The organism is Methylobacterium sp. XJLW (genome assembly GCF_003254375.1).
Lineage (GTDB): Bacteria > Pseudomonadota > Alphaproteobacteria > Rhizobiales > Beijerinckiaceae > Methylobacterium > Methylobacterium fujisawaense.
Genome location: NZ_CP016429.1, coordinates 1,467,848 through 1,694,632, shown reverse-complemented (window position 1 = coordinate 1,694,632; position 226,785 = coordinate 1,467,848). Strand labels below are relative to the sequence as shown.

General features: G+C 70.5%; 201 protein-coding genes and 9 pseudogenes (2 of these 210 only partly in view). 102 read left to right on the top strand and 108 right to left on the bottom strand.

Going from position 1 to position 226,785, the window contains the following annotated elements:
- The 4 genes from A3862_RS07865 to A3862_RS07850 form a co-directional block, all read left to right on the top strand.
- On the top strand, window positions 1-2,072 hold the 3' portion of the coding sequence (locus tag A3862_RS07865; protein ID WP_111473478.1) for a HAMP domain-containing methyl-accepting chemotaxis protein. The gene continues 124 nt to the left of window position 1, outside the view; the window shows 2,072 of its 2,196 coding nt (coding positions 125-2,196); its start codon lies beyond the left edge, outside the window; the stop codon is at window positions 2,070-2,072.
- Window positions 2,073-2,185: 113 nt separating this feature from the next.
- Window positions 2,186-2,659: a chemotaxis protein CheW gene (locus A3862_RS07860; RefSeq protein ID WP_043354099.1), complete on the top strand. Its 474-nt coding sequence runs from the start codon at window positions 2,186-2,188 to the stop codon at window positions 2,657-2,659.
- 14 nt (window positions 2,660-2,673) lie between these two features.
- Window positions 2,674-3,522 carry a CheR family methyltransferase gene (locus A3862_RS07855; protein WP_043354100.1) on the top strand — a complete coding sequence of 283 codons (849 nt, stop codon included), beginning with the start codon at window positions 2,674-2,676 and terminating at the stop codon, window positions 3,520-3,522.
- A complete protein-coding gene (locus tag A3862_RS07850) occupies window positions 3,519-4,610 on the top strand; it encodes a protein-glutamate methylesterase/protein-glutamine glutaminase (RefSeq protein ID WP_043389114.1) in 1,092 nt (363 codons plus the stop codon). The genes A3862_RS07855 and A3862_RS07850 overlap by 4 nt, the downstream gene beginning before the upstream one ends.
- A 26-nt stretch (window positions 4,611-4,636) precedes the next feature.
- Here A3862_RS07850 and A3862_RS07845 read toward each other — a convergent pair whose 3' ends face one another.
- The 3 genes from A3862_RS07845 to alr form a co-directional block, all read right to left on the bottom strand.
- Window positions 4,637-5,002: a hypothetical protein gene (locus A3862_RS07845; RefSeq protein ID WP_083936110.1), complete on the bottom strand. Its 366-nt coding sequence runs from the start codon at window positions 5,000-5,002 to the stop codon at window positions 4,637-4,639.
- Window positions 5,003-5,340: 338 nt separating this feature from the next.
- Window positions 5,341-6,600: a D-amino acid dehydrogenase gene (locus tag A3862_RS07840; RefSeq protein ID WP_043760009.1), complete on the bottom strand. Its 1,260-nt coding sequence runs from the start codon at window positions 6,598-6,600 to the stop codon at window positions 5,341-5,343.
- Window positions 6,601-6,608: 8 nt separating this feature from the next.
- Window positions 6,609-7,742: an alanine racemase gene (gene alr / locus A3862_RS07835; RefSeq protein ID WP_043760010.1), complete on the bottom strand. Its 1,134-nt coding sequence runs from the start codon at window positions 7,740-7,742 to the stop codon at window positions 6,609-6,611.
- A gap of 148 nt (window positions 7,743-7,890) precedes the next feature.
- Between alr and A3862_RS07830 the strand changes: the two genes are divergently transcribed.
- The 7 genes from A3862_RS07830 (at window position 7,891) to A3862_RS07800 (ending at window position 15,753) form a co-directional block, all read left to right on the top strand.
- Entirely contained in the window at window positions 7,891-8,340 is a 450-nt protein-coding gene (locus A3862_RS07830) for an Lrp/AsnC family transcriptional regulator (RefSeq protein ID WP_043354111.1), read from the top strand.
- A 37-nt stretch (window positions 8,341-8,377) separates the two neighbouring features.
- On the top strand, window positions 8,378-9,619 hold the full coding sequence (locus A3862_RS07825) for an amidohydrolase (protein ID WP_043760011.1): 1,242 nt from the start codon (window positions 8,378-8,380) through the stop codon (window positions 9,617-9,619).
- On the top strand, window positions 9,616-10,527 hold the full coding sequence (locus A3862_RS07820) for a LysR family transcriptional regulator (RefSeq protein WP_043354113.1): 912 nt from the start codon (window positions 9,616-9,618) through the stop codon (window positions 10,525-10,527). Before A3862_RS07825 ends, A3862_RS07820 begins: the two co-directional genes overlap by 4 nt.
- A gap of 102 nt (window positions 10,528-10,629) precedes the next feature.
- Window positions 10,630-11,514: an NAD(P)-dependent oxidoreductase gene (locus A3862_RS07815; RefSeq protein WP_043760013.1), complete on the top strand. Its 885-nt coding sequence runs from the start codon at window positions 10,630-10,632 to the stop codon at window positions 11,512-11,514.
- The gene (locus tag A3862_RS07810) at window positions 11,514-13,052 is read left to right on the top strand and encodes an aldehyde dehydrogenase family protein (protein ID WP_043389098.1); all 1,539 of its coding nucleotides are present in this window, start codon (window positions 11,514-11,516) and stop codon (window positions 13,050-13,052) included. Before A3862_RS07815 ends, A3862_RS07810 begins: the two co-directional genes overlap by 1 nt.
- 103 nt (window positions 13,053-13,155) lie before the next feature.
- Entirely contained in the window at window positions 13,156-14,520 is a 1,365-nt protein-coding gene (locus tag A3862_RS07805) for a DUF3100 domain-containing protein (protein ID WP_236961843.1), read from the top strand.
- Between the two features lie 78 nt (window positions 14,521-14,598).
- The gene (locus A3862_RS07800) at window positions 14,599-15,753 is read left to right on the top strand and encodes a M20 aminoacylase family protein (protein WP_043760015.1); all 1,155 of its coding nucleotides are present in this window, start codon (window positions 14,599-14,601) and stop codon (window positions 15,751-15,753) included.
- A 106-nt stretch (window positions 15,754-15,859) separates the two neighbouring features.
- Here the strand turns inward: A3862_RS07800 and katG are convergent, their stop codons facing one another.
- Window positions 15,860-18,178 (bottom strand): catalase/peroxidase HPI, encoded by a 2,319-nt coding sequence (katG, locus tag A3862_RS07795; RefSeq protein ID WP_043760017.1) that lies wholly within the window; start codon window positions 18,176-18,178, stop codon window positions 15,860-15,862.
- Between the two features lie 364 nt (window positions 18,179-18,542).
- A complete protein-coding gene (locus A3862_RS07790; protein ID WP_043389089.1) occupies window positions 18,543-18,788 on the bottom strand; it encodes a hypothetical protein in 246 nt (81 codons plus the stop codon).
- Between the two features lie 140 nt (window positions 18,789-18,928).
- On the opposite strand from A3862_RS07790, the gene A3862_RS07785 reads away from it, so the two are divergent.
- From A3862_RS07785 to A3862_RS07765, 5 genes are all read left to right on the top strand, one after another.
- Entirely contained in the window at window positions 18,929-19,669 is a 741-nt protein-coding gene (locus A3862_RS07785; RefSeq protein ID WP_043357911.1) for a GntR family transcriptional regulator, read from the top strand.
- Between the two features lie 86 nt (window positions 19,670-19,755).
- The gene (locus tag A3862_RS07780) at window positions 19,756-20,979 is read left to right on the top strand and encodes an MFS transporter (protein WP_043760019.1); all 1,224 of its coding nucleotides are present in this window, start codon (window positions 19,756-19,758) and stop codon (window positions 20,977-20,979) included.
- Window positions 20,980-20,995: 16 nt separating this feature from the next.
- Window positions 20,996-21,910 carry an amidohydrolase family protein gene (locus tag A3862_RS07775; protein ID WP_043389084.1) on the top strand — a complete coding sequence of 305 codons (915 nt, stop codon included), beginning with the start codon at window positions 20,996-20,998 and terminating at the stop codon, window positions 21,908-21,910.
- 44 nt (window positions 21,911-21,954) lie between these two features.
- Entirely contained in the window at window positions 21,955-23,313 is a 1,359-nt protein-coding gene (locus A3862_RS07770) for an MFS transporter (protein ID WP_100794051.1), read from the top strand.
- Between the two features lie 95 nt (window positions 23,314-23,408).
- A complete protein-coding gene (locus A3862_RS07765) occupies window positions 23,409-23,933 on the top strand; it encodes a cupin domain-containing protein (RefSeq protein WP_043389080.1) in 525 nt (174 codons plus the stop codon).
- Between the two features lie 115 nt (window positions 23,934-24,048).
- On the opposite strand, the gene A3862_RS07760 is transcribed toward A3862_RS07765, so the two are convergent.
- Together A3862_RS07760 and A3862_RS07755 are read right to left on the bottom strand one after the other, a co-directional pair.
- Entirely contained in the window at window positions 24,049-24,909 is an 861-nt protein-coding gene (locus tag A3862_RS07760; protein WP_043357896.1) for a hypothetical protein, read from the bottom strand.
- Window positions 24,910-24,968: 59 nt separating this feature from the next.
- Window positions 24,969-25,244, bottom strand: a complete 276-nt coding sequence (locus A3862_RS07755) for a hypothetical protein (protein ID WP_043357894.1) — start codon at window positions 25,242-25,244, stop codon at window positions 24,969-24,971.
- A 154-nt stretch (window positions 25,245-25,398) separates the two neighbouring features.
- On the opposite strand from A3862_RS07755, the gene ppk2 reads away from it, so the two are divergent.
- The 3 genes from ppk2 to A3862_RS07740 all read left to right on the top strand — a co-directional run bounded on the left by ppk2 (window position 25,399) and on the right by A3862_RS07740 (window position 27,396).
- Window positions 25,399-26,316 (top strand): polyphosphate kinase 2, encoded by a 918-nt coding sequence (gene ppk2, locus A3862_RS07750; RefSeq protein ID WP_043357892.1) that lies wholly within the window; start codon window positions 25,399-25,401, stop codon window positions 26,314-26,316.
- 80 nt (window positions 26,317-26,396) lie between these two features.
- Window positions 26,397-26,645: a hypothetical protein gene (locus A3862_RS07745; protein ID WP_124262955.1), complete on the top strand. Its 249-nt coding sequence runs from the start codon at window positions 26,397-26,399 to the stop codon at window positions 26,643-26,645.
- A gap of 523 nt (window positions 26,646-27,168) precedes the next feature.
- Window positions 27,169-27,396: a hypothetical protein gene (locus A3862_RS07740; RefSeq protein ID WP_111473477.1), complete on the top strand. Its 228-nt coding sequence runs from the start codon at window positions 27,169-27,171 to the stop codon at window positions 27,394-27,396.
- Between the two features lie 7 nt (window positions 27,397-27,403).
- Here A3862_RS07740 and A3862_RS07735 read toward each other — a convergent pair whose 3' ends face one another.
- Window positions 27,404-28,360 carry a helix-turn-helix domain-containing protein gene (locus tag A3862_RS07735; RefSeq protein WP_111473476.1) on the bottom strand — a complete coding sequence of 319 codons (957 nt, stop codon included), beginning with the start codon at window positions 28,358-28,360 and terminating at the stop codon, window positions 27,404-27,406.
- A 139-nt stretch (window positions 28,361-28,499) separates the two neighbouring features.
- On the opposite strand from A3862_RS07735, the gene A3862_RS07730 reads away from it, so the two are divergent.
- Window positions 28,500-28,925 (top strand): MucR family transcriptional regulator, encoded by a 426-nt coding sequence (locus tag A3862_RS07730; RefSeq protein ID WP_111473475.1) that lies wholly within the window; start codon window positions 28,500-28,502, stop codon window positions 28,923-28,925.
- Between the two features lie 141 nt (window positions 28,926-29,066).
- Here the strand turns inward: A3862_RS07730 and A3862_RS07725 are convergent, their stop codons facing one another.
- From A3862_RS07725 to A3862_RS07650, 16 genes are all read right to left on the bottom strand, one after another.
- Window positions 29,067-29,582, bottom strand: coding sequence for a hypothetical protein (locus A3862_RS07725; protein WP_075381206.1), 516 nt, complete (start codon window positions 29,580-29,582; stop codon window positions 29,067-29,069).
- 31 nt (window positions 29,583-29,613) lie between these two features.
- Window positions 29,614-30,138: a hypothetical protein gene (locus tag A3862_RS07720; RefSeq protein WP_051045126.1), complete on the bottom strand. Its 525-nt coding sequence runs from the start codon at window positions 30,136-30,138 to the stop codon at window positions 29,614-29,616.
- 168 nt (window positions 30,139-30,306) lie between these two features.
- Window positions 30,307-31,245: a pirin family protein gene (locus A3862_RS07715; protein WP_043389064.1), complete on the bottom strand. Its 939-nt coding sequence runs from the start codon at window positions 31,243-31,245 to the stop codon at window positions 30,307-30,309.
- Between the two features lie 198 nt (window positions 31,246-31,443).
- Window positions 31,444-32,475: an aldo/keto reductase gene (locus A3862_RS07710; protein WP_043357881.1), complete on the bottom strand. Its 1,032-nt coding sequence runs from the start codon at window positions 32,473-32,475 to the stop codon at window positions 31,444-31,446.
- Between the two features lie 111 nt (window positions 32,476-32,586).
- Window positions 32,587-33,582, bottom strand: a complete 996-nt coding sequence (locus tag A3862_RS07705) for an HlyD family secretion protein (RefSeq protein ID WP_052083752.1) — start codon at window positions 33,580-33,582, stop codon at window positions 32,587-32,589.
- Window position 33,583: 1 nt separating this feature from the next.
- Window positions 33,584-33,799, bottom strand: a complete 216-nt coding sequence (locus tag A3862_RS07700) for a DUF1656 domain-containing protein (RefSeq protein ID WP_236952766.1) — start codon at window positions 33,797-33,799, stop codon at window positions 33,584-33,586.
- Complete coding sequence (locus A3862_RS07695; RefSeq protein WP_043760025.1) at window positions 33,796-35,652, bottom strand: FUSC family protein; 1,857 nt, start codon at window positions 35,650-35,652, stop codon at window positions 33,796-33,798. The genes A3862_RS07700 and A3862_RS07695 overlap by 4 nt, the downstream gene beginning before the upstream one ends.
- Window positions 35,653-35,699: 47 nt before the next feature.
- The gene (cydB, locus tag A3862_RS07690; protein WP_043389059.1) at window positions 35,700-36,686 is read right to left on the bottom strand and encodes a cytochrome d ubiquinol oxidase subunit II; all 987 of its coding nucleotides are present in this window, start codon (window positions 36,684-36,686) and stop codon (window positions 35,700-35,702) included.
- A gap of 6 nt (window positions 36,687-36,692) precedes the next feature.
- A complete protein-coding gene (locus tag A3862_RS07685; RefSeq protein ID WP_053609659.1) occupies window positions 36,693-38,117 on the bottom strand; it encodes a cytochrome ubiquinol oxidase subunit I in 1,425 nt (474 codons plus the stop codon).
- 107 nt (window positions 38,118-38,224) lie between these two features.
- Window positions 38,225-39,736 (bottom strand): malate dehydrogenase (quinone), encoded by a 1,512-nt coding sequence (mqo, locus tag A3862_RS07680; protein WP_043760033.1) that lies wholly within the window; start codon window positions 39,734-39,736, stop codon window positions 38,225-38,227.
- A 31-nt stretch (window positions 39,737-39,767) separates the two neighbouring features.
- The gene (locus A3862_RS07675) at window positions 39,768-40,163 is read right to left on the bottom strand and encodes a hypothetical protein (protein WP_043760035.1); all 396 of its coding nucleotides are present in this window, start codon (window positions 40,161-40,163) and stop codon (window positions 39,768-39,770) included.
- Window positions 40,164-40,193: 30 nt separating this feature from the next.
- Complete coding sequence (gene poxB / locus A3862_RS07670) at window positions 40,194-41,921, bottom strand: ubiquinone-dependent pyruvate dehydrogenase (protein WP_111473474.1); 1,728 nt, start codon at window positions 41,919-41,921, stop codon at window positions 40,194-40,196.
- Window positions 41,922-41,967: 46 nt separating this feature from the next.
- On the bottom strand, window positions 41,968-43,425 hold the full coding sequence (gene fumC / locus A3862_RS07665) for a class II fumarate hydratase (protein ID WP_164706352.1): 1,458 nt from the start codon (window positions 43,423-43,425) through the stop codon (window positions 41,968-41,970).
- 270 nt (window positions 43,426-43,695) lie between these two features.
- The gene (locus A3862_RS07660; RefSeq protein ID WP_111473472.1) at window positions 43,696-45,138 is read right to left on the bottom strand and encodes a CoA transferase; all 1,443 of its coding nucleotides are present in this window, start codon (window positions 45,136-45,138) and stop codon (window positions 43,696-43,698) included.
- A gap of 227 nt (window positions 45,139-45,365) precedes the next feature.
- Entirely contained in the window at window positions 45,366-46,229 is an 864-nt protein-coding gene (locus A3862_RS07655; RefSeq protein WP_111473471.1) for a class II aldolase/adducin family protein, read from the bottom strand.
- Window positions 46,230-46,261: 32 nt separating this feature from the next.
- On the bottom strand, window positions 46,262-47,566 hold the full coding sequence (locus A3862_RS07650) for an MFS transporter (RefSeq protein ID WP_043389044.1): 1,305 nt from the start codon (window positions 47,564-47,566) through the stop codon (window positions 46,262-46,264).
- Between the two features lie 131 nt (window positions 47,567-47,697).
- Here A3862_RS07650 and A3862_RS07645 point away from each other — a divergent pair, with 131 nt between their 5' ends.
- The gene (locus A3862_RS07645; protein WP_111473470.1) at window positions 47,698-48,591 is read left to right on the top strand and encodes a LysR substrate-binding domain-containing protein; all 894 of its coding nucleotides are present in this window, start codon (window positions 47,698-47,700) and stop codon (window positions 48,589-48,591) included.
- Window positions 48,592-48,887: 296 nt separating this feature from the next.
- Window positions 48,888-50,249 carry an NAD(P)H-dependent oxidoreductase gene (locus A3862_RS07640; RefSeq protein WP_111473469.1) on the top strand — a complete coding sequence of 454 codons (1,362 nt, stop codon included), beginning with the start codon at window positions 48,888-48,890 and terminating at the stop codon, window positions 50,247-50,249.
- 4 nt (window positions 50,250-50,253) lie between these two features.
- On the opposite strand, the gene A3862_RS07635 is transcribed toward A3862_RS07640, so the two are convergent.
- Together A3862_RS07635 and A3862_RS07630 are read right to left on the bottom strand one after the other, a co-directional pair.
- The gene (locus tag A3862_RS07635; RefSeq protein ID WP_111473468.1) at window positions 50,254-51,144 is read right to left on the bottom strand and encodes an AraC family transcriptional regulator; all 891 of its coding nucleotides are present in this window, start codon (window positions 51,142-51,144) and stop codon (window positions 50,254-50,256) included.
- An 81-nt stretch (window positions 51,145-51,225) separates the two neighbouring features.
- Window positions 51,226-51,456, bottom strand: coding sequence for a hypothetical protein (locus A3862_RS07630; RefSeq protein ID WP_043357549.1), 231 nt, complete (start codon window positions 51,454-51,456; stop codon window positions 51,226-51,228).
- A 552-nt stretch (window positions 51,457-52,008) separates the two neighbouring features.
- Here A3862_RS07630 and A3862_RS07625 point away from each other — a divergent pair.
- Both A3862_RS07625 and A3862_RS07620 read left to right on the top strand, forming a co-directional pair.
- The gene (locus tag A3862_RS07625) at window positions 52,009-53,325 is read left to right on the top strand and encodes an HlyD family secretion protein (protein ID WP_043357543.1); all 1,317 of its coding nucleotides are present in this window, start codon (window positions 52,009-52,011) and stop codon (window positions 53,323-53,325) included.
- Window positions 53,322-55,463, top strand: coding sequence for a peptidase domain-containing ABC transporter (locus A3862_RS07620; RefSeq protein WP_053609667.1), 2,142 nt, complete (start codon window positions 53,322-53,324; stop codon window positions 55,461-55,463). The genes A3862_RS07625 and A3862_RS07620 overlap by 4 nt, the downstream gene beginning before the upstream one ends.
- Here A3862_RS07620 and A3862_RS07615 read toward each other — a convergent pair.
- The 4 genes from A3862_RS07615 to A3862_RS07600 all read right to left on the bottom strand — a co-directional run bounded on the left by A3862_RS07615 (window position 55,429) and on the right by A3862_RS07600 (window position 59,107).
- Window positions 55,429-56,433, bottom strand: coding sequence for a helix-turn-helix domain-containing protein (locus tag A3862_RS07615; RefSeq protein WP_111473467.1), 1,005 nt, complete (start codon window positions 56,431-56,433; stop codon window positions 55,429-55,431). The two genes, A3862_RS07620 and A3862_RS07615, sit on opposite strands and share 35 nt — an antisense overlap.
- Window positions 56,434-56,557: 124 nt before the next feature.
- Window positions 56,558-57,967, bottom strand: coding sequence for an MFS transporter (locus tag A3862_RS07610; protein ID WP_210274656.1), 1,410 nt, complete (start codon window positions 57,965-57,967; stop codon window positions 56,558-56,560).
- A 250-nt stretch (window positions 57,968-58,217) separates the two neighbouring features.
- Window positions 58,218-58,463 (bottom strand): hypothetical protein, encoded by a 246-nt coding sequence (locus A3862_RS07605; protein ID WP_111473465.1) that lies wholly within the window; start codon window positions 58,461-58,463, stop codon window positions 58,218-58,220.
- 230 nt (window positions 58,464-58,693) lie between these two features.
- Window positions 58,694-59,107, bottom strand: coding sequence for a MucR family transcriptional regulator (locus A3862_RS07600; RefSeq protein WP_111474315.1), 414 nt, complete (start codon window positions 59,105-59,107; stop codon window positions 58,694-58,696).
- A gap of 529 nt (window positions 59,108-59,636) precedes the next feature.
- On the opposite strand from A3862_RS07600, the gene A3862_RS07595 reads away from it, so the two are divergent.
- From A3862_RS07595 to A3862_RS07585, 3 genes are all read left to right on the top strand, one after another.
- Window positions 59,637-59,897, top strand: coding sequence for a hypothetical protein (locus tag A3862_RS07595; RefSeq protein ID WP_043357527.1), 261 nt, complete (start codon window positions 59,637-59,639; stop codon window positions 59,895-59,897).
- A complete protein-coding gene (locus A3862_RS07590; RefSeq protein ID WP_043389025.1) occupies window positions 59,897-60,304 on the top strand; it encodes a hypothetical protein in 408 nt (135 codons plus the stop codon). The genes A3862_RS07595 and A3862_RS07590 overlap by 1 nt, the downstream gene beginning before the upstream one ends.
- Before the next feature lie 85 nt (window positions 60,305-60,389).
- Complete coding sequence (locus tag A3862_RS07585) at window positions 60,390-60,701, top strand: hypothetical protein (protein WP_164706350.1); 312 nt, start codon at window positions 60,390-60,392, stop codon at window positions 60,699-60,701.
- Between the two features lie 27 nt (window positions 60,702-60,728).
- On the opposite strand, the gene A3862_RS07580 is transcribed toward A3862_RS07585, so the two are convergent.
- From A3862_RS07580 to osmF, 7 genes are all read right to left on the bottom strand, one after another.
- Window positions 60,729-61,181, bottom strand: coding sequence for a hypothetical protein (locus A3862_RS07580; protein WP_043389021.1), 453 nt, complete (start codon window positions 61,179-61,181; stop codon window positions 60,729-60,731).
- A gap of 52 nt (window positions 61,182-61,233) precedes the next feature.
- A complete protein-coding gene (locus A3862_RS07575; protein WP_236952768.1) occupies window positions 61,234-61,599 on the bottom strand; it encodes a hypothetical protein in 366 nt (121 codons plus the stop codon).
- A gap of 464 nt (window positions 61,600-62,063) precedes the next feature.
- Window positions 62,064-62,276 (bottom strand): hypothetical protein, encoded by a 213-nt coding sequence (locus A3862_RS07570; RefSeq protein WP_111473464.1) that lies wholly within the window; start codon window positions 62,274-62,276, stop codon window positions 62,064-62,066.
- A 257-nt stretch (window positions 62,277-62,533) separates the two neighbouring features.
- Window positions 62,534-63,277, bottom strand: a complete 744-nt coding sequence (locus tag A3862_RS07565; RefSeq protein WP_053609670.1) for an ABC transporter permease — start codon at window positions 63,275-63,277, stop codon at window positions 62,534-62,536.
- Window positions 63,274-64,206 (bottom strand): ABC transporter ATP-binding protein, encoded by a 933-nt coding sequence (locus tag A3862_RS07560; RefSeq protein ID WP_111473463.1) that lies wholly within the window; start codon window positions 64,204-64,206, stop codon window positions 63,274-63,276. Before A3862_RS07560 ends, A3862_RS07565 begins: the two co-directional genes overlap by 4 nt.
- Window positions 64,203-65,393, bottom strand: a complete 1,191-nt coding sequence (locus A3862_RS07555; RefSeq protein WP_111473462.1) for an ABC transporter permease — start codon at window positions 65,391-65,393, stop codon at window positions 64,203-64,205. Before A3862_RS07555 ends, A3862_RS07560 begins: the two co-directional genes overlap by 4 nt.
- A gap of 118 nt (window positions 65,394-65,511) precedes the next feature.
- Window positions 65,512-66,588 (bottom strand): glycine betaine ABC transporter substrate-binding protein OsmF, encoded by a 1,077-nt coding sequence (gene osmF, locus A3862_RS07550; RefSeq protein WP_236961842.1) that lies wholly within the window; start codon window positions 66,586-66,588, stop codon window positions 65,512-65,514.
- 259 nt (window positions 66,589-66,847) lie between these two features.
- Between osmF and A3862_RS07545 the strand changes: the two genes are divergently transcribed.
- Window positions 66,848-67,063, top strand: a complete 216-nt coding sequence (locus A3862_RS07545; RefSeq protein WP_043357502.1) for a hypothetical protein — start codon at window positions 66,848-66,850, stop codon at window positions 67,061-67,063.
- Between the two features lie 16 nt (window positions 67,064-67,079).
- Here A3862_RS07545 and A3862_RS07540 read toward each other — a convergent pair whose 3' ends face one another.
- The 5 genes from A3862_RS07540 to A3862_RS07520 all read right to left on the bottom strand — a co-directional run bounded on the left by A3862_RS07540 (window position 67,080) and on the right by A3862_RS07520 (window position 71,070).
- Window positions 67,080-68,555, bottom strand: a complete 1,476-nt coding sequence (locus tag A3862_RS07540) for a protein adenylyltransferase SelO (RefSeq protein WP_043760064.1) — start codon at window positions 68,553-68,555, stop codon at window positions 67,080-67,082.
- Between the two features lie 329 nt (window positions 68,556-68,884).
- Window positions 68,885-69,145, bottom strand: a complete 261-nt coding sequence (locus A3862_RS07535; RefSeq protein WP_043357512.1) for a hypothetical protein — start codon at window positions 69,143-69,145, stop codon at window positions 68,885-68,887.
- A 178-nt stretch (window positions 69,146-69,323) separates the two neighbouring features.
- Window positions 69,324-69,854: a MucR family transcriptional regulator gene (locus A3862_RS07530; protein ID WP_043357498.1), complete on the bottom strand. Its 531-nt coding sequence runs from the start codon at window positions 69,852-69,854 to the stop codon at window positions 69,324-69,326.
- Between the two features lie 352 nt (window positions 69,855-70,206).
- The gene (locus A3862_RS07525) at window positions 70,207-70,509 is read right to left on the bottom strand and encodes a hypothetical protein (RefSeq protein WP_043357496.1); all 303 of its coding nucleotides are present in this window, start codon (window positions 70,507-70,509) and stop codon (window positions 70,207-70,209) included.
- 180 nt (window positions 70,510-70,689) lie between these two features.
- On the bottom strand, window positions 70,690-71,070 hold the full coding sequence (locus tag A3862_RS07520) for a hypothetical protein (RefSeq protein WP_043357494.1): 381 nt from the start codon (window positions 71,068-71,070) through the stop codon (window positions 70,690-70,692).
- A 96-nt stretch (window positions 71,071-71,166) separates the two neighbouring features.
- Here A3862_RS07520 and A3862_RS07515 point away from each other — a divergent pair, with 96 nt between their 5' ends.
- The 3 genes from A3862_RS07515 to A3862_RS07505 all read left to right on the top strand — a co-directional run bounded on the left by A3862_RS07515 (window position 71,167) and on the right by A3862_RS07505 (window position 72,782).
- The gene (locus tag A3862_RS07515) at window positions 71,167-71,925 is read left to right on the top strand and encodes a CDP-diacylglycerol diphosphatase (protein WP_043760066.1); all 759 of its coding nucleotides are present in this window, start codon (window positions 71,167-71,169) and stop codon (window positions 71,923-71,925) included.
- A gap of 85 nt (window positions 71,926-72,010) precedes the next feature.
- On the top strand, window positions 72,011-72,340 hold the full coding sequence (locus A3862_RS07510; protein ID WP_236952769.1) for a hypothetical protein: 330 nt from the start codon (window positions 72,011-72,013) through the stop codon (window positions 72,338-72,340).
- A 196-nt stretch (window positions 72,341-72,536) separates the two neighbouring features.
- Window positions 72,537-72,782: a hypothetical protein gene (locus tag A3862_RS07505; RefSeq protein WP_236961841.1), complete on the top strand. Its 246-nt coding sequence runs from the start codon at window positions 72,537-72,539 to the stop codon at window positions 72,780-72,782.
- Between the two features lie 16 nt (window positions 72,783-72,798).
- Here the strand turns inward: A3862_RS07505 and A3862_RS07500 are convergent, their stop codons facing one another.
- Together A3862_RS07500 and A3862_RS07495 are read right to left on the bottom strand one after the other, a co-directional pair.
- Window positions 72,799-72,987 carry a hypothetical protein gene (locus tag A3862_RS07500; protein ID WP_043760068.1) on the bottom strand — a complete coding sequence of 63 codons (189 nt, stop codon included), beginning with the start codon at window positions 72,985-72,987 and terminating at the stop codon, window positions 72,799-72,801.
- A 172-nt stretch (window positions 72,988-73,159) separates the two neighbouring features.
- On the bottom strand, window positions 73,160-73,423 hold the full coding sequence (locus A3862_RS07495) for a hypothetical protein (protein WP_043389003.1): 264 nt from the start codon (window positions 73,421-73,423) through the stop codon (window positions 73,160-73,162).
- Window positions 73,424-73,661: 238 nt separating this feature from the next.
- Here A3862_RS07495 and A3862_RS07490 point away from each other — a divergent pair, with 238 nt between their 5' ends.
- The 4 genes from A3862_RS07490 (at window position 73,662) to A3862_RS07475 (ending at window position 75,123) form a co-directional block, all read left to right on the top strand.
- Window positions 73,662-74,048, top strand: a complete 387-nt coding sequence (locus A3862_RS07490; protein ID WP_043760070.1) for a hypothetical protein — start codon at window positions 73,662-73,664, stop codon at window positions 74,046-74,048.
- Between the two features lie 20 nt (window positions 74,049-74,068).
- The gene (locus A3862_RS07485) at window positions 74,069-74,254 is read left to right on the top strand and encodes a hypothetical protein (RefSeq protein ID WP_043357482.1); all 186 of its coding nucleotides are present in this window, start codon (window positions 74,069-74,071) and stop codon (window positions 74,252-74,254) included.
- Between the two features lie 64 nt (window positions 74,255-74,318).
- Complete coding sequence (locus A3862_RS07480; protein ID WP_043357480.1) at window positions 74,319-74,582, top strand: hypothetical protein; 264 nt, start codon at window positions 74,319-74,321, stop codon at window positions 74,580-74,582.
- A gap of 295 nt (window positions 74,583-74,877) precedes the next feature.
- Window positions 74,878-75,123, top strand: a complete 246-nt coding sequence (locus tag A3862_RS07475; protein ID WP_043357477.1) for a hypothetical protein — start codon at window positions 74,878-74,880, stop codon at window positions 75,121-75,123.
- A gap of 18 nt (window positions 75,124-75,141) precedes the next feature.
- On the opposite strand, the gene A3862_RS07470 is transcribed toward A3862_RS07475, so the two are convergent.
- Both A3862_RS07470 and A3862_RS07465 read right to left on the bottom strand, forming a co-directional pair.
- Entirely contained in the window at window positions 75,142-75,882 is a 741-nt protein-coding gene (locus A3862_RS07470) for a DUF4336 domain-containing protein (RefSeq protein WP_043760072.1), read from the bottom strand.
- A gap of 383 nt (window positions 75,883-76,265) precedes the next feature.
- Complete coding sequence (locus A3862_RS07465; RefSeq protein ID WP_236961840.1) at window positions 76,266-76,565, bottom strand: hypothetical protein; 300 nt, start codon at window positions 76,563-76,565, stop codon at window positions 76,266-76,268.
- Between the two features lie 191 nt (window positions 76,566-76,756).
- Here A3862_RS07465 and A3862_RS07460 point away from each other — a divergent pair, with 191 nt between their 5' ends.
- Window positions 76,757-77,485 carry an SDR family oxidoreductase gene (locus A3862_RS07460; protein ID WP_043760074.1) on the top strand — a complete coding sequence of 243 codons (729 nt, stop codon included), beginning with the start codon at window positions 76,757-76,759 and terminating at the stop codon, window positions 77,483-77,485.
- An 18-nt stretch (window positions 77,486-77,503) separates the two neighbouring features.
- Here the strand turns inward: A3862_RS07460 and A3862_RS07455 are convergent, their stop codons facing one another.
- The 3 genes from A3862_RS07455 to A3862_RS07445 form a co-directional block, all read right to left on the bottom strand.
- Window positions 77,504-78,265 (bottom strand): amino acid ABC transporter ATP-binding protein, encoded by a 762-nt coding sequence (locus A3862_RS07455; RefSeq protein WP_043760076.1) that lies wholly within the window; start codon window positions 78,263-78,265, stop codon window positions 77,504-77,506.
- Window positions 78,262-78,942, bottom strand: a complete 681-nt coding sequence (locus tag A3862_RS07450) for an amino acid ABC transporter permease (RefSeq protein WP_043760078.1) — start codon at window positions 78,940-78,942, stop codon at window positions 78,262-78,264. Before A3862_RS07450 ends, A3862_RS07455 begins: the two co-directional genes overlap by 4 nt.
- A 217-nt stretch (window positions 78,943-79,159) precedes the next feature.
- The gene (locus tag A3862_RS07445; protein WP_374701391.1) at window positions 79,160-79,876 is read right to left on the bottom strand and encodes an amino acid ABC transporter substrate-binding protein; all 717 of its coding nucleotides are present in this window, start codon (window positions 79,874-79,876) and stop codon (window positions 79,160-79,162) included.
- Between the two features lie 388 nt (window positions 79,877-80,264).
- Here A3862_RS07445 and A3862_RS07440 point away from each other — a divergent pair, with 388 nt between their 5' ends.
- The gene (locus A3862_RS07440) at window positions 80,265-81,191 is read left to right on the top strand and encodes a dihydrodipicolinate synthase family protein (protein ID WP_043357464.1); all 927 of its coding nucleotides are present in this window, start codon (window positions 80,265-80,267) and stop codon (window positions 81,189-81,191) included.
- A 130-nt stretch (window positions 81,192-81,321) separates the two neighbouring features.
- On the opposite strand, the gene A3862_RS07435 is transcribed toward A3862_RS07440, so the two are convergent.
- Window positions 81,322-82,542: a pyridoxal phosphate-dependent aminotransferase gene (locus A3862_RS07435; protein ID WP_043760080.1), complete on the bottom strand. Its 1,221-nt coding sequence runs from the start codon at window positions 82,540-82,542 to the stop codon at window positions 81,322-81,324.
- 261 nt (window positions 82,543-82,803) lie between these two features.
- Between A3862_RS07435 and A3862_RS07430 the strand changes: the two genes are divergently transcribed.
- The 4 genes from A3862_RS07430 to A3862_RS07415 are packed head-to-tail and all read left to right on the top strand — an operon-like array spanning window position 82,804 to window position 85,983.
- Window positions 82,804-84,222 carry a cytochrome ubiquinol oxidase subunit I gene (locus A3862_RS07430; protein ID WP_043760082.1) on the top strand — a complete coding sequence of 473 codons (1,419 nt, stop codon included), beginning with the start codon at window positions 82,804-82,806 and terminating at the stop codon, window positions 84,220-84,222.
- Window positions 84,223-84,229: 7 nt separating this feature from the next.
- A complete protein-coding gene (gene cydB, locus A3862_RS07425) occupies window positions 84,230-85,237 on the top strand; it encodes a cytochrome d ubiquinol oxidase subunit II (RefSeq protein ID WP_043388977.1) in 1,008 nt (335 codons plus the stop codon).
- Entirely contained in the window at window positions 85,237-85,359 is a 123-nt protein-coding gene (locus tag A3862_RS07420; protein WP_043346965.1) for a DUF2474 family protein, read from the top strand. The genes cydB (A3862_RS07425) and A3862_RS07420 overlap by 1 nt, the downstream gene beginning before the upstream one ends.
- Window positions 85,360-85,404: 45 nt before the next feature.
- Window positions 85,405-85,983, top strand: a complete 579-nt coding sequence (locus A3862_RS07415) for a GbsR/MarR family transcriptional regulator (protein WP_043346968.1) — start codon at window positions 85,405-85,407, stop codon at window positions 85,981-85,983.
- Between the two features lie 42 nt (window positions 85,984-86,025).
- Here A3862_RS07415 and A3862_RS07410 read toward each other — a convergent pair whose 3' ends face one another.
- Complete coding sequence (locus A3862_RS07410; protein ID WP_053609680.1) at window positions 86,026-86,721, bottom strand: GntR family transcriptional regulator; 696 nt, start codon at window positions 86,719-86,721, stop codon at window positions 86,026-86,028.
- Window positions 86,722-87,005: 284 nt separating this feature from the next.
- Complete coding sequence (locus A3862_RS07405) at window positions 87,006-87,944, bottom strand: LysR family transcriptional regulator (RefSeq protein ID WP_043346969.1); 939 nt, start codon at window positions 87,942-87,944, stop codon at window positions 87,006-87,008.
- A gap of 119 nt (window positions 87,945-88,063) precedes the next feature.
- Between A3862_RS07405 and A3862_RS07400 the strand changes: the two genes are divergently transcribed.
- From A3862_RS07400 to A3862_RS07380, 5 genes are all read left to right on the top strand, one after another.
- The gene (locus A3862_RS07400; protein WP_043760085.1) at window positions 88,064-88,987 is read left to right on the top strand and encodes a ring-cleaving dioxygenase; all 924 of its coding nucleotides are present in this window, start codon (window positions 88,064-88,066) and stop codon (window positions 88,985-88,987) included.
- Between the two features lie 71 nt (window positions 88,988-89,058).
- Window positions 89,059-89,691 (top strand): alpha/beta hydrolase, encoded by a 633-nt coding sequence (locus tag A3862_RS07395; RefSeq protein ID WP_043760087.1) that lies wholly within the window; start codon window positions 89,059-89,061, stop codon window positions 89,689-89,691.
- A 34-nt stretch (window positions 89,692-89,725) separates the two neighbouring features.
- Window positions 89,726-90,136, top strand: coding sequence for a DoxX family protein (locus A3862_RS07390; RefSeq protein WP_043388964.1), 411 nt, complete (start codon window positions 89,726-89,728; stop codon window positions 90,134-90,136).
- A gap of 37 nt (window positions 90,137-90,173) precedes the next feature.
- Window positions 90,174-90,995, top strand: coding sequence for an alpha/beta fold hydrolase (locus A3862_RS07385; protein ID WP_043346975.1), 822 nt, complete (start codon window positions 90,174-90,176; stop codon window positions 90,993-90,995).
- 100 nt (window positions 90,996-91,095) lie between these two features.
- A complete protein-coding gene (locus A3862_RS07380) occupies window positions 91,096-92,073 on the top strand; it encodes a Gfo/Idh/MocA family protein (protein ID WP_043760089.1) in 978 nt (325 codons plus the stop codon).
- Window positions 92,074-92,244: 171 nt separating this feature from the next.
- On the opposite strand, the gene A3862_RS07375 is transcribed toward A3862_RS07380, so the two are convergent.
- From A3862_RS07375 to argJ, 3 genes are read right to left on the bottom strand one after another with little or no spacing between them, the layout of a single operon-like run.
- Window positions 92,245-92,673: a (deoxy)nucleoside triphosphate pyrophosphohydrolase gene (locus A3862_RS07375; protein WP_043760090.1), complete on the bottom strand. Its 429-nt coding sequence runs from the start codon at window positions 92,671-92,673 to the stop codon at window positions 92,245-92,247.
- Window positions 92,670-93,386, bottom strand: a complete 717-nt coding sequence (locus A3862_RS07370; RefSeq protein ID WP_043346980.1) for an SIMPL domain-containing protein — start codon at window positions 93,384-93,386, stop codon at window positions 92,670-92,672. Before A3862_RS07370 ends, A3862_RS07375 begins: the two co-directional genes overlap by 4 nt.
- Complete coding sequence (gene argJ, locus A3862_RS07365; protein ID WP_043346982.1) at window positions 93,383-94,633, bottom strand: bifunctional glutamate N-acetyltransferase/amino-acid acetyltransferase ArgJ; 1,251 nt, start codon at window positions 94,631-94,633, stop codon at window positions 93,383-93,385. Before argJ ends, A3862_RS07370 begins: the two co-directional genes overlap by 4 nt.
- A 228-nt stretch (window positions 94,634-94,861) precedes the next feature.
- On the opposite strand from argJ, the gene A3862_RS07360 reads away from it, so the two are divergent.
- Both A3862_RS07360 and A3862_RS07355 read left to right on the top strand, forming a co-directional pair.
- Window positions 94,862-95,296 (top strand): histidine kinase, encoded by a 435-nt coding sequence (locus A3862_RS07360; protein WP_043346983.1) that lies wholly within the window; start codon window positions 94,862-94,864, stop codon window positions 95,294-95,296.
- A 540-nt stretch (window positions 95,297-95,836) separates the two neighbouring features.
- Window positions 95,837-97,783 (top strand): methyl-accepting chemotaxis protein, encoded by a 1,947-nt coding sequence (locus tag A3862_RS07355; protein ID WP_100794125.1) that lies wholly within the window; start codon window positions 95,837-95,839, stop codon window positions 97,781-97,783.
- Between the two features lie 13 nt (window positions 97,784-97,796).
- Here A3862_RS07355 and A3862_RS07350 read toward each other — a convergent pair whose 3' ends face one another.
- From A3862_RS07350 to A3862_RS07320, 7 genes are all read right to left on the bottom strand, one after another.
- Window positions 97,797-98,618, bottom strand: a complete 822-nt coding sequence (locus tag A3862_RS07350; RefSeq protein ID WP_043388951.1) for a hypothetical protein — start codon at window positions 98,616-98,618, stop codon at window positions 97,797-97,799.
- A gap of 102 nt (window positions 98,619-98,720) precedes the next feature.
- Window positions 98,721-99,530, bottom strand: a complete 810-nt coding sequence (gene proC / locus A3862_RS07345; protein WP_043761656.1) for a pyrroline-5-carboxylate reductase — start codon at window positions 99,528-99,530, stop codon at window positions 98,721-98,723.
- Between the two features lie 8 nt (window positions 99,531-99,538).
- Window positions 99,539-100,048 carry a YbjN domain-containing protein gene (locus tag A3862_RS07340; protein WP_043346992.1) on the bottom strand — a complete coding sequence of 170 codons (510 nt, stop codon included), beginning with the start codon at window positions 100,046-100,048 and terminating at the stop codon, window positions 99,539-99,541.
- Between the two features lie 290 nt (window positions 100,049-100,338).
- On the bottom strand, window positions 100,339-100,623 hold the full coding sequence (locus tag A3862_RS07335; protein WP_043346993.1) for an accessory factor UbiK family protein: 285 nt from the start codon (window positions 100,621-100,623) through the stop codon (window positions 100,339-100,341).
- A gap of 148 nt (window positions 100,624-100,771) precedes the next feature.
- Window positions 100,772-101,020 carry a hypothetical protein gene (locus tag A3862_RS07330; protein ID WP_043760094.1) on the bottom strand — a complete coding sequence of 83 codons (249 nt, stop codon included), beginning with the start codon at window positions 101,018-101,020 and terminating at the stop codon, window positions 100,772-100,774.
- 133 nt (window positions 101,021-101,153) lie between these two features.
- Window positions 101,154-101,870: a PhoH family protein gene (locus tag A3862_RS07325; RefSeq protein ID WP_012321860.1), complete on the bottom strand. Its 717-nt coding sequence runs from the start codon at window positions 101,868-101,870 to the stop codon at window positions 101,154-101,156.
- A gap of 419 nt (window positions 101,871-102,289) precedes the next feature.
- Window positions 102,290-104,671 carry an ATP-dependent helicase gene (locus A3862_RS07320; protein WP_043389230.1) on the bottom strand — a complete coding sequence of 794 codons (2,382 nt, stop codon included), beginning with the start codon at window positions 104,669-104,671 and terminating at the stop codon, window positions 102,290-102,292.
- 467 nt (window positions 104,672-105,138) lie between these two features.
- On the opposite strand from A3862_RS07320, the gene A3862_RS07315 reads away from it, so the two are divergent.
- Entirely contained in the window at window positions 105,139-108,594 is a 3,456-nt protein-coding gene (locus A3862_RS07315; protein WP_111473461.1) for an AsmA-like C-terminal region-containing protein, read from the top strand.
- A 138-nt stretch (window positions 108,595-108,732) separates the two neighbouring features.
- Here A3862_RS07315 and A3862_RS07310 read toward each other — a convergent pair whose 3' ends face one another.
- The 3 genes from A3862_RS07310 to A3862_RS07300 form a co-directional block, all read right to left on the bottom strand.
- Entirely contained in the window at window positions 108,733-110,868 is a 2,136-nt protein-coding gene (locus tag A3862_RS07310; protein ID WP_043388945.1) for a S9 family peptidase, read from the bottom strand.
- A gap of 309 nt (window positions 110,869-111,177) precedes the next feature.
- On the bottom strand, window positions 111,178-112,092 hold the full coding sequence (locus A3862_RS07305; protein ID WP_043355261.1) for a manganese catalase family protein: 915 nt from the start codon (window positions 112,090-112,092) through the stop codon (window positions 111,178-111,180).
- A 573-nt stretch (window positions 112,093-112,665) separates the two neighbouring features.
- Window positions 112,666-113,364, bottom strand: a complete 699-nt coding sequence (locus tag A3862_RS07300) for a glutathione S-transferase family protein (protein WP_043388943.1) — start codon at window positions 113,362-113,364, stop codon at window positions 112,666-112,668.
- Between the two features lie 110 nt (window positions 113,365-113,474).
- Here A3862_RS07300 and A3862_RS07295 point away from each other — a divergent pair, with 110 nt between their 5' ends.
- Entirely contained in the window at window positions 113,475-114,038 is a 564-nt protein-coding gene (locus tag A3862_RS07295) for a TetR/AcrR family transcriptional regulator (protein ID WP_043388941.1), read from the top strand.
- 496 nt (window positions 114,039-114,534) lie between these two features.
- A pseudogene (locus A3862_RS07290) lies at window positions 114,535-115,802 on the top strand (IS256-like element ISMex3 family transposase).
- A gap of 13 nt (window positions 115,803-115,815) precedes the next feature.
- On the opposite strand, the gene A3862_RS07285 reads toward A3862_RS07290, so the two are convergent.
- From A3862_RS07285 to A3862_RS07275, 3 genes are all read right to left on the bottom strand, one after another.
- Complete coding sequence (locus tag A3862_RS07285) at window positions 115,816-116,652, bottom strand: hypothetical protein (RefSeq protein ID WP_236961839.1); 837 nt, start codon at window positions 116,650-116,652, stop codon at window positions 115,816-115,818.
- 251 nt (window positions 116,653-116,903) lie between these two features.
- Window positions 116,904-118,655 (bottom strand): LLM class flavin-dependent oxidoreductase, encoded by a 1,752-nt coding sequence (locus A3862_RS07280; RefSeq protein ID WP_043388937.1) that lies wholly within the window; start codon window positions 118,653-118,655, stop codon window positions 116,904-116,906.
- A 77-nt stretch (window positions 118,656-118,732) separates the two neighbouring features.
- Window positions 118,733-119,086 carry a putative quinol monooxygenase gene (locus tag A3862_RS07275; RefSeq protein ID WP_051976024.1) on the bottom strand — a complete coding sequence of 118 codons (354 nt, stop codon included), beginning with the start codon at window positions 119,084-119,086 and terminating at the stop codon, window positions 118,733-118,735.
- Between the two features lie 767 nt (window positions 119,087-119,853).
- On the opposite strand from A3862_RS07275, the gene A3862_RS07270 reads away from it, so the two are divergent.
- The 3 genes from A3862_RS07270 to A3862_RS07265 all read left to right on the top strand — a co-directional run bounded on the left by A3862_RS07270 (window position 119,854) and on the right by A3862_RS07265 (window position 122,602).
- Window positions 119,854-121,545: a methyl-accepting chemotaxis protein gene (locus A3862_RS07270; protein ID WP_043760102.1), complete on the top strand. Its 1,692-nt coding sequence runs from the start codon at window positions 119,854-119,856 to the stop codon at window positions 121,543-121,545.
- Between the two features lie 186 nt (window positions 121,546-121,731).
- The gene (locus A3862_RS31455) at window positions 121,732-121,890 is read left to right on the top strand and encodes a hypothetical protein (protein ID WP_158498480.1); all 159 of its coding nucleotides are present in this window, start codon (window positions 121,732-121,734) and stop codon (window positions 121,888-121,890) included.
- A gap of 328 nt (window positions 121,891-122,218) precedes the next feature.
- Window positions 122,219-122,602: a nuclear transport factor 2 family protein gene (locus A3862_RS07265; RefSeq protein WP_043760103.1), complete on the top strand. Its 384-nt coding sequence runs from the start codon at window positions 122,219-122,221 to the stop codon at window positions 122,600-122,602.
- A 286-nt stretch (window positions 122,603-122,888) separates the two neighbouring features.
- Here the strand turns inward: A3862_RS07265 and A3862_RS31450 are convergent, their stop codons facing one another.
- Window positions 122,889-123,059 carry a hypothetical protein gene (locus A3862_RS31450; RefSeq protein WP_164706349.1) on the bottom strand — a complete coding sequence of 57 codons (171 nt, stop codon included), beginning with the start codon at window positions 123,057-123,059 and terminating at the stop codon, window positions 122,889-122,891.
- A gap of 524 nt (window positions 123,060-123,583) precedes the next feature.
- On the opposite strand from A3862_RS31450, the gene A3862_RS07260 reads away from it, so the two are divergent.
- The 3 genes and pseudogenes from A3862_RS07260 (at window position 123,584) to A3862_RS07250 (ending at window position 126,414) form a co-directional block, all read left to right on the top strand.
- Entirely contained in the window at window positions 123,584-125,071 is a 1,488-nt protein-coding gene (locus A3862_RS07260; RefSeq protein WP_052083755.1) for a PAS domain-containing protein, read from the top strand.
- 162 nt (window positions 125,072-125,233) lie between these two features.
- On the top strand, window positions 125,234-125,470 hold the full coding sequence (locus A3862_RS07255; protein ID WP_052083757.1) for a hypothetical protein: 237 nt from the start codon (window positions 125,234-125,236) through the stop codon (window positions 125,468-125,470).
- Window positions 125,471-125,563: 93 nt separating this feature from the next.
- Window positions 125,564-126,414, top strand: a pseudogene (locus A3862_RS07250) (DUF6456 domain-containing protein).
- Window positions 126,415-126,420: 6 nt separating this feature from the next.
- Here A3862_RS07250 and A3862_RS07245 read toward each other — a convergent pair.
- On the bottom strand, window positions 126,421-126,849 hold the full coding sequence (locus A3862_RS07245) for a SufE family protein (RefSeq protein ID WP_043355266.1): 429 nt from the start codon (window positions 126,847-126,849) through the stop codon (window positions 126,421-126,423).
- Between the two features lie 80 nt (window positions 126,850-126,929).
- Window positions 126,930-128,021, bottom strand: a complete 1,092-nt coding sequence (locus A3862_RS07240; RefSeq protein ID WP_170861828.1) for a sensor histidine kinase — start codon at window positions 128,019-128,021, stop codon at window positions 126,930-126,932.
- Between the two features lie 345 nt (window positions 128,022-128,366).
- Between A3862_RS07240 and A3862_RS31995 the strand changes: the two genes are divergently transcribed.
- The 3 genes and pseudogenes from A3862_RS31995 to A3862_RS07225 form a co-directional block, all read left to right on the top strand.
- Complete coding sequence (locus tag A3862_RS31995) at window positions 128,367-128,750, top strand: DUF3761 domain-containing protein (protein WP_236961838.1); 384 nt, start codon at window positions 128,367-128,369, stop codon at window positions 128,748-128,750.
- Between the two features lie 121 nt (window positions 128,751-128,871).
- A complete protein-coding gene (locus tag A3862_RS07230; RefSeq protein ID WP_043760106.1) occupies window positions 128,872-129,510 on the top strand; it encodes a helix-turn-helix domain-containing protein in 639 nt (212 codons plus the stop codon).
- Window positions 129,476-130,009, top strand: a pseudogene (locus tag A3862_RS07225) (terminase large subunit domain-containing protein); the annotation flags it as partial. The gene A3862_RS07230 and the pseudogene A3862_RS07225, both read left to right, overlap by 35 nt.
- 412 nt (window positions 130,010-130,421) lie before the next feature.
- Here A3862_RS07225 and A3862_RS31445 read toward each other — a convergent pair.
- From A3862_RS31445 to A3862_RS07210, 4 genes are all read right to left on the bottom strand, one after another.
- Window positions 130,422-130,598, bottom strand: coding sequence for a hypothetical protein (locus A3862_RS31445; RefSeq protein ID WP_164706348.1), 177 nt, complete (start codon window positions 130,596-130,598; stop codon window positions 130,422-130,424).
- A gap of 175 nt (window positions 130,599-130,773) precedes the next feature.
- Window positions 130,774-131,502: a phosphatase PAP2 family protein gene (locus tag A3862_RS07220; protein WP_043074849.1), complete on the bottom strand. Its 729-nt coding sequence runs from the start codon at window positions 131,500-131,502 to the stop codon at window positions 130,774-130,776.
- A 19-nt stretch (window positions 131,503-131,521) separates the two neighbouring features.
- Window positions 131,522-132,802 carry an MFS transporter gene (locus tag A3862_RS07215; protein WP_052516962.1) on the bottom strand — a complete coding sequence of 427 codons (1,281 nt, stop codon included), beginning with the start codon at window positions 132,800-132,802 and terminating at the stop codon, window positions 131,522-131,524.
- 271 nt (window positions 132,803-133,073) lie between these two features.
- A protein-coding gene (locus A3862_RS07210) for an IS3-like element ISMex11 family transposase (RefSeq protein WP_085985478.1) occupies window positions 133,074-134,173 on the bottom strand; the annotation gives its coding sequence in 2 pieces (ribosomal slippage) (window positions 133,074-133,921 and window positions 133,921-134,173; 1,101 coding nt in all).
- A 201-nt stretch (window positions 134,174-134,374) separates the two neighbouring features.
- On the opposite strand from A3862_RS07210, the gene A3862_RS07205 reads away from it, so the two are divergent.
- The 7 genes from A3862_RS07205 (at window position 134,375) to A3862_RS07175 (ending at window position 141,576) form a co-directional block, all read left to right on the top strand.
- Window positions 134,375-134,989: a 2,3-bisphosphoglycerate-dependent phosphoglycerate mutase gene (locus A3862_RS07205; RefSeq protein ID WP_193375331.1), complete on the top strand. Its 615-nt coding sequence runs from the start codon at window positions 134,375-134,377 to the stop codon at window positions 134,987-134,989.
- Window positions 134,990-135,172: 183 nt separating this feature from the next.
- Window positions 135,173-136,234, top strand: a complete 1,062-nt coding sequence (locus A3862_RS07200; protein ID WP_047170696.1) for a YeiH family protein — start codon at window positions 135,173-135,175, stop codon at window positions 136,232-136,234.
- A 101-nt stretch (window positions 136,235-136,335) separates the two neighbouring features.
- Window positions 136,336-137,475 (top strand): adenylate/guanylate cyclase domain-containing protein, encoded by a 1,140-nt coding sequence (locus tag A3862_RS07195; protein ID WP_007557758.1) that lies wholly within the window; start codon window positions 136,336-136,338, stop codon window positions 137,473-137,475.
- Between the two features lie 196 nt (window positions 137,476-137,671).
- Window positions 137,672-138,895, top strand: coding sequence for a molybdopterin-dependent oxidoreductase (locus A3862_RS07190; protein ID WP_043074850.1), 1,224 nt, complete (start codon window positions 137,672-137,674; stop codon window positions 138,893-138,895).
- Between the two features lie 11 nt (window positions 138,896-138,906).
- Window positions 138,907-139,245: a c-type cytochrome gene (locus tag A3862_RS07185; protein WP_007557755.1), complete on the top strand. Its 339-nt coding sequence runs from the start codon at window positions 138,907-138,909 to the stop codon at window positions 139,243-139,245.
- A 183-nt stretch (window positions 139,246-139,428) separates the two neighbouring features.
- Entirely contained in the window at window positions 139,429-140,412 is a 984-nt protein-coding gene (locus tag A3862_RS07180; RefSeq protein ID WP_007557753.1) for a beta-propeller fold lactonase family protein, read from the top strand.
- 78 nt (window positions 140,413-140,490) lie between these two features.
- On the top strand, window positions 140,491-141,576 hold the full coding sequence (locus A3862_RS07175) for a sulfite oxidase (protein WP_111473459.1): 1,086 nt from the start codon (window positions 140,491-140,493) through the stop codon (window positions 141,574-141,576).
- A 3-nt stretch (window positions 141,577-141,579) separates the two neighbouring features.
- Here A3862_RS07175 and A3862_RS07170 read toward each other — a convergent pair whose 3' ends face one another.
- From A3862_RS07170 to A3862_RS07150, 5 genes are read right to left on the bottom strand one after another with little or no spacing between them, the layout of a single operon-like run.
- Window positions 141,580-141,951: a YidH family protein gene (locus A3862_RS07170; protein ID WP_007557749.1), complete on the bottom strand. Its 372-nt coding sequence runs from the start codon at window positions 141,949-141,951 to the stop codon at window positions 141,580-141,582.
- Window positions 141,948-142,838 (bottom strand): LysR family transcriptional regulator, encoded by an 891-nt coding sequence (locus tag A3862_RS07165; protein WP_007557747.1) that lies wholly within the window; start codon window positions 142,836-142,838, stop codon window positions 141,948-141,950. Before A3862_RS07165 ends, A3862_RS07170 begins: the two co-directional genes overlap by 4 nt.
- Window positions 142,835-143,644 carry an anti-sigma factor family protein gene (locus A3862_RS07160; RefSeq protein WP_043074852.1) on the bottom strand — a complete coding sequence of 270 codons (810 nt, stop codon included), beginning with the start codon at window positions 143,642-143,644 and terminating at the stop codon, window positions 142,835-142,837. The genes A3862_RS07165 and A3862_RS07160 overlap by 4 nt, the downstream gene beginning before the upstream one ends.
- Window positions 143,641-144,150 carry an RNA polymerase sigma factor gene (locus tag A3862_RS07155; RefSeq protein WP_043074853.1) on the bottom strand — a complete coding sequence of 170 codons (510 nt, stop codon included), beginning with the start codon at window positions 144,148-144,150 and terminating at the stop codon, window positions 143,641-143,643. The genes A3862_RS07160 and A3862_RS07155 overlap by 4 nt, the downstream gene beginning before the upstream one ends.
- A 43-nt stretch (window positions 144,151-144,193) precedes the next feature.
- Window positions 144,194-144,577 (bottom strand): COG4315 family predicted lipoprotein, encoded by a 384-nt coding sequence (locus A3862_RS07150; RefSeq protein ID WP_007557741.1) that lies wholly within the window; start codon window positions 144,575-144,577, stop codon window positions 144,194-144,196.
- A gap of 181 nt (window positions 144,578-144,758) precedes the next feature.
- On the opposite strand from A3862_RS07150, the gene copM reads away from it, so the two are divergent.
- The 8 genes from copM (at window position 144,759) to A3862_RS07110 (ending at window position 154,731) form a co-directional block, all read left to right on the top strand.
- A complete protein-coding gene (gene copM / locus A3862_RS07145) occupies window positions 144,759-145,211 on the top strand; it encodes a CopM family metallochaperone (RefSeq protein ID WP_007557739.1) in 453 nt (150 codons plus the stop codon).
- Window positions 145,208-146,644, top strand: a complete 1,437-nt coding sequence (locus A3862_RS07140) for a YncE family protein (RefSeq protein ID WP_007557737.1) — start codon at window positions 145,208-145,210, stop codon at window positions 146,642-146,644. The genes copM and A3862_RS07140 overlap by 4 nt, the downstream gene beginning before the upstream one ends.
- Window positions 146,645-147,295: 651 nt before the next feature.
- On the top strand, window positions 147,296-148,240 hold the full coding sequence (locus A3862_RS07135; protein ID WP_043074855.1) for an SMP-30/gluconolactonase/LRE family protein: 945 nt from the start codon (window positions 147,296-147,298) through the stop codon (window positions 148,238-148,240).
- Window positions 148,241-148,420: 180 nt separating this feature from the next.
- Window positions 148,421-150,208, top strand: coding sequence for a thiamine pyrophosphate-requiring protein (locus A3862_RS07130; protein WP_043074856.1), 1,788 nt, complete (start codon window positions 148,421-148,423; stop codon window positions 150,206-150,208).
- A gap of 15 nt (window positions 150,209-150,223) precedes the next feature.
- Window positions 150,224-151,318, top strand: a complete 1,095-nt coding sequence (locus tag A3862_RS07125) for an enolase C-terminal domain-like protein (protein WP_071000262.1) — start codon at window positions 150,224-150,226, stop codon at window positions 151,316-151,318.
- Window positions 151,319-151,358: 40 nt separating this feature from the next.
- Window positions 151,359-152,345, top strand: coding sequence for a hypothetical protein (locus A3862_RS07120; protein WP_236961837.1), 987 nt, complete (start codon window positions 151,359-151,361; stop codon window positions 152,343-152,345).
- Between the two features lie 14 nt (window positions 152,346-152,359).
- Complete coding sequence (locus A3862_RS07115; RefSeq protein WP_043074858.1) at window positions 152,360-153,019, top strand: gluconate 2-dehydrogenase subunit 3 family protein; 660 nt, start codon at window positions 152,360-152,362, stop codon at window positions 153,017-153,019.
- A 14-nt stretch (window positions 153,020-153,033) separates the two neighbouring features.
- Window positions 153,034-154,731: a GMC family oxidoreductase gene (locus A3862_RS07110; protein WP_071000263.1), complete on the top strand. Its 1,698-nt coding sequence runs from the start codon at window positions 153,034-153,036 to the stop codon at window positions 154,729-154,731.
- 289 nt (window positions 154,732-155,020) lie between these two features.
- On the opposite strand, the gene A3862_RS07105 is transcribed toward A3862_RS07110, so the two are convergent.
- Entirely contained in the window at window positions 155,021-157,576 is a 2,556-nt protein-coding gene (locus tag A3862_RS07105) for an ATP-binding protein (protein ID WP_071000264.1), read from the bottom strand.
- Window positions 157,577-158,136: 560 nt separating this feature from the next.
- On the opposite strand from A3862_RS07105, the gene A3862_RS07100 reads away from it, so the two are divergent.
- From A3862_RS07100 to A3862_RS07090, 3 genes are all read left to right on the top strand, one after another.
- Complete coding sequence (locus tag A3862_RS07100; RefSeq protein ID WP_043074859.1) at window positions 158,137-158,370, top strand: hypothetical protein; 234 nt, start codon at window positions 158,137-158,139, stop codon at window positions 158,368-158,370.
- A gap of 76 nt (window positions 158,371-158,446) precedes the next feature.
- Window positions 158,447-159,331 carry a cytochrome b/b6 domain-containing protein gene (locus A3862_RS07095; RefSeq protein WP_236961835.1) on the top strand — a complete coding sequence of 295 codons (885 nt, stop codon included), beginning with the start codon at window positions 158,447-158,449 and terminating at the stop codon, window positions 159,329-159,331.
- A complete protein-coding gene (locus A3862_RS07090) occupies window positions 159,328-160,248 on the top strand; it encodes a molybdopterin-binding protein (protein WP_043074860.1) in 921 nt (306 codons plus the stop codon). Before A3862_RS07095 ends, A3862_RS07090 begins: the two co-directional genes overlap by 4 nt.
- Before the next feature lie 39 nt (window positions 160,249-160,287).
- Here the strand turns inward: A3862_RS07090 and A3862_RS07085 are convergent.
- The 6 genes and pseudogenes from A3862_RS07085 to dps form a co-directional block, all read right to left on the bottom strand.
- Window positions 160,288-161,011 (bottom strand): annotated as a pseudogene (locus A3862_RS07085) (response regulator); the annotation flags it as partial.
- Window positions 161,012-161,100: 89 nt separating this feature from the next.
- Window positions 161,101-161,664 carry a Crp/Fnr family transcriptional regulator gene (locus A3862_RS31440; protein WP_071000265.1) on the bottom strand — a complete coding sequence of 188 codons (564 nt, stop codon included), beginning with the start codon at window positions 161,662-161,664 and terminating at the stop codon, window positions 161,101-161,103.
- Window positions 161,665-161,861: 197 nt separating this feature from the next.
- Window positions 161,862-163,034: a hybrid sensor histidine kinase/response regulator gene (locus A3862_RS07080; RefSeq protein ID WP_071000266.1), complete on the bottom strand. Its 1,173-nt coding sequence runs from the start codon at window positions 163,032-163,034 to the stop codon at window positions 161,862-161,864.
- Between the two features lie 7 nt (window positions 163,035-163,041).
- Window positions 163,042-163,467, bottom strand: a complete 426-nt coding sequence (locus tag A3862_RS07075; protein WP_043074862.1) for a response regulator — start codon at window positions 163,465-163,467, stop codon at window positions 163,042-163,044.
- Window positions 163,451-164,575 carry a sensor histidine kinase gene (locus A3862_RS07070; RefSeq protein WP_043074863.1) on the bottom strand — a complete coding sequence of 375 codons (1,125 nt, stop codon included), beginning with the start codon at window positions 164,573-164,575 and terminating at the stop codon, window positions 163,451-163,453. The genes A3862_RS07075 and A3862_RS07070 overlap by 17 nt, the downstream gene beginning before the upstream one ends.
- 594 nt (window positions 164,576-165,169) lie before the next feature.
- Window positions 165,170-165,706 (bottom strand): DNA starvation/stationary phase protection protein Dps, encoded by a 537-nt coding sequence (dps, locus tag A3862_RS07060; protein ID WP_043074865.1) that lies wholly within the window; start codon window positions 165,704-165,706, stop codon window positions 165,170-165,172.
- Between the two features lie 291 nt (window positions 165,707-165,997).
- On the opposite strand from dps, the gene A3862_RS07055 reads away from it, so the two are divergent.
- Both A3862_RS07055 and A3862_RS07050 read left to right on the top strand, forming a co-directional pair.
- Window positions 165,998-166,804, top strand: a complete 807-nt coding sequence (locus A3862_RS07055; RefSeq protein WP_071000267.1) for an SDR family NAD(P)-dependent oxidoreductase — start codon at window positions 165,998-166,000, stop codon at window positions 166,802-166,804.
- 720 nt (window positions 166,805-167,524) lie between these two features.
- Window positions 167,525-169,975: a PAS domain-containing protein gene (locus A3862_RS07050; protein WP_043074866.1), complete on the top strand. Its 2,451-nt coding sequence runs from the start codon at window positions 167,525-167,527 to the stop codon at window positions 169,973-169,975.
- A gap of 42 nt (window positions 169,976-170,017) precedes the next feature.
- Here A3862_RS07050 and A3862_RS07045 read toward each other — a convergent pair whose 3' ends face one another.
- Both A3862_RS07045 and A3862_RS07040 read right to left on the bottom strand, forming a co-directional pair.
- Window positions 170,018-170,401, bottom strand: a complete 384-nt coding sequence (locus tag A3862_RS07045; protein WP_043074867.1) for a response regulator — start codon at window positions 170,399-170,401, stop codon at window positions 170,018-170,020.
- Window positions 170,398-172,980 carry a PAS domain S-box protein gene (locus tag A3862_RS07040; RefSeq protein ID WP_052516963.1) on the bottom strand — a complete coding sequence of 861 codons (2,583 nt, stop codon included), beginning with the start codon at window positions 172,978-172,980 and terminating at the stop codon, window positions 170,398-170,400. The genes A3862_RS07045 and A3862_RS07040 overlap by 4 nt, the downstream gene beginning before the upstream one ends.
- Window positions 172,981-173,573: 593 nt before the next feature.
- Here A3862_RS07040 and A3862_RS32470 point away from each other — a divergent pair.
- Window positions 173,574-174,008, top strand: a complete 435-nt coding sequence (locus A3862_RS32470) for an HAD-IC family P-type ATPase (protein ID WP_043074868.1) — start codon at window positions 173,574-173,576, stop codon at window positions 174,006-174,008.
- Window positions 174,009-174,268: 260 nt separating this feature from the next.
- Here A3862_RS32470 and A3862_RS07030 read toward each other — a convergent pair whose 3' ends face one another.
- Together A3862_RS07030 and A3862_RS07025 are read right to left on the bottom strand one after the other, a co-directional pair.
- On the bottom strand, window positions 174,269-174,502 hold the full coding sequence (locus A3862_RS07030) for a hypothetical protein (RefSeq protein ID WP_052516965.1): 234 nt from the start codon (window positions 174,500-174,502) through the stop codon (window positions 174,269-174,271).
- A 197-nt stretch (window positions 174,503-174,699) separates the two neighbouring features.
- A complete protein-coding gene (locus tag A3862_RS07025) occupies window positions 174,700-175,647 on the bottom strand; it encodes a transcriptional regulator (protein ID WP_071000268.1) in 948 nt (315 codons plus the stop codon).
- Window positions 175,648-175,811: 164 nt separating this feature from the next.
- Here A3862_RS07025 and A3862_RS07020 point away from each other — a divergent pair, with 164 nt between their 5' ends.
- From A3862_RS07020 to A3862_RS31435, 3 genes are read left to right on the top strand one after another with little or no spacing between them, the layout of a single operon-like run.
- The gene (locus A3862_RS07020) at window positions 175,812-176,174 is read left to right on the top strand and encodes a hypothetical protein (protein WP_071000269.1); all 363 of its coding nucleotides are present in this window, start codon (window positions 175,812-175,814) and stop codon (window positions 176,172-176,174) included.
- 2 nt (window positions 176,175-176,176) lie between these two features.
- A complete protein-coding gene (locus A3862_RS07015; RefSeq protein WP_159392778.1) occupies window positions 176,177-177,895 on the top strand; it encodes a ThiF family adenylyltransferase in 1,719 nt (572 codons plus the stop codon).
- Window positions 177,892-178,377 (top strand): Mov34/MPN/PAD-1 family protein, encoded by a 486-nt coding sequence (locus tag A3862_RS31435; protein WP_071000270.1) that lies wholly within the window; start codon window positions 177,892-177,894, stop codon window positions 178,375-178,377. The genes A3862_RS07015 and A3862_RS31435 overlap by 4 nt, the downstream gene beginning before the upstream one ends.
- 144 nt (window positions 178,378-178,521) lie before the next feature.
- Here A3862_RS31435 and A3862_RS07005 read toward each other — a convergent pair whose 3' ends face one another.
- The 7 genes and pseudogenes from A3862_RS07005 to A3862_RS06980 all read right to left on the bottom strand — a co-directional run bounded on the left by A3862_RS07005 (window position 178,522) and on the right by A3862_RS06980 (window position 193,165).
- Window positions 178,522-181,935 carry a UvrD-helicase domain-containing protein gene (locus A3862_RS07005; protein WP_071000271.1) on the bottom strand — a complete coding sequence of 1,138 codons (3,414 nt, stop codon included), beginning with the start codon at window positions 181,933-181,935 and terminating at the stop codon, window positions 178,522-178,524.
- The gene (locus A3862_RS07000; protein ID WP_199825813.1) at window positions 181,935-184,583 is read right to left on the bottom strand and encodes a PD-(D/E)XK nuclease family protein; all 2,649 of its coding nucleotides are present in this window, start codon (window positions 184,581-184,583) and stop codon (window positions 181,935-181,937) included. Before A3862_RS07000 ends, A3862_RS07005 begins: the two co-directional genes overlap by 1 nt.
- Window positions 184,584-184,713: 130 nt before the next feature.
- Complete coding sequence (locus A3862_RS06995) at window positions 184,714-187,032, bottom strand: DEAD/DEAH box helicase (RefSeq protein ID WP_071000273.1); 2,319 nt, start codon at window positions 187,030-187,032, stop codon at window positions 184,714-184,716.
- Window positions 187,029-188,369 (bottom strand): ATP-binding protein, encoded by a 1,341-nt coding sequence (locus A3862_RS06990; RefSeq protein WP_071000274.1) that lies wholly within the window; start codon window positions 188,367-188,369, stop codon window positions 187,029-187,031. Before A3862_RS06990 ends, A3862_RS06995 begins: the two co-directional genes overlap by 4 nt.
- Window positions 188,366-190,507, bottom strand: coding sequence for a tellurite resistance TerB family protein (locus A3862_RS06985; protein WP_071000759.1), 2,142 nt, complete (start codon window positions 190,505-190,507; stop codon window positions 188,366-188,368). The genes A3862_RS06990 and A3862_RS06985 overlap by 4 nt, the downstream gene beginning before the upstream one ends.
- 978 nt (window positions 190,508-191,485) lie before the next feature.
- Window positions 191,486-191,647, bottom strand: a pseudogene (locus tag A3862_RS31815) (peptidoglycan-binding domain-containing protein); the annotation flags it as partial.
- A 432-nt stretch (window positions 191,648-192,079) separates the two neighbouring features.
- A complete protein-coding gene (locus tag A3862_RS06980; protein WP_043074874.1) occupies window positions 192,080-193,165 on the bottom strand; it encodes an isocitrate/isopropylmalate dehydrogenase family protein in 1,086 nt (361 codons plus the stop codon).
- A 517-nt stretch (window positions 193,166-193,682) separates the two neighbouring features.
- Here A3862_RS06980 and A3862_RS06975 point away from each other — a divergent pair.
- Complete coding sequence (locus A3862_RS06975) at window positions 193,683-194,765, top strand: catalase family protein (protein ID WP_043074875.1); 1,083 nt, start codon at window positions 193,683-193,685, stop codon at window positions 194,763-194,765.
- A gap of 319 nt (window positions 194,766-195,084) precedes the next feature.
- On the opposite strand, the gene A3862_RS06970 is transcribed toward A3862_RS06975, so the two are convergent.
- Window positions 195,085-197,457 (bottom strand): bifunctional diguanylate cyclase/phosphodiesterase, encoded by a 2,373-nt coding sequence (locus A3862_RS06970; protein ID WP_071000275.1) that lies wholly within the window; start codon window positions 197,455-197,457, stop codon window positions 195,085-195,087.
- 1,041 nt (window positions 197,458-198,498) lie between these two features.
- Here A3862_RS06970 and A3862_RS06965 point away from each other — a divergent pair.
- The gene (locus tag A3862_RS06965; RefSeq protein WP_124262953.1) at window positions 198,499-199,782 is read left to right on the top strand and encodes a hypothetical protein; all 1,284 of its coding nucleotides are present in this window, start codon (window positions 198,499-198,501) and stop codon (window positions 199,780-199,782) included.
- Window positions 199,783-199,964: 182 nt separating this feature from the next.
- Here the strand turns inward: A3862_RS06965 and A3862_RS06960 are convergent.
- Window positions 199,965-200,327 (bottom strand): annotated as a pseudogene (locus A3862_RS06960) (integrase core domain-containing protein); the annotation flags it as partial.
- Window positions 200,328-200,473: 146 nt separating this feature from the next.
- On the opposite strand from A3862_RS06960, the gene A3862_RS06955 reads away from it, so the two are divergent.
- Complete coding sequence (locus A3862_RS06955; RefSeq protein ID WP_071000277.1) at window positions 200,474-201,751, top strand: IS110 family transposase; 1,278 nt, start codon at window positions 200,474-200,476, stop codon at window positions 201,749-201,751.
- A gap of 238 nt (window positions 201,752-201,989) precedes the next feature.
- Here A3862_RS06955 and A3862_RS06950 read toward each other — a convergent pair.
- Window positions 201,990-202,825, bottom strand: a pseudogene (locus A3862_RS06950) (IS3 family transposase); the annotation flags it as partial.
- A gap of 67 nt (window positions 202,826-202,892) precedes the next feature.
- Here A3862_RS06950 and A3862_RS31985 point away from each other — a divergent pair.
- A pseudogene (locus A3862_RS31985) lies at window positions 202,893-203,342 on the top strand (transposase); the annotation flags it as partial.
- Between the two features lie 640 nt (window positions 203,343-203,982).
- Here A3862_RS31985 and A3862_RS06940 read toward each other — a convergent pair.
- Window positions 203,983-204,663, bottom strand: a complete 681-nt coding sequence (locus A3862_RS06940) for a hypothetical protein (RefSeq protein ID WP_124262952.1) — start codon at window positions 204,661-204,663, stop codon at window positions 203,983-203,985.
- Window positions 204,664-204,843: 180 nt separating this feature from the next.
- Here A3862_RS06940 and A3862_RS06935 point away from each other — a divergent pair, with 180 nt between their 5' ends.
- On the top strand, window positions 204,844-205,143 hold the full coding sequence (locus A3862_RS06935) for a hypothetical protein (protein ID WP_043075192.1): 300 nt from the start codon (window positions 204,844-204,846) through the stop codon (window positions 205,141-205,143).
- A gap of 99 nt (window positions 205,144-205,242) precedes the next feature.
- Here A3862_RS06935 and A3862_RS06930 read toward each other — a convergent pair whose 3' ends face one another.
- Window positions 205,243-207,354 carry a carbohydrate porin gene (locus A3862_RS06930; RefSeq protein ID WP_071000279.1) on the bottom strand — a complete coding sequence of 704 codons (2,112 nt, stop codon included), beginning with the start codon at window positions 207,352-207,354 and terminating at the stop codon, window positions 205,243-205,245.
- Between the two features lie 1,726 nt (window positions 207,355-209,080).
- Here A3862_RS06930 and A3862_RS06920 point away from each other — a divergent pair.
- Together A3862_RS06920 and A3862_RS06915 are read left to right on the top strand one after the other, a co-directional pair.
- Window positions 209,081-209,374, top strand: a complete 294-nt coding sequence (locus tag A3862_RS06920; RefSeq protein ID WP_043075190.1) for a hypothetical protein — start codon at window positions 209,081-209,083, stop codon at window positions 209,372-209,374.
- 7 nt (window positions 209,375-209,381) lie between these two features.
- Window positions 209,382-210,068 (top strand): transporter, encoded by a 687-nt coding sequence (locus A3862_RS06915; RefSeq protein ID WP_071000280.1) that lies wholly within the window; start codon window positions 209,382-209,384, stop codon window positions 210,066-210,068.
- Window positions 210,069-211,024: 956 nt separating this feature from the next.
- Here the strand turns inward: A3862_RS06915 and A3862_RS06910 are convergent.
- On the bottom strand, window positions 211,025-211,900 hold the full coding sequence (locus A3862_RS06910; RefSeq protein WP_024828459.1) for a LysR substrate-binding domain-containing protein: 876 nt from the start codon (window positions 211,898-211,900) through the stop codon (window positions 211,025-211,027).
- Between the two features lie 220 nt (window positions 211,901-212,120).
- Here A3862_RS06910 and A3862_RS06905 point away from each other — a divergent pair, with 220 nt between their 5' ends.
- Genes A3862_RS06905 through A3862_RS06890 form a run of 5 tightly spaced genes read left to right on the top strand, consistent with a single transcriptional unit; the run spans window position 212,121 to window position 214,521 of the window.
- Complete coding sequence (locus A3862_RS06905; RefSeq protein WP_124262951.1) at window positions 212,121-212,498, top strand: hypothetical protein; 378 nt, start codon at window positions 212,121-212,123, stop codon at window positions 212,496-212,498.
- On the top strand, window positions 212,486-213,481 hold the full coding sequence (locus A3862_RS06900; RefSeq protein WP_052516998.1) for a thioredoxin family protein: 996 nt from the start codon (window positions 212,486-212,488) through the stop codon (window positions 213,479-213,481). The genes A3862_RS06905 and A3862_RS06900 overlap by 13 nt, the downstream gene beginning before the upstream one ends.
- A complete protein-coding gene (locus A3862_RS06895; protein WP_024828456.1) occupies window positions 213,478-213,861 on the top strand; it encodes a DF family (seleno)protein in 384 nt (127 codons plus the stop codon). Before A3862_RS06900 ends, A3862_RS06895 begins: the two co-directional genes overlap by 4 nt.
- 48 nt (window positions 213,862-213,909) lie before the next feature.
- Window positions 213,910-214,065 (top strand): hypothetical protein, encoded by a 156-nt coding sequence (locus A3862_RS31430; protein ID WP_159392780.1) that lies wholly within the window; start codon window positions 213,910-213,912, stop codon window positions 214,063-214,065.
- Window positions 214,066-214,095: 30 nt separating this feature from the next.
- A complete protein-coding gene (locus A3862_RS06890; protein ID WP_043075188.1) occupies window positions 214,096-214,521 on the top strand; it encodes an MgtC/SapB family protein in 426 nt (141 codons plus the stop codon).
- Window positions 214,522-215,506: 985 nt separating this feature from the next.
- On the opposite strand, the gene A3862_RS06885 is transcribed toward A3862_RS06890, so the two are convergent.
- Window positions 215,507-216,445: an NAD(P)/FAD-dependent oxidoreductase gene (locus A3862_RS06885; protein WP_043075186.1), complete on the bottom strand. Its 939-nt coding sequence runs from the start codon at window positions 216,443-216,445 to the stop codon at window positions 215,507-215,509.
- A gap of 558 nt (window positions 216,446-217,003) precedes the next feature.
- On the opposite strand from A3862_RS06885, the gene A3862_RS06880 reads away from it, so the two are divergent.
- Complete coding sequence (locus A3862_RS06880; protein WP_024828449.1) at window positions 217,004-217,615, top strand: SCO family protein; 612 nt, start codon at window positions 217,004-217,006, stop codon at window positions 217,613-217,615.
- 127 nt (window positions 217,616-217,742) lie between these two features.
- On the opposite strand, the gene A3862_RS06875 is transcribed toward A3862_RS06880, so the two are convergent.
- Window positions 217,743-219,938 (bottom strand): heavy metal translocating P-type ATPase, encoded by a 2,196-nt coding sequence (locus tag A3862_RS06875; RefSeq protein ID WP_071000281.1) that lies wholly within the window; start codon window positions 219,936-219,938, stop codon window positions 217,743-217,745.
- Between the two features lie 337 nt (window positions 219,939-220,275).
- On the opposite strand from A3862_RS06875, the pseudogene A3862_RS06870 reads away from it, so the two are divergent.
- A pseudogene (locus tag A3862_RS06870) lies at window positions 220,276-220,590 on the top strand (IS256 family transposase); the annotation flags it as partial.
- Between the two features lie 63 nt (window positions 220,591-220,653).
- Here A3862_RS06870 and A3862_RS06865 read toward each other — a convergent pair.
- Complete coding sequence (locus A3862_RS06865; protein ID WP_236962061.1) at window positions 220,654-220,926, bottom strand: MgtC/SapB family protein; 273 nt, start codon at window positions 220,924-220,926, stop codon at window positions 220,654-220,656.
- Between the two features lie 591 nt (window positions 220,927-221,517).
- On the opposite strand from A3862_RS06865, the gene A3862_RS06860 reads away from it, so the two are divergent.
- Window positions 221,518-222,264 (top strand): response regulator transcription factor, encoded by a 747-nt coding sequence (locus A3862_RS06860; protein WP_024828438.1) that lies wholly within the window; start codon window positions 221,518-221,520, stop codon window positions 222,262-222,264.
- Complete coding sequence (locus A3862_RS06855; RefSeq protein ID WP_083374422.1) at window positions 222,261-223,682, top strand: ATP-binding protein; 1,422 nt, start codon at window positions 222,261-222,263, stop codon at window positions 223,680-223,682. The genes A3862_RS06860 and A3862_RS06855 overlap by 4 nt, the downstream gene beginning before the upstream one ends.
- Here the strand turns inward: A3862_RS06855 and A3862_RS06850 are convergent.
- Window positions 223,616-224,347 carry a YoaK family protein gene (locus tag A3862_RS06850; RefSeq protein ID WP_043075184.1) on the bottom strand — a complete coding sequence of 244 codons (732 nt, stop codon included), beginning with the start codon at window positions 224,345-224,347 and terminating at the stop codon, window positions 223,616-223,618. The two genes, A3862_RS06855 and A3862_RS06850, sit on opposite strands and share 67 nt — an antisense overlap.
- 266 nt (window positions 224,348-224,613) lie before the next feature.
- Between A3862_RS06850 and A3862_RS06845 the strand changes: the two genes are divergently transcribed.
- Together A3862_RS06845 and A3862_RS06835 are read left to right on the top strand one after the other, a co-directional pair.
- Window positions 224,614-224,877 (top strand): hypothetical protein, encoded by a 264-nt coding sequence (locus tag A3862_RS06845; protein WP_024828435.1) that lies wholly within the window; start codon window positions 224,614-224,616, stop codon window positions 224,875-224,877.
- Between the two features lie 793 nt (window positions 224,878-225,670).
- Window positions 225,671-226,785, top strand: partial view of an efflux RND transporter periplasmic adaptor subunit gene (locus A3862_RS06835; RefSeq protein ID WP_071000282.1) — the 5' portion only. It continues 253 nt past the right edge of the window; only the first 1,115 of its 1,368 coding nucleotides appear in the window; the start codon lies at window positions 225,671-225,673; its stop codon lies off the right edge, out of view.

Sequence of the window (226,785 nt, the reverse complement as noted above, 5' to 3'; positions counted from 1 at the left end):
TCAGCCGCGCCGAGCTGCAGGCCCTCGTGCTGGACGCGAAGGGCCACGCGATCAATGGCGTCAGCAACGTGCGGGCGGCGGTGATCAGCACCGATGACGCCCAGATGACGGAGTTCAGCAAGCGCGCTGCGGACAACCGCAACGACGCCGTGGCGGGCTTGGCCAAGGCGAAGGGCTACATCGTCGCGGATGAGGGCAAGCGGCTGCTGGATGACCTGTCCGACAAGTACGAGAAGCAGCGCGCCCTGGCCGGGAAGATCATCGATCTGACGAAGCAGAATTCCGGCATCAGGACCTGGGCCGAGATCAACACGACGGGTCGGCCGGCGACGGCGGCGCTCCGTTCGGAACTCGACACCTTGGCCAAGGGCCGCTCGGGCGAGACATCGGGTGACGACTTGGCCAAGTCTGCGGCCGCCTTCCAGATCCGCATGGAGCGGGCCTGGGGACAGCTTCAATCGGCGACCGGTGCGACGACCCTCGAGGTGCTGGAGCAGCGGGTGAACGCGGCCAAGCAGGTGCGGGATGAGGTCGCGCACGCCATGGACGACCTCCTGCGCGCGAGCGCCGCCCAGGGCATCTCGACCGAGGGGGTGCGCCAGAAATACGCCGCCTGGTCGGCCTCGTTCCAGAAGGCGCTGGCGACCATCGAGACGGGGGCCGCCGTCAAGGCCGCCGACCTCGCCTCCGGCGAATACGCGACGCTGAGCCTCGCGGCGAACCGGGCCTTCGACACGCTGGCCGAATTCCAGAACCGCCGCATGATCGACGCCGTCGGCAGGGCCAAGGCCGATGCGAGCGAGGGCCAGACGATCCTGCTCGCCACCGTTGCGGCGGCGCTCCTCCTCGGCCTCGGCATCGCCACCTGGCTCGCCTTCTCGATCTCCCGTGGCCTCGGCCGCGCCGTGACCCTCGCCGACGCGGTGGCGATGGGCGACCTGAGCCAGACCGCGAAGGTCACCTCCAACGACGAGCTCGGCGACCTCGTGGGGGCCATGGGCCGCATGACCGAGAACCTGAACGCGACGGCCGCGCTCGCCAACGCCATCGCCCAGGGCGACCTCAGGGTCGAGGCCCGGCCGCTCTCCGACAAGGACACGATGGGCATCGCCCTGCAGACCATGCTGACGAAGCTGCGCGCCGTCGTGGCCGAGGCGAGCGCGGCGGCGAGCAACGTGTCGGCGGGGTCCCAGGAGCTGTCGGCCTCGGCCGAGCAGCTGTCGCAGGGCTCGACCGAGCAGGCGGCCTCGACCGAGGAGGCCTCGGCCTCGATGGAGGAGATGGCCGCCAACGTGAAGCAGAACGCCGAGAACGCCAGCCAGACCGAGACGATCGCCCGGCAATCGGCCCAGGACGCGGAGGCCAGCGGGGTCGCCGTCGGCCGCGCCGTCGAGGCCATGCAGACCATCGCGCAGAAGATCACCATCGTGCAGGAGATCGCCCGCCAGACCGACCTGCTGGCCCTCAACGCCGCCGTCGAGGCGGCCCGGGCCGGCGAGCATGGCCGCGGCTTCGCGGTGGTGGCCAGCGAGGTGCGCAAGCTCGCCGAGCGCAGCCAGGCGGCCGCGGCCGAGATCGGCACGCTGTCGTCCGACACCGTCAAGGCCGCCCAGCAGGCCGGCGACATGCTCGGCAAGCTCGTGCCCGACATCAAGAAGACCGCCAGCCTGGTGGAGGAGATCACCGCCGCCTGCCGCGAGCAGGATGTCGGCTCGGGCCAGATCAATCAGGCGATCCAGCAGCTCGACAAGGTGACCCAGCAGAACGCCAGCGCCTCCGAGCAGGTCTCGGCCACCTCCGAGGAACTGGCCACCCAGGCCGAGAAGCTGCAGGCGACGATCGCCTACTTCCGCATCACCGAGGCGGCCGCACCGGCCGGGCCTCTGGCCGGTGTCGATCAGGCGGTGACGCGGCTGCGCGCGACCGCGACGCGGATGGGCGCGCCCTCGGCGGCGATCCGCTCGCCGAGCCCGAAGCGGGCGGTGGGGCGCAACCCGGCCGCGGCCGGGGGCTTCGCCCTCGACATGGGCGAGGGCGACGCGCAGGACGCCGCCTTCACCCGCGTCGCCTGACATCTCGCCCGACAGGTCGCCCGACCTGTCGGGCGAGGCCCGGATCCGCGCGGCGCTCGTCCCCGCGCGGATCCTGCCGTCGGCGCGCGTCGCAGTCCATCCGGAGACTCTGCATGTCCAGTGTGTGGCAGTACCTGACCCTCGGTCTCGGCGCCGAGACCTTCGGGATCGACGTCGAGCACGTCCACGAGATCCTGGACTACCGGGTCCCGGCGGCCCTGCCGCAGGCGCCGGCCTTCCTGCTCGGCATGATCGACGTGCGCGGGCAGAGCTACCCGGTGGTGGACCTGCGCACCAAGCTCGGACTGCCGCCCGTGGCGCGCACGCCGGCGACGCGGATCATCCTGCTCAACGTGCCGATGCCGGGCCGGGCGCTCCGGGTCGGGTTCGTGGCCGACCGGGTGATCGAGGTGACGGAACTCGACGGGACCGAGATGGAGGCGGCCCCCGAGGTCGGCGGCCGCTGGAACGCGCGCTACATCGCCGGGATCGGCCGCCGGGGCGAGGCGTTCGTGGTGGTGTTCGACCTCGTCGCGCTCATGGACGGCGACGGGCCCGCGCTCGCCGCGTCGCCCCAGGCCGCCTGAGCGGACCCGGGACCATGGAGACCGATCCGGGTCACCTGAGCGACCGGCATTTCCGCTCGGTCGCCGACCTCGTCCAGCACCATGCCGGCATCCAGCTGCCGCCGGCCAAGCGCACCATGGTCGAGGGCCGGCTGCGCAAGCGCATGCGCGCCCTCGATCTTCCGACCCTCGAGGCCTATGGCCACCACCTGTTCGAGGCGGGCCATCTCGCGGACGAGTTCCCGCACCTCGTCGACTGCGTGACGACGAACAAGACCGACTTCTTCCGCGAGCCGGCGCATTTCGATCTGCTGCGCACGACGATCGTCCCGCGGCTGGCGGCGCGGGGCGACCGGCCGCTGCTCAAGGTCTGGAGCGCGGCGGCTTCGACCGGGGCGGAGGCCTATACGCTGGCGATGGTCCTGCAGGACATGGCCGCCGACCGGTTCCGCTACGCCATCCTCGGGACCGACATCTCCTCGGAGGTGCTCGACCGCGCCCGGACGGCGATCTACCCGGAGGAGATGCTGGAGGCGGTGCCGCCGGACCTGCGGCGGCGCTACGTGATGGTCGCGCGCGATCCGGCCCGCCGCGAGGGGCGGATCGTGCCCGAGCTGCGCGCCCGGGTGCGGTTCCAGCGGCTCAACCTGATGGACGAAAGCTACCCGATCGACCGGGACGTCGACCTCGTCTTCTGCCGCAACGTGCTGATCTACTTCGACAAGCCGACCCAGAAGGCCGTGGTCGCACGCCTGGCCGGGCACCTGCGCCCCGGCGGATACCTGATCGTCGGCCATTCCGAATCGATGGCGGGCGTCGGCGTGGCGGGCCTCGACCAGATGTCCTCGACCGTCTTCAGCAAGCTGAGGGATTCCGGCCGGTGAATGCGTCGAGACCGATCCGCGTCCTCATCGTCGACGACTCGGCCTCCGTCCGCCAGACCCTGTGCGGCATCCTGGAGACGGCGCCCGACATCGCGGTCCTGGGTACCGCGGCCGATCCGTTCATCGCCGCCCGCCGGATCCAGGAGGAGATCCCGGACGTCATCATCCTCGATCTCGAGATGCCGCGCATGGACGGCCTGACCTTCCTGCGCAAGATCATGGCGCAGAAGCCGCTCCCGGTGATCGTCTGCTCGACCCTGACCGAGGCGGGTTCCCGGATCCTGTTCGAGGTGCTGGAGGCGGGCGCCGTCGACGTACTGCCGAAGCCGCGGGTCGACACCCGCCAGTTCCTGCTCGAATCCACGGTGCGGGTCTGCGACGCGGTGCGCGCGGCCGCCCGGGCCAAGCTGCGCGGCAGCCGGCCGCCGCGACAGCTCGTCGAAGCGAAGCTCTCGGCCGATGTCGTCCTGCCGCCGCCCGTGCCCGGACGCGTCGTGGTCGAGACCGACCGGATCGTCTGCATCGGCGCGTCGACGGGCGGGACGGAAGCCCTGCGCGACGTGCTCGAGGTGCTGCCCGCCGAGTCCCCCGGCCTCGTCATCGTGCAGCACATGCCGGAGCACTTCACGGCGGCCTTCGCCAAGCGCCTGAACGGGCTCTGCGCGATCACCGTCAAGGAGGCGGAGGACGGCGATCCGGTGCTGCGGGGCCGGGCCCTGATCGCCCCGGGCGGGCGGCACCTCATGGTCGAGCGCCGAGGCGGCAGCTACGCGGTGTCGGTGAAGGACGGTCCGCTCGTCGCGCGCCATCGCCCGTCCGTCGATGTGCTGTTCCGGTCGGCCGCCCGGGCGGCGGCCGCGAACGCGCTGGGCATCCTGATGACCGGCATGGGCGACGACGGCGCCAACGGCCTGCTGGAGATGCGCCGGGCCGGGGCGCAGACCGTGGCGCAGGACGAGGCGAGTTGCGTGGTGTTCGGGATGCCCAAGGAGGCGATCGACCGCGGCGCGGCCGCCAAGGTCCTGCCGCTCGAGCAGATGCCCGGGGAGATCCGGCGGTTCGGCCTGACCGTGGCGGGGCCGCGCTGAGGCCGGTGTGACCGCCGGCCTCGGGCTCAGGACTGGTCGCGACGCTCGGACTTCGCCTCGGATCTCGCCCGGCGCGCCCGCGTGCGGCTGTATTGCGGAGGCGATCCGCGCAGCGCCCCGGCGGGAGCCGTCTTCACGGCGCGGGCCGGAGGCGGCCCCATATCCCCGCCGCGGCGCGCACCCGCTTTCGCGCGCTTCGTACTCCGCCCGCTCGACGTTGCGATGCTGCCTGCGCGGATGCCGGCCTCCTGTGTCCGGGCATCCAGCAGGTCCTGAACACCGGGCGGATGATCGGGCACGGGAAACAGGCTGGCCAGCCCGTCGGCGACGCCTCTGAGCACGGCATCCGCCTGCTCTTGATCTTCCCTGCCCTGTACGACGATGAAACTCATCTGCGCACCCGGATCGTTGGTTCAGATCCTAAACTCGACGGGATGCGAAGGGTTGCTCAGGCCGTTGTGAAGTCGTCCGGTGATGTCGGACATCGGCGCTTCATGAACGCGATGTAATCAACTTGCAGTCGTGTCGCGAAGAGTGCCGAATCATTGGGCAGGCCCGGGGCAGGGCTTCGCGACCACTCGCGGCGACCGCTCGCGGCGGCCGCTTCAGCGCCGGCAGGGTCGGGGCCGGCCCCGCGCAGGACGAGGCGAGGCTGTGCCCGTGCGCCACGTCCCCAGGGCGCCGCGTGCCGGCACCGCCGTCACCACGCGGCGCGGAAAGCCCGGCCGGCTCACGCGGCGTAGCGGTCGAGCGCCAGATCGTCGCTCGCGATCTCCGGGGCCCGGCCGGACACGAGGTCGGCGAGCAGGCGGCCCGAGCCGCAGGCCATCGTCCAGCCGAGGGTGCCGTGGCCGGTGTTGGTGAACAGGTTCGCGACCCGCGTCCCCCCGACGATCGGCGTGCCGTCCGGCGTCATCGGCCGCAGGCCGGTCCAGAACGCGGCCCGGGAGAGGTCGCCGCCCGCGGGGAACAGGTCCTGCACCGAGCGCGCGAGGGTCTCGCGGCGCGGCAGGCGCAGGGCGCTGCTGAAACCGGCGAGTTCGGCGGTGCCGCCGACGCGGATGCGGTCGCCGAGCCGGGTGATCGCCACCTTGTAGGTCTCGTCCATCACCGTCGAGACCGGGGCGGCGGCCGCATCGGTGATGGGCAGGGTCAGGGAATAGCCCTTCACCGGGTAGACCGGCAGGGCGATCCCGAGGGGGCGCAGCAGGGCCGGCGTGTAGCTGCCCAGCGCCGCCACGTAGGCCTCCGCCCGCAGGAGCTCACCGCCAGCGGTCTCCACCGCCGTCACCCGGTCGCCGGCATGGTGCAGGCGCGCGATCGCCGTCCCGTAGCGGAAGGTGACGCCGAGGCCCTCGCAGATCGCGGCGAGGCGCTGCGTGAACAGGTGCGCGTCGCCGGTCTCGTCGCCCGGCAGCCGCAGGCCGCCGACGAACACGTCCGGCACCGCCGCGAGCGCGGGCTCCGCGGCGATGCAGCCCGCCGGATCCAGCACCGTGTAGGGCACGCCGTAGGCGTCGAGGACGCGGGTGTCGTCGCCGACATGGTCGAGCTGCTTCTGCGTCCGGAAGAGCTGCAGCGTGCCCTTCTCCCGGTGGTCGTAGGCGATGCCCGTCTCGGTGCGCAGGTCGCGCAGCACGTCGCGGCTGTACTCGGCGAGCCGGACCATGCGGCCCTTGTTCCGCCGGTAGGCCTCCTCGGTGCAGTTGGCGAGCATCCGCGTGAGCCAGCCGTAGAGGCGGGGCTCCAGGCGCGGCCAGAGCACCAGGGGGCGGTGCCGCATCATCAGCCACTTGAGCGCCTTCACGGGGATCCCGGGGGCCGCCCAGGGCGCCGCGTAGCCCGGCGAGACCTGGCCGGCATTGGCGAAGCTGGTCTCCAGGCCGGCGCCGGGTTGGCGCTCCAGCACGGTCACCTGATGGCCGGCCCGGGCGAGGTAATAGGCCGAGGTGACGCCGACGACGCCGCCGCCGAGGATGAGGACGTTCATGGCGGGCCTCAGGCTCCGAGATAGACGCGGTGGAAGCGGTGGCCGAGGTTGGTCAGGACCTCGTAGCCGATCGTGCCGGCCGCCGCGGCGACGGCGTCGACGTCGCGCTCCGGCCCGATGATGTCGACGAGCGCCCCCGGCCCGATCGTGCCGGGGGCCAGGTCGGTGACGTCCAGGACGAGGCTGTCCATCGAGACCCGCCCGACCACGGGCAGGCGCGTGCCGCCGAACCAGGCCGCCCCACCGGCGGTGCTGCGGAAGAACCCGTCCGCGTAGCCGATCGCCACGGTGGCGAGGCGGCTGTCCCGGCCGACGGTCGCCGCGTGCCCGTAGCCGACGGGGGTTCCGGCCGGGACGCTGCGCGTCTGCATCACCCGCGCCCGCAGACCGATCACCGGCCGCATCGGATTCGGGGCGTCCGCCTGCGGGGCGATCCCGTAGAGGGCGGCGCCGGGGCGCACCAGGTCGAACCGGAAGTCCGGCCCGAGGAAGATCCCGGAGGAGGCCGCGAGGCTCGCGGGCACGGCCGGCAGGCGCCGCCGGACGACCTCGAAGACGGCGCGCTGCGCCGCGTTGACGGGGCTGTCCGGCTCGCCCGCACAGGCGAGGTGGCTCATCACCAGCTGCAGGTCGAGGCCCGCGAGCGCGTCCGGCGCGTCGAGGAGCGCGCAGGCTTCGTCCGGCGCGAAGCCGAACCGGGCCATGCCGGAATCGATCTGGAGGATCGCGGGCAGGCGCCGGTCCAGGCGCCGGGCGAGACCCTGCCAGCCGTCGCGCTGCGACCGGTCGTTGAGGACGGGGACGAGGTCGTGGGCCGCGCAGGCCGCCTCGCTGCCCGGGGAGGCGCCGTTGAGCACGGCGATCACGGGGCCGGGGCCGAGGATCGCCCGGAGGGCGACGCCCTCGCCGACCTGCGCCACGAAGAAGTGCCGACAGCCGGCGGCGGCCAGGACCGGCGCCACCCGGTCGGCGCCGAGCCCGTAGGCGTCCGCCTTGACCACCGCCGCGCAGACGGCCGGCCCGGCCTGCAACGCGAGGGCGCGGTAATTGTCGGCGATGGCCCCGAGGTCGATCGTCAGGAGCGCGGCTGCCGTGCCTGCGGGACCGGCATCGGGCCGGTGATCGCGATCGATCCTGCTCATGGCGACCCCCGGGGCGGCTCCCTGATGCGCTGCCGCCAAGCTATACGGAGGATCGTCGAACAGGCGTGCGATGTGTCGAAGCGTCTTGCGACGATGGGCTGCCCGTGCAAGTTTCTACGACGATTTCGAAGATCCTTCGTGACCCGCTGTGGACGAGATCGACCGCCGCATCATCCAGGCCCTGCGCGTCGACGGCCGGATCAGCAATGCCGACCTCGCCGCCGCAATCGGCCTGTCCGCCTCCGCCTGCCACCGCCGCGTGCGCCTGCTGGAGGAATCCGGGATCATCCGGGGCTACACGGCGCTGATCGGCGGCGGCGCCGACGCGCCGGGCCTCGTGGTGCTCACGCAGTTCACCCTGGACCGCCAGACCGAGGATTACCTCAACCGCTTCGAGGCGGCCGTCCGGCGCTGTCCCGAGGTGCAGGATTGCTATTTGATGACCGGGACGGCCGATTACCTGGTCAAGCTCAAGGTGGTCGACGCGGCCGATTACGAGCGGCTGCACAAGGATGTCCTGTCGCGTCTCCCCGGCGTGGCCCGGCTGCAATCGAGCTTCGCCATCCGGACCGTCGTGGCGGCGGGCCGGCCCCTCTGATGGCCGCCGCGGATCAGGATGCGAGAGGAGCCCCGGCATGACGTCGAGTCCCGGTTCTGACACGGTAGCCCCCTGCGACCTGCGCCTGCGCGATGTCACGCTCGCCGAAGGCCGCCGGGCGACCATCGACATCCGGGACGGCCGCGTGGCCGTCCTGCACGATCCCGGCGCGCCGCTGCCCCCTGCCGCTCGCACGATCGACCTCGGCGGCGCCCTGGTGCTGCCGGGCTTGGCGGACGGGCACGTCCATCTCGACAAGTGCCTGCTCGGCCTCGCTTGGCGCCCCCACCGGGCGCAGGGATCCGTCCGCGCGATCATCGCGGACGAGAAGGCCTTCCGCCGGACCACGCGGGTGCCGCTCGCCGCGCAGGGCGCGGAGGCCCTCCTCGAACGCATGCTCCGCGGCGGCACGACGAGCCTGCGGACCCATGTCGACATCGACGACGTCACGCGGCTCGACCACCTCGCCCAGATCCTCGACCTGCGGGCGCGCTGGTCCGACCGGATGCAGATCCAGATCGTCGCCTTCCCGCAGAGCGGGATCCTGGGATGCCCGCCGGTCGCGGGCGACCTGGACGAGGCCCTGCGGATGGGCGCCGATCTCGTCGGCGGCCTCGATCCCGTCGGCATCGACGGCGATCGCGACGGTCACCTGGACATCGTCTTCGCCCTGGCCGAGCGTCACGGAAGGGGTATCGACATCCACCTTCACGACGGCGGCGAAGCCGGCCTCGACACGATCGCGGCGATCGCGGCCCGCACGGCGGCGGCCGGCCTCGGCGGGCGGGTCACGATCAGCCACGCCTTCGCCCTCGCGGAAGCCGACGATCTCCAACTCGGCCGGATCGCGGAAGGCCTGAACCGGGCCGGCGTCGCGATCCTCAGCAGCGTGCCGGGCGGGCGCCGATGCCCGCCGATCCCGCGGCTGCGGGACCGCGGCGTCCCGGTCTGCTTCGGCACCGACAATGTCCGCGACTGCTGGAATCCAGCCACGGTCACCGGCATGGTCGACCGTGCCCAGCTCGCCGCCTATCGGTTCGATCTCCGCACCGACGGAGAGCTCGCCGCGCTGCTCGACCCCGTCACAACCGTCCCGGCGCGGGTTCTGGAACTGGGCCCGGGCGTGGTGGCGCCGGGGGCCCGGGCCGACCTGATCGCCTTCCGCGCCGGCGGCGTGCCCCAGGTGATCGTCGAGCGCCAGGCGCCCGTGCTCGTCGTGGCGCGGGGGACCGTCGCGATCGACCGGCACGGTGCGGCCGCCGGAGGCCCGCCGCCGTGAACGACCGCGCCCTGCGCTACCTCCTCGCCGTCGTGCGCGCGGGCTCGGTCCGGGCCGCCGCCGAGGGCCTGAACGTCGCCGCCTCGGCCGTCAGTCGGCAGATCATCGAGCTGGAGGCGCAGGTCGGCGAGACGCTGCTCGAACGCCTGCCCCGGGGCGTGGTCCCCACCGAGGCCGGCCGTCTGGTCGCCGAGCACGCGCAGCGGCAGGCCGACGAGGCGGCGCTCCTCGAGGACCAGCTCAAGCGCCTGCGCGGGGTGCAGCGGGGGACGATCAGCCTGCGCTGCGGCGCCGGCTTCCTGATCGACCTCCTCGACAACGCCCTCGCGGGCTTCGCGCAGGACCATCCGGGCATCGCCTATCAGGTCGAGATCGGCACCACCGACGGCATCCTCGCGGCGATCGCGCGGGGTGAGGCGGATATCGGCCTCGTCTACAATCCGCCCGCGCATCCGGATGTCCGCGGCGTCGTCTCCGCCCGGCAGCCCCTGCTCGCCGTCCTGCCGAAGGGTCACCCCCTCGCCAATGGGTCGGCGCCGGTTCCCCTGCGCAGCTTCGCCACCGAGCCGGCCGCCCTGCTGCCGCCCGACCACGGGGTGCGCCAGCTCCTCGGCCGCGTCGAGGCGGATGGCGGGTTCCGGCTGGTGCCGCGGCTGGAGACGGCGTCCTTCGAGCTGCACCGCCGCTTCGTCATGGCGGCCATGGGGGTGGCCTTCCTGCCCCGCTTCGTGGTCGCGGCCGAATTGCGCGCCGACCTCCTGGACGCGGTGCCGTTGCGCGACGCCATCCTGTCCGAGGCGAGCGCCCACTTGGTCATCCGGGCCGGGCGACGGCTGCCCGAGGGGGCGGCCCGGCTGCTGGGCTGGCTGGCCGACCACATGGTGGCGTTCCGGCCGCCGCCGGCCTGACCGGGACCGTGCTGAATTTCCGCACGCATCGTGCAGAAATCGGTTGTTGTCGCAACGCTCTATTACCGGAACGATAGTGCCGCATCGTGAGGACGGATCGGCATGACCATCGCAACGGTAGGGGTCGTCGGGCTCGGCAATATGGGTTTGGGCATGGCCGCGACCCTGGCCCGCAAGGGCTTCACGGTCCTGGGCTACGACCTCAGCCCGGCCCGGCGCCCGGCCGCGGAGGCCGCCGGCGTGACGACACTCAACACCCTCAACGAGGTCCTGCAAGCGGCCGACGCCCTGGTCTTCTCGCTGCCGCTGGCGCGGGACGTGGAGGCGGTGGTCACCGCGGAGGGCGGCCTCCTGTCCCGGACCGACCGCAAGGTGGTCGTGGTCGACACCTCGACCTCGGATCCCGGCACCACTCGGCGCCTGGCCGAGCGCCTCGCCGCGGCCGGCCACGCGCTCCTCGACGCGCCGGTGAGCGGCGGCCCGTCCGGCGCCGCCGAGGGGACCCTGACCATGATGGTCGGCGGGGCGGAGGCGGATTACGCCCTGGCCCGGCCGGTCCTGGAGGCCATGTCGGCCCGCGCCCCCCATGTCGGGCCGTCGGGCGCCGGCAACATCGTCAAGCTCGTCAACAACCTGCTGGTGGCGGCCCATCTCGTGACCACCGGCGAGGCCCTGCGCCTCTCGGAGGCCGCGGGCCTCTCGGCCGACGAGGCGGTCAAGGTCGTCAACACCGCCACCGGCCGCAGCGCGATCAGCGAGGTCATGGTCCCGCGCTGGGTCCAGTCCGGCACCTTCGACAGCGGCTTCTCGGCCGGCCTGATGCGCAAGGACGTGCGCCTCGCCCTGGAGCTCGCCGCCGAATGCGGGATCGACCTGCCGCTCTCCGCCGAGGTGAAGCGGATCTGGCAGGCCACGCAGGCCGCGATCCCCGACACGGCCGACTTCACCCGCATGGCCGATTACCGCGATCCCAAGGGAGCCCACTGATGTCCGGCACGTCGCACTCGCCCGCCGCCGACCGGGTCGCCGCCCTCCTGACCGACTTCCTGCCGGGCGGCCGCATCGGCAGCGTCGTGGCCGGCGAGGTCCTCGCCGGGACCGGCGCCGCCCTCGACCTCGTCAACCCCGCGGACGGCGGCGTGCTCGCGACCTTCGCCGATGCCGGGCCGTCGGTGGTCGAGGCCGCGATGGCGGCGGCCCGCGACGCCCAGCGCGCGTGGTGGGGGATGAGCGCCGCCGCCCGGGGCCGGGCCCTGTGGGCGGTCGCCGCCCTGGTCCGGCAGCACGCCGGGGCGCTCGCTGAGCTGGAGACCCTCTCGGCCGGCAAGCCGATCCGCGACACGCGCGGCGAGGTCGCCAAGGTCGCCGAGATGTTCGAGTATTATGCCGGCTGGTGCGACAAGCTTCACGGCGACGTCATCCCGGTGCCGAGTTCGCACCTGAACTACACCCGCCACGAGCCCTTCGGCACCGTGGTGCAGATCACCCCCTGGAACGCGCCGATCTTCACCGCCGGCTGGCAGATCGCCCCGGCCCTCTGCGCCGGCAACGCCGTGGTGCTGAAGCCCTCCGAGCTGACACCGCTGACCTCGCTGGCGCTGGGCCTGCTCTGCGACCGCGCCGAGGGGATGCCCCGCGGCCTCGTCTCGGTGCTGGCCGGCGCCGGTCCGACCACGGGGGCCGCCGCGGTGGCCCATCCCGACACCCGCCTCGTCGTGTTCGTCGGCTCGGCCGAGGCCGGCGCGCAGATCGCCGCCGCGGCGGCCCGCGCCATCGTGCCGAGCGTGCTGGAGCTCGGCGGCAAGTCGGCCAACATCGTGTTCGCCGACGCCGACCTCGACCGGGCGCTGATCGGCGCGCAGGCCGCGATCTTCGGCGGCGCCGGCCAGAGCTGCGTGGCGGGCTCCCGCCTCCTCGTGCACCGTTCGATCCACGCGTCCTTCGTGGAGCGCCTGTCCCACGCCGCCGCGCGCATCCCGGTGGGGGCGCCGACCGACCCGGCGACGCAGATCGGGCCGATCAACAACCGGCGCCAGCGCGACAAGATCGCCGGCATGGTCGAGGCCGCGGCGAGCGCCGGCGCCACCATCGCGGCCGGCGGGGCCTGCCCCGCGTCCCTGCGGGACACGGGCGGCTTCTATTTCGGCCCGACCATCGTGGACGGCGTCGCGCCGGACGCGGCGATCGCCCGGGAGGAGGTGTTCGGCCCGGTCCTCACGGTCCTGCCGTTCGACGGCGAGGACGAGGCGGTGGCGCTGGCCAACGGCACGCCCTACGGCCTCGCGGGCGCGGTCTGGACCGGCGACGGCGGTCGCGGCCACCGGGTCGCGGCGGCTTTGCGGGCCGGAACGGTGTGGGTCAACGGCTACAAGACCATCAACGTGGCCTCGCCGTTCGGCGGCTTCGGCCGCTCGGGCTTCGGCCGCTCCTCGGGCCGCGAGGCGCTGATGGCCTACACGCAGACCAAGAGCGTCTGGGTCGAGACCGCGGCCCAGCCGGCGGTGACCTTCGGCTACGTGGGCTAGGCGCCGGGCGCGGGGGGCGACGGACGGGATCAACCGACACGACCGGCGGCCAAGTCCGGCAGGCAGGGCGATGGGCAGCCCCGGAGGGGCGGGGAGGATGACGATGGCGGGCGAACTGTTTGCGACGAACACGCGGCCGGACGCGCCGCCCGTTTCCGGCGGCGGGAAGCTGACGCTGTTCCTGCTCGCCCTGGTCATCGTCATCATCGCCGAGGCGATCGGCAACGTCAGCATCCCGGTGGGGGCCGGCAAGATCGTCCTGCTGCCGCTGCTCTGGGCCCTGCTCCTCGGCGGGGCCCTGGGGCTGATGAGCCCGCGCTTCCCGGCGCCCCTGCGGCTGACGGGCGCCCTGCAGAACGCGGCCGGGGCCTATCTCCAGCCGGCGCTGCTGATCTTCATCGCCAAGCTCGGCCTGCTGGTCGGGGGCTCGCTGCCGAAGATCCTGGCCTCGGGCTGGGCGCTCGCCTTCCAGGAATTCGGCCATTTCTTCGGGACGATGGTGTTCGGCCTGCCGGTGGCGCTCCTCCTCGGCATCAAGCGCGAGGCGATCGGCGCGACCTTCTCGGTCGGCCGCGAGCCGAGCCTCGCCATCATCGGCGAGCGCTACGGCATGGATTCTCCGGAGGGCCGCGGCGTGCTGGCGGAGTACCTGACCGGCACGGTGTTCGGCGCGGTGTTCATCGCCCTGCTGGCCGGGCTGATCGCCAGCCTGGGCGTCTTCAACCCGCTGGCCCTGGCGATGGGCGCCGGCGTCGGCTCCGGCAGCATGATGGCCGCCGCCTCGGGGGCGATCGCCGCTCAGCAGACCCCCGAGGTCGCCAAGGATGTCGCGACCTTCGCGGCGGCCAGCAACCTCGTCACCACGACGATCGGCACGTACTTCACCCTGTTCCTGTCGTTGCCCTTCACGATCTGGGCCTACGGCAAGCTGGAGCCGATCCTCGGCCGCAACCGGCCGGATGCCGCCCGCCCGGCGGCGGTCGACCCGCAGGCGGAGGCACCGGTCCATCAGGAGGTGCGGATCGGCCTCGCCGAGACCGTCCTGGCCTGGATCCTGATCGGTGCCTACGGGCTCATCGGCAACTGGCTGACCTACGGCGTCGTCCCGGACGCGAAGGTCGTCGGCGGGATGGCGATCATCATCGGCACCGTGCTGGCCGGCTGGATCGTCTACCTGCTCCTCGGCCGGCGCCTGCCGGCGGTCCTGTGGGTCTCGATCATCGGCATGGCCCTGACCTATCCCGGCACGCCCTACGCCGCCGAGATCGCCGCCCTGACCGGCAAGATCAACTTCCTGGCCCTGGCCACGCCGATCCTGACCTTCGCGGGCCTCTCCGTCGCCAAGGACGTGCCCGCCTTCCGCCGCCTCGGCTGGCGGATCGTGGTGGTCTCGTTCATGGCCAATGCCGGGACGTTCCTCGGTGCGGCCCTGATCGCGCAGTTCTTCATGCATCCGCCGCTGGGGTGAACCGCCGCGCCGTCCGGCGTAGGGTGAGGCAGGGGGAACGAGGCGCTCCGGCGGCCTCTGGCATGGGTGAGAGACCACATGGGGATCGAGGCAGAGACCGTGGAGCGGATGGTCGCGTGGCGGCGCGACCTGCACACCTATCCCGAACTGGCCTACCAGGAGGTCCGCACGGCGGATCTCGTCGCGCGGGAACTGGCCGCCTGCGGCCTGTCCGTGAAGACCGGGCTCGGGCGCACGGGCGTGGTCGGGACCCTGAGCCGGGGCGACGGCCCGACCATCGGCCTGCGGGCCGACATGGACGCCCTGCCGATCCAGGAGGCGACAGGCGTCGCCTACGCCTCCCGGACGCCCGGCGTGATGCATGCCTGCGGCCATGACGGCCACGTGGCGATGCTGCTCGGCGCGGCGCGGCATCTCGCGGCCCGCACCGACCTGACCGGGACGGTCCACTTCATCTTCCAGCCTGCGGAGGAGTGCGAGGGCGGCGGGCGCGCGATGGTCGAGGACGGCCTGTTCCGGCTGTTCCCCTGCGACTCCGTCTACGGGCTGCACAATTGGCCGGGCCTGCCCCTCGGGACCTTCGCGACCCGGGTCGGCGCCATCATGGCCTCCCTCGACACGTTCGAGATCGCGGTCACCGGATTCGGCACCCATGCGGCCATGCCGGAGCGCGGCACCGACACGCTCGTGGTCGTCTCCGAGATCGTCCTCGCCCTGCAGACCATCGTCAGCCGCCGCATCGCCCCCACGGAGCCGGTCGTGCTCAGCGTCACGCAGATCCACGGCGGCGACGCATACAACGTCATTCCCGACCACGCCGTCATCCGCGGCACGGTCCGCTGCCTGGACGAGGCGGTGCGCAAGCGCGTCGCGGAGCTCATCGAGGCCATCGCCGGCGGGACCGCCGGCACGCACGGCGCCCGCGCGGAGGTGGCGTACCGGTTCGGATACCCGGCCACGGTCAACACCGCCGATGCCGTCGGCACCGCCCTCGCGGCCGCCGGGACCGTCCCGGACATCACCGCGCGCCGTGGCGATGTCGGCCCCTCCATGGCGTCGGAGGATTTCGCCTACATGCTCGAAGCCTGCCCGGGCGCCTATGCCTGGATCGGCACCGACGGGACGCGGCCGAGCCTGCCGCTCCACAATCCGGGCTACGATTTCAACGACGAGGCCCTGCCGGTCGGCGCGGCCTACTGGGCTGCACTGGCCACACACAGCCTCGGGACCTGAGGCTGCGGGACGGAAGGCGCGGCCGCGGACATCGTCGGTCCGTCCGCGGCGCATGCTCCGGAATAACGCCCGCGCAGGCCGCGCGGGCGTATCTTGAGGGCGGGTGTCAGGCCGCCATCGGCGCGTAGCGCCGGTGACCCTTCACGTCGAAGCGGTCGAGCATCATGACCTTGTCCCAGGCCTTGACGAAGTCCGCCACGAAGCGCCGCTGGCCGTCGCTGCCCGCGTAGGCGTCGGCGATCGACCGGAGCTGTGCGTTCGACCCGAAGACGAGGTCGCTGCGGGTCGCCTCGAACTTCGTCTGGCCGCTCGCACGGTCCTTGAGCGCGAAGGTCATCCCGTCCGCATCCGCCTTCTCCCAGACCAGATCGACGTCGGTCAGGTTGCGGAAGAAGTCGGTCGTCAGCACCCCGATCCGATCGGTCAGGACGCCCCGGTTCGACCCGTCGTGGTTGGCGTTGAGCGCCCGCAGGCCGCCGGTCAGGACGGTCCATTCCGGGGCCGTCAACGTCAGCAGGTTGGCCTTGTCGAGGAACATCTCCTCCGGCGAGACGCTGCGGGTCATCTGCCCGAAGCCGTCATCGACGTAGTTGCGGAACCCGTCCACCACCGGCTTCAGCCACTCGAACATCTCGAGGTCCGTGAGCGCCTGGGTCGTGTCCACCCGGCCCGGCGTGAACGGCACCGGCGTGTCGACTCCGGCATCGCGGGCCGCCTTCTCCACGGCGACGCAGCCGCCGAGCACGATCAGGTCCGCGAGGGAGATCTTCTTCCCGTCGCTGCGCCCGCCGTTGAAGGTCGACATCACGTTGCGCAGGGCCTCGATCACCGGCGCGGCCCGGCGGTTGACGGCCCAATCCTTCTGCGGGGCGAGGGCGAGTCGGCCGCCATTGGCACCGCCGCGCTTGTCGCTGTCCCGATAGGTCGAGGCCGCCGAGAAGGCCGTGAAGGCCAGATCGGACACCGACAGGCCGGTCCCGGCGATCGCCTGCTTCAGCACGGCGATCTCGGCCTCGCCGACGAGGTCGTAGTCGCGCTCCGGCAGCGGATCCTGCCACAGGAGCCCGTCCTCGATCACCACCTCCGGGCCGAGATAGCGGTGCTTCGGACCCATGTCGCGGTGCGTGAGCTTGTACCACGCCTTGGAGAAGGCCTGGGTGAAGGCGTCGAAGTCGTTGAGGAACTTCTCGCAGACCTTGCGGTACTCGGGATCGACCTTGAGGGCGATGTCCGAGGTCATCATCATCAGCGGGTGCATCTGACCCGCGACATGGGCGTCCGGCGTCTTCGGCGCGTTGGGGTCCTTCGGCGTCCACTGGAGCGCCCCGGCCGGGCTCTTGGTCTGTTCCCACTCGAACTTGAAGAGGTTCTCCAGATAGGCGTTGTCCCACTTGGTCGGATCGGGCGTCCAGCTGCCCTCGATGCCGTTGGTCATCGTGTCCTTGCCGGAGCCGGACCCCTTCGGATTGTGCCAGCCGAGGCCCATCGCCTCCATCGGCGCCATCTCGGGGGGCGGACCGATCTCCTTGGCGGGGGTCATGCCGTGGCTCTTGCCGAAGGCGTGGCCGCCCGCGATCAGCGCCACGGTCTCCTCGTCGTTCATCGCCATGCGGGTGAAGGTCACCCGGATGTCGTTGGCCGACCCCTGCGGATCGCCGTTGGCGTAGGGTCCCTCGGGGTTCACGTAGATGAGCGCCTGGTGGGAGGCGGCGAGCGGGTTCTCCAGGTCGTAGTCGGCGTCGCCGTTCTTGCCGCGCCAGCGCTTGTCGCGGTTCACCATGTCGTCGAAGCTCGAGACCGAGCCCATCTCGACCACCTCGGGGCCCCAGTAGGTGGCGTTGTCCGCCTCCCAGGCGTCGAGCCGCCCGCCGCCGAACCCGTAGGTCGGCAGACCCATGATCTCCAGGGCGCAATTGCCTGTCAGGACCATCAGGTCGGCCCAGGACAGGGCGTTGCCGTACTTGTGCTTGATCGGCTGCAGGAGGCGGCGCGACTTGTCGGTGTTGCCGTTGTCCCACCAGCTGGAGATCGGCGCGAAGCGCTGCATCCCGGTGCCGGCGCCGCCGCGCCCGTCGGCGATCCGGTAGGTGCCGGCCGAGTGCCAGGCCATGCGGATCATCTGCGGGCCGTAATTGCCGTAGTCGGAGGGCCACCAGTCCACCGACGAGGTCAGGAACTGCTTGATGTCGCGCTTGAGCGCCTCGAAGTCGATCTTGGCGAACTCAGCCGCGTAGTCGAAATCCGGCCCGAGGGGATCGGCCGCCAGCCCGTTCTGGTGGAGCACTTCCACCCGCAGGCGATGGGGATACCAGTTCTCCAGCGTCGGACGGTTGCCGTGGGCGCCGCCGATCCGGTCGCCGCCGAACGGACACTTGCCCGCCATCGGGAACGTCGTGGTGTCCGTCTTGTCGATCGTCTCGCTCATCAGTGGTCCCCTAGGCATTGAGCCGCCGGCCGCCCGAGGCTCGGGCATCGAAGGCGGCGGGGCGGTGCAGGCAGTTCGAACCTCCGGGGAATCCCCGTCGCGCTCGAGGCTGGTGACGAAATGAGGCAGTCGCTCCCGGGATCAAGTTCGGAGCAGCGAAGTCCTTCCAAGGACCGGGGCAGGCGGCCTCGCAATAGTGCCGATGACATTGCCGTGATCCGACCCGCCGCCGCAGGCACCGACGGCGCGCGGGGATTCCACGTCGACACGGATACCCGCCCGGGGGTCGCTGATCCTCGCGAATCTGTGTCTCGGCGTCTCAGCGCACCACTTGGCGCACCCTCTGGCGTGAATCCGCTCCTCGTCAGGGCGCCGGACGCGCGCTGGCTGCCGGGGCGGCTCCGGCGGAGCCCGTCTCGGAACCGGTCACGACCTTTCGGGCCGCGGCCTGGCTCTGGCTGGCGTAATCGGGGGGCGATGCCGCGCCCTGCCAGATCAGCAGACCGGCCCATGCGGCGATCATCAGCGCCACACTCACGGCGAGCACGACGAGAACCGGCCTGCCCCGCCGGCCCTGGCGGCTCTCCTGAGCCGTGCGACGTTCGATCATCCGCTCCTCGCTGAGCCCGTCTTCAGACATCCGGGCTCAAACCCGCGACCCTGCGCCTGGGTCCCGCCCTGCGACGCTGTGCACCGCCGCCTCCCTCGGCCCCATTGGCGGCGATGCGCGAGGATCATACAGTCATACACATGACCTTCACGCCTGCGCCGCAGCCCGATCTCCGTCTGCCGCTCTATCAGCGACTGCGCGACGCGATCGCCTTCCAGATCGCGCGCAACGTCTGGCGGTCGGGCGAACCGATTCCCACGGAGGCGGAACTCGCGGCGACCCATCGTGTCGCCATCGGCACCGTGCGCAAGGCGATCGATGTCCTGGTCGCCGACGGCTTGGTGGAGCGCCAGCAGGGCCGCGGCACCTTCGTCCGCCGGCCGCGCTTCGACCGATCCTTGTTCCGGTTCTTCCGGCATCTGGGGCCGGATGGGAGCCAGGCCGTGCCGGAAGGGCGGATCCTGCTGCGCGAGGCCCGGCCGGCGCCCGCGGCCGTGCGCGAAGCCCTCGGCCCCGACGCAGGCGGCGAGGCGATCCGCCTGATCCGGACGCGGCTTCTGCAGGGCCGACCGATCCTGTCCGAGGAGATCTGGCTGCCGGCCGCACGCTTCGCACCGCTCCTCGAGGCGCCGCTGACGGAGATCGGCGATCTGCTCTACCCCGCCTACGAGCGCCTGTGCGGCGAGATCGTCGCCCGGGCGGAGGAGACCCTGACGGTCGGCATCGCCGATGCGACCGACGCCGAGCGCCTCGGGATCGCGGAGGGCGAGCCCGTCGTCGTGATCGCGCGCCTCGCCTTCGGCTTCGATGCCCGCCCGATCGAGTGGCGCGTGACGCGCGGCGCCGCCAAGGACTTCCGGTACCACATCGACATCCGGTGAAAGGCCGCCGGCTTGACGGGCCATCGGGCCCATGCTCATTAAGTCATATAAATGACTAGTCCTCTTTAGAGGGCGGAGGAAAGCCCGTGTTCCGCTGGTACCGTGAGGTCGGTCCGGCCGAGCGTCGCACCTTCTGGGCCTGTCTGGGCGGGTGGTCGCTCGACGCCCTGGACGTGCAGATGTTCAGCCTCGCCATCCCCGCCCTGGTCGCGAGCTTCGGGCTCAGCCGCCCGGAGGCCGGCCTGATCGGCGCGGTCACGCTGGTCGCGGCGGCGATCGGCGGCTGGCTCGGCGGCCTCATGGCGGATCGGATCGGCCGCGTCCGGGCCCTCCAGATCACGGTGCTGTGGTTCGCGGTCGCGACCTTCCTGGCGGCCTTCGCGCAGAGCTTCGGCCAGCTCTTGATCGTGAAGGCGCTGCAGGGGATCGGCTTCGGCGCCGAATGGGCGGCCGGCGCGGTCCTGATGGCGGATGCCATTCGGCCCGAGCATCGCGGCAAGGCGCTGGGCGCCGTCCAGGGCGGCTGGGCGCTCGGCTGGGGCGCGGCCGTGCTCCTCTCTACCGCGGCCTTCTCCGTATTGGATCAGGAGACCGCCTGGCGGGCTCTGTTCGCCTGCGGCCTCGCGCCCGCGCTCCTCGTCCTCTACCTCCGCCGCTCGGTCCCGGAGCCGGTCCGACCGGCCGCCGGACCGACCCGGCCGGCCATCGGGCCGCTCCTGATCTTCTCGCCCGGCCTGCGCCGGATCACGGTGATCGGGACGCTGCTCGGGCTGGGGGCGCACGGGGGCTTCCACGCCCTGTTCACGTGGCTGCCCACGTATCTGAGCGTCGAGCGCGGCGCCTCCGTGGCGGGCACCGGGCTCTACCTCGCGATCATCATCGCGGCCTTCGGCCTGGGCTGCCTCGTGGCGGGCGGCCTCGTGGACCGGCTCGGCCGCCGGCGGACGGTGGCGTTGTTCGCCGCCGGCTGCATGGCCCTGGTCGTCCTCTACCTGCTGGTGCCGGTCGGCGGCACGGGGCTGCTCCTTCTCGGCGCCCCGCTCGGTTTCTGCACGGCCGGGATCCCCGCGAGTCTCGCCGCTCTGTTCAGCGAGCTCTTCCCGGACGGCCTGCGCGGGACCGGGATGGGCTTCTGCTACAATGCCGGCCGTCTCGCCTCCGGGGTGCTGCCCCTCGGCGTCGGCCTGCTCAGCGAGATCTGCGGCCTTGGGACGGCGATCGGCCTGTCGGCCATCGGCGCCTACGGGCTCGTCCTCCTCGCCGTCGCGCTCCTGCCGGATCGGCAGTCCGGCGGCGCGCTGCTCCCCTAGACCGTGAGATGATCCGATGAACCGGCGCCTGTTCTGCCGTACCCTGTTCGCGGGCGGCGTCGCGCTCGCATTCCCCGTCCGCGGCCGGGCGGCCGAGACGGGCCTCGACGCGCGCGACGGCGTGGCGGCGGTGGATACCCACGCCCACGTCTTCACCCGGACCCTCACCCTGGTCGGGGACCGGCGCTACGCCCCGGCCTACGACGCGAGCGTCGCCGATTATCGCGCCATGCTGGACCGGAACGGCATGGCGCGCGGCGTGCTGATCCAGCCGAGCTTCCTCGGCACCGACAACAGCTACATGGTCTCGGCCCTGCGATCCGCCCCGGAGCGGCTGCGCGGCATCGCGGTGCTGGACCCCGCGGCGGAGACGGTCACCCTGCGCGATCTCGCCGACCAAGGCGTCGTCGGTCTGCGCCTCAACCTGATCGGCCGGCCGGACCCGGAGTTCGGCAGTCCGGTCTGGCGGGCCCACCTCGCCCGCGTGGCGGATCTCGGCTGGCAGATCGAGGTCCAGGCCGAGGCGCGGCGCCTCGCGCATCTGCTGCCGCCGCTGATCGAAGCGGGCGTCCCGGTGGTGGTCGATCATTTCGGCCGGATCGACCCCGCCCTCGGCATCGCCGATCCGGGCTTCGCCGACCTCCTCGGCTTCGGCCGCGGCGGCCGCGTCTGGGTCAAGCTCTCGGGCGCCTACCGCATCGGCAGCGGCGCGGCCGGCCGGCAGACGGCGCTGCAGGCGGCCGAGCGCCTGCGTGGTGCCTTCGGTGCGCGGCGCCTGCTCTGGGGCAGCGACTGGCCGCACACGCAGTTCGAGACCCAGGCCAGCCCCGCCGAGGCGCGGCGCGACCTCGACGCCTGGGTACCCGACCCGGCCGAGCGCCGGATCATCCTGGGCGAGACGCCCGCCGCCCTTTTCCGCTTCGACCACTGAGCCGCCCGGCGCGCGCCAGCCCGGATTTCAACGAGGACAGGACCATGGCAACACCGACCATGCCTCACGGGGCGGACGCGGCCGCCTTCGAGAGCCGAACGATGCGGAAGGTCGGCCTGCGCCTGATCCCCTTCCTCGTGCTCTGCTACTTCATCGCCTACGTCGACCGGGTGAATGTCGGATTCGCGGCGCTGACCATGAACCGCGACCTCGGCCTTTCCGCCGCGGCCTTCGGCCTGGGCGGCGGCCTGTTCTTCGTGGCCTACGTGCTGTTCGAGGTGCCGAGCAACCTCGCCATGGAGCGGGTCGGCGCCCGGATCTGGATCGCGCGGATCATGATCACCTGGGGGCTCGTCGGCATCGGTTCGGCCTTCGTCACCGGTCCGGCGAGCTTCGCCACCGCCCGCTTCCTGCTCGGCGCGGCCGAGGCCGGCTTCTTCCCCGGCGTGATCCTGTACCTGACCTACTGGTTCCCCAAGGCCTACCGGGCGCGGATCGTGGCGATGTTCATGGTCGCGATCCCGCTCTCCAGCTTCTTCGGCTCGCCGCTCTCGGCGGCGCTGCTCACCCTCGACGGGGCCGCGTCCCTGCGCGGCTGGCAGTGGCTGCTGATCATGGAGGCGATCCCGGCCGTCCTCCTCGGCATCGCCGCCCTGGCGCTGCTGCCGAGCCGGCCGGCCGAGGCGGCCTTCCTGAGCCCGGCGGAGCGCCGATGGCTGGCGGACCGGCTGGAGACCGAGCGCCGCGCCGCGGAGGCGGGTTCATCGCACCACGCCCACGGCCTCGCGGCGGTGTGGGCGGTGCTCGCCAGCCGTCAGGTCTGGCTCCTCGCCGTGATCTACGCGGGCAGTTCGGCCACCAGCAACACGCTGTCGCTGTGGATGCCGCAGATCCTCAAGGGGTTCGGCCTCAGCAACCTGGAGACCGGCCTGCTGAGCATGATCCCCTTCGGCATCGCCTCGGTGTTCATGATCGTCTGGGGCCTGCGGGCGGACCGCAGCGGCGAGCGCATCTGGAGCACGGCCCTGCCGCTGGCACTGACCTCGCTGAGCTTCGCCCTGACCCTGCTGACGGGCTCCCTCTGGATCACCCTGGTCCTGCTCTCGCTGGTCCTGCTCGGCAATTACGCGATCAAGGGCCCGTTCTTCGCCCTGGCGACCGAGACGCTGCCGCCGGCCCAGACGGCGGCCGGCATCGCGGCGATCAACACGCTGGCGCATCTGGGGACCGGAGCGATCACCTCGCTGATCGGGGTGCTGCGCGAGCAGACCGGCAGCTTCCCCGTCGCCCTGCTGCCGCTCTGCGCCCTCACGGGCATCGGCTGTGCCCTGGTCTTCTGGATCGGCCGGCACCCGTCGCGGCCGCCGGCCGTCGGCCCGGCCCCGTCGATTGCGGGGGGCTGAAGCGGTGGGGAACCGGCCGGCCGCGCGTCGATCCCGCGACCGGCCTCCTCGGCGATCCCGCGCCGCCATGCCATGATGGCGCGGGAGGATTCGACATGCACGACAGCGGCGACGATCACACGCACCCGCATGCGCACGACGAGGCCCACGAGCCGGGCGCCCCGGAGCGGTGGAAGCACGACGGCGTGCGGGTCATCCCGGGCGACCGGCTCGATGCCAACACCGCGCAGACGCCCGGCATGTTCCGGCAGGCGGCCGTCAACGCCGCCCGGGTCGGCGCCCAGAAGATCTGGGCCGGCACGGTGGCGATCCAGCCCGACGCCAAGACCGGCGTGCACCATCACGGCGAGCTGGAGAGCGTGATCTACGTGGTCTCCGGCCGGGCTCGGATGCGCTGGGGCGACAAGCTCGAATACGTGGCCGAGGCCGGCCCCGGCGACTTCATCTTCGTGCCGCCCTTCGTGCCGCACCAGGAGATCAACGCCTCGACCGACGAGCCCCTGCATTGCGTGCTGGTGCGCTCCGACAACGAGGCGGTGGTGGTCAACCTGCCCGATGTCGAGGCCGCCGAGACGCCCGAGACCGTCTACTGGGTCGATCCGATCCACAGGCATCCGTGAGCGACCGGCGCCCGCGGCGATAGGCCGGACGCCGCGCCCCGGCGGCCGCGTCGAGTGCGACCGCGGCCTCGCCCGGCCGGCCCACCGCGTCTTCCCGCCGGACGCCCCGCCGGCCTCAGACGGGCCCCGATCCGGGATGCGGGCCCATGCGGCGGCGGTCGTGTTCGATGGCGAAGACATGGGCGTAGAGGTTGGCGACCCAGCCCCGGCCCTCGACCGTGAGGTCGAGGAAGCGGATCGCATCCCCGATCACGGGCTCGATCTTGCCCCAGAAGAAGGACGGATAGCGCTCGGCAAGGTCGGCCGGGCTGTCGTAGCCGAGTTCCGCGTTGACGCCGATCTCGGCGAATTCGTGAAACAGCGCATTCAACTTGCGCGGATAAAGCGGGTCGCCGAGCTGCCCGATCAGGTCGGCCGCCCGCAACAGGCCCGCCTCGGTCCCGGTCTCGCGATGCGCGTCGTCTTCCGGCACCGGGAAGCGGGTCAGCTCGATCGCCCGGATGACCCGGCCCGCATCGACGAGATCGTGCGTGCCGAAGCGCTCCTGGACAGCGAGTTTCGAGCGCTCGACGTGATACGGCGCCAGCGCCGCATCGGAGGCCCCGCGGGGCAGGCACACGGTCCCGCCCCGCGCGTCGATGACGAAGGCCTGGGCTCGGTCGCCCGCGCAGACGCCGCGCACGTAACCGATGTCGTGGTAGAGGGCGGCCAGGATCATGTGCAGCCAGTCCTCCGGTGTGACACCCTCGTGCAGGAAGCGGCCGCGCAGGATGTCCTGGGCGACCAGGGTGACGAGGGCCGTATGATCGCCGTCATGGTAGAGGGCATCGCTCCCGACGATCCGCTCGATCGTCAGGCGCGCCGAGGCCTCGATGATCTCGGCATAGCGCGGCTCCCGGCTGCCGAAGGTCCGCTGGTAGGTGACGGCGAGATGCTCGCCGAGGGCATCGGCGAGCATCTTGGTCGCGTCGAACATGGTCGGGCCTCGCCGTCAGCTGCGGCCGGCGGCGACGCGCCGGGCCGGGTCGGTGCAGATCACGTGGACCGCTCCCCGCGTTGCACCAGCCGTTCTTCGAGATAGGCCGCCGCATCCGCGTAGAGTTCGTAGCGGCGGAGCAGGACCGCGCGCTTCTCGGCCGGCGTCGCCGCATCGAGCTTGCCATGAGCCTTGTCGGCGCGGGCGCGCATCTTCCTGGCGAGCTTCTCGAACGCCGCGTCGATCCGGGCGCCGACCTTCTCGCCTTCGGCCCGCGCCGGATCCAGATCGTCCGGCGCCCGCCCCGGCGGGGGCTTCGTCGCTTCTCCAGCCATGACGCGTCTCCGGTCGCGGTGCTCCGTGGCCGAAGCGTATGACGTAACGATCACGGGTGCGATACCGGATCGTCCGCCCGCGGGCCGATCGCTTCTCAGGCCTGTCACGGAAGGCTGCTCTAGCTCGGCCGTCCGACACGCAGGGGGACCCGCGATGAGGCTCGACGACAGTGCTGCCCTGGATGCCGCCCTGGAGGCGATCCGGCGCGACCTTGCCGACAGCTACGATGAGGAGGTGGAACTCGGGCTCGAGGAGGAGCGCCTCGATCGGCTCGCCGCCGACGGCGCACAGCCCGAGCGCCTGGACCGCAAGGTCTATTTCCGCGAACTGCTGCGCCTGCAGCACGAACTGGTCCGCCTCCAGGACTGGGTGCAGGATCGGAAGCTGCGTGTCGTCGTCCTCTTCGAGGGCCGCGATTCGGCCGGGAAGGGCGGCGTGATCAAGCGGATCACCCAGCGCCTCAACCCCCGCGTCTGCCGCGTGGCCGCCCTGCCGGCCCCGAGCGAGCGCGAGCGGACGCAATGGTACTTCCAGCGCTACGTCTCTCACCTGCCGGCCGGCGGGGAGATCGTGCTGTTCGACCGGTCCTGGTACAACCGCGCCGGGGTCGAGCGGGTGATGGGCTTCTGCACCGAGGCGGAGGTCGAGGAGTTCTTCCGCTCGGTGCCCGAGTTCGAGCGGATGCTGGTGCGCTCCGGCATCGTCCTCCTCAAATACTGGTTCTCGATCACCGACGCGGAACAGGAATTCCGCTTCCAGATGCGGATCCGCGATCCGCTCAAGCAGTGGAAGCTGTCGCCGATGGACGTCGAGTCGCGTCGGCGCTGGGAGGATTACACGCGGGCGAAGGAGGACATGCTGGCGCGCACCCACATCCCCGAGGCGCCCTGGCGGGTGGTCGAGGCGGTGGACAAGCGCCGGGCCCGCCTGAACTGCATCAGCCATCTGCTCGGCCAGATCCCGTACGGCAGCGTGGAGCACCCGCCGGTCCACCTGCCGGCCCGCCTGCGGCATGCGGATTACGTGCGCGGTCCGGTCCCCGCCGAGATGTACGTGCCGGACGCGTACTGAACGGGGCGCCGCGGCCCGGGGCGGGAGTCGTGATCCTGTCGTGCAGACGCCGCTATAGCGCCGCCATGGCGAAGCGCCCGATGACCCTCGACCTGTTCACGACCCTCGACATCGTCGATGACGACGTCTCGGCCGTCGTGGACGCGTATCTGGCCGATCCCACGCCCGGCTCTGTGGCGTTCGGGGACGGCTTCCGCATCGACCCTGCGGTGGCGGTGGCCTCGCATCCCTTCGCCCGGACGCTGATCGATCAGCCCTGGGCCGATACCGGACTGCGCCGGGCGGCGATCCGCGCCGCCATCCTGCTGGCGGAGCCCGAACGGGTCTGATCGAACCGGGCCGTTCGGCCCGTGACTGCCGCGCTCGGGATGGCGGGGCCCGTCGCACCGCCGGCGCGGTCGCGTCGCGGCGGCGCCCGGTCGGCCCGCTTGCGCGCGATCTGCGCGCGATCTGCGCCCGGGTCGGACCTCCTCCTAAAGCGGTATGCGCGCGGCCTTCCATCGGCGCGGCGACCCGGATCTATCCTGGGGCGATCACGGGGCGGATGGACGGCCCGCCGCCACGGTGAACGATTGGTTTACCCAATCGGCAAACTTGCACCGACCGCCCCGATCCGGATGCGATCGGCCGGCGTTCTACGGGCAGTTCCACCGGAGACGTGCTGCCATGCTGATCTTGAATCCGCTGACCGGACAAACCGTCGAGGTGCGTGTTCCCCGGCCGAAGCCGAAAGCCGCCTGAACGCGCGTCGCGTTCCGCTCGGCGGGCGGCCCGGGAGGCCTCCCGCGCTCCGCTCGCTTCCCCTGCACGTCCGCGGCATCGGCGGCGTGCCCCTCCAGACCCGCCTACGCCATGATGCCGACCGACCTCGACAGACCCGCCGAACTGACTCTCTGGCCGGGCTACGCGCCCGCCCGGGTCGCCGACTCGCGCAGCTTCCCGACGCTGCGGGCCGCCCTGGCCGCCACGGTCGCGGCGATCGACGCCGAGGATGCCAGCCCGTGGATCATCACGGAGGACGGCGACATCCTCGCGCCGGGATGGATCCGGGCGAACTCCGCGGGGGCCCGTCCCCAATAGCCGGCCGTCAGCCCGCGATCCCGGGCGCCCTCCGGTAATCGCTCGGTGAGAGTCCGTAGCTCTCCTTGAAGCGTCGGCTGAAGTGGCTCTGGGTACTGAAGCCGCAGCTATAGGCCAGCTCGCCCACGGACAGGTGGCTGAAGCCGGGATCCGTGAGCCGCTGTGCGGCGCTCTCCAGACGCCGCCGCCAGATCCAGTCTGCGATGTTGCGGTCCTGCTCGCGGAACAGCGTCTGCAGGTGGCGCAGCGACACGCCGACCGCCGCCGCGAGCTGGGCGGGGTCGAGATCCACGTCGCCCAGATTGGCCTCGATATGGGCCAAGGCGCGCTGAAAGATGAGGATCCCCTGGATGTTCCTCGGGGGCTCGTGGGCGAGGCGCTCCGCGATGCTGGCGACCACCAGATCGACGCCGATCGAGGCCATGCGGTTCGCCATGTCCGGGGTCATCTGACCGGCGGTGCGGGCGAGTTCCTGGAAGAAGGTCGTGACCATCGACGTGCCGACCTGGTCGGCCCCGATCGTCAGGGCCGTGAAGCGGCGCGTCGAGCCGAGCGCCCGTTCCAGGCACGCGCGCGGCATCTCGATGAACAGCGTCTGCGTGTCGCCATCCGAACCCATGACGGCTGGCCGCCGATCCATCACGACGATGTCGCCGGGATTTTGGATCGCCGTGCGATCGTCCTGCGCGCTGAACACGCGGCCCTTCAGGGTGATCGCGACGTTCAGCGTCTCGTATTTGCCGTGCCGCCGGATCGTGTCCGGGGTCGCGACGGTCGTGACGGCACTCTGCGTCACCCGGGTGATGAGCAGAGGTCCGACCTCGGCGGCCTCCAGGGAGCCGGCGAATCCGTGAGCGGCGGTGGGCGTAAGTTCGACAGGCACAATGCGATCGAAGATCGTCTCACGCCAGAAGCGGAAACTGTCTTCTGGCGCGTAATCCGCCGTCGAGAACAAAGTCCTCATTGCAACTTCTTGTATTCGGGCGCCCGCGTGCGCGCTCAGGAAAACGGTAGCACGCTTCCAGGCAAGCGCAATGGGACGGACCAACCTATGAAGGTTTTCATCCCATTCAGGAGGCCGCCCCGTGTCCCCATCGACTCCGATGAGCCCCCAATCCAATATCGAGCTGGTTGCTGGGCTCGTCGTTGCCTACGTGTCGAATAACCGGGTCCCCGTGAGCGAACTGCCGGCCCTGATCGCGCAGTGCCACAGCGCGATCAGCGCGCTGGCGTATCCCGGGGGCGGGCCGGTGACGGCGGCCCCGGATCTGCAGGTGCGGCTCGACAAGCCGAGCGCGGCACAGGTCCGCGGCTCGGTCCAGCCCGACGGCATCATGAGCTTCATCGACGGGCGCGTCTACAAGACCCTCAAGCGCCATCTGACGGCGCATGGGCTGGACCCGCAGAGCTATCGCGCCCGCTTCGGCCTGCCGGGCGACTATCCGATGGTCGCGCGGGAATATGCCGAACGCCGGGCCGCGCTGGCGCGTGCGATCGCCCAGGGCGTGCCCCGCGACCGGGCCGCCTGAGCCGGCGGATCCCGACGGGCTGAGGCCGACCCACCTCGGATTCCGACGAGGAGGTTCTCCTGACCGGGCAACGGGCCGTCTTCCCGGGGCCGATGACCCACCGGGAGACCGGCGTTTCCGAAAGGCCCGGCGTCCCGCGCTTCAGGCGGCCGCATGCCGGCCGTCCGGCAGCAGATCCCGGCTGGCCTGTTCGATACGCTTGAGCCAGTCCTCGGCCGACTCCGCCCGCACGATCGCGGCCTCGGCGCGCTCGTCGGCGTCCCGGACCCGCCCGTCGGCCAGCGCCTCGACCTCGCGGACGCGCAGTGCCGCCTGGGTCTGCACCTCCTGCAGATGCGCCCGCAGCGCCTCGATTTCCTGCCGGGCCGCCTGCAGCTCCGCAGACAGGGTCTCGCAGGTGGCGGATCGCTGGCGCAGGCGCTGATCCTGCTCCTGGGCCGCGATGCTCGCGGCCGACAGCGTGTCCAGAACCTGGCTCCAGTCCGCATCCGGCCGCGACGGTGGCTCGGACGGTGGCTCGGACGGCGTCTCGGGACCCGCTCCGGAGGCCGCCACCGGGAGCGGCCCGGCGACCGCCGGATTGCCGTCGGCGGTCGACGGGGCCGGCTCCGCGCGCGCGATGCGTGCGTCGAGCTCTGCCCAGAAGGCCGCGTTCATCGCCGCCGCGATCCGGCCGGGCCCGCGCGGGTCACGAGGCCGCCCGGGTGGCGGAGGCCCGGGTCCGGGCGTCCTGTGGGCCCGCCTGCGTCACGAACTCCGCGTCGATCGTCTCGGCGATGCGTTGGAGCATGAGTTCCGCCGCTGCAGCCCGCTCTTCGGCGGCCGCGGCCCGGTCCTCGGCGGCCTGGATCAGTTTGATCGCCTGCGCATGGACCTCGTGGGTCTCCCGCTCGGCCGCCTGCACCTGGGCGCGGGCCGCATCCATGTCGGCCCGCACCTGCCGCAGGAGATCCTGGACGTGCGTCTCCTGCTCCTGCGCCCGGTCTTCGACGTCCCGGATGTACCGGGCCGCGCCCTGCACCCGCTCCAGCAGGTCCGGCCACCGCTCCACCGGCGACGGGTTCGGGTTCCGGCCCTGCGCGGTGGCGCGCTCGTCCGCGGCGAGAAGGACCAAGTTGCCGGTCCGGATCCGGGTCGTCGGCTCGCGGATGTCGCACGCGGCGGCTTCGATCGGGGTCAGCGTCTCGGCCTTGGGGTGCTTCGTCTGTTCCATCACGCGTCCTGCCGGCAGGGTGCAGCGCAAGCCTCCGATGAGGCATCGGTGTCCGTCCCACACCGATGGAAAATGGTTAACAACTCCTTAACACTCGCGCTAGGGTTGCGTTCGAGCGGCCATGATCGCCTGTCGCTGCACGCCGGACCGCCGGATCGGGCTGTCGGCTCAGGGGTAGCGGACGGGCTGCGGATCCTCCGGCAGGGGGATGAATTCGGCGTCGTTCGGCACCGTGTCGAACCGGCCCTGGCGCCAATCCTCCTTGGCCTGCGCGATCCGCTCGGGGCGGGAGGAGACGAAGTTCCACCACAAGTGGCGTGGACCATCCATCGGCTCGCCGCCCAGCACCATGAACCGGGCCCCCTCCAGGGCGCGCACGCTGATGCGGTCGCCGGGCCGGAACACCAGCAGCTGGCCGGGCCCGAAGCCGTCGCCGGCGATCTCGATGGCGCCCGCCACCGTGTAGATCGCCCGCTCGTCGTAGGTCGGATCGAGGGGCAGGACGGCCCCGGCCTCAAGCGCCACGTCGGCGTAGACCATCGGGCTCGAGGTGCGCACCGGCGAGCGTGCGCCGAAGGCCTCGCCCGCGATCAGCCGGACGGTCTTGCCTTCGCCGGTGAGGACCGGCAGCGCGGCGGCGTCGTAATGCTCGAAGGCGGGGGCGTTCTCCTCGTCCCGGTCGGTGAGGGCGACCCAGCTCTGGATGCCGAACAGCCGGGAGCCGGTCTGCCGCAGCGTCGGGGCCGTGCGCTCCGAATGGGTGATTCCGCGGCCCGCGGTCATCCAGTTCAGCTCGCCCGGCCGGATCGGCAACTCCGTGCCGAGGCTGTCGCGGTGCATGATCTCGCCGTCGAACAGGTAGGTGACGGTGGAGAGGCCGATATGCGGATGCGGCCGCACGTCCATGCCCTGCCCGAGCAGGAACTCGGAGGGGCCCATCTGATCGAAGAAGATGAAGGGGCCGACCATCCGGCACTCGGTGGAGGGCAGCGCCCGCCGCACCGCGAAGGAGCCGAGATCGCGCGAGCGGGGCACGATCAGGGTCCGGATCGCGTCGCAGCTGAAATGGTCGCCCGGGATCGGATCCTCGGCACTGTGCCAGCTCATCGCCTTGCTCCTTCGCGCGGGGGAGGGGGGAGCGCCATCGGCTGCTGCGCGGCGCCCCGGATGGCGGAACCGACATCGTTCGGGATCGGCCCGCCATCCGCAGGCATCCTGGACCGGGACCGCCCGAGTTGAAACAGAAACAATCGAAACGCATCGTTTCCGATTTCCGCCCTCAGGGTCCCGGCCGCGCGCCGCTGGCTACCAGACCGTCGGCTTCGGGTTGCGCTCGTCAAAGCCCTTCTGGTGCCAGTACGGATAGATCGGCGTCTCGTGGCTCGCCGCGTCGAGGCGGGCGACCTGCTCGGCGGTCAGGGTCCAGCCGAGGGCGCCGAGATTCTGCTTCAGCTGTTCCTCGGTGCGGGCGCCGACCACGATGTTGCACACGGTCGGCCGGGTCAGCAGCCAGTTGAGCGCCACCTGCGCCACCGTCTTGCCGGTCTCGGCCGCCACGGCGTCGAGGGCGTCGACCACGCCGAACAGGTATTCGTCGGAGACAGGCGGCCCACCCTCGGCGCCACCGGCGGCGATGCGGCCGCTCTGGTTGGCCTGTCCGCGGCGAATCTTGCCGGTGAGGCGGCCCCAGCCCAGCGGGCTCCAGACCATCAAGCCGACACCCTGGTCGATCCCGAGGGGCATCAACTCCCACTCGTAGTGCCGGCCGATCAGCGAATAGTAGCCCTGGTAGGCGACGTAGCGGGCGAGGCCGTGGCGCTCCGAGGTCGCGAGCGCCTTCATGAGCTGCCAGCCGGAAAAATTCGAGGCGCCGATGTAGCCGATCTTGCCCGCGCGGGTGAGGTCGTCCAGCGCCCGCAGGGTCTCGTCCACGGGGGTGAGCGCATCGAACCCGTGCATGAAGTAGACGTCGATATGGTCGGTGCCGAGCCGCTTCAGGCTGGCCTCGCAGGCGCGGACCAGGTGGTAGCGCGAGGAGCCCACCTGGTTCAGGTCGTCGTTAAACCGGAAGGTCGCCTTGGTGGAGATCAGCGCCCGGTCGCGCTTGCCCTTGAGGGCCTGACCCAGGATCTCCTCGGAGGCGCCGCCCGAGTAGATGTCGGCCGTGTCGAAGAAGTTGACCCCGGAATCGAGGCAGAGATCGACCATGCGGGTCGCCTCCGCGACGTCCGTCTGGCCCCAGCGCTGGAAGAATTCGTTCGTGCCGCCGAAGGTGCCGGTGCCGAAGCTGAGCACCGGCACGGTAAGGCCGGAGCGTCCGAACTGCCTGTAGTCCATCGGATCCTCATCGCGATCGCGGGCGCCGCATGTCGGCGCGCCTGCCGGTCTAACGCGGCCGCCGCCCCGGTTTTCCCGGCGGCGGGCATGCCACGACGAGGGCCGTGCGCGTCAGCGCCGCGACTCGACGACCGGCGCCCCCTCGCAGCGCTGGCCGGCGGCCGCGCCGGTGCGCCGGTCGGGCGGCAGGGCGTCCGGGGATCCGGCCTTCTCGGGCAGGATCGCGACATTCGCCGTCATCCCCGCCGCCAGCACGATCGGGCACGGCACGTCGTCGAGGTCGATCCGGATCGGCACCCTTTGCGCCAGCCGGACCCAGGTGAAGATCGGATTGACCGTCGGCAGCCCCTGAACGCCCGGGGCGGCGTCGGCGACGCTGATGCCGCGGCCGAGGCCGGTCACCCGGCCCCGGATCGGACGGTCCGGCCACGCCATCAGCGACACCCGCGCGGCGTCACCCTCGCCGATGCGCGGCAGCTGGGTCTCCTCGAAGTAGCCTTCGATCCAGAAGCTGTCGCCGTTGACCAGCGTCAGCGCCGGCTGCCCCGTGGCGGCGAACCCGCCCTCCTGCAGCAGCAGGTTGGTGACCCAGCCGTTCACGGTGGCCCGCAGGGTCGTGCGCTCCAGGTTGAGCCGCGCCTGCGCCAGCGCGCCCTCCGCCTGGACCACGTTGGCCTGGGCGGCCTGCGCCTGGCCGCTGGTCGTCTGCTTCTGCTGCGGGGTGGTGGCGAGATCGTCGAGTTCGGCGGTGCGCTGCGCGATACCCGCGAGGTAGCCGGCCTGTGCCCGGGCACTGGCGAGGGCGCCCTCCGCCTGGGTCACGGCGTTCCTGAACGTGCCGGGATCGATCGTGAACAGCACGTCGCCCTTGCGGACGAACTGGTTGTCCCGGACGCGGACCGCCACCACCGTCCCGGAGACCTCGGGAGCCACCTGCACGGTGTAGACGCGCACGCGCCCGTCCCGGGTCCAGGGCGTGTAGGCGTAGTAGAGGAAGGCGAGGTAGGCGAGGCCCATTGCCGCCGCCAGCGCCAGCAGGGTGGCGGCGACGTTGTAGGCGGGCGGCGGCTGCCAGTCGCGCAGGGACGGTCGCGGGGTCGTGGCCATGTCACGGACCCTGGACGCGCAGGGACAGGATCAGCAGAGCCGTCACGGCGGTCAGGAGGCTGAAGTCGAACAGGGCGCGGTTCCAGACAAGGTGGTTGATGCCGATCCAGTCCAGGATCCAGCGCAGGCCCCAGGTGATCACCAGGGCGGCGAGCAGGCAGATCACCGCGGGCTCGACGTAGAGCCCCAGCACGTCGACCGCCCGCAATCCGATCACGCCCGCACCCCCGGATCGAGGTTCGGCCAGCCCGCGCGGTCGAGATCCGACACGAGGGCGGCCAGCGCCCCGATGCGCTCCGCCTGGAGCGGCAGGGTCGCCCGGTCGGCGAGCTCGCGCAAGGGATCCGGCACCGCATCCGCCTCTGCCGGACGGGACGCGGCGAGCCGGGCCCAGACCGCCCGGCCGACGCGGCGGCCTTCCCGGTCGTCCGTCTCCCGCAGGGCGAGCAGCAGGAGCCCGATGACGAGCAGGCGCTCGCCGCCCCGGGCCATCGCCTCATCCGCGCCGATGAGGGCGAGCCGGCCGAAACCCCGGGCGAGATAGCGGTCGCGGGGCGGCAGCAGGAGCGCCGGGTCGAGGGCCGCGCCGCGCACCGACCGGACCAGCCGGCGGCGGGCCCGCAGCCGCAGCGTCGCGGGGCTCACCGGCGGCGGCAGGGCGGCGAACGCGACCGCCGCCACCGCCATCCCGAGCAGCTCGGCCAGCACGGTGTTGAGCGAGTCGGCGAGGTCGTAGGTCATCGGGTTCTTGGGATCGAGGACGCCGAAGACGAAGAAGCCGAAGCCGATGCCGTAGATCGCACGCTTGTCGGCCCGGCCGACCACCGCCAGCATCGCCACCGGCAGGAGCACGGCGGCCAGGAGCGCGAAGCTCCCGGTGGTGGTCAGCAGGGTGTAGCGCAGGGTCAGCCCGACCACGGCGGCGAGCAGCGCGCCGATCAGGAAGGCGCGGGATTCCGCCCGCGGGTCGGCATGGGCGGCGAGCAGGACGCAGACGAGGCTCGCCCAGGTCGCGGCGCCGGCCCCGTGCGACCAGCCGGTGACGTACCAGAAGCCGTTGACGAGCAGGACGGCGGCGGCGGTGCGCAGGCCGTTGTCGAAGGCGTGCCAGCCGTCCCAGTCCAGGTCGTTCCACAAGAGCAGGTGCGGGCGGAACGGCACGCGCCGCCGCCCCACCCGGCCCCCGGCCCGCAGGAGCCGCGCCGAGACCCGGACGCGCCCGATCTGCCGGACGGCGATCGCCCCGCCGGCCCCGATCAGGTCGGTCGAGCGCGATCCCGGCCGGTCCGGCAGCAGGGCCCGCAGCAGGCCCGCGGCGAGCACGCGCCGCAGCCGGGGGGCGGCGTTGCGGATCCCCCGGCCGCCGGAACGGAGGGAGGGCTGCTCGGTGAACGTGTCGGTGACCTCCTCGCCGAGCGTCATCACGGCGGCGATGGGCATCGGGCCCGGCCGCTCGCCCCGCCGCAGGGCGGCCATCCAGGCGTCGCAGGCCTGCGCGGCCGCCTCGAGCCGCCCCGCCAGGGCGCGGCTGACGGCGGGGACGCCCGGCGCCACGAACACGTTCGACGCGTAGGCGCAGCCGATCCCGAGCAGGATCGTCGAGCAGCGGTCGACGCCGATCTGGAACACCGTCTCGGGGCTCTGCACGTCGGCCAGGGCGATGATCGGCACCGTGAAGCCCATGGATGCGAAGCCGTAGGCGCGCTGGCCGCTCTCGACGCTGGAGGCCGCGGTGAGCAGGCCCATCCACAGGGCCAGGGCGAGGTCGAAGGCCAGGGTCGCCTGGGCGAAATTGGCCACCAGCACCATCGCGACGGTGACGCCGACAAGCGTGCTGCCGGCCCGCCACAGGCTCTTGCGCAGGGAGGCCGCGCGGGTGGCGAGCGTCACCGAGATGACCGTCCAGCCGGCCCAGTGCGGCAGCGCCAGTTCGAGCCACATGGCGAGCCAGATCGCCGCGATGGCGGTGAGCGCGATGCGCACGGCCTCGGCCGCCTCCCGCGGCCACCACGCGGCGAGGCGCTGCAGGAGGCCCGGCGCGTCCTCGGAGAGCGCGACCTCACCGGCCACGGCGCGGCCTCAGCGGCCGGGGCGGGTCGGGGAGCCCGGTCGCGGGCTCACTCATAATGCTCGGCGACGTCGACCTTCCCCTTGAACACCCGGTAGACGACCAGGGTGTAGATCAGGGTGATCGGCAGGACCACGATCCCCGCGCCCCAGAACATGAAGGACAGGCTCGCCTCCGGCGCCGCCGCCTCGGTCACCGTCACGCTGAACGGCACCATGTAGGGCAGGAACGAGGCGGCGAGCGTCGCGAAGGCGGCGGCGAAGATCAGCGCCACCAGCGGGAACGGCAGGGCGTCGTTCCGGCGCCGCGCCGCGTAGAGGAGCCCCGCGCAGGCCGCGGCCCCCACGAGGGGCAGGACCAGCATCTCGGGCCGCTCGATCCAGCGGTGCAGCACCCGCAGGTTGATCGCCAGCGCGTACACGAAGGCCGCGCCCAGGAAGGCCAGCACCCCGAGCAGGAGCCGCGGCAGCAGCCGGAAGCCGAGGTCGCGCACGTCGGACTCGGTCTTGCCGCACAGCCACGCGGCGCCGAGCAGCGCGTAGCCGAGGCACAGGCCGAGCCCGCAGAGCAGCGAGAAGGGCGTGAGCCACCCGAACGCCCCGCCGACATAGAGCCCGTCCCGGACCGGCAGTTCCTGCACCAGCGCCCCGACCGTCACGCCCTGCACGAAGGCCGCGCAAAAGGAGCCGCCGACGAAGCCCGCGTCCCAGACCCGCCGCAGCCGCCGGGACTTGTAGCGGAACTCGAAGGCGACGCCGCGCAGGATCAGGGCCGCGAGCATCAGGAGGAGCGGCAGGTAGAAGGCCGAGAGCAGCAGCGCGTAGACCGCGGGGAAGGCCCCGAACAGGATCGTCGCGGCCAGAACCAGCCAGGTCTCGTTGCCGTCCCAGACCGGGGCGATCGCCTGCATCATGTGGCGGCGCGCCGCCTCGTCCGGGGCGATCCCGAACAGCATGCCGACGCCGAGGTCGAACCCGTCGAGCAGCACGTAGAGCATCAGGGTGAGGGCGAGGGCGGCGGCCCAGAATTCGATCATGGCCGCTTACTCCGCCGGTGTGCCGGTCGGCGTGGCGCCGGGTGTGCCGGGACTGTCGCCCGGTACGGCGAGCGGCCTCTTGGGGTTGGCGGCGCTCCCCGCATGCGCGGGCGTCGGCAGGATGCCGGCCCTGAGCATGCGGTAGATGTAGACGGTGCCGGCCGCGAAGATCAGCGCGTAGACCGCGCCGAACACGGCGAGGGAGGTCGCTACCTGCGGGGATGTCAGGAACGGCGTCGCCGCGTCGGCGGTGCGGAGCTGGCCGTAGACCGTCCAGGGCTGGCGCCCGACCTCGGCGGTGAACCATCCGGTCAGCGTCGCGACGAAGCCCAGGGGGAACGACAGGAAGATCGCCCATTGCAGCCAGCGCGCCCGCTCCAGCCGCCCGGTGGCGTAGAAGGCCATCCCGCCCCAGGCGAGCGCCAGCATCAGCAGCCCGCAGCCGACCATGATGCGGAAGGCGAAGAACGGGATCAGCACCGGCGGCCGGTCGGCCTTGGGGATGTCCTTGATGCCGATCACCTTGCCGGTGAGGGTGCCGTCGTCGATCAGGCTGCCGGCGGGGGCGGGCAGGGCGATGACGAAGTGGTTTGTCTCCTGCGCCTCGTCGGGCCACGCGAACAGGATCTCGCCGGCCGGCGCCCGGCTCTCCCAGTGGCCCTCGATGGCGGCGATCTTCGAGGGCTGGTGCCGGACGACGTAGTCGCCGGTGAGGTGGCCGAAGAACAGCTGCAGCGGCACGAGGACCGCGGCGAGGCCGAGCCCCATCCGGACCATGGCGCGGGCCTCGACGCGGTCCCGGCCCCGCAGCATGGACCACGCGCCCGTCGCCGCGACGCAGAAGCTGGTGGTGACGTAGGCGGCCAGGACCATGTGGGGGAAGCGGACCCAGACGACTCCGTTGAAGAGGATTGCCCACCAGTCGGTCGGCACGAACACGCCGTCCGGCCGCAGGGCGAAGCCGGTCGGATACTGCATCCACGAGTTGTTCACGAGGATCCAGAACGACGACAGGCTGGTGCCGAGGCAGACCATCAGGCAGGCGAACAGGTAGAACCAGCGCGGCACCCGCCGCCGGCCGAACATCAGCACGCCGAAGAACGAGGCCTCCAGCGCGAAGGCCGTGAAGCTCTCGTAGCCGAGAAGCGGCCCCTGGATCGGCCCGGTGCGGCGGGCGAGCTCGCTCCAGTTGGTGCCGAACTGGAACGCCATGACGATGCCGGAGACGACCCCGAGCCCGAAGGCGACCGCGAAGATCTTGAGCCAGAAGTCGAACAGGCGGTCGTAGACCGGCTCGCCCGAGATCATCGCCCGCGCCTGGAGGAAGGCGAGCCAGGCCGCCAGCCCGACCGTGAAGGCCGGGAAGATGATGTGGAACGAGACCGTGAAGGCGAACTGGATGCGCGACAGCATCAGGGCGGAGATGTCCATCGTTCCTCTCTCCAGCCGAAGCTCGCCGGTCCGCCGCCCCCGCTCGGGCGCGTCGCACCCTCAGATGTCCACCGGCGGGGCGCGGGGAACCGCGCCTCGCGGAAGTGTCAGACGGTGTCGATCCTCAGGATCGGCGCCGTCTCGGCCCGGCTGCGCCGGCAGGCCTCGGCGTCCTGCTTGAGGTCGATGCCGTAGGTCGGGATCACGGCCTTGAGGCGGGGCAGCCAGCCCTCCGGCGTCAGCCGGTCGGCGAAGCACTTCTCCAGCACCTCGACCGCGATGAAGGCCGCCGTCGAGGCGCCCGGCGAGGCGCCGAGCAGCGCGCAGATCGAGTGGTCGGCGGCGGCCACGAGCTCGGTGCCGAACTCGAGGTAGCCCTCCTCCAGCGGGTTCGACTGGCCGGTCGGCTTGATCGTCTGCACCCGCTGGCCGGCGACCGCCGACGTCCAGTCCTGCTTCAGCGCCTTGGGGAAGAACTGCTTCAGGGTCGCGAACTGGTGGTCGGAACTCTGGAGCACTTGGCCCACGAGGTACTCGGTCAGCGCGACGTTGTCCTTGGCGACGTCGAGCAGCGGCACGATGTTGTGCGGGGTCAGCGCGGTGAACAGGTCCGTGAGCGCGCCGTGCTTGAGGAAGCGCGACGAGAAGCCCGCATAGGGTCCGAACAGCAGCGAGCGCTTGCCGCCGATGATGCGGGTGTCGAGGTGGGGCACCGACATCGGCGGCGAGCCGGAGGCCGCCTTGCCGTAGACCTTGGCGTGGTGGCGCGCGCTGACCGCGTCGACGTCGCAGCGCAGCCAGATGCCGGAGACCGGGAAGCCGCCGTAGCCGCGCCCCTCCGGGATCTTCGAGGCCTGCAGCAGCGGCAGCGAGCCGCCGCCCGCGCCGATGAACACGAACTTCGCCGTCACGGTCTGGCGCGTGCCGTCGTAGGTGTCCTCGACGGTGACGGCCCAGCGGCCGTCGTCGACCCGGTCGAGGGCGACGACCTTTCGGTTGTAGTGCACGGAAAAGCCGGGCTGCGCCGCGAGCTGCTTGACCAGCAGGTGCGTGAGGGCGCCGTAATCGACATCCGTCCCTGTGACGATCCGGGTGGCGGCGATGGGCTCGCCGGGGGCGCGGCCCTCGATGATCAGCGGCGCCCAGCCGGCGATGACCTGCGGATCCTCGCTGTATTCCATGCCGTGATAGCAATGGTGCGCCGACATCGCGGCGTAGCGCGCCTTGAGGAACGCGACGTTCTCGGCCCCCCAGACGAAGCTCATGTGCGGGCAGGGATGGATGAAGGCGCGGGGATCGGGGATCGCGCCCTTCTTCACCAGATGTGCCCAGAGCTGGCGCGAGATGTCGAACTCGGTGTTGACCTCCAGGGCCTTGGCGATGTCGACGCTGCCGTCGGGGCGCTGGGGCGTGTAGTTCAACTCGCAATTGGCCGCGTGGCCGGTGCCGGCGTTGTTCCAGCCCTCCGAGCTCTCCTGCGCGCAGTCGTGGAGCGTCTCGAACATCGCGATCCTGAGCGACGGCTCCAGCTCCTTCAGGACCGTGCCGAAGGTCGCGCTCATGATCCCGGCGCCGATCAGCACCACGTCGGGAGTGTCGTCGTCGCTTAGGCCGGCCATCGCGGAACTCCTGGCACCGGTTCGGGGGAACTCACTGGGCGTTCGGGACGAAGGGCAGCCGGGCCTCGGCGCCGGGGGCGAGGATCACGTAGGCCCGGCACCAGGGCTCGTCGTCGACGAGGCGCCAGGAATGGCCGGAGCCGGCGGTGTCCTCGGCGATGAGGATGTCGCCGGGGCGGATCGTGAAATGCGCCCCGGCCTTCGTCTGGAAGTCGAGGGTGCCGCGCAGGGTAATGACGAACTGGCGGGTCGGGGCCGTGTGCCACGCGTAGGTGCCGCCGGCCTGCGTCTCCCGGAAGGAGATCGAGACCACGTCGGTCGTGCCGCTGAGGAGGTCGCCGCGCTCGCCGTGGGGCAGGGCGATGACGCCCTCCGCGAAGTGGGAATTGCCGTCGTCACCGGTCCAGATGCGAACGCAGCGGATCATCGGGCTGACCTCCAGCTTGGGATCGGCGCGTCAGCGCCAGAGGTTGGTCTTGGCGAGGTCGACGATCTCGGTCCCGCGCCGGTCGATCACCGCCTTGGCGAGCCACATCCCGAAGCCCGTCACCTGCTCGAGGCCGACCTTCGGCGGCATCGACAGTTCCTGGCGGGCCGAGACGACGTCGAGGAGGGCCGGACCGTCGTGGTCGAGCAGCGCGCGCATCGCGTCCGGCAGTTCGACCGGATCCTCGACGCGCCGGGCGAAGATGCCGGCCCCGCGCGCCATGGCGGCGAAGTCCGGGTTCACCAGTTCGACGCCGGTCTCGAGGAAGCCCGCGGCCTTCATCTCCATCTCGACGAAGCCCAGCGTGCCGTTGTTCAGCACCACGATCTTCACCGGCAGCTTGTGCTGGTTGAGGGTCAGCAGGTCGCCCATCAGCATGGCGAAGCCGCCGTCGCCGGAGAACGAGATGATCTGCCGCCCGGGATAGGCCGCCTGCGCGCCGATCGCCTGCGGCAGGGCGTTGGCCATGGAGCCGTGGTTGAGCGAGCCGATCAGCCGGCGCTTGCCGTTCATGGCGAGGTAGCGGGCCGCCCAGATCGTCGGCGTGCCGACGTCGAAGGTGAACACCGCGTCCTCGGAGGCCGCCTCGCTGAGCGTCCGGGCGACGTATTGCGGGTGGATCTTGCCGCCGGGCTTGCCCACCGCCAGGGCGTCGAGCCCGGCGCGGGCCTTGCGGTAATGGGCGAGGCTGTCGTCGAGATGCGCCCGGTCGGTCTTCGCCTGCAGCTTCGGCAGCAGCGCCGTGATCGTCGCGCCGACGTCGCCGATCAGGCCGAGATCGATCCGGCAGTGGCGCCCCAGGCTTTCGGCTCGCAGGTCGACCTGCGCGATCTTGGCGTCCTCCGGGTAGAACTGGCGGTAGGGGAAGCTGGTGCCGAGCAGAAGCAGGGTGTCGCAGTCGAGCATCGCCCGGTAGCCCGACGAGAAGCCGATCAGCCCGGTCATGCCGACGTCGTAGGGATTGTCCCACTCGACGTATTCCTTGCCGCCCAGCGCGTGGACCACCGGCGCCTTCAGCGCCTCGGCGAGCTGCAGCAGCTCCGCGTGGGCGCCGGCGCAGCCGCGGCCGCAGAACAGGGTCACGCGGCCGGCATCGTTGAGCATCCCGGCCAGCGCATCGAGGTCGGCGTCGCGCGGGCGCACCACGGGCGGGGGCGGCACCAGGGCGGCGGAGAGTTCGGGCGCGTTCCCCGGCATGGCCATGAGGCCGACATCGCCGGGGATCACCACCACGGCGACCCCGCGCTCGGCGACGGCGACGCGGATCGCGGTCTCGATCACGCCGGGCAGCTGGGCCGGCGAGGAGACCAGCTCGCAATAGTGGCTGCATTCCTGGAACAGGTTCTGCGGGTGCGTCTCCTGGAAGTAGCCCCGGCCGATCTCCGCCGAGGGGATCTGGGCCGCGATGGCCAGCACCGGCACGCGGGAGCGGTGCGCGTCGAACAGGCCGTTGATCAGGTGGAGGTTGCCCGGCCCGCAGGAGCCGGCGCAGACCGCGAGGTCGCCGGTCAGGTGCGCCTCGGCGCCGGCCGCGAAGGCGGCGCTCTCCTCGTGGCGCGTGTGGATCCAGGCGATCGAGCCGTCCTGGCGCAGGGCCTCGGTCAGCCCGTTGAGGCTGTCGCCGACGACGCCGTAGATGCGCTTCACGCCGGCCTGCGCCAGCGCCCGGACGAACAGATCGGCGACCTTCGTGCTCATGGTGTCTCGCTCAGCTGAGGGGCCCCGACGGATGGTCCCGGCGGGTTCAGGCGCCGGCCAGCCCGTGGCCGGTCATGGTCTTGGGATCGCACACCGCGTCGAAGCGCTCGGCCGGAACGCCCTCGGCCAGGGCGGCCTCGCGCAGCGTCGTACCCTCGTCGTTGGCGCGGTGGGCGATTTTGGAGGCGAGGTCATAGCCGATCACCGGCGACAGGGCCGTGACCAGCATCAGCGACTGGTTCACGGTCTCGTCGATCCGCTTCCGTTTGAGCTCCGTGCCCGCGACCGAGTAGGTCCGGAATTTCTCGCAGGCATCGCCCAGCACGCGGATCGCGTGCAGCGTGTTGTTGATGATGATCGGGCGCATCGCGTTCAACTCGAAATTGCCCTGCGCGCCCACGAAGGCGACCGCGTTGTCCTCGCCGATCACCTGAATGCAGACCATCACCATGGCCTCGCACTGAGTCGGGTTGACCTTGCCGGGCATGATCGAGGAGCCCGGCTCGTTGGCGGGCAGCAGCAATTCGCCGAGACCGCAGCGCGGCCCCGAGGCGAGCCAGCGCATGTCGTTGGCGATCTTCATCAGCGCGACCGCGAGCCCGCGCACCGCCGCCATGGCGGCGACCATGGCGTCGAGGGAGCCTTGGGCGGCGAACTTGTTGGGCGCCGTGACGAACGGCTTGCCGGTCAGCGCGGCGATCTGGCCGGCGATCTCCGCGCTGAAGCCTTCCGGGGCGTTGAGGCCGGTGCCGACCGCGGTGCCGCCGGCCGCGAGCTTGTAGAGCCCGGCCCGCGACGCCGCGACTAGGGCCAGCGCGTCGCGCATCTGCTCCACGTAGCCCGACCATTCCTGGCCGACCGTCAACGGCGTCGCATCCTGAAGATGAGTCCGGCCGGTCTTGACCACATCCATCCAGGCCTGCGCCTTCGCGTCGATCGCGTCGGCAAGGGCGTGCGCCTGCGGGAGGAGCACCTCGTCGAGTTCCAGCACCGTCGCGATGTGCATCGCGGTCGGGAAGGTGTCGTTCGACGACTGGCCCATGTTGACGTGGTCGTTCGGGTGGACCGGGCTCTTGGAGCCGAGTTCACCGCCGAGGAGCTGGATCGCGCGGTTCGACAGCACCTCGTTGACGTTCATGTTGGACTGGGTGCCGGAGCCGGTCTGCCAGACGTAGAGCGGATAATGCGCGTCGAGCTTTCCCGCGATCGTCTCGTCGGCGGCCCGGACGATGGCCTGCGCCCGCCAGTCCTCCAGGCGTCCGGCCGCGGCGTTGACCAGGGCCGCGGCCTTCTTGACGTAGCCGTAGGCGTGATAGACCCGCTTGGGCATGCGATCGTTGCCGATCGAGAAATGCTGGAGCGAGCGCTGCGTCTGCGCCCCCCAGTAGCGGTCCGCCGGAACGTCGATCGCCCCCATCGAATCCGTCTCGCGGCGTGTCCCCGTGGCGGAGATGCCGATCGGGATTTCGCGCAGGACAGGATGGTCCGGGGCAGACGCGGGCATCGTCATCCTTCTCGGTGTCGAACCGTATGGCACAGAGCAAGTCTGGGTCGGCGAAACGGATGTGCTTTGAGGTAAATCGTATTAATATTCCCTGTTGCTTGATGGACTTTTGTCAAAGCGAGATCTTCAGGAATTTTCTGTTCCCTTTTTACAAATTTTTGAATATATTAACATAGTGTCATGCATATCGTACGTGCCGATTGCCAGACGACGCGGATCGATGTCAAGGGTCGCGTAATGTCGCCGGTGCAAAAATATTAGATGGATTGATCAATTTATAGCGCGGCTGCTGTTCGGGCTGGAAAATTGCGCGCTATCGAAATTGGAAACCAGTGCAGCCTCCGTAGATCCGAGATCTCGGGCGGGCCTATCCCATCGCAGGGGAACGCCGTCGATCCGCGCGGGGGCGTACAGCCTGAGGGCGGGTCCCCACGCCGTGTGTTCGATCTTTGGTAAGAAGTCCCGGTCCTGATCTCCGCTGAAGGCGGGCCCCGGCGCGCCGCCGGCATGGTCGCTGAGCAGAAACGCCGTGCGGGCCAGGGAGAGCCTCGCGGTGACGGCGCGCCCCTCCCGCAACCGGGCGATCAGGCCCCGTATGGACGCCGCCGCCATCAGATAGCCGGTGGCGTGGTCGAGCGCCTGGACGGGCAGCGGCACCGGCCGGTCGGCCTGTTTCCAGCGCTGTCCGGCCGACGCGATGCCGGCCGACATCTGGACGAGGCTGTCGAAGCCGCGCCGGCCGGCCCAGGGCCCGGTCCAGCCATAGGCGCAGAGCGTGACGTCGATCAGGTTCGGATTGAGCGCCCGGCGATGCTTCTCCCCGTAGCCGAGCCGCTCCAGGGCATCCGGGCGGTATCCATGCACGAGGATGTCCGCCTCCGAGAGCAGCCCCTCGAACCGCTGTCGGTCGGCGGCCCGATGGAGGTCGAGCCGGGTGCAGACCTTGCCCAGGGTGACGTCGGGCGCCAGGGACGGCTCGTCCCAGCTGGGCGGGTCGATTCGCAGGACGTCGGCGCCCAGCCCGGCCAGGAAGCGCGTGGCCACAGGCCCCGCCAGGATGCGGGTCAGGTCGAGGACCCGGATCCCCGCGAGGGGACGGGCCGGGTCCGGGCGCCACCGTCCGGAGTCGTGGCCGGGCGCCTCCGTGACCGCCACGAGGGGCTCGGCCCGGACCGCCCGGCCCTGGTCCAGTCGCTGCCACGCCTCCAGGCTGCGCATCGCCGCGGCGCAGCCCCCCGCGCGCAGGATCGCCGATTCCAGGGTCTCGGCCGTCTCCCGGGCCACGGCGGCCGCAACCGCCTGCCGGTCGCCCGGACAGTCGAGCACCGAGAGGGCGGCGGCGCGATGGTGGGGCGCGTTGGTGTGCAGCCGGATCCAGCCGTCCGCCGCCCGGTAGTCGCCGGCGATCGGGTCCCAGGCGGCCGGCATCGTCCATCCGCGCGGCCGCACCGACGGGCCGAACCACGCCGAGGCGAGATGCCGGTCCACCGTCACGGCGGGCGCATCTCCGAACAGGCCCAGAAGTTCGGAGACGGCGAGGCCGGCGGCACCGATCGCCGCCGTCGCCAGCTCCGTGACGGGGAAGCAGGACGGCAGGCTCTCCGTGCCGGTGACCGTCAGCCGGTCTCCGGCATCGGGCGGCAGCGCCAGGGCTGCCAGCGCCTCCGCGAAGATCGACCGCAGGGCGTCCTCGTCGGCGTGTCGCTTGCGCATGGTCGCGGCCCTCACATGACCTGTGCAGGGTGGCGGCCGCCGACGGATGAATCAATCTTGTACCGCTGATGGGCAGGACGGACCGGCTCCCCGCTCCATCCGGATGGCGCCGCCCGGGCGCCGCCCGGGCACCGGCCCATACCGGCCCATAGCGGAAGGGCCGGCCTCGCGGCCGGCCCCGATGCGCGTCGCGGCGCCGTCCGCGCGGGGGCGGCGCCCGCCGGGCCTCAGGCGAACATGTCGGGCTGGGTCTCGGCGATGTGGTTGTACAGCGTCTGGAAGTGCAGCCAGCCGATATAGTCGCTGCCGACATGCTCGCGGCTGTAGCGGGCGGTCTTCTCCGAGAGGAGCTGCGGCTTGATGCCGGAGGCCTCGACGAGGAGCTGCTGCTTGCAGGCCCGCTCCAGGGCGATGAACCAGAAGGCCGCGTCGTCGATGCTGTGGTGCGAGCAGGTCAGCAGGCCGTGGTTCTGGTGCAGCACGCCGCGGTTGCGGCCGATCTGCTGGGCGACCGAGAGGCCGCTCTCCTTCTCCACCGCCACGGCGCCGGCCGAGGCGCCGATCACCGCGTGGCTGTTGTAGAAGGCCGCCGCGTCCTGGCTGATCATGTCGAGGGGCCGACCGGTGGCGCACCACGCGGTGCCGTAGGTGGTGTGCGCGTGGCACATCGCCATGACCTCGGGGTACTCGTCGTGCACGGCGGCGTGGAGGACGAAGCCCGCCCGGTTGATGGCGTGGCGCCCCTCGACCACCCGGCCCTTGTGGTCGGCCAGGATCAGGTTCGACATCCGCACCTGCGAGAAGTGCACGCACATCGGGTTGGTCCAGTAGAGCTCCGGACGCTCCGGGTCGCGGATCGTCAGGTGCCCGGCGAAGCCGTAGTCGAAGCCGTGCATCGCGAAGGCGCGGCAGGCGGCCACGAGGTGCTTCTTGCGGTAGTCGCGCGCCTCGGCGTGGTTGGCGAATTCCGGAATCTCCGGGAAGATCAGGCCGGCCTGCTCCGGCTGGTAGATCGAGGTCCGCTTGCGGCCGGCATCGTCGTCGGGCAGGTCGAGGGCGACGGGCGCCTCGTGGGAATGATCGTCGAGCATGGCGTATCCTTTCGTCGGGTGAGGGGAGGGCGTCAGCGGTTGACGAGGCGCTTGGGCACCGTCAGCGCCAGGAGGCTGCCCAGGGCGAGGCACGCGGCGAGGGTGTAGACGCCGAGGCTCGTGGACTTGGTGGTGTCGATGATCCAGCCGATCAGGTAGGGGCTCACGAAGCCCGCGAGGTTGCCGACCGAGTTGATCACCGCGATGCCGGTGGCGGCGGCCGCCCCCGCCAGGATGGCGGTCGGCAGGCACCAGAACTGGGCGAGCGTCACCAGCACGCCGATCGTCGCCACGGTGAGCGCCGCCTCGGCGATCACGAGGTCCGTGCTGAACCGGATGCTGACCAGCCAGCCCGCCACCCCGACGAGGCCCGGCACCGTGATGTGCCAGCGCCGCTCCCGGGCCGCGTCGGACAGGCGCCCGACCGTAATCATCGCCACGGCGGCGGCGCCGTAGGGCAGCATGGTCAGGAGGCCGATCTGCAGCGGGTCGGAGACGCCCGCGCCCTTGATCAGGGTCGGCAGCCAGAAGCCGACGCCGTAGAGGCCCATGATGAAGAAGAAGTAGATCCCGCAGAGCAGCCAGACCCAGCCGCTGGTGAAGCCGTCCCGGAACCGGTGCGCGGTCACGGAGGCGCCGTCGGCGGCGACATTGTGGGCGAGCAGCGCCTTCTCGTCGGCGCTCAGCCACTTGGCCTTCTGGATGCCGTCGTCGAGATAGGCGAGGACGCAGAAGCCCAGCACGACGGACGGAAGCGCCTCGATCAGGAACAGCCACTGCCAGCCCGCGAGGCCGCCCGTGCCGGCAAACGCGTTCATGATCCAGCCGGAGACCGGTCCGCCGATCAGGCCGGCGATCGGGATGCCGGTCATGAACAGGGCGATGATGCCGCCGCGGCGCTCGGACGGGTACCAGTAGGTCAGGTACAGGATCACGCCCGGGAACAGGCCCGCCTCGGCGAGGCCCAGCAGGAAGCGCAGGACGTAGAACCAGGTCGGCGAGGTCACGAACATCATGGCCGCCGAGATGACGGCCCAGCTCAGCATGACCCGGGCGATCCAGATCCGGGCGCCGACCTTGTGGAGGATCATGTTGCTCGGCACCTCGAACAGGAAGTAGCCGAGAAAGAAGATTCCGGCGCCGAGGCCGTAGACGGTTTCGCTGAACTGCAGGTCGCTCAGCATCTGCAGCTTGGCGAAACCGACATTGACGCGGTCGAGATAGGCCGCGACGTAGCAGGCGAACAGGAACGGCACGAGGCGCCACGTAACCTTGCGGTAGACCCGCGTCGTCTCGTCGATACTGGGCTCGACGAGGGTCATGACCCCCTGTGCCATTCCGGTGTCTCCCTAGACTTTATCGTTTCGCCACCGTCTGCGCGGCGCGGCCGGCACTATCGTGCTGCGTCCAATCGTTGACAAACGACGATTTTTCACGCTTTTCGTGAATTCAATTCATGGATTGTCCCATGCGCCGGATCCCGAGCTTCCCCGCCCTGCGGGCCTTCGAGGCGGCCGCGCGCCTCGGCAGCTTCGCGCGGGCGAGCGAGGAGCTGCACCTCACGCCCTCGGCGGTGAGTCACCAGATCCGCGCCCTGGAGCGCTGGTTCGGACGGGCCCTGTTCCGGCGGGCGAACCGTCAGGCGACGCTCACCGCCGACGGCCAGCGCCTGCTCGCGGGGCTCTCCAGCGCCTTCGACGCCATCGAGGCGGTCTGTGCCGAGCTGAGCCCGCCGCCGCCCTCGTCGCTGGCCGTCCACTGCACGCCGAGCTTCGCGGCGAAGTGGCTGGGGCCCCGGCTCCCCGCCTTCGTGGAGACGCATCCCGGCATCGCCATCCGCCTTTCCACCAGCGCCGACCCGGTGGATCTCGCCCGGCACGAGGAGATCGACATCCTGATCGCCTACGGCCGGCCGCCGCGCGGGCCCGGCCTGACCGTCGAGTCCCTTGGGCCGGAGGAGATCGCCGCCCTGTGCACGCCGGAGGTTGCCCGGGCCGCGGGGTCGGCCGGGGCCTTCACCCGGCTGGACTCGTCCTTCAGCCCCATCCGCTGGCCGGACTGGTTCGCCCATAACGGCCTGCCCGTCCCGACCGGCGCGTCGGGCGCGGCCTTCGACCGGGGTTCGCTGGTGATCTCGGCGGCCGTCCAGGGGCTCGGCGTGGCGCTGGAGACCCTGCGGTTCGCCCGGGACGAACTCGCCGCCGGGCAGCTGGTGCGCCTCGGCGGCGGGCGGTTCGAGAGCCTGTCCCGGGACCTGCACTTCATCTGCTACCGCGAGCGCGACGGGGCCCTGGAGAAGATCCGGGCCTTCCGCCGCTGGCTGCTCGACGTGGAGGTGGAGAGCCGGGCGGTTCCGGCCTGACGCGGAAAGATGTTGGCGCGGAAAGACATGGGCGCGGTGATCGTCGTCGGCCGGATCGCTTCGGCGACAGGCGGGCGCCTCACGCCGTCGATCCGGGGCACGCGAGGCGAGCCCGGACCCCGAAGCCAATGGCGGTGCAGGGTCCGGCGCGCGTCCCCCCGGTCGAAACGGTTGTGCCAGTCTTGTCATGCGGCGGGTCTCAACGGGATCGGGAGCCGCGCTAGGTGCAGGTTCAAACAACGCGGCAAACGCGGCGGGACCCGAGCCCGACCGTGCGCCCCCAGAGAGAACGCCCCATGTCCCTCTTCGCCAAGCTGCAGCGGCGCGCCGACGAGGGCCGGCCCGTCCGGGTCGGCCTGATCGGGGCCGGCAAGTTCGGCGCGATGTACCTCTCGCAGGCGCCACGCACGCCCGGGATCCACCTGATCGCCGTGGCCGATCTGTCGCCCGACCGGGCGCGCGCGTCGCTGCGGCGGGTCGGCTGGGAGGAGGCCCGGTTCGCGGCGCGCGGGCTGGAGGAGGCTGCCCGGGCCGGCACGACCCTCGTCACCGAGGATGCCGACGCGATGATCGCGAGCCCGTTCGTGGACATCGTCATCGACGCCACCGGCAGCCCGGCCGCCGGAATCCGCCACGCGCTGCGGGCCTTCGCGGCGGGCAAGCACATCGTGATGGTCAACGTCGAGGCCGACGTGCTGGCCGGGCCGCTGCTGGCGCGCAAGGCGGCCGAGGCCGGGGTGATCTACTCCATGGCTTCGGGCGACCAGCCGGCGCTGATCGCCGAGCTGGTCGACTGGGCGCGCACGATCGGGCTGGAGGTGATCTGCGCCGGCAAGGGCACCAAGTACCTGCCGGCCTACCATGCCTCCACGCCCGACACGGTCTGGGGCCATTACGGCTTCAGCGAGAGCCAGGTCGCGGGCGGCGACTTCAACCCGCAGATGTTCAACTCCTTCCTCGACGGCACCAAGTCGGCCCTGGAGATGGCCGCGGTGGCCAATGCCTGCGGGCTCACCCCCCCGCGCGACGGCCTCGCCTTCCCGCCCTGCGGCGTCGACGACCTGCCGAGCCTCCTGAAGCCCGTGGCGGATGGCGGCCTCCTCACCGAGCGCGGCACCGTCGAGGTGGTCTCGTCCGTCGAGCGGGACGGGCGCCCGGTGTTCCGGGACCTGCGCTGGGGCGTCTACGCGGTGTTCGAGGCGCCGAGCCCCTACGTGCGCGACTGCTTCGCCCAGTACGGCCTCAAGACCGACGCCAGCGGCCGGTTCGCCGCCACCTACAAGCCCTATCACCTGATCGGGCTGGAACTCGGGATCTCGGTGGCCTCCATCGCGGTCCGCGGCGAGGCCACGGGTGCCACCGGCGACTGGCGCGGCGACGTCGCCGCCACCGCCAAGCGCGCCCTGCGGGCCGGCGAGCGGCTCGACGGCGAGGGCGGGTTCACCGTCTACGGCAAGCTGATGCCGGCGGCGGAGGCCCTGGCGCAGGACGCCCTGCCGATCGGGCTCGCCCACAACATGGTCCTCAAGACCGACGTGCCCGCCGGCCGGGCCGTGCGCTGGAGCGACGTCGCGTACGAGGCCGACCAGGAGGCGATCCGCGTCCGGCGCGAGATGGAGGACCTGTTTCGCGGGGCGACGGGGCGGGCCGCCGGCTAGGCGCTCAGGCGCGCCGGCCGGCCGTGCGCCCGGTCGGCGAGCGCCCGACCAGCTTCCGGAACGTCCGGCTCATGGCGCCGGCGCTCGTGAAGCCCGACCGCGCGGCGACCTCCGCCATGGACCCCGCGCCGGAGCGGATCAGAGCCTCGGCCCGGCCGACGCGCTCGCGCATGATATACTGGTACGGCGTCACCCCGGTGCTCTGGCGGAAGGCCCGGATGAAGTAGCCCTCGCTGAGCCCGACGATCCCGGCCAGGGCCGACACGGTGATCTCCCGGTCCAGGTGCTCGCGGATATACGCGCAGGCGCGCCCGGCCTGCGATGCCGACAGATCGGGTCCGGCCGACCGGCCCGCCGTGCGGACCGCGATGACCGAGCGCAGGACCGCCAGATGGAGGCTTTCGATCAAAAGCGGGTCTGGCGAAGGATCGTCCCGATGCGCGTAGCTCAGCGCGCTGAGGATGTGACAGGTGCTCCGGCAGGCGCGGAGGTCGCGCCCGTCGGTCGCAAACGCGATCTTTCCGATGGGCGCTTCCGCGAGGCGCTCGACGGCCACCGCCGAGAAGGACAGGACCCTGCCGGTATACGGGCCGTCCCACCGGGTCGTGCCGTGCAGACCGGGGCGCCGAACCAGCAGGCCCTCGCGGTCGCTCAACCGCGCCGCGATCTCGTAATCGACCTCGTGATGCGCCCCCGCGGGCTGCGTGCTGGCGGCGACTTCGAGACCGGAGACCGCATGCGTGCTCCAGCCCCCGGTGGCGAAGCGGAAATCGATGAAGGTGATCTCCGGGAGACCGCGGTCGCCCGGCGCGCAGCAGGTCAGTTCGGGACGGCCGGAGAGATGTCCGGAACTGCCGCTGGTGGCGTACGTGATGGTCTCGGGCGTGCTGTCCATGCGGGCCAGTCGGTTCCGGCTTCGTCGCCCTCGGGCGCCTGAGGAGGGCGGCCTCGCGGCCGCCCTCCCGATTCTCCTCCGTCAGCGAAGGGCGCCGGTCACGCCGCCTACGAGGCCGCCAACCGCGCCGAGCACGCTGCCCACCAAGCCGCTCACGAGGCTGCCCGCTTGGCCGACGACCCCCGAGACCGCACCGAGTTCCTGGCTTGCGTCGACCCCCAGGCCGACGGTGAGGCCGACCCCGAGGCCGCCGCCCACCTGGTCAAGCTCGGTGGCGCTCAGCTCGCGGACGGTATCGATGCTGTCCTGCATGATCGTTCTCCTGATTGAGATTCAAGAAGAAGTTTATTCTGCTCGATCTATTGTCTGATCGCAGCGTCGAGGCGCCTTGGACGTCGGCGCCTGCCTTTAGGATTACAGAGATGTGCTTCGTGTCAATCGGTATCTGGCTGCCGATACGTGTCGAGTTCTCTCGAATTCGGCGAATGCGCAAAAACTGACCGGGCTTGCCTTTCCCAGGGCGCGCTCCAGGCGCTTTCGCATCGAGCGCCGTCTTCGCTGGGGCCCCGTGCCTCTCGACAGCATCGCGAAGACGCGATCTTTGCGCTGCAGCACGAGAGCGCGCAAAAATTGACCTTGTTTTGCGTCGCAAAACAAGCCGGACCCTCATTTCGTTCAAGCAATTGAGATCGTTGAATTTTTGTAGAAATTGCGACGATCTGACGCGGCATCGGGAATACAAAATTCGCATTCCCGTGCAGTGTTGACACAGCACTCGTACGATGCGACCGAACAAGCCGGATGACGCTGAGGCGCGCTATCCTCGAAGATGTGGTCTCGTTCTGGGAAGGTTGCTTTAGCCGGGTGCCAAGTCCGCTCTTTCGACTGGAAGTTATAGAGGCACGACGCAATGCGTGGCTGGGCGAGGCGCAGATCATCCAGCCCTTGCCGATCCGCATCGTGGCCCTGTCCTGCGTGGCCATGGTGGCGGCCGTCGGCCTCTATGCCTGGCAGGGCACCTATACCCGCCGCATCCACGCCGTCGGCCTGCTCGCGCCCGATATCGGTCTGATCAGTCTCGCCAGCCCGGTCGCCGGCCGCGTCGGCTCGACGGGGGTGCGCGAGGGCGACAAGGTCGCCCGCGGGCAGCTCCTGTACACGATCGACCTCGACGCCGTGTCGGCGAGCGGGCCTACGCAGGAACGGGTGATCGCCGAGCTGGAGCGCCAGCGGCAGAGCGTGGAGCGGCAGCGGGCCGCCCGGGCCGATCTGGCCGGGACGGAGCGCCAGGCCCTCCGGGAGCAGGTGGCGAATCTGAGCGAGCAATCCGCCCAGCTCGCCAAGCAGATCGACCTGCAGGAGAAGCTGGTGCCGCCGCTCCGGTCGCGGGTCGAGGAGCTCGCCGACGCCGTGGCGCGCGGCTTCGCCCGCGCCGCCGATCTCCAGAGCCAGAACTACCTCTACATGCAGGCGAGCGCGCAACTCGCGCAGTTCCAGCAGAGCCGCCTCCAGGTCGACGGCAAGCTCGCCGACACGAAATCCCAGCTCGCCGCCTACGACGACCGGCTGGCCCGCGACCTCGCCGACCTCGACCGGACCGCCGCCCAGCTGGCGCAGCAGAAGGCCGAGAGCGAGGCGCGCCGCGCCATCGAGGTCCGGGCACCGGAGGCCGGGACCCTGACGTCGATCCGCGCGCAGGTCGGCCAGACCGTGGCGGCCGGGGCGACGCTGCTGACCCTGCTGCCGAGCGCGGGGCGCCTCCAGGCCAACCTGTTCGTCGATTCGTCGGCCATCGGCTTCGCCGAGGCCGGCGCGCCGGTGATGCTGCGCTACGCCGCCTTCCCGTTCCAGCGCTTCGGCTTGCATCGCGGCGTCGTCACCGAGGTCACGCGGGCGCCGCTGGGCAGCGACGACGCCCCGGATTTCGCGCGGCGCGCCTCCGCCCGGGGGGAGGGGACCGACCTGTACCGCATCGTCGTCCGGCCCGATTCCGACACCGTGCTGGCCTATGGCGAGCGGCGCAGCCTCGAGGCGGGCATGCGGGTCGAGGCCGATATCGCCCTGGAGAAGCGGTCGCTCTACCGCTGGCTGCTCGATCCCGTCGCGCATGTCCGGGAAAGCCTCGCCCTCGTCACGCGCGGCGGCCTCGACGCCCTGCCGGTCCGGAAGGCGGCCCCGTGACGGCGCCATCCCGTGCCGCCCGGCTGGACTTCGGGCTTCGCCGCCGGGTGCCGGTCGTCCTGCAGGCCGAGGCCGCCGAATGCGGCATGGCCTGCCTCGCCATGGTCCTGGCCTATCACGGCCGCCAGCTCGACCTCGCCACGCTGCGCCGGCGCCATCCCCTGTCGCTCAAGGGCATGACCCTGCGCAACCTGATCGACCTCTGCGGCGCCCAGGGCCTGACCGCCCGCGCCCTGCGGGTCGAGCTCACGGATCTGCCCCGGCTCCGGCTCCCCTGCATCTTGCACTGGGGCCTCAACCACTTCGTGGTGCTGACCCGTGTCGAGCGCGGCGGCCTCGTCATCAACGATCCGGGCCGCGGCCGGCGCCGGATCAGCCTCGCGGAGGCCTCGCGGGAATTCACCGGTGTCGCCCTGGAGGCGGTGCCGAACCCGGGCTTCAAGCGCGAGCGGGCCAACCCGGGCCTGCGGCTGCGCGACCTGTTCCGCAATATGGCCGGCATCCGCGCCGCCCTGGCCCAGGTGCTGGCCCTCTCCCTGGGGATCGAACTCGTCGCCCTGCTGATGCCCATCGCCTCGCAGGTCGTGATCGACGAGGTGATCGTGAATGCCGACCACGACCTACTCCTCGTGGTGGCGATCGGCCTCGGATTGCTGCTGCTGCTCCAGCTCGGCCTCAGCATCGCCCGGACCTGGGCGATCATGCTGGCCGGGACCCGGCTGAACTACCAATGGTCGGCCGGCCTGTTCGACCACCTGTCGCGGCTGCCCCTCGACTATTTCGAGAAGCGCCATGTCGGCGACGTGATTTCCCGGTTCGGCTCCCTGGCCACCATCCAGAAGGGCCTGACGACCGACCTCGTCCAGGCCGTCCTCGACGGCCTCATGGCGGTCGGGATGCTGGCCATGCTGATGGTCTATGGCGGCTGGCTGGTCGCGGTGGTTCTGGCCTCGACGGCGCTCAACGCGATCCTCCGGGTCTTCGCCTACGGCGCCTATCGCGAGGGCAGCGAGGAGGCCCTCGTGGCCGAGGCCCGCCAGCAGACGCACTTCATCGAGACGGTCCGCGGCATGGCGAGCGTCAAGCTCCTCGACCTGCGCGAGCGGCGCGGCGGCGCCTGGATGAACCACTTCGTCACGGCCCTGAACGCCCGGCTGCGGCTGCAGCGCCTCGACCTCGTGTTCGGCCGTGCGAACGAGTTCCTGTTCGGCCTCGACCGCCTGATCCTGCTGGTGCTGGGCGCCCGCGCCGTGATCGGCGGGTCGCTGTCGCTCGGCATGCTGGTGGCGTTCCTGGCCTATCGCGACCAGTTCGCCACGCGGATCGGCAGCCTGATCGACGCGTGGTTCAAGCTGCGCATGCTCGACGTGCAGACCGACCGGCTCGCCGACATCGTTCTGTGCGAGCCCGAGGAGCAGGATCTCGCTGCCGCCGCGCCGCCCGCGGCGCCGGTCGTCGCCCTGAAGGCCGGGGCGCTCGCCGGCGTAGGCCTGGCGCTGCGCTACGGCGCGGACGAGCCCTGGATCTTCCGCGGGGTCTCGCTGTCGGTCCGGGCCGGCGCCTGCTTCGCGATCACCGGTCCCTCGGGATGCGGCAAGACCTCGCTCATGAAGGTGATGATGGGGCTGACGCCCCCGACCGAGGGGATCGTCGCCGCCGACGGCCAGGACATCCGCACCGCCGCCGGATCCTACCGCCGCCGGATCGCCGGCGTGATGCAGAACGACGGCCTGTTCGCGGGCTCCATCGCCGAGAACATCGCCGCCTTCGACGAGCATCCGGATGCCGGCTGGATCGCCGAATGTGCGGCCCGGGCCGCGATCCTGGACGATATCCGCCGCATGCCGATGGGCTTCGAGAGCCTCGTCGGCGACATGGGCTCGACCCTGTCGGGGGGCCAGAAGCAGCGCATCGTGCTGGCGCGCGCCCTCTACCGGCGGCCCGAGATCCTGTTCCTCGACGAGGCTACGAGCCATCTCGACGAGGCCACCGAGGCGGTGATCGCCGAGGCTCTGCGGGACCTGCGCATGACGCGGGTCATCGTGGCCCATCGCCCGGCGACGATCGCCCATGCGGACGCGGTGTTCGATTTCCCCGCCCAGGTCAGGGGCGCGGCGGATCTGGCTGCCGCGGGCTGACGCGGTTCGCCTGAGGCCGCGCGGGCCGGATGTCGCCCGGAGCCAGGCCGAAGCGCTTGCGGAACCCGCGGTTGAAGGTCGGCACGTCGGTGAACCCGCACGCATAGGCGATCGAGGCGATCCGCACCTTGTCGTCGCGGGCAGCTTCCAGCCGTCGGCGCGCGAGGTCGAGGCGCGCGTCGCGGATCGCCGTCGCGATGCCGCCGGTCTCCGCGAAGGCGCGGTACAGGCTCGTCCGGGACAGGCCCAGCGCCCTCTGGATGTCCTGTGGGTTCAGGTCGGGATCGTGCATCCGGCGCGCGATATGGGCGCGGGCGAGCGAGACCACCGCCGCCTGCGAAACCTCCGCGGGCTTCGTGCGCCGGGCCGTGCCGTCGACGAGGTGGCCGAGAAGGTGCAGCACGCCCTCGATCGCGGTCTGTGCCTCGCCCTCGGACATCCAGGCGATGGAGGCGGCCACGGTGCACAGGCGTGTCCGGAACGCCACCCCGGCCGGGTGCGGGTTGAGGCTGCGGCCCGCGAAGGCGTCCGCATCGCCGACCCAGGCTTCGAAGACCTCGCGCGGCACGGCGAGCCGGATCTCGCCGTAGGCGCTCTGGGTGCCGGCCACGAAGGGCCGGTTCCGCGACAGGAAGCTGATATCACCGGGGTTCAGTTGGGCGCCGCGGCCGTGCTGCTCGTGATAGCCGATGCCGTCGAGCCCGAGGCCGATCACCACCATCGCGCGGGCGTTCCGGTCGACGTGCCGGGACCGGAACTCCAGCTCCACCGGGCTGCTGACCGTATGGGTCAGCGACCAGCCGGCCGACGCCACGGTCAGGCGTTTGGCCGCGAAGCGCTCCCGGGGATGCCGCCGGCCGATGTCGCCGAAAGCGGCCAGGGCCGTGCAGCGCCAGAATTCGAAGGCCTGCTTGGGCTCGACGTGATTGGTCGTCTCGACGAGGCTTGGGACGAGCACCGGGCTCAACACGTGTGACACTCCCGTCCGGCCCGGCGGCGCTGTCCCAGCGCCTGTGCAACTCTATCGTGTGAATCTTGCCGGATTGGCAACCGACGCCGATCGGGCCTGACGATGCGGGGCGTCCCCGCGCGGCCTATGCAACGGCCCGGCCGGACAGGCCGCGCGGTCCGGCAAGCAGCAGCGCGGCGCTGGCCCCGAGGACGATCGTGATCACCGCGAACATCGCGTGCGGTCCGTAGGCCGAAAGGACCGGCAGGAGGATGAGCGGCGCCAGGGCGGCGGCGACCCGGCCGCCGGCCCAGGCGCAGGTCATGGCCGAGGCCCGCAGCGGCGTCGGGAGGAGTTCCGTGGCGTAGACGGCGAGGACGCTGCCGTAGGTCGCCGCGGCGGTGTTGAAGGCGATGCCGACGAGAACCAGCGTCAGGAACGTGCCGCTCGCCGCGAAGGCCGTGCCCAGGGCCGCCATCGCGGCCGCCAGGGCCGTCAGGCAGGCGCGCCGCTCGAGCCGGTCGATCACCAGCGCGGTCAGGAGGGTGCCCAGCGGCGGGCCGAGCATCGACAGCGCGGCGAAGGCGAGGGATTGATCGACCCGGAAGCCCTTCTCCACCATCACGACGGCGCTGAGCAGCGGGAAGGCGATCGTCGCCAGGGGGGCGAGCGTGAAGAGGCCCACGAACAGGGCCGTCTGGCGCGTCTGGCGCGTCCCGGTGAACAGGGCGCGAAAGCCCGCCGGCCCGTGTATCGCCGGCCCGTGTATCGCCGGCGCTGGGGCGAGGTCGGCTGCTCCGACGACCGGCGCCCGGCCGGCCGCGCGCTCGAACCGGCGGCAGGCCCCGTCGGCCTCGACGGGTCGCCCGACCGAGGCCAGCCATCGCGGCGATTCCGGCAGCCCCGCGAACAGGATGCTGCCCAGGGCCGCCAGGGCGCCCCCGAGGATCAGGGCCCAGCGCCACGGTTCGACGCCGAGGGGAGCCCCCGGTGCGAGCGCCTGCACCAGGAGGAGGACGGCCAAGCCGCCGAGGAGCCCGATCCCGGCACAGACCATCAGTGTCGCGCCGCGGTGGCGCGCCGGCGTCACCTCGGCGAGGTAGGTCGCGACGAGGGGCGGAAACCCGCCGATCGCGAAACCCGAGACCGTGCGGGCGAGCGTCAGCGCCGTGAGCCCCTGGCTCGCGGCGGCCGCCAGAGATCCGGCGGCCATCAGCGCCAGGGAGGCCTGAAGGGCGCGCCTGCGGCCGAAGCGATCACCCAGGATCCCGAAGAAGGGGGCGCCCACCGCCCCACCGGCGAAGACGGAGGCGAGGAGCAGCGAGAGGCTGCCCCGTGGCATGTTGTGGGGCGGTGCGAGGAAGATGGCCGCCAAGGCGTTGCTCAAGGCGACCTCGGCGATGTCGGTAAACAGGCCCAGCGTGCAGACAGCGAGCGCCGCCACGTGGAGCCGCGTGATCGGGAGGGAATCGAGCCGCCGCGTGACGACCGCCACCGATCCGGCCGCGGGCGCGGCGCTATGGGAGGGCGTCGCGGCCTGCAGGCGGGCGTCCATCACGGGCGTTTGTCCTCTCCCGACCGGAGCGTGCGCGCAACCGGTGCCGCACCGCCATAGCTGCGCGCCTCGAACCGGGAAACGTGGTGGCGCTCACAAACGCACGATGCGCTGCTGTCGCGGGTCACACGAGATCCGGCGCCGCGCAGGCCGGCCGGCTGCCGCGGACGTCCCTGCCTCCCGCTCGTTTCGCCGACGGAGCGAAGCCGGCCTGGGCGCGCGCCGCGCTGATAGGGTCCGCAGCCGCCGGCTAGAAGCGCGGTTGCGTGTGCCGAGATCGATCGCGCTGCGATACGGGAGCGACCGGGCCGGGCCGATGGCCGATCACGTCGCCGTTGCGGTAGGCCTCCCGGATGTTGCGTCGTGCGGAGCGACCGGCCGTCCCACCGGGCTGCGTCACGGCCGAGTCGCCGGATGGCGCCAGGACGGTCTGTGCGGAGGCCGCTCCCCCGCCGAGCAGGGACAGGAGGACGACGCAGCCCGACAGACCCTTCATGCCCGCATTCCCCTCGCCTGATCGCGTCGTCCCAGCGGACGGTTCCAGCATCGCCGGCGCGCGTCATAGGTCCAGGGTATCTACGTCCACGCGGCCGATCGGTTCACAAGCGAGCGCGAGGCTGGTCCGCCGAGCCCGGTGAGGCTCCCGGCGGGAGCCCGCCCGGCCATCGTGCGCGGGCGCGGTCGGGGTGCCGCGCGGCAGCCGGGGGGCGCCGGGGATCGCGCCGATCAGGCCGCGTTGCGGCCGAGCCGGATCGCCTTGGCGATTTCCGAACGTCGCTCGGCATAGCCGGGCGCGGTCATCGGGTAGTCCTCCGGCAGCCCGTAGCGCACGCGATACGAGGCCGGCGTCAGCCCATGTGCCGTGAGATGCCGCTTCAAGGTCTTGTAAGATCGGCCATCGATGAAGCTGACGATGCCGTCCGGGCGGACCGACCGATGGATCTGCGCGGGGGTCGGCTGCTCATAGGGGATCTCGGCGGCCTTCGGCCGGTCTGTCAGTGCGAACAGGGCGCCGTGCACGGTGGCCAGAAGCGGCGGCAGGCTGGTGTGAGGAATTGCGTTGTTCGACAGGTAGGCCGTGACGACGCGCACCGCGACCTCGCTGATCGTCGATTCGAGATGGTCTTGGTCTTTCGGCAACGCGATCGATCGCATCTCTGGTCCCGGCAACCTCGCTCGGTCCTTATGACTACTCGTACATTATGGCCTGTCAATACTTGTTCGCATGTCCGGTAACCCTCTTATTATGCATACAAAATTTTATTGAGATCTTAGAGAGCCGGATCCGAAGGCTTATCGGTCTGCGCTGTTGTCTGAGGTTTCCGGCCTTCGCGCCGGGGTGGTCCACCGTCGGGCGCAGGGAATGTGCGGCTGCCTGAAGCCGGGCGAAGGAGCGCGGCCGATGAGACGGTCCGACGGGGCCGAGCCGTCGATGGATCCAGGCCGGCGCCGGACCTTGCCGGGTCATGCCTCGTTCGCGATGGGAGGCGCGCCGGACGGGGCGGGCTCTCGGGCGCGGCCGATCTTCGAAGGGTGGCGGGTGTGAGGCTGCGCCGGTTCTGTCTCGGGCGTGACGAAAATGTGGCAGAAGCTTGACTATTGCAGCGGAATCAGTTTATCCCTTGACCGTTGCCTTGCGGTTACACCCCCGAGACCTCTGGAGGTTCGGATGTGCGCGCGGAAGACCTTCTACATTTTCGTGGCGGCCACGGACGGTGAGCAGTTCTGCGCCGTCCGACAAGACCAGCCGATCCCGGCGATCATCGACGGTGTGCACTGGATGTATGTGGGCTGCATCGATACCGCGCGGGACAAGCCGTACGGGTTCGATGCGGACGCGGCGCATGCGGCGATGCGGCGGGGCGGCGTCTACCTCTACCGGCGCGAGCTGATGTTCCGGCGGGCCAATTTCCTGCTCGAAGCCGCCTGATGGGGGGCCGGACCGGTGCGGTTCTGGCGGGCGCGCTCGTCGTCGGTCTCGGGCTCGCCCCCGGCACCGCCGCGGCGCAGATGCCGACACGGGTCGGCACCTGCGTGGCGACCACGATCTCGCGGATCGGGACGCGGTTCAGCGACAAGCTCGTGAAGCCGAAGGGCGACGGGATCGACGAGGGGACGAGCGTCGATCTCAAGAACGGCGTCTATGGCGTCTCCTACGCCTATATCGACGCGATCGCGCGGTCGCGGGTTGGCGATCGGGTGATGACCTGCCTCGTCGCCCTGCCGACCGGCTGCCCCAAGGGCGACGATCGCGGCAAGATGTATACGACGACCAACCTGCGCACGCTGGATTCCTGGACTCTGCCGGACTCCCAGCACATGTGCGGCGGGGCCTGACCCGGCGGCGGTGAACCCGCCACCGGTGTGACCGCGTTTCCCCGCCGGGGGCCGGAATCGGGTCTCGGGGAGCGGAGGAGCATCCGTGTCGATCAGGAACGGTTTTGTCGCCCTCGTGCTGGCGGCGGTGGGGATAGTGCCGGCGTCCGCCTGGGCGTGGGGCGTTCCCGGATGCACCAACCTTCCCGAATACAACCGCGCCCTGGGCGCCCTGCAGGGCATGACGAGCGCCTGCGACATGAGCGTCGAGGAGGCCCGCCGGATCGTCGCGGCCCATGACGGCGTCGCGCCCGGTCCCCCGGCCGTCGCCGCGGAGCCGCAGGCCACGCCGCGGGTCGCCCCGCGCCATCGCCGGGCGCGGGCGCACCGGAGCGCGCGTCCGCAGCCCCGCCGCTGAGACGGCTCTCCGCCGGCCGAGCGACGCTCAGGCCTCGTCCCCCGGCGCGGCCGGAGGATCCGTGCGGGTGCGGGCCCAGTCCCGGTCGCGCTCCGCCTGCCGGGCGCGCTGCTCCGCCACGTAGGCGTCCTGGTCGGCGCGCTCCCGCTTCCGCCGGCGGTCGGCGGCGGCCGCCGACCGCTTCTGCCACGCCTCCGTCTCGGCCTTCTGGCGGAGCAGTTCCTCGACCGTGATGGGCGTCACCGGCGCCTTGGGTTGCGCCCAGGGATAGGGCTGCCGGGGCGGTGGCGGACGGGTCGCCCGGTGGGCGGATTCCTGTCCCGTCCGCCGGAGCGCTTCGGCCGCCTCGGCGAAGGTGAGGCCCGCGCCCCGGGCGATGCGCTCGGCGGCGGCCCGGGCGGCCGCGCGCTCACCCATCGTGGCGCCCTGGGCGGCGAGGGCGAGGCATTTTTCGAACCGGTCTCGGTCGGCGGGCGTCATGAACGGCGTCTTACCGCCAAGTCGGCCCGCCTGTCCCGTCGCCCCGAACCCGTCAGTCCCGCTTCGCGCTGGCCACCGCGTTGGTGAAGCTGTAGCTGCCGAGCTTCTCACCGACCACCTGGATGGCGCCGTCCGTGAGGGAGTTCAGCCGTCGGGAGCGGATCTTCATGGTCCCGGAGATGCCGGCGTATTTGCCGGTTCCGCCGATCCACTCGCCCGTGCCCTCGTTGACCGCGCCCAGGGGCTGGACCGGATAGTCCCACTTCTCGAAGACGTGGTCGCCGTCGGCGTCGACGTAGTCGCAATAGCCGTGATTCTCGAGGGTCTTGGCGGCGGTGTCGATCAGCGGGGCGGAGGTGCAGCGTCCGGCCATGTTGTGCAGGAGCCGCCCGCCCGATTCGTTGACGGCGGTCATCATGTTGATCGTTGCCGAAGCCGTTCGGTTGTCGCCGATCGTGACAGGTTTCGGCGCAGAGATATTTGTCGATGTGTAAGTGATTCTGAAATCGCCCTGTCGCGGCATGTCCTCGGCGCGGGCCGTTACGGCAGCGGGCAGCATCAGGACGAGCGCGACAACGGAGAGTCCTGAAGCGAATGCTGTGTGGATGGTCCTTCGTGTCATGGCGACCTCCCAGTCCGACGCTTTCAAGACCGGTCGGCATCGATCGCGCAATTGGACGACGGCCGAACGAATCGTGTGCGTCGAGTTAATATTGTTATAGCGAGTTTAAATATTCAATATGTTTGGAGTTTGACAGTTTTTGTCGCTCGATCTGCGCGTCGCCATCGCTGCCGGGCCGGCTGGCGGTCCATATGCGCCTGGCCCGCCGTGCGTCTGGGGCCGGTCATGCCGCGCGATTCCGGCGCGTGGGCGGGCCGATGCTACGAGCGGGCGCGTCCGTTCCCGCCCGGACCGATCGCCGGCAAGCCGGTTCCGTCCGGCAGGCCGCCGAGCACCACGAGGATCCGTCCCAAGAGCGCCCGCGAGTGCCGCGCGCCACTGCCGGCGCGGTCCGGCCGCCCCGGACGGCCCTCGTAGGCCGCGCGCAGCCGGGCGAGCTGACGTCCGCGCGTTTCGGGATCGCTGGAGCCCATGGTCCATCCCCCCGGCGGGCTCTGATCCGCGGTGCGCCCCCGCGAACGAGCCTTCGACCATCCCGAGTCGGGGAGTTGGAAAACCGTGTCTGAACGGTCCCTACGACCTTTAGCGCCGGAACGCCTGGACATGCGTCGCAGGCTCCCCGACCGTATGGCCAAGGATGCGGGTGCCGTTCTGGTCGGCACCAACCATCAGACAGGGGGTTCCACGCCCCAGGGCCGCGCGTACGGCCCCGCTGGCGTTTTAGTCGCGTCTAGGAACGAAATCCAGCCCGGCGTGCCGCCCCGCGCTCGACATGGCGGAAGCCGGCATCGATCAGGAGAGCCAGCGCCGACACCACGAGGCCGCCCTGCAGCACGTAGGCGGTGTTGCCGGTGAGGAGGCCGGAGATGATCACTTCGCCGAGGGTGCTGGCCGCCACCGTCGAGCCGATGGTCGCCGTCGCGAGGCCGATGACGGCAGCGAGGCGGATCCCCGACAGGATCATCGGCAGCGCCAGGGGCAGCTCGACGCGGAGGAGCCGCTGCCGGTCGGTCATTCCCATGCCGCGCGCGGCCTCCATCAGCGCGGGATCGAGCCCGTCGAGCCCGGTGAGCGCGGTCTCGAAGATCGGCAGGAGCCCGTAGAGCACCAGGGCGATCAGGGTCGGGACGGCGCCGAACCCGAAGATCGGCACCGCCAGGGCCAGGACCGCCACTGGCGGAAAGGTCTGCCCGATCCGGGCCACCGACCGGGCGAACGGCAGCACGTCGCGCCCGGCCGGCCGGGTGGCCGCGACCGCGAGGCCGACGGCGATCGCGGCGGCCGTCAGGGTCGCGGCGGCGACCAGCAGGAGGTGGTTGACGGCGAGGGTCAGCAGCGGCGTCTGCGCGTAGATCGGCGGCGTGTCGCCGGGGGCGAACGGCTGAAACAGGGGCGCGAATCGGCCCGGAGCGACCAGGAACACGCCGAGGAGGGCGAGGAGCGCGGCCCAGGCGAGAGGCGGGGCCCGGCTCACGGCCGGCCGCCCTGCGCCTCGAGGGCCGCCCGCGTCACCCGTCCCAGGATGACGCCGTCGCGGCTGACCGGCAGGGCCGGGCGCCGGGACCACAGGCTCTCCGCGAGGGCGGCCCGCACCGAGGTCCCGGCCGGGATGGGCGGGCCCGGCGCCGGGCCGGGCTCCACCAGATCGTCCACCACGCGCAGGGCCATGAGCTGGAAGGCCCGGTCGCCGCTGCCGAGGAGGGTGCCGACGAAGGCGGTGGCGGGTGCGCCGAGAAGGTCTGCCGGCGGCGCCTCCTGCACGAGGCGCCCGGCATCCATCACGGCGATCCGGTGTCCGAGGTGGAGGGCCTCGTCCATGTCGTGGGTCACCAGCATGATCGTGGTGTTGTAGCGCTGCTGGATCGTCCGCAGATCCTCCTGCGCCCGACCGCGGATGATCGGATCGAGGGCGCCGAAGGGCTCGTCCATGAGCAGGATCGGCGGCTCGGCGGCGAGTGCCCGGGCGACGCCGATCCGCTGCTGTTCGCCGCCGGAGAGCGCCGCCGGCAGGCGATCCCGGTAGGCCGCCGGATCGAGGTTGAACAGGCTGAGGAGTTCGTCGACCCGGGCGGCGATCCGCCTCCGGTCCCAGTCGAGCAGCTTCGGCACCACCGCGATGTTCTCCGCGACCGTGCGGTGGGGGAACAGCCCGTGTCCCTGGATGGCGTAGCCGATCCCGCGCCGCAGGAGATGCGGAGGCACGTCCCGGATGTCGCGGCCTGCGATCCGGATCGTGCCGGCGCTCGGCTCGATCAGGCGGTTGATCATCCGCAGCAGGGTGGTCTTGCCCGATCCCGAGGTGCCGACCACCGTCAGAATCGTCCCGGCCTCGACCCGGAGGGTCACGTCCGCCACGACCGTGCGTCCTTCGAAGACGCGGCTCACCTGGGCGAGGTCGATCATGGAACCCGCTCCGCCGCCCGGCCCCGGCTCAGATCGACGACCGCGTCGAGCAGCACCGCGGCGCCGGTCGCCATGGCGACGGTCGGCAGCGCGCCGAGCAGGACGAGGTCGCCCGCATTCTGGCTGATGCCCTGGAAGACGAACACGCCGAGGCCGCCGCCGCCCACGAGCCCCGCGATCACCGCAAGCCCGATGTTCTGGACGAGGACGATCCGGATTCCGGTCAGGATCGCCGGGAGGGCGAGGGGCAGCTCCACCTGGAGCAGCCGCTGCCGCGCGGTCATGCCGACGCCCCGGGCGGCGTCGCGCACCGGCCAGGGCACGGCATCGAGGCCCGCGACAGTCGCGGCGGCCACGGGCAGGAGCGCGTAGGCGAACAGCGCCACGAAGGCCGGCGCGGCGCCGATTCCGGCAATGCCGAGGGCGGCCGCGCCCGGGACCGCCCGGCCGATCCAGGCCAGGGGCGCGATCAGCATCCCGAACAGCGCCATGGAGGGGATGGTCTGCACGACGTTGAGGGTCGCGAGCAGGCCCGTCCGCAGCGCAGGAACCGGGCGCGCCAGGATGGCCGCCGGGATCCCCAGAGCGGCGGCGGCCGCCACCGAGGTGAGGGCGAGAACGGCATGGGTCCGCAACTCCCGGCCGAACGTGTCGGAGCGGCTGGCATATTCCCGCAGCACCGAGAGGTTGTTCCAGAACCCGGTCCGCAGGGCGAGTCCCGTCGCGGCGACCAGCAGGGCCAGCAGGGCGATCCGCAGGATCGGTCCCGGCCGCAGCCGCGCCAGCCCGTCGCCGACGGCGAGGGCCGCCGTCGCGAAGGCGAGCCACCAGCCTGCATCCGGCGAGACCCGGCCGTACCGGTCGCCCGGCAGGGTCAGGTGATCGGCCGCCCAGCCGGCCGACAGGCCGAGGAGCAGGAGGATCGCGGTGGCGGCGGCGAGGCGCAGGGGCGGCGCCGCCCGGAGCGCCAGCAGCGGCAGGCCGAGGGCGACGACGCCTCCGAGGAGGAGCACCGCATCCGACGGGAGGGCGGACCAGGCCGTCAGCCCGGTGCCGGCCGCGATCCGGTTCGGCCGGGTCGTCATCAGCGGGAGGGCGAGCAGGCTCAGTCCCAGCAGGGCCGCGAAGGCCGAGCCCAGCGGATCGACGCCCGGGCGGAGCAGCCCCGTCGCGGAATGTCCCCCCATCCTCAAGCTCCGACGGCGCCGGCGCGCGCGGGCCCGCGCGAAAGTGGCCGGCCTCGCGACGAGTCCCCGCGACCCGCCGAGAACCCATGCCGGCAGAGCTTCGGCTTGTCGACGCGTGTCAGCGCACGAATCCGTTCTGCCGGAGGAAGTCCGCCGCGACCGCGGAGGCGGGCTCGCCGCCGATCTGGACGCGGCCGTTGAGATCCCGGAGCGTCGCCAGGTCGAGTCTGCGGAAGATTGGATCCAGCACCGTTGCGATCTCGGGATGGGCCATGAGGACCGCCCCGCGGACCACCGGCGCCGGCTGATAGACCGGCTGGACGCCCTTGTCGTCGTCCATCGTCACGAGGCGCGCGACCGCGAGGGCGCCATCGGTGCCGAACACCATGGCGGCGTTCGTGCCGGACGTGCCCCGCGCCGCCGCGGCGATCGTGGCGGCCGTGTCGCCGCCGGCCAGGATGACGAGCTGCTCCGGCTTGAGGGTGAAGCCGTAGGTCCTGCCGAAGGCCGGCAGGGCGCCCGGGGCGGTCACGAATTCCGACGCGGCGGCGAGCTTGATCGCGCCGCCGCCCGCTACGTAGCGGCCGAAGTCGCTCAGGGTCTTCAGGCCCGCGGCCTGCGCGATCTCCTGGCGCACCGCGATCGCCCAGGTGTTGTTGGCCGAGGCCGGCGTCAGCCAGACGAGGTCGTTGGCCGCGCGATCCAGGTCCCGGGCCGTCCGGTAGGCCGCCTCGGGATCCTTCCAGACCGGGAGATCCGCCTTCCCGAAGAAGAACGCCGCGTTGCCGGTGTATTCCGGATAGATGTCGATCTGACCCTCGATCAGGGCCTGGCGCACGATCGCGGTGGCGCCGAGCTGGATCTTGTCGACCGTCGGGAGGCCCCGGGCCTTCAGGGCCTGCAGGATGATGTTGCCGAGCACCCCGCCCTCCGTGTCGATCTTGGAGGCCACGACGATCCCGGTCGCTGGCGCGCCGGGCGTCGGGCCACATTGAGCGAGCAGCAGCGCCAGGGCCGGCGCGACGAACCACGCGAGGGTCCGCGTCACCTTGGCCTTCGGATCCCCCGTTCGCGTCGTCCGGTCTCGGTGGGCGCCTGCCGCGCGCGATGTCCGGCTGGGGCGGGCGATGATCCCGTTGAGCCCGGGCGACAGGCCGGCGGCCACGGTCGCGACGCGATTCGACTTCCGTTTCATGGGGATGGCTTCGCCGCCTTTGCACGCGCAGCTGAGGGATCCGGCCACGCGCCGCTCATCGCTCCCGCGCCGCTCTCGGTCCCCTCGCGAGGCTCGTGACGACAGGGATGACCTCCGCGCCTGGCGCCTCCGATCTCGACCGTATCAAATCAACGCACTCCGGTTAATGATGTTTAACCTTTACACGATGCTGACGCGAACAATCCTAGCCTTAGAGATATAATGTTGAGTAGATCGGTTGCGTCGAAAGGAGGGGAGTATGTCGTATTCGATTCTGGTCCGCGATCTCGCCCGCGAACCTGGCGGTGCTCCCAAACTTCTGGCCTACGACATTCACGACCGGTCGGCGGCGGAGACTCTCGTTTCCGTGATCGCCACGTCGTACCGGGATCACGGTTTCAACCCCGCCACCCGCGTCCACTGGTTTCGGCACGAGGGCGGGGTACGGGAGATCTTCACCTGGCCGCGGCAGTGACCGTCGGCGCGCCGCCTCAGGTGCCGCAGAAGGTGCGGTAGCCGACGCCACCGTCCTCGGGCGCCATGGCGAAGGCGGCCTGATCCGGCTGATCCGCGTAGGGGCGGGACAGCACGGTCAGGAGCGTCTCGAACGGGGCGAAATCCCCCCGCTCCACGGCTGCCTCGATCATCGCCTCGACCCGGTGGTTGCGCGGGATGAAGGCCGGATTGACCCGGCGCATCGCGGCGGCGGTCTCGGCCGGGTCGCGGGCCTCCTGCGCGAGCCGCCCGCGCCAGTCCTTCGCCCAGGCATCGTAGGCCGTGGGATCGACGAACAGGTCGCGCACGCCCGCGTCGGCCTCCGGCCGCTCCGCGGCGGCGCAGAGCGTGCGGAACGTCAAGGTGAAGTCGGCCCGATTCTCGGCCATGCGCTTGAGGAGGTCGCCCGCCAAAGCGGCGTCGCCGTCCCGGGTCTCGGCGAGGCCGAGCTTGCGGGCGAGGCCGCCGTGATAGGCCGTCTCAAAGCGCGCCGCATAGGAGGCCAGCGCCGCCTCGGCCTCGGCGACCGAGCCCGCCTCGTCCTCGGCGAGCAGCGGCAGCAGGGTCTCGGCCAGCCGCGTCAGGTTCCACAGCGCGATGCGCGGCTGCTGGCCGTAGGCGTAGCGGCCGTTGCGGTCGATGGAGCTGAAGACGGTCCCGGGATCGTAGGCGTCGAGGAAGGCGCAGGGTCCGTAATCGATCGTCTCGCCGGCGATCGACATGTTGTCGGTGTTCATGACCCCGTGGACGAAGCCCACATGCAGCCAGCGGGCGACGAGTTCGGCCTGGGCGGCGATGACGCCCTCCAGCAGCGCCCGGTAGGGGTTCGCGGCCGAAGCGGCCTCGGGATAGTGCCGGGCCACGACGTGGTCGGCGAGCGCCCGCAGGCCCTCGACATCGCCCCGGACCGCGAAGAACTGGAACGTCCCGACCCGGATGTGACTCGCGGCCACGCGGGTGAGGACCGCGCCCGGCAGGAGCGTCTCGCGCACCACCGGCTCGCCGGTCGTCACGGCGGCGAGCGCCCGGGTGGTCGGGATGCCGAGCGCCGCCATGGCCTCGCTGACGAGATACTCGCGCAGCACCGGACCGAGCGCTGCCCGCCCGTCGCCCCGCCGGGAGAACGGTGTCGGGCCCGCGCCCTTCAGCTGGATATCGCGGCGCTGCCCAGTCCGGTCGAGCACTTCGCCCAGGAGGACCGCGCGGCCGTCGCCGAGCTGCGGCACGAACTGGCCGAACTGATGTCCGGCATAGGCCGCCGCGATCGGATCGGCGCCCTCCGGGACGGCGTTCCCCGCAAGGGCCGCCACGCCGTCCGGGCCGGCAAGCCAGTCCGGATCGAGGCCGAGCTCCGCGGCCAGGGCCCGGTTCAGCCGGACGAGGCGCGGGGCCGCCACGGGCGTCGGCGGCCGGCGCGCGTAGAAGCGCTCCGGCAGGCGGGCGTAGCTGTTGTCGAAGGGGAGTGCCGTCATCGTCGGGATCTATGGACGGTGGGCGCGGGGGACAAGCGGAAGGCTGAAGGAGCTCGTCGATCGCGTCACCGCCGGCCGGCCGGGTCGTTTCCACCGATGCGTGCCGCAGCGCTCGCGGCAGACGGGCCCGGTTCCGTGCACCCGCTCTGGCCCCACCGGCAGGCGCGGCCTGTGATGGCGGCCCGATCCGCGGGGCACGACCGCCACGGCGGCGGGGCCATGCCGCGTCTGTCCCGCCGGACCGATACCCCTCGATGTCGCGCCCCGGCGGGGACAGGCCCGTGCGGCCGCGCTAGGTCGGCTGGGGGCGCCGGGGCTGTGATGGGGCGCTAGCGGCTCGTCGTCGGAGGGGTCCCGGTGGCCGGGGGTTTGCCGGTGCCGACCTGACCCTCCGTCGGCGGAACGGCCGACGGATGGGTGACGGCTTCCGTCGCCGTCCGGCCGGGATCCTTCGTATCGGCCGCCGGCTTCGGTGCGGTCTCGGTCCGGGGCGCCGGTCCGGTTCCGGGCCGATCCTGCGCCCAGGCTGCGGCCGGGAGGGCGGCCACGGTCGCGGCGGCGAGGAGAAGGGCGGGGATCGGTCGGTTCACGTTGGGCTCCGTGGCGTTCAGCCGGGCGTTCCGCAGGGCCAACGGATGGCCGCAGGCGTCGTTCCGGCACTCCGCGCCGCGGTTTTGACGGGTGGATGCGGCCGCCCTGGCCGCGCCCGATCCCGTCATTCCGAGTCCGGGCCCCGGGATCGCACGTCAGGGCCCGCAACCTCAGGGCTCACGCCTCCGCGTCGGCCTTCCGGGTCTTGCGGCCCTTGGCCACCTTCGTGCCGTCCGCATCCGGCGCCGCGGTGGACGCCGCAGGCTCGCCCCGCTTCGCGGCCGGGCTCCGGCGCTTGTGGCCCAGGCCGGCATTGCGGGCGAACTCGGCCCGCATCGCCGAGTAGGTGGATGCGGTCGTCGGATAGTCCGGCGGCAGACCGTAGCGCTGCCGATACTGCTCGATCGTCATGCCGTTGCCGGTGAGATGCCGCTTCAGCGTCTTGTACGGCTTGCCGTCGATGAAGCTGATCAGGGCGTCGGGGGTGATCGATTTCTTGATCTGCGCAGGCGTCGCCTTCTTGAATTCCGGCTCGGCCGAGACCGTCGTCTGGCTCAGGCCGGCGAGTGCGGCATGAACGCCGGACAGCAGCGACGGAAGATCGGGGACCGGGACGGAATTGTTGGCTACGTAAGCGGAAACAATGTCGGCCGTCAGCTCCACAAAATCGACTGGATCCTGATGCGGTGCGGGATTGCTATCTTCCATGAACGCCTCTCACGTTGGAGTGATGCATGAACGTTGATCCGCCTCTCGACAGTCAAGTCCATATATGAGCGAAGATAACCTATTATGGCTGTTATCTACCGAATGTCTGGGCGAATACCAACATAGATCAGTAGCGATTCTGCCGCTGGATCATTCCGGTCGGAGCTGGCTGCGCGGCTTCCCTCGGATCGGCCGCACGGGGGCCTGCGGCGCGGGCCCGGGCGGGCGGCTTCAGGAAGTGTTAATCCTGCCGTGATCAGTGGCAGGGTCGCTCCGGCTTTGGGGGTAAGAAGCCGAACGGCAGGCGGGCCGAGCCCTGCCCCTCCATGCTCGGCCCGCGCCCCTGCGGCGCTCACGCGTTGACGGCGGTCCCGATCGGCGTGGCGATCGCGCCGCGCGTCCCGGGTGGGACCACCGATTGCAGAATCCGCGCCGGACCGGATGCGGGATCCCCGCGATAGCCGCGCTCGAGCGTCATCAGCGCGTGCATCGGGGCTTCAGCCAGGTCGAGAAGGCGCGCGTCGCGCCAGCGGCGCTTGGTGAGGCCGGTCCGGCTGAGCCACCGGGGCTTCTCTTCCTCGACGAGCAGGACCAGCTTGCCCGTCCACGTCTTGCGAAACCAGAACCGTCCCGTGAGCTTGGCTGCGCCGAACATGCCGCACCTCGCGTGAGAGCCCCCTGAGCCAACGTGGGTCAAGCTCGGCGGTTTCCGCCGGAGACCGACCGCAGGATGCCGGGCTGGCGGCGCAGACATGCATCGGCGACATGCATTGGGACATGTGCAAACGTCCGCGTCCGCGTCCGCGTCCGCGGCGACGGTCCGGCCGGGCCGGATTCATCGGCAGGTCGCGTCGTCCGGGCGCCCGCGGCCCAGGACGGCGAGCAGGCGGCCCGCCACCGCGCCGGCCAAGGCCGCGACGGCTTTCACGAGGAAATCGTCGAACCGGCCGTGGCGGGTCCCGGTAAGGGTCTGCCCAAACTCCAGGCCGCCGGCGAGGAGGATGCTGCCGACGAGGATCCAGCGCCCGTGCCGCGGGTAGCCCATGGCCATCAGCAGCCCGGCGAGCGCGTAGGCGGCGAAGCGCTCGATGCTGGGTTCGGCCGTGACGACGGGGCGGAGCCCGATCGGCACCAGCGTGACGGCGGCGATCAGGGCCACCAGGATCCAGGCCGCGATCCGGATCAGGCCGAGCCACGGCACCTTCCCTCTCAGCATCGCGGAATCGTAACCTCGCGCCGACGGCGCCCGCGTACAGTGATGGCGCGCTGCCGCCTGTAGCATAACGGCGGCCGGGGACCGGAACATCTGCTCATGCTTCGTCGTCTGGTCGCCGCGATCCTGTTCGCCTTCGCCACGGTGCCGGCCGCCATCGCGGCGAACCCTGTGCGGGACGTGCTCTGGGTGGCGCTGCAGGGCTGCGTGCTCGCCAAGAAGGCGGCGGGCCGGAGTTTTCCCTGCCTCTCCGTCGACCTCGGCGATGGTACGCGCCCGGGGACGGCGGTGCTGCGCGCGCCGGGACAGCCCACCCACACGGTGGTGATGCCCACCGACAGCATCTCGGGCATCGAGGCGCCCGTGCTCCAGGGACCGCGGGGCGTCGCCTATTGGCGCGCGGCGCTCGCGGCCCGGCACTTTGTGTCGGATGCGCTGCCGGGCCGGCTGCCGGTCGCAGCGGTGGGTCTGGAGGTGAATTCCGTCGGCGGCCGCAGCCAGGACCAGCTTCACATCCATCTCGACTGCATGCACCGGAGCGTCATGGCGGCCCTGAAGGCCCATGGCGGCGCCGTCGGCGAGACCTGGGCCCCGTTCCCCGTGCCGCTGGCGGAGGCGCGTTACGTCGCGCTGCGGATTCCCCCGGACGCGGTGGCGGATTTCAATCCGTTCGCGGCGCTGGCCCGGGTGCCGGGCTGGCAGGGGCATCTGCACGACGCGAGCTTCGCGGCGGTGGAGGCGGATCCCGGGGATCCGCAGGGCGGGATGATCCTCCTGGCCTATCGGGAGCCGGAGGCCAGCGCCGAGTACCTGATGGATCACAGCTGCCGGATGGCCAAGCCCGGCCGGCACGGCTGAGCGGCCGCCGTCCCGAGCCACCGCCACTGTTGCTGCTACGTTCTATCCGAGCTGGGCGCGAATCGGGCATAAAGCGATCATGCGCATGCCGGTGCTCAGCTTGTCCGCGATGCTCCTCCTGACCACCGGTCCTGCCGTCGCGGGTCCGGTCGCCGGAGCGTCCGATCCGGCCGAGCTGGAGCGCGCGTGGCACCGCTGCCTTCGAGACGCCTCCGGGCATCAGCCGACGGGTCAGAGCCGCGCCGGGGACGAGCGCAACGCCCTCGACGAGTGCAAGTCCCGCGAGGATGCCCTGGTGGCATCCCTGATGGCCGGCGCCCGCCCGGCGGACGCACGCACCGGTACGGTTTGGTCGCGGACCTGGGCCGCGTTCGCGGAGCCCCTTGTCACCTGGTTCGGGGCACTGCGGCGCTGAGGGCGCCCCGTGCCGCGTTTCTCGCGTCCGATCCAGTCGCACCGGGCCGGCACGATCTGGCCGGCACGATCTTGTGCGCTGCGTGTCCGCGACGCTCACGAACCGTCGCGGATATCGCGTTCGCTGAAGCCCGCTCCGCGGCGTCGCACCACGCCTTGCGGGACGAACCGCCGCCGCCGCCGATCGTTGGGCATCCATGAGCGCGCAGAATCCCAAGCTTCATCCCGATGCCGTCGCCGAGGCCCGTCGTCGCGAGATGGCGACCGAGCATCTGCTGTTCGGGACGGTCCGGTTTCTGGCGCAGCGTCATCCGGAATTGCTGGACGAGCTTGAGGGCAGCCTCGCCCACCTGTGGGATCCGGTCGAGGGCGAGGCGCGGGACGATGAGGCCGTGCGGACCATCGCCCGGCGCATCATCAAGGGCCTGCGGGCCGAAGGCTGATCCGGCCCGCCCGGGCTCACCGCTGGGCGGCGTCGTTCACCTTGACGGTCGGGATCATCGCGACGGCCTTCGCAGTCACGCGGTCGAAGACATCGCCGGTGAGGCCGCGCTCGGTCGCGAGCTTTCGGATCCGCTCCGCATGCTGCGCGAGGGTCAGCCCGAAATAGGTCTTCTCTGTCGCCTCTTCGACAGACTCGTTCGCCACGCTTCGACTCCTGTTCATGGTGGGTGAGGGCCGATGATTTGGGCCGCGGCGGCCGCGGCTTCAAGCCCCGCCCGGAACAGGGCGCCCCGGCCATGACGGTTCGTCATACCCTTGGGGGCGCCCTGCAGATGGCCGCTTGGCCGGGCGCGATGGGGCCGGACGGCCTGCGGTCTCAGCGGCTGCAGCCGATGCAGATTCCGCGCGTGATCGCGTCGTTGCGCTCCTCGATGGCATCCCGCCGCTCGATGCTGCCGGTCTCGCTCGGGCCGAGGGCGCCGGGGTTGGGCACCGTCTGGCCGGTCGCGGCGGTGTGGGGCGCCTTGGCGGTCGTATCGGGGCCGCCCCCGGTTCCCGTCCTGCCGACGGGGTCGGCCCAGGCGGTGGCTGAAGCCAGGCTCAGGGTGGCGGCCATGGCGAGGGTTGCGGATCTGCGCATGTGAAGCTCCCGGAACTGCGTGCGTCGGTCTGCGAGAAACCGACGCCTGTCCGTTCATGAAGTTCCCGCACCCGCGACGCGCCCGCGCCGGCATGTGGTGCATTCGGAGGCGTCGTTTCGCGGCGATGCCGTCGAATTCCGCGCTTAACCTTCGGGCGTAATGGCTAATCAATTTTGAGAGGTATTTCGCAGGCGGAATTGGCGGATCGTGGCGCAGTAACATTCGGAGGCGTGCGTCATGAACCCGACCGTCAAAGCCGTTCTGCTGAACGAGCGGGCCGCCGTGCTGTCGGCCATCGCGGCGCGCCAGGGCACCGTCTCCGACCTGCTGGTCCAGATCAACGGCGTCGAGAACGACATCTGGCGCCTGCGCCACCGCCTGATCGACCTCGAAGCGTACCTGATCGGGCATCGCGTCGACCTGCCGAGCGCGGATGGCGGATCCGCCGGGACCGCGGAGGCCGCCGGCACCCTGACCCGGTGCGATCCGAGGCCGCCGGCCGGGATGCGGCCCGCGGAGGTGATCGGCCTTCCGGCCTGCAAGCCGCTCGGCGAATTCGTCCGCACCAAGGGCGGGGCGCGGAAGGCGCAGGCCGCCGCCGGCCGCCTGGCCGAGACCGCCTGAGAGGGTCGGGGGATCTGCGCATGCGCCGCATCCGCACTGGCCTGCGCTGGCGGCGCGGGCCGCCGGCACCGGTCCTGCCCGAGAGTCTGACACGCTTCGTCTCGGAGCCGGGAGCGTTCACCGCTCCGCTGTGGGACATCGCCCTGGCGTTGCTGGCCGGCGTCGTCGTCGCCCTCGCCTGCGGCTGGATCCTCCAGGCTTGGTAGCCGGTCCTGACTGTATCCCGCCCATGGCCTATGAGGATCGGCGAGGATCCGGAGGGATGGACGGATGAGCGACGGCAGCGGCGCGCCGAGCGTGAAGATCGCGGAGGTCCAGCGCCTCGCCACGGCGCTTGCGGCGCGGGTGCGCTACGCGCAGCTCGTCGGCCGTCCCGTCTATGAGGCGCAGATCGCCGCCCTGGTCGGCGCTGCCCGCCTCATGGACGAGGAGAAGGCACCCTGGCCGCCGATGGTGGAGGAGGTGCTGACCGAACTCGCCCGCTCGATCGAGGGGGCCGTCACCGTCGCGGCTGACCCGCCGGAAGAGCCCTGAACGACCGCCCTTCTCCTGGTCGACGCATCGTCGGTGCCCCGCGCGAAGGCGTCCGCCGGGCCGAGCCCGGACCGAATCGGCGCGCGGGCCGTCATCCATCTGCACGCCTGCTTCGCGGGGCGGGCGATCCCCGACTGCGCCATCGCGGGGGCGGCTGCCGGCCGGACCCTATCGACGTCGGAACTTCGGCGCGAAGGGTCGATTGACCAGAGGGATCGGTACGGAGATCTGCGCCCGTCGCCAACGTGCGATGGACTGATCCGGCCGAAGTCTTCGCCTTGAAGTCGATGGCCGAATGATCCTGAGCCTGCAGGCCGTGCAGGTCGCGACCAGCAGCGACGATACCGAGAGCCAGCTCGTCTTCGCCGACGGATTTCTGGTCGCGGTGTTGGTCCGCCTCTCGGCGCAGCACGGCGAGGACACCGGAAAGTGGTTCCTGGAGGCCGGATTCGGCCCGCTCGCACCGGCTTGTCCGCCGCTCTTCGCGGATCTCGCGGCCGCCCGGGCCTGGATCATGCGGCGGCTGATCGCTGCGGCGTGATCCCGATACCGCCCGCCCTCAGAGGCCTTTCGCGAGCCAGCGGAGCGCGTGTCTGAGGCGCGCTGCGCCGTCCCCGGCGAACCAGAGGCCGTGTGCGAAGATGACCCGCTCGGGAGCCAAGGTGAGAAGGTCGCTCGCTGCTCTCGCGGCGTCGTGCCGGCGGAGTTTGATCACGAGGCGCAGGTAGGGTGGCGGCTGGCCGTGCGGTCGCGTCATGCGGGCGAGGCGCAGGAACGGACGCAGGAGCGCCGGCATCTTCTCCGGTTCCAGGTTGAGGACGAGATCGGTCAGGATCAGCGTCCGGCTCGCCCCGTGAAAGAACGCAACCTCCCGGAACCCGAAGCCGCCCGGCACGACGATCTGGCGCAAATCGGCCGCCCAATCGGAGGGGGCGTCATCCCCGAGAACCCGGTCGATGCGGAGGCCGGCGCGGCGGACCGGGCGACGCTGGCGGAGATTCGGAGCCGCCCAGGTCAGCGCCTCCGGACAATGCGCCTGCCACGCCTTCAGGAAGGTCCAGTGGGCGATGTTGGGGGCGACAAGATGCCGGATCGGCCCCAATGCGGCGATCTCGCGGTACAGGTGCGGATCGAACCGTGTCGGTGAGTGCAGCCAGAGTCCGCCGTCGCGTAGGCGGACGACGGTCATGCGGACCGGGAGGGGGATGCCGAGGACGCGGAGTGGCCCGCTGTCGACGATCCAGACGCCATCGGCCACCGGCTTGAGGACGTCGAGGGGCGGATAGGTGGCTTCGGGCAAGTCCCGGTCTCTCCCTCGGCCGCGCAACGTCGCGCCCACGAACCTGTGCAACCGCGGAAGCGCAACGGATTTCCGGGATGGATCGCCGCAGGCCGGCGGACCACGCCCCCGCCGCGGCCGGCGCGCCCGACCTCCTCACAGGAGCCAGGACGGCGCGTCGAAGCGCGCTCACGATCCTGAGGATCGTGTCGGCGCGTGGCAGGCCCGTCCGAGAGCCGGACCGTCCGGACCGGTCCAGACGCGCGTCGCCGCCGCCCCCTTCGGTGCCGCCCAGGGTCCGAACGGATCGAGGCGCAGGGCAGGCGCGGCGGATGGGATGATGCGACGCTTGTTGGCCGGGAGGTGGAAATCTCCACCTCCACCATCCGCCGCCTCAGCGGGCCCTACACGGCCTGGATCGGTGCGTGCTTGCCGTCATGCGCCGCACCCGAATCCAGGCTCTGCGTCTCTGCGCTGTCCTGCTGGTCCCGCGCCGGCGGCGGATAATCCGTCAGCGGACGCCAGGGAGCAGCCGGGGCGCCCAGGCGGGCGCCGGACGGACGCAGCGAGAGCCAGATCGCCACGGCCATCCAGGGCACGACGAAGAAGACGAAGGCGGCAAGCCCCACGGGGATCCTCCACGAAACGGTTTCGTCGTGAGAACGCCGGACGGGCATCCAGAGATCCGCCACCGTGCCGGTCATCCCGCGCGGTCGGTTGATTGCGTCGCTCCGGGCGGCGGCGTCGGGTCGGATGGACGGGGCGATCGGGCCTGGAGCCCCGCCCATCCGGAACCTACAACGCTGGGGGGCACTCAGCCCGGATGCCCGGATCTGGCCGGCGTATCCCGGTCCGGGAGCCGACGCGGCGAAGTGCAGCCTGCTGGGAGCGAGCAATGGCAGATCTGTCCGGGAAGACGGTCCTGATTACGGCGGCGGGGCAGGGGATCGGGCGGGCGAGCGCGCTCGCCTTCGCCCAAGCCGGGGCTCGGGTCCACGCCACCGACATCAACGCGGATGCCCTCGCCGGGCTGCGCGCCGACGGTCTCAGCACCGCGATCCTCGACGTTCTCGATGCGGGCGCCGTCAGCACCCTGGTCGCGCGGATCGGCGTGGTCGACGTCCTGTTCAACTGCGCCGGCATCGTGCACGCCGGCACCATCCTGGAGATGCGCGACGACGACCTCGACTTCGCCCTCGATCTCAACGTCAAGGCGATGATCCGCACGATCCGCGCGGTTCTGCCCGGGATGCTGGAGCGCCGCGACGGCGCCATCGTCAACATGGCGTCGGTCGCATCCTCGGTGAAGGGCGTGCCCAACCGCTTCGCCTACGGGTTGACGAAGGCGGCGGTGATCGGCCTGACCAAGGCGGTGGCGGCCGACTATGTCGGCCACAACATCCGCTGCAACGCGATCTGCCCCGGCACGGTGGAGAGTCCGTCGCTCCAAGAGCGCATCCGCGCGCAGGGCGACTACGAGCAGACCCGCGCGGCCTTCATCGCGCGGCAGCCGATCGGGCGGCTGGGTACCGCCGAGGAGATCGCCGACCTCGCCGTTTACCTGGCGGGCGCGACCTACACGACCGGCCAAGCCGTCATGATCGACGGCGGCTGGACGATCTGATCCAGGCCGGATCGCCCTTCACGCCTCCTCCGCGGCTTCACCGAGCAGAGTCCGGATGAAGCGGCGGGTGCGCGGATCCTTCGGGTGGGCGAACAGGTCCGGCGCCGGTCCCCGCTCGACGATCGTGCCGCCCTCCAGGAACACCACCGTGTCGGCGACGCGCCGCGCGAGGCGCAGGTCGTGGGTCGCCATCAGCATGGTCATGCCTTCCCCCGCGAGGCTGGCCAGCACATCCACCACTTCGGCTGCGAGCTCCGGGTCGAGGGCCGAGGTCGGCTCGTCGCAGAGGAGCAGGCGTGGGGAGGGGGCGAGCGCCCGGGCGATGGCGACCCGCTGCTGCTGGCCGCCTGACAGGTTGGCAGGCCAGTCCCCCGCCTTGTGAGCGAGGCCGACGCGCTCCAGCAACTCCAGCGCTCGCGCCCGCGCCCTGGCCTGCGGCCACTTGGCGACGGTGACGAGCCCCTCCGTGATGTTCTCGATGACGGTGCGATGGGGAAAGAGCTGGAAATTCTGGAACACCATGCCGGTCTGGCGGCGCACCGCGAGCATCTCCCGCCGGGTCGGCGGCCGGTCCGGTCGGAAGGTGAGTCGGATATCGCCGAGGTCGAGCGTACCGGACCGCGGCATCTCCAGCAGGTTGACGCAGCGCAGGAGCGTCGACTTGCCCGAGCCGGACGGGCCGATCAGCGCCGTGACGCGGCCCTCGGGCACTGCGAGATCGATGCCCCGCAGGACCGCGTTCCCGCCAAAACTCTTCTCGATGGCCGACAGGGCGATCATGCGCGCGCCTCCAGATATCCGCCGTATCGCCCGAGCCGCCGCTCCAAGAGCGTCTGGAGCCAGGACAGGCACGTGGACAGGACGAGGTAGATCAGCGCCACTTCGATGTAGAGGATCAGCGGCTCGTAGGTGACGGCCACGATGCGCTGGGCGGCCTGGAACAGTTCCGGCACGGTGATCGCGGCCGCGAGCGAGGTGTCCTTGACCAGCGCGATGAAGGAGTTGGCGAGCGACGGCACCGCCACCCGCGCTGCCTGAGGCAGGATCGTGCGCCGCAGGGCTTGAGCGGGCGTCATGCCGGTGGCGTAGGCCGCCTCCCATTGTCCCCTCGGAATGGAGGCGATGGCGGCGCGGATGATCTCGGACGTGTAGGCGCCGACATTGAGCGTGAACCCGATCACGGCCGCAGGGAAGGCGTCGATCAGGATGCCGGTGCTCGGCAGCCCGTAGAAGATCACGAAGAGCTGCACGAGGAGCGGCGTGCCCCGGAAGATCCACACGTAGAACCAGGCCAAGGCCGCCAGCGGGCGTGGGGCGAACAGGCGCACGAGCGCGGTTCCGAGCCCCAGGCCGAGCCCCAGCATGAAGGCGATCAGGGTCAGCGGGACCGTGAAGCGGAGGCCGGCCGCGAGCAGCGGCCCCAGCGACTGGAGCATGAGGTCGAGCCAGTGCGGCACAGGGCGACGTTTCCTTTCGGTCGGACAGGGTTACGGGTTTCGCAGGTTCGGCCTCGGGGCATGGCCTTCGCCGAAGGATATGTGCGGATCCCCGCGTCCCCTCGGGGAGGGATCCCGATGCGCTCTGCCTTCAGAGGCCCGGATCCTCGCAGCCTTCAGGCTTGCAGGGGCCTGCAGGCGACCCGCAGGGGCGCCGCGACGGGCCCCTTCCGGACGGCTACTTCGAGACGTCGGCGCCGAAGTACTTCTGGGCGATCGCCGCGTAGCTGCCGTCGGCCTTAATCGACTCCAGCGCCTTGTCGATGGCAGCCTTCAGCGCGGGGTTGTCCTTGCGCATGATGATCCCGGATGCGTCCGCGTCCGTCTGCTCGGCGACGATCTTCACGGGCGCATTCGGCTTCTGCTTGTGGAAGTCGAGGAACGACAGGCTGTCGTTGACGGTCGCGTCGGCGCGGCCGGTGGCCACGAGCTGAACCGACTGATCGAATCCGTCCGTGCCGACGAGTTCGGCACCGGACTGCTCGGCAAGGCGCGCGAAGTTGCTGCTCAGGCTCTGCGCGGCCTTCTTGCCCTTCAGGTCGGCGAAGGACGTGATGTCCGCCCGGTCCGCGCGTGTGATCAGCACGGCCCGCGCCCGGATATAGGGCTCGGAGAAGTCGAACTTCGCCTGACGCTCCTTGGTGATGCCGACTTGGTTGATCACCACGTCGTAGCGCTTGCCGTCGAGGCCGGCGATCAGGCCGTCCCATTTGCCTTCGAGGAATTGCGGCGTGACGCCGAGCTTCTCGGCGACCTTGCGGCCGATCTCCACGTCGAAGCCGACGAGCGCCCCGGAGGCGTCGTGGAACGTGAACGGCGCGTAGGTGCCCTCCGTCCCGATGCGCAGGGTCTTGGACGCACGGATCGCGTCGAGGTCGTCCGCCTGCGCGGGCATTCCGAGGAGGCATGCCGCAGCGGCGAGGACCAGGGCGAGGCGGGTCGAGACAAAGCGCATCGTGGTTGGCTCCAGCGCGATAGAAGGTCCTGCCGCTGTCGCCGAGGTCGCTCTCAGCTGTCGACGCGGGACGCAGAAAAGGTTTCGGGCGGCCAGCGCGTGGCCGGGACTTGATGGACCGTCAGGAAATGCCGCCGCATGGCGCCACGCTCCGGAAGGCCGCGCTTCCCATATCAAGGGGAACCCGGGACGCCTACCGACAGGGGCATCGTCCCGGGGATATGATGCGGCCGCGGACAGGCCGGCTCCGTGCTAGGAGGAAGCGGGTCTCGAATCCGGACCGATTCACGCGCCGGGGAACGCGGCCTTCTCGATGGAAGGAGCGCGCATGACCTCGCCTGCCCAATCCTACCGGGGCGTCTTCCCGGTCGCCCCGACGGTCTTCGACGCCGCGGGCGCCCTCGACCTCGACGGGCAGCGCCGGGCGATCGACTTCATGATCGACGCCGGCAGCCAGGGCCTGTGCATCCTCGCCAACTTCTCCGAGCAGTTCGTCCTCACCGACGCGGAGCGGGAGACCGTCATGCACGCCGTGCTGGAGCACGTGGCCGGCCGCGTGCCCGTGATCGTCACCACGACCCACTTCGCCACGCAGGTCTGTGCCGAGCGCTCGCGGCTGGCGCAGGAGGCCGGGGCCGCCATGGTGATGATCATGCCGCCCTATCACGGGGCCACGATCCGCGTGCCGGACCTCGGCATCTACGAGTTCTTCCGCGCGGTCTCGGACGCGATCTCGATCCCGATCATGATCCAGGACGCTCCGGTTTCGGGAACGCCGCTCTCGGCCGCGTTCCTGGCGCGCATGGCCCGGGAGATCGCCAACGTCGCCTATTTCAAGATCGAGACCGCGCAGGCTGCAGCCAAGCTCCGCGAGTTGATCGCGCTGGGCGGCGAAGCGGTGGTGGGCCCCTGGGACGGCGAGGAGGCGATCACCCTGATGGCCGACCTTGATGCCGGCGCCACCGGAGCGATGACCGGCGGGGCCTATCCGGACGGGATCCGGCAGATCACCGACGCCTACGCGGCGGGCCGCCGGGACGAGGCCATGGACGCCTACGCGCGCTGGCTGCCGCTGATCAACTACGAGAACCGGCAATGCGGCCTGCTGGCCTGCAAGGCGCTGATGGCCGAGGGCGGGGTGATCGCCCACGAGACCGCGCGGCTGCCGATCCAGCCGCTGCACCCCGACACGCGCGCCGGGCTGATCGAACTGGCCCGCCGGAACGATGCGCTGGTCCTGCGCTGGGGGCGCTGAGATGGCGCGGCGGCCTCGGACAGGCGACTCCCTGAGCAAGGAAGGCCCGTAGGCCTTCACCGTCTCTGCTTCACCGCCCTGCTTCGTCGCCGCGCGTGCAAGGCGAGCGGGGCCGCCTAACCCGCCCGGCTCAATGCGCCGACGCGGCCGGGTCGCGGGTCCCGAGTGCGCCCGAGAGCCGCCGTACCGCCTCTCGCGCCAGGGCCGGGCTGATGGCGAAGCAGATCCGGACCAGACCTTCGCCCTCCGGCCCGAAGGCGGTCCCCGGCGCCACCCCGACCTTGGCCTCCCGCAGCAGGCGCAGTGCCAGGTCGAGGCTGGGCTCGTCGCCGCCCATCCGGGCCATGAGGTAGAAGGCCCCGTCAGGCGGTGCGACCGTGACGCCCGGGAGACGGGACAAGCCCTCCATCAGGATCGCCCGGGCCTCGGCGCAGCGGTCGACCATGGTGCGGATGAAGCCGTCGCCCTCCTCGAGGGCCGCGATGCAAGCGTGCTGGACGAAGGTCGGGATCGAGGTGGTGCTGTACTGTCCGAGCTTGGCGAAGGTGGGCGCGAGGCCACGGGGATAGATCACCCAGCCGGCGCGCCAGCCGGTCATGGCCCAGTTCTTCGAGAAGGTGTTGGTGACGATCAGCCGGTCGTCCTCCGAGCAGATCTGCAGGAAGGACGGCGCGATCCGGTTGCCGTAGGTGAAATGCGCGTAGACCTCGTCCGAGAGGATCCAGAGGCCGCGCTCCCGGGCGAGGTCGCGCAGGGCCTTCATCTCCGGCAGCGGCATGGTCCAGCCGGTTGGATTGGAGGGTGAATTCACCATGATCACCCGGGTGCGCGGGGTGAGCGCCGCCTCGATATCGGCGAGCGGCAGCGCGAAGCGTCCGTCCGGCAGCCTGCGGTACGGGACCGTCACCGGGATGCCGCCGGCGATGCGGACCGCCTCGCCGAGATTCGGCCAGGCCGGGGACGGGATGATCATCTCGTCGCCCGGCTCCAGCAGCACCTGGGCGGCCTGCATGATCGCGTTCATGCCGCCCGCCGTGACGGCGAACCGGTCGGGCGGGATCTCCACGTCCCAATGGCGGGCGTGATAGGCGCCGAGCGCCGCGCGCAGCGCCGGCAGCCCCAGCGAGGTCGTGTAGCGGGTGTGCCCGGCGAGCATCGCCTTGTGGGCCGCCTCGACGATGAAGGGCGGGGTCGGCAGATCGCCCTCGCCGATCCAGAGCTTCACGACCTCCGGGTCGTCCCGCCCGCGATCCGCCACCAGCCCGATCTGGCTCGTCCCGATGCCGCGGATGCGCGCCGAGAGGGCGGAGGCGAGATCGACGGGCGCGGCGGATGCGGGGATATCGGCCATGGCGGCGCGTGCTCTGCTTGCGTCGGGACGCGGCGTGCCGTGGCGCGGCATGCACCGGAGCGCCTGCAGGATCCCGACCTGTGGGGAAGGCCGCGACCCTGCCGCGTTCAAGCGCGGACGTCCAGACCCGCGCGTCGCCCGGATCAGCCCCGGAGGCCGACGCGCGCGGCCGCCCCGACGCGCGGCCGTTCTGCATTCTGACTTTTCAGACATTTCTGAAATTGCTATATGCCGAGTCGCGCTCAGTGCCGGAGGCCCGACGTGCTCGCCAATCTCGATCCCCTGATCCTCGCCCGCATGCAGTTCGGGTTCACGGTGGCCTTCCACATCGTGTTCCCGGCCTTTTCGATCGGCCTCGCGAGCTTCCTCGCCGTGCTGGAAGGGCTTTGGCTCGCCACCGGGCGTCAGGTCTTCATGGACCTGTTCAAGTACTGGATTAAGATCTTCGCGATCGCCTTCGCCATGGGCGTCGTGTCGGGGCTGGTGATGTCCTACCAGTTCGGCACGAACTGGTCGGTCTTCTCGGACAAGACCGGCCCGGTGCTGGGCCCGATGATGGCCTACGAGGTGCTGTCGGCCTTCTTCCTGGAGGCGGGCTTCCTCGGCGTGATGCTCTTCGGCATGACGAAGGTCGGGCCGCGGCTGCACTTCGCCGCGACGCTGATGGTGGCGTTCGGGACCTTCTTCTCGGCCTTCTGGATCCTGTCGGTGAATTCCTGGATGCAGACCCCGGCGGGCTACGGCACGAACGCGGACGGCCAGTTCGTGCCGCTCGACTGGTGGGCGATCGTGTTCAACCCGTCCTTCCCGTTCCGCCTCGTGCACATGGTGCTGGCCGCCTATCTCACCACCGCCCTGGTGGTCGGCGCGGTCGGCGCGTGGCACCTCCTGCGCGACCGGTCCAATCCGGCTGCCCGGACGATGTTCTCGATGGCGATGTGGATGGCCGCGCTGGTGGCGCCGGTCCAGATCCTCGCCGGCGACGCGCACGGCCTGAACACGCTGGAGCACCAGCCCGCCAAGGTCATGGCCATGGAGGGGCACTACCAGAGCCACCCGGACGGCGCGCCGCTGATCCTGTTCGGCCTGCCCGACCAGGAGACCGGCACCGTCCGCTACGCGGTCGAGATCCCGAAGCTGTCCTCGCTGGTGCTGAAGCACGATCCGAACGCGCCCCTGAAGGGGCTCGACAGCCTGCCGCGGGCGGAATGGCCGCCGGTGCCGATCGTGTTCTGGTCGTTCCGCATCATGGTCGGTCTCGGGATGCTGATGCTGCTGCTCGGCGCCCTGAGCCTCCTCGCCCGCTGGCGCGGGACGCTCTACACGTGGCCGCCGCTGCACCGCTTCGCGGTGGCGATGGGCCCGGCCGGCTTCGTGGCGGTGCTGGCCGGCTGGATCACCACCGAGGTCGGGCGCCAGCCCTACACGGTCTACGGCCTGCTGCGCACGGCGCAGTCCGCCTCGCCGCTCCACGCGCCCGCGGTGGCGGCCTCGCTCACCGCCTTCGTGGTGATCTACTTCGCGGTCTTTGCCATGGGCACCGCCTACATCCTCCGCCTGATGGCCAAGCCCCCGCATGCCGGCGAGCGCGGCATCGAGCCCGGCGTGCCGATCCGGACGGCGGGCCTCACCCCCGCCCCGGCGATCGATCCCGACCGCCATCTCCAGCCGGCCGAGTGAGGAACCCATGGCCTACAGCTTCGACCTCACGGTGGTCTGGGCGTTCGTGATCGCCTTCGCGGTCTTCGCCTACATCGTCATGGACGGCTTCGATCTCGGCATCGGCCTCCTGTTCCCCCTCCTGCGGCCCGGCGCGGAGCGGGACACCGCGATGAACTCGGTCGCCCCGGTCTGGGACGGCAACGAGACCTGGCTCGTGCTGGGCGGCGGCGGCCTGTTCGCCGTCTTCCCCCTGGCCTACGCGGTGATCCTGCCGGCGCTCTACGCGCCGATCATCGCGATGCTGCTCGGCCTGATCTTCCGCGGCGTCGCCTTCGAGTTCCGCTGGCGCGATCCCCGCCACCGCGCCGCCTGGGACGTGGCCTTCGCGGGCGGCTCGCTGGTGGCGGCCCTGGCCCAGGGCATCACGCTGGGCGCCCTCCTGCAGGGCATCACCGTCGAGGGGCGGGCCTATGCCGGCGGCTGGTGGGACTGGCTCACGCCCTTCAGCATCCTCGTCGGCGCGAGCGTGGTCGTCGCCTACGCACTGCTCGGGGCGACGTGGCTGGTGATGCGCACCGAGGGCCAGCTCCAGGCGCAGGCCCGGCGCTATGCCCTGGGCCTCACCGTGGCGACGGTCGCGGCCATCGCCCTCGTCAGTGCGGTGACGCCGTTCCTCCAGGGCCGCTACGCCGAGCGCTGGCTGGCGATGCCGAACGTGCTCGTCACCGCGCAGGTGCCGCTGCTCGTGGCGCTCGCCGCGTACGCCCTGTGGCGGGCCCTGCGCAGCGGGGCCGAGCGGGCGCCCTTCCTGATTGCGCTGGGCCTGTTCGCCCTGACCTTCCTGGGGCTGGGCATCAGCATCTTCCCCGACGTCGTGCCGGGCCGGATCACAATCTGGCAGGCGGCCGCTCCCGAGGCGAGCCAGATCTTTCTCCTCGCCGGCGCCTCGGTTTTGATCCCGATCATCCTATCCTACACCGCGTACGCGTACTGGGTTTTCCGCGGCAAGGTCGACGCGCACGGATATCACTGATGGCACCCGCATCGGCACAACCCCTCTGGAAGCGCCTCGCTTGGTTCGCGGTGCTCTGGGCCTCGAGCGTCGTCGGCCTCGCCTTCGTGGCGACGCTCCTCCGGTTCTGGCTCAAGTCCTGATAAGCCGGGGGCGACCCCGTACCTTCCCCGCGTCGGACCCTCGCCGTGCAACTGCCTCCCCTCGTCCAGACCTTCGTGCTGCACTTCGGCGAGATGGGCTCGCGCTGGGGCATCAACCGGACCGTGGGGCAGATCTACGCCCTGCTGTTCGTGGCCGAGCGGCCGTTCAACGCCGACGAGATCGTGGAACGGCTCGGCGTGTCGCGCTCCAACGTCAGCATGGGCCTGAAGGAACTGCAGGCCTGGAATCTCGTGCGCCTCCAGCACCGGCCGGGCGACCGGCGCGACTACTTCACGACGCCCGAGGACATCTGGCAGATCGTCCGGACGCTGGTCGAGGAGCGCAAGAAGCGGGAAGTCGATCCGACGCTGACCCTCCTGCGCGAGCTCCTGATGCAGGACGCCGCCACCGAGGAGGAGCGGCACGCCCAGGAGCGTCTCAAGGAGATGCATGACCTCTTCGAGCTGTTCGCGGGCTGGTACGCCGACGTGCGCCGCCTCGAAACAGAGCGCCTCGTCCAGCTCCTCACCCTCGGCGCAAAGGTCCAGAAGGTGCTCGAGATGAAGGATCGCCTGACCCGTCTGCCGGGGCGGATCGGCGGTCTGGCATCCAAGCCGGACTGAGTCGGCCGGATGCGCCGGGGCGCACGGCTTTGTCAGGTCCGATCAGGCCCGGGCGAGAGCACGCCGGTAGAGGGCGATGAGGGAAGTGCCGACATGCTCGATATGGCCGCGCAGGCAGGCCGCGGCCTCCTCAAACCTGCGCGCCTCGCACAGGTCGAGGATCTGCGCATGTTCGCTGAGGGCGCGGGTCGCGTCGTTGGAGGTCGAGATCTGCAGCCGCGTCGGCCGTTCGCAATCCTGCAGCAGTCCGGACACGATCGTCAGCGACCGCGGGCGATTGGCGTGGCGGAGCAGGTCGAGATGGAAACGGCTGTTCAGGTCGCCCCATCGGAGGACCTCGCCCGTCTCCAGCGCCGCGCCGTACTCCTGCGCGAGCGCGTCGAGATCCCGGATCTCGTCGTGCGACAGATGAGGGGCCGATAGCAGCAGCAATTGCGGCTCCAGCTGGACGCGCAGCTGGAAGATGTCCTCGACCTCTTGCAGCGACAGACCCGTCACGACCGCACCCCGATGCGGCATGATCTTCACGAGATTACTGGCTTCCAGATGGAGCAAAGCTTCGCGGATCGGGATCCGGCTGATCCCGAATTCCTCAGCCAGGGCATCCTGGCGAAGCTGCACCCCGGGCGGCAGGTCCCCGTTCAGGATCTGCTGACGCAACGAGTCCGCGACGGCCGCGGACACGGTCTTGTGCCGCAGCCGATCTGGCGCCGGTCGTCCGGGGACCGCAGGGGACATCAACGCCTCGCCGAATGTATACATTTATGCAGGACACCGTCATGCCGCGGAAACGCTCGCATGTCCAATGCCAGATTGTCCTGATCGAACTTGAGGTTGCAAATTTACGGGCCCCTGCTGTTGGGTTGTACGTCTCGGCCCCCGCCCGCGATGTCATTCAGCCAGCAGGAACATCATGCGACTCACCTGCTGATCGCCGATAACGCACGCAGACGTGGACGGCACTGATCCAGATTGCGAAAACCAGGACCGAAACCGGGTGGGGCACGGCCCCGTCGCGCGGCCTATCGTTCTGGTGGATCGCGCCGGTGGTGCGGATCGGCCCAAGGCGACTGGGCGAGGGTCTGCCCCAGGTATGCGATCAGCGCCGTCACCCGCGCAGGCCTCGGATCGCCGGGGGGCATGACGAGATGCAGCGCGATCGGGGGCGGCGACCAAGCGGGCAGCACCCGTTCGAGGCGCCCGGCCTCGAGATCCTCCCAGATCATGAAGTCCGGTTGCAGGGCGAGGCCGAGACCGGCCCGAAGCGCCGGTGTCAGGGCCTCGGCATTGTTCGCCCGAAGCTGGCCCGCGGGCACCACGACGGCCTCGGTCCCGGCTCCGTCCACGAATCGCCAGCGATCGGGCGTCGGCAGGTAGGCGTAGCCGAGGCAGGTGTGATGGACGAGATCGTCCGGATGTTCGGGCCTGCCGTGCCGGTCGAGATAGGCGGGCGTGGCCACCAGCGAGCGGCGGATCCCGCAGAGCCGGCGCGCCCGCAGCGATGAGTCGGGCAGGGCGGCGATGCGCAGCCCGGCATCGAATCCGCCCCCGACCAAGTCGACGACCGCGTCGGACAGGTGCAGGTCGACCGAAACGGAGGGGTATTGCTGCAGGAAGGCCGGCAGAATCGGCGCCACGTGCATCACCCCGAAGGTCATCGGCGCGGCGAGGCGCACGAGGCCGCGCGGCTCTGTGGCGCTCGCCGTCGCGAGGGCCTCGGCGGCCTCACCTTCGGCCAGGATGCGTGCGGCGCTGTCCTTGGCGCCTTGCCCAGCCGCCGTGAGGGCGAGTTTCCGGGACGTGCGGTTGAACAGACGGGCACCGATCCGGACCTCGAGCCGGCTCACCGCCTTCGAGACCGTGGCCTTCGACAGGCCGAGCTCCGTGGCAGCCCGACCGAAGGAGCCGGTCTCCACCACCTTGGCGAACACCGCCCAGGCCTCGAAATCGGGCAATCGCATCGGTCATTTCCAGAAACGATAGGTTTCCATCGTTTCTATTTTCGCGAGACATGGCAAGGGGCACATTCCCGTCATCAAAACACGCCGCCCTCCGCGGTGGCCTGTCGGGAGACATCGCCATGGTTCAGACCGGCCTCCATCATGTCACGGCCTTCTCCGGCCCGGCCCTCCGCAACCTCGACTTCCACACCCGCGTCCTCGGGCTGCGTCTGGTGAAGAAGACCGTCAACTTCGACGATCCGGGCACCTATCACCTGTATTACGGCGATGCGGTCGGGCGCCCGGGCACGATCCTGACCTTCTTCCCCATCGAGCACGCCGCGCCGGGCCGCGTCGGGATCGGCGAGACCCAGGAGACCGCGTTCCGGGTTCCCCGCGCCTCCATCGGCTGGTGGACCCATCGCTTCATCGAGAAGGGCGTCGCCCACGAGCCGCTCGTTCAGGTCTTCGGCGCGCCGACCCTGCGATTACGCGATCCGGACGGCATGATGCTCGCCCTGGTGGGTGTCGATGTCGGCGATGCGGAGGGCTGGGCGTCGAGCGAGGTACCGGCCGAGCATGCGATCCGCGGCCTCCACGGGGTGACGCTGCTCCTCGACAGGGCCGAGCCCACGGCCGCGATCCTCACGGAGGTGCTCGGCCTGCAGGAGGTCGGCCGCGAGGGCAGCCTGATCCGCTTCGCGGGCAGCGCCGAACTCGGCGGGCTCGTCACCCTGCGGGCGGTGGGCGGCTTCCTGCCCGGACGGCCGGGGGCGGGTTCGGTCCACCACATCGCATTCCGGGCGGCGGACGACGCCGCGCAGGCTGCGATGGGGCAGGCGCTCGCGGCGCGGGGCCTGCACGTCACTGAGCAGCGCGACCGGCAGTACTTCCGCTCGGTCTACTTCCGCGAGCCCGGCGGCGTGCTGTTCGAGATCGCCACGGACGCGCCCGGCTTCGCGGTGGACGAGCCGATCGAGGCCCTCGGCCAGGCGCTCAAGCTCCCCGCCGGCCTGGAGCCGCACCGGGCCGAGATCGAGGCCGTCCTGCCCAAGGTCGCCTGAGCCGCAACACCATCATGCCCGCCCCGCATCCGTGCGGGGCGGGACCGCGCCCCATCAGCCGTGAGGCCATCATGACCCAGGATACCACCGGCTTCATCCACCGCTTCGAGCCCGGTCCCGACACCGCGCGTCCCCTGCTGCTCCTGCACGGGACCGGCGGCGACGAAAACGACCTCCTCCCCCTCGGCCGCATGGTCGCGCCGGAGGCCGCCCTGCTCGCGCCGCGCGGCGGCGTCAGCGAGAACGGCATGCCGCGCTTCTTCCTGCGCCTGGCCGAAGGGGTCTTCGACGAGGCGGATCTCCGTCGGCGCACCGGCGACCTCGCCGCCTTCGTGGCGGCGTCCCGGGCACGGTACGGCCTCGGGCCCCCCCTGGCTTTGGGATTCTCGAACGGCGCCAACATCGCCGCCTCGCTGCTGATGCTCCGGCCGGAGACCCTGACGGGTGCCGTGCTGATCCGCCCGATGGTGCCGTTCGCCGAGCCCCCGGCCGCGGACCTCGCTGGCCGGCCGGTCCTGATCCTCTCCGGGGCGATGGACCCGATCGTACCCGTCGAGAATGCAAGGCGCCTCGCGCAGCAGCTTTCCGCCTCCGGGGCGCGCGTGGAGCATAGGATCCTGCCGGCCGGCCACGGCCTGTCGCAGGCCGATGTCAGTCAGGCCCTCGCATGGCTTCGCAGCCTCCCAGGCCCCGAAGCGGCCTGATTCCGCAACTGACGACAGGATGGAGCGATTGACGATGTCCCCGATTTCCTCTCCCGGCGCGACCGCCCTGCTGCCGGTGGCCGGCCGGGTCCTGATGAGCGCGATCTTTCTCGTGAGCGGCGCCGGCAAGCTCGCCGCCCCCGCCGCGACGCTCGCCACCATCGAGGCCGCCCATCTGCCGCTGCCGCCTCTCGCCTACGCGGCGGCGACAAGCGTGGAGGTCGTCGGCGGGCTGCTGCTCATCGCCGGCTACCGCACCCGGCTCGTCGCCCTGATCCTCGCGCTCTTCGCGGTCGCCACCGCGGTGACCTTCCACGCGGCCCTCGGCGACCAGAACCAGATGTTCCACTTCCTGAAGAACCTCGCCATGGCCGGCGGCTTGCTCCAGGTCGCGGCCTTCGGGGCCGGTCCGTTCAGCCTCGACGCGCGGCAGGGCCGGGCCTGACCCGTCCTTCGACTGTTGCGACTATCGGGAGACCACCATGCCCTACTTCACCACGCAGGACGGCACGCAGATCTACTTCAAGGATTGGGGCACCGGGCAGCCGGTGGTCTTCAGCCACGGCTGGCCGCTCAACGGCGACGCCTGGGAGGACCAGATGCTGTTCCTCGGGCAGCACGGGTTCCGGGTCATCGCCCATGACCGCCGGGGGCACGGTCGCTCCGAGCAGCCCTGGTCCGGCAACGACATGGACACCTATGCGGACGATCTCGCCGGGCTGATCGCCCATCTCGACCTGCGCGACGCGGTGCTGGTCGGCCACTCCACCGGTGGCGGCGAGGTCGCCCGCACCATCGGGCGGCACGGCACGGCGCGCATCGCCAAGGCGGTGCTGGTCGGGGCCGTGACGCCCCAGATGGTCCGGACCCCCGCGAATCCGGGCGGCCAGCCCAGGGAGGTGTTCGACGGCATCCGCGACTCGGTCCTCCGCGACCGGTCCCAGTTCTTCAAGGACCTGAGCGGCCCCTTCTACGGCGCCAACCGACCGGGCGCCGCTGTCAGCGATGGCCTGCGGGACACGTTCTGGATGCAGGGCATGATGGCCGGCCTGCGGAACGTGCACGCCTGCGTGGCGGCCTTCTCGGAGACCGACTTCACCGCGGACCTGAAGCGCATCGACGTGCCGACCCTGTTCGTGCACGGCGACGACGACCAGATCGTGCCGATCGACGCCGCGGCGCGCGCCGCCGTCAAGCTCGTGCCGAACGCCGTGCTGAAGGAGTATCCGGGCGCCCCGCACGGGCTGGCCGCCACCCACAAGGACCGGCTCAGCGCAGACCTGCTCGCCTTCATCCAAGGTTGAGGAGACCGGCGGCCTTTCCCGCGCGGGTCCGGGCTCCTAAAGCCTGCGACGGGCCGCACGCCGCGGTCCGTCAGACCCGAACCTCCGCGTGGATCCTCGCATGCCGACCTCCGACGCACCCCTCGCCCTCGGGATCATCGGCGCGGGCATCATGGGCGAGCGCCTGCTCGGCGCGATCCACGGGGCGGCGGATTCGCCCGTGCGGGTCGCGGCGATCTGGGATCCGGCTCCGGAGGCCCTGGCCCGGATCGGCGCGGCCTTCCCGGCGGTGCCGCGCGTGGCCGACGCCGCCGCGGTCGTGGCGGCCAGCGACTGCGTCTACGTCGCCTCGCCGCCCGCCTCGCATCTCGGCTATGCCCGTGCCGCCCTGGCCGCCGGCCGGAGCGTCTTCTGCGAGAAGCCGCTCGCCATCGATCTGGCCGATGCCCGCGCCTTCGTGGCGGACACCACGGGTGCCGGCGCGGTCAATTTCCCGTTCGCCTCGTCGCCGGGCGTGGCGACGATCGAGCGCTGGATCGAAGCGGGCGCGGTCGGCACGCCCCGGGCGCTCACCATCGCGGTGGAATTCGCTCGCTGGCCGCGCCCCTGGCAGGCCGACGCCGCGCACTGGCTCGACGCCCGGGCGGAGGGCGGCTTCACCCGCGAGGTGGTCTCGCATTTCCTGTTCCTGGCCCGCCGCCAGCTCGGCCCGCTCCAGGGTCTCGCCGGACGGATCGCGTTCCCGGAGCCGGGCCGGTCCGAGCGCGCGATCGACGTGACGCTCACCGCGGGTGGGATTCCCGTCACCCTGACCGGCCGGGTCGGGGGCGTCGAGGCCGACGACCACAACACGTGGACGCTGGAGGGCGATGCGGGCGCCGTCCGGCTGCGCGACTGGGCTATCGCCGAGCGTCGGGGCGCCGACGGGCGCTTCGAGCCGGAGCCGGACGCGATCCCCAACGAGCGGCTGCGGCCGATCACCCTCCGGCGACAGCTTGAGGGCGTCGTCCGGATGGCCCGCGGCGAACCCCACCCCCTCGCCACCTTCGCGGAGGCGCTCGCCGTGCAGGAGGTCGTAGAGGGTATCCTGGCCTTGTGAGGGCCGGGCGCGGGCCCGCGCCCGAAGAACGAACCCGCCGAGGCTCCGCCGTCTTCGAGCGGAGGGCGGCCATTCAGGCCGCGGGACGCGGGTTGGCCTCTCGCTACCCTGGATCGCTGCGCTCGCGATGACGGAGCGGACCGGGACCGAGCGACCCGGACCGTGAGGCGTTCAGCTTCCCAGCAGGTCGACCAGGAACGGGATCAGCGGCGCGTCGGCGGGCGGCATGGCGAGATCGCGCAGCGCCTTCGGCCGGACCCATTTGAGCGCCTGTCCCTCCATCGGGCGCGGCGTGCCGGTCCAGCGCCGGCAGACGTAGAGCGGCATCAAAAGGTGGAAGTCCGAATAGGCATGGCTGGCAAAGGTCAGCGGCGCGAGGCAGGGCTCCTCGACCCGGATGCCGAGTTCCTCGGCGAGCTCCCGGATCAGGGTCTGCTCGGGGCGCTCGCCGGGCTCGACCTTGCCGCCGGGGAACTCCCACAGGCCGGCGAGCTGCTTGCCCGCCGGACGCTCGCTCACCAGCACCCGGCCGTCGACGTCGACGAGGGCCACGGCGACCACCAGGAGCAGGCGCAGCGCGCCGCCTTCGAGCCCGCTCATTGCGCCACCGCGAAAGCGGCCGAGACCTCGGAAGACATCTGTATCGTGCCCGCCTCGATCGGCACCCGTCGCCCTTTGGCGGCCATCGGTGCCGCGCGGGCCATCTCCAGCGCCGGGCGGTACGGTGTCCCGACCGTGGTGGTCAGCGTGCAGAGCGCGCCGAGCTTGGCCCCGACCGCCTCGGCGAGTGCCTCGGCCCGGCTCCGGGCGTCCCGGGTCGCCGCGACCTGAAGGGCTGCTTCGCTCTTGTCCGGGTCGCGCAGTCCGAAGCTCACGCCGTCGATGCGGTTCGCCCCGGAGTCCAGTGCTTGCCGGAGAAGGTCGCCGAGGCGGTCCATATCGGCGAGGCGGACCGTGACGAGGTTGCTGGCGCGGTAGCCGTCGGGCTCCTCGGTCACGGCGCCTCCGGGCCGGGCGACGGTGCGGGTCGCCGTCTGCAGGGTGACGGCGGCCGTCCCGATATCGGCCGGCGGGACCCCGAGGGCACGGGCCTGCGCCGAGACGCCGGACACCGCCTTCGAGGCCGCGTCGAGGGCGGCTGCCGCGGTCGCGGCGCGCGCCTCAATGCCGACGGTCACCTCGGCGAAGTCCGGTGCCCGCGTCTCCGCCGCGCGTCCGACGACGCTGATATGCCGCTTGCACGCCGCGTCGTCGGCCTGAACCGGGGCCGCCAGGACCGTGACCAGCAGGGCGCCGGACAGGATGGCCCTCACGAGCGGTAATCCCCGTTGATCTCGACATAGGCCTTGGTCAGGTCGCAGGTCCAGACGCGGGCATTGCCGTCGCCCAGGCCGAGATCGACCCGGATCTCGATCTCCGGTTCGCGCATCACGGCGCTGGCAGCCGCTTCGCTGTAATCGGGGTCGCGAGCGCCCTGGACGGCCACCCGGACGTCGCCGAACCAGATCGCGAGCCGGTCGCGGTCGGCGGGCTCGCCGGCCTTGCCCACGGCCATCACGACGCGGCCCCAATTGGCATCCTCGCCGGCCACCGCGGTCTTCACCAGCGGCGAGTTGGCGATCGACATCGCGATGCGGTGCGCGGAGGCGTCGCTCTCGGCGCCGGTGACCCGCACGGTGACGAACTTGCGCGCGCCCTCACCATCCTTGGCGACGAGCTGGGCCAGCTCGATCAGCAGGCCGTCGAGCGCCTCCCGGAAGCCGGCAAGACGCGGGTCGGCGGGATCCGTGATCGCCGGATGGCCGGCCCTGGCGGTGGCGAACAGCATCAGCGTGTCGGAGGTGGACGTGTCGCCGTCCACCGTCACGCAGTTGAAGCTCGTCTTCGTGCCCGCCGAGAGGAGCGCCTGCAGCACGTCCTGCGGCAGGGCCGCGTCGGTGAAGACGAAGGACAGCATCGTCGCCATGTCGGGGGCGATCATGCCGGCGCCCTTGGCGATCCCGTTGATGGTCACGGGCACGCCGGCGATCTCGGCCGTGCGGGTGGCGAGCTTCGGGAACGTGTCGGTGGTCATGATCGCGCGGGCCGCCGCATTCCAGGCGGCCGGTCCATCCTCGGCCCGGGCCGCGCACTCCGCGAGCACGCCCTCGAACCGCTCCGCCGGAAGCGGCTCGCCGATCACGCCGGTCGACGCCACGTACACCTCCCCCGTGCGGCAGCCCGCCGCCTGCGCGGCGATCTCGACGGTGCGCGCCACCGCGTCGCGTCCGAGCCGGCCCGTGAAGGCGTTGGCGTTGCCCGAATTGACCACCAGCGCCCGCGCGGATCCGTCGGCCAGGGCGTCGCGACACCAATCCACCGGCGCCGAGGGACATTTCGACCGGGTGAACACCCCCGCGGCCCGGGTGCCGGATTCCAGCGCGACGTAGAGCACGTCGGTTCGGCCGCTGTAGCGGATCCCCGCCTGAGCGGTGGCGATGCGCACGCCCGGCAGGGGGGGCAGCTCGGGCATCGCGGTGGGCGCCAGCGGGGAGACGGGAGGGGCTTTCGCGGATGACATCGGCTCAGGCTCCGGCACGCGCGGCTCAGGTTCCGCGGCGGCCCGGTGTTGCCCGCGCGACCCCTGCGGCGTCAACCGTGTGCTCAGCCTATGGCCACGCTTCGAGCTGCTTCGGTTTTGTGCACCGACGGCGCCGAATACGGCGGTATCACGGCGTCGGGCTTGCGTGTGGATTGCATCCCAGCCTAGCATGCTGCATCGCAAAGTCAGCGCGAGGTCGAGTGCGGAATGCCCCCAGCCGACGTCGAGACTGCCTCGGGCAGCCTTCCCCAGGGGAGCTGCTATCGAATCCAGGTTCTGGTGGTCGGCTGCCACAAGCGCTGGCGCGACGAGGTCTCCGCGCAAGTCCGGATGCTGGGTTATCAGGTCACCGCCTGCGATCGCGGCGTCGATGCCATGACGGTGCTGGCCCTCGGCCTCCCCGTGGATGTGATCGTGGTGGATACCGCGCTCCAGGGGGGATTGTGCTGCGCGCAGCTCGCCGTCGAGGCGCGGGCCCTGCGCCCGGCCCTGCGCATCATCCTCGCCAGCGACCCGGTGGACGCGATGGAGCCGGAGGCGTCGGCCCGCGTGCCCGACGCGCTGCGCGTCCCGCGCGACCAGCTTCAGAACGGCATGGTCGCCACGATGATGCGCGAGGCGCTGGCGAACCGCGCGGCCTGAGGTCCGGCGCGACGGCCTGAGGGGCCTCGCGAGGCGTCGAGCGAATCGCGGCCGACGCGACTCACGACGTCGCCGCGCCTCCGTGCCGGTTCGGGACTGTTGCAAGCGGGACGGCCCGCTCGATGTCAGCAACGCAGGCCGGGCCGCACGGCAATCCAAATGCAGCGGCCGCGTGATCCGGTGAAAGAGGGATCGGCGCGCAGTTTTAGCGCGGCTCAGCAGCGGACACGCGCAAGGCGAATCTTTCGGTCGGCCCAGGACGCGTTGTCAGAACTGGTCCATCGCGACGAGAACGCCCCGATTGCCGTTTGCGCGTGCCGCCCTGCGTCTGCGGCTGGCTTGCCTGGCCTGAATATCAAATATATCTCGAGACATTGCCGCCAAATATCTATAGTACAAGTTGAAATTGATCGCGTGACACGATGTTGTCATGATTGAGGCGTCTATCGTTCGGCCGAGAACTTGGCCTGTTCTGTGGAAGATGCGCCTGTGAGAACTGGGATACGCTCTCGCCTCTACGCGGGATTTGCGATGCTCGTCATGATCACGGGTATCATCGGTGCATTCGCGATCTACCAGCAAGGAGTGATCAGCGAAGACCACGCGCTCCGGGAGCGGGTGGAGCGGGGTGCGCAATCGGTCCTGATGATCGACGGTCACGCCGCACGCCTCATCGGAACCGCCGAACGGTACCGGATCCAGCCGGATCCCGATCTGATCGTCGCGATGGAGCAGGCCCGGCGGGCGATCGAGCAGACCTGCGACAAGTACTTCTCGCTGGCCATGACCGACGGCGGGCGGAAGCTGTACGACGACGTGCGGGAGGCCGCCCGCGCGATGAAGCCGGAGCTGGAGCGCCTCGCGGCCTCGGGCGCGACCCTGCGTGAAGCCAGGGCGAAACTCTACGAGACCGGCAATACACTCACCGTTCTTCTCGGAAACCTGCTCGCGGACGTGCGCGCCCGAGGCGGCGAGGCAATGCTGGCGCGGATCGAGCACATCGAGAATGCCGTCCTGCGGTCCCGCATCGCATCGGCCCGCTTCGTGATCGGCCTGGATCCGCAGGACCGCAGCACCTTCGAGCAGCGGGTCGAGCAGGCTCTGGCGGCCCTGGATGCGTTCAAGGACACGCAGGGCGGCGCGGTCTTCGCGCAGCAGGTCAGGGCCGTTCGCGACGCGCTGGTCGCCGCCGCGACCGGCTTCCGTGCGTACGATCAGGCGGTGGCTTCGGCAAAGGCGACGTTCGAAACCGGGATCAAGCCCCACACCGACGCGATCGAACGGCTCGGCATCGCGCTGCGCGACCGGATCGTGGCCGCCGGCGAGAGGATTTCCCGGGAGACCGCGTCGGCCGCGTCACGGGCCCGCTACATCCTGATCGGCCTCGTCGGCGCGGCCCTGCTCCTCGGGGGCGTCCTGGCCTTCATGCTGGCCCGCAGCATCATCCGGCCGATCGCCGGCATGACGGAGGCGATGACGCGGCTGGCCGGCGGCGACCTTCAGGTCGTGGTGCCGTACCGCGACGCGGCCGACGAGATGGGCGCGATGGCCAAGGCCGTCGACATCTTCCGGCAGAACGCGGTCGCCCGAGCGGAACTCGAGGCGGCGCAGGCCGCCGAACGGGAGGCTCGCCTGCGCCGGGCCGAGCGGGTCGAGCAGCGCGTCCAAGCCTTCCAGGCGAAGATCGCCGCCTCGCTCGCCATCGTCACGGCGGCGACCAGCGAACTCGACGCGACCGCGCAGGCGATGACCCGGGTGGCCGACAACACCAACAGTCAGGCGGTGACATCGAGCTCGGCCGCCGCGCAGACCTCGGCCAATGTCCAGACCGTCGCGGCGGCCGCCGAGGAGATGGTCTCCTCGCTTCAGGAGATCGAGCGGCAGGTCGTGCGCTCCAACGAGGTGGCCGGTCACGCCGCCCACGAGGCCGAGGCGACCAACGCCGCCATGGCGAGCCTGCGCGCCGCCGCCGAGCAGATCGGCGCCGCCGTGATCATGATCTCCGGCATCGCGAACCAGACCAACCTGCTGGCCCTCAACGCCACCATCGAGGCGGCGCGGGCCGGCGAGGCGGGGCGCGGCTTCGCCGTTGTGGCTTCCGAAGTGAAGGAGCTCGCTTCGCAGACGGCGCGGGCCACCGAGGAGATCGGCGGCCAGATCGCCGCGATCCAGGCGGCCTCGGGGCAGGCCGCGGAGGCGATGGCCCAGATCGGCCGCACCATCGCCGCCGTGAACGAGATCAGCGGCGCCATCGCCGCGACGGTGGTGCAGCAGACGGCCGCCACGAGCGAGATCTCGCGCAATGCCGGTGAAGCGGCGCGGGGCACGGAGAATGTGTCGGCCAATGTCACGCGCGTGCTGGCCGCCGCCCGCGAGACCGGCAGCGCAGCCGCGCAGGTCCAGAGCGCTGCGTCCGAGCTTGCCACCCAGTCATTGACGGTCAAGCGCGAGGTCGACAGCTTCCTCGACGACATTCAGGCGGCGTGAAGGCCAGGGCGGCCTAGATGGCGGCGGTGTCCGTCTCGTCGCCGTCGCGCGTCCGCCGCTCGCGGGGGCGTCGATCGAGGAAGGAGCGGCCGAGGGCGCGCAGCGGCGCCGTCAACCGACGGACATCCTCGGCGCGTTCCATGACGCGCTCGCCGTTGCGGATTTCCTTGTCGAGCTTCGCCATCGTCCGGGCCAGGGCCGGGTCGTCGTCGTCGAGCCAGACCTGGGTCACGCGGGCGAAAGCGATGACCACGCCCTGCAGCTTGAGCTGTCCGAGGGGGCCTTCGGTGTCGATCCCGGCCGCCGCCAGCATGTAACGGTGCGAGTTCAGCATCACGCCGTTCAGCGCCAGCATCGACAGCGGCTCGCCGCGCAGCGCGTAGGCGATCCGGCGCAGGGCGGGCTTGTAGGGCTCCATCGCATCGATGCGGCGCATCAGAACGTCGAACAGCCGCTCGCGGGTGGGCTCCTCCTCGAGGCCGGCGAGATCGCCCTCCAGGACCTTGCGGTCGATGATGCGGGTCAGGCCGCCGAGCACGGCGCCCTTCGACGGGAACAGGTCGCGCAGTTCGGCGAGCGTCAGACCCGCCTCCCGGGCGATGTCGCTCACCTCGATGTCGTTCCAGGGCTGCTCGGCGGCGAGCCGCATCAGAGCCTCGACGGCGGCCTCCCGGGGCGGCAGCTTCGGCGCGCTATCCTCCGGCGCCGCACCGGCGCTCCGCGCCGCGCCATCCTGAACGGAAGCCGCGGGGGCGGCGCTCTCGGGGGCGCTGCTCGCCTTGGGGGACGTCGCGCCCTTGCGGGGACGCTTGGAAGTGGCTCTGCTGTCGGTCATGGATCGGTCGCCCGGTCTGTCGGTCGTGACGCCTCATGTAGGCGAGCCGGCGGCGAAGGGCAGGGCCGTCGCGCGGCCATGCCGCACGGACGCCGCACCGTGTCAGCCGGCGAGGTCCTCCGCCCGTCTGCGGGCCGCCGCCACGGCCTCCCGCATCAGCGCGCCGAGGCCGTCCGGCCGCATCAGCACGTCGAGGGCCGCCGCCGTGGTGCCGCCGGGGGAGGTGACGTTGCGGCGCAAGTCCGCCGCCTCGGCCGGGTCTGCGTCGAGGAGCGCACCGGCCCCCGCCACCGTCGCCCGGGCGAGGTTGCGGGCCACGTCGGGATCCAGGCCGGCCGCGATGCCGGCATCCGCCAGGGTCTCGGCGAGCAGGAACACGTAGGCCGGCCCGGAGCCCGAGACCGCCGTCACGGCGTCGATCTGCGCCTCGTCGGTGAGCCACGCCACCGTGCCGTTCGCCGCGAACAGCGCCTCGGCGGCCGCGCGCTGCGCGGGCGTCACCTCGGGATTCGCGCAGGCGCCGGTGGCGCCCCGGCCGATGCTCGCCGGCAGGTTCGGCATGGCCCGGACGACGGCCCGCGCCCGCGGCAGGCGGGCGCGGAGATCCGCGATGGTCTTGCCCGCCAGGATCGAGACGAGGAGCGTGTCGCGGCCGATCAGCCGGTCGAGCCCCGGGGCGGCCGTCTCCAGACCCTGCGGCTTGATGCCGAGGACCAGAACGGCGCCGGGCTCGGGGGCCGGGGGGTTCAGGGCGATGCCCCGTTCGATGCAGAGGTCCACGATCGCGCCGGACGGCACGGGGTCGATGATCGTTGTCCGGCGCGGGTCGAGGCCAGCATCCAGCCAGCCCGCCAGCATCGCGCCGCCCATCTTGCCGGCCCCGGCCAGGACCAGCGAGGCGGGCATCGGCATCGGGCCGGTCACGCCTCGCCTTCGGTCTCGAACAGGACAGCGTCCAGCGCTTCGCGGGCGCTCTTGCCGGCCCAGAGCACGAACTGGAACGCCTGGAAGTAGCGTTCGCAGGCGTCCACCGCGGTCTTCATCATGGTGGCGCATTGCGGGTGGGTCGGCACCGCGCCCCCCGTCAGCAGCAGGGCGTGCCGGAACATCACGACGTTGTCGGTGGTCCAAAGGTCGAAATGGCCGACCCACAGTTGTTCATTGATCATCGCGATCAGGCGCATCACCTCGGTGCGCTGCCGCTCCTGCACCTTGAGGTCGAAGGCGCAGGCGACGTGAAGCGCCTCGACATCCTCGATCCAGGTGAAGGCCACGTTGTAGTCGGTCCACCGGCCGGGGCTCGTGACCGACATCTCGTCGGTCTCGGCCCGGTCGAAGATCCAATCGCGCAGGGAGGCCAGCCGCTCGACGACGTCGAGCGGATGCTCGTTCCGGTCCGGGTCGTGGAAGTCGACGTTGAGAAGCGGCATGACGATCCAAAAGGACGGCCCGGACGAGATCCGGCCCGACGTGACGGTGACGCGAAACCGGAGCGTGAGAACACTCCGAGAACTGGAACGATCGGCAGATCTAGGCCGGTGGTGATGCGATCGACTGTCGAAGCTCTGCGGACATCGCCCTGCAGCCCCCGAATCACCCTATGCCCGACTATAGACCGGCCGTGACTCGCGACACAAAGTGCAGGTCACAATCGGTGAACAGGAAACCGGATCGTCGCCGCGGCTTCCTGTGTAAAAGCCGGGGGCGTTGCCGCGGAGACTCAGACGGCCTCGCTCAGGCCCGCGGCGCCCGCTCCGGCGGCACCGGATTTCGCCTCCAGGGCCGCAATACGGGCCGACAGGGCCTCGTTCTGCGCCTGCAGCTGAGTCACGAGGTCGCGGAGCACGTCGAGCTCCTCGCGCGAGGCGATGTCGAGGTCGCGGATGACGCGTTCGAGCTGCGCCCGGGCCACGGTCTCCGCCTCGCGGCGGACGCCCTGCGCGGCGCCGGCCGCGTCGGTCATCAGGCGGGCGAGGTCGTCGAACAGTCGATTGGAGGGGGGCATCGAGGTCTCCCGGATCGGCCGGCTGCCGCGGCGGCCGCCTGACGGCGCGATTCGAGAGGACGAGATAGGAATCTTCGCGATGGGGAGCAACGCCCGGTCGGTCCGGGACGGCGAGGCGGAGGCGCGAGGCCCCCGCTTCGCCGGCTGATCACATGTGGCGCATCATGCGGCGATGCATGCGGTGATGCATCATGCGGCGCTCCATCCGGCGGTGCATCATGCGGTGATGCATCCGGCGGTGCATCATGCGGTGCTCCATCGGGGTCATGCGGACATGGGTCACGGCGTCGGGCGCCGTGACGGCGCCGGGCATCGCCGGAGCCGCCGAGGCCGGCTGGACGAGGGCGGCGCCGCCCAGGGAGGCCAGCACGGCAAAGGCGAAGGTCAGTTTCCTCACGAGGAGACTCCAATTTTCTGGTGGCCGGGTCGGGTGCCCGGTTCCTCCTCCCGGACGGGAGGTGCGGAGAGTCGTCTCGTGCCGCGGGGCGGCACGGCGGGTCTGCGAGGACCCGCCGCCATCAACTGCCAAGTCAGAGATTCGTTTCCTCGAAGGCCTTCACCCATTCGGCACAGATTCCCGAGCGCACGATGTCGTTGCGGGTGAACTCCACCACCGGGATCGGCATCATCCGGCTCTTGACCATGTGCATGACGGTGCGCAGGCCGGAGGTCTCGCGCAGGTCGGTCTGCGACACATCGCCGTTGATGATGACCTGACAATCGTCGCCGATCCGGGTCAGAAACATCTTGATCTCGTTGATGGTGGTGTTCTGGGCCTCGTCGAGGATCACGAGGCAGTTCTTGAAAGTCCGCCCGCGCATCACCTCGAAGGGGACGATCTCGATGTCGCCGGTCTTGAGTGCGATCTCGAAGGCGGCGGCGCCCATGCGCTCCTTCATGGCCTCGGTCAGCGGGGCGACCCAGGGGGCGATCTTCTCTTCCAGCGTGCCGGGGAAGTAGCCGAGGGACCGGCCCGAGGGCACGTTCGGGCGGGTGATGACGACTTTGGCGATCCGGCGCTGGCGGAGCTGGTCCGCCGCGCGGGTGCCGGCGATGAAGGTCTTTCCGGTGCCGGCCGGCCCCAGGACGATGACCTGCGGGGAGCGGGCGAGGGCGTCGAGATACTCGGCTTGGCGTTCGGTGAGCGGCTGGATGGGGGCGAGGTTGCGTTCTTCGTCGAAGCGTGTGCGGTGAATGCGGGACGTGCGGTCTTCAACCAGTTCAAGTCGTGCGCGGCGTCTCTTCATGGATGTACACTCCAACGGGACTAGCCAACCTGGATCTGTATCTGAACTGCCGTTTACCTGCGTGCTCCCGGTTCTATTCGTTTGCGAAACTTAATACCGGCCCCAGGCCGAAGGTTCCGCCCCGCGCTCGTCCGCCTGTGGAGAGCGTCACGACGATCCGTGCGCGGCCGAATACACGATGCAACTGGCGCACCAGTGCGATTCGCATCCGACGAATGCGCGCCGGGTGTGACCAAGGGGTGACGGTGGACGAGGGGGCTTCGAAAAAGCCGCGCGGCTGGCGCGGATGCATCAGGTTCGGGACGGGGGAGACGCGATGACGCGGCATCCGGCACGATCACGATCCTCCCCGCCCGCAGGGGCGAAGCCGGCCGACCCTGCCGCCCTGAAACGTCCGGGCTTGGTCGGCGGGACGGGCCTCACCCGGCCTGGATGAAGCTGTCGAGCACCATTTTCTGGCCGGCCTTGTCGAAGTCAACGGTGAGCTTGTTGCCATCGACGCCCGCGACCGTTCCGGGGCCGAACTTGGTGTGGAAGACCCGCTGGCCGGCCTGGAAGGCCGAGGGCGCGCCCGTCGACTTGGCGATCAGCTCGCCCTCGATCTGGCGGGGTCCGCCGGACTGGCCGCCGGAGCGGCCGCCCGGGCCCGCCGACCGGAAGCCGCCGCCGGACCCGGACCGGCCACCCGGCGCGGTGTTGGCCTGCGCCCGCTGCCAGCCCGGCGTGCCGTAGCTCGATCCGAACGGCGCCGGGTTGCGGTCGAACCGCGAGGCGCCGGCCGAGAAGTGGGCGGGGGCCTCGACCACGTCGACGGCGGTCTCGGGCAACTCGTCGATGAACCGCGACGGGATGGTCGACGACCAGAGCCCGTGGATGCGCCGGTTGACCGCGAAGGACAGCTTCGCCCGCTTGCGCGCCCGGGTCAGGCCCACATGGGCGAGGCGCCGCTCCTCCTCCAGGCCGGCGCGGCCGCTCTCGTCCAGCGCCCGCTGGTTCGGGAACAGGCCGTCCTCCCAGCCGGGCAGGAACACGGTGTCGAATTCGAGCCCCTTGGCGGCGTGGAGCGTCATCAGCGAGACCCGCTCGGCGCCCTCGGCCTCGGAGGCCTCCATCACCAGGGAGACGTGCTCCAGGAAGGCCGCGAGGTCCGGGAATTCCTCCATGGAGCGGACGAATTCCTTCAGGTTCTCCAGCCGGCCGGCGGCGTCGGCCGAGCGGTCCTTCTGCCACATCTCGGTGTAGCCGGATTCCTCGAGGATCGTCTGCGCGACCTCGCTGTGCGGCTGCGCCTCCACCAGTCGCGCCCACCGTGCGAAGCTCTCGGTGAGCGCCCGCAGGGTCGAGCGGACGCGGGGCTTCAGCTCGTCGGTCTCGCACAGGCGCTCGGCGGCGATCCGCAGGGGCAGCCGGTTGGCACGGCCGTAGGTGTGGAGCTGCTGCAGGGTGGCGTCGCCCAGGCCGCGCTTGGGCGTGTTCACGATCCGCTCGAAGGCGAGGTCGTCGCTGACATTCACGGTGGCGCGCAGATACGCCAGGGCGTCGCGGATCTCGGCGCGCTCGTAGAAGCGCGGGCCGCCGATGACCCGATAGGGCAGGCCGAGCTGGACGAACCGATCCTCGATCTCGCGCATCTGCGCGGAAATCCGCACCAGCACGGCGATCTCCGACAGGGGATGCTGCTTCACCTGGAGGGATTCGATCGATTCGGCGAGCATCCGCGCCTCCTCCTCGGAATCCCAGGCGCCCGTGACGGTGACGCGCTCGCCCGGCTCGTCGTCGGTGCGCAGGGTCTTGCCGAGGCGGCTCTCGTTCTTGGCGATCAGCCCCGAGGCGGCGGCGAGGATATGGCCGGTGGAGCGGTAGTTGCGCTCCAGCCGCACCACCACCGCGCCGGGGAAATCGTGCTCGAAGCGCAGGATGTTGTCGACCTCGGCGCCGCGCCAGCCGTAGATCGACTGGTCGTCGTCGCCCACGCAGGCGATGTTCTTGCGCTGTTGCGCCAGCAGGCGCAGCCACAGGTACTGCGCGACGTTGGTGTCTTGGTACTCGTCCACCAGGATGTAGCGGAACCGGTCCTGGTAATTGGCCAGGACGTCGGGGTTCTCCCGCCAGAGCTTAAGGCAGAGCAGCAGGAGATCGCCGAAATCGACGGCGTTTAGCGTCGCGAGCCGGGCCTGGTAGGCGGTGTAGAGCGCGCCGCCCTTTCCGAAGGCGAACGAGGCAGCCTCGCCCGGGGGCACCTGCTCGGGGCCGAGGCCGCGGTTCTTCCAGCCGTCGATGGCGTGGGACAGGGCCCGGGCCGGCCAGCGCTTCTCGTCGACGTTCTGGTCGGCGATCACCTGCTTCATCAGCCGGAGCTGGTCGTCGGTGCCCAGGATGGTGAAGTCGGATTTGAGCCCAACCAGCTCGGCGTGGCGGCGCAGGATCTTGGTGCCGATGGCGTGGAAGGTGCCGAGCCAGGGCATGCCCTCGCCGGCGGGGCCGATCAGCGTGCCGATCCGGTGCTTCATCTCCCGGGCGGCCTTGTTGGTGAAGGTCACCGCCAGGATGTCGAAGGGGCGCGCCCGCCCGGTGGCGATCAGGTGGGCGATGCGGGTGGTCAGCACCCGGGTCTTGCCGGTGCCGGCGCCGGCCAGCACGAGGATCGGGCCCTCCGTGGTCTCGACGGCGCGGCGCTGCTCGGGATTAAGCCCCTCGAGATAGCCGGCGGCGTCGCGGCGGAGGGCGCCCATGGCGCGGGCGGTGATGGACGTGGCGGGCGCGCCGTCCCCGGCGGGCTGCGCTTGCGGGCGGTTCTGCATCCCGCATCCCTGGACCAAATCGCGAACGGCGTCGAGGCCGTTCGCGCCGCGCCGGGACGATCCGCGCCCTTCGGGGCCCGCGGCCGGCTGCGGGGCGCCGCCGTCTCCCCGGTGGCCGCGGATCGGCACCTGTGTGATCGAGGGCCGACAGCGGCGGCGGAGCGCGACAAGCCCCCTCTCCCGCGCGGGAGAGGGTTGGGGTGAGGGATCAGGTCTTTCCGGAGAGGTCGCATCCCTATCCCTCTCCCGCACGGGAGAGGGGATCCGCGCCCGGTCCGGAGCTCCTGGCCCGGGGTGCCGCGGGCCGCCGCGCGCGCGCCGAGAGCCGCTCCGGACCGTGGCATCGCCGCTGGCGCTCCCGGGGGCTTATCGTGCTATGGCCGTGACAACTGACTCGCGGGGGCACGCGGGGCACGGCGGCACGGTGATGGCGCGGCCTCGCGGAGAGATGGTGCGGAACAGGACCATTGCGTGATCTTCTGACCGCGCTGGCGTGCGCCGTCATCCTGGTTCTCGTGGCGGCGCTCGCCGTTCCGCCCTTCGTCGACTGGCAGGCCCATCGCGCGCTCGTCGACCGGGCGCTCGCCCGGTCCCTCGGCGTCCCGGTCCGGACCGACGGCCGGATCGAGGTCCGGCTGCTGCCCTCGCCGCGGCTGCGCGTAGACCGCCTGCATCTCGGCGCCGATCCGGACCGGCCGAGCCTGGACGCCCGGTTCGTCAAGGCCGAGATCGCCCTCGCGCCGCTCCTGAAGGGCGAGTTCCGCTTCACCGAGACCCGGATCGGCCGGGCCGAGATCAAGCTCCCGGTCGCCGGCCCTGACGCCCTGAAGCTGCCGGCCGATTTCGGTGGCGCCCTGCGCGACCGCGACCTCGCGATCGAGAACCTGCAGATCCAGCAGTTCCTGGTCACCACGCAGGTGCCCGCCACCGGGCGGACCGACCAGCTCTACGTCCAGGACCTGCACCTGCAGGCGCCGGCCCTGGTCGGCCCCTGGCGGGTCGAGGGGACGAGCGGCGGCATCCCGTTCCGGGCGGTGAGCGGCACGCCGGGACCCGACGGGCGCCTCGCCGCCAAGATCTCCGGCGGCGGCGACGCGGCTCCGCGCTTCGAGGCGGATGCACGCTTTGGCCTCGCGCCGAGCGAAGCCGGCGGCTCCCTGGTCGAGGCCGAGGGCTCGGCGCGCCTCGTCGTCGGGCCGCCGACCCAGGCCGCGGGCGCCTACCTGCCCTTCTCGCTGGCCGGCACCTTCAAGGCCCGGGGTACGCAGGTGCGGTTCGAGGGCGTCGACCTCGCCATCGATCCCGGGGGCCGGAGCCTGCGGTTCGGCGGCACCGGCCGGCTCGATCTCCGCCAGTGGCGCGGCGGCCTGACCCTCGAGGCCCGCCGCCTCGACCTCGACGCCTTCCTGACCTCGGCGGAGGGCCAGAACCTGATCGGCCGCGGCCTGCCGCGCTCGGCCGGCAGCCTGCCGGCCATGCTCGATCTCGACCTCACGGTGGGCAGCGCCGTGCTCGGCGGCGAGGATTGGTCGAACCTCGCCCTCACCGGCACCTTGGAACGGGCCGGCGGCCTGCTGCTGCGCCGCCTGTCGGTGACGGGCCCGGCCGACGCCACCGTCGCGGCGAGCGGGCAGGTCGAGACGGCCCCGTTGCGTTTCACCGGCCCGGTGGCGCTCACCGCCCCCGATTCGGAGGCGTTGGGCCGCTATCTGCGCCGCCTCGGCGCCGAGGGGCCCCTCGTCGCGCTCCTCGACGGGCGCACGGTCGAGGCCGCCGCCGACCTGTCGGCCGCCGCCACCGGCCTGTCCCTGCGCAACCTGCGCCTCGGCCTCGGACCGGCGCGGATCACCGGCAACGCCCGCTACACCGCCGCCGAGGGCACCGAGCGCGGCCGCTTCGAGGCCCAGATCCGCGCCAGCGGCCTCGACATCGCCGGCCTGCCGCCCCTTGGGACGACGCTCGGGACCCTGCGCGACACCGACCTCGCCCTGACCCTGGAAGCGAAGGATGTCCGGTTCGGCGCCACGGGCTCCGGCACCGGGACGATCGCGGCGCGGATCCAGTCCGACGGCGCCGGCCTCACGGTCGACAGCCTCGACGTCACCGATCTCGCCGGCGCCAGCGCCCGGCTGTCCGGCCAGATCGGCGCGGACGGGACCGGCCGCGTCTCCGGACGGCTGAAGGCCCCGGCGGCGGCGCCGCTGCTCGGCCTGCTCGAGCGGGTCTGGGTGGGCGAGATCCGCCTGCTGCCCGCCGTCCTGCGGGACGCGCCCCTCGACCTCGCCGTCACCCTCGACCGGGCGGGCGGCGCGGCCGCGGCTTTGCGGACTCAGGCGCGGGGCAGCGCCGGCGGCGGCACCCTCGACCTGACCCTGGCGAGCCGCGGCACGCGGATCGAGGGCGGCACCGCCACGCTCACCGCGCCCCGGGCGGGGGCGTGGTTCGGCCGCACCGACATCGTTGGCCTCCAGCAGCCCGCCGAACTGCACGTGACGGCCGAGCGGCCGGACGGCCAGGCCCTCGCCCTGACGGCGAACGGCACGGTCGCGGGCCTCCGGCTCTCCACCGGCCGCCCGATCCTGGTCGGTCCCGACTTCGTGCCCACGGGCGGCGAAGTCCGGGCCGACACGGCCGATCTGGCGCCGTTCCTGACGCTCGCCGGCGCCGCGACCCTGGCCCCCGGCGCGTGGCCGGCCGACCTCACCGTCACGCTGTCGCGGCAGCAGGGCGAGGCCGCCGCCGCCATCGCCGGCACGGTCGCGGGTTCGGGGGTGAACGGGACGCTGCTGCGGGCGGCGGGCGGCGCCCTGCACGGCCGCCTCGCCCTCGACCGCCTGTCCGTGCCGCAGCTCGCCGCCGCCCTGGTGATCCCGCCGGGGGCGAACGGCACGTTCGGGCCGCCGACGGCCCATCCGGCCCTGTCCCTCGACGCCCGCGTCGCCAGCCTGGATCTCGGGCGCGGCCTCGTCGCCACGGAGGCGACGGCCGGCCTGGGCCTCACCGATGGGAACCTGATCCTGCGGGACCTGTCCGGCAAGCTCGCCGGGGGACGGCTCGCGGGTTCGGTGACGATCGCCCGCCTCGGGGCCGGCGCTGCGGTCTCCGGCTCGGGCAGCCTCGACGGTGCGGCGCTCCCGACGCTGGCCGGCGGCCCGATCGGCGGCCGCCTGAGCGCCGATCTGCGGTTCGCCGCCACGGCCGAGACCCTGCCGGGCCTCGCCGACAGCCTCTCGGGCAGCGGCGCGCTCACCCTGACCGATCTGAGCCTGCCCGCGGCCGATCCTGCGGCCCTCGGCCGGGTGCTGGCCCGGGCGGCCGAGATGGACGACCCGCTCCGCGAGGGGCGGCTCCAGGCCCTGGTCACCGAGGAACTCGCCCGGGGCGGCGGGCAGGCGCGGGGATCCGCCCGGGCCGCCGCCACCATCGTGGGCGGCGTCCTGCGGGCCGGGCCGTTCGACCTCGATCTCGGCCCGGCCCGCTGGGCCGGCACCGTCGGCTACGACCTGCGCGCCGGCCGCCTCAACGTCCGCGGCACGCTTGTGGGCGGCCCGGTCCCCCGGGGCTGGAATGCCGGCCCGCCCGCGGTCCAGTTCGGCCTGACCGGGCCCCTCGGCGCGCCGGAGCGGGTGCTGGATGTCGGCACCCTGTCGAACGGCCTCGCCGCCTTCGTGCTGCAGCGCGAGCTGGAGACGATCGAGCTGACCGAGGCCGACCAGGTGGAGCGGCAGCGCCGCCGCGCTCGGATCGAGATGGACCGGGCCCGCGCGGCGGCTCTCAAGGCCGCGGCCGAGAAGGCTGCCGCCGAGAAAGCGGCTGCGGAGAAGGCCGCCGGGGAGAAGGCCGCCGAGGAGGCGGCGAAGCGGGCCCGCAATCCGGACGAGGGGATCGCCCAACCGCCGGCTCCCGCCGAGGTCCGACCGTGAGGCCGGCCGCATCCTGAGGCAGCTCCCATCTCCGTGGGACCGGCCCCTCTGAACGCCTCAGGCGCCGCGCCCCGTCATGGCCCCGTCATGGCCCCGTCATCGCCGTCATGGGCCATGCGCCCGCACGGACGACGGCGCTCAAGCCTTCCCCACCGCCATGAGCGCGAAGGCGTAGATCAGCGCCACCTCCTCCAGCCGGTCGAACCGGCCGGCGGCGCCGCCATGGCCGGCCTCCATGTTGATCCGCAGGAGCACCGGCCCGCCGCCCGTCATGGTGGCGCGCAGCCGCGCGACCCACTTGGCCGGCTCCCAGTAGGTGACGCGCGGGTCGGTGAGCCCGCCGAGCGCCAGGATCGCCGGATAGTCCTTGGCGGCGACGTTATCGTAGGGCGAGTACGACAGGATCGTCCGGAAGGCGGCCTCGCTCTCCCCCGGGTTGCCCCATTCGGGCCATTCCGGCGGGGTCAGGGGCAGCTCCGCGTCGAGCATGGTGTTGAGCACGTCGACGAAGGGGACGTCGGCGACGATCCCGGCGAACAGCTCCGGCGCGAGGTTGGCAACCGCCCCCATCAGCATCCCGCCCGCCGATCCGCCATGGGCGACGATGCGCTTCTCGGCGGTGTAGCGCGCCGCGATCAGGGCCCGGGCGCAGGCGATGAAGTCCGTGAAGGTGTTGGGCTTCTTCTCGCGCTTGCCGTCGAGGTACCAGCGCCAGCCCTTCTCGGTGCCGCCGCGGATATGGGCGATCGCGTAGACGAAGCCGCGGTCGACGAGGCTCAGCAGGTTCGTGCGGAACGCCGCCGGCATCAGCGTGCCGTAGGAGCCGTAGCCGTAGAGCAGCAGCGGCGCGCTGCCGTCGAGGACGAGATCCCGCCGGTGCAGCAGCGAGATCGGCACCTGCGCGCCGTCGGGCGCGGTGGCGAAGAGCCGCCGGGTCACGTAGGCGGCCGGATCGTGGCCGCTCGGCACCGCCTGACGCTTGCGCAGGACCCGCGTGCGCGCCGCGCAGTCGTAATCCCAGGTCTCCGACGGGGTCGTCATCGACGCGTAGACGAAGCGGATCGTGGCCGTGTCGAAGGCGAGGCCGGCGCGCAGGCCGAGGGAATAGGCTTCCTCCTCGAAGGCGACCGTGTGCTCGGCGCCGTCGGCCAAGTCGCGCACGACGATCCGCGGCTTGGCGTTCTCGATCTCCAGACGGATCAGGTGGCCGGTGAGCAGGTGCAGGTGGCGGATCATCACCCCGGCCCGGTGCGGCACGAGGTCGGTCCAGTGGGCGCGGCCCGGATCGTCCAGCGGCGCGGTGACGATCTTGAAGTCCTCGGCGCCGTCCGCGTTGGTGCGGATGAACAGCCGGTCGCCGCGATGCTCGACCCCGTAGATCAGCAGCGGCGTGCGCGGCTCGACGAGGCGCAAGGGGGCGTCCTCCGCTTGCCGGTCGAGGAGCCGGACCTCGGAGGTCTCATGGTCGCTCACCGTCACGTCGAGGAAGGCGCCGGACTGGGTCTTGCCGATATGGACGAAGTAGCCGGCATCGGCTTCCGTGTAGACGGTCTCGTCCTCGCTCTGCCCCGTGCCGATGCGGTGCCGCATGACCTTCGCGGGTCGGTGGTTGGCGTCCACCGCCACGTACCAGAAGCTTGCCCCGTCCGCGGCCCAGACCGCCTCGCCGGAGGTCGCGTCGACCCGGTCGTCGAGATCGAGGCCGGTGGCGACGTCGCGCACCCGGATCGTGTAGAGTTCCGAGCCCTTGGTGTCGGCGCTCCAGGCGAGTCGTTCGTGGTCGTCGGAATGCACCGCGGCGGCGATCTCGAAGAACGGCAGGCCCTCGCCCTCGCGGTCGCCGTCGATGAGGATCGTCTCGTCCGGGTCCGGCCCCGTTTCGGGCACGTCGGGCGACGTGGCCGGCCGCCGGCAGATCAGCGGGTGCTGGCCGCCCGCGCGATGGCGGGTGTAGTAGGCGAAGGGCCCGTCCGGCTCCGGGACGCCGCTCTCGTCCTCCTGGATGCGCCCGCGCATTTCGGCGACCAGCTGCCGCCGCAGCTCCGTGCTCCCGGCGAGCGCCTGTTCGGCGAAGGCGTTCTCGGCCTTCAGGTAGGCGGCGATGTCGTCGGGCAGCGCCGACGGGTCCTTGAGGACCGTCTGCCAGTTCTCGGCCTTCAGCCAAGCGTAATCGTCGGTGATCTCATGCCCGTGGACGCTGAAGCGTCGCGGCCGGACCTCGGCGACCGGCGCGCCGGACCGGTGAGCGAGCAAGCCGTGGCCGATCTCCGTCATTGTCTCTCCCGTCGGGTCCCGTCACGTTCGGGTGACGGGATGTGTCCCGCCCGGCGCCGGGATGCAAGGCACCCGGGGCGCAGGGCGGCAGGGCGAGGGCTGTGTTGCGGGGCAGAACGGCGCGGTAATCCCGGGATCTGCGTCACCCCGCCGTCCAGGGGCATCCGGGCCGGGCGCACCGCGCCCGGGGTCTGAACGCCATCGGCTCGGCCGTCCGAGCGGCAGAGAGCCGCCGAGAGAGCCGCCGAGAGAGCCGCCGCGCCCCGCGGCGTCGCATCCGCGGGGCGATCTCCATCCACCGTCGTCCGTTCAGCGGCTCTTCTTGTAGAGCTTGCTCGCGATCTCGAAGATCTCCTGGGGCGCGTAGTTGGGCGCGAATGCCCCGTAATTGCCGTCGAGCTCGGGGATCTTGCCACCCTCGGGCAGACCGTCCACCACTTCCAGGTTGCCAGGCGGATCGCCGGGCAGCGCTACCTCGTCGTTCGACCACACGCCCGCCGCTTCCTTGTAGTCGTCGGGGCTGAACCGGTAGAGGCGCCGGTGCGAGCCCTCCTGCAGGTATTTCTGGCATTCCGGTATCTTGTCGAGGACGATGTTCGGCGTGGGCAGCATCTTCTCGATCTCGACGCCGGTGAGCTTCTTGAGCGCCAGCGCGTAGGCGTGGGCGTGGACCGAGCCGCGCACCAGGAGATAGCCGCAGACCTCGCGACCGGTCGGGTCCGTCAGGGTCTCGTAGACGCGCAGCTTGTGCAGGCGGGCGCCGCACTCCAAGTGGAAGTTGTGCAGCAGGTCGATGATGATGTTGCCCGTGGTCGTGACCATGTCGACGTTCCACGACTGGGCGTTCGAGTTGACAGGTGTCGCGCCGCCGCCGTTCGACAGGAAGCTGCCGGCCAGCCGGATGTCCTGCATGTCGTGGAAGGGGGCCTTGGAGACGTCGACCTCCTCGGTGTCGTCACCCGGACCGTTGTTCAGCATGGCGATGCCGGTTGAGACCAGCTCGACATGCCCGAGTTCCTCCGCGAAGATGCTCGATACCAGGCTGTAGAAAGGGCGCAGCTTCGACTTGTTGCGAAAGTTGAAGCTTTGGAACATGTAGTTTCCGAGCGTCGACATCTCGCCGTATTTTCCGCCGAGCAGCTCCTGCAGGGCGGCAGCGGCGTTGGGATCGGGCTTCTTCGGCTGGGGCAGTTCAGCCTGAAGGCGGTCGAGCTTCATGAACATGCGAGCAGCTCCGTTTGCGCGGTGTGCGCAAGATGGCATCTGTTCGGGCGGATGATTGTTCCTGTCGCCTCGCAGATCGACAGGTGCAGGATCTGGCAATTACGCCAGGCGGGATTACGAATTCCGCCTCGATACGGTGGCAGCTGAGAAGCAGCCCGTCGCATATCCATCCGCACCGGCCGGCCCGCTTTCGCCCCCTTTCGGCCGTGCGGAACGCCGTCGCCGCTTCCGGGGCGCGGCCCCTTGTTCCGGGGCGCGGCCCCTTGTCGGCCAGCCGGCAGCTTCGGCTTGGAACGGGGCGCGGCCCCTGGCGCGTCGCGCCGAAGGGGGCATCCGCCTCCGACCCATGCCGGCCGCCGGGACGGCCGTCGGCCGAGCCCGAAAGCAGCCCCGCATCCGTCAACTTCGGCTCGCGGTGGAAAGCGGCCGCCAGGTGCCGTTCCACACCCGGAATTGCAGACATCACGTTCTGAGCGGACGCTTCGCCCTTCCCGTGAGAGGGTAGATCGGCCCCGATCGCCGAGGCATTCGCGATCGGGCCGGTCCCCATCACCGCCGTATCACGCGCCGGGATTACTGACGGTCGTCCAGCTCCGGCACGCCGCTGCTGCGATCGGCGTAGGCCGCTCGAAACGCCGGGCGCTCCTGCCATCGCCGCCAGAAGGCATCGAGGTGCTCGAACCGCTCGTCCAGCGGCGTGGCGCAGACGGGGAATTTCGAGAAAGCCACCGCCGTCGCCAGCGTGATGTCCGAGAAGGTCGGCGCATCCCCGCCCAACATCCAGGCGCGGCCGTCCGACAGGTGCCGGTCCACGAGCCCCGCGTGAGCCAGCGCCTCCTTGCGGCAGTGCTCACCCCAGGCCGGATTGTGCGTCAGTTCGAGCTTCGGACCCAGCCCACGGTGCAGGACGTGGAACATCGTGGTGATGCGATAGAGGATGTGGACCCAGATGCGGCTGTCCCACATCGCGTCCAGGCCCTGAGCCATTGGGGTTTCGCCCAGGATGCGGCGGCCGGGGAAGGCTTGGTCGAGGTAGCGCACGATGGCGGTCGTCTCGGACAGGATCTCGCCGTCGGCGAGGCGTAGGGTCGGCGTCTCGCCCCAGGGATTCATCTTGAGGTGTTGCCATCCCCGCTGCTCTCCACCGGGGGCCATGTCGTAGATGACCTCATCGAACTGATTGGCGATGCCCTTCTCGTGCAGAAAGAGGCGCACGCGCTGGGGGTTGGGGAAGGCCGAGGGCGAGGTGAAGAGGCGGGGCTTGTCCGTCATCGTAGCGTCCTCCACGGGCACCTACCGTGCGTCAGGTAGGTGCGGTCGGAATAGGAGCTTCACGCATGGCCTGTCAAAGCCTATCTGGCGTCAGGTAGCAGGGGGCCGAGATGAGTGGCGTCACGATGCGGGACCGGATCATGGAGGCCGCGCGGCTGACCGTGCAGGATCTCGGATACAGCGGACTCAGCTTCCGTGAGCTCGCCAAAACGGTCGGGATCAAGAGCGCCAGCATCCACTACTACTTTCCGACGAAGGGGGCGTTGGTCGAGGCGATCGTGAGGCGCTACATCGATCGCTACGAGCGCTACCTCGACGAGGTCCTGAACGACGCCACGGACCGCACGACCGTGATGCGGCGGTACACCGACGTGTTCCGGGACACGTTGCTGAACGGCAATCGCATGTGTTTGGCCGGGATGCTGGCGGCGGAACGGAACGACCTCCCTGCCGAGGTCCGGACCGAAGTCGTCCGGTGGGGCGAGATGAACGAGCGCTGGATCGCGCGGGTGCTGGCCCCGGGGGAGGGGGATGCCCCGGAGGAGATCCGGCGGCGGGCGAAGGCCATCTTCGCGGCGGTATCGGGCGCGCAGATGATCGCGCACGGCCGGGACGAAGTCGCCCACTACACCGATGTCATTGCGGCTTACCGGGAGAGCGGCCTTATCCCGTGACTTGGGTCGCGTATTCTATGACGGGACGCGCCGAGGGGCCGGGGTGGGGCGTCAGCGAGAGGCAAGGCGAGGTCCGCGTCGATGCGTTGCCGTTCGAAAGCGGAGCAGCTGAGATCCACCCAAAGCGGCTATTGCCCTCCCGGCCCGAGTCGGACGTCCGATAGATCTCCGATCTCCCGAGGAGCTGTTCGTCGGCCGTGCGACGAACCCGGCGGGGTGCGCGGGCGGCATCACGCGGCACAACAAGGGTGAACGGCGTCACCTTTGTCCGCGAAGGCGTGGGTGGAGCCTCGCTGCGCGTTTGCCCTGGCCGCGATCAAAAGCTGTAACCGACACGCAGTCGCATCTGATGACGGTCGAAGCTGGACAAATCGAGCGGACCGGGCTCACCCGCCGACGAGCTATGCGGGAGATTGGGTGACGACGGTGTGTTGAAGGCGGCGTATCGAGGCGGGTGTCGAAGCCTGCCAGAACCTCTCAGCGAGAGCGATACGCCATGGAGACACCTACCAACATCGTCCGGCTTCGTCAGCCCGAAGACCTCGACGATCCCCTGACCGAGGTGCTGCGCGCCGGGCCCGCCGCCTGCTCGCCCAAGCTGTTGAGATGGAGGCGGACGCGTTCCTGAGCGCGATGCAGGATCTGCGGCTTCCGGACGGACGCGCGCGGCTGGTGCGGCACGGCCATGGGCCGGAGCGGGCGATCCAGACCGGCATCGGCCCGGTGCCGGTGGCGCGGGTTCGTGTCCGAGATCGCGGCGCGAGCGGATCTGAGGACCGGGTTCGGTTCACCTCGACGCTCCTGCCGAAGTGGGCGCGGCGCACCCGCAGCCTGGATGCGTTACTGCCGGTCCTGTACCTACGCGGTGTCTCGACCGGCGACTTCCAGGAGGCGCTGGCCGCCCTTCTGGGTCGGGATGCTCCGAACCTCTCGCCGGCCGTCATTGCCCGGCTGACCGCGGCCTGGGCGGACGAGTATGCCCGCTGGCAGGGCCGCGATCTCTCCGCACGCCGCTACGTCTATGTCTGGGCCGACGGCGTCTACCTGCAGGCCCGGATGGAGGACCAGGCCGAGTGCATGCTCGTGCTGATCGGCGCGACGCCCGAGGGCCGGAAAGAACTCGTCGGCTTCCAGGTGGGCGTGCGCGAGAGCGCCCAGAGCTGGCGCGAGCTGCTCGTCGACGTGAAGCGGCGTGGGCTGTCGATCGCGCCCGAGATCGCGGTCGGCGACGGCGCACTCGGCTTCTGGCAGGCCCTGGACGAGGTCTTTCCGGGCACCGCTCACCAACGGTGTTGGGTTCACAAAGCGGCCAACGTCCTCGACAAGGTGCCGAAGTCCGTTCAGGGCGCGATGAAGGTGGATCTGCGTGAGATCCACGGTGCGCCGACCCGGGCGGCGGCCGAGGCGGCGCTGGCTGTCTTCGTCGAGAAGTACGGGGCCAAGTACCCGCGCGCCGCCACCTGCCTGACCAAGGACCGGGAGGCGCTGCTGGCGTTCTACGACTTCCCGGCCGAGCACTGGGACCACCTGCGCAGCTCGAACCCGATCGAGAGCGTGTTCGCCACGGTGCGGCATCGGACCGTGCGGACCAAAGGTGCACTCTCGGCCACGACCGCCAAGCTGATGGTGTTCAAGCTGGTGATGGCGGCCTCGAAAACCTGGCGACGGTTGAAGGGCGAAAACCAGTTGCCGAAGGTCGTGGCCGGCGTCATCTTCCGCGACGGGACCGAGGTCACCGCGAGCCCAGATCACCGCGCCGCCTGACCGCCTCCGTCACCTAAAATCCTGCATAGCTCCCCGCCGACTGCCCGGCGATCTGGAAGCTCCAGGTGAATGAGGCCCAGGCATGCGGCGACAGGGTCACATAGGCCGTAGGCCCGAGATACGCGGCCTGACCCGCGAGCCGGTCCAGCGTCAGGCCATCATAGGTCCAGGCATAACGGACCTCGCCGCCGAGGAAGTAACCCGGTTGCACGCGGTAGGCCAAGGCGCCGGCGACCTCGACGCCTGACCCAGCCACGCGCGCGTCCGTCGCGTTCATCCGGACCGATGAGAATGCGAAGCCGACGTTGACCGCAGCGATCAGCATGTCAGGGATGACCTCGCGGTCGGCCAAAAGCCCGACCTCGGTGCCGAAGCTGCTGGCCGGTGCGCCTGATCCCCCGTCTACGGTCCCGTATCCCGGCACGAGGTTGAGGGTCAGGCCGAAGGGCGCGGTGCGGCGGTCCAGCAGACGCAGACGGGTTTCGAGGAAGCCGCCGTTGAACCCGCCCGTGGTCCGGGTCGGGTCGCCGGGCACGCCGATATCGTAGGCGTTGAAGGTGATCCCCGGCGCCAGGCGGAAGTCGCGGGTGAGTGGGACCTTCAGAGCGAGCCCGCTGTCGACGGCCAGGAAACGGCCCAGGCGCTTGCCCAGGCGCCCGCTCGTCTCCCATTCCAGCTCGACTTCCCCGGGTACGCCGAGGTCGCTGCCTTCCGTGAACCCGAACAGATGCTCGCTGTCGAGGTCACCGGGCGTCAGGTTCTCGGCGGCGGTGGGAAGGGTCTGCGCAAGCGCCGGTGCCGTGAGCTGCCCGAGCATCACCGCGAGCCCGCACAGGAGGGGGCCTGACACCGGCGACCGATGTCGGGCGGACGTCTGCCGCATAGCCATGACCCATCATTATAGCCTGTGCTATATGTATTAGGCGTTGCGATGACGGGCCGTCAACAGCCAAGGCTCACGGAGAGGGGCGGCCCGGCTCACGTGCCTTGCCGCCGTCCGATGCCTTTCATTCAGGCGGTCCCGGACAGGTGCGAGGTTCGTCGGCCGGGGGGAGCGCGACGTCTGCTGCGCCGGCGGGATTGCCGAACGCGGACCGATTCTCAGTGGCCCGGCGCGAAGCTCTTCACGGACAGGAGATCGAGGGGCCGGATGTCGGGCGGGCTCTCCAGCATGTCGTGCTGCAGCGTTCGCAATGATTTGACGATCTGACCGTGGATGTGATCCTCCCGTCCCTCATGACTGAGGAACGTGTCGTAGATGCCGTAGGTCAGGTCGTCGATCTGGAAGGCGTACCAGGTTATCGTGCCCGCCTCATCCTCGGCGAATTGCTGCATGTCATGCAGCCACGTTTCCAGCTGCTCCTTCGTCTCCGGCTTTGCCTTGAGCGTGACCAGAAGGCCGACGTTGCGGGGTGAGGTGCGCAGCGTAACCGGGCCCGCGCTGCGCCGAGCCGACGCCTGGGCCGCGCCAACCTTGAAGGCCGCGCCGGGATGATCGTCGCGCAGGCGGCTCTGACCGTAGACCCGCTCCCGGGCTGTCTGAGGACGGGCGGGTCGATCCTCCGGGATCAGGCCGCGGCGGCGAAGCTCCGGGGTGATCAGATCCCGAAAATCTTCGAACGTGCCGTAATTCGTCACCCGGGCGATGTTGAATCCATCGACGTCGGCGACGTCGAGCCATTCTTCCAGATGATCGACGATCGTCCTGGGGGACCCGACACAGCTCGCGCTCATCCCGCCCACGCAGAGCCACTCGGCGAGCCGCCGCGGCGTCCAGACGAGTTCGCTGTCCACGCGCGTCAGCATATCGCTGAAGGCCCGGATGCCGTCCCCCTGGAACTGATCGAGGGGCTTGTCCGGATCCGCGCCGGAGAGGTCGATGCCGGTCCAGCCGCCCCAGAGCGCCAGGGCCGCATCGACCTGCGCGCGCGACTTGATCAACGCCAGCTTCTCCTGGGCGGCTGCATCGGTCTCCGCCACGATCGGCGTCAGCATGATGATGATCTTCAGGCTGCGCGGATCGCGGCCCTGCTCCGCCGCCAGCATCCGATACTGATCGACGACGGTGCGAGTGTCCTTGGGATTGGTGCCGATGAGGAAGACCGCCTCGGCGTGGCGCGCGGCGAACTTCCGTCCCCGGGCGGAGGCGCCGGCCTGGAACAGGAAGGGCGTGCGCTGCGGGGAGGGCTCGCACAGATGTGCGCCCGGGACCTTGTAGTATTTGCCGGCGTGCCGAATGTCGTGAACCTTGGAGGGGTCGGTGTAGAGGCCGGTCTCGACATCGCGCCGCACCGCGTCGTCCTCCCAGGAGCCTTCCCACAATTTGTAGCAGACTTCCATGAACTCATCGGCCATGTTGTAGCGCTCGTCATGGGCGATTTGCGTGTCGAGTCCGAGATTGACGGCCGCACTCTGCTGGTAAGACGTCACGATATTCCAGGCGACACGACCTTTCGTCAGATGATCCAAGGTGGTCATCGTCTTCGCGAACTTGTAGGGCAGCTCGTAGGTCAGCGAGACGGTGGCCCCGAAGCTCAGATGGGTCGTGGCTGCCGACATGGCCGCGATGGTCATGAGCGGATCGCCGACCGGCGCCTGCGCGGCCGTACGCAGCGCCGCATCGCGGTTGCCGCCATAGACATCGTAGAAGCCGAGCACGTCGGCGATGAAGAGCGCATCGAACCCGCCCTGCTCCAGCACGCGGGCCAGCTCGATCCAGTATTCAATATCCTTGTAATTGTGCGTCTGGTCTCCCGGATACCGCCACATGCCCGGGTTCTGATGGACGACGCAGTGCATGTCGAAGGCACTGAGGAAGATGTGCGGTCGCGTCGCTCGCTGATCGATCAGCATAATTCTATCCATCGGCCGGAAGAAGGGCGGTGTCGCGGACGGAAGCCGCGCGCGTCTTTGAGGCGGGTCTTGCGACGCTAGATCTTGGACGCGAGGATCGAGATGGCCCGAAAGTCTGGCGGGCCGACGAGGATTTCCTCGCCGATGCGGCTCAGCAAGCGGCCGACCTCCCCATCCAGATGGGACTTGCGTGCGTCCTCGTCGAAGAACGTGTCGAAGATGCCGAAGCGCGTCTCCGAGATGCGGTAGGCGTACCACGTCGCGGTGCCGCCCTCGCGGATGGCGGTCGTGAAGGCGGCGTGGAGCGTCTGCGCGACCTGCTCCTGCTGCCCGTTCTTCGCCTCCAGGGTTACGACGAGACCGTGGGTCGGCCCACGATGCGCTCCGGCAGCCGAGGCTCTGTCGGAGGGAGACGCGGGTTGACGGGTCATGGCGTGGCCCTCCGGCAAGGCTATCGTGCGTGTGCGATCACAATCGACTGGTCTCTGAGTGAGATCGTTTCGCAGTAAGTCCGATTTGATCGGCCTTCCGCTTCTTACATTAGGGAAAGTATTGCAATACGGACCGCGGCATTAAGATTTAAATTTTGCATGTCGGCGGGCGGGATAAAAGACTGCTCTTCAAACGGCCACGGGGGCAAAAGAACGTGCTACGCCGCTGTCGGGCGGGTGCGACGATGCGGATTCCTGCGCCGGTCCCGCAGGCGCCACCCGCGTCGGGCATCGCGACAGCCGGCTCGGGGTGGCGGGCTGGCCGTCGCGACGCCGGCATGGGTGGGGCGGTTGTCGAACCGAGGCCTGCCCGCCGACCAGCCGAGACGGGTGGCTGTCGTGTGGGCCTGCGTCCCGTCCGACGGGGCAGGCGGAGCGCCCCGAACCGAGCCAGGACCTCACGGACGGCTCGGGAAGGGATGTCGGGCCGGCTCAGAGCCGACTGATACCTTCGGATCGTGTTCGGCTAGATGCGGACGATGGAAATCCATCCGGCGCTGACTTCCTGCCTCCGGCACTTTCGACCGCATGATACGGCCTTGGTTACGCCAAATGTCGGTCTCGATCAGGAAGATGACACGCGATTATCGTGTCGTAGAATTTAGTATTGATATTTGATATTTTCATTCGCATTTTGATATTTTAAGGGAAAATTTAAGATCGATCGCTATTTTCGTCGGTGTAGATGTCGGGGCTGCGCTCGGGCCATGAGAATTTGGTTCTCCAGACTTTCGATCAAGCACCGCCTTGTCGGCGTCCTGGGCCTGCTCATCGGCTGTCTGCTTCTCGTCGACGGCCTGGGTCTCCACGCGGTCGGCACCCTCGCCGATGACCAAGCCCACCTCGGCACCAACACGTTGCCGAGCGTCCGATATGCCGGCGAACTGCGCGGCGACGTCATCGATGTGCGCGTCAGCGTCGTCAACCACATCCTCTACACCGACGCTGCCCGCATGCAGGCCGAGGAGGCCGCCCTGTCAAAGAAGACAGAGGCCACGGCCGCGGCGATGCGCAACTTCGCGCCGCTGATCGGCGACGCGCGCGAGCGTGAACTCTTCGACGGGTTCCGCCGTGAATGGCAGAGCTATCTCGCGGCGATCCCCGCCGTGCTCGAATACTCGCGGACCGGGCATAAGGACTTGGCGCTGCGCGAGAGCCTCGTCGGCGTCCGCCCGCACATCAAGGCGGCCTCCCAGGCTCTCGAAGAGATCGTGGCCCTCAACAATGCCAAGGGCGAGAACGCCGTGGCGCAGGGGGTTGCGACCGCGTCCAAGGCCAAGCGGCTCATGCTCGCCATCGGCGCCTTGGCGCTCGTGGTCGCCACCATCCTCGGAACCCTGATCGTGCGGAGCATCGCCGCCCGTGTCCGGGCCGTGCTGGAACCGATGCGGCAGTTGGCGGCTGGGGATCTCGCCGTCGCGATCCCGCACCAGGGCGAGGCGAACGAGATCGGCCAGATCGCCGACGCCGTGCAGGTGTTCAAGGAGGCCGGGATCGAGGCTCGGCGGCTGGCCGCGCTGCAGGCCGAGGCCGATGCCGCCAAGATGCGCCGGGCCGAACTCCTCGACCGCATCACGCGTGATTTCGAGCGGGAGGCGGGTGCGCTCACGGGCGAGCTGACCGCGGCTGCAACCGAGATGGAGGCGACCGCCGCATCGATGACGGAGATCGCGGCGCAGACCAATACGCTCGCGGTCAGCGTCGCGGTTGCCGCCGAACAAACGTCCGGCAACGTGCAGCAGGTTGCGAGCGCGACCGACGAGATGGCGGCCTCCGTCCAGGAGATCAGCGGACAGGTGACGCATTCGGTCGCGATCGCCGGCACGGCCATCGCGCGCGCCCAGGAGACGGGCACCATCATTCAGGAGCTGTCCGACAGCGCCGACCGGATCGGCGTTGCGGCGGGCCTGATCTCGGGCGTGGCGAGCCAGACCAATCTGCTCGCCCTCAACGCCACCATCGAGGCGGCCCGCGCGGGGGAGGCCGGGCGCGGCTTCGCCGTGGTGGCCGCGGAGGTCAAGACACTGGCCGAGCAGACAGCCCGGGCGACGCAAGAGATCAGCGCCCGGATCGGTGCGATCCAGTCCGCCACGCGCGGCGCGGTCGAGGCGGTCCAGGGCGTGAGCCGCACGATCGACGACATGTCCGGCATCGCCACCCACATCGCCTCGGCGATCGAGGAACAGGGCGCGGCCACGCGCGAGATCGCGCGGAACGTCCAGGAGGCCGCACACGGGACCCGGCAGGTCACGGATCACATCGGATCGGTGCGCGAGGGCGCCGGCGAAACAGGATCGGCTGCGACGCAGGTTCTCGGTGCCGCGCGCACCCTCGCCGTCCGGTCCGATGGGCTGAGCCGAGCCGTCCGCAAATTCCTGGACGAGGTCCGCGCCGCTTAGTGGGGGAGGGGCCGCGGGGATCGACGCCCGTCTGCCACGCCGATGCCGGTCCACCTCAGACGCCCTGGCACGCCCCGCCGTCTCAACCGTCCCGCGGCAGGGGGAGGCCGGTAAGGCGGCTGTGATCGTTCGCCCAAACGGTATCCTGCGGTCAGGCGCGACCTCCAGGCGGCTCTCCTGGGGCATATGTCGGCCTTCGACGCCCTCGACCGGGTGGTGCGGACGTTCCGTCGCCACGGCATCGCGCTCCCTGTGGTCGGCATGAACGCGGCGACGGCAAGCCGGGTCGAGCGGATCGGCCCGCACGACAAGCCCGGGGCGGCCTGCGCGGTCGGCGGCCCTTGATCCGACCGAAGGCTATCCGCGCGCGGGCTGGCGGTTCGTGAGGATGCTCGCCCGGCGCGCTGCTTACGGTAATCGGATCGCTCCCGGCCCCGAGGGGGCATTCGGCGCACGATTCCTGTCCGGCTTACGGGAGATGGCCAGAGCGTCCAAAGCGCGGCGATCCGTCGGTCTGTCTGCGAGAGCGGCTTGGAAGGGGGCGCGGGCACTTGCCTGCCCTATGCCGACATGCTCCCAATCACCGGGCGCGGACGGCCACGATCAAGACGCCCTCGATCCGACTGGCTGTCGGGGGCGAAAGACTGGCCTTGTCGTTGTAGAGGAAGGCCGCATGGTAGATCTCATGCGAAATAAGGCAAACGTGATCGCGTTCTACGAGCTGATGTTCAATGAGTGCCGTCCGCGTGAAGCAATCGAGCGGTATGCCGGCGACACTTACATCCAGCACAACCCGCATGTGGCCACGGGCAAAGACGGCTTCATCGCCTATTTCGAGCGCATGGCGCGTGAGTGGCCGGGGAAGCGGGTGTCGGTGAAGCGGGCAATTGCCGAGGGCGATATGGTCGTGCTGCATTGCCATCAGCACTGGCCGGGCGACCACGATTACGCGGCCGTGGACCTTTTCCGTCTCGATGAGAACGGCCGGATCGTAGAGCACTGGGACGTGCTGCAGATCCTGCCTGAGGCCTCAGCCAACCCCAACGGGATGTTTTGAACGGCGACACTCGCCTCCGCATCGGCGTGCCGCACGATTCGAGGCCGGCATGCGGGCGCGTCGCGCGGGCGCTGCGGCGGGTCGTGAGCGGATGGGTGGCCTCGTCCGCTTCCGCACAAGGCTGCGTGGGGGCGGACGGGCAGGCCCCCCCCCTGGCTGTCGATCCAGGGGGCTGGTTCGGGTATGAGCCTCGCGACCGGGGCGGTGACATCAGCCCCGGTCGCGATCGGCGGGTCCTGTGGCGCTGGGATGCGTGCCAGGGCCCGCCGCCCTTGAGGCTCGTTGGCTACGGCTTGTTGGCTGGGGCCGGGTTGGTCGTCGTCGCCGGAGGCGCCGGGTTTGCCGGTGCGGTGCTGGCAGGCGGCGGAGGAGGCGGGGGTGTCTCGGCCTTCTTCTCGTCTTTGCAGGCCGTGAGCGCGAGCAGGCCGACGAGCGGCAGCAGATAGCCAATACGCATGAGCGTTCCTCCTGTTTGGACCGGGTAGGCGGTAAGGAACGTCACCCGACCGCTGTTCGATCCGGCGCGCGGTGATCCCGGCCCCGCGCCTGATGCCGGTTCATCATGGGTATGGTCGCGGCTGCCCACCGCCACCGGTCTGATTTGGATGTCCCGCGAGACCATCCGGAACAATTCTCTCACCCCGTTCCATCATCGCAGACCGCCAAATCGGGACGGCACGGAGCGGGGATCGCGAGATTCTGCTTCGGGCCGGAAACAGGCGCGGCGACGACGTCCGCGGCCCTGAATTCTTGCCCGAAGGCGGACCGGGGGAAACCCACCCCGAGCGGTCGCTCCGTTCCCCACCCATGGGGCCTAGGGAAGGCTGTCATGCCTTCCCGGGAGCAGCGCGCCTCGCCCTGGTCCCGAGCAATCCGGTTCAGGTGGATGGGCGCTTCAACGGTCTTCGGCGCTCTTCATGCGCAGGCGCCGACGCGTTATACGGCAGCGCTTGAGGTCTGATGTGTTCAGGACGTGCCCAGGTGCCGGACTATGAGGAAGAAGCCCGCATCATTCGCGAGCTGACGCGGGCGGGCGCCGGACCAGACCCTTTCTCGTCGGCCGTTCGCGCCACGCGCATGCCGATGCTCATCACCGACCCGCGACAAGACGACAACCCGATCGTCTTCGCCAACGCGGCCTTCACGCGGCTGACGGGCTATGGACGCGACGCCATCATCGGGCGGAACTGCCGCTTCCTGCAGGGACCTGCGACCGACCGGGCGGACGTCGCGCGCTTGAGGAGCGCGATCGACAGCAGGACGCCGATCGAACTCGACCTCCTGAACTATAAGAAGGACGGCTCGACATTCTGGAACCGCCTCCTCGTCTCTCCCGTGTTCGGGGAAGACGGTCAGCTCACCTACTTCTTTGCGTCCCAGTTCGATGTCACCCTGGAGCGTGAACGTCTGGTTCGCCTCCAGCGCGACCGCCTTGATCTGGAGGCGGAGGTCGCGCGGCGCAATGTCGAGTTGCAGGCGAGCGAGGAGCGCCTGCGCTTTGCCCTCGAGGCGGGGCAGCTTGGAAGCTGGAGCATCAACCTCGACACGGGGCATCTGACGGCGTCCGACAGCTGCAAGGCGATCTGCGGACGCCAGCCCGACGAGCCGCTGAGTCTCGAAGAACTGCGCGCCTCCATCCACCCGGACGATCGTGCGGTCCAGCAGGACGCGATTGAGCAGGCGATCGCGAACCGGTCGCTTCTCGACGCCGAGTATCGCCTGACGACGCCCGCCGGTCAGGAGCGATGGGTCCAGATTCGGGGGAAGGCGCATTACCGGGCCGACGGGACGCCGATCCTGATCACGGGAACATCGCAGGACATCACGGACCGTCGGGCGGTTCAGAGCCATCGCGCGCTGCTGACCCGCGAACTCCACCATCGCATGCAGAACACGCTGGCCTCGCTGCAAGCCGTCGTCTCGCAGACCATGCGGCGCGCCAACTCGCTGCAGGACGCCGCCGCGACGCTGACGGCGCGCATCCAGGCGATGTCGGCCGCCAATACCCTTCTGATCACGGAGGATTTCGGCAGCGTCTCGATGCAGGGCCTCATCATGCGTTCGCTCGCTCCCTTCGGGGTCGAAGACGGCGACCGCTTTCAGCTCTCGGGACCGGATCTGCGCCTGCCCCCACAGGTTGTCGTCGCCTACGCCCTGGCACTCCATGAGCTGGCGACCAACTCGACCAAGTACGGCGCGTTGTCTGTCGCCGCGGGTGTGGTCGACGTGGCGTGGAGCGTTCAGGGCGGGAAAGAGCCTCCGCTCCTCCATATTCGCTGGCAGGAGCGCGGAGGTCCCCCTGTCGTGGCCCCGCGGCAGACGAGCTTCGGAACCCAGCTGATCAAGCGCGTTTTGGCCACGGAGATCGGTGGGCGGGTCGATATCGACTACCGCGCCGAGGGCGTCGTCTTCACAGCCGTCGCCCCGTTGGCGAACGCCGACCGGGATGACCGCGCTCAGACCGAATAGCGCCGTCCGCCGGCCATCCGGTTCCTGCCCCGGGCGGACCGTCGTCGGCCCGAGCGACCCGGCTTTCGGTTGAGGGACCGCGGGAGCCACGTCCGACCTCGGGCGTTGCATGACGGGCCGTGGCGTCGAACACGGTCGCCGGTTCGATCCCGAGGTGCCGCCATGGTCGCGATCCCCAATCCGTCGCCGGATGCGCAGGACGATCACCCCGAGGCGGATCTGGACCGGGTGAACGACCTCCTCGCCGTCTGGGCGGCCCGCTCCGCCGCCGAGAGCGCCGCGCTCATCGAGCGGTTCGAGGCGATGGGCTACGAGGTCCGGGACAAGTCCGAGGACGAGATCGCCGAGATCCTCCATCGGGCACCGACCCGTGCCGCGCGAAAGACCGCGGCGCGATAGCTGAGAGTTGTAGGTAAAAAAACCTTGAAATTCTGAGTTTTCCTGATATGGTGGCCCCTCGGTGCGTCCGTGGTGAACCATACGGAACAAAACATGAACAAACCTTTCAAGGGTGGCCGCGTGGCTTCGGCGCAGGCGCGGCCGCGCGGCGCCGGACCTGGGGATCTGCCGGCGGATGCGTGCCGCCTTCTGGCGCGACTGGGCGAGGCGGGCGCCGATGCGCGGCCCGATCCCCTGGTTGAGGATGCGCTGGTGATCCGGCGCAGCGGCGGCGGTGTCTCGGTGGGGGGCGGGCGCTTCGCGGCCGCGGACGGCCGGGCTCTGGCCGCGGCCGATCTGGCGACGTGGAACGAGGCCGGCACGCGGCTGACGATCACGGAGGCCGGGCGGGCGCGCCTGCGCCGGCAGGCCATGCCGGGCGATCTGGCCTTCGCGGCCCAGCACCACGACCTCGCCGTCGTGGTGGGGGTGGTGCGGGGCCGACCCTCCGCAACGCTGCCGAGAACCCCCTGGCCTGGATGGTGCGCCGACGCGACCGGGACGGCACGCCGCTCATCGACGCGGCGGCGTTCGAGGCCGGAGAGCGGCTGCGGCGGGACATGACCGCCGCCGCGTTGCTGCCGCGCATGGGCTCGGATTTCGGGGCCCCCCGGGTCGATGGCGGCGGTCCCCGCGACCCGGCCAGCGCGGCCGACCACGTGATCGCGGCCCGGCAACGGGTGCGCGGGGCCCTCGATGCGGTCGGGAGCGACCTGTCGGGCCTGCTGATCGACCTCTGCGGTTTCCTCAAGGGCCTGGAGCGGATCGAGGCCGAGCGGCGCTGGCCGGCCCGCTCGGCCAAGGTCGTGGCCCGCATCGCCCTGGGGCGGCTGGCCGAGCATTACGGGCTGGAGCGGGAGGCGACGGGGCCCGATCGGGGCCGCCTGCGCCTCTGGCGGGGGTGAGGCCCCTCAGGCCCCGGCGGCGAGCCGGACCGCGTCGCGGTGGATGCGTTCCGCCATCGCCCGCACGCCGTTGGAGCGCTTCGAGGTCACGTGGGCGCCGAAGCGGAGCTGCCGGAACAGGTCGAGGCCGTCGGTCTCGGCGGCCTCCCGGGGCGTCTTGCCGGTGTAGAGCGCCACCATCAGCGCCACGAAGCCGCGGACGATGAACGAATCGCTGAAGCCGTGGAGGACGAGGCGCGGCGTGCCGTCGGACGGCTCCGCCTTCGTGTCGATCCAGACCTGGCTCTCGCAGCCATGGACGCGGTTCGCCTCGGTCCGCTCCGACTCGGGCATCGGCGGCAGGGCGCGGCCCAGCTCGATCAGATACTCAAGCCGCATGTCGTCGTCTTCGACGATCTCGAAATTCTCGATGATGGTGTCGATCGGAGGAAGCATGCTCGGCCGGGTCCGGTAGGGTCCACGCCGCTATAGGCCGACCGCGCCGTCATGGCGACGGGGCCCGGCGACGCGGTCGCTCATTGCGCGGCGGGGCGGGTCGGCGGCAGGGTCAGCCACAGGGGATCGCCTGGGCTGGCATCGCCCGACACGCTGATCTCGGCCTGGGCCGCGTAGGCGGCGATGAGGCGGGGGCCGAGCTTCGGGACGTTCGACCGGCCGGAATCGGCCATCTCGCTCACCCCGGAGACGATCGACAGGCGCGCCGGGAGGCCGGACTCGATGTCGATGGCGATGGAGCAGGCGACGTGCTCGGCCGTGGCGTCCAGGCACTCGGCGACGATCTCGGCGACGATCATCCCGAGGGCGTTGGCGGTACGCGGCTCCACGAGGCCGTTCCCCGAGCCGCCGACATGGACGCTGATCCGCCCGGCCCGCCGGAGCTGCCCGAGCCCGGAGGCGAGGCGGTGGAGGTAGTCCTTGAGGTCGATCGACGCGATGTGCGGCGCCTCATGGAGATGTTGCTGCACCAGCGCGATCGCCCGGACCCGCTGGCCCAGGGCCTCGAAGCTGCCCCGGCAGGCATCCGGCGCCGCCCGGCCGTAGAGGCCGATCAGGCTGACCATCACTTGGAGGTTGTTGCGGACCCGGTGGTAGACCTCGGCCAGCAGCGCCTCCTTCTCGGCCAGCGCGTGCTCGATATGCTCCTCCGCGTGCTTGCGGTCGGTGATGTCGAAGCAGGAGCCGAGATAGCCCTGGAACCGGCCATCCTCCATGAGGGGGCGGGCCGTGTCGAGCAGCCAGCGGTACTCGCCGTCGTGCCGCCGCAGCCGGAACTCGACGGTGAACGGCGCCCGCGCCTCGAAGGCCTCGGCGACGATCCGGGCATGCCGGTCGAAATCCTCGGGATGCAGTCCGCTGCGCCAGCCGAGCCCGAGTTCCGCCTCAAGGGGGCGTCCGGTGAATTCCAGCCAGCACTCGTTGTGGTGGATCGCGTGACCGGCCTCGTCCGAGCGCCACATCATCAGGGGCACGACGTCGGCGAATCGCTTGAAGCTGTCGCTCAGGGCAGCGGCTTCCGCGGTCCCCTGTGCCGGACCCCGACCAGGATCCCCCGAGGGGCCGTTATCCGGCGGTTGTGCCGCGCCGGACCCTGGTGGCTCACCGACCATTCTGTACCCGATTCACTTTGACGAACTGCGTAAAAGGCGATGCCTGCGTGCGGATGGCGCCGGTCAACGTGTCGACCGGACGGCCGTTCCGGTCTTCCACCGCCTTCAACAGCGCACTTTCGGCGACGATAGCCGCGATACCTTTCGAGCCCGTTCCGCGCCCCGCCGCCCTGCGCGCCCGAACCGGGGCGCACGGCCGGACCGCACGCGCCGGCGAGCCGGTCGGGCAGACCGGCCATCATGCGGGAGCGACAACTTGTGAGTGACGATGAGATAACTTTAGATAGTTCGTGACGCGATGCTCTGGTTGTGTCTGATGGTGTTTGACACAACCTTGAGGGCGCCGTGCTGCCTGCCCCGATCGCGACCGTTCCCATTCTCCGCCGGAGGGGCGCCGGTGGCGACGCCAGCCGGTGGCGGATCACGCTGCGGCCCAGAGCCTTCCGCCGGGGCGCTGCCCGCTGGTGCGCCCTCGGTGGCTGCCTCCTCCTCGCCATGGCGGGCAGTGCGACCGCGCGGCCCTTCTCCGAACCGGACGACCGGAACCTCGACCGGCACGGCCATTACCGGAGCCGGGACGGATCCGAGGTCCATCAACCGGCCAAGAGCCTCGACGGCGCCAAACCGGCCGGCGCCACCGCCAAGTGCCGGGACGGGACGTGGAGCTTCAGCCATACCCATCGCGGCACCTGCTCCCGCCACGGCGGCGTCGCCCGGTGGGAAGGCTGAAGCCCAGGGCGAGCTCTGCCTTAAATCCTATTCCGGGCCAAGAATAGGAATTTGCGCTTGACACCGTCGCGCTGCCCGTGTATCAACACGGCACGGTCGAGACGTGTGCGGAGAGACGCCGATGTGGCCACCTCCTCCCAGCAGGGCGGATAGCCGCGCCGAGGCCCTGAAGCTTCTCCGAGAGACCGATCTGCCGTTCGACGCGATCAGCGCCCGCCTCGGTGTCCATCCGAGCACGGTCCGCACCTGGAACGTCCGGGCCGGCTGGCTGAGACCGCGGAAGCATCGGCCCAGGCTCCTGACGGCGCGGTGGCCGGCGGCGCGTCGGGCGGCGCTGATCCGCCTGCTCTGCACCCCGGGCGCCGATCCCGGCGACGTCACCGAGATCCTGGGACTCGGCCGGCTCGATGCCGCGATGCTGGCCTCGGCCTTCGGGGCGGATCTGCCGCCGACTTTGATCCGGCGCGGCGACCCGGCGACCGATCCGGCGACCCTGCGGACGCATCTGCGCGCCCACATCCTCCGGCAGATCGCCGCCTTCGACGCGACGCTGAGCGGGGTGGGGCCGGCCGCGCGCGACTCCGCCCGGATCCTGCGCGACCTCGGCGGGCTCAAGCGGCTCCTCGACACGGTGGATGCGGACAGGGCGCGGAGCGCGGGGGAGGAGGGGGGCGATGGGAGCGAACCCGACCTGCCCGCCCTGCGCGCGGAGATCGCGCGACGCTATGCTGGCTTTGTCGGCGGCCGGACGGCTGCCTGACTTCCTCGGGACCCTGCCTCAGGACCTGCTCCGGGCCCTGGCCGGCGACTGGCTGCATCAGGCCCGGCCCGATCAGCTGCCGCCGCCCGAGCCCTGGACCACCTGGGCGGTGATCGGCGGCCGCGGCAGCGGCAAGACCCGCACCGGGGCCGAGTGGGTCGACGCCCTCGCCCGGGGCGATCCGGCCTTCACCGAGGACCCGATCGGACGGATCGCGCTCGTGGGCGAGACCCATCTCGACGTGCGCGACGTGATGGTCGACGGTCCCTCGGGACTCCTCGGCCTGCCGGCGCGGGGGCGCGCCCGCCCGGTCTGGTCGCCGAGCCGCCGCCGCATCGAGTGGAGCAACGGTGCGGTCGCGCTGGCCTTCTCGGCTGAGGAGCCGGACGCCCTGCGCGGTCCGCAATTCGGCGCCGCGTGGTGCGACGAGGCCGCCAAATGGCGCCGGCCGGACGCCGCCTTCGACATGCTGCAATTCGGCCTGCGCTGTCAGGAGCGCGTTTAACATGCCCCAAATAGGGTTTAACGTCCCCCGGTTGACGGAATAGGCTACCCCTTCGCCCTTGCAACCCGAGTTGAAGCAGTGCCATCGCCTGCCGCGCCGTTCGAATAAGCTACCCCCAAACGCGGTGCTTGGGGCTATCTCCGACCTGTATGCAAGCCATTCGCTGACCTTCCCGGCTCCTCGCCCAGACCAAGGCCGGACGCATCGGGCCGTGGAGCGTCAAGCTCGCCTTCACGGCCGATTCGGAGTTCGCACGTGAGCGGGGGCGCCCTGAGCGTGTCGATTGACCTCGGTCCTGACGCGTCGATATCCCAGCGCCCTCTCACGGGACCTGACACGGAGTCTAGGCCTCAAGCCGGGCGATATGAGGCTCGTCTGAGCGACCCAGCCCCCCCCCCCGGCCCGTTCAGTACAGGCGCCAGGCTCCAGCCTGCTTCCTGGCCTTCTTCAGGCGGCGCAGGCTCCTGATCGCGCGGACGAGCTTCTTGGCCTGACGCTTCTCGCAGGTCTCGATGACTGGCCGACCGGCGACCTTGACCATGAAGTGCCCGTCGGCCGCCTTTTCCTTGGTGACGTAGTGCATGGTCGGCCTCCTGTCGTTCGGGGCTCGGACGTCGAGCGGCCTGTCTCCGGGGTAAGTGCATGCGGCGACGAAGGGCGCGCGGACGCCCGGGGTGCTTGGAATCGGAGATGGACACGCGGGCGGGCGTCGCAACCCGGCTCCCGCCTTCGTGATCCTCACCGAAGCGGCGTCCGCCTCAACGACCTGACGCTCCCTGGGCCGCGATCTCCGCGGCCGCCCGGTCGAGATCCCGTTCGAAGCGAGGATCGCGGAACAGCACCTCCGCGATGACGGCCGCGGCGATCTTCCCGGCTTCGAGGTCTGACGGGAAATGGGTTCCGGCAATCATGCGGTTCTCCCCGTAGGAGGCCGCGAACGCGAACAGCGACTGGCGTTTCTCGGGCACGAGGCGCGACAACACCGTGGCCGCGAGATACCCGAACGTGGCGTGCCCACTCGGATAGGACGTGCTGTCGGAGCGATGGCCGAACGTGGCGAGGTCCGGCTTCACCTTATAGGGGCGCGGCCGGGCGATGGTGGCCTTGGCCGCCAGCACGGCGAGTTCGCCGTCTTGGAACACATGCTCGATCAGCGCTGCGGTGACCGGCATCGTCTCCGCCGTGAAGGCCGGGCCGAGCACACCGGTGAAGCGGTCGAGGGTGCACGGCAGGTTCGCGGTGATGCGGCGCTCGTCCTCGGGCGTGCGGGCACGGACGGCGGCTTCCACGGTCTGCAAGTCCACCTTGGCTGCTTCCAAACCGGCCTCGGGCGGGGGCGGTAGGACGCGCTGGAGCGCCATCGCCTCCGGGTCGATGTAGGTGCTGCGCAGCGTCCCGGCGGCGGCGGCAGGCAGGGCAAGGGACAGGACCACCGCCAGCGTCGCAGTGAATCGCTGGCAGCCCCTGACGAAGTTCCGATGTTTCACCGCCCCTCCTCACGCCGTGTCAGGTCGTACCGCCCGCAGTCACGTCGCCGGCCAGCTCCAAGGCTTTCCCGGGGGCGGTCTCCGGCAGCATCACCACGAGCACCCCGAGCGCGACCGCCGCGACGGCGGCGCACGCGAGATAGGCGGCATCGAACCCCGCCTGCTGGACCAAGGTTCCGGCGATCACGAACGATAGGGAAGCGCCCGCGCCCTGAACGGTCCCGATCAGGCCGTGGGCGGCGTTGTAGCGGCCGGTCCCGCGGGTGATGTCGGCCATCACCAAGGGCTTCACCGCACTGAGCAGGCCGGCGCCGACGCCGTCGAGGCACTGGACCGCGATCAGCCAATACGGGTCGCGCCAGACGAGATAAAGCAAGGCGCGCATGGGCAGCGCGGCGAAGCAGATCACGAGAAGAGGCTTACGGCCCCAATGTTCGGCCCGGCGGCCGACGATGAGCCCCATCGGCACCATAACCGCCTGCGCGCCGACGATGCAGACGGACACGATGACGGACGACCAGTCAGGGCGCGCTTGCCCGATCTCCTGAGCGACAAGGGTCAGCAGCGGCGCGTTAGCAAGATGGAAAAGACCCACGCAGGCGGCGAAGATCATGAGCGGCCGGCAGGTCAGCAGGGCTCGCCATCCGGCCGGGGCTTGTTCGCCTTCACCCTCGCCGCCACCGCGGGCTCGACGCGCGTCGATGGCACCTCGCGGGATCGAGTAGAGCGCCGCGGCCGAGACGATGGCGCAGGCCGGGACCAAGAGGAAGACCGCCCGGTCCGGGAACAGCCAACCGACGAGCCCGATTAGCACGGCGATGGCGACGTTCCCGGTCCGCTCCAGTGCGGCGTTGCGGCCGAAGCGCCGGGCGAGCCTGTCGGCCGGGAAAAGGCCGAGGGTCAGCGTTGCGATGGCCGGGCTCAGCATGCCCCCGACGGCGGCTAACACGCAGGAAGCCGCGAGCACGGGCCAGAACTGCGGGAAGAGCGCGACGAGGAGCGTGGCCAGCGAGAGCGCGACCAGGGCGCCGAGCAGGATGACTCGCTTGTCCCGCACTGCGTCGATGGCCGTCCCGATGGGTGTCTGAGCCACGATGCCGACGATGCCTGACACCGTGCTGACCAGTCCGACCGAGGCGTCGTCCCATCCGCGATGCACGTAGAGGTAGACGTTGAGGTAGGGCTTGATCGCCCCGTTCACGTCGATCAGCAGGAAGTTCAGGAGATCGAGAGGTCTGGAGATGGGCTTTCGCACCTGGGCGGCAGGCTGCCCGTCATCCTCGCCGCTGTCCTGCTCCACGTGGTCGGCCTCCCTTTCAAACTCACCTAGGGCGTCGCCGAACCAAACCGAATGAGGGAGCTATCCGCGGGCATGAACGATTTGCAGCCGTGCTCGACCCGGTGATCACGGACGGGGCGCTCGCCGTATGACCGCTCGGGGTGGGAAGCAGCTTGGCTGCTTTCGGTCGCAAGACGTTCTAAAGCGGACCTAGGATGAATCGCCGTCTCCGGATGGACGGTCCTGAGGGTCCCCCGGATTTTGGTCCGGCCGGAAGGTGAGCTTCCGGATCTCATTCGGCGGCCTGCAGGGCCGCCGCTAGGGCGAATTCCTGGGGTGTTCGCCACCCCAGGGCGGTGTGAGGACGGCTCTCGTTGTAGTGCCGCCGCCACGTCTCGATCTTGCTCCTCGCGTCGGCCAACGACAAGAACCAGTTCGCGTTCAGGCACTCGTCGCGCAGCCGGCCGTTGAACGACTCGACCAGCGCGTTGTCGGTCGGCTTGCCGGGCCGTGAGAAGTCCAACGTGACACCGTTCTCGTAGGCCCAGCGGTCGAGGGCTTTCGAGACGAACTCAGGCCCGTTATCGACCTGAATCGCGCATGGTGCTCCGCGCAGCAGCGCCAAGCGGCCGACGACAGCCACGACCTGTTCGCCTTTGATGCCCTGGTCGACCTCGATCGCCAGAGCCTCGCGCGTGAATGCATCGACGACCGTCAGGGCCCGCAGCCGGCGGCCGTCGAACAGCGCGTCGGAGACGAAGTCCATCGACCAGCGTTCGTTCGGCCGGAGCGCAGCAGGCTGACGCTCACGGTGTGCCGCGCTGACGTGCCGGCGCGGCCGCTTGAGCCGCAGGCTGAGGCCCTCATCCCTGTAGAGGCGGTGGACCCTCTTGTGATTCACCCGCCAACCTTCCCGGCGCAGCAGGATGTAGATCCGGAAGTACCCGTAGCGCACCCGGCTCTTGGCCAGATCACAGATGCGCATCCGCAGCGGTGCCTGATCGGGCTTGGTCGAGCGGTAGCGGACGCCCGACCGACCGACGCCGAGCGCGGCGCAGCCGCGCCGCTCGCTCACCCCGTGCGCCTCCTGAACCTGGTGCACGAGCTCGCGTCGCCGAGCAGGCGTCAGAGCTTTTTTGCGAGCACGTCCTGCAGGATGTGCTTGTCGAGGCTCAGATCGGCAACCAGCTGCTTGAGCTTGCGGTTCTCGTCCTCAAGCTGCTTCAGCCGCCGCAGCTCGCCTGTGCCCAAGCCGCCGTAGAGCTTCTTCCAGCGGTAAAACGTCTGTTCGGAGATGCCCATCCGGCGCAGCACCTCCGCGACCGGTGTCCCGGTCTCGGCCTGCTTCAGCGCGAAGGCGATCTGCTCTTCGGTGAACCTGCTCTTCTTCACGGCTCTGCTCCTCCCCTCAGGGGCTCACACAACCGGAAAACTCGCACTCACGCCGGACCAAAGCGATGGGGGGACGTCAGTCCAACCCATCTCAGGGTCGAAGTTCGTTAAAGCCGGATGCCGTTTTCATCAGAGGCGATGCGACCGACGCGAAAGTGCGTTGCCTTGGGAGACAGAGTGATTCACGATCGCAAAGCCCCAATCACGCGACGTCTCGTGCTGGTCCGGCATGGCCAGAGCGTAGCCAACCGATCCGGTCTGTTCACGGGATTGCTGGACTCGCCCTTGACCGAGCAGGGTCGGATAGAAGCCGTGGCAGCCGGGCGGCGTTTGGCCGAGCGCAGCTGGCGCTTTTCCGATGCCTTCACCTCGACGCTGACGCGGGCCGTCGTGAGCGGCCGGCTTATCCTCGATACGCTCGGGCAACCCGGATTAATCCCTCAACGCTTCGCCGCGCTCGACGAGCGAGACTACGGCGACCTCAGCGGGCTCGACAAGACCGCCGCCGATGCGCGCTGGGGGGCGGAGCGGATCGAGACCTGGCGGCGCTCCTACGCCGAGGCGCCGCCGAACGGTGAGAGCCTGCGCGATACCGTCGCCCGCATCGTGCCATGCTACCTCCGATCCATCCTACCGGCGGTCATGGGCGGGGACGTGCTCGTCGTCGCCCACGGTAATTGCCTGCGGGCGCTCGTTATGGCGCTCGACGACCTCAGCCCGGCGGAGGTCGAGCAACTCGAACTCGCGACGGGCTCCGTCAGGATCTATGAGTTTGCTGCGGACACGACGATCGAGGCCCGCTGGATCGACGGTTGAATCCGCCTGTAGGCCCCCAAGAATGGGTCGCCTCACGCTTCGAAGGGATCCCCATTTGATCTAATTAAGTGATTGGAATTATCTAATCATTCCGTTGGAGTGAATGAAAGGGAAGTGGGATTCTCCGGCATCACATCGGAGCCACCCATGTCCGCCCCCAGACTTGTCTCCCACCCTCGATCGATGCGTGCCCTGGCCGGCACGAGAGCCATCCTTCCAGGACTGGGCCTCTGCGTGGCAGTTACCGCCGCAGCGGTCGGCTTCGAAGCCGTCGAGACGCACCTGTTCGGTCGCGCTTGGCTCGAAGCCCTGGTGCTGGCGATCCTCCTCGGGAGCGCGATCCGCACCGCCTGGACCCCGTCGCAGCGTTTCTTTCCCGGCATCGCCTTCGGGGCCAAGACCGTGCTGGAGATCGCGGTCGTAATGCTAGGCGCGTCGCTCAGCCTCGCGACGATCCTCGCCGCCGGCCCGGGCCTGCTCTTCGGCATCGCGGGCGTCGTCGTGGTCGCGATCCTGTCGAGCTACGGCATCGGCCGGGCGCTCGGACTGCATTCGCGCATGGCGATCCTCGTCGCCTGCGGCAACTCGATCTGCGGCAACTCGGCGATCGCCGCCACCGCCCCGGTGATCGGCGCCGACGGCGAGGACGTCGCCGCCTCCATCGCCTTCACCGCGGTGCTGGGCGTGCTGGTGGTGCTCGGCCTGCCGCTGCTGGTGCCGCTGCTCGGCCTGTCGCCGATGCAGTACGGCGTGCTCGCCGGCCTCACCGTCTACGCCGTGCCGCAGGTCCTCGCCGCCACCGCGCCGGTCGCGGCGCTCAGCGTCCAGGTCGGAACCCTGGTGAAGCTCGTCCGGGTGCTGATGCTCGGGCCGGTCGTTCTGATGCTCTCCCTCGGCGCGAGCCGGCTGCGCGAGGAGACCGACGAGGCCGCCCCCGGCGTCACAACCGGCGACCGCCCGGCCCCCGGCGGCCTCGCGATCCACCGCCTGGTGCCGTGGTTCATCCTCGCCTTCCTGGCGCTCGCGGGACTCCGCTCGGCCGGGCTGATCCCGCAAGTCGCGCTCGCGCCGATGTCGGAGACCGCCAACGTGCTGACCGTAGTCTCGATGGCGGCACTCGGCCTCGGGGTCGACGTGCGCAGCGTCGCCAAGGCCGGGGCGCGGGTGACCCTCGCTGTGGTCGCCTCGCTCCTTGCCCTCGGCGCCGTCAGCCTCGGCCTGATCCATGTGCTCGGCCTCGTCTGATCCACGCTATGGCATCGATCCGACCCCTTGATGGAAGAATTGCCGTGACACGTTCGTCCCAATCTTCATCCGAGGCAGTCGCGCAGGCGACGGGATGGTTGATGGGGCCGGGTCGCGAAGCGGTGGACGCGGCAGCCCTTCTCGATGGGTTCAGTGCGTGCCTCTCGGGGCTTGGCCTGCCGCTGGCCCGCGCCACCACCCACGCGCCGACCCTGCATCCGTCGTTCCGGTGGGTGATGCGCGTCTGGCATCCAGGAACGTCGAGCCTAGCCCTGCGTCGCCGCCACGGCATCGAGGGCACGCCGACCTTCCACGGCAACACCGTCGAGCACGTGGTCGAGACGCGGACCCCACTCCAATGCCGTCTCGACGGGGATGGGCCGCTGCCGTTTCCCGTGCTTGGCGAGCTTCGCAACGAGGGTCTGACCGACTACCTCATCGCGCCGCTGCATGCCGCGCGTGGACGCATGGGTGCCGCCTCCTGGGCCACGGCGAGACCGGGCGGCTTCACGCCGATCGAGATCGAGACGTTGCTAGCGCTGGTCGAGCCGTTCTCGCTGCTGTTCGAAATCAAGGCGCTCGACGACATGCTTGGCGCGGTCCTGAGCGCCTATGTCGGGCGCGACCCGGCGCGGCAAATCCTGGCCGGCACAGTGCGGCGCGGCGACGTACGCCTCATGCGGGCCGCGATGATGCTGACCGATCTGCGCGGGTTCGGTGAACTGTCCGACCGGCAAAGCCCCGACCATGTCGTGGCCGCCCTCAACCGGATGTTCGATGCCATCGTGCCGGCCGTCGAGGCGGAAGGCGGCGAGGTGCTAAAGTATATTGGTGACGGGCTGCTGGCCGTGTTCGATGCCGATCGCGACGAGGCCGAGGCGCGCCGTGCCGCCTTGCGTGCCGCCGAGGCCGCACTCGATGCGCTTGCGACCCTGCGCGACGGTGACAGGGCTGCCTTTGAGGTCGGCGTCGCACTTCATGTTGGGGAGGTCGCCTACGGCAATATCGGCGGCGGCGACCGGGTCGACTTCACGGCGATCGGCCGCGATCTCAACGTGCTCGCTCGCGTCGAGCGCCTGTGCAAGACCTACGACACGCCGCTGATCGCCACCGACACCTTCCTCCACGGCCTGGCGCATGCCCTCGAACCGCTCGGCATTGTCGCCCTTCGCGGTTTCGCCGAGCGTCACGCCTTGTTCGGGTGTCGCAGGACCGCGCCTGTCGAAGCACCGGCGGTCTGACGTCGAGACGATATCTGGCACCACCGGCGCGGAGATCCAAAATTCTCAAATCATCGCATTGGGAGATCGTTCGCATCGCGAAAGACCGTTGGTGGGAATTAAACGCATCCCGTAGCATCTCCCTAGTCGCAAGGAATCGCCACGGGTCCGGTGCCCTCGAACGCATCGACGCCGACGAACTTTGAAGGGAGAGACCATGCACGGATTGGAAAGACCGACGAACCGCCGCCTCCTGTTGGGCGGGCTCGGGCTCGGCAGCCTTGCCGCCGCGATGCCGGCCTGGGCCGCGGGCTCGGTGAAGCTGCCGCTACCCGGCGGCCCGGATGTGCGGGATCTCACGACGGCCTTTCCCGGCAAGGGCGAGATGATCCTCCAGCGTACCCATCCGCCGCTGCTGGAGACGCCGTTTGCGGTGTTCGATGAGGGCGTGTTCACCCCCAACGACCGCTTCTACGTGCGCTGGCACTGGGCCTCGATCCCAACCGAGGTTGATGCCGGCACCTTCCGTCTCAAGGTCCACGGTCATGTCGAGAAGGAGCTCTCGCTCTCCCTCGATGCCATCGCCGGCCTGCCGCGCTTCGAGATCGCCGCGGTCAACCAGTGCTCGGGCAACTCCCGCGGGCTGTTCGAGCCGCGGGTTCCCGGCGCGCAATGGGCCAACGGCTCGATGGGAAACGCCCGCTGGACCGGGGTGCGCCTCAAGGACGTGCTCGAAAAGGCCGGGGTGAAGGCCGGTGCCGTGCAGGTGCGCTTCAGCGGCCTCGATGAGCCGGTCGTGGACGACGCGCCGGACTTCAAGAAGTCGCTCGATCTCGACCACGCCTACGACGGTGAGGTGATGATCGCCTACGCGATGAACGGCGAGCAATTGCCGCTTCTCAACGGCTTCCCGCTTCGCCTCGTGGTGCCGGGCTGGTACTCGACCTACTGGGTCAAGATGTTGTCGGAGATCGAGGTGCTGGACAAGCCCGACGACCAGTACTGGATGAAGACCGCCTACCGCATCCCGGACGTGCCGGGCGCCAACATCAAGCCCGGCCAGACCGGCTTCAAGACGGTGCCGATCAACAAGATGGTACCGCGCTCGTTCGTCACCAACCTGCAGGATGGCGCCAAGGTGACGGCCGGCGCGCCGGTGGCGTTGCGCGGCATCGCTTTCGGCGGCGATTGCGGGGTGAAGGCGGTCGACTTCTCCGGCGACGGCGGCGCGACGTGGTTTCCAGCACAGCTCGGCGCGGACGAGGGCCCCTACAGCTTCCGCCGCTTCGAGGGCAGCCTGCCGGCGTTGGCCGCCGGCACCCACACGGTGAAGGTCCGCTGCACCAACACCAACGGCGTCGCGCAGCCCACGGACCGGGTCTGGAACGGGGCCGGCTTCATGCAGAACGGTATAGAAACCGTGTCCTTCCAGGCCGCTTGAGGAGAACAGCCATGACCCCGATCCGCTCTGCAGCCCTCAGCGTCGCGCTCATACTGTCTCCCCTGGTGGCGCTCGCCGCCCCGGCTCCCGAGCCGATGCGCTTCACCTCGCAATCGATCGAGATGCCGACCTCCGACCGGATCTTCCCCGACGGGCCCGGGGCCGAGGCGGTCAACAACAACTGCCTCGCCTGCCATTCGGCCGGGATGGTGTTGACCCAGCCCAAGCTCACGAAGGCGCAGTGGACCGAGACCGTGAACAAGATGGTCCACATCTACAAGGCTCCGGTCGATCAGGCCGACGTGCAGACCATCGTCGACTACCTCACGGCGTTGAAGCCGACCCCCTGAACTCCCGAATCCCGAGGCCGCCGCGTTTTTTCGCCGGCCTCGGGGAATAGACCGCCCTCGCTGGCATCTCCTTAAGGCGATGCATGGCCGGACCGGTCCCGCACGACGCAATCCGATTTCGAACCCGCCCGCACGGCTGGCCCCGGCCGCCGAACGAGCGCGCATGCCCAAGAGACCCGCTTCATGACCCATATCCGCACCAGTCTCCGCGCCTTCCTCGCCGGAGCTGCCTTGCTTCTCGCCCAGGGCCAGCCCGGGTCCGCCGCTGGTTTCGACGGCGCGATCAAGAACAACGCCTTGGCGCTGAACGCTGCCGGGACCGTCGCCGCTGTATCGAACAGCGAGGAGAGCGCCGTCGTCGTCTACGACGTCGCCAAGGGCACGGTGCTGCGCCGCCTCGACGGCTTCGTCACGCCGCGCAACATCGTGTTCGCGCCGGACGGCGCCCGCTTCTACGTCTCCGACAGCGGCACCGGCCGGATCACGGTCTACGAGACCGCCACCGGCAAGGAAGCCGGCGTTCTCGCCGCCGGGCCCGGGGTCTTCGGCACCGTGCTCTCGGCCGACGGGGGCAAGCTCTACGTCAACAACGAGGCCGCGAGCACGCTGACCGTGTTCGACACCAAGACTATGCTGGCAGATGCCGTGATTCCCGGCTTCGCGCAGCCGCGCCAGGGCGTGAAGCTGTCGCCCGACGGCAAGACCGTGTTCGTGACGAACTTCCTCGGCGACAAAATCACGTTGGTCGATACCGCCACCAACAAGATCACCGGCGAGATCGCTGGGTTCGACAAGCTGCGCGCCATCTCGATCACCAAGGACGGCAAGACGCTGTTTGCCGCCAACAGCGGCCGCAATACCATCGGCGTGGTCGATATCGCCGCCCGCAAAGTCACCTCCGAGGTGGAGGTGGGCAAGGACCCCTACGGAGCCGCACTGACACCGGACGGTCGCTTCGTCTATTCCGGCAACCTCAAGGACAACTCACTCTCAGTGATCGACACCGGCACCCTCAAGGTTGTCGCCACGGTGACCGGCCTGAACGAGCCGCGCCAGGCGATCGCGTTCTCGGCCGACAACGCCCGCGCCTACGTCCTCAACCGCGATCTCAGCGTCGCCGTGGTCGATCGCGCGAAGAATGCGGTGGTCTCGACAATGAAGCCCTGAGGCGACGCGCGCCGGGGGCCTTATCGCCCCCGGCGCGTTCTCGTCGTCGACATGTCAAGTACGCAGGACAAAGACCCCATGCTCCGCCTGTTCCAGCGCAAGGACCGCCTCATCGTCCACGGAAAGGCGCCCTACAACGCCGAGCCGCCGCTCGATCGCCTGCGGGCGGCGTTCCTCACCGAACAGGCCGACTTCTACGTCCGCAGCCACGGCGACATCCCGGACCTCGACGCCGACAGCTACCGCCTGACGGTAGATGGCATGGTCACCATGCCGCTCGAACTCTCCCTCGCGGAACTCAAGGCGCGCTTTGCGCACGCCACCGTCACGGCGGTGATGCAATGCGCCGGCAACAGACGGGCCGACATGCTGGCGGTGGCGCCGATCTCCGGTGACCCGTGGGCGCCCGGTGCCATCGGCAACGCGGAATGGACCGGCGTGCGGCTCGCCGAGGTGCTGCGCGCGGCCGGCATCGATGCAGATGAAGAGCGCTACGTCGCCTTCGAGAGCCACGACCGGATCGCGGACACGGACACGCGCTTCGGCGCCTCGATCCCTCTCGCCAAGGCGCTGGCGCCCGAGACGCTGCTTGCCTTCGCGATGAACGGCGAGCCTCTCGCCCCCGAGCACGGCCATCCGTTGCGCGTGGTGGTGCCGGGATTTGCCGGCATCCGCAGCCCGAAATGGCTCGCCCGGATCACGGTGCAGGACCGGCCCTCCGACAACCCGATGCAGGCCGACGACTACAAGCTGTTTCCGCCCGACGTGACGGCCGAGACCGCGGACCCCGCCCACGGCATCACCATCGAGGCGATGCCGCTCAACAGCGCGATCTGCGAGCCCGCCCGCGGCGCGGCGTTGAAGGCCGGCCGGCACGCGATCCGCGGCTATGCCATCGCCAGCGACCGCGCGGTCGCCCGCGTCGACGTCTCGACGGATGGCGGCCGCAGCTGGGCGCAGGCCCGGATCGACCGCGATGCCGACGCGCCCTACGCGTGGACATTCTGGGAGATCGAGCGCGAGCTGACGGCCGGCGAGCACGAACTTGCGGTGCGGGCCTGGGACTCCGCCGGCCAGACCCAGCCGGCCGCCCCCGACGACACCTGGAACTACAAGGGCTACCTTAGCGCCGCATGGCACCGGGTGCGGGTCACCGTGGCCTGATCATCACGCCCAGAGCAAGGCGGTGGCCGCGAGGCCCGAGATCGCGATCAGCAAGGCCGCGATCCCGATGGTGAGGATGCGCGGCATCATCGGGATCTCGGCATGGGCGAGACGCGCCCGGATCGCCCGGTCCCGCCATGCGGCGCCGGCGAACGAGGCAAGCGCGCAGCCGATCAACGTGAGCGACAGCACCTTCAGCGGCCAGACCGCCAGCACCTCCCGCAGGAAGCGCTGCGCGGCCAAGCCGACGCCCAGAAAGGCGAGCCCGGTTCGAAGCCACGCCACGAACGTACGCTCGGCTGCCAGCACCGTCCGGTCCTCGGCGAGCCTCACCCGCGGGTCGTCGGGGGGCACTGGTTTCGCGGGCTCGCTCATTTGATGTTCGCCGTCGCGATCAGGTCGAGAAGCGCGTCGGCGGCCCGGCTGCGGTAGCGCTCCTTGTGGCGCAGCACCCGGAACGGCCGGCTCGGTAAGTCGAACGCCGCCCGCACCAGGGTCCCGGTTCGAAGCGCTGCGGCGACCACGGTCTCGGACAGGACGGCGGCCCCGCCCCCGGCCTCGACGGCGGCGCGCACTGCCTCGTTCGAGGGCAGTTCGAGCATGACCCGGAGCTGGGCCGCGGCAAGGCCGGCCGCACCCAGGGTCGCCTCGAAGGCCGAGCGGGTTCCCGATCCCGCTTCGCGCAGCACCCAGTCGGCCCCGGCGAGGTCTTCGGGTGCGAGTGCAGCCGCCCCGGCGAAGGGATGGTTTGGGGCGACCACGAGGACGAGTTTGTCCTGGGCGATGGTCGTGCTTGCGAGCGTCGGGTCGTCCAGCGCCCCCTCGACGAAGCCGAGTTCGGCCTGCCCCGCGCGCACCGCGTCGGCGGCGTCGGTGGTGTTGCCCACCGCCAACCGGATAGCGATCTCAGGGTAGGCCCGGCGGAAGGCGACGAGGTGGCGAGGCAGCCAGTCGCTGGCGATGGTCTGGCTGGCAAAAAGCGCCAGCGTCCCGCGTCGTAGGCCGCTGAGGTCGGCGAGCACAAGTTCGGCGGCCTCGGCCCGGGCGAGCACGGCGCGGGCCTCGACGAGGAACACGCGCCCTGCTTCGGTCAGCTCGATCCCGCGGCCAACCCGGTGAAACAGCTTCGTCGCGTGCCGCCCCTCGATGTTGGCGATCGCCGTGCTGACCGCCGACTGGACGAGGTTCAGCGCCTCGGCGGCCCGCGTCACGTGCTGTCGCTCGGCCACCGCCACGAAGATGCGAAGCTGATCGAGGGTCATGGCTGCCGACGATCCGGCGCGAGGTCGCGGACGTGCGCATCGACCGCCTGCGCGACGGAGAGCAGCCGGGCCTCGTCGGTGCGGCCGGTGACGACGTATGACATGCCACCATCGACCCAGGAGAAGGCAGCGATGTCGCCCTCGCGGGCGAAGCGGAAGAGCGTGCGGCCGTCGCCGTCACCGACGCGGCTGTAGAGCGTCAGCCGGGTGCCGCGGTCGTCGTCGTACATCAACATCGCCGCGGGCTCGGTGCCGGCCGGCAACAGGCGCCCGCCCATCAGCCGGAAGCCCTGCGCCGAGAGGTCGGGGGCCGCGACCGCGTGACCGAGACGCTTCGAGAGCCACGTCACGAGGTGGGGCTTCTCGTCGGCGCGCACCTCCACCGGATGCACCGCCTCGACCACGAAGGTGCGGAAGGCTGCGACCGCGTCCTGCGTCGCCGGTGCCTCCGCCACCGCCGCCGCCGCGGGCACACCGTGCAGGGCATGGCCAACCCAGCCGCCGGCACTGCCGAGCGCGAGGCAGAGCACGGCCGCAGCCGCCATGGGGAACCAGCGTGCGCCAGGGTACAGGTGTCGCGAGCGGATGTTGGCCACCCGCAGTCGCGCCGGGATCGCCTCCTCGGCGATCGGCGCGAGGCGGGCGCGCAGGCGCTCGCGCAGAACTCGGTCCGTCGAGACTTCAGCCGCACGCGCGGGGTTCCCCACGAGCCACGCCTCGACCAGCGCCTGCCGCTCCGGTTCAAGGCGGCCGTCGATCAGGCCGTGCAGATCGTCCTCGCCGACCGGGCGCGGATCCCCGCTCATTTAACCCTCCTCAGCAGGCCTGTCCGGCCCGTCTCCACAAATCCGCGCATCCGCGTGCGCGCCCGGCTCAATCGTGACATCACCGTGCCGAGCGGCACCCCGAGCACCTGTGCCGCTTCGGCATAGGACAGGTCCTCCACCGCCACGAGGAGCAACACCGAGCGCTGCTCCTCGGGCAGGGTGTCGAGCCCTGCGAGTACGTCACGGGCTCCCAAAGCTGCCCCCGGGTCGGCGCTCGGATCGGGCACCTGCTCCAACACTTCCGCGCCGAGATCGGCGCCGCGCCGGCCCCGGCGTCGGACGGCGGCGAGGAACAGGTTGCGCTCGATCGTGAACAACCACGCCCGCAGGTCGCCGTCGCGGCGACGCCCGGACCAGGCGGACAATGCCCGCTCCAGGGTGTCCTGGACGAGGTCGTCCGCCGCTTCGCGATCCCGAAGAAGCGCGACCGCGTAGCGCCGCAGGGCCGGGATCTGCGGTTCGATCAGGGGGGCGATCTCGTCCAACGACGTGTCCCAATCAGAGGGAGCCGATCCGGGCATTCACCGATCAGGGCTTTGCGATGTGCCACGCACCGTTGAGGAAGCCGTCACCGGTGGTGTCGCCCGGCTTGGTGTCCTTGGCGAAGGTGTAGAGCGGCTTGCCCTTGTAGGCCCACTGCATCGTGCCGTCGTCCCGGGTCACCGTCGTCCAATCGCCGGAGGCCGCCGATCCGGAGGCAGCCGTCAGGGCCGGCCAGTTGGCGGCGCAGGGGCCGTTGCACATCGACTTGCCGCCCATGTCCTTGTCAAAGGTGTAGAGGGTCATGCTCTTGGCATCCACGAGCGCCGGCCCCTTGGCGGTCTCGGCCGTCATGGCGGGCGCGGCGGCCTGGGCGGCCACGGCGGAGAAGGCGATAGCCGCGAAGGCGGTGCGGATCAGCAGATTGCGCATGGGTGAAGTCTCCCGCGGTCGAGCATGACCGCATCGGGAGGGATGCGAAACGGGCGCCTTTATTCCGCTGACACACGAAAAAAGGCGATCCCATCGGCGCGAACGCTTTTTCGGCCCCGCCGCGGAATAAAGGCGGTCCTCTGGCATCCCTTCCATTGATACCGGATCGCGAGGAGGCCGCATGCGCGGAGCACTGGGATTTGCCGTGACGTCGGCGCTGATGGCGAGCGGCCTCGTCGGCGGCCGGATGATGATGCGCCCGACGCTGGCCGCCAGCGAGCCTCCGGCCGCGTCGTCAACGTCGTTCGACGCGATGATGGCGCAGTCGATGACGCGGATGCACGCCGACATGATGGTCCCGCCCTCGGGCGATCCCGACCGCGATTTCGCCGCGATGATGATCCCCCACCACGAGGGCGCGATCGCGATGGCCAAGGCGGAGCTGCTCTACGGCAAGGATCCGGTCCTGCGTCGCCTCGCGCAAGGAATCGTCGTCGAGCAGGGCCAGGAGATCGATGTGATGCGCCGTGCGCTCGCCAGTCTTCCTAAAGCGCCGCAGCCATCGACTGGTGCGGCCCATTCCCACGACCACAGTGCAGCCCCCGCCGCCATGCCCTCGGAGACCCGCCGATGAAGACCGCCCTGACTATCCTCGCCCTCGCGCTGCTCTCCGGCCCGGCGCTCGCCGGGCAGGCCCCGGGCGCAGCTTCCGCCCCGGACGTGCCGGTTAGCGGCAAGGATCGGTTCTACACCTCCGACCAGTTCTCCAACACGGTCTCGGTGGTCGATCCCGCCGCCAACACCCTGCTCGGGGTGATCCGGCTCGGCGACCCGACGCCGATGAACCTGAGCCCGCTCTATCGCGGGCAGCTTCTGGTTCACGGCATGGGCTTCTCGCCGGACCACAGGACCCTGCTCGCGGTCTCGATCGGTTCGAACTCCGTGAGCTTCATAGACACGGCGACCAACGCGGTCCGCCACACCGCCTATGTCGGCCGCTCGCCGCACGAAGCCTTCTTCACGCCGGACGGCCGAGAGGTTTGGGTGAGCGTGCGCGGCGAGGACCATATCGCGGTGCTCGATGCCGCCACCGCCAAGGAGACCCGCCGGATCACCGTACCGAACGGGCCCGGCATGACGATCTTCTCGCCGGACGGCGCCTACGGCTACGTCTGCTCCAGCTTCAGCCCCGAGACCGTCGTCATCGACACCAAGACCCACACCATCGTCGGCCGCGTGAAGCAAGAGAGCCCGTTCTGCCCCGACATCGCCGCGACGCCGGACGGCAAGCAGGTGTGGTTCACCCTTAAGGATGTCGGCCGCACCCAAGTGTTTTCGGCGCGTCCGCCCTTCGCGCCGCTGAAGACGATCGAGACCGGGCCGATCACCAACCACGTCAACATCGTCTCGACCAAGGCCGGCCAGTTCGCCTACGTGACGATCGGCGGCCTGAACCAGCTCAAGGTGTTCCGCACCGACGACTTCTCTCAGGTCGCCACCATCGCGACCGGCGCCCTGCCGCACGGGCTCTGGCCCTCGGGCGACGGCAGCCGCGTCTATGTCGGCCTGGAGAACGCCGACATGGCGGCGGTGATCGACACGGCGTCGAACACGGTGATCGCTGAGGTGCCGATCGGGCAGGGTCCGCAGGGCGTCGCCTACGTCCCGAACGCCGTGCCGGAGGGCGACGGAAAGCAGAACCTCCAGCCGCTGGGTGCTGCCGGCAAGACCAGCGCGCTGACGCTCACCGGTTCCGATGACAAGCCGGCGACGCAGGTCACCCTGTTCGACCAAGGCGTGCTGCAAACGCTACAGGCCGCGGTCACAGGACTGCCCGCGAAAATGCCCTTCGTGCTGGCGCTCGCCGCCAATCCGAAGGGAGCGACCGGCCTGGAGCCGCTCGCCGCCTTCATGACCAACCCGGCCGGCGCGGCCATCGTCAACGCGATCGGCCCGATCCGACAGGTCACCCGCACGGATGCCGGCGCTAGCCGGCGCTACCTCGTGGTGGTCTCGGGCAAGCCCGGTGAACTCGGCAGTGTCGTCCAGATGCAGACTGTGGATTGATCGAGTGGGGGGCGCTAGTTCGGAAGGCGAACACTCATAAGAGTACCTTGGCGGCGCGAGCCCAGTTTCGATGTCTGCTTTCGAGAACGACGTCGGACTGCTTCTACGGCGCAGTTGGGTCGATAGGAGGCTGTCCGCTTTTCCCGCGGGAGTTCTCCGAAGCGGACCAGTCGCTTTCGGCCCCACTTTGTCACGCCGTACCGCTGGAGCGCGCAACACCGGACATTCGTCTTCGCGCCCATCCCGGTCATTCAGATGGTTCTGACAATATCCCGTAAGTGGACGCTACCAGCTGCGATCGGCCATTCGCATGAGGCGACGCTACGGAACGATATTCCACGGTCGGGCTTGCGTTTAGCTGGGCACCCATTTCTAAAATGGTCTCCATGCCGCCCTGAAGACGAGGTTCGCGATTGCGTTCGACCTTCGGGACGTGCGCCGACAGTAACCTAGCCCCAAGGTGCCGGCTGCAGTCGTCATCGAAAAGATCGGCGTTTTTCTTGATTCATGATCTTCGACGATCCCGCATTCTTTAGGTCGTACCCGACAAGTCAGCCGGGGGTGGCGGGAGAACGACATCAACCCGGAGGGATTAACCGTTCGAGACATGCACCCACTGAGGTGCCCTAAAACTTCGATCAGGGAGGGATCATGAACGCTGAACCCGCGTCGAATCTGCTGCGGCGACCCGGTCCGCCCGAGCCCGTCCACCACGTCGATCCACCCCGGGCGTCCGACCCGCGCTTCACCGAGGTAGTGCCCTACCACGCCCGTCTCGTCTCGCTCTACGATCAGGCCGTCTTCAGCGAGGGGCCGACCTGGTGGCCCGCGCGGGACATATTGGTCTGGTCCGATGTCGAGGGGCGCCGGGTGCTTGGCTGGCACGCCGACGGCTGCGTGCGGGTCGTCATCGACGCAACCCCGTTCATCAATGGCAACACGGTCGACCGGGACGGCAACCTCATCCACTGCGAGCACGGCAACCGCCGCCTGTCACGCACATCCCCGGACGGACACTACGAGGCCCTGGTCGAGACCTACGAGGGCCGCCGGTTCAACGCTCCGAACGACGTGGTCTGCGCCGCCGACGGCGCCCTCTGGTTCACCGATCCAGCCTATGGGCTACGGCTACCCAGGCAGGGGGTGTTGGCCGCGTCCGACCTGGGCCATCACAGCGTCTACAGATTTGACCCGGCGGACGGCTCCGTCAGGCGCATGGCCGACCTCGGCCAACCGAACGGGCTGGCCTTCTCGCCGGACGGGCACACCCTGTACGTCAGCGACACTTCACGGACCGAGGGCGGTGACGGGCACACGATCCACGCCTACGCGGTCGTGGATGACCGAACCCTGGGCGAACCGCGGGTCTTTGCCGAGGTCGAGCCCGGCGTGCCGGACGGGTTCCGCGTGGACCATCGCGGCTGGATCTGGACGAGCTCGGAGGCAGGGGTTCAAGTCCTCTCCGCGGAGGGGCACCGGCTCGGACTGATTCCCACGCCTCAGGTGTGCTCCAATCTCTGCTTCTCCCCGGAGCAGCAACGGCTGTTCATCACGTCCAAACAGCACCTGTACGCCCTGGACCTCGCCGCCCAGTAGATCGGGGTGAAATCACGGCATCGTCAGAACGCTCCGGAAACTCCTAGGAACCTGGGTTCCCACGCGAGGTTGGCCTCGGACTAAGGAAGCCGTGTGCCGGTACACGCAGGCTTCATCCCATGCCGCCCCCGACCACGTTCGCCCAGCGGGCGGCACCAATACCTATTCCGAGGATCCGCCATGGCCGAAGCCGTCGCCGACTTTTTCTGGAAGCGCCTGGCCGAGTGGGGGGTGAAGAAGATCTTCGGCTATCCCGGCGACGGCATCAACGGCCTGCTCGGCGCCCTCCAGCGCAACGACCTGCCGTTCGAGTTCATCCAGGTCCGCCACGAGGAGATGGCGGCGTTCATGGCCGCGGCCTACGCCAAGTTCACCGGCGAGGTCGGCGTCTGCATGGCGACCTCCGGTCCCGGCGCGACGCACCTGCTCACCGGGATGTACGACGCCCATCTCGACCACGTGCCGCTTCTCGCCATCTGCGGGCAGCAGGCGCGCAACGTCAATGGCGCCCACTACCAGCAGGAATTCGACCTCACGAGCGTCTTCAAGGACGTCTCGGCCTACGTGCAGCAGGCGTCCTCGCCCGCGCAGGTCCGCCACATCGTCGACCGCGCCATGCGGATCGCTAAGGCCGAACGGAAGGTCTCGGCCATCATTCTACCGAACGACCTGCAGGACGTTCCCTACGAGGAGCCGGTACGCAAGCACGGCAACACCTTCTCCGGGGTGGGCTACACCGCCCCGAAGGTCGTGCCCTTCGACGCCGATCTGCGCCGCGCCGCCGACGTGTTGAACGCCGGCAAGAAGGTCGCGATCCTGGTCGGTGCGGGCGCCTTGCACGCCACCGACGAGGTCATCGCCGTCGCCAATAAGCTTCAGGCCGGCGTCGCCAAGGCGCTGCTCGGCAAGGCGGCGCTGCCGGACGACCTGCCGTTCGTGACCGGCACCATCGGATTGCTCGGGTCCAAGCCGTCCTCGGACATGATGGAGGACTGCGACACCCTCCTGATGATCGGTTCCGGCTTTCCCTGGGCCGAGTTCCTCCCGAAGGAGGGGCAGGCCCGCGGTGTGCAGATCGACATCTCACCGGAGATGCTGTCGCTGCGGTACCCGATGGAGGTGCCGCTCTGCGGCGAGTCCGCCGAGACCCTGCGTGCCCTGCTGCCGCTGCTGGAGCAGAAGAAGGAGGGTGGCTCCTGGCGCACCGGCATCGAGAAGGGGATGGTCTCCTGGTGGAAGGAGGCCGAGGACCGGGCGATGGCCAAGGCCAGCCCGGTCAACCCGCAGCGCGTCACCTGGGAACTCTCGCCGCGCATGCCCGAGCGGGCGATCATCACTTCGGATTCCGGGTCCTGCGCCAACTGGTTCGCCCGCGACCTGAAGATGCGCCGCGGCCAGATGTGCTCGCTGTCGGGCGGCCTCGCTTCCATGGGCGCGGCGGTCCCCTACGCCATCGCCGCCAAGGTAGCCCATCCCGACCGGCCGGTGATCGCGCTGGTCGGCGACGGCGCCATGCAGATGAACAACATGGCCGAACTGATCACGGTCTCAAAGTACATGCATCGCTGGTCGAACAAGACCTGGATTTGCTGCGTGTTCAACAACGAGGACCTGAACCAGGTGACCTGGGAGCAGCGGGTGATGGAGGGCAACCCGAAGTTCGAGGCGAGCCAGACTATCCCGAACGTGCCCTATCACAAGTTCGCCGAGCTGATCGGCCTGAAGGGCATCTACGTCGATGATCCCCAGCGCATGGGGGCGGCCTGGGACGAGGCGCTGGCGAGCCCCGTGCCGGTGGTGCTGGAGGTAAAGACCGACCCCGAGGTGCCGCCGCTGCCGCCGTTCTTCACGCTCCAGCAGGTGCAGAACTTCATGTCGATGCTCGGCAAGGGCGACCCGAAGGAGCGTCATCTCCTTGTCGACACCGCCCGACAGGTGCTGAGTTCCGTCCTACCGGGCAGCAAGTAGGACGGCTTCTACGGCATGCATGACGATCCGAGGATCGGAACGGTGCGGGCGCGAGCCTACACCGTTCCCACCGACGCGCCGGAGGCGGACGGGACGTTCAGCTGGGACAGGACGACGCTCGTTGTCGTCCATGTCGAGGCCGGGGGCGAGACCGGCCTCGGCTACAGCTACACCGACGCCAGTGTCGCGCGCTTGATTGTAGGCACGCTCGCATCGCGTCTTACCGGGTTGTCCGCCTTCGACATCCCGCGGGCCAATGCCGTGCTGTGGGGCGCCGTGCGGAACCTCGGGCGCTCCGGGCTGGCCGCCACGGCGATCTCGGCATTGGACACCGCCTTGTGGGACCTCAAGGCACGCCTCCTCGACGTATCCCTGGCGAGCCTGTTCGGGCAGGCGCGGGAACACGCGGAGATCTACGGCAGCGGCGGCTTCACGAGCTACGGCGACCGGCAGTTGCGCGAGCAGCTTGCCGGGTGGGTCGAGCGAGACGGCTGCCGGGCGGTGAAGATGAAGGTCGGCAGCGCTCCCGAGCACGACCCGGCGCGCATGGCGGTGGCGAAGGCAGCCATCGGCAATGCACGTCTGTTCATCGACGCCAATGGCGCCTTCACCCCGAAGCGCGCCGTCGCCCTTGCGCACGAAGCACACCGCTACGACGTGGCGTGGTTCGAGGAACCCGTGTCCAGTGACGATCCCGCAGGTATGGCTTCCGTCCGTGCCTCTACGCCTGCCGGCATCGAAGTCGCCGCGGGCGAGTACATCTACACCTTGAACGATTTGCGTGGACTGCTCGACGTAGGGGCAGTCGACGTGGCCCAGGCGGACGTGACCCGCTGCGGCGGCTACAGCGGGTTTCTGAAGATCGCGGCCCTGTGCGAGGCGGCGCATATCGATCTGTCCGGCCACTGCGCCCCCGCCTTGCACCTCCCGGTGGCGGTTGCGGCTCCCCGCTTCCGACACCTCGAATGGTTCCACGACCACGTCCGCATCGAGCGGATGCTGTTCGACGGGGCGCCCGCACCGCGCGATAGCGTGATCACCCCCGATCTGACCCGGCCGGGACACGGCCTCACCCTCAAGACCCGGGATGCCGATGCCTATGCCGTCTGATCGCGGCCCACCCCCGCCGAAACGTCAACATGCGCCAGGCATGAAGCGGCGCGTCGCACCTGTGAGAGTTGAGGCGGCCGTCCACCCGGTGGTGGTCCTCGCCGCGGTGGCGGCGGGGGCCGGTTTGTTGACCTGGTTCGCCGCCGGGCGTTCCAAGCCCCTAGGTCACGCCGCCGGCGGCCGCAGCTACAGCCCGCGGGGGCGCGAGGTCACCGCGAGCGCGGCACAGCGCCTGAACCACGCCTCGACGATGCTCGCCGCCTCGGTACTGTTCGATTCCGGCCTGGAGCACTACCGCGGCCAGTTCTTCAACCGGGCGATGTACACGCCCATCGTCGTGTCCAGCGTCATCCTGGCGGCGTCCCTGCACGGGGCCGGCGACACCGACCCCGGCAGCTCCCGCGTCCGGCACGGGGTGCAGGCGCTCGCCGGCCTGACAGGGCTGATCGGCTTCGGCTTCCACGCCTACAACGTCGGCAAGCGCGAGGGTGGGTATTCCTTCCAGAACCTGTTCTATTCCGCCCCCATCGGCGCGCCGATGGCTCTGACGCTGGCCGGCGTCCTCGGGGTCATCGCCGAGCGCGTGCGCGACGCCGACCCCGACGAGCCGCGGCTCGGTGGCTTGCCGGCGGGGCGCTCCCTTGCAGTCGCCACGGCGGGCATGCTCGCCGGCACGACCCTGGAGGCCGGGCTGCTTCACTTCCGGGGTGCTTTCCAGAACCCGGCGATGTTCGTTCCCGTCACCCTGCCGCCGCTTGCCGCCGCCCTTCTCGTCCGCGCCGCGACCAAACCGGAGGGAGCGAGTCAATCGGGCGCCAAGTGGGGGATGTGGGCGGTCTCGGCGATGGGCGTCGGTGGCGTCGCGTTCCACGGCTACGGCGTCGCCCGGATGATGGGCGGCTGGTCCAACTGGCGCCAGAACCTCATCGACGGGCCGCCTCTGCCGGCCCCGCCCTCCTTCTCGGGGGTGGCGCTCGGGGGGCTCGCGGCCCTCGAACTCATCGAACGCAGCCGCTTCCGCTTCTGACCCGAAAGATCATCATGCGTCCGAGACTGGACCTTTATCCGGGCTACGACGTGCTCGCGAAGCGCGACGGCCCGTCCTGGAACGCCAAGACCCGCGAGGTTTTGGAGGAACGGCTCGCCATCGGACCTGAGACGCGCCGCTTCTTCGACGAGGCCGAATGGTCGACGATGAAGTCGCTGGCCGAGCGGATCGTCCCGCAACCCGCCGACCGGGGGGATCCGGTTCCGGTGGCCGCCCTCGTGGACCACAAGCTCGCGACCGATACCCGCGACGGCTACCGCAACGCCGAAATGCCCGGGGAGCGCGAGGCATGGCGCCTGGGACTGCGCGCCCTCGATGCCGAGGCACGGGCACGGTTCGGGGCACGCTTCCACGAACTCGGCGCCTGGGCGCAGGACGAGCTTCTGAAGCTTGCTGAAAAGGGTGACCTGACCGGTGCGGTCTGGGAGGGCATGCCCTCGAAGCTGTTCTTCCACCAGCGCGTCCTCGCCGATGTGGTCAAGGCGTACTACGCCCACCCCACGGCCTGGAACGAGATCGGCTGGGGCGGCCCGGCGAGCCCGCGCGGCTACGTGCGCATGGATTTCGACCGCCGCGACCCCTGGGAGGCCGCCGAGGCCAAGCCCGGCCGCGAGGACGAGGCCTACCAAGAGAACCTTCGGGTCGGTCGATAAGGATACCTCCGTCCATGCGCATCCCCGGCCTCGGCAACGCCGCCGACAACCCCAAGCACGCCACGCCCGGCGACGACCCGGAGCACCATCCCCGCGCCCGCGACGGCCGCGCGCCCAACGTCATGCGGATCGGCGAATGGGTGCCGATGCGCCAGCACCGGGACGAGGAGGAGGTCGACTTCGCCATCGTCGGCACCGGCGCGGGCGGCGGCACCCTGGCCTGCCGGCTCGCGGAGGGTGGCGTGTCGGTGGTGGCCTTCGACGCCGGACCGTATTTCCGGCCGCTGGAGGATTTCGCCTCGGACGAGAGCCATCAGTCCAAGCTCTACTGGACGGACGAGCGCATCGTCGACGGCGAGAACCCGCTGCAGATGGGCTCGAACAATTCCGGCAAGGCGGTGGGTGGCTCGACCGTACACTACGCCATGGTCGCCCTGCGTTTCCGACCGGAATGGTTCAAGACCCGCACCCTGATGGGCTACGGCGCCGACTGGCCGCTCGATTGGCGGGAGATGTGGCGCTACTACGATCAGGTCGAGGACGACCTGAAGATCTCCGGCCCGGTCTCCTACCCATGGGGACCGCACCGTCGCCGCTATCACCGCCGTGCGCACGAGATCAACGCCGCCGCCAAGGTGCTGGCCCGGGGCGCGGAGGCGATGGGCATCAACTGGACGCCGACGCCGCTCGCTACGGTCTCGGCGCCGCACGGCGACGCACCGCCTTGCGTCTACCGGGGTTTCTGCACGCTGGGCTGCTCGACCAACGCCAAGCAGAGCGTGCTCGTGAGCTACCTGCCGCGCGCCCTGAAGGCGGGCGCCGAGATCCGCGACCTCGCCATGGTCGGGCGGATCGAGACGAGGAATGGGCGCGCCACCGGCGTCCACTACTTCCGCGAGGGGAAGTGGCGGTTTCAACGCGCGAAGAACGTCGTGGTGGCGGGCTACGCCATCGAGACGCCGCGGCTCCTCTTGAACTCGGCGAACCAGGAGTTCCCGGACGGCCTCGCCAACTCCTCGGGCCTCGTCGGCAAGAACCTGATGGTCCAGGGCAACCAAGCGGTCTGGGGCGTCTTCGACGAGGAGATCCGTAGCTACAAGGGCCCGCCATCTCTGGCGATCAGCGAGCACTGGAACTACGACGACAAGGGTCACGGCCCCTTCGTAAAGGACTTCTTCGGTGGCTATTCCTACATGAGCCAGGGGCCGCTGCCGCAGCTCTGGGCAAACACACAGGCCTCGGCGCACGGCCTGTGGGGGGAGGCGCTCGTCTCGGAGATGCAGCGCTACAACCACGTCGCCGGGCTCAAGGTCGTCTCCGAGTACATGCCGCAGGAGCGCAACCGGGTGACCCTCGCGGACGTGAAGGATCAGTACGGGCTGCCGGTGGCGCGCATCACCTACTCCTGGTGCGACAACGACAAGGCGTTGAACCGGCACGCGCTCAAGTTCATGCGCGAGGCCCTATCGGCCGCGGGCGGGCGCGAGGTCTGGGACCAGGGTGATGACACCTGCCACCTGAACGGCACCGCCCGGATGGGGTCCGGCCCGCGGACCTCCGTGGTCGATGCCGATTGCCGGTCCTGGGACATCCCGAACCTGTACGTCTGCGACGGTTCGGTCTTCCCGACGGTTGGGGGGGTCAATCCCTCGCTCACGATCCAAGCGGTCGCGTTGCGTACGGCGGACCGGATACTCGCGAGGAGGCGGTGACCGGCTTCGCGTGTCGATGACGCAAATTCATACGCCGGTGATGGCTACGCGCCGAACTATAGGTACGGTTGCCGGGCCTACGGCTACGGTTACTGAGGCATTGCGGAGTCATCGGAGGTTCGAGGCCAAATCGTCAGGATGGAAACGAAAGGGGCGACTGACAGCCCCTCGGTCGCCATTTTCCGTATGTGGATGGGGCCATCGTTCTTGTAGTTCGCGCCAGGAGACCTGCGACCGTCCATCGCTTATGCGGGTGATCCGATGCCCGCCTTTCCCGAAAAACACGCCTTCAATCTTCGGCGCGTGCCGGAGGCGAAGACAGCTTGCGCCGCAACTCCCCCAACGCCTCATCGCCTTTCCCGAGATTCAGGCCCATGCCTCCGAGAATCTCGCCCGCCTTCGTAAACTGGACATCCGGGTAGGCGACGATCTCCAGGCGGTTGCCCCAGGGGTCGAGGAAGTTGAATGGGCGGTCCAGGACCTTCGCACCCGCTTTCTCGGCGAGTTCCATGACGCCGGTCCGATCATCGACGACGAGTCCGAAATGCCGCTCCGTGTCGGCCGGCTGTTCCCGCCCGGCCGACAGGACGAGGAACTGGTCGCCCATGTCGAGGAAGGCCATGACCGTGCGGCCTGCCTCATCCTCATGGGTGCCCCGGAGCTCGAACGAGAACACGGCCCGGTAGAACCCGAGTGACTCCCCGATATCTCCGACCTCAAGCGCGACGTGGTTCAGCCCGACGAGGCGAGGCTTCGAGGTGGTCATGAGCTCATCTCCCGCATGGATGCCGAGTGCGCGCGCGCGTCGTCGACGGCGCGTCGCCGAACGTAGGGCACCGTCGACCTGGGCGGCGGAATAGGGCTTCCGCACCAAGTCGAAGCCGTGGGCGTCGTCCTGCGCCAGCACGTGGCTGTAGCCGGACGTCAGGACCACCGGCAGGCCGGGGTGAGTCTCCCGCAGCCGCTTCGCCAGCTCGAAGCCGCCCATTCCCGGCATGACGACGTCCGAGAACACCGCGTCGTAGCGGGACGGCACCGCCTCGATCTCCGCGAGCGCCGCCTCCGCGGTCTCCGTCAGGATCGCGCCGTAACCCAGGTCGTGCAGGATCTGCGTGCAGAAGCGCCCGATCTCCACGTTGTCCTCGACCACCAGGATACACCGGGCCTCGTCGTCGGCCTGTGCGTCGTCATGGACGGCGTCCTCGACGACGTCCATGACCGCCTCTTGGCCCTGCGGCAGGTACAGCGTGAACGTGGTCCCATGACCGACGACGCTCGCGACGTCGACGTCGCCGCCGGACTGCTTCGCGAAGCCGATGACCTGGGAGAGGCCGAGGCCCGTGCCCTTGCCGACCTCCTTGGTGGTGAAGAACGGCTCGAAGATGCGGGCCACGTTCTCCGCCGCGATTCCCGCGCCGGTATCGCCGACGCCGAGCGTTACGAACGGCGTCGACAGGCCAGCGTGGCCGCGGATCGCCGGCTTCTCCCTGCCGCAGGACAGGGTGAGGGTCAGCGTGCCCTCGCCGTCCATCGCGTCGCGGGCGTTCACTGCGAGGTTGACGATGGCGGTGTCGAACTGGCTGGCGTCGGCGTGCACGAAGCAGGGGCACTCGGGCTTGGTCGTCACGACGCGGATGCGGGCCCCCGTCAGGGTGTCCAGCATCGTGGCCAGACCGACGAGGCGGGAGCCGACGTCGAAGGTCTCGGGCCTCAGCGGCTGCCGCCGGGCGAAGGCGAGGAGCTGCCCGGTGAGCTTCGCCGCCCGGTCCACGGTGTCGGACACGGCGTCCATGTACCGAACACGCCGTTCCTCCGGCAGGTTCGGCCGGCGGAGGAACTCGACCGACGACCGGATGATGGTCAGGAGGTTGTTGAAGTCGTGGGCCACGCCGCCGGTAAGCTGCCCGATGGCCTCCATCTTCTGGGCCTGGATCAGGGCGTCCTGCGCCTGGGCGAGGTCGCGGGTCCGCTCCTCCACCCGCCGTTCAAGCGCCTCGTTCATGGCCTGGAGAGCATCCCTGAGCCGTCTCTCTCCGACGATGCGCCGCTCGACGTCACGCGCGAGGCGGAGGGCGAGCGCGGCGAGGCAGATCGCGAGCACCGTGACGAGGAGAGCGGTCCCGGTCTCGGGCTCCAGCAGGTTCGAACGGACGGCGTAGATCTCCAGCGCCCCGAGCAGCAGCGGTGCGACCACGACGGCCGGCAGGAGGACACGCGCGACCTCGCCGCCGCGGAGTACGGTCGCGACCCACGGCCCGTGCGGCCTGGAGAGCAACACCCCGGCCGACAGCAGGCCCAGGGCCAGGGCGCTGAGCAGCGACATGCGCGAGAACGGGCCGCCCTGATGGAGGGCGCCGACCCCGTAGACGTAGCCCAGGCCGCCGACGGCGGCGGCGACGAAGGCGAAGGCAGCCGTCGCCACGCCGAGGCGGGTGAATGTCCGGCCTCGCGCGTCGCCGAGGATGATACCGGCCGCGGCCCCCAGGACGCAGGCCACGGTCGCGAGCGACATCCCGTTGTCCGGCCCGAGCGGGCCTGACACGAGCCGCTGCAGCCAGTCGTCGAGCCGGAAACCGTGCGGACTGGCGTACTGGATGCCTCCGCCGGCGGCCACCGCGACGGCGACGACGGCGAGCCAGCGGCCCACAGACCTGTCGACCTCTCGCCCCTCGGGCTGGGCCGAGAGCAGCAACGAGACCGACAGGATCAGCACCGCGAGGGCGGTCAGCGCCACCATCGGCGCCTCGCCCGGTAGGATCGTCGTCAGGAGAGGCAATCGGAACGCCCAGCCCGAGGCGACAGTGATCGAGACCGCGATGCCAAAGTAGGCGAGCGCCCGGGACATGGCCCTTGCCCTTGCCGCGGGACCCGCCGCAGCCGTGTTGTCCGCTCGTCGAGGAACCTGTGCCAACTCTATTCCCGTCCGCAGCCTGGCCTTGGGAGAACGCACCGGCCCACGCGACGTTCGCGGTCGCGCCTTCTTGGTGCCGCGGTTGCCCGAATCCCCCAGATCCGGCCGGGGAGGAAGCCGTCCCCTTGTCGGTGGCGAGGCAACAGAAGGAAGGTTAGTCCGCTCCATTCAGTAACAGGCCAGCGCAGGTCAAGCTGCTCGGCTTCCGGTCCGCTCCCGTCCGTGATGCCAATAGGGTGTAAAATGCCAACAACCCCATTCATGCCCGGGACCAGATTATTCCCGCCCCCTGAAACCTTCCGCGGCGAGCCTCCGTACAGGTCGGGGTACGCCCGGTTGGGGCGTGGCGCGGCGCCTCGCCCCGGCGCCCGGAGAGTTGCGCCCATAGGCCACTAATCAAAGAAATTAATTCGATAAATCAGGAACTTGTGACGTATTTCCCTTCTTGCTCCACTGTGCGAAAGGGAAATTCTACCCTGTAAAGGAGATACCGAATGAAGATCACCACCCTCGCGCTCACCGCCTCGGTCCTCGGAAGCCTCGCGCTTGGAACTGGCGCCGCCTCGGCCGCCCCGATGGGCCCGAACGGCCTTCAGGCCGGCCCGGCAGGCATCACGCAGGTCCGCATGACGCACAGCGAGCGCATGATGATGAAGAAGCGCATGATGCATAAGAAGATGATGAAGCGCCGGATGATGAAGCGGAAGATGATGATGAACCGCATGTAAGCGGCCATCCCGAACGCGGCGGCCCGACCCTCGGTCCGGTCGCCGCGCCCCTCGGTCCTCAGGACGAGCCGCCCTTGTGCCCCGCACCTACCTGACGCGCTCCGCCCCCGACACCGGAGAGGTCGAGCATCGGCGCTGGATGTTCAGGCACCCCGCCGTCATCCGGATCACCCACTGGGTCAACGCCCTGTGCCTGCTCGTCTTGCTGATGAGCGGCCTGCAGATCTTCAACGCCCACCCGGCCCTGTACTGGGGCAAGGTCTCGACCTTCGATCACCCGCTGCTGTCGATGACCTCGACTGACGACGACCCGCCCAAGGGCGTCACGACCTTGCTAGGCCACAGCCTCGACACCACCGGCTGGCTAGGCTCCTCGCCCGGCGCTGACGGCGAGCCGGCCGACCGCGGCTTCCCCTCCTGGCTGACGCTTCCCAGCGATCAGGACCTCACGGGAGGGCGCTCCTGGCACCTCTTCTTCGCCTGGGCCTTCGTCCTGAACGGCGCCCTGTACCTCCTGTACGGGCTGCTGAGCGGCCAGCTTCGCTTTCGCGTCGTCCCGCAGCGCGACCAGGTCCGGCATTTCGCCGCCTCGGTGTGGGAGCACGTGACCCTGCGTTTCCCGCAAGGCGACGAGGCCAAGCGCTACAACGTCATCCAGAAGCTAACCTACGCCATCGTGCTGTTCGTGCTCTTGCCGATGCAGGTTCTGGCCGGGCTGGCGATGTCTCCAGCCATGGACGCGGCGTTCCCGTTCCTCCTGACCCTGTTCGACGGGCGGCAGTCGGCCCGCACGGTCCATTTCGTCGTGGCGGCCCTGCTGGTTCTGTTCGTGGTCGTCCACGTTGCCTTGGTCGTGCTCTCGGGGTTCTGGAACAACATGCGCGGCATGCTCACCGGCTGGTTCGTGATTGAGCGCAAGGTCGAGCCCGCATCGGCGGACCGCGCGGGAGACCGGGCATGACCCGGAAGCCCAGCCGACGCTCCCTCCTGCTCGGCGCCACCGCCGCGGCCGGAGCAGCGATGCTCGGAGGCTGCGACCGCCTCGGCGAGGCCGACTGGTTCCGGCGCACGCTCAAGGCCGGCGAGGACGCGAACCTGTTCGTGCAGCGGCTGCTCCTCACGGAGCGAACGCTCGCGCCCGAGTACGCCGAGGCCGACATCTCGCCGTGGTTCAAGCCGAACGGCACCGAGGATCCGCCGGACCGGGCCTACAAGGCGCTGGAGCGGCGCAAGTTCGCGGACTACCGGCTGGAGGTGTGCGGCCTCGTCGAGACCCCGCTGAAGCTTTCCCTGGCCGAGTTGCGCAAGCTCCCTTCCCGGACGCAGATCACCCGGCATGACTGCGTTGAGGGATGGAGCTGCATCGGCAAGTGGACCGGCGTGCCACTGTCCGAGATCCTGGACCGGGCACGGCTGAAACCGCAGGCGCGCTACGTCGTGTTCCGTTGCGCCGACACGATGGACCAGGGCGAGGACGATGGCGCCGAGGGTGACGGGACGGAGGACGCCTCGTCCGGCGGCAACGCCAACCCCGCGATGACGAAGCAATCGGGCGGGGGTGAGGACAAGCGGGATTCCGGAGGCCAGCAGGCCGCCGAGGGAAGCTCCACTGGCAACGACGCGCCCATTCGCTACTACGAGAGCATCGACCTCGTGGACGCCTTCCATCCCCAGACCATCCTCGCCTACGAGCTGAACGGGAAGACCCTGCCCGTGGCGAACGGCGCTCCCCTGCGGCTGCGCCTCGAACGCAACCTCGGCTACAAGCAAGCCAAGTACGTGATGCGCATCGAGGTGGTGGAGAGCTTCGCCGACATCGGCGAGGGCAAGGGCGGATACTGGGAAGACCAGGGCTACGCTTGGTACGCGGGAATCTGACCCGCTGCGGCGATCAGGGGTCGGCGCATGCGCGGGAGACTAACTCTCGGCGATGAGATCCTTGATGCGGGTGGCAAGGGTTTCCAGCACGGACGGCTTGGTCAGGACCTGCATACCGGGGCGCAGGTAACCGTTCCCGAGCATGGCATTTTTTTGCGTAGCCGGTGATGAACAGCACCTTGAGATCTGGGCGACGCTCGCAGCCGGCATCGGCCATCTGGCGCCCGTTCATACCCCCTGGCAGACCGACGTCGGTGACCAGCAGGTCGATGCGCACGTCCGACTGCAGCACCTTGAGGCCGGCGACGCTGTCGGCCGCCTCGATGGCGGTATAGCCGAGATCCTCCAGCACCTCGGTAACCAGCATCCGCACCGAGGGCTCGTCGTCGACGATGAGCACCGTCTCGCCCTGGCCCGCCTGTTCCACCTCGGCGAGCCTGCGCACGACCTCGTCCTCGTCGGCCTCGCCGTAGTGCCGCGGCAGGTACAGGCAGACGGTCGAGCCCTCGCCGACCTCGGAGTAGATGCGCACCTGCCCGCCGGACTGCTTGGCGAAGCCGTAGACCATGGACAGGCCGAGGCCCGTGCCCTCGCCGGTGGGCTTCGTCGTGAAGAACGGCTCGAACACCTTGCCGATCAGGTCCGGGGCCATGCCGGTGCCGGTGTCGGTCACGCAGACGCCCAGGTACTGGCCGGGCGCGAGGTCGTGCTGGCGGCCGCCGGCCTCGTCGATCCAACGGTTGGCGGTCTCGATGGTGATGCGGTGATGTCGGACGGCGGCATGGCACTCGCAGGACGCGGCTTCCGCGCGTGCACGGTCCGGCAGCGTCAGGCGCCGGTGGCCGATCTCGATCAAACCCTCCCGATGTATGCGCCCGAGCACTTCCGTAAGGTAGGCGCGGCGCACCCGAGCATGTCGGCTAGGATCTCACGGGACACCGGTAAGTCGGGCGTGCCGAGGCGGTCCTGCCGGGTCAGGAGCCAGCGCAGGCAGCGTCGCTCGATGGTATGGGCGGCGTTGCAGGCGACCGACTGCAGCACCTGCGCCAGCAGGCAGTCGGCGTAGCGCACGAACAGGTCGCGGATGGCCTTCGAGGCCTGCTTGGCCTCGGACAGGCGCGCGGCGTCGATCCGGACGACCGGGCCGCCGACCTGGACCGCCTGCCCGAACGCCGGCAGGTATCCATGCCTGACGACGCCGCGCATGGCGCCTTCGCGACCGACCGTGGCGGTCTCGACGGACTTCCCGTCCATGAGCGGCACAACCAGGATGACGACGCAGCCGTGAGCCGGAAAGGTGACGTGGCTGACGTCGTCGCCGGCACGGAACAGGACGTCGCCCCGTTCGACCTCGCGCCGCTCGGCGTGCAGAGCCGGCAGGTTGCGGTCGTCGGCATCGAGGGCTTCGAGCAGCAAGTTGCCGTCGATGAAGGGCGGATGTTCACGGGGGGATGGTCGCAGCGCTGGTCGTCGGGTTGCGAACTAGCGGATTTCCTGGCGCGAAGAAGTCCGATACCTGACGAGTGGAGCCAAAGTCGTCCAAGGAGGCGCGACTTTTTCCCGGGGCGACGGACGTTTCGTCACCTCCGAAAGGCCAGGGGCGTTGGAGGAGTTCAGGAAGTCGATGCGGCGGAGGCGGGGACCTGTCTGGCCATGAGCGGTGCAGGCAGACGGAACCGGAAGGTCGTGCCACGGTCGACGGCGCTCGTCACGGTCAGCACGGCGCCCTGTCGCTCGACCAGGTCCCGACACAGCAGCAGGCCGAGCCCGCTTCCCCGCTCGCCAGCCGTGCCGTTCGTGGTGGTCCGCCTGTCCAGCCGGAACAGGTCGTCGACCTTGCCTGGCGGCATGCCGACCCCGGTGTCCGTAACGGAGATCTCGACGTCGTCCCAATCCTGGCGGCCCGTGACGGAAATGGTCCCGCCGGGCAGCGTGAACTTGACGGCATTGCCGACGAGATTGCGCAACACCGTGGTCAGCATGTCCCGCTGTGCGCGAACGATGATCCCGCCACAGGAAACCTCGATCTTCAAACCCTTGTCCGAGGCGGCCTCCGCCGCGCCGCGCACCACCTCACTGGTCACGGCGTCGAGGTCGACGTCGGTCAGGGTGACCGCCATCGTGTCCATCTGCAGGCTCGCCCAGGAGAACAGGCTTTCCAGCAGGGCGTAGGCTTGCGTCGCCGCCTCGTGGATGCCCTTCGCTCGCCGTTCGATGGAGGCGGGGTCGCGGGCCGCGACAGCCTTGCCCAGCACCTCCGACAGCCCGAGGAGGGCCTGGAACGGGTTGCGCAGGTCGTGGGCGATGATCGAGAACAAGAGGGACTTCTGCCGGTTCAGCGTGTCGAGTTCGAGGGATTTCGCCTCGGCCTCCCGCCGCGCGGCGGCAAGCTCCGCCTGAAAGGCCCGCCTCGCTTCGGCGTAGCGGATAGCCCTGGCTAGGCCGGACGGCGTGACCTCGGCCTTGTCGAGGTAATCCAGCGCGCCGGCCCGCATCAGCCGTGTCGCGAGCTCCGGGTCGGCCTCGCCGGTCAGCATCAGCACCGCCCGCGCATCGCCTTCCGCCGCGAGCAGGGTCTTGAGCAGTGCGAAGGTATCAATACCCGGAAGGCGGTAGTCGAGCAGGACGCAGTCGAAGGCCATCTCGGCGGCGAGGCGCTGGCCTTCCTCGCCACCCGACGCCTCGGTCAGCGTATGCTTGAGCCCGGACTTGCGCAGCGCCCGGCGCACGGCCGCACGGTCGACCGCATCGTCGTCGATCAGCAGGATGCGGGTCGGATTCGTCACGGGTCGACTATGCAGGAAACTCGACGACCTTCCAGTAGTGCTCCAGCAGCGCCACCGCCTCCATGAAGGTGTTGGCCGGGTCCCGCTTCACGATGTAGCCGGCGACGTTGTGGCCGTAGGCACGCATCCGGTCCTCGTCGGCCTTCGACGTGGTGATCATGAACACCACCGCCGAGCGCAGGTCCTCGTCGGCGCGCACCGCCTCCAGGAACTCGATGCCGTTCATGCGCGGCATGTTCAGGTCGAGCAGGACCAGGTGCGGCTTGGGCAGGCGCTCGCGCCCGTTCTGGCCGCGCAGGATCTCCAGGGCCTCGATGCCGTCGCGGGCGACCGTGATCGGGTTGCCGATCTTGCTCTTTTTGAACGCCCGCTTCAGCCCCTGCACGTCGACCTCGTCGTCGTCGACCAGCAGGATGTTAACCGTCGATCCCATCCGCCCGTCCCTTCCGGCCGTCGAGCGGCCACGTGAAATGCACCGCCAGCCCGCGCCCGTCCGGCCCGTCGGCGAGCCAGACCTTCCCGCCCTGACGGTCTACCAGCTTGCGCACGATGGCGAGCCCCATGCCGCTGCCCTCGACCTCGTCGCGGGGCTTGAGCGTCTGGAACATGCCGAACACGCGCTCGCGGAACTGTTCGGGAATGCCGGGGCCGTCGTCTGTCACGACGAACTCGACCACGTCCCCTGCCGGCCTCGCCTCGACCCGGATGTGCCCCTCGGCCGGCCGGTCGTGGTGCTTGATGGCGTTGCCGATGAGGTTCTGCAAGGCCTGGGTCAGCGGTGCACGCGCCGCCTGTAACGTCGGGAGGGACGCATCTGCCGTGATGGCGAAGCCTTCTGGAGGGCTTACCAGCACGGCGAGCTCATCGACGAGGGACTTCGTGTCCACCGTGTCCATCGTCGCATCAGCCCGCCCGGCCCGTGAGTAGGCCAGGAGGTCGTCAAGCAGGCTGTCCAGCCGGCGCACACGGCTTTTCAGCAACTCCATGTTTGTCTGGACGTCGCCGGTCAGCGAGCCTTCCAGGTCCTCCTCGATCCACCCGACAAGGTTCTCGATGCCGCGCAGGGGCGCCTTCAGGTCGTGGGAGGCGACGTAGGCGAACTGCTCCAGTTCCTCGTTCGAGCGGCGCAGGTCGATGGCGTGACGGGCGAGGCGGCGCTCCAAGCCCTTGCGCTCGGTGATGTCGGTGTTGGTGCCGAACCAGCGCAGGATGGCGCCGTCCGGACCGCGGTAGGGTGCGGCCAGCGACAGGAACCAACGGTACTCGCCGTCGGTGCCGCGCAGCGGGAAAGTGTCCTTCCACGGCTCGCCGGTGCGGAACGCCTCGCTGATGAGCGCAACGACGCGCTCGACATGGTCGGGATGGTGGACGTCGCGCCAGCCCCAGCCGCGCATCTGCTCGATGGTGGTGCCGGTGTAGTCGTACCAGCGCCGATTGTACCAGATGATGTCGCCGTTCGGCTCGGCGACCCAGGCCATCTGCGGCAGCGCGTCGGCGAGCGCCCGGAAGTCGTCCGCAGTCAGGTTCGCGGCTCGCTCCACGCAAGCTCTCCTTGGTCGATAGATTGGCGGGGAAGATGACGCCCGCCCACTTCGGTATAGGCGTGACGCCCCATGCCGTGACAAAGCGGTGGCGGCAAGGCCTGTCGTAGCGTGATTGAATTGACTAGCCGTGGTCGCGTCGACATCTCCGCGGCAGCGGGCCCGGCTCACTTGGACCGCGAAGCGACGTGGATCGGGATGCACGACGGGGAATACGGTTCGATGCGCCGCTTGCTGGACGAGGCAGTCGGGCGTGAGTTTCATGCCGAAGCCCTGGTGGACCTGGCGGTATGCAGGCCCGGGGACATCCACGTTCCAACCTTGTGCGTACTGGTTCGCAGCCAGCGCATCCGCGCCATGGAGTTGCGCGGTAATGCGGCCGCCCTGCTTCGACCGCGAGGCGTCGGCGGAATCCCGGTCATGGCTGAGGGACGCCCGTCGCTCGCGGGGCAGGCAACGCTGGGTCAGCTCCCGCGCAGCCTCGGCAGGTCGCGGCTTGGGTGTCGGGGATGACCGACCTGCCGAGCGCATCGCTCGTCGATGAGCACCGTAGCCGCCCCCCGTTCGGTCGGTCACGGAGAGGCGGCACACAACTCAGCTGCGGGCGTCGCCGTCCCGCATCTGGCCTGTCGGCTCCTGGACGTGGGCTTCGAGGAACCACAGTTGCTTGTCGACGGCGCGGGACACTTCCGTGAACAGGTCGGCGGTGTCGGGGTCTCCCGCCTCATCGGTCTCGTCGATGTTCTCGCGCACGGCGTTGGCGTACACGGCATAGCTGTCTATCAGCGCGGCGATATGGTCAGCGATGGCATAGATGCCGGTCGGGTAGGCGGGGAGCTTGGTCGATCCCGCCACGACCTGCGCCGTTCCCAGGGCCGTACCGCCGAGCTGAACCGCCCGCTCCGCTACCTTGTCGTTGAGGTCGCTGATCTCGGCACGGAAGCCGTCCAGCATCAGGTGGATGCCGATGAACTGCGGTCCCTTCAGGTTCCAATGGGCCTGCTTGATCGCGAGGGCGAGGTCGATGCCGTCGGCCAGCCGTGCGTTCAGCGCCTCGATGGAAACCCTTTTGGCGTTGGAATTGGTGTTGTTGCGGGTCTGGTGAGTACGCGGGGTGCTGCTCGTCGCCATGCCTGTGCTCCACTGTGTCGAGGCGGCAATAGTGGAGCGTAAAGGAGGTTCCCCCAGTCGGACACCGCCCTGCAGGTTTGCAGGCCTGCATCGTCCAGGGTGCATCGGTTCGACGCGGGGTCGTTGCACCAGTTGAAGTGGTCGTTCGGTCCAGGCGCACGCAAACGTCAAGCTTGTGCTCCCCCCGGGGAGGATCAAGGGAACGGAACTCCCGTCAAAAGGCGGACTTCTCAACTACCGGTCCTGCCGGGCCCCCGGGTGGACCTCCCAAGGATTAACGGAACCGTAGAGATGGATCTCGGCATCAGCGGACGGGTCGCAGTCGTGACGGGGGCCAAGTCGGGCATGGGCCGCTCGACCGCCGAACACCTTCTGCGCGAGGGCGTCCACGTCGTCCTGACTGACAAGGAAGGTCCCGAGCTGCAGGCGACGACCAACGAACTGGCGGCGCTGGGCCAGGTTCGCGCCGTTGAGGCGGACCTGAGCACGGCCAAGGGGATCGACGTGCTCGCCGCCTTCGCCAACATGGCCTTCGACGACAAGCCCACCATCCTCGTCTGCGCCGCAGGCATCACCGGGGCGTCGGGGGACTTCCTCGAATTGACCGACGACGACTGGCTTGAGGCAATTCAAACTGATCTCATGGCCGGAGTGCGCGCGACCAGGGCGTTCATCCCACACATGCGCAAGGCCGGCTGGGGCCGGGTCGTGCTGTTCTCCTCCGAGGACGCCGTGCAGCCCTACGTCGAGGAACTGCCGTATGCCGCGGCCAAAGCGGGCGTCCTGAACCTCGCTAAGGGACTGTCCAAGGCCTACGGGCCTGACGGCGTACTCGTGAACGCGGTCGGGCCGGCCTTCATCGCCACGCCGATGACCGACGCCCAGATGGAAAAGAAGGCGAGGGAGAAGGGCATCTCCTTCGACGAGGCGGTCCAGGTGACGCTGGACGAGGAGCGCCCCGGCATCGTCGCCAAGCGCCGCGGACGCGCGGAGGAAGTCGCCGCCGCAGTCACGTTCCTCTGTTCGGAACACGCCAGCTTCATCACCGGTGAGTTCCTACGGGTCGACGGTGGCTCGGTCATGACCATGGGAGCTTGAGGCGCTGATAAGCCTGTCTCGTACCGGACGAAGTCGCTGCAGCTCCGAGACGACCTGAGCCGTCAGCCCGGTTAGGACTGCCTTTCGGCGATCCTGCGGCCGGCTACGGGAAGCGGCTGGTAGAGTCAGGTCCCACGCGTCGTGCGGTGGGCTGGGGCTGGTCTCAGAGCAAGCACCTGCTTCACATGCCCTTGTCCGTATGGAAGGCAAGCTGCGGCACCGGCGAGGTGTTGTGCAGCCGGCGGCAGCACGGACGACCTCTCCGGTGCGAACGGTCTGGCCGTTTGCCGTTCCGGTCTCGACTTCTCGGTTTAGGATTGGGCCAGCGACCTTCCGGATACTTCCGCGTTGTCCCTCGCTGTCGAGCGTAGGGCAAGGCGATGGGAAACGACATTGAATCCGGCGAAGTCCCGCCGGTGACCGAGGACATCGGCCTGCCGACGCCTCCCAGCCCCGGTCGGTTGCCCCCGCCGCACCTGCCTCCGCCCGATCCGAACCAGGGCGGGAGGGGTCAAGAAGGCGACGAACCTGCACCAACTGCTGGTGGCAAGGCGTGACAGGCCGTCCGATTGCCCGGCCCACCATCACGGGCGATAGCCGCCGCATGTGGCCACTCCTATCGATCTTCCGCTCGCCCGCTCCCGGCGGCGACTTCCGCCGCCGAGGAACGAGCCCTTGCCGGAATGCCCGCCGCGCCGCGATAGCGGGGTCCGACCCGGCGTGATCGACCCGTTCCAGTTCCTCCCCTCCGGCGGTGTCACCGGCGCCGAGATCCGTAAGCGCGAATGGTCGAGCACTTCGCTCGGACTGCCCGGGACCTGGTCGCCGGCGCTCAAGGGCACGCTGGCGCAGATGCTCGCGTGCCCCACGGCGATGTTTCTCGCTTGGGGGCCCGATCTCCTGTGCTTCTTCAACGACGCGTACCGGCCGATCCTTGGCTACCGCGGGGACACGGCGCTGGGACGTCCTTTCCGGGAGGTCTGGGCCAGCATCTGGGACGAGATCGGCCCGCTCGTCGCCACGACGCTGGCCGGCGAGGGCACAACCGTCACCGACATGCCGCTCGACCTCTCGCGCGACGGCAGGCCGGAGCGGGGTTGGTGGTCCTTCACCTACTCGCCCGCCTTCGACGAGGACGGTCGGATCGCGGGCCTGTTCTGCGTCACCGCGGAGACGACCGCCCGCGTCGTCGGCGAGGCGGCGCTCCGGGAGAGCGAGGACCACTACCGGCACACGGTCGAGCTGAACCCGCAGGTGCCCTGGACCTGCGACCCGGAAGGGAACGTCACCTCGTTCTCGAATCGGTGGCTGACCCTGACCGGCCAGGGGCCGCGCGAGCCCTACGGGTCCGGCTGGATCAAGGCGGTCCATCCCGAAGACATCCCGTCGACGGTCACGGTCTTCACGGCCTGCCTCGCCTCGGGCGACACGGTCGACGTCGATTACCGCCTGCGCATGGGCTCGACAGGCGAGTACCGCTGGATGCGCGCCCGCGCCCAGCCGCGCCGGGACGGGACCGGTGCCATCGTCTCCTGGTACGGCGTCGTCGAGGACATCCACGACCGCAAGCTCGCCGAGCGCGACCTGCGCGAGCTCAACGCGCACCTGGAGCGTCGCATCGAGGAGGCGCTCGCCCAGCGCAAGCTCTGGGCGGACGTGTTCGAGATCACCGACGCCCTCGTCTGCGCCCTCGACCCGGAGTTCCGGCTGCTCGCCCTCAACCGGGCCTACGCCGACGAGTTCGAGGCCATCTACGGCATCCGGCCCCAGGTCGGCGACGACCTGATCGGCCTGCTCTCGCACGCCCCCGACCAGCAGGCCCAGGCGCGGGCCGTCTGGTCCCGGGCGCTGACGGACGATGCCTTCACGCTGGTCGAGGAGTTCGGCGACCCCGACCGCAAGCGGCCCTACTACGAACTCGCCTTCACCCCGCTGCGCGACGCGGACGGCCGACGCATCGGCGCCTTCCAGTACGCGACCGACGTGACCCAGCGGCTGCGCGACCTGGAGCAGCTCGCCAAGGCAGAGGAAGCCCTGCGCCAAGCCCAGAAGATGGAGGCCGTCGGGCAGTTGACCGGCGGCGTCGCCCACGACTTCAACAACCTGCTGACGATCATCCGCTCGTCTATGGACCTGCTGCGCAAGCCCGACCTGCCGGAGGAGCGGCGGCGGCGCTACATGGACGCGGTGTCCGACACCGTCGACCGGGCCGCCAAGCTCACGGGCCAGCTCCTCGCCTTCGCCCGCCGTCAGTCGTTGATGCCCGAGACGTTCGACGTCGGCGCGCGCATCGCCTCGACCGCCGACATGCTGTCATCGGTCACCGGGGCCCGCATCCGGGTCGTCGTCGAGGTCCCGACGGCGACCTGCCACGTCTTCGCCGACCCGACCCAGTTCGACACGGCGCTGATTAACATGGCGGTCAACGCCCGGGACGCGATGGACGGCGAGGGCACGCTGACGCTGCGGCTCGAATGCCGGCGGAGCCTGCCCGAGATCCGCGGGCACGCCGGCACGCGCGGGCCGTTCGTCGCGGTCTCCGTCATCGACCAGGGTACGGGCATCCCCCCGGCGACGCTCCCCCACATCTTCGAGCCGTTCTTCACCACCAAGGGCATCGGCAAGGGGACCGGCCTCGGACTCAGCCAGGTCATCGGCTTCGCCAAGCAGTCCGGCGGCGACGTCGACGTCGCCAGCGTCCCTGGCCGCGAAACGGCCTTCACCCTGTACCTGCCCCAAGCCGACGCCCCCGCCGCCGAGGCACCGGACACGCAAACGGCGGCGTCCGATGGCCGGGCGCTGCGCATCCTCGTCGTCGAGGACAACCTCGATGTCGGGCGGACCTGCACGCAGATCCTGGAGGAGCTCGGGCATTCCACGGTCTGGGCAAGGAACGGCGAGGAGGCCCTCTCCGAGATCGAGCGCGACCCGGACCGGTTCGACGCGGTGTTCTCCGACGTGGTGATGCCGGGGATGGGCGGCATCGCGATGGCCCACCGCATCCGGGCGATGCTGCCGGACCTGCCCATCATCCTCACGTCCGGCTACAGCGACGTGATGGCCCGGGAGGGCACGCACGGCTTCGACCTCGTGCGCAAGCCCTACTCGGCCGCGCAAGTCGCCGAGGCCTTCCGGGCGGTACCGGGACGGTCGGAGACCGGCCCGCGATAGGCCCGGGTGAAGCGACGCCCCGGGAGGGCGCAGCTTTCGCGCTCAGGCGGCGAAGCCACGGATGGCGGAGATGACCTTGTTCTCCCGAAAGGGCTTGTCGCAGAACACGCCCCGCGCCGGGATGGCGTCGAGGTCCGGTGCCAGGGCGCCCGTCAGGACCAGCTCGATGGGCGGCCACCGGTCGCGGATCATCGCCACCAGCTTCAGCCCCGTGGTCGAGCCGCGAACGTCGAGGTCCGCGAACACGACCCGGATGTCCGTCCGCCCCTCCAGGGTGCGGACCGCCGCCTCGGCGGTGCGGACAACGACGGCCTCGCATCCCGCCTCCTCGACGAAGTCCCTCATGATCCCCGCCAGGATCGGCTCGTCCTGGAGCACCAGCACGACCGGCTTCGGGTTCGCTCCGTCCGGCTGTCTCGCTGTCATAGACGCTGCACCTCGACCAGCGGCGCACGCATCGCCGCCACGAGCCCCTCGGTATGATAGGTCACGTCGACCTCGCCCGTTCCCACCAGGCCGGTCCGGATCAGGCGCGATCCGAAGCCGCGCCGCGTCGGGGCCACCACGGGAGGGCCGCCGTGCTCGCGCCACCGCAGCACCAACCCCGGCTCTCCCGCATCGCCGTCGATCCACCACCGCACCTTGACCTCGCCCTCCTCGCCGGACAAGCTGCCGTACTTGGCCGCGTTGGTCGCCAGTTCATGGAGGAGCAGCGACGCCGACAGCGCGGCACTGGGGCCGAGCGCCACGTCGGGGCCATCGAGCGTGAAGCGGCGCGCCTCGGCCGCGGTGCCCAGAACCTCCCGGCAGACGCTTCGCAGGTCGGCGGCCGTCCAGTCCTTGCGCAGCAACAGGTCGTGGGCCGAGGCCAGCGCCTGGATGCGCTTCTCGAAAGCCTCGACCGGTCCGCGCTCCGACACGGAGCGCAGCGTCTGGTGCGCGATGCTCACGACCATCGCCATCGTGTTCTTGAGGCGGTGGGAGAGTTCGTGGTTCAGCAGGTCCTGCCGCTCTTCCGCGCGCCGCCGCTCGACGGCCTGGCGGGTCAGCTCTGCGATCTGGCGGATGAACGCGACCTCCGGTTCCCCCCAGGAGCGCGGACGGTCGTCGTTCACGTACAGCACCGCCACCGTCCGGCCCTTCTCGACGATGGGCACGTTGACCAGCGTTCGCGCGGAGACCGCCTCCAAGGTCGCGGCGGAAGCGGCGGTTCGCGGGTCCTCGCGCACGTCGCCGATGACGACCGTCCGCCCCTGCCGGAGGTCCTCGGCGTAGAGGCCGTAATCGTCCATGCGGTAGCGGCCGGCGAGCGTCGGGAAGTCGGGAGCGGTCCAGTCCTCCTCGACCACGAAGCCCTCGCCGTCGGGGCCGACGGTGCCGTAGCCCACCCGACCGACTCCGAGCACACGCCCGAGGATGGCGGAGGCCGCCATCGCGATCGCGTCGGTGCCGATGGCGCTCCGCAGCCGCTCCCCGAACTCCAGGAGGCCGCTGCGCCGGGCATCGGCCTGCACTCGCTCCGTCACCTCCATGAAGATCACGCCGAAGCGCCCGCTCCCGAGCGGGAAGGCCCGGCCCTCGTACCACCGCGCCAGGGTGCCGACCTGCCGGACGAACGTTACGGGCTCCCCGGTCTCGACCACGTCGGCGAACTCGTCGACCCAGGCGTCCTCCACGCCGGGGATCACCTCGCGGACCGTGCGGCCGACGACGTCGGCCGGGGCGATGCCGACGAGACGGCCCCAGGCGGAGTTGACGTCGACATAGCGCCAATCCGTGATGCGCCCGGTCGTGTCGCGCACGACCTCACCGACGACGAAGCCTTCGCTCAGGCGCTCGAACAGGCCGCGCCAATGGGCCTCGCTCGTCGCGAGGCGCTCCTCGAACGACCGCCGCTCGGTGATGTCGCGCGACACGGACAGGATCCGCTCCGGCCGCCCGTCGGGGCCGAAGATCGGCGTCACCTGGACGTCCCACCACTTGGCGTTACCGAGGAAGGTGTCCGCGCGCCCCTGGAAGTGACCGATCCGCCCGTCCCGGGCCGCTGCCAGCGCCGCGAGCGCATCGGCGTTCCCCCGGCCCTGCCAGAAGCTCGGCCATGGGCAGCCCTTGATGTGATTGAAGTCGCTGACCTCCATCACCTTCCGGCCGCCCTCGCTCATGAAGGTCAGGCCGCCGTCGAGGTCGAGCACCTTGATGCAGTCGGCGGACGACGCCAGGACGCTGCGCATGAACTCGGCGTCGGCCTGTTCCTTCGTGGCGGCGTTGCGCTCCTGCGTGCGGTCGCTGAACGCCTTGACGAAACCCTGGTGCGTCCCGTCGAGCCCCCGCAGCGAGGTCATGTCGCCGACCGCGTAGAACCGGCCGCCGTCCTTGCGCAGATGCCAGCGCATGTCCTCGGCATGCCCCTCGTCGAGGACGAGAGCCATCTCTTCCCGGGCTCGACCCGTCGCCCTATCCTCGGGCGTGAAGATCCGCTCGATGGTCTGCCCGCGCATCTCTTCGGCATTCCAGCCCAGGATGCGTTCCGCCCCGACGTTCCAGTCGGTCACCTTGCCCGCGGCATCCGTGACGACGATGGCCATCTCGCTCGCACTGTCGAAGATCGCGCGCTGGCGCGCCTCGCTCTCGGCGAGACGGCGCCGGTTGCGGTGCGCCTCGGTGACGTCGATCTGGCTGCCGAAGCGGTAGCGCAGGCGGCCCTCGCCGTCGAAGACGGGTCCGATGAACAGGGCGTTGACGAAGGGCGTGCCGTCCCGGCGATGGTTGGTGATCTCGATGGTGAGGTCGCGGTTGTCGCGCAACGCCGCGCGGATCTCGTCGACGTGGTTGGGCTCGGTGGCCGGACCCTGGAGGAACCGGCAGTTGCGACCGACGACCTCGTCGATCCCGTAATCCGTGAGGTCGAGGAAGGCGCGGTTGGTGAAGACGATGGGGTCGTCGTCCTGGTTGGGATCCGTGAGGATCATCGGCAGGCCGGTCTTGTCGACGGCGGAGAACAGCACGTCGGCATCAGATACAGGAGAGTGGTCACGCCGGCTGAACGCTTCTGCGCCGTGAGCGGTCCGCTCGCCTCGCTCCGCCCGAAGGCGCAGGACCTCTGCCTCAAGTTCCTCGCGCGAGAGGCCATGCAGATCGTTGTTCATTTAAAACTACGCCCGCCCCCCGGCGAATAATGTCGTCCTTTGAGCGCGCTGATAGCGAAGGGCCATCGCAACGTCACTGCGGCGTTCGGTTCAGCGCTTTACGATGGCTCTCTGATCCACGTCGGAGTTGCCATGTGGCCCGCGGATGGCTGCTTTTGGGATGCTCCGGTGGACACCCGCACCACCGTGTTGGGTCGATAGAGGTTGGTCCGCTTGTCCGGCGTGGCCTCTCCGAAGCAGACCGACGGCTTTTGGCGAGACTACGCCATAGCGGATCGCCGGGCGCGCGAAACCTGTCGTTCGGCTTTGCGGCGAGTGCCGGAAGTCAGATGAAGCCGGCAGCCTCCCGGAAGCAGATGGAGTGGATGGCTCCCGCTCCGACTGACGGCATGTCGGTGCCAAGATGTGGTTGCTACCGAATCCGCAGCCACGCAGGTGCAGGAGCCATCCCCATGGAGATCACCACTGTCGGCATCCATCTGGCCAAGAGCATCTTTCAGGTTCATGCCGTCGATGCAGCTGACAGCGTCGCGGCCGCGTGCGCAGGCGCCATCATGCTGACCGGCGATAATGCCCGCACGGCCCAGGCCGTCGCCAGCGCGCTCGGCATCGGGGCCCGGGCCGAGCTCCTGCCGGAGGACGAGCTGCGCATCGTGCGCGAGCTCCAGGGCGCGGGCGCCGTCGTGGCGAAGGTCGGCGATGACATCAACGACGCCCCGGCGCTGGCGGCCGCCGATGTCGGGATCGCATGGGTGGCGGCACGGACGTCGCGTAGGAGACCACCGATGCCGCGATCCTGCACGGACGGGCCGCGGACGTGGCCCGCATGGTCGCGCTCGCCCGTTAGACGCTCGGCAACATCCGGGCGGATATCGCCATCGGCCTGAAGCTGGTTTTCCTGGTGACGACCATCGTCGGCATAACCGGCCTGTTGCCGGCGATCCTGGCCGACACCGGGGCGACCGTTCCGGTGACGGGCAACGCTCTGCAGCTTCTGCGCGCACGAATCTGACCGGCGGCCCACCCGGAGCTGCCATCCATGGCCCCCATGCGACCAGGGCGCCTCGCTGACCAGGCGCCGGCATCATCGGCGGGGACTGTCCATGGTCGCGCCAGCCGCGGCGCTGTGGGCCGGCAGCCCGGCGGCCTACGAACCGCGCGGAGCGAACAGGTTGAGGGTACCGCCGGGCAGGCACACCAAGCCGCGGGTTACGTCACACCGGTCTCGGCGATGGCCCTCGAAGACGCGGAGCCGGAAGATGGCCGCAACGATGCAGAAGCCGCCGTAGGCCGCGTCGGCGCGGCCGGCGGCCTCGCCTTCCACAGGCGTGAGCAAGTAGGCCAGCAGCGCCAGCGAGATCAGCCGGGCGCGAGCCACCATGGCGCTTTGTCGAGCCGAAGCCTACGCCCCGCTCGATATCACGAACCCTCGGAAGGGCTTGAAGTCAAAAATCTTGCGTGAGGAAACTCTTGGCATAGTGGCGCGGAACTCTGCGCGCGAAAGCATATTCCGGGGCCGGGGGCGTTGGCAGGATCCACGGAATCGACGCGTCCCAGTGCATGATGCATTCGGAAGGTTCATGCCGGGCTTGAATCCCACGGGTCCGCGGCATGGCTCAAACCGTCTGCGGGACCGCCGCCGCCGGACGGGATGACCCGCCTGCGGGTCTCCTCCTTCGCCGCGGCGACCCGCAGGCCGACCTCGGCGAGGTTTTCCAGGCGCAACTGGACCCGCTCCGGCGGCAGGTCGATCAGGTCCAGGTTGTGGCGCTTGATGAAGTAGAAGGCCATCGACAGACGCACCTCCACCTCCCTGGCGCCGTCGACCATCCCGTAGTCGCGCTCGATCGCCCGGCGCTGGTCGTCCGTCAGCCCGGGATGCGGCAGCACCCTCAAGGTGATCGTCGTGTGCCACTCGACGTCGTCGGCGGGCTCGTAGCTGGCGGCCTCCGCCCCCCCGAACTCGTCGATCCGGCTCAGGACGAAGTCCCGGAAATCCTTGTGGTCGCAAGCCCAGGCGCGCACGTGCCACCGCGCACCGTCGAAGGCGAGCGCGTGCGGCGCGATGACCCGCCAACGCGAGTTCGTCAGCGACTGGTAGCGGATCCGCAGGGCGCTGCGCGACCGCATCGCGCCGAGGATCAGCCGGAGGCACTCCGGATCCACGTGCCTCGCGACGTCCGGCGCCATGTCGATCGCCGGCAAGGTCTTGAACCACACGACGTCCCGGGGGAGGGCCCCGGACATCAGCGCCCGGAGCTGCAGCAGGAGCCTGTCCGCCGACGGCACGAGGAACCGGGGCCGGATCGCGGCGCCGGGCACGAACGACTTCGCCGTGGAGTCGTACTCGACGTTGCCCTCCGCCAGGCCGCGGTAATTCTTGAGGTCGACCGAGGCCTGCGGCGTCGAGATGTCGAAGGCCGCCTCCAGGTCGCTGCGGTTGAGCTGCCCTTCCCAGAACAGCTTCCATTCCATGAACTCGTATCGGACGTTCCTCGCCCAGACGCGCCGCTCCGGCTCGGCCATGTCTACCCCTCCGCTCACTTGACGGGTATAGCAACAATACCCATCTATGGACTAGACGGGTCGCCGATTCTCGCGCGGCGACCGACGGAAGGATGCCGGCGACCGGCGCGAGGCGGCGTCATCCGGACATAGGTGACACAGGCGGCGAGGCGAAAGGAGCGGCGATGCAGGACGGAAACAAGCAGGATCGGATCCAGCACGATGCGGCGGACATCGTCGAGGCGGCGACCGACATCGAGCGGCAGCGCGCGATCGAGTTGGACGCCCGTTCGGAGACGGCGCGGATCGACGCCGAGATGGCCGAGCTCGCGCGCCGTCGCGTCATCCAGGAGGACGCCGCCACGAAGGCGCACGCGGCGATCGCCGCCGACGAGCGGCGGATCGCCGAGGACGACCGCGACATTCGCGATGCCCTGAACGGCGGCGATTGCCCGCCCGCCCATGGCGGTCAGCCCGTGCCGCCGGCCGCTCCCCCCGCGCCCGGCCCCGGGAACCCGCCGGTGGTCCCCCCGCGTCGCGTCGGATGAGCGTGCCGGCTCCCATGGCCCGGTCGGGCGGCCCCGTCGGCGGCGACACGCCGTGCGGGGCGGCCTGGCCGGACCGTTTCACCTGGGAGCTCGCCCGGCTGCGCGAGCGGGGGCGCGTGACCGGCGCCGGCCGCGAGACCGCGCCGCCCGGATTCCTGGTCGTCCGATACGAGTGGGACCATCGGGGCCGCACGCTTCCGCTGGCGATCATCTACCCGCCCGGCTTTCCCCTGACGCGACCCGAGATCCGGATGCTGCGGGTCGAGGATCGCCCGCGCAACCACTGCAACCCGGTGAACGGCAACCTCTGTTTCCTGGCGCACGACCGGCATGCCTGGCAGCCGGAGACGTCGGTCGCATCCTACATCGAGGATCGGCTGCCGATGATCCTGGACGGCACCCCCGACGGCGAGCCGGTGGCCGAGCCCATGGAGGATTGGTGGGCGGCGCTCGCCGTGCCGGGCTCGGCCTTCGTGATCGAGTCGGGATGGGAATTGGGCACCCATACCTGCGGCACGTTGGCCTTGCGGGTCGGGGTGGTGCCCGGCCGCCCCCCCGCGCTGCGAGCGTTCGTGGAAGGGGTCCTGGACGGCGGCGGCGGCGAGATCGCCCGGAACGCCGGTCCGCTTCCCCTGGAGTTCTCCGCAGCGCGTTCGATCCGTGTCCCGTGGCGACTGCTCGACGAGGAACCCCAGCCGGACGAATACGAACGCGTGTTCGGCGCCGTGTCGCCCGGCACCGGCACGACAGGGCTGATCCCGCTCGCCGACAGTCTGCGCGCCCGCATCGCGGCCGTGGCGTGCAGGACCGAGATCACGCACGGCGAGCGCGGCCTGTCCTGGATCCTCCTGGTCCGCACGGGCAGCCGGCGGGCGTTCGAGCACGGCCGCGCGGACCAGATCCATTCCGGCACGGCCCGGACGTTGCGGGCGGGGTTGGACGACCGCCGCTCACGCTCCCCGTCCGCAGGCGTCATCGCGGGGAAGCGGATCGCGATCGTCGGCCTCGGCGCCGTCGGCGCCCCGGTCGCCCTCGACCTAGCGCGCAACGGGGCGCGTTCGATCGCGATGGCCGACTTGGACATCGTCACGCCGGGCAATGCCGTGCGCTGGCCGCTCGGCGAGTCGGCATGGGGACGCTTCAAGGTCGACGCCCTCGCCGACTTCATCGCGGCCAACCATGCGGCCACGCGGACGGCGGTCGCCCGAATGCCGATCGGCAACCTCGACTTCCGGACGGCCGAGGGGGAGGGGGGCGAGTTCGTCGCCGCCCTCAACCAGGCCGATCTCGTCGTCGACTGCAGCACCTCGTTCGAGGTCGAGCGGCTCCTCGCCCGACATGCCGGGAGCATGGGTGCGCCGCTGATTTCCGCCTACGGCACGGCGGCGTTCACCGGCGGCGTCGTGGCATGTTTCGCGCCCGGGGGTGGCTGCCCGAACTGCCTGCTCCACCAATACGGGTCCGGCGCCATCGCGCGGCCGTCCGGCGAGCGGGGGGACGCGCACGCGGTTCGGTTGCCCGGTTGCGCCGACGCGACCTTCTCCGGAGCCTCGCACGACCTGGGCGAGCTGTCGATGCACGCGGTGCGCGTCGCGGTCCGAACCCTCCGCGCGGCGCCGGCGACGTCGTTCGTCGAGACATTGAACTTCGTCGGCGAGGACCGGAGGCCCGCCTGGCGCTTCGATCCATTCGAACGCCATCCGGCCTGCGCCTGCGGTTGACCCGTCTCGCCATCCCCCAACGCCTTCTCGAACTTTGCGTCGCGGCGGCCGACGCGGCCCTGCCGCACGAGGAGGGCGGGATCCTGCTCGGATCGCGGGACGGCCGCGGCGACCGGTTCGTACGCCACGTCATCGGGTCCGGGCCCGGCGCGCGCCGGGCCCGGACCTGGCTCGAAGTCGACCACGACTGGCAGAATCGCCGGATCCGCGATCTCGCGGACCGTGGCGGCGACGTGGCGTTCCTGGCGGACTGGCATTCCCATCCGGACGCCACGGACGCCGCGTTGAGCCGGTTGGACGTCGCGACCCTGGCGAAGCTGGCTGGCTTCACCCCCTTGGGTTGTCCCGACCCGGCCATGATGATCCTGTTCCGCGGGGCGGACGGTTGGCGCGCCGGAGCCTGGAGGCTGGCACCCGGCGCCCGGCGGCCAAGGGGCGTCGCCCCCGTCGGGGTCGAGGTCGTCGACGAGGTGACGCCGTAGCGGGCCATGGCGATCCGGGTCCTCCGCGCCGGCCGGGGTCGCGGTGAGGGACGCCGTGTCCGCCTTGGCCGCCCGGATCTTCGGCCGGCCGCGCAGGCCGGGCCGGCTCCGCTGCCGGCTCCCGACGTCAGGCGACGGGGAGGATCATGCGCCGCCGGCGAGTGACGGCGGAGCCTCGGTGCGGCACGCCTCACGTACGGCCCCGGCCAGGGCCCCCGCCGGGGGAGCTACCGAAACGACCCGCCCGTCCGTGGCAAACACGATCAGGCCGATGCCGGCGCCCGTCGCGGCCATGTAGCGCCGGACTTGGCCCCGGTACCCCTCGACCGCGGACTCCGTCGGCGCGACGTCGCTCTTCCAGTCCACGACGACCTCCGGCCGCCCGGACTCGTCGTAGGCCATCGCGTCGACGATGCCGGCCGTCGCGTGGTCCTCGCCGTCGCGTTCCTCCAAGGCGTACACCGGCAGCTCCGGCACGAGGCGTGCGCGCAGGGCCGCGATGGCGGGCACGGCCAAGGCCCGGGCCGCGCAGGCCGCCACCTCGTCGGGGTCCACGTCCCGGACGGCGAGCTGCATCGCGAGCTGGGAAGCGCGGAGCGCGAGATCGCCGCCCTCGTCGGTCTCGCCGGTCAGCAGCTCCTCGATGAGCTTGTGCAGGATCAGCCCGCGATCGCGGCTCCCGCGGACGGCCGCCGCGAGGCCGGGCGGCGCGACGGGCGCCTCGATGTCGGGCGCCTCGATGTCGAGGGCCCCGCCGGGCGCGGCCTCGTCGCCCTCGTGGCGGCTCGGCACGACCCATCTCAACCGGCGGTGGCCTGCCACCCGCGCGGCCTCCTCCGCGAAACTCTCGCGCGTCTGGGCGTTGCGACCCGCGGGACCGGTCCTCGCGCCCGGGACCGGAAGCCGGTCCATGTCGATGGCGGCCAGCCGGTCCAGCCCCAGGCCGACGACCGAGGCCCAGGCGTCGTCGTGGGCCGGGTCGGGGAACCGCGGGATCACCAGGGTCTCGCGCGCGCGGGTCGCGGCCACGTACCAGAGCCGCACGCGCTCGTTCCCGACCTCGCGGTCCTCGGCGGCCAGGACGGCGTCGTAGCCGGCCGGCCGCACCCCGAAGACCGGGCAGTAGAGGCAGTTCGAGGCGCGGTCGACCAAGGCGCCGCTCGCCGGGATCGTGAGCGTCGAGGTGTTGATCGGGATGACCACGGGCCATTCGAGGCCCTTCGACGCGTGCATGGTGAACAGGGAGACGGCCTCGGCCTGGGCGTCCGGACGCCCCTCGACCGCGCGGGTCCGGCCGTCCCAGGCGGCCTGCATCGCGCGGGCGAACGCGCGCAGTCCGCGCACGGCGTACGGGCGGGACATCTCAAGGTACAGGTCGACGTTGGCCAGGGCGCGCTCGGCGTGGCCGTCGTGACGCCGGCCCAGGACCGGCCTCAGCATGACGGCGTCGACCGCCCGGCTGAGGATGTCGTACGGCGTGGTCCCCAGCGCCTGCCGCGCCAACGCCTGGAGGCGTTCGAGGACGGGGCGCGCGACCGGGTGCGCGACGGCGGCCACGTCGATCCCGAGGCGCAGGGGCGGCACGGCGTCCGGCCGGTCCGGGTCGCGCGGCAGGCCGTGGACCAGGTCCAGCAGTTCCTCGTCGGTCAGGCCTACGGTCGGCCCGCGCAGGAACGCGCCGAGCGCCAGGGTGTCGCGCGGGTCGGCGAGGACGCGGGTCAGGGCGATGAGGTCCTGGACCTCCTGGCGACGGAAGAAGCCCTTGCCGGCCTGCGTCGACACGGGGACGCCCCGGGCCTCCAGCGCCTCCTCGTAGCGCCACAGGTCGCTCCCGCTCGGCGCCAGCAGGGCGATGTCGCCGGGCCGGAGGGGCCGCGTGCCGTGGGTCTTGCACGTGACCAGCTGCGTCCCGATCAGGCGGGCGCAGAGTTCGGCGACCGCCTCCGCCTCGGCGTCCCGCAGGGCGCCCGCCTTGCGCTTGGTCCCGTCCGCCGGGCCGGGCACGTCGAGGGCGGCGACGCAGGGGCCGCGGTCGTGGTCCTCGTGGAACGCCGCGAGGGGGGCGAACCCGGGCTGGCCGGGTCCGGCCAGGATGTCCTGGAAGCACCGGTCGACGAACGCGAGGATCGACCGGCAGGACCGGAAGTTCGTGGAGATCGGCACGACGTCGTCGGGCGAGCGGGCCAGGATCCGCTCGCGGGCGCGGACGTAGGTCGAGACGTCGGCGCCGCGGAAGCGGTAGATCGCCTGCTTCGGGTCGCCGACGAGGAACAGGGCGCCGGGCCGCAGCACGCGCGCCGTCCAGTCGTCGGCGGGCGCCCCCTCCGGCCGTTCCCCGCACAGCAGCCAGAACAGCATCGCCTGCTGCGGGTCGGTGTCCTGGAACTCGTCCACCAGCACGTGCCGGTGCCGCCGCCCCAGCGCCTGCCGGACCGGCTCGTGGTCCCGGAGCAGGCGCACCGCGGCCTCGACGAGGTCGTCGAAGTCGAGCAGGCCGCCGGCCCGCTTGCGCTCCCGGTAGCGGTCGAGGACCGTCCGGACCCGGGGCACGAGCCTGGCCAGGAGCTCGCTCGCCGCGGACGCCCGCATGCCGTCCCACGCGGCGCAGCAATCCCCGTGCAGCGTCTTGGCCGCGGCATGGAGCCTGTCCGCCTCGACCTTCGGGAGCCCGGCGCTCCGGACCGCGGCCTGCCACTTGCCCTTCCCGCCCTTGTAGGCCGCGAACGCGCCCTTCGACGTGCAGAGCGCCGGGTCGGGCTTCGCCGTCAGGACGCCCAGGAGCTCCGCGTCCCCGACCGGGCCGTGCGCCGGCGTCCGGGACGCCATCGCGCCGAAGGCCGCGGCGGCGGCCGCGGTCTCGGCCTCGGCGGGCGACGCCGCGACGAAGGCGGCGTAGGCCGCGACGCTTTCGGCGAAGCCTTCGGCGAGGCGGGACGACGGCACCGGGGGCGGCGGGCCCACGGCGCGGCCCGCGCGCAGGCAGCCGGCGACGCGCTCTACCGCCTTCTCGGCGGCGACGGGATCCGCGAGGAACATCTCCGCCACGAGGCATCGGCCGCCCGCGAGCGTCTCGCGCAGCCAGCCGTCCAGGATGTCGCGGAACAGGCCGTCGGCCTCGGCGTCGTCGGCGACGCGCGCCCCGGGGTCCATGTCGGCCTCGACCGGGTACGGCTTCACGAGCCGCTGGCAGAACCCGTGGATGGTCGTGCACACCAGTTCGTCGATCCGGCCCTGCGCGGCGGCCAGGCTCCCCTCCTGCTCCCGCGTCAGGCCATGCGGCAGGACGCAGCGCAACTCCTCGGGGACCTCCCCGGCGAGGAGGCGGTGGACGACGTCGCCGATCCGCTCCAGCAGCTCGCTCGCGGCGAGCTCCGTGAACGTCACCGCCGCGATCTCGCGCGGCGGGACGCCGGACGCCAGCATCATGGCGATCCGGCCGGAGAGGACCGCCGTCTTCCCGGAGCCGGCGCCGGCCTCGACGAGCATGGAGCGGTCGTGCCGCGCGATGGCCAGGGCGCGCTGCCCCGCGTCCGCCAAGGCCCTGTCGTGCACGGTCATCAGGGCGCTTCCCACACCAGGGCGGCGTCGCCGAGCGCCGCCGTCGCCGACGCCCGCTTGCGCGGGCAGTACACCTCGCCGGCGTTGGCCGGCAGCGCGAAGGCGAGGTCGTTCCACCCGGCCTCGGTGTCGGGTCCGGGCAAGGCGTTGCCCGCCCCGAGGCTTCGCCCGGCCGCCGCGAGGTGCCGGGCCAGGTCGGCCAGCGCCGCGTCGGGGCGTTCGAGGGCGATGCAGGTCCGCTCGCGCGGGTAGTGAAGCGAGGCGTCTATGGCCACGTCGCCGCCGAGCAGGACCCGGGCGGCGTAGCCGTAGATGCAGCGCTGCAGCTCCCGGCCTCCGGCCAGCACGTCGTCGGACCCGCGGGGCTTGCCGGTCTTGTAGTCGCGGACGCGGGCCGAGGCGCGGTCCCCCGAGAGGTCGAGGCGGTCGATGTAGCCGGAGATGCGGAAGCCCGTCCCCGGGATCTCCACGGGCAGGTCCGGATCCCACGGGACGGCGCCCCCGGCCCGCTTGGGGCCCCGGCCGCCGAACGGCACCTCGACCCAGCTGGACTGCCCCTCGTAGGCGTCGTCGGGGTGCGTGAGCGCGCTCCACGACGCGACCGACACGTCGTCGAGGACCCGGCGCCAGACCACCGCGGGCGGGATCGCCCGCCCGCGCTCCCACGCGTCGGCCACGGCCCGGACCGCGCCCTCCAGTGCCGCCCGCCGCGCGGCCTCGGACGACGCGGCCCCGTCCCCCGCCTCAAGGGCGATGACCGCCAGCTCCAGCACCTCGTGCATGAGGTTGCCGAACGCGCGATCGTCCAGCGTCAGCGTCTCCTGGCTGGAATCGGCGGCCTGGAGGCCGAGGCCGTAGCGCCACACGAAACCGAGGGGGTCGCGCAGCAGCTTGCGCAGGGAGTTGGCGGAGTGCACCCGGCCCAGCACCGACAGGATGACGGGGTGGTCGGGCCGGACCAGGCCGTCGTGCGGCGTCGGGGAGTGGGAGGCCCACGACGCCCAGCAGGAAGCGGCGGACCGGGCCTGGGCCGTGGACGCGAACTCCTCCGGCCGCGCCGTGAGCCGGTCGACCTCGCCGGCGGCATGCTCGGGGACGCGGTTCCTCCCGAGGTGCGCGCCGTCGGGGTGGTCGCGCAGAAGAGGGCTGCGGCCGAGGAGCCGGCCGTCGGCGCCGCGGCGGGCCCGCGACAGCACCACGGCGTCCGCGCTCGTGGCGAGGATCGCGTCGAAGTCGCCCCGGTCGACGGCCGAGCGCGGCTGCGGATCCAGGACGTGCGAGGGGACCAGATGGTCCGACAGCAGCCGGTCCTCCGTGGCCACCTGCGGCCAGCCGCGCGAGCTCAGCCCGAGGAGCCGGACGAACCGCCGCGGGGCGCTCGCCAGGGAGGACGCCGGCACCCAGACCACCGACGTGCCGGCGTCGGCGTCGTCGTCGATGCGCTGCCGTGACAGCGTCAGGTCGACCACGGCGGGCGCCCCCTCCAGCAAGGCCTTCCGCCAGATCCGGAGCGCGAGCCCGGATAGCAGGGCCTCCCCCGCCCGGGCGGCCCCCGCGGTCCCGGCGGCCAGGAGCGCCAGGATCGCGCGAAGCCCGGCGGCCAGCGCGGGACCCTCCGAGTGGCCGGTCACTCCCTCCCCGCCCAGCAGGCGCTCCCAGGCGGGGAGGTCGGAAAGCGGGGCCTCGCGGGGCAGGATCCGCGTCCATCCCTCCGGCAGGGCGGCGAACGGCCCGGGGGCGTGCCGCAGCAGCGCGGCGAGGCGGCGCAGGCCATCCTGCGTGACGCCCCTCACCAGGATGTCCGCGAGCGCCGCCGCCGCCTGCCCCTCGCGCACCGCCGTCGCAGGGACCCCGTGGACGAACCGCACGTCCAGGTTCGCCTCCGCGCGGAGCGCGAGGACGACGTCGTCGTAATCCTCCGTCCTGCAGGACGACACCGCGATCTCGGACGGCCGGGCCCGGCCGGTCGCCATCAGCCACCTCGCCCAGCGGAAGGCCTCCAGCACCTCGTGGCGTGGCGTCGCCGCGGTGCAGACCTCGACCGCGGGCGCCGAGCGGGGCCCGTCGACGACGCGAAGGGCCGCCGCCGGCACCCATTCGGGAACCGGGCGCGGCCCCGAGGCCCAGCAAACCGCCACGTGCCGGGCCAGGGCCGCGGCGACCCCTCGCCAGCAGGGCGCGAGGTCCGCCATACCCTGGAAGGTCGTCGGCCCGAGCACGCGCCCGGCGTGGGCGGCGCGGGCCGTCGCGGCGGCGGCGAGGTCGGTGGGGCGCATCATACCTGACGGCAGCTTCCCGACGACGGCCGCCTCCAGCCTGGCGAGGGACGCGACGCGGCCGGCGCCCGCGCCGTCCAGGGCGAACCCGGCAGCCCAGGCCTTCCGCAGCGTCTCCGCCGCGGCGTCGACCATGCCCGGGAGCGACTTGATCGGGTCGAGCTCGCCGATCTCGACCTCGTCCAGGGCCTCCTTGAGCGCCCCCCTGAGGGACTCGTCGTCGATGGGGCGGGCGAAGCCGCCGGCGAGGCGCGCGGCCAGGGCCTCCACGGTCAGCACCTGCACGCCGTGCTCGCCCCGGCGAGCCGCCGCCAGCCGTTCGTCCGCCACGGCCAGTCGACCGTGGACCACAACCGTCCGGCGAAACCCCATCGCCAACCCCCACCTCGGATTGCGGGCATTATCGGAGCACGCGATCCTTATGGTCAAGCTTGCGCCGCCGATCGACGCGTGCGGGGGGCGTCCCGTGTCCCGGATGCCGCGGTCGGCCGCGCCGACCGCGTCAGGCGCCGGGTTCGAGGATGCGGCGCGCGACGTCAGGGACGGCGTCCGCCTCCAGCCGCTCGACCGCCAGCGACCGGGCGAGCAGGGCGTCGGTCAGGTAGCCGTCGTACTTCTCGCGGACGGGCTTCGCCGCCAGGCCGGCAAGGGCGCCGGCGTCGGGGGGCGGGGAGCCGGCGATGTCGGTGAGGACGGCGCGCAGGTCGCCCGCGGAGCAACCCCGCACCTCGACGGCGTGGCCGTAGGGCGTGGCCTGCAGGTTGCGGGCCAGGAGCGTCAAGGCCAACGTCTCAAGCTTGGCCGCGCCGACCCACGGCAGGACCGTGCAGTCACGCCCGACCTCGACGATGCAGGTCCCGTCGAGGCCGTACCCCAGGAAGGCCGCCCTGCCTTGGTCGAGCAGCGCGCGAGCCCCGGCGTCGAGGTAGGCGGGCATCCCGGTGCCGGACAGGCATCGCCGCATCGCCGCGGCGACGGCGTCGTGCACGCCCGACCATCCGCCGCCGAACCTCGGCGGCAACGCCGACTTCGTGGGAGCCACCACGACGACCTTGGCCCGTGCGTCCAGGGACTCGATCCGCCATCGGCGGCCATTGAAGATGATCGTCTGCCCGGGCGCCAGCGTCAGGTCGAGCGGCACCGTGCCCAGGACCTTCCCGCCGACGACCATGACCCGGTACTCTTCGTCCGTCTGGAAGACGGCGTAGAACTGATGGCCCTCCGCGAGACGCTCGCCGGCCGGCCCCAGCATCAGCAAGCCGTCCGGCGACATCTCGACCAGGGCCGCCTCGGGACGCGCGATCGCCCTTAGCAGCTCGACGAACAGGTCGCGCGAGACGTTTCGAAACGGCCCGCGCCCGCAGAGCGTCCTCCAGGCGGCGTCCGGCCGCAGGCCCCCCGTCTGGGCGACGAGCGCGAGCACCTGGTGTGTGAGCGTCGAGAGATGCAGCCCGCCCACCCGCGGCGGCTCGCACCAGCGCTCCAGGAGCAGGTCGACGGTCGCCACGGCCTGCACGAGGTCGAGGCGCAGCCGGTCCGCCGGATGGAGCGTCGGCCCCGCCGCCTCCTCGGCGACGTAGATGCGCAGGACCGATGGCATGCCGGGCCGCCGGCCGGACCGCCCGAGCCGCTGGCGGAGCGACGACACGGATGGGCCCGGACCGATCTGCGCGACGCTCTCGACGTCGCCGATGTCGATGCCGAGCTCCAGGGTCGTCGTCGCCACCGCGGTCGTCGGCCGGCCGTCCTCGCGCAGGCGGGTCTCGACCGCCTCGCGCTCGGCCCTGGCGAGGTTGCCGTGGTGGGCGAAGAACTCGTTGGGGAGCCGCGCGTCCTCGGCGAGGGCGCGCAGGCGGTCCGCATACACCTCCACCCGCTGCCGGGATCCGGCGAACAGGAGGTTGCGGCGGCCGCGGAGCACCTCGAACAGGTGAGACGCGATCGGCTCGTCGGCCCCGTTCGCGTCCGGGGCCGGCTTCACGGGTTCCGCGCGCTCCGGACCGTCGGCGTCGGGGGCGCCTTCGCGACGCGCGTCCGCGGCTTCGCTCCCGGTGCCATTTCGCGGCGGGCGCTCGTAGCCGCGGACCTGCAGCAGCAGGTCGGCGCCGCCCTCGCGGCTCTCCACGAGCCGGACCGAATCCGGGGCGCCCGGCCGCAACGCCTCCCGGGCGAGGCGCATGTCGCCCAACGTGGCCGACAGCCCGACGCGGTCGACGTGGTCGCGCCCGCAGGCCACCTCGACGCGCGTCAGGAGGGACTGGAGCTGGCGGCCCCGCTCCGTGCCGACGAAGGCGTGCAGCTCGTCCACCACCACCGCGTCGAGCGCCCCGAACAGCCGCGCCGCGTCGGGTCCGCGGCGGACCAGCGTCGCCTCAAGGGATTCCGGCGTGATCAGCACGACGCCCTGGGGGCGCTCGCGCGCCTTGCGCTTCGCGTCGGCCGGGACGTCGCCGTGCCAACGGTGCAGGGGGACGTCGCAGGCCTGCAGCAGGCCTTCGAGGCGCCGGTGCTGGTCGTTGATCAGCGCCTTCAGCGGGCAGACGTAGAGGATGGCGAACCCGGGCCTCCCGCCGTCCAGCCGCGGCAGGACGCGCGTCAGCAACGGCAGGAACGCCGCCTCCGTCTTGCCCGCGGCCGTGCGGGCCGAGAGGATCACGTCGCCGCCCGCCAGTATCGCCGGGACGGCCATCTCCTGGACCTCGCGCAGCGCGGTCCAGCCCTGCCGCCAGATCCAGCGGCGCACCGGCTCGGCCAGGGCTTCGAAGGCCGTCGAGGCCGCGTCGGGGACGACGTGGGCGCCCGGCGCCCGCGCGCCTGTCACAGCCGCAGGCGCGCGAGGTCGTCGGTCCCCGCGGCCTCGCCGTCGCCGTCGTCCGCGGGCGCCGAAGCGTCGGCGGCGCCGTCCTCGGGTATGGCCACGGCGCCGAGCCGTTCGCGCCAGTCCGCCCCCGGGTTCTGGTCCAGCACGGCCAGGAGGTCCACGAACGCCTTGACCGTGTTGCGGGGCGTGCGGAAGTAGGCGTCGCCCACCCTGGCCCGGCAATGGTCGAGGAACGCGTGCAGCGCCTCGTCCGGGACCAGGTGGCGGGCCCGGTCGCCGCCCGCGAACACGTCCCGCAGGCGTTCGAGCAGGACCAGCATCTCCTCGGGGGTCAGGTTCTGCAGCCGGACCACGGGACCGGACAGGTCCACAAGGCCGTCCGTCGCGAAGCTGTTGCCCGCGAGCCGGGACTGGAGCGCCTCGTAGGAGTAGAGGCCCCGCCGCGTGTCCAGCAGGAACTCCGGCGTCCCGCCGAGGACGAACCCCAGGCCCTCGACCGTGCCCTGGAGGACGTCGTTGAGGACGCGCAGGATCTGCTCGTAGTTCTGGTTGCGGGCCTGGGGGCTCTGGAGCTTGTAGAGGTTCACGAGCTCGTCGAGGCAGACGAACAGCCCGTCATAGCCGGCGAGGCGTACGAAGCGGGCGAGGAGCTTCAGGCTGTCGTAGACGTTCCCGTCGTCGATGATGCCGCGGACGCCGAGATCCTGGCGCGCCTCGGTCCGCGTCGCGTACTCGCCCCGCAGCCAGCGCAGCGCGTTCGCCTGCCGTGCCTCGTCGCCGTCCTCGTGGGCCGCGGCGTAGGCGGCGACCACGGTGGCGAAGTCGTAGCCTCCCACCTGTTCCTGCAACTCGGCGAGGCCGGCCCGGATCGCGTCCTCGGTCGCGCGCCCGGGGCGCTTCCCGTCCTCGACGGCCCTGGCGACGAAACGTTCGAGGACGTTGCGCATGGCCCCGCCGTCGGGCGCCGCGCGGGTCGCGAGGTTCCGGGCGAGCTCCGCGTACAGCAGCCGCGCCTGGCCCCCCGTCGCGTGGAGCCGGCGGTCCGGGGCGAGGTCGGCCTGCATCACCACCAGGTTCTTGGCCAGGGCGAGCTGGCGCACGAGGAAGAGGAAGAACGTCTTCCCCGCACCGTACTCGCCGACGACGAAACGCAACGCCGCGCCGCCGTCGGCGACCCGCGAGACGTCCGCGAGGAGCGCCTCGATCTCCCTTCGGCGCCCCACCTGGATGTGCTGCAGGCCCAGGCGCGGCACGACCCCCGCCCGCAGTGCGTTGACGATGGTGTCGCGGTCCCGGGGCCTGATGTTCGGCGCGGGCTTGGTGACGGTGACGGTCATGCTGTTTCCAAAAGGTGGGCCGGGATCAGGCCGACGTTCACGAGGACCGGGTCGCCCTCCTCGACGAGCGGGTCGTCGAATCGGTCGAAGGACCACGCGTTGAGGTCCTCCATCGCCGCGCCGGGCATCAGCCCGCGCTCGCGGGCCAGGCGGTCGAACGCGTCCCTCGGCCACTCGGGTCGCCCCGCGAGGGCGCGCATCAGGCCGGCGAGCCGGGCGTCGAGGCCATCGAACCCGCCGTCGGGGGCCCCGGGGGCGGCCATCGGGGCCGGTTCGGCCTCGGGGGGCGCCCCCTGCGCCTCACGGATGGGGTCGGCGTCCAGGTCGAACACCCCGGCGAGGACGGAGCTCACCGCCTCGGTTTCCGACCTGATGGCGGCCAGGCGCTCCGCATCGACGCGTCCCGCCGGCGCGGGCGGTCCCCGTTCCGCCCGTCGGGACGCGTCGGCGGCCGCACGGCCCGACGGCTCCCGCCCGTCCTCGGGGCCGCCGGGGATGAGGAAGGCCGCCTCGCGCGCCGGGCCGCGCGCGACGAGCACGGGCCCGTCCGGCGCCGCCGCCGGCGCGGCCCCGTGCAGCGCCGAGTACAAGCCGTTGAGGTCCAGGCCCATCTGACGGAACGCCTTCTCCAGCAGCGCGATCTCGGCCCGGTGGTGGCGGCCGTCGCTGGACGCCACGCGCACGAGCGTGTCGGCGACGGCCCGCTTCCGCTCCGGGTCCAGCCCGGCGAGCCGGGCGCGCATCGAGGTGAGCTCGGTCGGGTGGGCTTCGAGCCACGATGCGTCGGCACCCAGCCGCAAGCGCTCGTCCGGGCCGAGGCCCGGCGCATCGGAAGCCAGGTCGCGCAGGACCGCGCGTTCGTCCTCGGTCACGACGCCGTCCGCGCGGGCCATCAGCATGCCGACGGACAGGGTGAGGAACGCAGCCTCGTAAGCCGCGGACGGGGCGTCCACGGCGTCCCGAGGCCCGGTCAACGCGAACAGCGTCACGTCCGCCGCCGGGGCTCGGACAGGGAAGCGGGGGTCGGGGATCAGGCCGATCCCGAAGCGGCACAGGACGTCGGCCAGCTCCCGCGGCTTGGCGGCGGTGGCTCCCGCATCGGACCGCCCGGCCACGCGCCTGCCCAGCTCGGCCAGCGGCACCGGGGCGCACGCCTCCGCCCGCTCGCGCAGCCACGAGAGGTGGGCGGCGGCCGGCGCGTCCGCCGCGCGCTCGCGCTGGCCGGCCGGCAACAGGGCCAGGGCCTGGAGCGAGAGGGGGGACGCTCGGCCCGCCTCCTTGCCCAGGTGTCGGCTGTAGGCGTCCAGCCGGTCGGAGCTCAGGTCGAGCAGCTCGCGCCCGAGGGCGAGCGCGTCCGCGTGACGCGCGAGGTCGGGCATCCGCTCGGACCCGAAGAGCGCGAGGTCGACCTCGAAGGTCCGGCTCGCCGCCCGGTACAAGGCCGGGGACGGCGCGCCCTTGCGCCACTTGATCGGCAGGCCGCCGGACGGATGCCGGCGCTCGAACTCCGCCACGAACTCGTCCCTGACGCGGTCGAAGGCGCGGCGCGCCGGCGTGCGCACGCGCGTCTCGGGGTGGGACATCGTCCATGCCAGCAGCCAGACGCCCTCGACCGGCTTGCCGTCGCGGATGCGGGAGCCGACGGCGAAGCGCACCGACAGCGGCAGCTCGTAGCCGCTGGGCTCGAAGACCGGCGCCGGATCCGTCCCGGGCACGAGCGACAGGGCGTCCAGCGCCGCCAGCAGGCAGCTCGCGTAGTGGCGGAACGAGCCGTTGTCGCCGTAGACCGAGAGGAGCCGCTCGACTTCCGCTCGGATGGCGGGCCTGTCCTCGGCCGATCCTTCGAGCACCCCGCGCCGTTCGAGCCCGTAAAGGTACAGGAACACGTAGCCGATGGGCGTCCCCGGAGCGGCCCGGTCGCCGGCCAGCCATTCGAGGTAGGCCCGACGGGACGAAGGCTTCATGCTCCCGTAGGACGGGCAGTATTCCAGGTGCCGGCCGGCGGTGTCGGAGGTGGTCCTGGGGACGGCGAGCCCGGGGTCGACCAGGCAGTTGTCGTTCTGTTCGCCCCCCTTGGCCGGCGGCAAGGTCCTGCCGACGTAGACGAGCCCGGGAAGGGTCAGGCCCGCGACGGCCACGCCGACGCCGGCGGGGACCCACGTCCGGTCGCCGGCAAGCCTGTGCTTCGATGGACGCGTCGCGGGTTCGGATGCCCGGGGTGGCGCGGCCGCATCCGGGGAACGCGGGGCGATGGCCGGCGGGTGGCACGAGCGGTCGTCGGCCGTCTCCGGCGATCGCGCGACGAAAGGGTTCGAGGCAGGCGCCGGACCGGCGCGCGGCGGCTCTCCGGATCCCTGTCCGGGATCGATCGCGCCGGATCGATCCGTCGCTTCAATGGGATCATCCGCCGGCGGATCGGCGACGGCGTCCGGCGCCGGGACCTCCGTGGAGCCGACGAGCCCCGTCATCGGGCTCGGGTCGGCCATCGGCGTCCTCGGTTCGGGAATGACGGCGACGTGGTTCGAGGCCGCCGGCCGTGCAGCGCGCAAACCCACGGGTGCCTCGCGCGGCAGGCCGGTCGATGGAGCCGGCTCGCCGTCCCTAAGCCCGGCGTCGATGGTCTCCGGCGTGGACGGGACCAATTGGCGGCGTCTGCGGCGCACGCCCCAGGCGGCCAGCAGGGCGCCGGGTACGATGGCGCCGACCAGCGCGAGCGTGGCGAGGGGGAAGGCGGGGGCCGGGGACTGGCTCGAAGTCCCCGGCGCTTGCGATCGTGGCTCGGCGGCGGGGTTCGGCGCGTTGGCCCTGGACTCTCCCGACGCTTGACCGGAGACCGAAGGCGCGGCGGCTTTCGCCCCCCCGGTGTGTCCGTCGGGGCTGTCGCTATCGATGGCATCCTGGGCCGACGACGTCGGCGCCGGGCTTTCCTTGGCTCGCGCATCGGGATCCGGGACTTGTGCGACACCGACGGATGGCAGCGGGGAGCGCGCGGTCGCGTCGGGCTCCGGGGCCTTGGCGATCGGCGAAGCCGCAGACGGCTGCCTGGATCGTTGCCGCAAGCGCGCCAGCGTGTCTGGATCGGCCCTTCCGCTCTCGGGGAGACCTTCGCCGCGCTGGAAGCGTCTGAGGGCAGCCAACGACCGCGGGCCCCACCTGCCGTCGATCGTGCCAGGGTCGAAGCCAAGGTCCCTGAGGTCGTTCTGTGCGGCGCGGGTGGCCTGATCGACCCCCTGCGCCGAGGCATCCCCACCCGACGGGGGGACGGAAACGAACGCCATCACCAAGACCAGGGCGGCCCAACGCCCCTTGGCTCTGCTTACCCTTGCCACGTGATCTGGCTCCGCGGGCCGCCGCGCGTTGTCGCCGCCTGGCCCACGACCGTATTCTGATTTGGTCCGCGAATCCAAGACCGAACGCGCCGTTCCGGGTCCGCTATCCTAGGTTGAGGATAGCCGGCCGTGCGGGTCGCACGGATGCGCGCGGTCCGATCGTGGCCGATCCGGCCCGGACAGGGCGCGCGGTTTCGGGCCGTTGGCCCCGCATCGCGCCGCGCCTGCCCGTCGAGACGGGCCACAGGCCGGCCCGATTCCTCGCAGGTCGAATCGAACCGTGCCGTCGCGCTCGTCGCAGGGTCGACGACGCGAGCCGCGCACCCACTCGCGAGGTCCGCACCGGGGGAAGGCGGGCCAGTCGCGTCGTTGGCTGACGACCTACCGCGTATGACGAAGCCGGCTTTCGACTTCCTTGCAGAGGGTCTCCGCAAAAGCCTGGGTACCGAGCAGGCCACCGAGGTCGCGTGTGCGGGTCGCTGGGTCCTTGACCAGGTGATCGACGGCCGCGTCAATCGCCGCCGCGCCCCGCCGAAGATCGGGACGGTCGAGCCGATCTGCCAACCAATCGAGCAGCATCGCGGCCGACAGCACCAGCGAGCATGGGTTGGCCTTGTCCTGCCCCTGGATGTCGGGCGCCGAGCCGTGCTGAGCTTGCGCCACGCAGTGCTGGTCGCCTGCGTTGATCGCCGCGCCCAAACCGAGGCTGCCCGACAACTCGGAGGCGAGATCCGACAGGATGTCCCCGAACATGTTGGTGGTGACTATCACGTCGAAGCGGGCGGCATCGCGCACGAGCATCGCGGTCATCGAGTCGATCAACTGGTCGTCGGTGGCGATATCCGGATAGCTCTCCGCCACGCGGCGGCCTTCCTTCAGGAACAGGGCGTCCGACATCTTCAGCACGTTGACCTTGTGGACGTAGGTCAGCTTCCGCCGACGCCGGGTGCGGGCGATCTCGAAAGCGGCGCGGGCGATCCTTTCGGAGCCCTTGGCGGTCACCTTGCGCATGGCGATGGCGACGTCGGGCGTCGGCATGAACTCCCCGGTGCCCATGTGCATCGTGCGGTCGGCGTAGAACCCTTCCGTGTTCTCGCGGACGATCACGAGGTCGATGGGCGTGCGGCCGTAATAGGCCAGCCCTTCACGCGAGCGGCACGGCCGGATGTTGGCATAGAGGTCGAGTTCGCGCCGCAGCAGCGCCGAGCCGTTGATCCCACCCTTCTCGCGGGGCGGATAGTCCGAGTGCGAGACCGGCCCAAGGATCACCCCGTCCGACGCCCGGCAGCGCTCCAACACCGCCTCCGGGAACGTCGAGCCATCCCTCGCGAGGCGGGACAGCCCGATCTCGTGTTCCTCGAAGGTGAGCCCCAGGGCGAGCGCCCGGTCGACGACTTCCAGCACGCGGCGGGTGGCATGTGAGATCTCAGGTCCAATGCCATCACCCGGTAGCATGACGAGGTGCATGAGCGCTTCTCCCTGACCGCGCCGGTACGCTGGGCTCATAGAGTCAGCCCTCGACATCCGGAACGCAAGGCGTTCGGACTGCGGTGCGGTCGAGGGCGCATCGACGTCTTGCCCTCCAGCGAGGGCCGGCGCCGCCGCGGGCGCCGTTCAGCCTCCGGCGGTGGGTACGAGGGGGCGGATTTCGACCGCCGGAGGCCTTGCGCCTGCGCGAACGACAGGGTCTCCGCTGTGCGGCGCCGCTGGTCGCAGTCGGCGGAACACCCGGGATCGAATTGCCAGGGCGTACGTGCGCTCCGAATTGGGCATGACTCAATCGTCCGTCGCCGAGTTTCGGGGAACGAAGGGCCTGGGCTGCGTTTGTCGAGGTACGGTTGGCGATGCCGCCAGTACCCCGATCATGGCACACGCGCGCGGCAGTCCCGGGGGCGACCCGGGAGCCGGCACGTCCGCCCGGTGCAGCCATCGTCTCGCGTCGAGCGTGGCGCCCGATACGGGCACATCCTTGAGGAGGTCGGCCATGGACTACCTGCGCTACGCAGCCGAGATCGAGACCCCCGCGCCGGACGAGCAGAAGACCATCGACGGCATCATCGAGGGGATGACCCGGCAGTCACGGGCCGTCGAGGCGCGCGAGCACCATGCGGTGCGCGCGAGCCACGCCAAGAGCTCGGCCTGCGTGACCGGCGAACTGGTGGTCGCAGAGGGTCTGCCGCCCGAGTTGGCTCAGGGCCTTTTCGCCACTCCGGGGACGCATCCGGTCGCGGTGCGCTTCGCGCAAGGCCCCGGCGAAACGCTGGGGGACCGCGTCTCGACCCACCGCGGCATGTCGATCAAGGTCTTCGACGTGCCCGGCGAGAAGCTGCCCGGCCACGCGGTCGACACCCAGGATTTCGTCCTCGCCACCGGCACGACCTTCCCGTCCGGCACGGCGGCGGGGTTCCTGCGCGACGGCACGGTCATCGGCAAGTCGACGGGGATGCCGGAGGGGGTGAAGAGCGCAGTCTCCTCGACCGCGCGTAACCTCAACCGTGTCCTACACGCCTTCGGCACGGAGAGCGCCATGGCCGATTTCTTCGGCCACCCCTACAGCCATCCGCTCGCCGACAGCTACTTCAGCCAGGCGCCGGTCCGCTTCGGGGACTACGTGGCCAAGCTCGGGGCCGTGCCGGTGACCGACGCCCAGCGCGCGCTCTCCGAATGGCGGCTCGACCCCCATCAGGACGAAAACGGGTTCCGGCACGCCACGGTCGACTTCTTTCGGGAGCACGACGTCGTCTACGAGCTGAGGGTCCAGCTTTGGGCCGACGCCGACAAGCAGCCCATCGAGGACGCCTCGGTCGACTGGCCGGTCTCGGTCAGCCCGTACCGCACGGTGGCGACGGTTCGCCTGCCGCCCCAGGACGCCTACTCCCCGGAGCGGGTGAACTACTTCGACGAGGTGATGACCTTCCGTCCCGCGCATAGCCTCGCGGCGCACCGGCCGCTTGGCTCCGTCATGCGGGCGCGGCTGCAGGTGTACAGGGCGCTCAGCGCGTTCCGCCATCGCGAGAACGGCGTGGCGGAAGAGGAAACTGGCGGCATCGACCGCATCCCGGCCTGAGGACGGCGACGCCAGGGACCGGTCGGTCAGAGAGGATTCGATGACGAGCCCGAGGGCAGACGGCCCGCGACCCTGATTGCGCCGCGCGTCACGGAGGACCGGCGTTCACCAGGCCGCGCGAGGCGGTGTTCGAGGCCGGGGCGAGCATGATGGTCATCGGGCCGAACGCCGCTCAGTCGCGGGGCGCGGTCGCTCCGCTGCCTCTCCGGCGAAAGCCTGCTTCAGGTCGGCGGCGACCGCGTCCTCCGCCCGCTTGGCCATTCGGGCGATCCGTCGCGCGACCGTTCGGTGATGGCGTGCCTCTCGCTCGCCGGGGGTGTCACGCGGCATCCTGCCTGACGATCCCATGGGTATGGCGGGAGAACGCCGCGATGGGCGACGGGCGTCCCAGGAGATAGCCCTGCACCGCATGGCATCGCTCTGCGGCGAGGAAGCCGAGTTCGGCCTCGGTCTCGACCCCCTCGGCCAGGACCGGAAGCCCGAGGCCCCGGCCGAGGCCCAACACCGAGCGCACGATGGCCGCGGTCTGCTCGTTGGTGTCGACGGCGCGCGTGAACGAGCCGTCGATCTTGATCTTGTCGAACGGGAAGGAGCGCAGGTTGGAGAGCGACGAGTAGCCCGTCCCGAAATCGTCCATCGCGACACGCACGCCGACCGCCTTGAGTTGCCGCAGGGTGAGGAGCGCCCGGTTCGGGTCGCTGATCAGCGCCGTCTCCGTGATCTCGACCTCCAGCCGTCCGGGGGCCAACCCGGTCCCGAGGAGCACCTCGTGCACCAGCCCGACGAGGTCCGGGGAGTGGATCTGCACCGCCGAGACGTTGACGGCGATGGACAGGGGCCTTGGCCAGCCCGCGGCCTCGCGGCAGGCCTCGCGCAGGACCCACTCGCCGATCCGAAGGATGATGTCGCTCTCCTCCGCGATGGGGATGAACACGGACGGCGGGACGTGGCCCCGCTCGGGGTGCCTCCAACGGAGCAGCGCCTCGAAGCCGATGACCTCGCCGGTGCCGACCTCGGTCTGGGGCTGGTAGACGAGCTCCATCTCGCCGCGGGCGACGGCATGGCGGAGGTCATGTTCCAGCGAGCGGCGCTCGTGCACCTCCGCGCCCATCCGGGCCTCGAAGAAGCGGTACGTGCCGCGGCCCTCCGACTTGGCCCGATACAGGGCGGTGTCCGCGAAGTTGAGGAGCGCCGCGCGTTCCCGGGTGTCGTCCGGGTAGAGGGCGACGCCGATGCTGGTCGCGATGCTGGGGCCGCCCCCCTCAGCCCGGCCGGCGCGCAGCGCCTCCAGGATGCGCTCCGCGAGTCCCCCCGCGGCGGTCGCATGCTCGCACGGCATCAGAACGGCGAACTCGTCGCCGCCGAGGCGCGCCATGGTCTGGGTGCCGTCGAGCTCCGCGGAGACGATGCGGGCGACGGCCTCCAGCATCGCGTCGCCGGCGGCGTGACCGAACAGGTCGTTGACCTCCTTGAAGCGGTCGAGGTCGAGGCAGAGCACGGCGAGCTTGCGTCCCCCCACGTCCGCCGCCCGCATCTCAAGGTCGAGCCGCTGGCCGAAGCTGGCGCGGTTCGCGAGGCCGGTGAGGGCGTCGTGGTGGGCGAGGAACGCGATACGGCTTTCGGCCTGGCGACGGGCACGCAGGTCGCGCACGGCCACGGCGTAGTGGGGCCGCCCGGCATGCTCGACCGGCTGCATGATCACCTCGACCGGGATCAAGGTGCCGTCCGCGCGCCGAAGCTCGACCTCCACCGGTCGCTCGGGATGGCCGGCCATGAGGAGGCGTGTCGCTTCCCCGGGAAGGTAGGCGGACAGGGACGAGCCCGGGAGGCCGGCCTGGGGCCGGCCGGCGAGCTTGGCGAAGCTGCGGTTGGCGCTGACGACGGTGTCGCCCGTGCAGACCACGAGCCCCTCGACGGCGGCGTTGGCGAGGCTGTGCAGGCGGTCGGCCTCCAATTGGGCATGCCGGCGGTCGCGGAGGTCCAGCGCGAGCGCGGCGCCGGCCATGAGGAGGATGGTGAAGCTCGCCAGCGCGACGGCGACGGCCAGCCACGCGTTCGGGACCGCGGCCTCGGAGACGGCCATGGTCGGGTCCGGGGTAACGGTGACGGCGCCCATCGCGGTGAAATGGTGCCCGCAGATGGCGAGCAGCAGCAGGAGCGCGGCGGGAAGCTGGCGGGCGAGGCCTCGCCCGCCCGGCCGGGCCGACAGGGCGGCCCCGCCGAGCAGGACGGAAAGGGCGAGCGAGGCCGCGACGGCGGCGGGGTCCCACGCCTTGTGCCCGGCGACGTCGTAGGCGGCCATGCCGGTGTAGTGCATCGCCGCGATGCCGAGCCCGACGACGCCACCGCCGGCCCATGCGGCCGCACGCCCCCCGACGGAGACCGAGAGGGCCACGCCGGCGCCGACCAGCGCGATCGCGAGGACGAGGGAGAGCGCGGTGAGACCGAGATCGTAGCCGCCCGGGACGCCAGGCGCGAACGCGAGCATGGCGATGAAGTGCGTCGCCCAGATGCCGGATCCCCCCGCGAAGGCGGCCACGGCGAGCCAGCCGACCTGGACCCAGGCGGCGGTCCGGCGGGCGTGGTCGACGAGGCAGACCGTCGTCAGCGCCGACAGTCCGCAGGTGGCGGCCGCCAGGACGACGAGGCGGAGATCATGGGTTTCGACGAGGCATCCGACGACGTTGAGCATGGCGCGGCCTCGAAACCCGTTGAATCCCTCTGATCGCACAAGTCCCTGTCGGACGAGTTAAGCGTGCGCGACCATGTCGTGGATCCACAGGCGATCGCCGATGGGTGCCGCGGATCGGCCAGGCCCCCCTTCCGGTGGGCCTCCCGGTCATCGTCGTGGCGTCGGGACGGTGTCGTCGAGGGGCGCGGCATGGGACCACGGCTCGTCGACCTTGCCGGCCAACAAGCGAGATCGACGCGGTGTTCACCGGCCTCGACATGCGCGGCTCCACCGCGGGCATGCAGCCCGCCTTCGATCCGCCACCGCTGGCCGCCTATCGAGTTGCTGATGGTCCCGTCGCGGCCCTTGGACGCCTCGAAGATTCCGGAGCGCGGGATCGTGCTCGGCGAGCCGTTCGACCCCCGCCGCATCGAAGCCGCGCTCCAGACATTCGCGGGCTGAGCCGAAGTCGAACCCATGGTGTCCCGGGTAGCGGCGACGACGGGCAGGCCGTCGCAGTGGTCAGCCCGCCGAGCCCGTGCCGGCTCGTGCGTCGTGGCGGCGTTCGCGCCGTCCGTCTGCTGATTGTCGAGCTTGCGCATCTCCCGTGGCGATGTTCTGCGGGCTCGTTTCGCCGTTGCGCCAGCCTGGTCGGCCTCGGACGGCGGTCGCGCTCGGTCGCCGTCACGTCCCGTGCGCTGAGCGCCACCACGGGGACCTTCGCGCAGCCGGGCAGCCCCGGGAGCCTGTCGAGAGAGTGGAACCCGTCCATCACCGGCATCGTGAAGCCGAGCGCCGCGCAGCCGTTCCCGGCCCCTAGACGGCCCAGCCATTGTGCTCTGGCACGGTGCGAGGGCGGTGACGCATGTGCCCCGGTGATCGCGGAACTTTCTTGTGCGGTCCCGGCGCGGTGGCCGGGCCGTCGGCGGGGCAGGATCAGCCGGGTGGCCCATTCCCGTCGGCGGCGTGGGCCGAGGTTGTGGGTTGCAAGCCCCCCGACCAACCTTCGCCGGGACGATCGGGCATCGGGCTCGATGGTGCACTGAGCGGGACGGGCCAGTCATGACATCCATGGAAATAAGTTCTTCTGTCGGCCCCACCGTGCGGGTCACGCATTTTTGCCATATCGGACTCTCGCGCTCGATTCCGGCGGTGGGACATCCGGACGAGACTCGCGCCTTCGCCCTCAACCAGGCCCTCCCAAAGGCGAACCGCGGCGCGGTCCTCGACGACCTCTGCGCGTCGCTGGCCGAGGCGGGCGGCGACGAAGCGGTGCAGTGTCTCGACCAATCCATGGTGGAGCACCGGATGGACGAGCTGTTCGGCATCGTCGGCGCCTGCGTCTCCGTCCAGGCCGCTCGCCTGAAGGATGGCGTCCGGGGGGCAATGACCGAGGCGATGGAGGAGGCCCGCGCCTGTGGCGTGCATGTGTCCTGGACATCCAGGATCGAGGCGGTCGCACCCGGAACCGTGCTCCATGCCGCGCCCGACAACATCCGCGAACGGGTGAAGCAGGTCCTCGGGCTGTCGCGCGCGTTCTATTTCGCCCCGGTCGATCCCTTCGTGCACGTGAACTACCAAGTCATGCTCAGCGGCCCCGACGGGGATGTCGACCGCCTGGGTCGGAAGCTCGCCGACCACCTGGCCTCCCTGATGCCGGCAGGGACTGAGCGGCCGACCGTCAGATCCGAGACGCAGACCGAGACCGTGTACCCGGGCGCCACCTACGAGGAGTGCGTGCGGAACCGGCTGGCAACCCGCAGGCCGTTGCCCCCGACGGGAGAGGCGTTCATGTCGGGCGTCCGCGAGGCCCGGCGCGCGATCGAGGCCGGCGACGCCGTGGCCGCCTTCGCGGCGGCCGACGACATCGCCCGACTCGTAAGGCGCGACCCGGTGATGACGGCATTGCTTCTCCGAGGCGATCGTCCCGGCGACGGGAGCAAGCGCTTCGAGGTCGGCAACGCCCGCAAGCTCGCCCGGCACATCGCGTGCGTCGTCGCGACCCTGAAGGCGCAGGACGATCTGGAGGGCCTTCGCGGCCTGCTCTTCGCACCCTCGGGCATGGTGGAAACGATCCGGGAGAAAGTCTGGTACGAGCTCGCCGCGAACCGACTCCCCCAATACCACGCCAAGCCGATCAGGGCGGCCTTCGGCGACGTCGGCAACGCGCAACTCCACTTCGAGGCATTCGACGTCGATGGCCAACGCCGTCCGGCGGCGACGAACGGGCCAATCGACCGGGAACAAGCCCTCCTCGATTTCATCGCCGCAGGTGCTCCGGACCAAGAGACGGCGCCATCGCCCGACGATCGTCCGGGTCTCGATGGACCGAGCCCGTCCATCTGACCCGCTGCCCCCTCCGCGGCTCCCCGATCGGACGGGCCGTCGTCTCGGGGCGAGGTTCGGTAAACGCGTACCAAGCTGCCGTGGGCCTTCCGCGCCGTAGGCGTGTTCGCCGCGCCCTGGACATCGTTAGGCTTCGAACGGCCGAGCCGCTTCGCGAAACCTGTCGATCCCTGCGAGTTTCCTCACCGGCCGTCGGCACGGGTGACCTGACCGGTATTTTGGACCGGGCCGAGTGAGAGGCTACTGCATGGCAGCGACCATGGAGGCCGGAAGGCCAGATCCGGGAAGGTGACGGGCCCGGGCGGCCGGTAGCCCAAGGACGAATGCGGCCGGACGCGGTTGTATGTGTTCTGCCAGATCCCGATCACGGTCTGCGCCTCCTTGAGCGAGTAGAAGATCTCCTGCCTCAGGCACTCGTCCTTCAGCTTGCCGTTGAAGCTCTCGCAGTACCCGTTCTTCCACGGCGAGCCTGGGGTGATGTACTGGATCTGCGGGCCCGTCTTGGCGACCCATTTGCGCAGCGCCTTCGCAATCATCTCGGGGCCATAGCACATCGGGAAGATGGCTCGACGGCTCTGGGGCGGCGCGCGAAGCCATGCTGAGCGCAGCGCGCCGCCCTGGGCGGTCATGGCCGATCGACAGGTCTCTAGAATGACGGTGTTCGAAGCCTCATTCCGGAGACGGATCGACCATGACCAGACCACAGCTTACGCCGCCGGCCGGCGTTCTCGTAGCCATCGACGTCGCCAAGGCCCGCAACGAGGTCCTCATCGAGGTGCCCGGCTCCGGCCGACGACGCCGGTTGAGCGTCCTCAACACCCGCGCCGAGCACGACCGTCTGATCGCGCTCCTGTCGAACCTCGGCCAGCCGGTGACCTGCGGTTTCGAGGCCACCGGCAACTATCACCGCCCGATCGCTTGGCGCCTGCTCCAGGCCGGCTTTGCCGTGCGCCTGATCTCCTCCGTGGGGCTCGCCCGCACCCGCGAGGCCCTGCACAACGGCTGGGACAAGAACGACCCGAAGGACGCCCAAGTCATGCTGCACATGATCCGCATCGGCGCCTCGCAGGTGTATCACGACCCGCTCGCCGCCGGCATCAACGACGTGCAGGAGCTGTCCAAGACGCACGACGCCGTCTCGCGGGCCAAGACCGAGGTGCTGCATCGGATCCTGACCCACTACCTGCCGCTGTATTTCCCAGAGGTCGACCGCTTCCGCCACAACAGCCGCTCGGACTGGTTCTTCGCCTTCCTCGATCGCTTCCCCACGCCCGCCTGCATCACCGCGCTGAGCAAGGAAGCCTTCATCGCCGCCGCCTGGGATGTCGTCGGGCGCAAGGTCGCCAAGGCGCAACTGCTCGGCGACATCTACGAGACGGCCCACAGCTCGATCGGCCTGCCGGTGCCGCCTGACGCTCCGGCGGTGAGCATGTTCCGGCTCGTCATCGGCGAGGCGCGCGGGCTGATCCAGCAGCGCGACGCCATCGAGGCCACGGCCGACGCCCTCTTGACCGACAGCTCCGACTACAAGCTGCTGCGCCGCATCCCCGGCATCGGCCCGATCAACGCCCTGACCATCCTGGCTGAGGCCGGCGACCTGCGCCGCTTCAGCCATCACCGGCAGTTCCTGAAGTTCTGCGGGCTCGATCTGGCCACCCAGCAATCCGGCACCTTCCGCGGCCAGACCAAGCTGTCGAAGTACGGCAACGCCCGGCTCCGGCGTACGCTCTGGCTGGCCGGACAGGTCGCTATCCGGCAGCGGGAGAACGGCTTCCGCGACAAGTTCGAGCGCTACATCGCCCGCGACCGGCACAATGCCGACCTGCGGCGTAAGGCGCTGACCGCGATCACCGCCAAGATGGCGCGCGTGGTGCACGCCGTCATCAAGACCGGTGCCGACTACCGGCCCTTCGTCGAGGGGCCGGTGCCAGGTGGGAGAACCCCTCTCAGCAGAGCCGTGAGGGCGTGAGAACCACGACCCTGTAGATAATGCTCGGGTCTCCTGCCTGGATCGACATCTCGTGTTGAGGACGGTGAGGACCACGGTGCCGCGTGCATCGGCTGGATCCTGTGTTCGCTATGGCCGAGAGTTCTTCCGGATCGGCAGGAGCCGCCTGGATCGACGTTGACGACAAACACACCGCGGGCGCATGTTCGCGGACGGAGACCTGTTGCCTGGCCAGCCGTCCTTCATCGCTACGTAGGACGTTGTCGCAATGGAGATGCTCCGGGATGCCGTGCAGGCACATCGCGTCGGCCAGCGCCTCGATCACGCCGAGGCTGCCGATGCGCCGCGCCACCTTCAGCGCGAGGCAGGCCCGGCTGTGTTCGTCAATCAGCGTCAGGACGCGCAGGCTCCGCCCGTCATGGGTCTGCGCCTGGACGAAGTCGAAGCTCCAGACGTGGTTGGGGTGGAGCGGGCGCAGCCGCACGCACGAGCCGTTGTTCAGCCAGAGGCGGCTGCGCGGTCGGTGCTTTTTTGGGACCTTCAGCCCCTCACGACGCCAGATGCGCTGAACCCGGTCCTTGCCCACCCGCCAGCCGGCCGCCTGCAGCAGCGCGGTCACGCGGCGGTAGCCGTAGCGGCCGTACTCGGACGCCAGGGCGATGATGGCGCGGGTCAGTTCATCCTCGTCGGCCGCAACCGTGGGCACGTAACGCTGCGTGCCCCGGTGCTGGCCGACGATCCGGCAGGCGTGGCGCTCCAAGAGACCGTGCTTCTCTCGGGCACCATCGACCGCCTGCCGGCGTCGTTCGGGGGCTACAAGTTTCCCGCGGCGAAGTCCGCGAGCACCTGCTTTTCAAGGGACAGATCGGCGACCAGCCGGTGCAGGCGGGTATTCTCGCGCTCCAGCTCCTTCATTCGCTTGGCTTGATCGATCTGTAAGCCGCCGTAATCTTTGCGCCAGCGATAGTAGCTTTGCTCTGGGATCTCGGCTTCCTTGCATGCGAGCGCCAAGCTCTTGCCCTGTGCCGTCAGGATCTTGATCTGGCGCAGCTTGAGCACGACCTGCTTTGCGCTCGTCTTCTGACCCCGCTTCATACCCAGCTCCTTCGGTCCCGGCTGATCCTCTCAATCAGCCCGGTCCAAAGCCAGCCGGTCAGGTCAACGCGCGATGCCCCATGACTTGCCGCCGTGGCACGCCGTGTACGATCAGGCGCAACGTTGGCTGCGGCCCGGCTGCTTCGAGAGCTTGATCCACAACCTGCGCGCCGTGTTGCGCCTGGCTGCGGGTCGTGCCGAGGAGCCCTCGGCCGTGGTGCACGACAGCCGCACCCCGCGTTCGACCCCTGAGAGCGTCGCTCGCGCCGCTTGGGACGGTCACAAGCGCACCCGTGGCTCGAAGCTGCACGCAGCGGTCGGTACGCTCGGCCAAGTGCTGGCTCTGCACGTCACACCGGCCAACGCCGATGATCGCGCAGCCGTGGCCGCGCTCGCTTGTGCCGTGCAGAGGGCAACCAGTGACAGCGTGAACCTCGCCTGTGTCGATCAGGGCTCTATACCTGAGCGCGCGGCGGAAGCGGCCGCCGATCACGGCATCACCCTGGAGGTCGTGAAGCCGTTCGCCGCACTGTGGTGGCCGGACCGACCGGTGTGGAACCGCGATCTCGACCAGGTCGCGGACACCGCATGGCTCGCCGATCTCGCGGGTCGCGCCGGCCTGACGCTCGACCGGGTCCGCGCGATGACCTTGGATGCCCCTCGCCGTCGGTTCGGGCGGGGATCGGGCGATGCGTCCCTGATCCTGTCGGCCGGGATCTATCGCCGCACACGGATCCGGCACGCGCTTCAGATCTGCCCGCGGTGTCTCAGTGCCGGCGACTGTGCTGTCATCGTCGAGACCGTCGCGGCGTGGATCGAAGACTGGCCGCGCCGCTTCTTCACTGCCGCCGGCGAAGCCGGGCTCACTCAGCGGATGTTCCGAAAAGTCGCCCGGCCCGGCGATCTCGCGCGCCAGATCCTCCGCCTGCCCGAAGGTTTTCGCCGCGACCGGACCTTCCTCCCCGTCCTTCAAGACAAACGCCTGAAGCGCCTGCGGCGGATCGACAACCCACGCTACCGGCGCATCCGTGCGGCGCGGATCCTGCGCGCGACGGGCCCCAAGCTCCGGCGGCGCGGGGCGTCCCCTGGCCGAGACCGGTCAAATTGACGACGCCATGAGACCAGACGCAGTCAGGCACGAACCGGATCAAGAGTCGTCACGCAGCGCGATGCGCGTGGTCGCGGCAGCGGCGGACATACTTCACCAGGGTCCACACGGCCTCCTGCTCCTGTCCCGTCATACGGGCCTCGTCGAGAAGGTCCGTCAGAAAGGCGAGCGCCGCGTGCCCGTCATCGGCCGCGATCACCTTTCCTGGGGATTCCTCGCCCCCCGATTCGCCAAGGCTCGGGGTCTCATCCTGTGCGTCGTCGACGGGCTCGACACGGCCGCCATTCTCGCGGCCCAAAGCCTCCCGCCGCTGCCCACCCCGTCGCACGCGGCGGCCCTCGAAGAGATCCCCATTCAACGGGATCTCGGCCGACCGCGCCGCGCTGATGAAAAACGTCAGGGCCTTCCGCGTTACGCCATCCGTCGAGGGATACTGCGAGCGAAACAGGCGCTGAAACACAGTCGGCGACATCGTGCCGAGCTCATGCTGGAACAGCGGCTCGTAAGCCGCCTTGAGCACGCCCGTCAGCACGGTCGGCCATGCCGGAGTCTCGTACGCCACAACCAGGGATTTCAGCCTCGGCAGCGCACGGCCACGGGCATCGATCAGCCGCAGAAACCTCAGGCCCGAGAGCACCTGCCGTCGCATACTCTGAGACACGTGCTGCAACGCCATTTCGTCGATGGGATTTGGCGTGCCGTGATCGCGCAGGACAGTGATTACAGCCAAGACGGCGCTCAGCGAAACATAAACGGGGCCGGCGGAATTCGCACCCCCTCAGCAAGTCGCGGCATCGTCAAAGCCCTTCTGTTTCGCCAAAGGTGCCTTACTGTTTCGTTAAGGTCAGCCACTCGAATCGCCGCGGAACCAGAGGGTTGATCAAACGGGGATCGGTGGCACGAACAGGCCATGGAGGCCTCGATGGATCACGCGCATCTCGCCCTGGTACGAGCCTACGACGGGGAGCCCCTGAAACGCGTCATCCTCGCGACGGGGCCGGACGTCTTGTACGTCGCCAATCCCCGATTTCTCGACGCGATCAGGACCGGCCGCAGCCAACCGATCGGATTTCGGCCAGTCGACTGCTATGCGTGGGACGAGATCGCCTTCGAGAGGCTGTCCGAGGCTTATGCAGCATCGGGCCAGACCGAAACCGACGCATGGATCGCACTCCCGCCCTTCGCGGGATCCCACCTGCGACTGCGCTGACCCAGACGGCCCTGGCGTCAGGTCCGATCCGGCGCTGCCGCATCCGCCACGACGGCTTGCCGTCGAGCCCGTCGGCTCGTCTCCCTGGTCTCGATGCCGTCAGAAGTCGACGTGCAGGCGCGTGGCGAAGGCGTCCACTGGCCCCCGGTCGCGGTTGTATCCCGGGCTGTCGACGTGCTGGTAGTCGAACGTCACCGTCACGGCCCTGCTGACGCCGACGGCGTAGTACGCCTCGAACGCGCGCTCGGCGGCGTACCGAAGCCGCCCGTCGCCGACGACCAGGCCGAGGCCGCCCGCCGCGAGGTATGCCCGGTGCGAGGGCGACAGGGCGTTCATCACGGCCCCGACGCCGACGGTGTCCTGCGCTCTTCCCCAGCCGGCCCCCTTCAGCGAGAGGCCGCCCGAGAGCGAGCGGTCGATGTCGGCGAACGACAGGTTCTCCGTCCGGCCGTCGCCGTCGCTGAACCGGAGGAACGAGCCGAGGTCGGCCGTCAGGGCCTGCTCCAGGTTGACGTAGAAGCCGCTCTTGCGCCTCGGGCGGCGCGTTGCGGCCGCGGCTTCGTTGGCGTCGGCGAACGCGCCCGCCTGCGTGAGGGCGACGACGTCGCGATAGTTCGCGGTCACGCCCTCGTTGCTGAACAGGCCGACGCGCAGCTTGCCCGGCTGGTGGAGGAGCGGAAGGGTATGGCGCTCCTCGAACTCCAGCGTGGCCCCGCCGCGCCGGAGGACCCTCGGGTCCAGGACGTCGCTGGACGGCTCCTTCGGGACCTGCGTGTAGGCACCGCGGACGGCGAACGCGCTCCGGTTGTACTCGACCATGACGCCCTGCGTGTAGCCTGGCAGGTTGGCCGGGAAGTCGTAGGCGCCGGAGGCCCACAGCGACCAGTTGAAGAAGTCGACGCGCGGGTCGTGCGCGTAGGCGTTGCCGTCGAAGAAGTCGCCGAGCGCGAACTTGCCGGCCACCACCGTGACCCGCTCGACGTCGCGCGTCCCGGCCAACTGGTTGGGCCCGTCGGGCACGGTCTCGGTCTCGCCGCCGAGCCCGAAGGTCTGGCGCACGTAGTAGCGGTTCGACCGCAGCCGGGGCGCCGCGGCGCCGGCCTTCTGCGCCTCGCCGTTCAGGAAGCCGGCGACGCCAGTGGTCCGGCTGAGGCCGAAGCCCTGGCTGAACTCCGGGTTGTAGTAGAGCTCGGTGCTGTCGGTCAGCCTCAGGCCGAGGAACACGGTCGCGGTCGTGGTCTGCTGGGTCTGGCTCGGGACCAGGCTCTGAGGGCCGACGTAGGGCGAACGGAAGTTTGGCACGCCCTGCGCGACGAGGGTCGTCTGCCCGTGCACCGAGATGCGGTCGGAATTGCCTGTGTCCGGATCGTGCGGCGCCGCGTCGTCGGGTTCGGGCGGCAGGGCGAGGCCCCCCGGGAACCAGTAAAGGCGGGCCAACACCTGGTTCGAGGCGGCGCCGACGCGCGCGGAGAAGGGGCCCCCGTCGGCGCCGGGCACGAAGCCGAGCCCGAGGCGGTCGGTCCGCCCGAGGTCCAGGTAGCGGTAGTCGATGCCGAGCGCGAAGTTCGGGAGGATGGCGAACTGGATGCCCGCGCCCAACGTGAACCCGACCGACCCGAACTCGCGCCGGCCGCGGTCGGGGGCGGTCCCGTCCTGCCCCGGGAACGTCGACAGCACGTGGCTGTCGGCGGCCGCCAGGCCGAAGCTCCCGTACACGAGGTAGCGGTCGAAGCTGTAGCCCAGCCGCGCGCGGAGCGTGCCGTACGCGCCGGTCTTGGCCCGCACGATGTCGAGCCCGTCCAGCCCGTCGCGGCGCTCGTAGCCGAAGCCGGGGGTCGTGCCGAGGACCGGCCGCTTGAGCGATGCCGCCGAGAGGTCCGCCTCCAGCCCGATCACCGTTTGCCCGGCCTGCCAGTCCCAGCCGAGGGCGAGGCCGCCGACCGCGGAGGTCGCCCGCCGGCCGGCGTCGTTGCGCCCGGCCCCGTCGCCTGTCCGGAAATCGGGGAGGGTCCGGCCCCCGACGCGCGGCGCGCCGAGGTCGAAGCCCCCGTACGACGCGCCCCCGCTGGCCTGCCCGGCCAGGTACGGCCCCGACCAATCGACGAAGCTGGCCGCGGACGGCGCGGGGATCCCCAGGTCCGCGGCTCCCGCCTCCGGGATCAACGGGACGCACCATGGAGCGGCGATCGCAAGCCTGACTAGGGTACGCATGGCTAAACTTCCGAACGTCGCACGCCGGCGATGAATCGTCTGATTGGCGGCTTTCGCTCCGACGGGGCGAGGCCCGCGAACGTCGCCCCGAAGGCATGGGCGTCAGTCACAAACCCGCAAGACATCTCGATGACGGCCGGATCCCGATCGCGCCATGGCGCCCCTCCGGCCCGTCGTGGACGGCGATGGGCTGGCGGGCAACCCCGGAATCCACCGCAGCCTCGATTCGGTCACTGGCGTCGTACGGATGTCTTGCGCCCGCGGCCGCCGCGCGCGGGCCGGCTGACGTCGCGGCGCAGATCCGCCAACGAAGGACGCCTCGCCTGTCCGCGCGGGTCGGGGGAGGGCAGCTTTGCGGGCCCCCGTCTCACGCCGCTTCCGGCAACGCAAGACGTCCAGGGCGATCCTGGGCAACCGCGGCCGCCTGCAGTGGGCCCGGCGCCCGAACCCAGGCACACTCCAGGCGACCCGTGGCGGGATTCAGCGACCAGTGGGCCGAAAGACGAGGAGGCGCCGTTCCTTCGCGAGGGGGAATGGCGGGCGCGGACGCGGCCCACGCGAGATGGACGATGGACATGAGGGTCTCCTGGGACGGGCCGCGCGTGCGGCCAGGTCCCGGGTTCACCCTTCCAGGGCGAGTCCGTGCGACCTAGCCGGCGCGCGGCACAGTCGATCGACTGTGACTGTCGCTGGGCATGGGGTGGAGAGGGTTCCGGTGTGCGACGCGGGCGGCACAGGCGCGCCGGCGACGGCATTCCAGTAAACGAAGGGCCGAGGCGGTCAAGCCCAAAAATCATGAATCCGATTGACGGATGAGCAAGTTAGGCCGCATTTTCTTGGGCCGGACTGTGATTGTTAGTCTCGGCTAAGATGTCGAGTGTCGCCCCGCCGAACCGACGCACCTCATTCACTTCCATGCCTCGGCGGGTTCGTGGGGCGGCCGACGGGTCCTTGTCGATTTCGACCGTCATGACGCATATCCCGACCGGGATGCCTGGTGGGACGGAGTGGGCCCGCCGCCTCGATATGACCGGCGCGACGGCTCGCCAGCCGCCGGCCGGACCCGCGTCCCTGGTCCTCCTTGAAACCGCATTCGAGGTGTCGTCGTCGCCGTGACGCTTGTATAGCGGGAGCTTCCCCGACATCCTGGGCCGCACGCGGTCGCGCTCGTTCTTGGCCTTCTGAGCCACGTCCATGTCCAGAGCCGATCGCCGACATGATGCCGTCGCCGAACTCCCCTGGATCGGCTCCTGGCAGGCAGTGCCGTAGACCGTCGCCAAATCCCGGAACCGGTAGATCGGAAGGCCGGCGGGCAGCATCGGGTCGGCTGGCAGATACCAGATCGGGGGCCGTGCCCGACAGCGGCACCGACGAGGAGGCGGCGGCCAGCAGGGCCCCGCGGATGCGGGCCAGGTCGAAGACGCGGCCGGGTTCTCGCAGCGGCACCCGCAGGAAGGTGACGAACGGCATCGGCGTCGGCGCGGGATCGATCCCCGGCTCAAGCCAGGCCGCGCCGGGAATCTCCGTCGCGGCGGCGATCGCGCATCGGGCACGCGACGAGGTGGGGCGAGGCCGGGAAGGATGCGACGTGGAAGACCGAGCGACCCCGGCGCGATGGCGCCGGGGTCGCTCGATTCATTTCGCTTCCCGCACGGCCCGGGAGGCTTGCCCCACCGGCCATTGGATGATCTAGGGCTCGCGGCTCGACCTCGGAAGGGAGCGTGACATGGCCAGCCTCTGCCGCGACGCGGACCCGATCGGCCGTGCCTGCGGGCCAACGGGCGCGCCTGCTGCCGGGCCGTTCCGGCACGATGGGGACGCCGCGGCCGCGGCGCACTGCCTCCGCGACCCGTCGAGCGCGTGGACCGGCCTCGCGGTCGCCAGGACGAGGGCCGGCATCTCGCCGGCCACGTCCGCACAGGTCCCGCGGCAGGCCCGGCGGAAGTTCCGCGGGGGCGAGGGGCAGCGCTTCGGGTGCAACGACGGGCCCGTCGCCGCCCGCCCGAACGGCGCCGCGTGAGGCCACGATGCAAGCCTGGATCTACACGCTGATCCCGGCCGCGGCGGCCATCCTCGGGGCCGCGATCGCGGCCAACCTGCGGCCGGGGGCCGTCTTCGTCAGCGCCATCCAGCATCTCGCGGCGGGGGTGGTGTTCGCCGCTGCCGCCGGCGAGATCCTGCCAGACCTGAAGCATGTCGGCTCCCCTTGGGCCACGCTGGTCGGGGGCGCCGTCGGCGTGGCGGCGATGCTCGGGGTCCGCATGCTGGAGCGGCGGGCGGCCGGGCCGGTGGGGCTGCTGACCGTGACCGGCATCGACATCCTGGTGGACGGCCTCGTGCTGGGCATCGCCTTCGCATCCGCCGCGAGGGCCGGCTTCCTGCTCACCGTGGCTCTCACCGTCGAGGTGCTGTTCCTGGGCCTCACGGTGGCCAGCGAGCTCGGCGAGGGCGGCGCATCGAAGTGGAAGGTGGTCGGCGCGACGGCGGGTCTCGTCCTGCTGCTGCCGCTCGGCGCCCTGCTCGGCGGTCCCGTGGGCTCCATGCCCGCCCCCGTCCAAGGCGGCTTCCTGGCCTTCGGCTTGATCGCGCTGCTTTACCTCGTCACCGAGGAACTGCTGGTCGAGGCGCACGAGTCCGAGGACCGTCCCTGGGTGACCGCCATGTTCTTCGTCGGCTTCCTGCTGCTGCTTCTTCTCGACGAGCTGGTGGGATGAGGCCCCGCGGGCGAGGCTCGCCCGCTGCCGGCCGCCCGTCACCCGTCGTGCGGCCCGTTCCCGGGCGCCGCATGGGTTCCGATCTCCGCGATCAGGGGGGCGCCTGACGCCGACCGGGATCCGCCAGCAGATCTCTGAAGGGCGAGCCATGTCTGCCCCGGGGCCGACGCCCACCCGTTCCGGGGGGACGACAAAGGTTCCGCGAGCGGCGACAGGTCACCTCCTGCGTTGGGCTCCCCCGACGCCAACTCATCGGCAAATCGTCGCGGATGGCCAGCGGGGACCGGGAAACCGAACTGCGAGGGGGCGCCGATCCCGCCCGCGGCCTCATGCTCGCGGGCGAGGATCCGCCCGGCCGGGCCCCGGCCACCAGTCCGTGGTGTCGCCTGGGCCGCAGACCCCGCCGCGCATGCGCGTCCGGGAAGTGGGACGGAATCGCAGGAGCGCCGGCCCGCGGGCTGGTTCAAACTGAGACAGGACTCGAAACGATGCACCCTGTACCGTGAGCGACGGTACTCGTAAGATACGTCCACCGGGGTCAGGGCCGAGAACGATGCCGACGACGCGCCGGCTTGGCTTGTGGGACGCGGACGTGTCCGTCGGAATGTCGCCCACGACGAGGCCGGCAGGGCTTGCTGCGTGAAGCTTGGATTGCCTGCGGTTGCGAGGACCGAACCGACCGCGATACGAGTTCCGTCTCGCAGCGACCGCCCCGAACCCGAGAAAAGTCGCCACGATCATCCCGATGCCGCGGCCGAGCGCCGCCGGATCGGTTGAAGGGCTAATGGCCGAGGTCGAGGGCTGATGCCACCTGTCGCCGATCGCGGCCGCGATCGGCTTTCATCACGACAACCGACCCAATCGATCTTCCCGCTTCCGACATACAATCCCTGCGAGGAATCTCGCTGACATGGCGAAGTGAGCGTCTTTGTGCCGGAAACGTTCGCCAGCGACCGTCATGTGAATGCATTGATGAAATTCATCAGGGCCGGGACCATGGTCGTCGCGTCATAGACGACTGAAACCTCCAGCGGTGGAATCGATAAGTCGAGGGATCGGAAAACAACGTCGGCGGTCGTGCTGATTGCCAAACCCGAGGGAACGACGGCAAGGCCAAGCCCGGCTGCAACGAGGGCAAGGAGCGAGGTCACGGTTGCGGCTCTATGGACGGCGGTCGGCACCACACCGATCCGGTCCAAAACTTCCCCGCCGAGTTCCCCGCCGTGCGCCGCGTAGACGACGAACGCATCTCCTTGAAGTTGATCGGGGCGGATCCGATCGCAGGACACGAGCGGATGGGTGGCAGGCAGCGCAACCACCAGCGACCAATGCTCGATCACGCGATGGGCCAGCCGCTCGTCGCGGAACGAGGGCAGGAACACCATCAGTCCCATGTCGATGCGGCTTGCCAGGAGCGCATCGCGTTGCAGCGTCGGATACAGCTCCTCGAAGCCGAAGGTGACGGCGGGCGCGCGTCGGCGGAAATCGCGGACCAGGCGCGACATCAGTCCCGAGTACGCAGCGGCGCCGGTGTAGCCGATCCGTAGGTGGCCGGCCTCCCCGCGCCCGGCGCGCTGAACGACCTCGATACTGTGTTGGGCCTGCGCCAGGGTTGCGCGGGCCTCGGCCAGCAAGAGGCGCCCTGGTTCGGTCAACGCCACCTTGTGTCGGCCTCTATCGAACAACTCAACGCCGAGCATGCCCTCCATGCCGCGGATCTGCGCGCTGAGCGCCGGCTGCACGATGTTGAGGCGTGCGGCGGCTCGCGCGAAGTGTAGTTCCTCGGCGAGACAGACGAACGATCGTAGGTGCCGAAGCTCAAGGTTGATCATCGATCCTGATCACAGCCTGCATCAATGACGATTGGCGGTCGCGCAGGGACGCCGGTATGCCGTCGGGTGTGCCGCAGGCATCGGATCGTTCCCCGCACCGGGCCAAGGGAGCGTCTCGCGCGGAGGTCAGCCGACTCGTGCGGCGCGAGTTGGACCGCGGGATCGGCGGTACCGGGGCCGCGTCGCATCGAGGCAACGTTCATTCGCTAGGTTAAGGGTCGTGTTGCCGCAAGGACGTTTCCGTTTTTTGATCCCGGCGGTGCTGCTGGTGCCGTTACCCGTCGTCGGTGCCGCGGGCCGACTTTGGCAGCGCCTGATACACGCCGGAGAGATGGCCGCCATCAGCAGCGCAGTCGCCGATCTCCCGCCCGGAGCCACGGCCGCTTGGACGGCCAAGCCCCTTCTGCCTTGGACCAGTCCCGTCACGGGGCAAGTCTTGGTGCAGCGCGAGACCGGAAGCGCCGACTTTGCCTGCAAGGACAGCGTCTACTCGCTCGATGGATCGTCGGTCCAACTGTTCGCCATCACCCTGTGTCGCGTCGGTCGTGACGCCCCTTGGCGCAACGACCGGGACGGCTCCGAGCGATGGGGCGGCTGACCCAGACCAGCGACGTGTCCCACGAGGAGATTCGAACCATGGTGTTGCCTGACAAGCTCCCGACTGCCGTCGCCGCATGGATGAACGCCCTCGGGCAGACCGGGCCCTCGGCCGATGCCGCCCGCCGTTCCGCGCTGAGCGACGACGTGAGACTGACCTTTGCCGGCCAGACGGTCGTCGGCATCGATGCGGTCTTGGCTCACCAAGCGCGGATGCCGGCCGGACCTGCGATGCAGGCGCTGGAATGGCGCCTGTTGCCCGCCGCAACCGCCACGAGGCTGGCCCTTCGCGCGAGGTTCACCGGCGGGGCGGATGGGCGCACTGGTCCCAACGGCCTCTCGGCGCTCGATGTCGCCTTCACTCTCGGAGACGACGGGCGCATCCAACATCTGGAGCCTTCGCCGCACCACAAGGAGCCTGCTGATCTCAAGCCTGCCCTCCGCGTGGGGGATCGTGCCCCGCCGTTCGTGCTGCGCGATACGAGCGACCGGTCGACGTCGTTGCACGGAGGGCGGGTCCCGGCCACCCTGATCGTCTGGACCTGCAACCACTGCCCCTGGGCACTTGCCTGGCATGAGCGCATACAAAACGTGGCGCGTGATTATGATCTGTTGGTCCGCGTCCTGCAGATCAACGCGAACGACCCGATCGTTTCCCCCCATGACACGCTGGATGCCTGCAGACATCGGGTGACGGCCGGGGAAATGGCCAGTCCCTACCTGATGGACGCCGGCCAGGAAGTTGCTCGGGCATGGGGCGTACGCCATACCCCAGAGGCGTTCGTGCTCGATGCCGACGGACGGGTCGCCTATCACGGTGCGCCGGATGAGGACCACCGCGACCCATCCCGCGACGCCGGATGGCTGCGCGCCGCCCTGGACGCCGTGCTCGCCGGAAGGGATGTGGCAGTCCCTGAGACCAAACCCGTCGGTTGCACCGTGAAGTGGACCCTCGGGTCCGGTCCTGGCGGGAGCGAGCGATGACCCCGCCGCATGTCGCACTGCTTTACTGGGAGGACTGCCCGTCTCACGCGGAGGCTTTGACCCAGCTGCGCCGCCTCCTGCCGGAGTTCGGCTTGGATCCACAGGCCATCGAATTGCGCGAGATCTTGGTCTTGCGGGAGGCGAGGGACGAGAACTTTGTCGGCTCGCCCACGATCCGTGTCGATGGCCGCGACATCGCGCCGGTCGGCGATGAGCCCGCCGCCTTGACCTGTCGCCTCTACCGCCACCGCAACGGTCGCTACGATCCGCTCCCCGATGACGAGGACATTCGCGATGCGCTGCGGTCGTCCGTGCGGGAGGCCGGGAAGCCGAATGCCGCGCCCGGCGATACGGAAGTGCCATCGGAAACATCCACCTAACGGGACGGTCGCTCGGCCGCCCCCATTGGGATCGGGCGGTGCCGTGATGTGACTGCCAGCTCCGCCCGCAAGGGGGCCTCGGGGTTCGCGATGGCCGAGCGCATGGGGCTTTGCTCCGCGGTAGGGGCCTGCCCGAAGTACGTGTATGTGATCGCCGTCTTCGCGCGGATCGAGAAGGCGACGCTCGTCGTCCTGAGGTCGTAGACGGATCGCCCGGTCGGGCAGGGGGACCGAATGCCAGGACGCAACTTCGACCTTTGGGAGGTCGCCTCCCACCTCATCGCCCTCGCGGTCGCGTACGCCCTGGCCCTGCCTATCGGCTGGAACCGCGAGCATGAGGCTCGGAGCGCAGGGCTGCGCACCTTCCCGCTCGTGGCGATCGCCAGTTGCGGCTTCGTGATCGTCGCCATCCGAGTGCTGGGCCAGGATTCGGCTGGTCAGGCGCGGATCATCGAGGGTCTCATCACCGGCGTCGGCTTCATCGGCGGCGGCGCGATCCTCAAGCGCGCCGGGGGAACCTCCGGCACCGCCACTGCGGCGAGCCTGTGGGCGACGGGTGCGCTCGGGGCAGCCGTCGGCTACGGGCTCTACGACATCGCCGCGATCCTATCGATCGTGACGTTCGCGACCCTACAGCTCAACACAGCGTTCAAGGGATAGGCCGCCGGTGCGGGCCGGCGAGGCGGACCCGCACAGCCCGCCCCGCCACGCGCCCGACCGGCTCGGCGTGCTCAGGATCGGGGAGCTCGCCATCCGGAAGTCGGACGCTGCCCGCCGGCTCCGGCATCTCGGTGGGCACGAGGGTCTTTTCGGGTCAGTCGTCATTTGAGGCCGATGACCTCGCCCGCCGGTCTCCGGCGCGGTTCACGCCGGGCCGTGCATCCCGGGGCGACGCACGGCCCGACGGCCCGCGTCGGCGCCCCCGAGGGGTGACCCCTTCGCCAGCGGCCTTCGCCGCGCGACCACGGCCGAGGATCACCCTGGCCGCATTGACGTCACGGTGCTCGTCCGCCCCGCACGGGCAGCGGCGCCGGCGGAGCCGCGCCGCACCACCCGCACTCGGCGGGCGTGCTCTACGCATCGACCAGGATCAGCGCGGCACCGGCTCTCGCGGCCTTGTAGCGGACCATCCCGGTCAACGTCCCCCAGCCCGCGTCCTGGATGGACCGGTTCATCCATTCCTTCTGCGCCATGTGCGTGCCTGGCTCAGGCATGGCGCCGGAGGCCGGGCACACCATGTTCGCGACCGCCAATTCCTCCAGCGCGATCTGCCGGATGCCCCAGCCAACGGCCGGCGCGGGGTAATCCGCCAGCAGTAGCGGCTCGGTGGTTCACTCGCCTCTCGGGTGGCAAGGTTGCTGCGAGGGGGGCACGGGCTGCTTCACGAGGTGAGATGATCCTGTCCCCATCCCTGCCATGCTCCACCATCGAAGGCCTCATCCGGAGCGACGGTCGTGTCGAGGTCGTCGCCCGAGCGCGCCGTGTGCAGGGGCGCTGTCCCCCCCAGCGGCGCAACCAGCTCAGCCCCTCACAACCGCTATGACCGCCGTCCAGCCGATCTGCCGAGCATCGGTCATCCCGAAGCACTGCACCTGCGCGCCCGACGCTTCAACCGCCATCATGAAGAGGTTGGCAATGAGCATTGTCAGGGAAGGCCCGGCTGACTACGGCCTTCCTGCGCGCGCAGATCGTTGTGCAGGGTCGTCGCCGCAATCGCGGCGTGGCCCATGGCGACGCTGATCTGATCGAGAGCGTAGACGATGTCGCCCGCGGCATAGATGCCCTCGCGGCTCGTGCGCTGCTTCTGGTCGACCGCGATGCAGCAGCCGTCTCCCATCTCCAGCCCGAGCGCGTGCGCGAGGCCGTCGTTCGAGTCCGATCCCAGCGCGGGGTAGACGGTGTCGAAGCGGCGCTCGCCGCCACCTTCCAAAAGCGCGGTGACGCGGTCGTCGTCGAAGACAAGCCGCGCCAGCGGACGTGCCTCCATCGCGACGCCGGCCCGTTCGAGAAGCGAGCGGTCGCCGGCCGTGATCTCCATCGGGCCGGTCGGGAGAAGCGTGACGTCAGCGGAGTAGGTGCGTAGGAACAAGGCCTCCGCGACGCCGCGCGCGTCAGCGCCGATGACGCCGATCGCCTGGCTCGTTGCTTCGAAGCCGTCGCAGACCGGACAGTACCGGAGCTGGCCGCGATCGAGGGCCCGTCGGTGCGTGTCCGGATCGACGTCTGGCCGCCGGTTCACGGTTCCGGTCGCGAGGATGAGGGTGCGTGCCACCAGGGCGATGCCGTCTCCCCGCGCGAGAAAGCGGCCGGGATGCCCCTCGATCACGTCGATGCGGCCCCTCACGAACCGAGAGCCGTAGCGTCCGGCCTGCGCCGACATGCGCGCCAGGAGTTCTTCCCCGCCGATGCCGTCGGGAAAGCCGGCGTGATTGTGCGAGCGCGGGATCCATTTGGCCCGGCTGTTGCCGTCGTCGACGACCGCAACCGTCCGGTGGTAGCGGGCGAGATAGATCGCTGCCGTCAGCCCGGCAGGGCCACCGCCGATCACGAGCGTGTCTATCGGCCGCTCATCGCTGCCGCTCATTGCCATCGCCTCCTCATGGCTCCGGACGAGTGCCGCCCGCGGATTGCGTGAACCGGCCCAGGTTTCCCGGAGACGTTTTGGTTTGGGTCGGGCGGCCGAGGCTCGCACCTCGGCTGGAGCAAAGTAGCGCGTCTCAGCTTCGGCGGGACATAGCCCAATGCGCAGATCGAGCCCCTGTTTGCCGAACCCATCGAGGCCAGCAGCCCGGAGCGGGCTGCATCGGATAGCCCGACAGGTGCTACGGCCGATCTCTGCGGCAAACGCCGATCGCCTCTTCCGATGCGAGAGCTCCTCACACAAATCGTTCGAGGCAGGCCAGCTGCCGTTCCGCTCCCCGCGAGGACAAGTATCACTCCAGCGTCCCATGTCCCGTCCCTGGCGCGCTCACGGTGCGATGCTGCTTCAGGATCGCCGCGTGCTCCCACTCTGTTCGATCCTGGGGATGCGGAGATCACCTCCCGCGCTGCCCCATTCGTCGCCTCCTCCCCGGCGCGATCCTCCATCGCGCCGCCGGAAGCATGGTCGGTCAAAAGGGCGCGGGCATCATGGGAAACTCCGATGAAGAGACTTCGCATCGTGCGGGCCGGTCCCTGGACGCTCTCCCTGGCGGCCCTGGTCGCGTTTGGCCTCTACGGCAACGGCCTCTTCGAGCCGAAGCCACGGCGGATGGCGTCGACACCGGACCGAACCCAAATCGGAGGCCCTTTCCGTCTGACAAGCCACAAGGGCGAGGTGCTGACGGATGGTGACTTCGAAGGCAGGCCACTCGCGGTCTTCTTCGGCTTCACCCACTGCCCGGAGGTGTGCCCGACCGCCCTCTTGGAGATGACCGAGCTCTTGGCGGCGCTTGGCCCGGATGCGGACAAGGTCACTGCCTTGTTCGTCACGGTCGATCCCGAACGGGACACAAAGCAGATCCTCGCCGACTACCTCCGGGCCTTCGACCCGCGCATCGTCGGCCTCACCGGGACGATCGCGGAGGTCGAGGCGGCCGCGAGGGCCTACCACGCCTACTTCCGAAAAGTCCCGATCGAGGGCGGCGGTTACACGATGGACCACACGGCTACGACCTACCTGATGCGCCCTGGGGGCGGGATGGCGAACGCGCTCGACCCCCACGAACCGAGAGAAACCCGCCTGCTGAAGCTGAGGCGGCTGATCGCTCGCTGAGGCGGAGGGCCGATGCAGCGCCCTCCGACGCCACGTCCTTCGTCCAAGGCGGGGCGCTACCCGCACGGGGCGGCCGTCAACGGACGCTGACTGCCGGAAGTCAGCGGCGCGGACGGTCCGCCACGTCTCAGGCGCTCCGGATGGGTGCTAGGAGCCGAAGCGCGTTCATGGTGACGAGCACGGTGGCGCCGGTGTCGGCCAGGATCGCCGGCCACAGCCCCGTCGCGCCGATCACGGTCGTCACCAGGAATACCGCCTTCAACCCCAGCGCGACCGCGATGTTTTGACGGATGTTGCCCATGGTCCGCTTCGACAACGCGATCATGGTGGCCACATCCGTGACCCGACCGTGCAGCACCGCCGCGTCCGCGGTCTCAAGCGCCACGTCGGTGCCACCCCCCATCGCGATGCCGATGTCGGCCGCGGCGAGGGCCGGCGCGTCGTTGATGCCGTCCCCGACCTTGGCGACCTTCCGGCCGCCCGCCTGCAACTCGCGGACGATGCGTTGCTTGTCCTGCGGCAACAGCTCGGCCCGCACCGCGAGGCCCAGATCCCGCCCGATCGCCTCGGCGGTCAGCCGGTTGTCGCCGGTCAGCATCACCGGCTCCACGCCCGAGGCCCTGAGCGCCTCGATGCCGGCCCGTGCGTCGGCGCGCGGCTCGTCGCGCATCGCGACGAAGCCGGCGAGCGCGTCGCCGTCGAGCAGCACGGACACGGTCTTTCCCTCGCCGTTGAGCGCCGCGATGCGCGTTCGGTGCTCCTCGGGCACGGTGACGCGTTCCGCCGCCGCGGCCGGCGAGCCGAGGAACACCGCCTTGCCGCCGACCCGGCCGAGGATGCCCTTGCCGCCAAGGGCCGAAGCGTCGCTCACGGGGGGCACCGGCACGCCCGCGGCCTTGGCCCGCCCCAGGATGGCGAGCGCCAGCGGGTGGCTCGATCCGGTCTCCAGCGCCGCGGCGAGGGACAGCACCTGGTCCTCGGACCGCCCGATCGCCACGATGTCCGTCACCTTGGGCCTGCCCTCGGTCAGGGTGCCCGTCTTGTCGAAGGCCACGGCCTTGATGGCGCCGAGCCCCTCCAGCACCGTGCCGCCCTTCATCAGCAAGCCGCGCCGGGCGCCGGCCGAGAGGGCAGCGGCGATGGCCGCCGGCGTCGAGATGACCAGCGCGCAGGGGCAGCCGATCAGCAGGATCGCCAAGCCCTTGTAGATCCATTCGCCCCAGGCCCCGCCGAACACCAGCGGCGGCACGACCGCGACGAGCGCCGCGACCGCGACGACGGCGGGTGTGTAATAGGTGGAGAAGCGGTCGATGAAACGTTCGGTCGGAGCCTTGGCCTCCTGCGCTTCCTCCACCAGCTGCACGATCCGCGCGATGGTGTTGTCGGCCGCCGCCGCCGTCACGCGCACGCGCAGCACCCCATCCGCGTTGACGGTGCCGGCGAAGACGGCATCGCCCACCCCCTTGCGCTTGGGCGTGCTCTCGCCGGTGACCGGCGCCTCGTCGACGGCGCCGGTCCCCTCGGCCACCTCGCCGTCGGCGGCGATGCGGTCACCGGGCCGCACCAGGATGACCGAACCGACGGTCAGCTGCTCGGCGGGCACCTCGGTCGTGGTGCCGTCGCGCTCGACCAGGGCGGTCTTGGGAACCAGCGCCGCGAGGCCCTGGATCGAGGCCCTGGCCCGGCCGGCCGCCACGCCCTCCAGCAGCTCGCCGATCAGGAACAGGAACACCACCGCGGCGGCCTCCTCGGCGGCCCCGATGACGAGGGCGCCCGCGGCCGCAATCGTCATGAGGCTTTCGATGGTGAAGGGCGTGCCGAACCGAGCTGCGGCGAAGGCGCGCCGGGCGATGGGGACGAGCCCGACGAGGACGGCGGCGCCGTAAAACCAGGGCTCGTAGGCCGGGACGACCTTGGCGGCGAGCCAGGCCAGTGCAAAGGCGCAGCCGCTCGCGGCTGCCAAGCGGATCTTGGCACCCTGCCACCACGGTTCCGCCGCTGGCGTCCCATGGTCGTGGCTCTGGGCCTGCCCGTTCGCATTGTCGGGGCCATGGCTATGGGTGCCGGTGCCATCGACGTCGGCCTGAGTCGCCTGGGACAGGGGCGCGGCGCGATAACCGCCGAGGCCGTTGACCTGGCGGACCACGGCGACTCCGAGATGCGGGTCATCCTCATGCTCGACGGTCATCGTCCCGGCTGTGACCGACACCGACACGTCGGAGACGCCGGGCACGCGGCGCACGGCGTTCGTGATCTTGGCCGCACAGGCGGCGCAGTCCATGCCGGCGATGCGGTAGCGGGAGGTAGCCAGTGTGGGATTCATGGAACGTGGTCCTTGTCGCCTCGCCAGGGCGTGTACGACCTCTACCGACTAGAGGTTCAAGCCCCATGTTCGGGGCGAGGTCCACCGCGCTCCTGAGTGTCGCGCCGGGCTCAAGAAGCCGACGATCCGCCGGGGGTACCCCGCATCCGATCCTGGTCCGGCCGAAGGGTGAGTCTCCAGGTGTCGTTCGGCCGCCTGTCGGGCTGCCACCAAGGTAAATGCCGGGGGCTTCCGCCATCGAGCAATGCCGGAGATCGAGCGACGGCGGTGATTTGAAGGCGGCGTATCGGGGCGGGTGTCCTGGCCTGCCAGAACCTCTCGGCGAGAGCGATCCGGCATGGAGACACCGCCCAACGTCGTCCGGCTTCGTCAGCCCGAGGACGTCGACGATCGCCCGGTAGAGGTGCTGCGCACCGGCGACCGCCGCCCGCTCGCTCAAGCTTTCGAGATGGAAGCGGACGTCGTCCCGAGCGCGATGCAGGATCTGCGGCTGCCGGAAGGGCGCGTCCGGCTTGTGCGGTACGGCCACGGTCCCGAGCGAGCTCTCCAGACTGGCATCGGCCTGAAGCCTATAGCATGCGTTCGCGTCCAGAAACACGGCTGGAACGGGTTTCTGGACCGGGGCCGCTTCACTTCGACGCTCCCGCCGAAATAGGCGCGGCGCATCGCTTCCGCGGATTGGGAGATCCAGGCAGATGCGACGCCCATGGCCGATTCAGGGGCGCGAGTCGGCGCAGGCGAGGAACATCACGATGATCAGGATGGGGGCGACGTCGTGGAGGCCTGAGACCGCCGCCGCGCCGACCGCGCCCGTCGCCCACAAGCTCTCAGCCGTGGCCGTACCCGACGTACGCCGGGCGCGCTGGAGGACCGCGCCGCCGCCGATGAAGCCTACGCCGGTGGCCAAGCCTTCGATGATGCTGGCGGGATTGCCGGGGTCGATCCCGACGGCCCGAATGGCGACCCACACGAAGCCGCAGGCGGCGATGGAGCCAAGGGGGAAGGTCCGAATCCCTGCGGAGCGCGCATTCCGCTCGCGGTCTCATCCGATCGGGATCGCGGGCGCCAATGAAGGGCGGATGAGGTGGGAGGCCACCGACCGCGCGTTCGTTTGGAACGGCGTCATGGCCAGGACCGGCATGCGGCGTCGCGACGAGAAAGGGGCGTGGTCAAGATGGGCCGCCCCGGGGGGACCGGCGGGAGCGTCCTCGGACCTACTAGAACCGCGATGATAACGGCCTTCAGTGCGGACAGGCGGCCTTGACACGGTTTGACGCGAACGGGACAGGTCTCGGTCGGCCGGCTCGGGGGGCGACCGCGCCCCGCGGCAGGGCGCGACGATCCCGTCGAGGGCCGGGAAGCCTGCCCTTGCATGGGCCGTCCTCGGCCGACACGGTGGAGGGTTCATGACGAGGGCGCCACACGCGGACAAGGCCGAGGCTCGGGCCGTCGAGGCCGGCCGACCTTGCGGCTCCCCTGCCGCACCCCTTCGGACAGCCCCCTGGTGGCCGGCGGCCAAGAGGTTCCTTGCCGCGGCCCCGACGGGCAGTCCCTCGCCGGCCGGCGGGACAGGCGCCTGATGGAGCAGGGCGGTGAACGGGGCGGGGCTTCCCCGACGGAGCACATCCTCCTCGTCGAGGATGATGACGGCATGCGCGTGCTCGTCGCGCGCATCCTTCGGGAGAGCGGCTACCGCGTGACGGGCTGCCGGAGCGGCGCCGAGATGTGGACGCTCCTGCCCGAGGTGCCCGTCGACCTCGTCCTGCTCGACGTCATGCTGCCGGGCGCCTCCGGATTCGACCTGCTCAAGGCCCTCAGGGTGAAGGGCACCGTACCCGTCATCATGCTGAGCGCCCGCAACGAGGAGGCCGACCGGGTCCTTGGCTTGGAGCTCGGCGCCGACGATTACATCGCCAAGCCGTTCGGACGGCCGGAGCTGCTGGCCCGCATCCGCGCGGTGCTGCGCCGCGCGACCATCGCGCCGGCTCCCAACGCCGCGGCGCGGCCGGAGACGCTGTCCTTCGCCGGCTGGCGCCTCGACCTGCGCAGCCGGGCCCTGACCGATCCCGAGGGAGCCGCCGTGGACCTGTCGGGGGCGGAGCACGACCTGCTCCTGGTCTTCCTGGAGCATCCCGGGCGGGTGCTCGGCCGCGAGCAGATCCTTGAGATGGGCCGCGGGCGCCTCGCCGCGCCATCCGACCGCAGCGTCGACACCCTGGTCAGCCGCCTCCGGCGCAAGCTCGAACCGCCCGAGGGCGCGGCCCCGGTGATCAAGACGGTGCGCGGCTCCGGCTACATGCTGGCCGCGAAGGTCGGGCGCACTTGAGGGGGCTGGCCGGCCTCGCCCGCAGCCTGGAAGGGCGCACGGTCGCCGTCCTCCTGTTGGCGGTCCTGGCCGTGCACGGCGGCGCGCTCGCGCTCTACCGCCGGTCGGCGTCGGCCGCCGCCGATGACGCGTTCGCGACCGAGATCGCCCACCAACTCGTCTTGGCGCGCGAGGCGGTGCTGCGCCGGCCTCCGGAGGATCGCGGGACCGAGGCGCAGGCGCTCTCTTCGGCGCATTTCGAGATCGGCTGGGAACGTGGGCCGCCAGCCGGGGCCGTCGGGACCGACCCGGCGCTGCTGGACCTCCGAGACCGTGTCCTGGAGGTCGAGCCGGTGCTCGGCCCGAAGCTTGCGTTGACCCTGGCCGCGCCGGACGAGCCGCTGCGCCAGCGGGACCTGCGCGGCGCCTTCCCGCTGCCTGACGGCGGCTACCTGACCTTCCGCTCGGCCCACGCGCCGGGCCTCGCCCGCCTGGGGGCCTGGGCCTACCTGGCGACGGCGATGGCCATCCTGGTCGGTGTCGCCGCCGTGGTCGTGGTTCACCGCATCGCCGGCCCCCTGCGCGAGTTGACCCGCGCCACCGGGCGGATCGGCCGCGGGGCGGTCGTACCGGTGCCGGAGGTGGGGCCGGACGAGACGCGTGGGATCGGGCGCGCGCTGAACGCCATGCAGGACCGCATCCACGGTCTCGTCGCCGAGCGGACCCAGGCGCTGGCGGCGGTCTCGCACGACCTGCGCACGCCCATCGCCCGGCTCCGCCTGCGCCTCGACCGGGTCGAGGACGCCGACGAGCGTCGCGCGATGGCGGCGGACCTCGACGAGATGCAGGCCATGGTCGAGGCGACCCTGGCTTACGTGCGCGGCGGCGACGACCCGGAAGCGCGGCAGGCCGTCAACGTCGCGAGCCTCCTGATGGGGGTGGCGGACGCCTCGGCGGACGCCGGCCGGGATGTCGCGTATGCCGGCCCCGGACGGGCGCTGGCGGAAGTGAGGCCGGTCGCGCTTCGGCGGGCACTGGAAAACCTCGTCGACAACGGCGTCCGCTACGGCGACCGGGTGCGCATCGCCCTGGGCTTCGAAGACGGTGACCTCGTGGTGCACGTCGACGACGACGGGCCCGGTATCCCGTCGGAGGACGTGGCCCGGGCCTTCGAGCCGTTCGTGCGTTTGGAGGCGTCGCGAAACCGGAACACGGGCGGGACCGGCCTGGGACTGACCATCGCGCGACGGGCGGTCGAGGCCGAGGGTGGCAGCCTCCGCCTGGCGAACCGGCCCGGGGGAGGCCTACGGGCCGAGATCCGCCTGCCTCGGCCGGGCGGGCGCGGTCAGGGCGGCGTCCCCCCGGCCGGCCCTCAGCGCGCGGTCGCCGGCGCGTCGGGGTGCGCGTCCGGCTGCGCCGACCGCGCGTTGGACACGTAGGCGCTGCCCGGCAGCGCCAGCGTCAGTAGCAGCGTGGCTGCCGCCAGCGCCGCTGAGAGCGCGGCGGGCACGAGGAAGGCGTCGGGCCCGAGCAGCCTCTGCAGGAAGCCGCCCGCGACCGCCCCCGCGGTCAGGCCCCCCCAGAGCGGGGCCTGGAGCCAGAAGGAGGGCGCGGGTTCGTGCAGGACCATGTTCGCGAGCCCGGTCCCGAAGCGCACGACCGTTCCCGTGACGTAGGTCAGCGCAAGGCTTCGGCCGCCCTCGTCCTGCAGCGTCGCGTTGAGGATCCCCAACGCCAGCACGACCGGGTACGCGTGAAGCGGGAACGCCTCCGGTCCCTCCGGCAGGAGGTTGCCGATGGACAGCAGCACGGCCTGGACGCCGAGCAGGACCGAGAGGCGCCACCGGCCGGCCCAAGCCGCCAGAAGCGTCCCGACGAAGGCGCCGAAGCAGAACAGAGAGATGGTGCTGCCGAAGCGCATGGCTCCCGGCCAGTCGAAACCGCTGGCCGCGACCCCGAAGCGGGTCGTGTTCCCGCTCATGAACGACATGAACAGCTGCGAGTGTTCGAGGAATCCGATCGAGTCCGCGGAGCCCGCCAGCGCGGCCAGCGCGATGGCGAGCGGCACGCGCGTCGCTGGGCTCGACGGGAAGGATTTGTCCATTCGTCACCTATGATCTTCGGGTGGGTGTTCCGGCCTCGCTCGGTCGCGCCGGGCTGCCGCCAGGGTTAAGGCCGCCCCGTGGTCGCGGCTTTTCCGGACGGTGACGAAGTGTGTCGACGCGATCGTCCGGGCTGCGACAGGCCCGGATGCCCGTGTGCGGAGCGGACACACTTCGTCACCGACGCGGCGACCGGCAGACATACGGGTCGTCTATCTCGGGTCCCGAAGCGGTCGGCCCGACCGCAGACCGGACAGGAGATGGACCCATGAAGAGGACGCTCACCGCCGCCCTCGCCGTCGCGACGCTCGCCGCGGCCGCGCTGCCCGCGCTCGCGATCGACGGGCACGGAAACGCGGCGAACCCCGAGCGCGCGGTCCCGAACACCGGCGGCGTCTCCGGCGGACCCGCCCACCGCGACGATCCGCGGGTCCGTGAGTCGCAGGAGCGGCGGTCCGACGGCACGCCGGCGCACGGCGCCAACGACGGCCACGCCCACGGGCACAGCCAGGACGCCAGCGGCAAGAGGTGACAGCCGCGCGGGCGGTGGAGGCGAAGGGTGGAGATGCCGTCATGCGACTGCTGCCCCTCCTCGTCGTCTTCGCGGTTCTCGCCGCGAGCATCGGCTACGCGCTCGCTTGAGCCGGCCCGCGCGACAAAGGGTTCACGGTGCGTCGTCTGCCCCTCAAGCGTGCCGTGGAACGCCCGCCCCGACGCCAGTCGGGGCGGGTACGTGGGGGCGCCCGGACAACCTTCGCTCCGGCCGGCGACCTGGATGGCGATGGCTTGCGGTCGAATCCTCTAATCGGTCATAAGGGCGGTGATGCCAGCGGCGCGGAGCCATAGGTCCTTCGGGGCGGTCATGGGGTGGTGGTCGACCGCCGCGCGCGCGCTCGCCCTGGTCCTGGCGCTCGCCATGGCGGCGCCGAGCGCCGGAATGGCCTCTGACCTAGCGTACCACCAGGGGCATCACGGGCACGGCCGCACGGAACTCGCCGTCGCGTCCGACGAGGGGGCGGCTGCGGATAGGGCCGCCGACCCGGGTGTGCACAGCCATCTCCATTGCGGCTGTCACCTCGCCGTCAGTCCGCATGGCACGACTGCGGCCACGCCTGTCATGGCCTCGCGCCTGAGTTACGCGCGGGTCGCCGCGTCCGTCCGCTCGGTCTTCCCGGACCGCCTGCCGAGGCCCCCGCGCGCCTGAGGCGACGCTGCCACGGGCGCGTCCGCGCGGAGCTGATCGCTTCCGGGGCGTCGCCGCACGTCACCCAGCATCAACGACGGCGCCGTCCCTGACGGCGCACGGTCTCGGCCGAGCGAACATCATGCGCATCTTTCTGACCGCGGTCCTCGTGGCCGCCGGCGTCTTTGCGGGCGCCACCCTTCCCGCCGTCTCCGGCTTCGTCCGCGGCCTCCTGACCGCGGTCGGCGTGCCGCCGTCGATGGTCACGTACGCCGCAGGGCCGGCTACAAGTGCCCCCGCCAAGGAGCCAGCCAAGGGACCCGCCGAGACCGCGGACGACGGCCACGACCACGGCAAGCCCTCGGCCGGGAAGGCCGACGGCCAGGCGCGCGGCGAGCACGAGCACTCCGAGTCGGAGGGCGAGGAAGGCCACATCAAGATGAGCGCCGAGCAGGTGGAGAACCAGGACATCAAGGTCGCCAAGGCGGAGGGCGGGACGATCTCCCGGCACATCCTCGCGCCGGGCACCATCACGCCGGACACCGACCGGATCGCCCGGGTCCCGGTCCGGGTCGTCGGCACGGTGTCCGAGATGCGCAAACGCCTGGGTGACGACGTGAGGAAGGGCGACGTCGTCGCCGTGCTCGACAGCCGCGAGGTCGCCGACGCCAAGAGCGAGTACCTCACCGCCATGGTGCAGTCGGACCTGCAGAAGATCAACTTCGAGCGCCAGCAGAAGCTGCTGGCGTCCGCGGCGGCGTCTCAGGCCGCGTACGACAACGCCAAGGCCGTGTTCCAGGAGAACCAATTGCGCGTCGACCTCGCCCGGCAGAAGCTCTCTGCGCTCGGCCTGAACGCCGCGGAGGTCGCCGCCGCCCAGAAGCGCGACGAGGCGACGCCCAACGCCTCGACGCTGCGCCAGTACGAGCTGCGTTCGCCGCTCGCGGGCCGGATCGTCGAACGCAAGGTCGACGTCGGCACCGCGGTGGGCAAGGAGGGCGACCCCGCCGACGTGTACACCGTCGCCGACCTCTCGACGGTCTGGATCGAGCTCTCCGTGCCGACCTCGGAACTCGCCAAGGTGAAGGAGGGCGCGGAGGTCACGGTCACCCCGGACCAGGGGGACGGCGAGCGGAAGGCCCGGGGCAAGGTCATCTTCGTCAGCCCGCTGCTCAACGCCGACACCCGCGCCGCGCGGGTCGTCGTCGCCCTGCCGAACAAGGACATGTCCTGGCGCCCGGGGACCTACGTCACCGC

Coding starts and splice junctions, on each gene's coding strand:
- A3862_RS07320 (WP_043389230.1), bottom strand. CDS start 104,671: ATGCAGAACCGCCCGCAAGCGCAGCCCGCCGGGGACGGCGCGCCCGCC.
- A3862_RS07845 (WP_083936110.1), bottom strand. CDS start 5,002: ATGAGTTTCATCGTCGTACAGGGCAGGGAAGATCAAGAGCAGGCGGAT.
- A3862_RS07460 (WP_043760074.1), top strand. CDS start 76,757: ATGGCAGATCTGTCCGGGAAGACGGTCCTGATTACGGCGGCGGGGCAG.
- A3862_RS07190 (WP_043074850.1), top strand. CDS start 137,672: ATGCACGGATTGGAAAGACCGACGAACCGCCGCCTCCTGTTGGGCGGG.
- A3862_RS07675 (WP_043760035.1), bottom strand. CDS start 40,163: ATGATCCGCTGCGTTCGCATCTGGACCGGTGACGACGGCAATTCCCAC.
- A3862_RS31445 (WP_164706348.1), bottom strand. CDS start 130,598: ATGCACTACGTCACCAAGGAAAAGGCGGCCGACGGGCACTTCATGGTC.
- A3862_RS07350 (WP_043388951.1), bottom strand. CDS start 98,618: ATGACCGACAGCAGAGCCACTTCCAAGCGTCCCCGCAAGGGCGCGACG.
- A3862_RS07445 (WP_374701391.1), bottom strand. CDS start 79,876: ATGCCCGCGCAGGCGGACGACCTCGACGCGATCCGTGCGTCCAAGACC.
- A3862_RS07125 (WP_071000262.1), top strand. CDS start 150,224: ATGCATGACGATCCGAGGATCGGAACGGTGCGGGCGCGAGCCTACACC.
- A3862_RS06875 (WP_071000281.1), bottom strand. CDS start 219,938: ATGAATCCCACACTGGCTACCTCCCGCTACCGCATCGCCGGCATGGAC.
- A3862_RS06915 (WP_071000280.1), top strand. CDS start 209,382: ATGCAAGCCTGGATCTACACGCTGATCCCGGCCGCGGCGGCCATCCTC.
- katG (WP_043760017.1), bottom strand. CDS start 18,178: ATGAGCGAGACGATCGACAAGACGGACACCACGACGTTCCCGATGGCG.
- A3862_RS07395 (WP_043760087.1), top strand. CDS start 89,059: ATGACCCAGGATACCACCGGCTTCATCCACCGCTTCGAGCCCGGTCCC.
- A3862_RS07610 (WP_210274656.1), bottom strand. CDS start 57,967: ATGGACGCCCGCCTGCAGGCCGCGACGCCCTCCCATAGCGCCGCGCCC.
- A3862_RS07175 (WP_111473459.1), top strand. CDS start 140,491: ATGCTCCGCCTGTTCCAGCGCAAGGACCGCCTCATCGTCCACGGAAAG.
- A3862_RS07860 (WP_043354099.1), top strand. CDS start 2,186: ATGTCCAGTGTGTGGCAGTACCTGACCCTCGGTCTCGGCGCCGAGACC.
- A3862_RS07705 (WP_052083752.1), bottom strand. CDS start 33,582: ATGGCCACGACCCCGCGACCGTCCCTGCGCGACTGGCAGCCGCCGCCC.
- A3862_RS07120 (WP_236961837.1), top strand. CDS start 151,359: ATGAAGCGGCGCGTCGCACCTGTGAGAGTTGAGGCGGCCGTCCACCCG.
- A3862_RS07840 (WP_043760009.1), bottom strand. CDS start 6,600: ATGAACGTCCTCATCCTCGGCGGCGGCGTCGTCGGCGTCACCTCGGCC.
- A3862_RS07765 (WP_043389080.1), top strand. CDS start 23,409: ATGCACGACAGCGGCGACGATCACACGCACCCGCATGCGCACGACGAG.
- A3862_RS07785 (WP_043357911.1), top strand. CDS start 18,929: ATGACCTTCACGCCTGCGCCGCAGCCCGATCTCCGTCTGCCGCTCTAT.
- A3862_RS07275 (WP_051976024.1), bottom strand. CDS start 119,086: ATGACCCGTCAACCCGCGTCTCCCTCCGACAGAGCCTCGGCTGCCGGA.
- A3862_RS07195 (WP_007557758.1), top strand. CDS start 136,336: ATGGGGCCGGGTCGCGAAGCGGTGGACGCGGCAGCCCTTCTCGATGGG.
- fumC (WP_164706352.1), bottom strand. CDS start 43,425: ATGCCCGCGTCTGCCCCGGACCATCCTGTCCTGCGCGAAATCCCGATC.
- A3862_RS07495 (WP_043389003.1), bottom strand. CDS start 73,423: ATGCGCAGATCCGCAACCCTCGCCATGGCCGCCACCCTGAGCCTGGCT.
- A3862_RS07455 (WP_043760076.1), bottom strand. CDS start 78,265: ATGATCGCCCTGTCGGCCATCGAGAAGAGTTTTGGCGGGAACGCGGTC.
- A3862_RS06895 (WP_024828456.1), top strand. CDS start 213,478: ATGACCCCGCCGCATGTCGCACTGCTTTACTGGGAGGACTGCCCGTCT.
- A3862_RS06900 (WP_052516998.1), top strand. CDS start 212,486: ATGGGGCGGCTGACCCAGACCAGCGACGTGTCCCACGAGGAGATTCGA.
- A3862_RS07720 (WP_051045126.1), bottom strand. CDS start 30,138: ATGGAACAGACGAAGCACCCCAAGGCCGAGACGCTGACCCCGATCGAA.
- A3862_RS07515 (WP_043760066.1), top strand. CDS start 71,167: ATGCTTCGTCGTCTGGTCGCCGCGATCCTGTTCGCCTTCGCCACGGTG.
- A3862_RS07390 (WP_043388964.1), top strand. CDS start 89,726: ATGTCCCCGATTTCCTCTCCCGGCGCGACCGCCCTGCTGCCGGTGGCC.
- A3862_RS07660 (WP_111473472.1), bottom strand. CDS start 45,138: ATGCGCAAGCGACACGCCGACGAGGACGCCCTGCGGTCGATCTTCGCG.
- A3862_RS07805 (WP_236961843.1), top strand. CDS start 13,156: ATGGCGGGCGAACTGTTTGCGACGAACACGCGGCCGGACGCGCCGCCC.
- mqo (WP_043760033.1), bottom strand. CDS start 39,736: ATGGCCGGCCTAAGCGACGACGACACTCCCGACGTGGTGCTGATCGGC.
- cydB (WP_043389059.1), bottom strand. CDS start 36,686: ATGATCGAATTCTGGGCCGCCGCCCTCGCCCTCACCCTGATGCTCTAC.
- A3862_RS07055 (WP_071000267.1), top strand. CDS start 165,998: ATGGATCTCGGCATCAGCGGACGGGTCGCAGTCGTGACGGGGGCCAAG.
- A3862_RS07270 (WP_043760102.1), top strand. CDS start 119,854: ATGAGAATTTGGTTCTCCAGACTTTCGATCAAGCACCGCCTTGTCGGC.
- A3862_RS07360 (WP_043346983.1), top strand. CDS start 94,862: ATGCCCCCAGCCGACGTCGAGACTGCCTCGGGCAGCCTTCCCCAGGGG.
- A3862_RS07405 (WP_043346969.1), bottom strand. CDS start 87,944: ATGCGATTGCCCGATTTCGAGGCCTGGGCGGTGTTCGCCAAGGTGGTG.
- A3862_RS06955 (WP_071000277.1), top strand. CDS start 200,474: ATGACCAGACCACAGCTTACGCCGCCGGCCGGCGTTCTCGTAGCCATC.
- A3862_RS07755 (WP_043357894.1), bottom strand. CDS start 25,244: ATGGCTGGAGAAGCGACGAAGCCCCCGCCGGGGCGGGCGCCGGACGAT.
- A3862_RS06910 (WP_024828459.1), bottom strand. CDS start 211,900: ATGATCAACCTTGAGCTTCGGCACCTACGATCGTTCGTCTGTCTCGCC.
- A3862_RS07115 (WP_043074858.1), top strand. CDS start 152,360: ATGCGTCCGAGACTGGACCTTTATCCGGGCTACGACGTGCTCGCGAAG.
- A3862_RS07635 (WP_111473468.1), bottom strand. CDS start 51,144: ATGGACAGCACGCCCGAGACCATCACGTACGCCACCAGCGGCAGTTCC.
- A3862_RS31455 (WP_158498480.1), top strand. CDS start 121,732: ATGTCGGCCTTCGACGCCCTCGACCGGGTGGTGCGGACGTTCCGTCGC.
- A3862_RS07685 (WP_053609659.1), bottom strand. CDS start 38,117: ATGGACATCTCCGCCCTGATGCTGTCGCGCATCCAGTTCGCCTTCACG.
- A3862_RS06930 (WP_071000279.1), bottom strand. CDS start 207,354: ATGCGTACCCTAGTCAGGCTTGCGATCGCCGCTCCATGGTGCGTCCCG.
- A3862_RS07410 (WP_053609680.1), bottom strand. CDS start 86,721: ATGTCCCCTGCGGTCCCCGGACGACCGGCGCCAGATCGGCTGCGGCAC.
- A3862_RS07530 (WP_043357498.1), bottom strand. CDS start 69,854: ATGGAAGATAGCAATCCCGCACCGCATCAGGATCCAGTCGATTTTGTG.
- A3862_RS07305 (WP_043355261.1), bottom strand. CDS start 112,092: ATGTTCATGAAGCTCGACCGCCTTCAGGCTGAACTGCCCCAGCCGAAG.
- A3862_RS07025 (WP_071000268.1), bottom strand. CDS start 175,647: ATGGCCGAGCCGGAGCGGCGCGTCTGGGCGAGGAACGTCCGATACGAG.
- poxB (WP_111473474.1), bottom strand. CDS start 41,921: ATGAGCACGAAGGTCGCCGATCTGTTCGTCCGGGCGCTGGCGCAGGCC.
- A3862_RS07810 (WP_043389098.1), top strand. CDS start 11,514: ATGTCCGGCACGTCGCACTCGCCCGCCGCCGACCGGGTCGCCGCCCTC.
- A3862_RS07030 (WP_052516965.1), bottom strand. CDS start 174,502: ATGGTGGCTCGCGCCCGGCTGATCTCGCTGGCGCTGCTGGCCTACTTG.
- A3862_RS07355 (WP_100794125.1), top strand. CDS start 95,837: ATGATCACGGGTATCATCGGTGCATTCGCGATCTACCAGCAAGGAGTG.
- A3862_RS07310 (WP_043388945.1), bottom strand. CDS start 110,868: ATGACGGAGATCGGCCACGGCTTGCTCGCTCACCGGTCCGGCGCGCCG.
- A3862_RS07745 (WP_124262955.1), top strand. CDS start 26,397: ATGACCCTCGACCTGTTCACGACCCTCGACATCGTCGATGACGACGTC.
- A3862_RS07075 (WP_043074862.1), bottom strand. CDS start 163,467: ATGGGATCGACGGTTAACATCCTGCTGGTCGACGACGACGAGGTCGAC.
- A3862_RS07645 (WP_111473470.1), top strand. CDS start 47,698: ATGCGCCGGATCCCGAGCTTCCCCGCCCTGCGGGCCTTCGAGGCGGCC.
- A3862_RS07650 (WP_043389044.1), bottom strand. CDS start 47,566: ATGGCACAGGGGGTCATGACCCTCGTCGAGCCCAGTATCGACGAGACG.
- A3862_RS07380 (WP_043760089.1), top strand. CDS start 91,096: ATGCCGACCTCCGACGCACCCCTCGCCCTCGGGATCATCGGCGCGGGC.
- A3862_RS07490 (WP_043760070.1), top strand. CDS start 73,662: ATGAACCCGACCGTCAAAGCCGTTCTGCTGAACGAGCGGGCCGCCGTG.
- A3862_RS07545 (WP_043357502.1), top strand. CDS start 66,848: ATGTCGTATTCGATTCTGGTCCGCGATCTCGCCCGCGAACCTGGCGGT.
- A3862_RS07465 (WP_236961840.1), bottom strand. CDS start 76,565: ATGACCGGCACGGTGGCGGATCTCTGGATGCCCGTCCGGCGTTCTCAC.
- A3862_RS07605 (WP_111473465.1), bottom strand. CDS start 58,463: ATGAAGGGTCTGTCGGGCTGCGTCGTCCTCCTGTCCCTGCTCGGCGGG.
- A3862_RS07110 (WP_071000263.1), top strand. CDS start 153,034: ATGCGCATCCCCGGCCTCGGCAACGCCGCCGACAACCCCAAGCACGCC.
- A3862_RS07855 (WP_043354100.1), top strand. CDS start 2,674: ATGGAGACCGATCCGGGTCACCTGAGCGACCGGCATTTCCGCTCGGTC.
- A3862_RS06935 (WP_043075192.1), top strand. CDS start 204,844: ATGGAGGCCTCGATGGATCACGCGCATCTCGCCCTGGTACGAGCCTAC.
- A3862_RS07580 (WP_043389021.1), bottom strand. CDS start 61,181: ATGACGCCCGCCGACCGAGACCGGTTCGAAAAATGCCTCGCCCTCGCC.
- A3862_RS06850 (WP_043075184.1), bottom strand. CDS start 224,347: ATGGACAAATCCTTCCCGTCGAGCCCAGCGACGCGCGTGCCGCTCGCC.
- A3862_RS07165 (WP_007557747.1), bottom strand. CDS start 142,838: ATGACCCTCGATCAGCTTCGCATCTTCGTGGCGGTGGCCGAGCGACAG.
- A3862_RS07090 (WP_043074860.1), top strand. CDS start 159,328: ATGACCCGGAAGCCCAGCCGACGCTCCCTCCTGCTCGGCGCCACCGCC.
- A3862_RS06845 (WP_024828435.1), top strand. CDS start 224,614: ATGAAGAGGACGCTCACCGCCGCCCTCGCCGTCGCGACGCTCGCCGCG.
- copM (WP_007557739.1), top strand. CDS start 144,759: ATGCGCGGAGCACTGGGATTTGCCGTGACGTCGGCGCTGATGGCGAGC.
- A3862_RS07590 (WP_043389025.1), top strand. CDS start 59,897: ATGGGGGGCCGGACCGGTGCGGTTCTGGCGGGCGCGCTCGTCGTCGGT.
- A3862_RS07265 (WP_043760103.1), top strand. CDS start 122,219: ATGGTAGATCTCATGCGAAATAAGGCAAACGTGATCGCGTTCTACGAG.
- A3862_RS07240 (WP_170861828.1), bottom strand. CDS start 128,021: ATGGTCGGTGAGCCACCAGGGTCCGGCGCGGCACAACCGCCGGATAAC.
- A3862_RS06890 (WP_043075188.1), top strand. CDS start 214,096: ATGCCAGGACGCAACTTCGACCTTTGGGAGGTCGCCTCCCACCTCATC.
- A3862_RS07005 (WP_071000271.1), bottom strand. CDS start 181,935: ATGACCGTGCACGACAGGGCCTTGGCGGACGCGGGGCAGCGCGCCCTG.
- A3862_RS07560 (WP_111473463.1), bottom strand. CDS start 64,206: ATGATCGACCTCGCCCAGGTGAGCCGCGTCTTCGAAGGACGCACGGTC.
- argJ (WP_043346982.1), bottom strand. CDS start 94,633: ATGTCATCCGCGAAAGCCCCTCCCGTCTCCCCGCTGGCGCCCACCGCG.
- A3862_RS07825 (WP_043760011.1), top strand. CDS start 8,378: ATGACGTCGAGTCCCGGTTCTGACACGGTAGCCCCCTGCGACCTGCGC.
- A3862_RS07505 (WP_236961841.1), top strand. CDS start 72,537: ATGAGCGCGCAGAATCCCAAGCTTCATCCCGATGCCGTCGCCGAGGCC.
- A3862_RS07525 (WP_043357496.1), bottom strand. CDS start 70,509: ATGTTCGGCGCAGCCAAGCTCACGGGACGGTTCTGGTTTCGCAAGACG.
- A3862_RS07400 (WP_043760085.1), top strand. CDS start 88,064: ATGGTTCAGACCGGCCTCCATCATGTCACGGCCTTCTCCGGCCCGGCC.
- A3862_RS07180 (WP_007557753.1), top strand. CDS start 139,429: ATGACCCATATCCGCACCAGTCTCCGCGCCTTCCTCGCCGGAGCTGCC.
- proC (WP_043761656.1), bottom strand. CDS start 99,530: ATGCCGATGCCCGCCTCGCTGGTCCTGGCCGGGGCCGGCAAGATGGGC.
- A3862_RS07440 (WP_043357464.1), top strand. CDS start 80,265: ATGACCTCGCCTGCCCAATCCTACCGGGGCGTCTTCCCGGTCGCCCCG.
- A3862_RS07435 (WP_043760080.1), bottom strand. CDS start 82,542: ATGGCCGATATCCCCGCATCCGCCGCGCCCGTCGATCTCGCCTCCGCC.
- A3862_RS07340 (WP_043346992.1), bottom strand. CDS start 100,048: ATGCCGCTTCTCAACGTCGACTTCCACGACCCGGACCGGAACGAGCAT.
- A3862_RS06970 (WP_071000275.1), bottom strand. CDS start 197,457: ATGCTCAACGTCGTCGGATGCCTCGTCGAAACCCATGATCTCCGCCTC.
- A3862_RS07595 (WP_043357527.1), top strand. CDS start 59,637: ATGTGCGCGCGGAAGACCTTCTACATTTTCGTGGCGGCCACGGACGGT.
- A3862_RS07100 (WP_043074859.1), top strand. CDS start 158,137: ATGAAGATCACCACCCTCGCGCTCACCGCCTCGGTCCTCGGAAGCCTC.
- A3862_RS07045 (WP_043074867.1), bottom strand. CDS start 170,401: ATGACAGCGAGACAGCCGGACGGAGCGAACCCGAAGCCGGTCGTGCTG.
- A3862_RS07775 (WP_043389084.1), top strand. CDS start 20,996: ATGAACCGGCGCCTGTTCTGCCGTACCCTGTTCGCGGGCGGCGTCGCG.
- A3862_RS07815 (WP_043760013.1), top strand. CDS start 10,630: ATGACCATCGCAACGGTAGGGGTCGTCGGGCTCGGCAATATGGGTTTG.
- A3862_RS07800 (WP_043760015.1), top strand. CDS start 14,599: ATGGGGATCGAGGCAGAGACCGTGGAGCGGATGGTCGCGTGGCGGCGC.
- A3862_RS07735 (WP_111473476.1), bottom strand. CDS start 28,360: ATGAGGACTTTGTTCTCGACGGCGGATTACGCGCCAGAAGACAGTTTC.
- A3862_RS07790 (WP_043389089.1), bottom strand. CDS start 18,788: ATGATCGAACGTCGCACGGCTCAGGAGAGCCGCCAGGGCCGGCGGGGC.
- A3862_RS07280 (WP_043388937.1), bottom strand. CDS start 118,655: ATGCTGATCGATCAGCGAGCGACGCGACCGCACATCTTCCTCAGTGCC.
- A3862_RS06980 (WP_043074874.1), bottom strand. CDS start 193,165: ATGCACCTCGTCATGCTACCGGGTGATGGCATTGGACCTGAGATCTCA.
- A3862_RS07540 (WP_043760064.1), bottom strand. CDS start 68,555: ATGACGGCACTCCCCTTCGACAACAGCTACGCCCGCCTGCCGGAGCGC.
- A3862_RS06885 (WP_043075186.1), bottom strand. CDS start 216,445: ATGAGCGGCAGCGATGAGCGGCCGATAGACACGCTCGTGATCGGCGGT.
- A3862_RS32470 (WP_043074868.1), top strand. CDS start 173,574: ATGGAGATCACCACTGTCGGCATCCATCTGGCCAAGAGCATCTTTCAG.
- ppk2 (WP_043357892.1), top strand. CDS start 25,399: ATGAGGCTCGACGACAGTGCTGCCCTGGATGCCGCCCTGGAGGCGATC.
- A3862_RS07140 (WP_007557737.1), top strand. CDS start 145,208: ATGAAGACCGCCCTGACTATCCTCGCCCTCGCGCTGCTCTCCGGCCCG.
- A3862_RS07385 (WP_043346975.1), top strand. CDS start 90,174: ATGCCCTACTTCACCACGCAGGACGGCACGCAGATCTACTTCAAGGAT.
- A3862_RS07300 (WP_043388943.1), bottom strand. CDS start 113,364: ATGACGGACAAGCCCCGCCTCTTCACCTCGCCCTCGGCCTTCCCCAAC.
- A3862_RS07420 (WP_043346965.1), top strand. CDS start 85,237: ATGGCACCCGCATCGGCACAACCCCTCTGGAAGCGCCTCGCTTGGTTC.
- A3862_RS07520 (WP_043357494.1), bottom strand. CDS start 71,070: ATGCTGAGAGGGAAGGTGCCGTGGCTCGGCCTGATCCGGATCGCGGCC.
- A3862_RS31450 (WP_164706349.1), bottom strand. CDS start 123,059: ATGCGTATTGGCTATCTGCTGCCGCTCGTCGGCCTGCTCGCGCTCACG.
- A3862_RS06990 (WP_071000274.1), bottom strand. CDS start 188,369: ATGACCGTCACCGTCACCAAGCCCGCGCCGAACATCAGGCCCCGGGAC.
- A3862_RS06920 (WP_043075190.1), top strand. CDS start 209,081: ATGGCCAGCCTCTGCCGCGACGCGGACCCGATCGGCCGTGCCTGCGGG.
- A3862_RS07020 (WP_071000269.1), top strand. CDS start 175,812: ATGCAGGACGGAAACAAGCAGGATCGGATCCAGCACGATGCGGCGGAC.
- A3862_RS06880 (WP_024828449.1), top strand. CDS start 217,004: ATGAAGAGACTTCGCATCGTGCGGGCCGGTCCCTGGACGCTCTCCCTG.
- A3862_RS07570 (WP_111473464.1), bottom strand. CDS start 62,276: ATGGGCTCCAGCGATCCCGAAACGCGCGGACGTCAGCTCGCCCGGCTG.
- dps (WP_043074865.1), bottom strand. CDS start 165,706: ATGGCGACGAGCAGCACCCCGCGTACTCACCAGACCCGCAACAACACC.
- A3862_RS07555 (WP_111473462.1), bottom strand. CDS start 65,393: ATGGGGGGACATTCCGCGACGGGGCTGCTCCGCCCGGGCGTCGATCCG.
- A3862_RS07655 (WP_111473471.1), bottom strand. CDS start 46,229: ATGCTCGACGATCATTCCCACGAGGCGCCCGTCGCCCTCGACCTGCCC.
- alr (WP_043760010.1), bottom strand. CDS start 7,742: ATGAGCAGGATCGATCGCGATCACCGGCCCGATGCCGGTCCCGCAGGC.
- A3862_RS07200 (WP_047170696.1), top strand. CDS start 135,173: ATGCGTGCCCTGGCCGGCACGAGAGCCATCCTTCCAGGACTGGGCCTC.
- A3862_RS07710 (WP_043357881.1), bottom strand. CDS start 32,475: ATGGACTACAGGCAGTTCGGACGCTCCGGCCTTACCGTGCCGGTGCTC.
- A3862_RS07640 (WP_111473469.1), top strand. CDS start 48,888: ATGTCCCTCTTCGCCAAGCTGCAGCGGCGCGCCGACGAGGGCCGGCCC.
- A3862_RS07105 (WP_071000264.1), bottom strand. CDS start 157,576: ATGTCCCGGGCGCTCGCCTACTTTGGCATCGCGGTCTCGATCACTGTC.
- A3862_RS07485 (WP_043357482.1), top strand. CDS start 74,069: ATGCGCCGCATCCGCACTGGCCTGCGCTGGCGGCGCGGGCCGCCGGCA.
- A3862_RS07000 (WP_199825813.1), bottom strand. CDS start 184,583: ATGGGGTTTCGCCGGACGGTTGTGGTCCACGGTCGACTGGCCGTGGCG.
- A3862_RS07760 (WP_043357896.1), bottom strand. CDS start 24,909: ATGTTCGACGCGACCAAGATGCTCGCCGATGCCCTCGGCGAGCATCTC.
- A3862_RS07185 (WP_007557755.1), top strand. CDS start 138,907: ATGACCCCGATCCGCTCTGCAGCCCTCAGCGTCGCGCTCATACTGTCT.
- A3862_RS07715 (WP_043389064.1), bottom strand. CDS start 31,245: ATGAGCTGGCACAGTGCCGAGGATCCGATCCCGGGCGACCATTTCAGC.
- A3862_RS07740 (WP_111473477.1), top strand. CDS start 27,169: ATGATGCCGACCGACCTCGACAGACCCGCCGAACTGACTCTCTGGCCG.
- A3862_RS07630 (WP_043357549.1), bottom strand. CDS start 51,456: ATGCAGGACAGCATCGATACCGTCCGCGAGCTGAGCGCCACCGAGCTT.
- A3862_RS07480 (WP_043357480.1), top strand. CDS start 74,319: ATGAGCGACGGCAGCGGCGCGCCGAGCGTGAAGATCGCGGAGGTCCAG.
- A3862_RS07575 (WP_236952768.1), bottom strand. CDS start 61,599: ATGATGACCGCCGTCAACGAATCGGGCGGGCGGCTCCTGCACAACATG.
- A3862_RS07150 (WP_007557741.1), bottom strand. CDS start 144,577: ATGCGCAATCTGCTGATCCGCACCGCCTTCGCGGCTATCGCCTTCTCC.
- A3862_RS07170 (WP_007557749.1), bottom strand. CDS start 141,951: ATGAGCGAGCCCGCGAAACCAGTGCCCCCCGACGACCCGCGGGTGAGG.
- A3862_RS07770 (WP_100794051.1), top strand. CDS start 21,955: ATGGCAACACCGACCATGCCTCACGGGGCGGACGCGGCCGCCTTCGAG.
- A3862_RS07475 (WP_043357477.1), top strand. CDS start 74,878: ATGATCCTGAGCCTGCAGGCCGTGCAGGTCGCGACCAGCAGCGACGAT.
- A3862_RS07730 (WP_111473475.1), top strand. CDS start 28,500: ATGAGCCCCCAATCCAATATCGAGCTGGTTGCTGGGCTCGTCGTTGCC.
- A3862_RS07510 (WP_236952769.1), top strand. CDS start 72,011: ATGCCGGTGCTCAGCTTGTCCGCGATGCTCCTCCTGACCACCGGTCCT.
- A3862_RS06965 (WP_124262953.1), top strand. CDS start 198,499: ATGACATCCATGGAAATAAGTTCTTCTGTCGGCCCCACCGTGCGGGTC.
- A3862_RS07725 (WP_075381206.1), bottom strand. CDS start 29,582: ATGAACGCGGCCTTCTGGGCAGAGCTCGACGCACGCATCGCGCGCGCG.
- cydB (WP_043388977.1), top strand. CDS start 84,230: ATGGCCTACAGCTTCGACCTCACGGTGGTCTGGGCGTTCGTGATCGCC.
- A3862_RS07375 (WP_043760090.1), bottom strand. CDS start 92,673: ATGAGCGGGCTCGAAGGCGGCGCGCTGCGCCTGCTCCTGGTGGTCGCC.
- A3862_RS07230 (WP_043760106.1), top strand. CDS start 128,872: ATGTGGCCACCTCCTCCCAGCAGGGCGGATAGCCGCGCCGAGGCCCTG.
- A3862_RS06860 (WP_024828438.1), top strand. CDS start 221,518: ATGGAGCAGGGCGGTGAACGGGGCGGGGCTTCCCCGACGGAGCACATC.
- A3862_RS07135 (WP_043074855.1), top strand. CDS start 147,296: ATGAACGCTGAACCCGCGTCGAATCTGCTGCGGCGACCCGGTCCGCCC.
- A3862_RS07325 (WP_012321860.1), bottom strand. CDS start 101,870: ATGAAGAGACGCCGCGCACGACTTGAACTGGTTGAAGACCGCACGTCC.
- A3862_RS07160 (WP_043074852.1), bottom strand. CDS start 143,644: ATGAGCGGGGATCCGCGCCCGGTCGGCGAGGACGATCTGCACGGCCTG.
- A3862_RS07255 (WP_052083757.1), top strand. CDS start 125,234: ATGGTCGCGATCCCCAATCCGTCGCCGGATGCGCAGGACGATCACCCC.
- osmF (WP_236961842.1), bottom strand. CDS start 66,588: ATGAAACGGAAGTCGAATCGCGTCGCGACCGTGGCCGCCGGCCTGTCG.
- A3862_RS06975 (WP_043074875.1), top strand. CDS start 193,683: ATGGACTACCTGCGCTACGCAGCCGAGATCGAGACCCCCGCGCCGGAC.
- A3862_RS07335 (WP_043346993.1), bottom strand. CDS start 100,623: ATGCCCCCCTCCAATCGACTGTTCGACGACCTCGCCCGCCTGATGACC.
- A3862_RS07130 (WP_043074856.1), top strand. CDS start 148,421: ATGGCCGAAGCCGTCGCCGACTTTTTCTGGAAGCGCCTGGCCGAGTGG.
- A3862_RS07295 (WP_043388941.1), top strand. CDS start 113,475: ATGAGTGGCGTCACGATGCGGGACCGGATCATGGAGGCCGCGCGGCTG.
- A3862_RS07245 (WP_043355266.1), bottom strand. CDS start 126,849: ATGCTTCCTCCGATCGACACCATCATCGAGAATTTCGAGATCGTCGAA.